Raw genomic sequence first — 226442 nt, forward strand, 5'->3', positions numbered from 1 at the left:
TTTGCAGCGAGGATCAGCATAAGCAACATCATATAATGAGCGCGGAAGCTGCCATTGGCGCAGCCCCAGCGAATTGCAGATCCGTCAGCTTAACCGCCTCATCGCACTTTTGAACCGACGTCTACTTCGGGCTGGCTCCGGCCATAGGCGCCTAACGCGGTGGACGGCAGGTGAGAGCCCAAACCTACGCGATACTGTGCTGACAACGAAAGTCTGTTCGTGGTCATGTAGGCTTATCCCTGAGACCGAACTTTTCGGAAGCCAAGCCGCACCATTCGGCGCGGCCCGGCGACTCGGGAAGGACGGCAACTTAGCTTACACTCCCCAGCTTAAGAGAGATAACACCGCCGATGATCAGAGTGACACCAAGCACACGGAACAAAGTGACGGCGTCTCCAAAGAACATGACCCCCACAATAAACGTACCTGCGGCACCGATCCCTCCCCAGACCGCATAGGCGGTGCCAATCGAGATTGTCTGCTGTGAGTACCAAAGCAGAAAGCCGGAAATGAAAATGCATACAACAGCAAGTGCTATACCAGACGCGAGTTGTCCCGGGTTTTGAGACAGCTTCAGCCCGACCGGCCAGCCAATTTCGAAAAGGCCTGCGGTTAATAGGGCGATCCATGCAATTGTCACACTGGACAGTCCGAGTGCGGTCATTTCTTATACTCCTTAAATACGCTGGATTGAGCAGCCGTTTTTCCATCCGTCTGGACGGAATGATAGGAGGGCGCCTTGGGACGTCAACAAACCATCGATGAAAATTCTGTTTTGGATCAGGCTGAGGCCCTAGTCCGAGAAAGCGGCGTGGGCGCGCTTACGCTCGCCAATGTCGCCAAACGCGCGGCTATCAGCAAAGGAGGGCTTCAGTATCGTTTTGAGACGAAAAGGGAACTGGTGCGCGCCATGTTAACTCGTGCTTTTGATCGTTTGGATGCCGCTGTGGAAGCTGAGGTCAAGACGCTTGGCAGGGGCAACGGCCATGAGATCGAAGGGTATGTACATGGTATGCTCAGTGAAAACGGTTCGTACCAGCGACCGGATGCAGCGCTATTCGCAGCCGCGTTTTCCGAGCCAGACCTTCTGGCCGAGTTTGCACCGCGTTATTCTGAGATGCTCAAGCGCGTTAAGGCTCGCTGCGACGCAAAGACAGACGCGGCTTTGGTTCTTCTTGCGACAGATGGGCTATGGTTGTTGGAGGTTATCGGTCTGAAGCCTCTTTCCGGGTCAGAGCGAGATCACATGATCGCACGATTACTGGAAATTGCCCAAGCTTCAGCACAGCGTTGATCGGCTGAGAACGCTTCCAAGCAGGCATTCGCACAGTCGTAACAAATGACAGCTAAGTCCCGCAAAGCGCTATCCCGTAAGTAGCGCAATATCACAAGCTCGGCGGTGAATGGCGGAGAGACAGGGATTCGAACCCTGGGTGGGCTTGCACCCACAACGGTTTTCGAGACCGCCCCGTTCGACCACTCCGGCACCTCTCCGCGGTTTGGGACGTCGTCCGTGGGCGGCTAGGTAGCGGCAAGCGCGGGGCCGCGCAAGGGGCCAATCTACGATTGCCAAAGGGCTCGATATCTTAGAGGCACCGATACCGAGGTTCCGTGCCACAAAAACCAAGCAAAGATTGGCGTGTCTGAGCGAAGCGGTGTTGACAAAACGCCGCGTATCGCGGATACGGCGCGCTCTGGCGGGCCTATGCTGCGCTGGAGAGATATGTATGACGTCCCAAACCGGGGCGCGCAGCCCGAGGTGGGATCTTCCCGAAACACCGGCCAGGCCGGGACCACAGGGCGCGGGAGAAAAAGGATAACAGCCATGTTCGCTGTCATGAAGACAGGCGGCAAGCAGTACAAAGTGCAGGCGGGTGATCGCCTCCGCGTGGAAAAGCTTGCGGCCGAGGCCGGTGAAACGGTCCAATTTAACGATATTCTGATGCTGGGCGGCGAATGCGCCACCGTTGGTGCCCCGCTTGTGTCGGGTGCCGCCGTGCAGGCGCTGGTCGTGGATCAGGTGAAGGGCGAAAAGCTCATTCACTTCGTCAAGCGCCGCCGGAAGCATTCGTCGAAGCGCAAAAAGGGCCACCGTCAGCAGTTGACGCTGATCGAGATCACGGAAGTGCTGGAAAAGGGCGCCGAAAAGTCCGGCGTGAAAGCCGCGATGGGCGCAGGCTCTGCCGTTGCGACCGATGCCGCCCCGGCGAAGGCCGCCGCCAAGCCGAAAAAGGCGAAGGCCGAAAAACCCGCTGCCGAAGCCGCACCTGCGCCCGCCGCTGAGGCCGGTGCCGATGACCTCAAGCAGTTGTCGGGTGTCGGCCCGGCGCTTGAGAAGAAACTGCACGCCGCTGGCGTGACCTCTTTCGCGCAGATCGCCGCCTGGGGCGCCGATGAGATCGCGGAATTTGATGAGAAATTGTCGTTCAAAGGCCGTATCGAGCGTGAAGGCTGGGTCGATCAGGCCAAAAAGATCGTCGAAGGCTAAGGAGACAGACACATGGCACATAAAAAAGCAGGTGGTAGCTCCCGTAACGGTCGCGATTCCGCGGGCCGTCGCCTGGGCATCAAGAAATTCGGTGGCGAAGCCGTCATTCCGGGCAACATCATCGCGCGCCAGCGCGGCAACAAATGGTGGCCGGGTGAAGGCGTGGGCGAAGGCAAGGATCACACGATCTTTGCAACAGCCGAAGGCCATGTGAGCTTCCGCAAGGGGTTCAAAGGACGTACGTTTATTTCGGTCCTCCCGGCGCAAGAGGCCGCAGAGTAACACCGCAGATCCACTGCATTTGAGACAGGGGCCGGCGGTTTCGCCGGCCCTTTTGATTTCAAAGGCACCCTTGTGCCACACGATCGCCAAACCCACCTGTTCACAGGGGGGCTTTGGTCCGCATCGGTTCGGAGGAGGAGCCGACATATGAAACAGGAAACTATCGTTGCTCAAGCCGTGATCGACGCCCCGCGGATGATCCTGCGGCCACTGCGCCCATCCGATGCCGGTTTGATGACCCTTTATGGCTCGGACAAGCGCGTGGCGGATATGACGACGTCGATCCCGCACCCCTTGCCACCCGGTGCGTCCGAGGCCTTTGTCGCCAATGCGATGAAGCCCGACCGGACGGAATTTGTCTGGGCGATGGATGCTACCGAATATGGCGGCGCCGAATTGATGGGTGTGATTTCGCTTGAGCAAATGGATCGCGAACAATCCGAGATCCACTATTGGGTCGCCCCCGCCATGTGGAATACGGGCTTTGCGTCGGAGGCCGTGACCGCGTTGGTGCGCGCCAATCCGCTGGGAAACAAGACGATCTTCGGGTCTGTCTTCCAGGACAATCCGGGGTCGGCGCGCGTGCTGACCAATGCGGGGTTCGAATATCTGGGCGATGCCGAGGCGTTTTCCGTCGCACGCAATGCCAAGGTGCAAACCTGGACCTATATCCGAAAGCTTGACGCTTAATCCCATGGACCACCCGACAACGACCCTCAGGACGGAGCGTCTGACGCTCCGGCCTTTGCACGACCGCGATGCTGAGTGGATCGCGACGGAGATTGCGCGGCCCGATGTTCACCGCATGCTGACCTCGCCGCCCTATCCCTATCGGCTGTCCGATGCAGAGACTTGGTTGAAGATGGCGTCTGCACATCCCGGCCATTATGCGATCGTTGTCCACGATCCGTCTGGGCCCAAGCCGTCGGGGGTCATCTCGTTGCACCTGCATGAAACCGATGGCGAAATCGGCGGCGAATTGGGCTATTGGCTTGCGCAAAGCCAATGGGGCAACGGTTACATGACCGAGGCCGCCCGCGCGGTGTTGGACCAGCATTTCGCTGAGAAGGATGCCGATGTGCCCTCGGGCTATATCGAAGACAACCCGGCGTCGTGCAATGTGCTGACCAAACTTGGGTTCCGCGAAAACGGTGTGAAACGCCGGGTATGCCACTTTCGCCAATCCGAGGTGACGATCCGGAAGATGCGCCTGACCGCGTCGGATTGGGCAGTGGCCCGGTCCGCGCAGGGTTGAGCGCGCCCGCAAGTTCGGTTAGCTGCTGACGTCTCAGCATCGGATGGCAGGCTCATGAAATTCCTCGATCTGGCGAAAGTCTATATCCGGTCCGGCGCGGGCGGCGGTGGCTCGGTCTCGTTCCGGCGCGAAAAGTATATCGAATATGGTGGCCCCGATGGCGGCGATGGCGGGCGCGGCGGCGATGTGTGGATTGAGGTCGTGGATGGGCTCAACACGCTAATCGATTTCCGCTACCAGCAGCATTTCTTCGCGAAAAACGGCCAGCCGGGCATGGGCAAACAGCGCACCGGCAAGGATGGCGACGATGTCCTGCTACGGGTGCCCGCGGGCACCGAGGTGTTGGAGGAAGATCAGGAAACACTGATCGCTGATCTTGAAGAGGTGGGGCAGCGGATCTGCATCGCTCGCGGCGGCAATGGCGGCTTCGGCAATCTGCACTTCAAAAGCGCCACCAACCAAGCGCCCCGCCGCGCCAATCCCGGCCTGCCGGGGGTGGAACGCACGATCTGGCTGCGCCTGAAGCTCATCGCCGATATCGGCCTGCTGGGCCTGCCCAATGCGGGCAAGTCGACCTTCCTGGCGGCCACCTCGAATGCGCGGCCCAAGATCGCGGATTATCCCTTTACCACGTTGCATCCCAATCTGGGCGTCGTGGGCGTCGATGGTGCGGAATTTGTGGTGGCCGACATTCCCGGTTTGATCGAGGGCGCCAGCGAGGGCAGGGGGCTGGGCGACACCTTCCTGGGCCATGTGGAACGCTGTGCGGCTTTGTTGCATCTGGTCGACGGCACGGCGGATGACGTGGTGGCCGATTACCAGACCATCATAAATGAGCTGGAGGCCTATGGCGGGGCATTGGCCGAGAAACCGCGGATCACGGTGCTGAACAAGGTCGACGCCTTGCTGCCCGAAGAGGTCGCCGAAAAGCGTGCCGCGCTTGAGGCCGCCGCTGGCCCGGTCATGGAGATGTCGGGCGTCGCACGCACGGGCCTGGTCGATGTGTTGCGCGTGCTGCGATCCCGTGTCGATGCGGACCGTAAGGCCGAGCGGGAGGCAAAAGAGGATCCCGGCGCATGGCAGCCCTAAGCGTGGATGGCGCGCGGCGGATTGTTGTTAAGATCGGCTCAGCTCTGCTGGTGGATCGACAGACAGGCGCCTTACGGGCCGATTGGCTGCGCGGCTTGGCCGAAGATATCGCGGCCCTGAAGGCAAGGGGCTGCGATGTGATCCTGGTCTCCTCCGGCGCCATCGCCTTGGGGCGCGGGGTGCTGGATCTGGGCCATGGCGCGCTGTCGCTGGACGAGGCACAGGCCGCTGCCGCCGTCGGTCAGATCCGCCTGGCGCGTGCCTATGAAGAGGCACTGGCGCCCCACGGCCTGACCTCGGCGCAGATCCTCCTGACGCTTGATGACAGCGCCGATAGGAGGCGCTATCTGAACACCCGCGCCACCTTTGTCGCGCTATTGGCGCGCGGGGCGGTGCCGATTGTTAACGAAAACGACACAATCGCCACCGACGAAATCCGCTATGGCGACAATGACCGTCTGGCGGCGAATGTGGCAGTGATGGCCGATGCGGATCTGTGTGTTTTGTTGTCCGATGTGGATGGGCTTTATACGGCGATGCCCGGAACACCGGGGGCAGCGCATTTGCCCGAGGTGAGTGCGATCACGCCCGAGATCGAGGCGATGGCGGGCGATGCGGGATCCGGCCTGTCGAAGGGCGGGATGAAGACCAAGGTCTTGGCGGCGCGGACGGCAACGGCGGCGGGCTGTACGATGGTGATCACCGAAGGCTCGCGCGACCGGCCCTTGACCGCGCTGGATCAGGGCGCGCGGGCCACATGGTTCCGCGCCACACTCACCCCGCAACAGGCGCGCAAGGCCTGGATCGGGGCGATGAAACCCAAGGGCACGCTGCGCCTGGATGCCGGGGCCGCCGCCGCATTGGGGCGCGGCAAATCGCTATTGCCCGCCGGGGTTGCGTCGGTCGAAGGTGCTTTTGGCCGCGGTGAGCCGCTCTTGATCCAGGGCCCCGACGGCGACGCGCTCGGCATCGGGCTCAGCCGGTATACGGGCGACGAGGCGCGCGCCATCGCGGGCCACCAATCGGCGGAGATCGAAGCCATCTTGGGCTATCCCGGCCGCGCCGCGCTTATCCATCGCGATGACATGGCGCTCTGACCCCACCTATCCGGGGGGATTGAGGCGGAAGGGTGTATACAAGACGCTGCCCCAATAGGTTCAAAACCATTGGGATATGCCATGTTCAATCGACTCACCATGGCGGCACTTTGTGTCGGCCTGTTCGCCTCTGCCGCTCACGCATCGACGATCACCACCTACACGTTCACCGCCGAAGTCGACCCGACATCGTTGACCGGCGATCCTATTGGCAATGGGCTGAACTATAGGGTCGACACGATTGTGGATGATCTGGTCAACTTGGGCACGCTCAGTGGAACGGTTACGTTTTCCACCGAGATCACCAATTTCCAGACGCCGTCCGCGGAATCAGTGTTCTACCGGCGCGCGCAATTTGACTTTAACGAATTCGATATCGACGAGATTGAACGAACACCGGCCTTTACCGGGCTGGCCAATGACCGTGGCACTGTCGGGTTCGACGCCATTCTGGGGGTTCTCTTTCCGAGCAATGCCCAGGGGCGCATCGATGCGATGACATTCGCTCTGCGGGATGATGATGGCACCGTGATCTCGGATGCACGTCAGTTTCCCGCCCTGATCAGCCTGGACGAATACGAGATCGCTTTTCTCGAATTTAGCACGACGGAGATCCAAGGTCAGACATCCTCGGGCAATGAGGGCGCGCGGTTTAATATCACCTCGTTTACGCCTGTGCCGGCGCCGGTGCCACTCCCCGCCGGTCTGCCTTTGTTGCTTGTTGGCTGCGGGGCGTTTGCGGCCCTGCGCCGCCGTCGCTGATCGGCACCAGGGTTGCCGTAGGCGCGGCAACCCAGTAGCACGGATCACGCTGACAACAGGTGATATGTGCCATGAAAGACCTGATCGACAATATTCCCGCCCTGATGGCCGATATCGGGGCGCGGGCAAAAGCGGCCTCGGCTGAACTGGCCTTTGCCCCGGCCGAGGCGAAGGCACAGGCATTGAATGCGGCCGCCGATGCGGTCTGGGCGCGCCGGGACGAGATCATCGCCGCAAATGCACGGGATATGGCGTTTGGCACAGAGAAAGGCCTGTCTGACGCGATGCTCGACCGGTTGATGCTGGACGAGACGCGGATCGGCGGCATCGTCGACGGTCTGCGTGCCGTCGCGGGCCAGGATGATCCGGTCGGCGAGGTGATGACCGAATGGGATATGGAGAGCGGTCTGCATATCCAGCGTGTCCGCACACCTTTGGGCGTCATCGGTGTGATCTACGAGAGCCGTCCGAATGTGACCGCGGATGCGGGCGCTTTGTGCTTGAAATCGGGCAATGCGGTGATCCTGCGCGGCGGCTCGGAAAGCTTTCATTCCTCGGGCCTGTTGGTCGAATGCCTGAAAGACGGGCTGCGCATTGCGGGTCTGCCGGAGGACTCAGTGCAACGCGTACCAACGCGCGATCGTGCCGCCGTGTCTGAGATGCTGACGATGACCGACACGATCGACGTGATCGTGCCGCGCGGTGGCAAAGGGCTTGTCGGGCTGGTGCAGCGCGAGGCGCGGGTGCCGGTCTTTGCGCATCTGGAGGGGATTTGCCACATCTACCTCGATGCCGCGGCGGATCCGGAAAAGGCGCTGAGGGTTGTGTTGAACGCCAAGACGCGGCGCACGGGGATTTGCGGCGCGGCGGAATGTCTGCTGATCCACCGCGATGTGCTGGATACGATTGGTCAGGGCGTGGTGCGGGCGCTGATTGATGCCGGTGTGGAAGTGCGTGGCGATGCCGATCTGCAGTCGATCCCCGGCGTTGTCGCCGCGGAAGGCGGAGATTGGGGCTGCGAGTTCCTCGATATGATCATTGCCGCGAAGGTGGTGGACGATATCGATGGCGCCATTGCCCATATCCAGACCTATGGATCTTCCCATACCGAAGCGATCCTGACCGAAGACTATGCCGCCGCTGCGCGGTTCTTCCAGCGTCTGGATTCGGCGATCTTGATGCGCAACGCCTCGACCCAGTTTGCCGATGGCGGTGAGTTCGGGATGGGCGCCGAGATCGGGATCGCAACCGGTAAGATGCATGCACGCGGGCCCGTGGGGGCCGCGCAATTGACCTCGTTTAAGTATCTTGTGACCGGCGACGGAACGATACGCAACTGACGATGCGGGTAGCGAAGGGCGAGCGAGGGGCCAGCCCCTCGCGCTCCCCGGGGTATTTTGAGCCAATGGAAGACAGGGACGCGGGATGAGCGACGGGCAGCGCAATCGGCTGGAAACTTTGGTGCGACGGGCGGAGTTGCGGGCGGGGGTGAGCCGACCGGTGGTGACGCCGATCCAGCCATCGGTGGTCTATGCCTCGCCCTCGATCCAGACCCTGCATGCGCAATATGAGGGCGGCGCGCAGGGCTATACCTATGCGCGTGAGGGCCATCCGAATGCGGAGCTGTTAGCGCGCAAGATCGATGGGTTGGAAGCGGCAGAGGGCGGTTTGGTCCTGGGGTCGGGGATGGCGGCGGTCTCGGCGACGATCCTGGGGCTGTTATCGGCCGGGGATCATATCCTGGGCGGCAACCAGCTTTATGGTCGGTCATTGCGGTTGATGCATCAGGATCTGGCGCGGTTTGGAATTGCGACCTCGGTGGCCGATCCCACGGATGTTGTGGCAATGCGCGCGGCGTTGCGGCCCGAGACGAAGATGATCCTGGTGGAGGCGGTGTCGAACCCGACGCTGCGGGTGGCGGATATGGCGGGGATTGTGGCGCTGGCGGAAGAGGCGGGCGTGATTCTGGCCGTCGACAACACGTTCACAACGCCTGTCGCGTATCGTCCCTTGGCCGAGGGCGCGGATATCGTGATCCATTCCGTCACCAAGCTGTTGGCGGGGCATTCCGACGTGACGCTTGGCTATGTGGCGGCGCGCGAGGCGGCGCAGATGCGGGCGATCTACGATTTCGCCGTGACCATAGGGATGACGCCCGCGCCGCAGGAATGCTGGCTGGCGGAGCGTGGGCTGTATACGTTTCCACTGCGCTTTGCCCAGGCGCAGGCCAATGCCGCGGCGCTGGCCGATTGGCTGGCGGATCAGCCGAAGGTCGCGCGCGTGCTCTATCCCGGTCGCGCCGATCACCCCGATCACGCCCGTGCGGCGGCGCTGTTCGGCGGCAATTTCGGCAATATGGTGAGTTTCGAGTTGCACGATACCAATGAGGCCGCCGCGGATCGCTTGGTACAGGGCGCGCCGGATCTGCCCTTCGCGCCGACATTGGGGGATGTTGGGACCACATTGAGCCATCCGGCCTCATCCAGCCACCGGGGGCTGACGCCCGAGGGGCGCGCCGCGCTGGGGATTTCGGATGGATTTTTCCGGGTCTCGGTCGGGATCGAGGATCTGAACCTGCTGAAGGCCGATTTCGGCGCCGGCCTAGACAATGTGTAGATCGGGCGGGCCGGTCAGCGTGACGACATCCAGGTTCAGGTTCGGCGCGAGCACGGTCATCTCGGCGCGGATCAGATCGATATCGGGCTGTTGCGAGGTCACCGCCAGAAAGCGACCCGCGTAGCCCGCGTGCCCAAGCTGCCCCACCAGATCCATCACATCGACGGAGGCCGCCATCAGGGGCGCCAGGATCAGGTCCGGTCGACTGACGCCAAACATATGTCGCCGCGCCAACAGGCGGTGGGGCACGCGCACGACTTGTGACCCCGGCGCCAAGACATGCGGGGGCAGGGCGTTTGTGGCCCGGGCGCTGAGACCCACAACCACCACACGACGGCGGCGGGGCATCTGCCCCGCGCCAATCGATTGGCTCATAGGTCCAACGACCCGTGGCTGCAGCTTTCGCCGATCATCGGCCATGGGGCGATCCAGATTGTCTTGCGGCTTTGGGCGAGGCCATTGCCGTCTTGGTCGGTCGTTCGATGCGAGACAGGCCCCGCTACGCCAACTTATCAGATCCGAAAATCCTTGCACATAGAAACCTTGCCACTGCAACGATCTGTCATCGTAGCGTTGCACATCTGGGTAGAATCGCGCCATGGCCATGCGCGGTGCGAAGGAAATCCTGATGTCTGACGACCTTATCCAATCCGTGATCGAAGCCGTTCCCGATCCGATGTTGCATCTGGGCCCAAGCGGGGAGATCGCCCGTGCCAACACGGCCGCAACCCAGATGTTCGGCACCTGGATCGTGGGGCGCAGCCATGATGCGGTGATCCGTCAGCCGGGATTGCTGAGCCGGATCGAGGCGATGCAGGCGGGTGAGGGGGCCAGCGAGGGGCGGTTCGAACGCTCGGACCAATCGGGGGTGACGCAGTTCAAGGTCCGCCTGACCTCTCTGGTCGATACCGGATTGTTGCTGCATTTCACCGACATCACCCATTTGCGCGAGGCCGAAGAGATGCGCCGGGATTTCGTGGCCAATGTCAGCCATGAATTGCGCACGCCATTAACCGCGGTCCTGGGTTTCATCGAAACCCTGCGGGGCCCGGCGCGCAACGACCCGGAGGCGCAGGCGCGTTTTTTGGGCATTATGGAGGATGAGGCGCGGCGGATGAACCGTTTGGTCTCGGATCTGCTGTCGCTCAGCCGGGTGGAAAGCGAAGAGCGGGTGCGCCCGAACGAGGACGTGGATCTGCATGCGGTGCTGCAGGGCGTGATTGCCGCCCTGCGCCCCGGCGCGGAGGATGCGGGCAACAGCCTGGTGCTGGAATGCGGCGACTGCCTGGGCGACGGGACCTCGCGCATCTGGGGGGACCGGGATCAGGTCATGCAGGTGTTTTTGAACCTCTGTGAGAATGCGATGAAATATGGCGGGCCGGACAAACCCGTTCGGATTTTCATGGCGCGCGAGATGGGCACGGGGCTGTTGAAAGGGCCGGTGCTGCGCGTCGATGTCACCGATGAGGGGGAGGGCATCGATTCCCTGCATCTGCCGCGCCTGACCGAGCGATTCTACCGAATCGATACCCACAGATCCCGCGAAATGGGCGGCACCGGGCTGGGTCTGGCCATCGTAAAGCATATCGTGAACCGCCATCGCGGACGGCTGCGGATTACATCGGAAATTGGCCGCGGAACAACATTTTCCGTGCAACTTCCTGCGATTTAGCGGCGCCTTCTTGTGGCGCTGATCCGCGCCTTCCCAAACGTCACCGCGCGCTGTCATCAAACTGTTACGTCCCTGTCACAAAAGCATCGCGCGGAGGGCTTAGCCGTCGCATCGGACGCGTGCACAGAGGCGCGTTTTGTCAAAAGTATCCTTAGGGAGAGAGATATATGTCTTTCGCAAAGCTGAGCGTTTCGGTTCTTGCCGTTGCCGCCGTCTCCGCCACCGCTGCCGTGGCCCAAAGCCGTGACAATGTGCAGATCGCTGGGTCCTCGACCGTTCTGCCTTATGCCACGATTGTTGCCGAAGCGTTCGGCGAAAACTTCGAATTCCCGACCCCCGTTGTTGAATCGGGTGGCTCGTCGACCGGTCTGCGCCGTTTCTGCGAAGGCGTGGGCGAAAACACCATCGACATCGCCAACGCGTCGCGCTCGATCCGCGACAGCGAAGTCGAGACCTGCGCCGCAAACGGCGTGACCGACATCATCGAGGTGCGCTTCGGCTATGACGGCATCGTGTTCGCCTCCGACATCAACGGCAACTCGTTCGAGTTCACGCCGTCCGATTGGTATCTGGCCCTGGCCGCCGAGCTGCCTGTCGATGGCGAAATGGTCTCTAACCCGAACACCAACTGGAACGAAGTGAACGGCGATCTGCCCGATCAGGAAATTTCCGCCTTCATCCCGGGCACCCGTCACGGCACCCGCGAAGTCTTTGACGAGCGTGTGATCCTGCAGGGCTGCGAAGATACCGGCTCGATGGCTGCGATGATGGAAATGGGCATGGATGAAGATGCCGCCGAAGAGGCGTGCATGGAAATCCGCGCCGATGGCGTCAGCGTCGATATCGACGGCGATTACACCGAAACCCTGGCCCGCATCGATGCGGATGCCAACGGCATCGGCGTGTTCGGCCTGGCCTTCTACGAGAACAACACCGACCGCCTGCAGGTTGCCACCATGAACGGCATCGTGCCGACGGTGGACGCCATCGCAACCGGCGAATACCCGGTCTCGCGTCCGCTGTTCTTCTATATCAAAGCAGCCCATATCGGCGTGATCCCCGGTCTGCAGGAATACGCATCGTTCTTCGTGTCTGACGACATTGCCGGTCCGTTCGGCCCACTGGCCGCCTATGGCCTGGTCTCCGATCCGGAACTGGCCGAGGTGCAGGACACCGTCGCCAACGGCACCACCATGGCCGAGTAAGCCATACCGGCTTGCCCCATAGTCTTGGACGCCCCCTTCACCTGCGGGTGAGGGGGGCGGACCGCCCTTAAACAGACGCATCATCCCGCGCAGCCGTCAACAGGTGCCCCAATGACCTGGATCTTGCTTGCCATCTTTATCCTCGGCGCCATCGGCTTTGTGCTGGGCCGCCGCAAGGCGTTGTCCAGTGCCGATGGGGATGCCCGTATCCTTCATTCGCTGCCGATCTATTACGGGACGAATGTCACGCTTCTGACGATGATCCCGGCGCTTTTGGTGCTGGGCCTTTGGTTGATCATCCAGCCGATGGTCATCGACAACGCGATTTCAAACGTGATCCCGGACCGGATCGTGGCCGAAAGCGGCTCACGCGATCTGGTAATGACCGAAGTGCGCCGCCTGGCCGATGGCCTCGACACTGCCGTTGCGCGAGGAGCCTTCACCGAAGACGAGGCCGGATCGCTGCGCACCGAGTTCACAGATATTCGTGCGCGCCTGGCCGAAGTTGGCGTGGCGCTCGGCTCTGACGTGGAACCCGAAATCCTGGTCGCCGCACAACGCTTTCGCGAGATGAACCGGACGGGATCCAGCGTGATGATCGGGGTCGTTCTGACCTTGGCCGCCCTGGGTCTCGCCTATGCCTATGTGCGCACGCACCGTGATCTGCGGGCCCGCAACGCGGTGGAATATGTGATCCTGGCGGTGCTGATGCTCGCCTCGACCATCGCCATCCTGACCACCGTCGGCATCGTTTTGTCGATGCTGTGGGACACGCGGAATTTCTTCCTGCTGTATCCCTGGCAAGACTTCTTCTTCGGCCTGGAATGGCGCCCGTCATTCGAAGGCGGGTCCGAACTGGGCCTTCTGCCGCTGCTTTGGGGCACGATCTATATCTCGATCATTGCCTTGCTGGTGGCGGTGCCGATCGGCCTGTTCGCAGCGATCTACATGGCGGAATATGCGGGCAAGAAAATGCGCGGCTTCGCCAAACCGCTGATCGAGATCCTGGCCGGTATCCCGACCATCGTTTACGGCCTTTTCGCGCTGATCACCGTTGGCCCGCTGCTGCGCGACTACTTTGCGCAGCCGCTTGGTGTGGGGAATTCATCCTCCAGCGTGATGACGGCGGGTATCGTGATGGGGATCATGCTGATCCCCTTCGTGTCCTCGCTGTCCGATGATATCATCAATGCCGTGCCGCAGAGCCTGCGCGACGGATCCTACGGGCTGGGCGCGACGCAATCGGAAACGGTCAAGCAAGTGGTCCTGCCCGCCGCCTTGCCGGGCATTGTCGGCGCCGTCCTGCTGGCCGCCTCGCGCGCCATCGGCGAGACGATGATCGTGGTGCTGGGGGCAGGGGCCGCCGCACGATTAAGCCTCAATCCGTTTGAGGCGATGACGACCGTGACGGTGAAGATCGTGGGTCAATTGACCGGCGACACCGACTTTTCCAGCCCCGAGGCCCTGGTCGCCTTTGCCCTGGGTCTGACCTTGTTCGTCATCACCCTGGGGCTGAACATCTTTGCCCTCTACATCGTGCGAAAATATCGGGAGCAGTACGAATGAGCGACCTGCCTTTCGAAAAACCGCCCATCCGCAGCCTGTTTGCCCAAGATGCGCGCACCAAGAAACGCAACCGCGCCGAGGCCCGGTTCCGCGTCTACGGCCTGGCGGCGGTCTGCATCGGGATATTGGCCCTGGTCATGCTGCTGCTGTCGATTCTGAGCAATGGCCTCAGCTCGTTCCGGCAGACCCATGTGTCTTTCCCGATTGAGCTGACTGCCGAGCGGGTCGATCCCGAGGGCAACCGCAATCCCGGCGAAATGGCCCGCGTGACCACATTCGGCTATCTGCCGCTGCTGGCCGAAGCCTTCGAAGCGCATCTGGACGCCGAAGGGATCGAGACCGAGATGGACATCCGCGAATTGGCGGCGATGTTGTCGGAGGAGGCGCCCGCGCAGGTGCGCGCCATGGTGCTGGCCAACCCCAATCTGGTGGGCACCACGCTGGAGGCGAACATCCTTGTCGGTGGCCGGATCGACGGGTTCTTCAAGGGCCGCGTGACGATGGAAAGCGCGGAACGCGACCGCAACGTGACGCCCGCACAGTTGGAATTGGCGCAGATCCTGGCCGAGCGCGGGGATCTGGGCACCAGCTTCAATTGGAGTTTCATCACCGCGCCCGATGCCTCCGGTCAGCGGCCCGAGGCAGCGGGGTTGGGCGTGGCGATCATCGGTTCGTTCTACATGATGATCGTGGTTCTGGCCCTGGCGCTGCCCATCGGCGTTGCCGCCTCGATCTATCTTGAGGAATTCGCACCCAAAAACCGGCTGACCGATTTGATCGAGGTGAATATTTCGAACCTGGCCGCGGTGCCATCGATTGTCTTCGGGATTTTGGGCCTGGCCGTCTTCATCAACTTCATGGAGTTCAACCAATCCTCACCCCTGGTGGGTGGGCTGGTCCTGACCCTGATGACGCTGCCCACGATCATCATCGCCACGCGCGCCAGTTTGCGGGCCGTGCCGCCGTCGATCCGGTCCGCGGCACTTGGGCTGGGCGCGTCGAAGATGCAATCGATCTTCCACCACGTGCTGCCGCTGGCCGCGCCCGGCATTCTGACCGGCACGATCATCGGCCTGGCGCAAGCCTTGGGGGAAACCGCACCGCTGCTGCTGATCGGCATGGTGGCCTTCGTCCGCGAATATCCCGATTTCGTCTCGGTCCATTCGAACGCCTTCCCGTTGATGGGGGATGGCGCCACCGCGCTGCCGGTGCAGGTCTATAGCTGGACACAGCGCTCGGACCCTGCCTTTGTGGAACGCGCATCGGGGGCGATCATCGTGCTTCTGGTGTTCCTGATTTTCATGAACGCGCTCGCCGTGATGCTGCGGCGTCGCTTCGAACGCCGCTGGTAAAGAGGTCTTGGTCCAATGGAGGATGCACATATGAATGACATGAGCCAAATTGACCAAGGCGTGTCGGTCGGCGATATCAAGATGCGCGCCCGTGACGTCGATGTCTTCTACAATGCCGGCGCGGGCCGGAGATCGGCGGAAGATCTGCGCCAGGATGCCTCGGCGGTTCGCGCGATCAAGTCGGTGAATGTCGATATCAACGACAAGACGGTGACCGCCTTTATCGGCCCGTCGGGGTGCGGCAAGTCCACGTTCCTGCGGGCGTTGAACCGGATGAACGACACTATTGATGGCTGCCGTGTCACGGGTGAGGTGACGCTGGAAGGCGAAGACATCTACGATTCCAAGGTCGATCCGGTGCAGCTGCGCGCCAAAGTCGGCATGGTGTTCCAGAAACCCAACCCGTTCCCGAAATCGATCTTCGACAATGTTGCCTATGGCCCGCGGATCCATGGCCTGGCGCAGTCGAAATCCGATCTGTCCGACATCGTGGAAAAGTCGCTGCGCCGCGCTGCGATCTGGGATGAGGTGAAGGATCGCCTGGATGCGCCCGGCACCGGCCTGTCGGGCGGACAGCAGCAGCGCCTGTGCATCGCACGCGCCGTGGCCACCAGCCCCGAGGTTCTGTTGATGGACGAGCCATGCTCGGCCCTCGATCCCATCGCCACCGCCCAGGTCGAGGAACTGATCGACGATCTGCGCAGCCGCTATTCGGTGGTGATCGTGACCCATTCGATGCAGCAAGCCGCACGCGTCAGTCAGAAGACGGCCTTCTTCCACCTGGGCGATTTGGTGGAATTCGACGATACCGATAAAATCTTCACCAATCCCTCCGATGAGCGCACCGAAAGCTACATCACCGGACGGATCGGTTAACCGACGAATAGGGCGTATCATGCCGAACTCAGAACACATCGTCTCCAGCTTTGACCGTGACCTGGAAGGCATCCAGGCCCGCATCATGCGTATGGGCGGCTTGGTTGAAGATGCCATCGCGAAATCGGCCGAGGCGCTGGAGACACGCGATATCGAACTGGCCAAAGCCGTCCGGGCAGCGGACAAGCCCATCGACGCATTGGAAGAACAGATCAACGAAGAGGCCGCGCGCATCATCGCGATGCGTCAACCCATCGCCTCGGACCTGCGCACCGTTCTGACCGTGTTCCGTGTGTCGGCCAATCTGGAGCGCATCGGGGATTACGCCAAGAATATCGCCAAGCGCAGCCAGTCGGTCATCGAATTGCCAAACGTGCCCGGAACCGCGGCGTCGCTGCGGCGGATGGCGCGTCAGGTCGAATTGATGCTGAAGGACGTGCTCGACGCCTATATCCAGCACGATGCCGATCTGGCCGAGGATGTGCGGCAGCGTGACCTGGAGGTCGACCAGATGTATTCCGCGCTGTTCCGCGAATACCTGACGCATATGATGGAAGATCCGCGCCATATCACCACCTGCATGCATCTGCATTTCATGGCCAAGAACATCGAACGTATGGGCGACCATGTGACATCGGTGGCCGAGCAGGTGATCTATCTGGTCACGGGCGAATTGCCGGATGATGACCGGCCCAAGGAAGATAAAACGCCCTATGTGCAGGGCGCGTAAAGGTAGGCGATGATGGCAGGCGAACCGGTCGTTTTGGTGGTGGAGGATGAACCCGCGCAGCGCGAGGTTCTGGCCTATAACATTCGCGCCGAAGGCTTCGATGTGATGACCGCGGCAGCGGGGGACGAGGCGCTGGTTGCGGTTCGCGAAACGCCGCCCGATGTCATCGTGCTCGACTGGATGCTGCCCCATGTCTCTGGCATCGAAGTGTGCCGTCAGCTCAAGATGAGCACCGAGACCGCCAAGATCCCGATCATTATGCTCTCGGCGCGGTCCGAGGAGACCGACAAGGTGCGCGGTTTGGAAACCGGCGCCGATGATTACGTGACCAAGCCCTATTCCGTGGCCGAATTGCTGGCGCGTCTGCGCACGCAATTGCGTCGCGTGCGGCCCGCCACGGTGGGTGAGCGGCTGGAATATGAAGACATCATGCTCGACCTGGCCGAACACCGCGTCTATCGCGGCGGTGTGAACCTGTCGCTCGGGCCCACCGAATTCCGCCTGTTGACCGCCTTTATGGAGCGTCCGGGCCGGGTCTGGAGCCGCGAGCAATTGCTGGACCGTGTCTGGGGCCGCGACATCTATGTCGATAGCCGCACGGTCGATGTCCATGTCGGTCGTTTGCGCAAGGCGTTGAACGCGGCTGATGCAGGCGACCCGATCCGCACCGTGCGCGGCGCCGGCTACGCGCTGGGTTAGCGCGGGCTACAGGGGCAGGGCGGTCGGCAGATAGACCTGCATCGCCGTGTTGCGGAAGACCTGCAAGTGATCATTGGCTGGCACAGATTTTGCGTTTAGATCCAATAGCTTATCATAAGGCGTTGACAGCTTTTCGACGGGATAATTACTGCCCCACATGACGCGGTCCGGGCCGAAAGCCCGTAGGATCGTGTCGATGTAGGGCTGAATGGCCCCGACACCCTTTTGGGCCCAATCGGGGTCATACATGCCCCAGCCGCTGAGCTTGATATAGGTGTTCGAACGACCCGCCATCGCACCCACAGCCTCCGCCCAACGCGCATATCCTTCGGCACTTTGGTTATAAGGACAAAGCGCATGATCGATGATCACCTGCAGATCGGGCACGATGTCGAAGGCGCGCAAGGCGGCCTCCGCCTGTTCTGGATACATCTGCAGGTCGAAGCTCAGACCGTTTTCAGCGACATGAACAAGTCCCGTTAACCATTTGGTATCGCTGAGAAAGTCGCGTGACGCAAAGGTCAGGTCAGGTCGATGGTCCAGTCGCGCGACGATCTGGCGAAGGCCGACGACATCGTCGCTATCCATATGGCGGACAAGCTGCGTCGGAAGATCCGGCGCGCTCAGATCAGCGAAGACCACCATTTTCCCAATGGCATTCGGCGTCTGATCCAGCTGTGCTTGCACAAAACGGGTCTCGGCAACGGGATCGGGCAGGGATGGATCGGTTTGGACATGGATCGAGGCCTCAAGTGGCCGCGGCGCCTCGGCCAGAAACTCCGGCAGCAGATAGTCACGCTGAATCGGTGTCGGGTCCCCAAACGGCTTTGGCGCACCGAGATCGCGCAGCCAGCCATAGCCGATGTCGTCGCCACGACTCTCCGGCGCCCAGATGTGATGGTGGGCATCGATAACGCCATAGGGGTGCAGATCAGACAGCGCCATATTTGGGATCCATTAAGCCAGTAATCATGATTATGTTAATTATATAGATACCCAGATTAGGTAACCCTTTTGCTGAGTGACTTTGAAACCAATGCATAACGCAGTCTAGCCAAGACCCCCATAGGCAATGCCCGTCAGATCCGTCATGTCCTTCTTCCAGGTCACCAGATCATCCGGGTTGAACTTCGACAGATGATCGTGGCCGCAAGCGCGCGCCATGACTTGCATCAGCTCAACCGACGCGTCGAAGAAGTTGGCGAGCTGCTCAGCAGACCGATCCACCAGCAGCCGACTGACCAGGTGTGGTTTCTGCGTGGCGATGCCGACGGGACAATTGTTCGTGTGACATGCGCGCATGGCCAGGCAACCGATCGCCTGCATGGCGGAGTTCGACACCGCAATCGCATCGGCCCCCAAGGCCAGCGCTTTGATGAAATCCGCCGGTTTGCGCAGACCGCCGGTGATCACCAAGGTGATGTCCTGCCGCTCCAGCCGGTCCAGATGCGCCCGCGCGCGCGCCAAAGCCGGGATCGTCGGCACCGAGATGTTGTCGCGGAAAATCACCGGCGCGGCCCCCGTGCCGCCGCCACGTCCGTCAAGGATGATGTAGTCCACGCCTACCGCCAGCGCCGCGTCGATATCCTTTTCGATATGCTGCGCGCTCAGCTTGTAGCCGATGGGAATGCCACCCGTCCGGCTGCGAACGTCATCGGCGAAGTCCTTGATTTGGCTCACATCCGTCCAATCTGGAAACCGTGGCGGCGAGACGGCCGGTGTGCCCGGCTCCAGATCCCGGACCTCGGCGATCTTCCCGTTCACCTTTTCACCCGGCAGGTGGCCGCCCGTGCCCGTTTTGGCGCCCTGCCCGCCCTTGAAATGAAACGCCTGAACCTGATCCAGCTTGTCCCAGCTGAACCCGAACCGGCCTGAGGCAAGCTCATAGAAATAACGGCTATTGGCCTGTTGTTCCTCGGGCAGCATGCCGCCTTCGCCTGAACAGATCCCAGTGCCCGCCATCTCGGCCCCCGTCGCCAGCGCCACCTTGGCGGTTTCAGACAGCGCGCCAAACGACATGTCGGACACAAAAAGCGGGATCTTCAAGACAAGCGGCTTTTGCGCATTCGGGCCGATCACCACTTCGGTGCCCACGGCCTCATCATCCAGCAAAGGCGGTTTGTGAAGCTGCGCGGTGATCAATTGGATATCGTCCCAATCCGGCAATTCATTGCGCGGCACACCCATGGAGGTCACCACACCATGATGCCCGGTTTTCTTCAGCCCATCGCGTGCATATTGCTGGATCAGGCCGGTATGTGGCTCTTCCTCAGTGCCATGGCTGGTATCGGCGTATAAGCCAAGATATGCATCGCGATCAAAGGGTTGCGGGTTGTTCTTCGCCCAATCATTGATCTCGTCCTCATCGACATAGACCTGGTCATTTTCGACCCAAGCGCTGAATTTCGGCAGCTTTTCCTCGTTGGCATAGGCCGACACACCGGTATCGAGCCGGTAATCCCAATCATGGACACCGCAGATCAGATCGTCGCCGCGCACAAACCCGTCAGACATCAGCGCACCGCGATGTAGGCAGCGCCCGTAAAAGACCGAAATATCGTCGTCGAAGCGCACCACGACCAAGTCGACCTCCCCCACCAGAGCATATTCCGGGCTACGATCCGCTAGGTCGCTGAATGTGTAGAGAGCCGTCTTGTTCATGATCGCTTCCTATTCTGAGTGGCGTCGGGTGATGATCGGTTTTGCACTGTGTTCGATAGTTTCGGTCTCGGCGCTGGTGCCGCTTTCGCTCAGCTTGCGCCCATACCAGCGCGCGGCGGGCGCAGCGGTGATGCCGTGGAGAACGGCACTGATCCACACCGCGTTGATGGCGATATGCAGGATTGGCTCACCGATTTCGGCGGGGATTTCGTCGATCACAAGCAGCGCGAACAATGCCGTGGCCAAACCTCGTGGGCCGAACCAGCCGAAGAAAACGCGCGTCAACGGCGCCGCGTCAGTACCGATCAGGGACAGCCAGATCGCCAGCGGCCGCACCAGGAACAGGCTGATCAGGATCAGCGCCAACATGGGCCAGGTCAAATGCGCAATCGCCTCAGGCACCAAGGCTGCGCCCAGCAACAGGAACGACGCCCAGGCCAGCAATTGTCCTTCGCTTTCCGTGAATTCATAGACGAACTTACACGCGCCTTTGACGATTCCGCCAAAGGTCAAACCGGCTACGAAGGCCGAGATAAAGCCATTTCCGCCAATCTCGGTGGCAGCCAGATAGGCGGATCCGGCCAGCGCCAGCGCCCCCACCCCTTCATAGATGTCCGAGGTGGTGTGCCGCGCCTTGGCACGCAGCAGGATCCAACCACCCAACGCGCCCACGGCAATGCCGACCAGCGGGCCCAAGACGATCTGCTTCAGGCCAAAGACCAGCCAGGCGCCGCCATTCACATCCATCTCCGCGGCGGTCAGGCTGGCGAATAACAGGATGATCGGCAGTGCCAGCCCGTCATTCAACCCGCTCTCCACGGTCAGCGCGCGCCGGGGGCGGATCGGCACATTGGGATTGGTCACAACCGCCTGCCCCAGTGCCGCATCGGTCGGCGCCAAGATCGCCGCCATCAACAGCACCGCGACAAACGGCCAGGTCGGCAGTAACACAGCCCCCGCCAAGGCCCCCAGCGCAATCGCAAGGGGCAATCCGATCAACAGCATCCGGGATGGCCAGATATGCCGCCTGCGCAACGCGGCCAGATCGGTCTGCGCCGCATCGAGAAACAGCAGGATGACCAGCGTGATCTCGGCCACCGGATGTAGCAAGGCGTGGCTGCTGTCGTCCGACACCAATCCGGTACTCGATAACACATATCCCAGGGCCAGGAACACCATCGGCGCTGTCAAAGAGGTGGAGGCCAATCGCTGTGCGACCATGGCAAAGCCCGCCGTTGCCATGCAGATGATCAGAAAGCCCGTTGCCACGTCGCAAGATCCAGTCGTTCAAACCGAACCAAATCGCGCCATCGAAAGCCCAGAGCGCCGCGGGAATGCTGAGGTTCAGCCGCCCTGAAATGGATAGCAAGGCGTCGGTGACTTGTCATATCAAATTGACACCCATGCGCTCAGGCGGTATGAAGATTGGCCTTTAACCATTTGATAAATTGTCAAAATGATTACCTCAGCGCGCCTGGTGGCTTGATTTCTCATCCAAGGAAATCCGTGCATCTAGCTGTGATCATCACGCAGATACGCCATTAGATCCGCATCATACGCCCTGTGCAGCCATGCCATGTAGCTGGCGATGGAAAAGTCCTTGGCGTCGCGCTTGGGGGCCAGATCCGCTAGATTTACATGCACCGCCGCATCGACGCGCTGCGCGACGTCACATAGATCATAGAGCCGGTTGGTCGCGGCGATCCCACCCGGCAGATCGGCCCGAACCAGGATCAACGCATGGGCAAAGACCATCTGCGCGCCCGACCCGTCGCGGATGCGCCGCCAGCGTTGCGCGGTGCCAACCATCTTGCGCCCGCCGACCGACAGGTTGTGGGCGCCATCGCAAAAGGAATGCGGGATGGCCAGGAATTCCGGCTCCGCCCCCCAGCCCCGCAGATGCTGCGCCACCGGGGCGCAGAGGCGACGGTAATGGTCCTTGATATCGGGCGTCACACCGTTGGGCACGCGGTAGGCCAAGCTGACATTCACCGTCCCCGTGCCTTGCGGCGTCACGTCGCCGCCGGTGCAGCGGGTGAAGACGGGCCAACCGCCCTGCCCCATCTGCTCGGCCGCAGCGTCGAAGGCCGGATTGCGCGTGAAGGCCTGAGGCACAACGAGGCAGCGCTCGGTCTGCCAAATCGCAATCTCATGGGAACGCGCGCCCGATCCGACGCGGTCCAGCATATCGGCCTCCAGCGCAAAGGCCTCGGCCCCGGATAACGTCCCGACGACGGCGTTCATCGCGCTATTTGATCGCAGCCGTCACGATGATTTCCACCATCAGCACGTCGCGGGCCAGTTTTGCCTCGCCGCAGGCACGGGCGGGCGCGTGGCCTTCTGGCACCCAGGCATTCCAGACCTCATTCATCTCGGCGAAATACGACATGTCCGACAGCCAGATGATCGCCTGCAACATATGTTCGCGGTCCGAGCCCGCGCGCTCCAGCAGCTCATCGACCCGACGCAGACACTCGGCGGTCTGTTCCTGGATCGTCTCGCCCTCGCCCACCTGCCCGCAGAGATAGGCGACGCCGTTATGTTTGACGATCTTGGAGCTGCGCGCGCTGACATCGATCCGGTCGATCATCCCACCAACCCCTTCGCGCTGAGCACATGGGTGATTTCATCCAGGATCGCGGGATCATCGATGGCTGCGGGCATCTTGTAGCTGTCCGCATCCGCGATCTTCTGCATTGTGCCCCGCAACACCTTGCCCGAGCGCGTCTTCGGCAGGCGTTTGACCGCCACGGCGGTCTTAAAGGCGGCGACCGCCCCGATATCATGGCGCACCATCTGCACCAATTCCTTTACGATCTCAGCCTCGGGCCGGTCGACGCCCGATTTGGTGACGAAGAAGCCAAGCGGCAACTGGCCTTTCAACGCATCGGCCTTCCCGATCACCGCGCATTCGGCGACGTCCTGGTGATGCGCCAACACCTCTTCCATGGCGCCAGTGCTGAGGCGGTGGCCCGCGACATTGATGATGTCGTCTGTGCGGGCCATGATGTGCAGATAGCCGTCCTCATCCAAGATCCCCGCGTCTGAGGTGGCGTAGAACCCTGGAAAATCATTCAGGTAGGACGACCGGAACCGATCTTCTGCATTCCACAGCGTCGGCAGGCAGGACGGCGGCAGCGGCAATTTCACCACGATATTGCCAAGCGTCCCCGGTGCCACCTCATGCCCCGCATCGTCCAGAACCTGCACGTCATAGCCCGGCATCGGCACGCCGGGTGACCCATGTTTGACCGGCAACGCCTCGATCCCCAGGGGGATGCCGGAAATCGCCCAACCGGTTTCCGTCTGCCACCAATGGTCGATGACGGGGACACTCAAGTGATCCTCGGCCCATTTCAGCGTTGCCGGGTCCGACCGTTCGCCCGCCAGGAACAGCGCGCGCAGGCTCGACATGTCGTAATCGCCAATCAACGCGGCCTCTGGGTCTTGACCGCGGATGGCGCGGAACGCGGTGGGGGCGGTGAACAGAACGCTGACATCATGGTCCGAGATCACGCGCCAAAACGCGCCCGCATCGGGTGTGCCGATGGGTTTGCCTTCGTAAACGATGGTTGTGCAGCCCGCCAGCAGCGGCGCGTAGCAGATATAAGAATGCCCCACGACCCAGCCGACATCCGAGGCCGCCCAGAAGACCTCGCCAGGTTTCACGCCGTAGAGGTTCTCCATCGTCCAATTCAGCGCGACCATGTGGCCGCCGGTATCACGAACCACGCCCTTGGGCTGGCCGGTCGTCCCGGAGGTGTACAGGATATAGGCCGGATCGGTCGCGTTCATCTCGGCGCAATCGGCGCGGCGCCCGTCAGCGCGCGCCTGGGCCATCGCGGCGGCGTAATCCACATCGCGCCCGTCAACCAGAGTCGCAGGCGCCGTCTCGCGCTGCACGATCACGCAGGTTTCAAGCGTATTCTCAGCAATATCAACCGCTTCGTTGAGGAGGCTCATGTAATCCACGACGCGCCCCGGCTCGATCCCGCAACTGGCGGCAATCACCGCCTTGGCGCCCGCATCGTCGATCCGTGTGGCGAGTTCCGGGGCCGCAAAGCCGCCGAATACCACCGAATGGACCGCCCCGATGCGCGCGCAGGCCAGCATCGCCACCAGCGCTTCGGGAACCATCGGCATATAGATGATCACGCGATCCCCCTGCCCCAGGCCCTGCTCCTGCAGCACCGCGCCGAAGGTCGCGACCTCGTCCAACAACTCGGCATAGGTGAATTTGCGCAGGCTCTCCGTGACCGGGCTGTCGTAAATCAGTGCCAGGCGATCCCCGTGCCCTGCCGCCACATGGCGGTCCAGCGCATTGTAACAGGTGTTGCAGGTGCCATCGGTAAACCACCGGCCATAAACGCCAGCCTCGGCATCAAATGTGGTTTTCGGGGGGGTCATCCAATCGATCGCTTCCGCGGCTTTGGCCCAAAATTGCTGCGGATCTGCCGCCCAAGCGGCATAGGTGTCGCGATACGTCACTCAGATATCCTCCCGTAGATGTCCCGCGCGCATGTAGCGGCCCCTCGCCGCGACGGTCAATCTGCGTTACCGCTAGCTGCGACGTTTTCGAAAGAGGATAGCCCATGCCCCTGACCACGACCGCCGCCCAAATGGTGGCCGATGCCCGCGCGCGGATTGAAGAGGTTGAGACCAAGGATCTGATCGCACAATTGGGCGATCCGGATCTGGTGATCGTCGATATCCGGGACATCCGCGAACGCCAGCGCAGCGGCGCGATCCCTGGCTCGGTCCATGCGCCGCGCGGGATGATCGAGTTCTGGGTCGATCCCGACAGCCCCTATCACAAGCCTGTGTTCGATCAGCCCGGCAAACGCTACGTGTTTCACTGTGCCTCGGGCTGGCGATCTGCCCTGACCGTGGCGACCTTGCAGGATATGGGCTTTGCGGCGGCGCATTTGCGCGAGGGTTACTCGACCTGGGCAGATCAGGGTGGCCCCGTCGCACCGCATGAGCCCAAAGGTTAAGAGCCTCTCGACGCCGGGAGAGGCTTGATTATATGGTGGCGCCAAAGGGACAGAGCAAAAACATGAAGATTTTGGTGCTGAATGGCCCGAACCTCAATCTGTTGGGGGAACGGGAGCCGTCCATATACGGGGCGATGACGCTGGCCGATATCGAGGCCACCTGCCGCGATCTGGGTGCTGAATTGGGGCTGGAGGTGCGCTTTGCACAATCCAACCATGAGGGCAGTCTGGTCGATCTGCTGCACGAGGCGCGTCAGGTCTGTGACGGTGTGGTTTTGAATGCAGGCGCCTATACCCATAGCTCCATCGCGTTGCGCGACGCCATTTCGGCCACCGGTCTTCCGACGATTGAGCTACATATGTCCAATACCCACGCCCGTGAGGGGTTTCGCCATGTCTCGATGATCGGCGCCGTCTGTGTCGGGATCATCCAGGGTTTTGGCCCCGCAGGCTATCCACTGGCGCTGCGCGCGCTGCACATACACCTGATTTCGACGAAGGACATTCCATCATGAAACGCCTGCGCGCCTATCTGACGATGACCACGGTCGAGGATCTGTGGTCGCACCATACCAAGGTCATGGCCAGCTATGGCTTTGACCGGATGTTCTATGGCTTCAACGCATTCCGAGGTGCGGGGCTTTATGACAATCCGGAAGATGCGCTGCTGCTGACCAATATGCCCACCGATTATGTCGAGGCCTATGTCGATGGCGGCATGTTCCGCGACGGCGTCATGATGCGGTGGGCGATTGAGCATACCGGCGCAGCGTCCTGGCGCGACGTCTATACCGAAATGGCCAGCGAAGACCCCTCCCCCGGCGAATTGGCGATGCGCGCCTTGAATGAAAAGCACGGGATCACAGCCGGTTATACAATCAGTTTTCCCATGGCGATCAAGAATGCCAATGCCGGGATCGGTTTGGCGGTCAAGAAAGGCATGGGCCAGGATGAGGCCGATGCGATCTGGGCCGAACATGGTGCGGATATCGAAACCATCTGCCACATAGCCCATCTCTGCATCCTGCAATTGCCCGCCACCGGCCAGCGCAAGTTGCTGACACCACGCCAATCCGAGGTTCTGGAATTGGTTGCCGACGGCAAAACCATGGCCGATATCGCCCTGCTGCTGGAGCGGAACGTGGCCACCGTCGAAAAGCATCTGCGCGGCGCACGGGACGCGTTGGGGGTCGAGACCACGGCCCAGGCGGTGCGCAAAGCATCGATTCTGAATCAGATTTTCCGCCTCGACGAACGCGAGGATCGGACCGCGAGATTGCCCCATATGGCGGGCTCGGTTCTCGACCGAAGCTGATTTCCCGTTTTTTTCACGGCAAACCTGTCCTTTTAGACAGGTCTTTTGGGATAGGTAAGGAATACCCCAGCTTTTCTGTTCGGTTCAAATATCGCATTCTGGGGTCGTTCCGTGAGTGATGGCAATTATGGCCAGGAACACCGGGTTCCGGAGCGGTATAGTCCCGCCTCCGGGCCCACCCAAAAGGCCACAAGCCTGGCGGGGCCTGAAGCGGGTGATCTCTATTTGTTGGATCGCATCAGCGCTTTGGGGAAACGGTTGGCGCCCCTTTGTCCCTTGTCCCTTGCGCCGGACCGTTCAAGATAGCGGCGTCACCGTGTCCCCGGTGGCGCCGTTTTTTGTTGCGCTCTCGGAATGCCAAGGCTGGATTGCGGGACAAAGTGAGCCTTCGCGGCGCTTGTTCGAACGACGGCTTTAGTACACGCAGGATCGACGTCAGCTCTGCCGAGACATTGTGCAAGTTGCTTGCAAAGACGAAGGTGCGACCATGTCGACCGAATTAGAGTTCTCCATCGCTGCGCTAAACGGTCCGGCGAAACGGCACATCCGGGTGTTTCAGATCCACCAGTTCCTTGACCGTTTTGCCATGGGGCTGACCGTCGCTGTTGTCGCTCTGGCGCTAACCGATCGAGGCATGGACCTCTTCCAAATCTCGCTTCTGTTTGGGGTCTACTCACTGACGACAATGGCGATGGAACTCCCGTTCGGCGGATTGGCCGACAACATCGGACGCAAGCCGGTCTTTCTGGCCGCGGTCGTCGCCAGCTTGATCTCGCTGGCACTCTTTCTCTCGACAAGCAATTTCTACGTTCTCGCGCTGTCATTTGCCTTCATCGGTTTTGGACGCGCGCTACGGTCGGGCACGCTCGACGCCTGGTTCGTTGAGACCTTCAAGGCTGCGGCACCGAATGTGGATGTCCAGCCCGCTTTGGCGAAAGCGCAATGGGCCAATGCGATGGGCTTGGCGGTTGGGGCTGTTTTCGGAGGCCTTCTGCCCGATCTTTTAGGCTCGGTGGCAGAGAGGCTGGGCTTCAGTGTCTATGATGTGTCTTATGTGGCGAGCTTGGCCGTGATGCTGGGCGTGTTCGTCTACACCATGTTTGTCATCGTTGAAGAACCGCGCCCGCTGAACCGCCAAGCTTTGAAACAGGGCTTCGCCACAGTCCCGCTGGTGATCAAAGACGCAGGTCTACTCGCCCTCAGACATCCAGCATTGTCGGTGCTTTTGGCGGCTCTGGCCTTCTTCCTGATGGCGACTAACCCGGTCGAGGTGATCTGGCCCACCCATGCAAAACCGATGTTGGAGGACGGCTATGCAAACTCCGTCATCGGTGTCCTGACCGCGGCCTACTTCTTCTCAATCGCATTCGGTGCGTGGCTGTCACCGCGCATCAATCGGATTTTCAGGCGGCGGCATGCGGTGACCCTTGGGGCGGCCTTTGCCTGCCTGGCGGGCGTTCAGATCGCCTTGGCTTTACAGGGCGGCATCGTCGGCTTTGTGACCGTTTTCATTGTGTATTCTGTCGTCCTCGGCGTTTCTGAGACGCCAGCGAGTTCTATCCTGCATAGATCAGTAGAAGACCGCCAGCGCTCCACAATGCTCTCTCTGAAGTCGCTGATACAGCAACTCGGAGGAGCTTTGGGCCTGATCCTGGCGGGTGCCATCGCTGAGCTCTACTCCACACCCACCGCTTGGATGGTCGGCGCCATGTTTCTTGTCGTTGCCGTGATCCTGATCGGCATCCTCGCCAAACGGCTTGGTGCAGAGAATGAATAGCGGCCATTCGTGCGACATGCAGCATTCCGCACTAAGAGTTCGGTGCTGCCGTTAGGGGCAAAGATTTTTTGGGAGTCCGCCAAAAGGCTTACGGGCGCAGCGGTTTCGCGAAGAGGGGTGGGACTGTGCGTTCCCTGGTGTTCCTATCGTAGCACGATGTCATCTATAATCTCGCCCATATCATAGCGGTTCGCCACGCGACTACCGATCCAACCAGCCGCTATCCGGCTCGACATCCAAGGCGCCACACCGCCGCATAGGCCGCCATGTCTTCAGAGCGCTTCTCAGGGACAATGACGCGTTCGGCATTCGGGGTCGGGCATGGCCCATCGATAAGAAGGGCGGCCCCCTGGCTGGTCCCCGTCTGCCCGAGCGTCGCGTAGACCGGCGCCTCGGTCGCAGCGGCCAACATCTCCATATATGCCATATTCCGGCTGAACGGCCCCTCCACCATGATATCCCCGCGATGACCCGTCAGATCGAGGCACTCTGACGTGACCAGCGCGCAATAAAACGAGGCTGCGACGTGCCGGGCGTCAGCCCAAGCCGGCGGGCGCTCCGCACGCCACCCCCCTGCCCGCCCCGCGAACGGGCCCGTTTCCCGCACCAGGGCGGGCAGCAGCAGGGTCTGTTCCTCCAACACGCTGGCCATCGCCTCGGGCCCTGGCGCCGCATCGGCGCTTGCCGTGGCCAATTCAAATTCGCGCCCGCCCATGAAACGCGCGGACGGAACAGGCTGCCCCATCGCATTGACGTTCAGAAGCGTGTCTCGGTTCGCATCCAGATCGACCTCGGCACCGCCCATACTCATGACGACGATCCAGGTTCCGGTGGACACCACCGAAAATGGGGCGGGCCTGGACAGAAGATGCGGCAGCAGCGAGGCGTTGGAATCGTGGATCCCGCAGATGACGGGCGTGTCGGTCGGCAAGCCTGTCTGCCGCGCCACGTCGGGCAGGATATTCCCTAGCACCTCCGAAGGCGCGCGGGTTGGGGCAAGCTTGCCTTCAATCCTCAGCTTGCCCGGCAAATCCGACACGCGCCCGTCCCGCGGCAGCCAAAGATCCGTATGGCACCCGAGCGAGGTGGGGTCTGTCGCGGCAATTCCGCTGAGACGATAGGACCAATATTGGGGATAGGTCAGGATGGTCTTGGTCCGGGCCCGCAAATCGGGATCCTGATCGAACATCCAATCCAGCTGCGCGCCCACATTCAAACCACCCGCCAGCCGTGGCGAGCCTGTCTGCGCAAAAGGTGGCCGCAGGCGATTGTAGCAGGCGGCGCAGGCATCCGGCCCGGGATGCTCGTAATCCAGCATCGGCGCCGCCAGACCGCCATCCGCGTCAAGCAGCACGATCGAAGCGCCATGGGCTGTGATCGAAATGGCATCGACGCGATAATCGGTGTGAGAGTTGCGCAGCGCCGCCAGCAGGAAACGCCAATGCCCGTCCAGGTCAAAATGCGGCCAAGGCGGACCGGGCCGGACAGTGTTGGGGCGGGTCACCACCGCAATTTCGGACAGCGTCTCGCGCTCAACCAAGGCCAGCTTGACGTTGGTCTTGCCGATGTCGATGACCGCGACGTGGGTCATGGCATATGAAAGACCGATGTAAGCGGAACGGCGATTGGCGCATTGTCGGGATGGGTCACCATGAGATCGGCCATATGTGCCCACCAGCGCTTCATCACCGGATGCTCCGGCAGCGCGTCCATTCCATGATCTGCGGGCCGGGTCAGGATGCCGAACAGGATGTCGGTCTCTTCATCCAGGTAGATTGAATAATCCGACACGCCTGCCTCTTTCAAAAGCGTCACCAGCTCGGGCCAGATCGCGTCATGGCGCCTGCGATATTCATCGCGACAGGCCGGGTTCAGGCGCATCTTGAACGCATATCGTTCCATCATCCCCTCCACATCGCCCAGAGGCGCGGCAAGGCGATCACGCCGATCAAGAGGCCGCCGATGAAGATCGACATGACGATCCCCGGCACATTCAGAAGGCCGAGCCCGAAGGTCACAAGCCCGATGACGAATGCGGCAATCACCACACCGGGGATCGAGCCGGACCCGCCAAGGATATTCACCCCGCCCAGCACCACCATGGTGACGATCTCCAATTCCCAACCCAGCGCAATCGTGGGTCGTGTCGATCCCAGCCGCGCGGTCAGACAGACCGCCGCCACCCCTGCCATAAGCCCTGTCAGAAGGAAGAGGATGAATTTCACGCGGTCAACGCGGATGCCGGAAAACAGCGCCCCGGTCGGGTTGTTGCCGATCGCATAGATCGCGCGCCCGAAATTGGTGCGGTGCAACACCACGTAGTAGATCAGCGCCAATACCGCGAAGAGGACGAATTCAAACGAGATCACCCACCAGACATAGCCCTGACCAAAAAAGCTGAACTCAGGCGGATAGCCACGAAACCCCTGATCACCCAAAACGATGTATGAAATGCCGCGAAACAGGCTCATCGTGCCGATTGTCACCACAATGGATGGCAGACCAAGGCCCGTCACCAAGGCGCCGTTGAAGGCTCCGCACAGCAATCCCGTGCCCAGCCCGATGGCGACAAGCCCCCAGGTGCCGACGTCGAATTGCAAGGCATAGCCCATCGCGGTGGAGGCCAGCGCGATAATCGACGCGACCGACAGGTCGATCTCACCCGCGATGATCAACAGCGCCATCGCAAAAGCGATCATCGCCTTCTCGGTGAAATTGAAGGTCGCGTCGCTCAGGTTCCAGGCATCCAAGAAATAGGGCGATAGAAAGCTGTTGGTGATGAAGATCGCGATGGCAACGGCCAGCAATAAGCTTTCCCACGATTTCAGCGCCTTCAGGCCCGGGCTTTGCAAGCGATCTGGGATGCGGCGGGACGTGTCGCTCATGCCTGCGCCTCCCGCTCGGCGCGTTTCAGGATCAGGCGGCCTTTCCGGCGCCCGGCCCGCGCATTGAAGGCCACGGCGATCACGATGGCAGCGCCCGAAATCGCCAATTGCCAGAAGGGAGAGATTCCGACGACCGGCAACGCGTTCTTGATGATGCCCAGAAACAGCGCGCCCAGCACGGCGCCCATGATCGTGCCAGCCCCGCCCGCAATCGCAATGCCGCCGATCACGCAAGCCGCCACGACCTCCAACTCGAAGCCGCGCGCGATATCGACATAGGCCACAGCATAGCGCGCCACCCACAGATACCCGCAAAGCCCCGACAAGGTGCCCGACAGAACAAACGCCCAGAACTGGGTCTTGCCAACATCCAAGCCGGTATAGACAGCCGCATTGGGATTGCCGCCCACCGCATAGAACGCCCGGCCAAGAGGTGTGCGAGCCACGACGATCAACAGCACGACGGTCGCGGCTATGGCGATCCAGGCCAAGACAGGCAGCCCGAATATCTCGGCCCGTGGAAACCCGGTGAAAGCGGCGCTCATCTCATGGGCGTTCACCCATTCGCCATCGGACATCACAAAGATCAGACCCCGATAAATCGTCAGCGTGCCAAGTGTCACAACGATAGGCGGAATGCCCAAGGTCCATACCAGCACACCGTTGAATGCGCCCAGCAAGGCCCCAAGCGCCAGCGCCACCAGCAAAATCACCGGGATCGGCAGGCCCGGATAGGCCACGTTCAGCATCGCGCAGACCATACCGGTCAGCGCGAGGTTCGAGGCCACGGACAGATCGATACATCTGGTCAGGATCACGACCGCCTGGCCCAGGGCCAAGATGATCAGCGGCGCGGTGTCGGTAAATACATCGACCAGATTGGCGGGTCTGACGAAGGCGGGAAACCGGCTTGCGATCAGGGCAAGCAAGGACAGGATCACACCCACAAGCAGCGCTTCGCGGGATGTCAAAGCGCGCCTCATTGCACAACGCCTGCGGCCCGTTCCGGGGCCTGTGATCGGATCCCGGCGGCGTGGCGCACGAGTGTTTCGGGCGTCAGATCCGCGCCCGTAAGTTCCGTGGCGATCAATCCCTCGCGCATCACGATCACGCGGTCGGACATGCCAAGGATCTCGGGGATCTCCGAGCTGACCATGATCACGGCAAGCCCCTCGGCCGCCAATTCCGCCATGAAGGCATGGACCGCGGCCTTCGATCCGATATCGATCCCCTTCGTCGGCTCATCCAGGATGATCACTTTGGGTTTGGTCGCCAGCCATTTGGCAATGACAACCTTCTGCTGATTTCCGCCCGACAGATTTCCGACATCCTGATCCAGCGCCGCCGCGCGCAGATCGAGCCGGTCGGCATAGCCGCGCGCCAGGGCAAATTCCTCGGCCAGCCTCAAAAACCCAGCGCGCGAGGTCCGCCCCAGCGAGGGCAGCGTGACGTTTTGAAAGATCGGCAGGCCCAGGATGGCGCCCTGCTTGCCACGATCCTCGGGCACGTAGACGATCCCGCGCGCAATCGCATCGGCGGGCGAGCGGATCACCGTTTCGACGCCGTCGATCCGGATCGTGCCGCCCGAGGGCCGGGTAATCCCGAATATCGCCTGCATCAATTCGGAGCGCCCTGCCCCGACCAACCCGTAAACACCAAGGATTTCACCGGCGTTCAGGGTCAGGTCAATGTCCTCAAATTCCGTGGGATGCGCCAAATTGTCGATGCGCAAGACCTCGGCCCCGGTGGCGTGGGGGCGGTCTGGGAAGATCTGATCGACGGCCCGGCCCACCATAAGCTGCACAAGATCAGCTTCGGTGACATCGGCCATCGACCCGGCGCCGACATGTTCACCGTCACGGAACACGACATAGCGGTCGGCGATGCGGAAGATCTCATCGAATTTATGGGAGATGAACAGGATCGACCGTCCTTCCGATTTCAACCGCTCCACCAGATCGTAGAGCTCCTCGATCTCTTTCTGCGACAAAGCGGCGGTGGGCTCGTCCATGATGACGACCCGCGCATCGACCGACAGCGCCCGCGCGATGGCCACGAGGTGCTTGTTGGCAATGCCAAGATCCTTCAGCGGCGTGGCCGGATCCAACGGGGCGTCGATGCGGTCCAGGATCTCAGCCGCCTTGGCATGCATCCGGGCGGTGTCGATCAGCCCGAACCGCCCCCGGGGCGCATGGCCGATAAAGATGTTCTCGGCCACGGAAAGCTCATCGAACAGAACGGTCTCCTGGTGGATCGCGGTAATCCCTGTTTCGGTCGCATCCTGGGCGGTGTTGAACCGCACCGGCTGCCCGTCCACACTCATCTGACCCGCATCGGGCCGGTAGATGCCGGTCAAGACCTTCACGATGGTGGATTTACCGGCGCCGTTTTCACCGATCAGCGCCGTCACCTGCCCCGGATAGAGCTCCAGCGACACCGCATTCAGCGCTTTGACCCCCGGAAAGGTCTTTGTGATCCCCGAAAGCGTCAGGGCCGGATCACCGGAGTGACCTGCGGTCGAGGTGGGGGCAAGCTGCTGCATTGCGGGCCTGTATCTGCATCAGGTAACCCGGCGCACGACACACCGCGCGCCGGGCCGGGAGACCGCAGAGATCAGAAGATCTCGCGGAATTGTTCGATGTTGGACGCATCGTAAGTGAAGGGGTTGGCCATGGCGCCGGAATTGGTGTCATCCAGTTCCAATTCGCCCATCCGACCCATGCCGATGGTCGCGCCGGGCTCTGCTGTCGCGGCCTCGGTCGCCAGATTATAGGACAGCATCGTCGCCGCGTAACCCAGATCGATCGGGTTCCAGATCGCAAAGCTTTGGCTCGCGCCGGACTCAATCGCCCCCGCCATCTCAGACGGCAGACCAAGCCCGGTGACATTCACCTGACCGACCCGATCCTGATCGACGACAGCCTGGGCAGCGGCCACGATACCAACCGAGGTTGGCGCAATGATCGCGTCCAGATCGGGATAGGTCTGCATGAGGCCCACCGCTTCGCGATAGGACCGGTCAGCCAGATCGTCGCCGTAGACCGTCGCAACCACTTCGATGCCGGGATAATCGCCCATCACCGCATTCATCTCGGCGATCCAGGTGTTCTGATTGGTCGAAGTTGCCGTGGCCGACAGAACCGCAACCTGCCCGCCCTCGGGCAAGTGATCGGCGGCCAACTGAATGATCGTGCGCCCGATCAAAGCATCTGATGAGGGCGCCAGATGCAGCATCCGGCCCTCCTCGGCCACGCCCGAATCCCAGGAAATCACCGCAATCCCGCGTTGCATGGCCCGCTGCAGCACCGGCACCATGGCGTCAGGATCATTGGCCGAGACCGCAATCGCATCGACGCCCTGGGCGATCAGCGAATTGATGACCTCGATCTGGCCCTCCGCGGTGGTCGACGTTGGACCGGTATAGATGATTTCCACATTGCCCAATTCATCCGCGGCTTCCTGCGCGCCCTCGGCAGCGGCCTCGAAGAAACCGATGCCGAGCGCTTTGACGACCAGCGCGATGCGGACAGGTTCGTGACCGTCGGCATAGGCCGCCCCACCGGTCATCATCAATGCGGCCAAGGCGGTGCCGCCGAAAATCCGTCTTGTCATACTCATATCAGTTCCTCCCATGAATGAGTGTTGTTTGGTCGGCCTCACCCCGACCCGGTGGCCACCGCTGCATTCGGCGTTGCCACGATCAATTCGATATCCGCCGCCTCAAGCATCGCCGCCGCCCGGTCCGAAATCCCGTCATCGGTGACGACGATGTCGATCCGGTCGAGCGGACATAGAACAAGGCTTGAGCGGTTTTCGAATTTCGAGCTGTCGACCAGGACAACCAATTCATCCGCCTGCCCGATCAGCTTGGTTTCAGCCTGGATCAGCAGCGGGTCCGCCTCCATCAGACCCAGCGGACCAAGCCCCTGCGCGCCCATGAACATCCGGCGCGCCGCAAAGTTGCGGGTCACGTCATTGTCGAAGGGCGACAGGATGATGTTTTGTTCACGATAGATGGCGCCGCCCGACAGCATGATCGTGTTCTTGGAATGCTTGAGCAAATGCTCGGCAATCGGAAAGCTGTTGGTGAAGATCTGCATCCGCCGCATCGCCAATGGATGCACCATCTGAAACGTTGTTGTGCCGCCGTTGATGATGATCGCGTCGCCATCGTCACACAGATCAACCGCGGCCCGCGCGATGGCCTGCTTCTCGGCGCTGCGCATGGTCTCGTTCACCGCAAAGGTCCGCCCGGCCAGGCCCACGAATTGCGGCGGTGTGATCGCCTCGGCGCCGCCCCGGACCCGACGCAAGCGTTTTTCGGTATGCAGCGTGTTGATATCGCGCCGCACGGTCGCCTCAGACGCACCGGTCAGGGCACAGATGTCGGCCACGGTCACCACCGGGCGCTCTTGCACCGCGCTCAGGATCACGTTGTGGCGTTCTTTTTCGTGCATCGAATCCTCCCCGGTCGGGTCAATCGTGGAGTGTGTTTTCCTCACCTGTCAATCAGTAAATGTCATTATCAATCATTCTGCGGCGCAGCATGATTGAAGTTGATCGTTAGTGATTGACTTTCGGTGTGACGCTTCGCAACCTACCGGCATGGAACATGCAGGGCGGCGCGCGCCCGACAGGGAGGTCGCATGCTTGAAACCGCTGAAAACGCTCGTCTTCTGAATAAGTGGGATGCGACCAAAACCGCCGATATGTCAGAGCCAGAAAAGCTGCTCTATCGCTCGAATCTTTTGGGATCCGACAAGCGCATCACCAATTATGGCGGCGGCAACACCTCGGCCAAAGTGATGGAACAGGACCCCCTGACCGGCGATGCGGTCGAGGTCTTGTGGGTCAAGGGATCGGGCGGCGATGTCGGCTCGATCAAGATGGACGGTTTCGCGACCCTCTATATGGATAAGTTGCGCGCGTTGAAGGATCTCTATCGCGGCGTCGCCTTTGAGGATGACATGGTCGGCCTTCTGCCCCATTGCACCTTCAATCTGAACACGCGCGCGGCCTCGATCGATACCCCCCTGCACGCCTATGTGCCGCGAAAGCATGTCGACCACATGCACCCCGATGCCATCATCGCCATTGCGGCGGCGAAAGAGTCCAAGGCGCTGACTGCCGAGATCTTCGGGGATGAGATCGGATGGCTGCCATGGAAGCGGCCCGGCTATGAATTGGGGCTGTGGCTGGAGAAATTTTGCACCGAAAACCCCGCCGCCAAAGGTGTGATCTTGGAAAGCCACGGCCTGTTCACTTGGGATGACGATGCAGAAGCCTGCTACCGGCTGACGCTTGATGTGATCCAGCGCGCCATGGATTGGTTTGCCGAGAAAACCGCTGCACAGCCTGCTTTCGGCGGTGCTCAATATACCAGCCTGCCACGCGACGAGCGCCGGGCCGTTGCGGCGCGTCTGATGCCCGCAATCCGGGGGATGGTGTCGGGCAAACAGCATATGGTGGGTCATTTCGAGGACACCGAGACGGTTCTCGACTTCGTCAACGCCCGCAACATGAGACCGCTCGCCGCGCTTGGCACGTCGTGCCCGGATCATTTCCTGCGCACCAAGATCCGACCGTTGGTGGTAGAGTTCGACCCGGCCACCCCCGATACCGACGCCGTTCTGGCCGCATTGCCGGATCAGGTGGCCGCCTACCGTGACGAGTACACCGCCTATTACGAGCGCTGCAAACGCCCCGACAGCCCCCCGATCCGCGACCCGAATGCGGTCGTCTATCTGGTGCCGGGCGTCGGGATGATCACCTTTGCCAAGGACAAGGCGACGGCGCGGATCTCGGGCGAGTTCTACATCAACGCGATCAACGTCATGCGCGGTGCCAGCGCGGTGTCCGAATATCAGGGCCTGCCGGAACAAGAAGCCTTCGATATCGAATATTGGCTGCTGGAAGAAGCCAAGCTGCAACGCATGCCAAAACCCAAATCCCTGGCCGGTCGCGTCGCGCTGGTGACGGGTGGCGCGGGCGGGATCGGCGCGGCAACGGCGCATCGATACCTTGACGAAGGCGCATGCGTGGTGCTCGCAGATATTGACGAGGCCGCGCTTGGCGAGGCCGCCGATACGCTCGTCGATCAATTCTCCGCCGATGTCGTGCGCAGCGTCTCCATGGATGTCACAGACGAGGCCGCCGTTGCGCGTGCGATGCAGGCCGCAGCGGTGCAATATGGCGGCGTCGATATCCTCGTGTCGAACGCAGGCATCGCGTCCTCCGCCCCAATCGAAGAGACCTCGCTCGCGCTGTGGCAGAAGAACATGGATATCCTGAGCACGGGGTACTTCCTGGTCGCCCGAGAGGCGTTCAAACTGTTCCGCGCCCAGGGCCTCGGCGGATCGGTGGTGTTCATCGGGTCGAAGAATGCCCTGGCCGCCAGCCCGAATGCCGCCGCCTATTGCACTGCGAAGGCCAGCGAATTGCATCTCGCCCGCTGCCTCGCCCTGGAAGGGGCCGATGCCGGCATCCGCGTAAATGTCGTCAATCCAGATGCCGTCTTGCGGGGGTCGAAGATCTGGCAGGGCGAATGGCTGGACCAGCGCGCGGCGACATATGGCACGGACAAGGCGGGGCTGGAGGAGATGTATCGCAACCGTTCCATGCTGAAACGCGCCGTATTGCCCGAGGATATTGCCGAGGCCGCTTACTTTTTCGCGGCCGATACCTCTGCGAAATCGACCGGCAACATCATCAATGTCGACGCGGGTAACGCCCAATCCTTCACGCGGTAGGAGCGGAAGATGACCTATGAAAGTGCAAAAGCCGCCTTTGCCGATTGGGGCGTTGATACCGAAGCCGCGATGGCGCGCCTTGGGCAGATCGCGATTTCGATGCATTGCTGGCAGGGTGACGATGTTGTGGGGTTCGAGCAACGTGCTGGCCTCTCGGGCGGCGGCATTCAGGCCACGGGCAACCATCCTGGCCGGGCGCGGACGCCCGGCGAATTGCGCGCGGATCTGGATTTTGCCTATGGGCAAATCCCCGGCACACATCGCCTGAACCTGCATGCGATGTATCTCGACACCGATGCCAATCCGGATCGCGATGAGATCGAATATGGCCACTTTGCGCCATGGGTCGATTGGGCCAAGGCGCAGGGCATCGGGTTGGATTTCAACCCGACGTTTTTTGCCCATGAAAATGCCGATGACAATCTGACCCTCAGCCATCCCGATGAAGGCATTCGCGACTTCTGGATCGAACATGGCCGCCGCAGCCGAGAGATTGCCACGGGGTTTGGTGCGGCGTTGGGCAGCCCGTGCGTCAACAACATCTGGGTGCCCGACGGCTACAAGGATGTCCCCGTGGACCGCATCGCCGCGCGGGCTCGGCTTGAGACGTCACTGGACAGGATGCTGACCGACCGCCACGACAAAGCGCAGATGCTTGATGCGGTCGAAAGCAAGCTGTTCGGGATCGGGGTCGAGGCCTGCACCGTTGGCAGCCACGAATTCTATCTTGGCTATGCGATCCGCAAACAAACGTTGCTCTGCCTCGATATGGGGCATTTCCACCCGACGGAGAATGTGGCCGACAAGCTGAGCGCGGTGGCCTTGTCCCTGGATCAGATCCTGCTGCATGTCTCACGCCCGATGCGGTGGGACAGCGATCATGTGATCCTGTTGAACGACGATATCCTCGCCATGGCGCAGGAGCTTGTCTTTTGCGATCTGCTGGACCGGACGCGGATCGGGCTGGATTTCTTCGATGCCACAATCAGCCGAACGGCCGCTTGGGTCATCGGAACACGGAATATGCAAAAGGCGCTGCTGCGCGCGCTGTTGCTGCCGCAAGAGCGTCTGAAGGTTGCGGAAGCGCAGCTTGATTACACGACACGCCTGGTTCTGACGGAAGAGGTGAAAGACCTGCCGTTTTCGGCGGTGTGGGCCGAATTCTGCGACCGGCACAGCACGCCGGACGGATTGGCGTTGATCCAAGCATTGGACGCATATGATCAAAGCGTATCCCAGCGTGGTTAGCGGGATGTCATATTCCGGGATATCGTACATTCATCGATTTCATGCCCGCTGACGCTCAGCCATTGAATTGCGCCATATGATCGCCCTACCCTTGGCCCATGGCTGATCCCCTCCTCAAGGCGGCGCGCGACGCGGCACGCTCGGATATGTTCAAAGCACGTATGGCCGAGCTGATTGCGTTTCGCACGGACGCCACAGCGACAGATGCGCAAATCGACCCTTATCTGGATCATATCGGTGGCTGGTTGAGCGCGTTGGGATTTGATCTGCATCGCTTGAAGGCGGACGGATATCCGTTTCTGGTCGCACGGCGGATCGAAGACCCCGCTTTGCCGACGCTGTTGAGCTATTCCCATGGCGATGTTGTGCCCGGGATGGCCGGGCGTTGGGTGGACAGCCGTGATCCCTGGGCCCTGACCGAGGCCGATGGCCTTTGGTACGGACGCGGCATTGCCGACAATAAGGGGCAGTTCCTGGTCAATCTGACCGCCCTCGATACTGTTCTGGGACATCAAGGCGCGCTTGGGGCCAATGTGATCTGGCTGATCGAAATGGGGGAAGAGATTGGCTCACCGGGATTGGCACAGCTCTGCGCCACGCATCGCGATCTGCTGCGCGCCGATCTTCTGCTGGCCTCCGATGGCCCGCGGGTGGAGGCCGATACGCCGACGCTGTTCCTCGGCGCGCGCGGTGGCGTAACCTTCCGACTGGATTTGCACCTGCGCGAGGGCGGGCGCCATTCCGGGAATTTCGGCGGCGCACTGCGCAATCCCGCCCTGGTGCTGGCCCACGCGCTGACCACGATCACCGACCGCAACGGGGCGTTGCAGATCCCCGATTGGACACCAGGCACGGTTCCAGGCGCCACCCGAGCCGCCCTTGACGGTTTGACGCCCGCCGGGGGTGCCATTGATCCCGATTGGGGCGTGCCCGATCTGACACCGGCCGAACGGATCCACGCCTGGTCCTCGGCCGAGATCTTGGCGCTGCATGCTGGCGATCCGCCTCGGCCGGTCAATGCGATCCCGCCAGGGGCGTCGGCATGGGTGCAATTGCGCTATGCGCCGGGGACGCCGGATACGGATCTCTCCGGCGCGTTGCGGCGGCATCTGGACCTGCATGGGTTCCAAGACATCACAATTGCCGAAGACGGGCCCACCTTCCGCGCCAGCCAGACGCCCGTTGATCATCCCGCGGTGCAAGTTGCCGTCGCCTCGGCCACGCGCCGAATGGGGCGCCCCCCCGTGGTGCTGCCGTCGCTGGGGGGCTCTTTGCCCAATGATATCTTCCGCGAGGGGCTGGGCCTGCCGACGATTTGGGTACCGCATTCCTACCCCAATTGCGCACAGCACGCGCCCGATGAGCATCTGCCCGCCGCCCTGTTCCCCGACGCCACGGCGCTGATGGCCGGGATGATGGTGGATATTGCGGCAGCGGGCAAATCGGCGCTGACCTAACGGTCTGATCGCCAGGCGGTCAGGGCCGGATTGTCGTTGGCCGGTGCCGCCGCCACTGGCGTTGCATCGTCACCGCGGTTGCGCCGAAACACACCGCCCAACCGACCGCCCAGGCCACGGGCCGCCCGCAAAACACCGCCGCCGGCCCCACCAGGGCTGCGGGCATAATGCAGCTCCCGCGCGCCGAAATAAAAGCTGACGATGGCGCCCAGCAGCCACCAGAGCGGTTCCGGCACCTCCTGCAACCCGATCATACGCGCCGAAAACGCCACCGGATCGACCATCGCGTAGACAAACAGGCCCAATGTGCCCAAGGCGAGCATCGGGCGCGGTAGCCGGTTGATCCCGTTGATCGCCCGGTCGAACCAGGTGTCGCCCGCATGTTCAAACTCTGCGGCGGCGGTGTGAAGGGTCGCTTGATGGATCTCCGACGCCAATTCCATCGCGCGCGTGGCGTTGGGGACAAAGACTTCCGACAGGCCTTCCGCCGCGTCGCCCACACCCTGGACACCGCCGCGAAGGGCGCGATTGATCAATCCCATTGCGCGGTCCTTTCGCGGTGCTGAGCGGCTGTCAGATGAAAGCGGGGCGAGATGAATTCCTCGGCCCGAACAATCCACCCGCCCTTACCCCCATCCCGGCGGCGGGCATATTTGCGGCTGGCCGGCCGGCGATCCGCGATGCGGTAGTAATAGTTGCGCCGCGCGATCCCGTAAGCATCCACCAGATGATCCGGCGCCTCGGCCAGGGCCGCATGGGCCGCGCGGGCGGTCTGGGGCCCGATCACGCCATCCACGGCAATATCCAGGCCCATATCGCGCAACAGGCGCTGCAGGATACGCACCGCGTTCGAGCCCGCATTCACCTGCATGTCGAACACACTGGCCTGCAACGGCTCGGGCAGCAGATGAATGCGCGGCCCGGAATAGTAATGCTCAAGGAAAATGTCGGTGGCAATCTCACGTGTCACAAGACGCACATCCGCGACATCGACATCACCGTCCGCATCCAGATCCAGCCCCAACGATCGCATCGTGTGGATCGTCACGCCGTGCTTCGTCGCCCCACCCGGATCGTCGGGATCATTCACGAACCCACCTTCGCGCGCCACGATATCTTCTGCGATTGAACGAACCGACAGCATGGGCCCGCCCTCCATGCTCTAGGTTTCAAGGAAACCCGAAATCACCATGGCAAGGTTAATCAAAGCTTAAAAACGGATGGGGCAGCGCGCGGTGCCCCCCTTCCATTGGCCCAAAATACCCGAAAAAAAGCGCCTGCCAAAATTGACGCCATTCGCCATTCCGGGTGCAACGTCCCGCGCCGACAGCGCCGAAGGCGACGGCGCGCCGGGTCCAAAAGCACGACCGAAAGCTCTGCTTTCGTGTCTGCTGCGGGAGCGCTAGCTTTCGTTTGGGTCGCGGTAGACGCCTTGTTCTTCCAGCGCCTCGATGACTTCGGCAGGCATATAGGTTTCGTCGTGGCGGGCGAGGATTTCGGTGGCCTGGAAGACGCCGTCGATCAGACGCCCGGTCCCGACCATGCCTTCGCCCTCGCCAAACAGATCCGGGAGCACGCCCGTATATGTCACGGGGATCGAGGCCGCGCCGTCGGTCACGTTGAAGGTGATCGTTTCCCCCTGCCCGCGCACCAGGGTGCCGTCTTCCACCAACCCGCCGATACGGAACACTTCCGTCGGTGGCGGCGGGCTTTCGGCGATCTCGGCGGGGGGCCGAAAGAAGTTGATCCCGTCGCGCAGGGCAAACCCGATCAAGGCCGATGAGGCCGCCAAGGCGACCATCGCCACCACCACGATTTGGATCCGCCGCTGCTTCTTCAACCCGCGCATCGCGTGTCCTCCGTTACGGGAAGACGCCCATGGCCATCAACCCGCTCTCTTCCGGCAGGCCCAGCATGAGGTTGGCGTTTTGGATCGCCTGCCCGGAAGAGCCTTTGCACAAATTGTCCAATGCCGCGACCACCTGGGTCCGGCCCGGGCGGCGATCACCCACCACACCGATGTGACAATAATTGGTGCCTCTGACGTCATGTGTCGAGGGGGCTTGACCCATCGGCAGCACCTCGATGAACGCTTCGTGATCATACGCCGCAGCTAAGACCTGGTGAATCCTATCAGCGTCTCCCTTGACATAGACAGTCGCCAGGATCCCGCGGTTGAATGGTGCCAGATGCGGGGTGAACTGCACCTTGACCGGACGTCCGGCCACGGCGGAGAATTCCTGATCGAACTCGCCCAGATGCCGATGGGTGCCGCCAAGCGCGTAGGCATTGGTGCCTTCGCTCAACTCGGCATGCAGCATGTGTTCCTTAAGGCTCCGCCCCGCCCCTGACACACCGCAGATCAGATCGAGGATGATATCGTCCAGATCCACCACACCCTCGGCGATCAGCGGGCGCAGCGCATATTGGCCCGTCGCCGCATTGCATCCTGTCCCGGCCACCAGCCGCGCCGCGGAGATATCCCCACGATAAAACTCGGTCAGACCATAGACCGCCTCCGCCTGAAGCTCCGGCGCGTCATGGGGTTTGCCGTACCATTTCTGATATTCTGCGGGATCGCGCAGCCGAAAATCGGCGGACAAGTCCACAATCTTAAGATTCTCGGGCAAGCTCTTGATAACGCTTTGCGATGTCGCATGGGGCAGTGCACAAAATGCCAAATCAACCCCAGAGAAATCCACATCCTCGATGCGCTGCAAATCCGGTAGCCCCGCCCCACGCAGGAACGGATAGACTGCCGCCATGGGCTGACCGGCCTTCCGATCCCCCGTCAATGCGACGATTTCCATCTGTGGATGGCTGTGGATAAGTCGGCAGAGCTCTGCGCCCGTATACCCAGAGGCCCCGAGGATCGCGATTTTCTTGGTCATGGCTACGGCTTTCCAAAACGTGGTCCGCGCCGTCTACGGCAAATCGCGAGGCCTTTCAAATCAAGCTTATTGATCGGGGTATAACAGATCGAAAACGACTTCGACCGGTGCGCGTGACGCATTCTCTGCCCGCGACATATCGGTGAATTCCAGGGCCAGCTGATAGCGCCCCGGCGGGACTTCCGGCCCAAGCCCACCGGTCACCCAGTTTTGATAATATTCCGGGTGATCGGGGGGCATGCTCATGGTGCCGGTATAGGTATGAACCTCCAGCCAGTCGCTCAGCGGGGTGCCATCCTCGGCCCGGACCTGGGCGCGCAAGGCGATGGCGAAGGCGGCATCGGCTTCCGCCACGGGATCGCGCGCGACATTGTCGAGCGAGACGTAGAAATACACCTCCTCAGCAAAGCCGTAACTGTTATCGGCCCGCGGGATATGCTCGTTTTCGGGGCCGCGTTCCTCTTTCTCCGCCAGAAACGCCGCAGCGATGGCGATGGAGGGCATCGCCGCCTGCCAGGCCGCCGGGTCGGACCGATCGGCCTCAGATGTGGCAGGGACGGCGGGCGGAACCTCTAGGATCGGCACCTGGGCCGACACCGGAGTGGTGAGCAGAGCCGCAAGAACGGCCAGTCGTATATAGTAGAACATCGATCACCGGCACTGAGAACTTTGGCAGAGCCTGCCGCCCCGCAATCCGCCACACAATGGCGCCGTTCAATCGACCGCGTCGAAAGAGATTTTCCGCCGAAGAAACAGCGTCGCCTTGGCTTCCACCGATTTCGGATCGCCCGTGGTCAGAAACGCCGCCTGCCCCGTGCCGATCTTGTCGGAATGGCGCTCTAGGTAATCGGCCAGACTGTCGGCCACCAGCGAGGGCTGGGAGTAAACGGCGACGTCATCGCCGAGGGCGGCGCGAAACTCCTTTTCCACCAGCGGGTAATGCGTGCAGCCCAGAATCGCGGCCTGCGGATTGGGCATCCGACGCTTCAGCGCATCGACATGGGACCGCACCAACGCCTCGGCCAGGATCATATCGCCCTCTTCGATCGCATCGACCACGCCGCCGCAGGGCTGCGCCTCCACATCGACACCGATGGCGCGGAACGCCAGTTCGCGCTGAAACGCTCGGCTTGAGACGGTCGCGGGCGTCGCAAACAGTGCCACATCGCGCACCTCAACCTCGCGCGGCGGCGAATTGTCCCCCCATTGGCGTTCGGTCAGCGCCTCGATCAGCGGCACGAACACGCCCAAGACGCGCTTGCCCTCGGGCACCCAGCCCTCTTGCATCCGCCGCAACGCCGCCGCCGAGGCCGTGTTGCAGGCCAGGATCACCAGATCGCAGCCGCGGTCGAACAGCGTCTGCACGCCCGCGGTGGTCAGATTGTAGATGTCATCGGGCTCACGCGTGCCGTAGGGCGTATGCGCATTGTCGCCCAGATAGATCAGCGGCAGATCCGGCAACCGCTTGGTCACCGCGTCCAACACCGTCAATCCGCCCAAGCCGCTGTCAAAAATGCCCACCGCCATCAATAGCGCTCCTTCAGCTTCATCTTGGCCGATTTCTCATCCGCGCCGCGATGCTTGTCTTCAAACTCGAAACCCCGCGCGCGAGGATCGATGGGCCGGGGGCTTAGCGCATAGGTGGTTTCCCTGAGGAACTCCATTAGCTTTTTGGCATCCGAGGCGTATGGGTCCAAATCCGCCCGGGTAATGGGATCGCCGATGACCACCTCAACCGGAGAATCCGTGCGCGCTTTGAACTCCTTGATCAGAAGGCCCATCCGCAGCGTGTAATGCAGATGGCTCATCAGTTGGAACAGGCGGCTATTGTGCCCATCAAAGAAGATCGGCACCACCGTGGCCTCGGATTTTGCGATCATCCGCGCCGTAAAACTGCGCCAGACCGGATCCATCGGGCGTCCGAATGGTTTTGCCGCCGTGGAAACGGTGCCGCCCGGAAACACACCAATCGCACCACCATCGGCCAGGTAGCGCAGAGCGGTTTTGCGGGTCGCCAGGTTTTGCGCCAGGGCCTGTTTGGTTTCTTCAAAACTGATCGGCAGAATGACCCGGTTCAGATCTTCGGCCTTGCGAAACACCTGATGGGCGAGAATGCGGAAATCGCCACGGGCCTGCGACAGGATATGGCCCATCATCAATCCGTCGAGGATACCGTAGGGGTGATTGGCGATCAGCACGACCGGACCATGATTGGGGATATTGGCTAGGCTGCCGCCGACAACCCTAAGCTCCAGCCGGTAGCGTTCGACCATTACCTGCCAAAAATCGCGCCCCTGTCGGACCTCGTCACCATATCCATCCGCGCGTTTGATCAGGCCCAGCCGCCCGGTTGTGTTTTCCATCACCCGGATCAGCGCCCGCCCGCCCTTGGTCGATGCGGAATTGGCATAGGAGATCTCGCGTGCGACGGCACGGCTTTCGCGGTCGGAAGAACGGCGGAGTCTGGGCATCGGATCAAGGCGGCTTGAGCGGGTTTATGGGTTATCGATACGGCAAGCCCGTCAACCAGTCCAGAGATGCGCGCGATGTATCACAACTATGACACAGATGGGTTTCATGCTACGGTTGACGCTAGGTAAACCGGTGGGGCATGGCGGCAGGCCACATCGGAAAGACGCATGCTAAACGGGTATTTGAAGGTCACCAGAATGGTTGAGCTCGCCTCGACACTTGAGCGCATACGAACCGCCGAAACAACAATGGACCTCTGGCATATCATGCTGGACTACCTGCATGGCGAAGGGGTCAAAATGGCCAGCTACCATCTGGTGACACCCGATGCCGAACAGGTTGCCGTCGCCACGGATGGGTATCCCGAGGAGTGGACCTGCAAATATATCGAGGAAAAGCTGGTTCTGGTCGACCCGATCCCGGAACTGGCCTCGAAACTCGCGCGGCCCTTTTACTGGCATGAAATTCGCGACCTGGTGCCAACCTCCAGCCCGGCGGCCAATCGGTATTTGCGCGCCAGAGAGGATGCCAAATTTGGGGATGGCTTGGCCTTCTATGTCTTTGGCCCGGCCTTGCGAAATGCCTATGTGGGCCTGGGATTTGGCGTGGACCGGATCGAGCTTCCGCCCGCCAAAGTCTTCGAGCTGCAATGCGTGGCTCAGGCGGGTCATTTGCGGGTCTGTGACCTGACCCCCCTGCCCGATGAGGCGCCCGTTTTGACGAAACGCGAGGCTGAGATCCTGGGCTGGGCCGCCCGCGGCAAAAGTAATGCGGTGATTTCCGGTATCCTTCAGATCTCGGCCCATACGGTCGATACCCATATGCGTAACATCTATAGCAAGCTGGACGTGACCGACCGGACCAGCGCGGTGTTACGCGGCGTCGGTCAGGGTATCATTCAATATCCCAAGACAACTACCGGAATCACGGGATAGACGACCCACCGTTCCGCTTCTAAATCGACCCTTTCATTGCAATCCTATGCAAGGGCGGACGGGATGACACGGGTCGTTGACGTTGATGGGAAATCTTTGAGTGATCACAGGCCTCGGGAAGAGGCCGCGAACCGTGACGGTTTGCCAATTGATGCTTCTTGCGCGCGCCTCTTGGCGATCGGCTGCAGCGGATCTGAATTCGCGCGGATCGACGCGATGTGTCGCGCCCGGTTTTGCGGCTGCATGTCCGTCGACACGGCCCGAGACGCCATGATCGCGGTGGCGCATTCCACGCCGGAATTGGTCGTGATCGATATCGACAAATGCGATATCTACGCGCCGCTTCTGGTCAACCAATTGCGCGGCGATACCCGTGTGCCGTCATCGGCTGTGATCGTCGCATTTGGCCGGGTGCTGACCGATGGGCTCAAGGCGCAGTTGATCGAGGCGGGCGCGACGGACGTGTTGAGCTGGTACCGGGCCGAGGATTTTCCAAGCTAACGCCGGGTCCAGCCCCACAGACATAACAGCTCCATCGCGACATGGGCGCCCGCCACTGCCGTAATGCCACTGACGTCAAAGGGCGGAGAAACTTCGACGACATCACCTCCGACAAGATTGATCCCGGCCAAATCCCGCAGCAGGATCGCCGCCTGTCCGCTGGTCAGACCACCCCAAACCGGCGTCCCGGTGCCTGGCGCAAACGCCGGATCTAAACCATCAATATCAAAGCTCAGATAGACCGGTGCGTCTCCGGCGCGTGCCCTGACGGCCTTGGCCACCGCGGCTGCACCGGTTTCATGCACCTCACGGGCATCATGGATCGCAATACCAAGATTGTCGTCCACCACGGTACGGATCCCGATATGGGAAGATCGCGCGACATCGATCAGACCCTCCTTCACCGCCGTGTAGCAAAACGTGCCGTGATCGATCCGAGACGGATCATCATCGGGCCAGGTATCGGTATGGGCATCCACCTGGATCAACGCCAATGGCCCATATTTCGCGGCATGGGCGCGCAGGATCGGCAGGGTGATGGAATGATCACCGCCGAGGCTGATCGCAGCCGCCCCAGCCGCGAGGATACCCGCAATATGCGCTTCGATCCGGGCGGGGACATCGGAGATCTGCGCATAGTCAAACGCCATATCGCCATAATCGGCGATGGCAAGCGCCTCCAACGGTGAATAGCCGTCCCAGCCATAGGGCGGATCGAAGGGTTGCAGGGCGGAGGCCTCGCGGATCGCCCGCGGACCTAGCCGCGCGCCGGGCCGGTTCGTCACCGCTTGATCGAAGGCGATACCCGTGACGACCACATCCACGCCGGTCAGATCCTTGGTGTAGCGCCGCCGCAAAAACGACGGCACGCCCGAAAACGCATTCTCGAAGGACAAACCCTTCAGTTCGTCGCGCGTCACGGCGACATCGACCTCGTGTTTCGCGTCTTCCAGTGCCATGGCGCCCCCCGCATTCCGCAAATGATCTGCCTGGGCTTACGCCAGCCGGGGAAAAACGCAAGACATGGGGGGAAATTGATCCATCTTGTGCACCGGAGCCGCCTGGGCAAGAGTCCGGCGCGCGAGCAGGCATGGGAAATCGTAGAGATGAACGAAGAGCTGAAGGCCCAGTTTCTTGAGGGGATGAGCAAATCAGCCGCCTCGGTCAGTGTGGTGACGACAGACGGACCTGCCGGGCGCGCCGGTGTAACGGTCTCGGCCATGACCTCGATTTCCGCCGATGGTGATCGCCCCACCATGCTGACCTGCTTGAATGCCTCCTCTTCGGCGCTGCCGCTGGTCTTGGACAATGCGTGTTTCTGCATCAACGTGCTGAATATCGATCAAACCGAGATTTCAGACGTGTTTTCATCGCGGATCCCCGCGCCGGGCGGCGATAAATTCAACGCAGTCACGCCGCAAAGGCTGGTGACGGGCGCCCCTTATCTGAGCGAGGCGCTGGTGGCGTTTGATTGCCGCCTGATCTCAGCCGAGCGGCTGGGCACGCATCATATCTGCATCGGCGCGGTCGAGGCCGTGCGCACGGCGCCCGAGGGCGAGCCGCTGCTTTATGGGATGCGGCGCTACCTGCGTGCCGAGGAGCATTAAGACATCGCGCCGCGCCTGACCTTCCGGTTCGCGCATCCCGGCCTGCGCGCCGTGTTCAAGCGCGCAAAGCGGTTTCGATTTGTTGGCGATCCCACGCGTCAAGTTGATCGGTCTGGGCCAGTGCATCCTCCACGCCCTTCGTGAGGGCCTGAGCCGCTTCACCAAACACCTCGGCGGATGTATCTTGCAATGCGGCCAGCACGTCCAACAACCGCACGAGCACCTCAACCTGCCCGATGCCATCCCGCAGGATCGGCCGAAAGGCGAGGTTCAGCATTTCAGACGGCTCAACGGAGCCGACCCGGACCCGGTCGCAATGGATCTCAGGCGTCTTGCGTTCGTGCCATTTGGATAGGACAGCCAATTGCCGTTCCAGCACATCAACCGCCGTGCCGGGGTCATTCACGCCGGGGGACAGCGCGCGCGAGGCAATTTCCGACAGTACCACCATTCCAAAACGCGGATCTTGGTCAAAACTGCGTTGCCGGTCGACCGTCACTGCATTCTGGAGCGCGGTAACACCCTTCTCGTCGGGTTCCGCGCCAATGCCATAGGCAAAACACGACCCGGGATGCACGAAATCGCCGGGCAATACGGGTAGCCATAATTGCGCGTCATTCGTCTCAGCCCAGTCTTGCAAGCTTTGCATGTCGATATGCTGGATATGTCCGGTGGCCTCGATACGTACCGACCACGCCCCGGACGGCACCTCTCCGTTGAAGGGCTGACCGCCCAGATACGGAACGTCCAATCGGGTGAGCAGCGCGTTGCGCGCCGCCACCTCCACGCGGTCCAACGTATTGTTGAGCCGTCCGAAATCCTGCAGATAGTCGATCCATCGCAACATGGCCAAGACAACGAAACTGGCCACCATGACAGTCGATAGAAACAGCACCGCGCGCTCGCCCTCGGCGTAATACCCGGCATTTATGCCGATAATCGCCACCAGCGCATAGACGAAAGCACCCAGGAACGTGGCCAGCGTCGTCTGGGTGATTTTATCGCTTTGCAACAGCGCCACAGCGCGGGGCGTGGCGGTCTGCGCGGCAGCGGTATAGGCGTTGACCGCAATCGACAGCGAGAATGTCGTGACCGCCAGCATCGATGTGGCCAGGATCGTGAGCACCTGGTCGACCGCATCACCGCCCAGGGCCTCGCTCCAGGCGTCAGGCACCAGGGGCGACAGAAGCGGAGCCGCGATTGCGGCCACGATGGCGAGGATGGCGAAGGCCGCCACGCGCAACCACAGCTTGCGAAGTGCGCCGCGCAGCAGCCAAACCCATTTTCCGATCATGCGCCCTGCAAACCCTTCGCCGCCCCGTATGTCAGGTGACAAACACCGGATGGCTGTGTTGGTTCCCGTATCTCAGGAAAAACGGTCAGGCGGGCTGAGCATGCTCTGCCAATCGCGCAAGGATGCTCGCGCCAATCGGTGCAATCTCATCATTGAAGTCAAAGGCCGGATGGTGAAGCCCCGCACCCTCTCCCGCCCCAAGGAACATGTAGGCCCCGGGGCGGGCCTGCAGCATATAGGCGAAGTCCTCGGCCCCCATCTGGCGTCCGGCCTCGGTATCGACGCGCTCGGCGCCCACGACATCGCGCGCCACATCGGCGGCAAAGGCGGTTTGGCCAGGCTCGTTCACCGTTGCCGGATAACCGGTGATGTAGTCAAGCCGCGCCGTGACCCCGAAACTGGCCGCCTGCCCCGCCACGATCTCGCCCATGCGGCGGCGGACCATATCCTGCACCTCCGGATCAAAGGTGCGGATGGTGCCGTTCAAAAAGGCCGTGGAGGGGATCACGTTGTCGACCGTGCCCGCATGGATCTGCGTGACCGACACGACCAGATCGTTCGACGAGGCATGGTTGCGCGACACGATGGTCTGAAAGGCCTGCGCGATGGAGAGCGCGGGGGGGATAGGGTCAATCGTGTCCTGGGGATAGGCGCCATGGCCGCCCTGCCCTTCGATATGAACCTCGAACGTATCCACAGCGGCCATGATCGGACCAGGCGCGGTAAAAACATGCCCCAAAGGCAGACCGGGCACATTGTGCAGCGCAAAGACCCGGTCGATGCCAAACCGCTCCATCATACCTTCCTCGACCATCACACCGGCGCCGCCCGCGCTTTCTTCGGCGGGTTGAAAGATCAGCGCGACGCGACCCTTGAAATTCCGCGTCTCCGCAAGATAGCGCGCTGCCCCCAGCAACATCGTGGTATGCCCATCATGGCCACAAGCATGCATCTTGCCTTCGTTGGTCGAGGCATGCGCGGCCCCGGTTTGTTCGACAATCGGCAACGCATCCATATCGGCGCGCAAACCGATGGTCGGACCGTCGCCATCGCCCTCGATCATCGCCACGATCCCGGTGGTCGCGATCCCGTCATGGATGTCGGTGATGCCGAATTCGCGCAGCCGCGCGGTGATGAAGGCCGCGGTGTTGTGACAATCGAACCCAAGTTCGGGATGGGCATGCAGATGCCGCCGCCACGCCGTCATATCGTCGGCATAGGCAGCGATGGAGTTGATGACGGGCATGGAAACCTCCTTGGGGGACCTCCCCATCCCGCCATAAAGCCCTGCATTGTGCAATCCACTTGCGCGGGCGGTGCGGGCTCGGCATGTCTTGGCCATGGATGATCTGCCAAACGACCCGATGCACCGCCTGCGCGCCATCATGGCCCGCCTGCGCGACCCCGAGACCGGTTGCCCCTGGGATGTGGAACAGACCTTTGCCACCATCGCCCCCTACACGATCGAAGAGGCCTATGAGGTCGCCGACGCGATCGAGCGCCAGGATTGGGATGAGTTGAAGGGCGAGTTGGGCGATCTTTTGTTTCAGTCCGTTTTTCACGCGCAAATGGCCCAGGATGCGGATCTCTTCGATTTCGACGATGTCGCCCGCGCCATTGGCGACAAGATGATCGCGCGCCACCCCCATGTCTTCGGCGATGAATCCAACGCCAAGACCGCCGATCAGCAGGTGGCGGATTGGGAAAGCGTGAAGGCCGCAGAGCGCGCGGCCAAGGCCCGCGGCGGTGTTCTGGACGATGTTGCCCTGGGCCTGCCCGCCCTGATGCGGGCCGAAAAGCTGCAAAAACGCGCTGCGCGGGTGGGATTTGACTGGCCCGACATCGCCTTCGTGCTGGAAAAGCTGAGCGAAGAGGCCCGCGAAGTGGCCGAGGCCCGCGATAGCGGAGATGCAGAGAAGCTCAGTGAAGAGGTCGGCGACTTGCTTTTCGTCGTCGCCAATCTGGCGCGCCATCTGAAGGTCGACCCCGAGGTTGCGCTGCGCCAGGCCAATGCCAAATTCGTCCGGCGGTTTCGCTACATTGAACAGCAACTTGGCAAGATGGGCTCCTCACCCGAACAAAGCGATCTGGCGGAAATGGACACGCTTTGGGATGCGGCAAAGGCCAAAGGTCTATGACCCGTTCCCAGCGCCAGATGTAAGGAAAACCACCATATCCCCATATTTCACTGGGCGTATCGCGGGTAATCACGGTAATGTCATCGCATTATCAACCATCCGATTTCGGAGTTTTTCATGTCGCGCGCTTTCATTGCAATCGCCGTCCTTCTCAGCCCCTCCGCTGCCTTTGCAGGCCCCATCGATGCGCCGCCGCCACCTCCGCCGGTTGTGGTCGCAGTCGATGAACCGTTTGAGGGGCCCTATGTCGGGCTCGAATTCGGCCATGTCTTTGGCGATGGCGAATTGACCCAATCCGTTCCGGGCGCGACGACCACCACGCTGGATCTGGATTACGATAACGGGACGGCCTGGGGCATCTTCGGCGGCTACAATGTGCAAAACGGCGCGATGGTCTATGGCGGCGAGGCGCGGTATCTGCACTTGAACGAAATCGGCGCGGGCGATGATTATGAGATCCCCTATGTCGCCGATCTGCGCGCCCGCATCGGCTATGCAGCGGGTGACGTGATGTTCTATGGCGCGGCGGGTGTGTCTTTCTCGGAATATGAAAGCGGCGTTACCTCGATTGACCTGACCGGCTACAATCTGGGTCTGGGCGCAGAATATAACGTGTCCGAGAACCTGTTCCTGCGGGCCGACTTCACGGCGCGCGAGCTCAGCGGCGACAGTGGTGGCCAGGACCTGGACCAGACGATCAATACGGTGACCATCGGCGCGGGCCTCCGCTTCTAAGTCGCGCAGTCATCCTAAAACAAAAGGGCCCCGCATCGTCGCATCGGGGCCCTTTTCATATGCGGCGCAGTATACAGGACGATTTCGCTGGAATTGGGCCGCGGCTTTCCCACAAGTAGTGGCATGGCCGACACACCTCAACCCAACCCACTGGCGGGCACTGTGCCCCGCGCCGCAATCCTGCGCGCGGCGATGTGGATGATGGGCGCCGTCGTGTCGTTCAGCGCCATGGCCGTGGCCGGGCGCGAGGTCAGTGTCGAACTGGATACGTTCGAATTGATGACCTACCGCTCGATGGTGGGCATGGTGATCCTGATCAGTGTCGCGAAACTGGCCGGTACCCTGGGCCAGGTGCGACGCGAGAGGCTGCCGGAGCATCTGGCGCGCAATATCTGCCATTTCACCGGCCAAAACCTGTGGTTCTGGGCCGTCAGTGTGATCCCTCTGGCACAGGTCTTTGCGCTGGAGTTCACCTCGCCGCTGTGGGTGATGATCCTGGCCGCCCTGTTTTTGGGTGAGAAACTGACGCGTGTGAAACTGATCGCCGGCCTGATCGGGTTCGTCGGGATCCTGATCGTCGTCCGCCCCGGCACGGCACCGATCACGCCGGGCATGATGGCCGCTGGCGCCTCGGCGATTTGTTTTGCGGCCACGGCGATCTTAACCAAACGCCTGACGCGTGATCAATCGACCACGCAAATCCTGTTCTGGCTGACGGTGATGCAATTGGTGATGGGGCTGATCTGCTGCCTGATCGATGGCGACATGGCGCTGCCAAGTGCAGCCTCGTGGCCTTGGGTGGTCCTGATCGGGATTTGCGGGCTGACCGCGCATTTCTGCCTGACCACGGCATTGTCGCTGGCGCCCGCCTCCGTCGTGATGCCGATCGACTTCATTCGCCTGCCGACGATCGCGCTGGTGGGCATGGCCTTCTATGCCGAACCGCTGGAAATCGCGGTTTTGATCGGCGCCGTTCTGATCGTGGGCGCCAACTATATAAACGTGATTAATGCGGGCCGTCGCACCGGGACTTAGGGCCGGTGTGACCATAAGTGTAACATTCCGGTCACATATGACATGCGAGGTTCGGCAGGCGAATACCATTACGCTGCGGAAGAATTGACCGGATCGGTCCTTTTCGCGCCTTGTATGTGTAGAAGAACAACGTGACAGCACTCGGGGAGGTAGTCATGACCCGCATCACAGGCACCGCAATCGCGGCACTACTTACGACAACATCACTTGCAACCGCGGGCGGCGTTGAGCGCCAGGCTCAAAGCCCCGCGATCCTGTTTGAAGACGGCAATTATGTCGAGTTCAGCTATACATTCACCAATCCTGACGTGTCTGGCACGCAATTGGTAACCGCAACCGCCACCTCGCTTGCCGGGTCAGACTCGGGCGATGTCGCGCCATCCTTCAGCTATACGAGCCTATCCTATGTGCATGCGCTGTCCGACGACGTTTCGGTCGCACTGATCGTGGACAGCCCGATCGGCGCAGACGTGGATTATGCGCCCAATGGCGGATCTGGGTATCTCTATGGGTCTGGCGCGGGCAGCCAGGCCGAGATCCGGTCGCGCGCAATCACCGCGGCGGTTCGGTATTCCCTGAACGACAACATCTCGATCTATGGTGGCCTGCGGGCTGTTGAAGCCGAAGGGTCAGTTGCCCTGTTCAATGGGTCGGGTGGTCTTGGCACGACGAGCAGATATCAGATGGATGCCGAGAGCGACTATGAACTTGGCTATATGCTGGGTGCCGCCTATGAGCGCACCGACATCGCGCTACGCGTAGCACTGACCTACTACAGCGCGACAGAGCACACATTCGACGCGGTCGAAACCGACAATACGGGTACCTTCAACACCGAATTTGAGACAACCATCCCGCAGCAAGTGCTGTTGGAGGCGCAGAGTGGCGTCGCCGAGGGCACATTGGTGTTTGGCTCGATCCGGTGGACCGAATGGACCGAATTCGACATCACGCCGACAATCTACGCCGATAACATCTCTGGCGGTTCGGCGCTGGTCGATTATGACGATGACGTCTGGACCTACACGTTGGGTGGGGCGCGTCGCATCACCGACGAACTCGCCCTTCTGGGGTCGATCACCTACGAGGCGTCGCAGGGTGGTTTTGCGGGCAATCTCGGCCCCACCGATGGCCGCACATCGATTGGTCTGGGTGCTCGGTATGAAACCGGTCCGTGGCGCCTGACGGGCGGCGTGAACTACACATTTGTGGGTGACGCAACCACTGAAGCGCCAAACCCCTTCCCCGATGGCACATCCTTCGGCGATTTCGAAGACAACGATGCCGTAAGCTTTGGCCTGCGCGTTGGCTATTCGTTCTAGACGATAGCTCAATCGCTGCGCCATTTTCCCCGCGTCCTCACCGGCGCGGGGTTTTCTGTTGCGGACCCGCAAGTTCCGGGTCGATTGTCGGACATGCACGGCCTAGACCGGGCACATGACGCAAACATCTGTCAGCACCCGCGCTTGGATTGAGATGGGCCTTCTTGGCGCGATTTGGGGCGCTTCGTTTCTGGCCATCAAGATCGGCCTGGATGAATTGCCGTTTCTGACCCTTGTGGCCCACCGGGTCGTCTGGGCCTGCCTGATCCTCTGGGCCTATGTTCTGATCAAACGCCTGCCGGTCCCGGGCTCGTGGCGCATTTGGGGCGCCTTCGCGGCGATGGGGCTGCTCAACAATGTCATCCCATTTGCACTGATGGCCTGGGGACAGCAATTCATCGAGACCGGGCTGACCTCGATCTTCAATGCGGGTACGGCGATCTTCGGGGTTCTCGTCGCGGCCGCGATCTTCCCCGACGAACGTCTGACGCCACGCAAGGCGCTGGGTGTGGCGGTTGCGTTCCTAGGTGTCGCCGTGGCCATCGGGCTCGACAGTTTTCGGCAATTCGATATCCGGTCGCTGGCGCAGCTGGCGGTGATCGGCGGGACAATCTCCTATGCGCTGGCGGCGTCGTGGGCGCGCAAGACCATGGCCGGGCTCAGCCCGCAGGTCTCGGCGGCGGGGATGCTGACCGGCGCGTCGGTGGTGATCCTGCCGGTCGCCATCTGGGCCGACGGTGCGCCACAAATCCCGACGCTGCCCGGCACCTATGCCGCCATCATCTATTTCGCCGTCATCGGCACCGCCTTGGCCTATCTGCTCTATTACCGCGTGATTGCCATGGCTGGGTCGGGCAATGCGATGATCGTAACGCTGCTGATCCCGCCTGTAGCGATTGTCCTCGGCGCTCTGATCCTCGATGAGCGCCTGGCGCCGTCGGCCTTTATTGGCTTCGGCATCCTTGCCCTCGGCCTGCTGATCCTGGACGGGCGCCTGATCGGCAAAGGGGTGTGGCGCAAGCGCTGTGCGTGACGCGCGAATGCCACCGCGCCAAGCCCATCGACATGTCGCTAGACCGCTTAGCTTGCCAATGCCGGTATCGGCGTGGCAAGGACCGCGCCATGAAACGCCTTTATGACAGCCCGGCAGCCTTCCGCGACGCCCCCGAAAAACGCATTGCCGTGTTCGGGATGTCAGGCCTGGGCAAAACCCGCCTTGCCAGCCTGTTGCGCGCGGGCGGCGATTGGTTTCACTACTCGGTCGATTACCGCATCGGCACCGCTTATATGGGCGAGTACATCACCGACAATCTCAAACGGCAGGCCATGCAGGTGCCGTTCCTGGCCGAGCTGCTTCGGTCGGATTCCATCTATGTCGGCTCGAACATCACCTTCAACAATCTCGCGCCGCTGTCGACCTTTCTGGGCAAGCCCGGCGATCCCGCCAAAGGCGGCCTGCCCTTCGCCGAATATCAGCGCCGCCAAGCCCTGCACCGCCGCGCCGAGGTCAACGCGCTGCTGGATACCGAGCCGTTTATCGATCGCGCGCGCGATGTCTACGGCTATCCGAACTTCATCTGCGATACTGGCGGGTCGATCTGCGAAGTGGTCGCGCCTGACGACCCAAGTGACGAGGTGTTGAGCGCCTTGTCCAGCCAAACGCTGATGATCTGGATCGAGAGCCCCGACGGCCATGGGGCCGAGTTGATCCGCCGCTACCGCGCCGATCCCAAGCCGATCTACTACCGACCCGAGATGCTGGACACGATCTGGAACGCTTATTTGGCCGAAACCGGGCTAGCCGAAGGCCAGGTCGACCCCGATGACTTTGCCGTCCATGCCTTCACGCAGGTGATCCACCACCGTGCGCCGCTTTACGCCGCCATGGCGCGGAATTGGGGTGTCGCCGTCAGCGCAGCAGACGTCGAAACGGTGCGTGACGCCGCCGATGCCGAAGAGATGATCGCGCGCGCCCTTGGCACCGCCGCCGCGCCCGCCTAAATCGACGCTCCCGACCCTCGCAAACGGCCCGATCCCATGCCCATCACCTTGCCCGACACCCTGCCCGCCTACGACGTTCTTGCGCGCGAAGGTGTCATGGTCATGCCCGAGCGGGGCGCGGCACAGCAGGATATCCGCCCGCTGCGCATCGGGTTGCTGAACCTGATGCCGAAAAAGATCCAGACCGAGACGCAATTCGCGCGCCTGATCGGCGCGACGCCGTTGCAGATCGATTTCCACCTGATCCGCATGTCGGATCACGAAACGCGCAACACCTCTGCCGAACATATGGAGGCGTTTTATCGCCCGTTCTCGGAAGTTGCGGCCAGCGGTGAAAAATTCGACGGCTTGCTGATCACCGGCGCCCCTATCGAGCATCTGGATTTCGAGGATGTCACCTATTGGGACGAACTCAAACAGGTCATGGATTGGACCCAGACCCATGTGCATTCCACCTTCGGCATCTGCTGGGGCGGCATGGCGATGGCCTATCACCTGAACGGTGTGCCGAAACACATCCTGGACGCGAAGGCGTTTGGATGTTTCCGCCACCAGAACAAGGCGCCCGCCTCCCCCTATCTGCGCGGCTTCTCGGATGATGTGCTGATGCCCGTCAGCCGCTGGACCGAGATGCGCGAGGATGAGATGCGGGCCGCGGGCCTCAAGGTGCTGATCGGATCGGATGAGGTCGGCCCCGCCCTGGTCGAGGATGCCGCGCATCGCGCGCTCTATGTCTTCAACCATTTCGAATATGACAGCGACACGCTGAAGCAGGAATATGACCGCGATGTGGATGCGGGCACACCGATCAATGTCCCGGTGAATTACTATCCCGAAGACGACCCGACGCGCGCGCCGCTGAATAGGTGGCGGTCCCACGCGCATCTGCTCTATGGCAATTGGATTTCCGAGATCTATCTGACCACACCGTTCGATATCGAACTGATCGGGGAAGCCAGCACGGATTTGCGGCGATGAAAGCTTTGTTCTGGATCCTGGGCCTTCTGGCGATTGCGGCAATCGCAACTTTATGGCGCGCCTCGGTGCGGGAAGCCGCGGCAGAGGCGGCCCATCCGCCTGCGGGTCAGTTCATCGAGGTGAACGGAACCCGCGTCCACTATGTCGATGAAGGCGACGGTCCGCCCGTCGTGTTGATCCACGGCGCGTCCGGCAATGTGAATGACTGGACCTTCGACATGGTCGGGCGGCTTTCCGGCAGTTACCGCGTGCTGGCTTTTGATCGGCCCGGCCTGGGCTATACCGACATGATCGGGCGCAATGCCTCAGCCGCGGATCAGGCGCGCCTGCTGGCCGATGCCGCCATCGCCCTGGGCGCCCAGAGGCCCATTGTCGTCGGCCATTCCTATGGCGGCGCGGTCGCACTCGCTTGGGCGCTGGAACGACGGGACAACATCGCGGGCCTCGTCAATCTGGCGGGCGCCTCCAACCCGTGGGAGGGCGGCCAAGGCACCTATTACGCGCTGTTGGGCAATTCCGTCAGCGGCCCCGCCGTCGCGGCCCTTCTGTCGGCCTGGGTGCCGGACGCGACGCTGATCTCCAGCATCGAGAGCGTGTTCACGCCGCAACCGGCGCCTGAGGGCTTTGCAGAGCATTATGGCCCCGGCCTGATCCTGCGGCGCTTCTCGCTGCTGGAAAATGCGCGCCAACGTACCGGCCTATTGCCCCAGATCGAAGCGATGGTGCCACGGTATGGTGAGATCGATATGCCAGTCGAAATCCTGCACGGCGATGCCGATCTGACGGTGCCCCTTCAAGTGCATTCGGAACCGCTCAGCACGCAGATCCCAGGCGCCAATCTGGTGGTCATGGAGGGCGTCGGTCATATGCCGCACCATGCCGACCCCCAAGCCGTGGTCGACGCCATCGACCGGGTCGCCATCCGCGCAGGTCTGCGCCAGTAGGCATTTGCATGGCGGGCCCTGCATCCCTAATGTAATAGGGCATAACATAATCACGAGGCAGGCAAGATCATGGGAAAACCCTTTGACGGTGCGATCAGCGCGTTTTTCAAGACCGGTGCGCCGGATTGGGTACGTGAGCAGATCGAGGAGGCCAGCAAGGGCAAGGTGCTTGATCCCTCCTATCCCTATGACGCCCGGCTCGACCGCGACGATTACGAAGATCAGCTCGAAGCGCTCCAGGTCGAGCTGGTCAAAATGCTGGCTTGGGTGCGCGAGACCGGCGCGCGCATTGCGGTGGTGTTCGAAGGCCGGGATGCGGCGGGCAAAGGCGGATCCATCAAGCGCATTCGCCAAAATCTGAACCCGCGCCACGCCTCGGTTGTCGCCCTCTCGAAGCCGAGCGAGGTCGAACAGGGGCAATGGTATTTTCAGCGCTATATCAAGCATTTGCCCAATGCCGGTGAGATCAAGCTTTTCGACCGCTCCTGGTACAATCGCGGCGTGGTCGAACAGGTTTTTGGGTTCTGCACAGACACTGAGCGCGAGGCGTTCTTTGCGCAACTGCCATCGGTTGAGCAGATGATTGTGGGCGACGGCATTCACCTCACGAAGATCTGGTTGAATGTCGGACGCGCAGAACAGCTTCGCCGGTTTTTGGACCGTGAGGACGATCGGTTGAAACAATGGAAGCTCAGCTGGATCGATGTTGAGGGTCTGCAGCGTTGGGATGCCTATTCCGAAGCCATCGCCGACACGCTGACCCGCAGCCACAGCGATGCCGCGCCCTGGGTGGTCATCCGCTCAGACGACAAACGCCGGGCACGCCTGGCCGTGATCCGCGCGGTTTTGTGCGACTTGGATTATCCAGGGAAAGACGAGGATGTGGTGCGCGCGCCGGATCAATCGATCACCGGCGGGCCCGAAATGTGGTCCGATCCCGGCGCGGTGAAGGGCTGATCGATGCCCAAAAGCGGCTACCACCACGGCAACCTCAAACAGGCGCTCGTCGATGCGGCCCTGCGTCTGATCGAGCAGAAGGGACCGACGGGCTTCACCCTGTCGGAGGCCGCGAAGAATGCCGGCGTGACACCGGCGGCCGTTTATCGCCATTTTGACGGCCGCGAGACGTTGATCGCGGAATGTGCCCGCCAGGGCCATGAGATGTTCGCCGATCTGATGGAACACGCATTTGCGGATGGCAAACCCTCCGCCCTGGCGGCGTTTGAGGCGACGGGACGCGCCTATCTGGCCTTTGCCCGCAAATTTCCGGGCCATTACATGGCGATGTTCGAAAGCGGCACCTCCAGCAACGCGACGCCCGAATTGGCCGCGGCCGCCAACAAGTCGCGTGAAGTGCTGGAGCGCGCGGCGGAAGCCCTGTCCGAACACATTCCACCCGAAAAGCGTCCGCCGCCCACGATGTTCTCCGCCCATATCTGGGCGCTCAGCCACGGCGTGGTGGAGTTGTTCGCCCGCGGACGCCCCGGCGCCAATGCCCCCTTCCCGCCCGAGGATCTGCTGGAGGCCGGGATCGGCATCTATCTGCGCGGTCTTGGGCTGATCACACCGGATGCCTGAGGGTTTGCGCGAGCTTCGCGGGTGTTCGAAGTTGCGGCCAACTCCCTGAAAAGGCTTGGTTTACGGCTGTAAACTTTGCGGCGGCTTACGGCGCTGGACAGGGCCCTGCAGGATGACGGACCGTCCCCTCACCTATGCAGCCAAAATGGCCACCGCCCACGCCGATGGTCGCGCGATGCCCACTCGGCCCCTAATGCGCCTCTCAATCGCTCTACGTTGTGGTCCAGAGGGTGGCCTACGTATGAAGCTTTTCAAGGAACTCGGTGACGCTGTTCGTGCCTTGATGCAGCCCTAGCGTTTACGACACGCACCCATCCGCAAGCCCGAAAGGCCACCTTTGCCGCCGCTCTGGGGAACGCTCCACCTCCCGCTCCTCGATGACCTAAACATCCCTGCGCATCACCCAAGCTCAGCGCTGGGGCGCGCCGACAGCGCCGAAGGCGAAGGCGCGCCTGGCCCAAATCCCGGAGGCCGCAGGCCGAGGGAGATGCGGGAGCGCCCGCCGCCCTATTCCGCCGCTTGCCGCGTTTCGGGCTCACCGGTTTCCAATACGCTGAGCAATTCCAAACGCCGCTTTGCCGCCTTGGCGGCATTCGCCTCTTTGACCGGACCGAAGCCGCGAATGCTCAGGGGCAATTCCGCCAGTGCGATCAGCGCCTCGCGCTGCACCTCATCAGCATGGGGCAGCCATGCCGCCATATCCGCCTTGTATTGCATGATCAGCGCACGCTCCATCCGTCGCTCCGCGGTGTAGCCAAACGGATCCCAGCGCGTGCCCCGCAAGTGTTTCAGCGCGGCCAAGCGACGGAAGACATGGCCCATCCAAGGCCCAAACTCGCGCTTCTTGGGGCGTCCATTGGCCTCCTTTCCGGGCAAAAGCGGCGGCGCCAGATGGTAGGTCATCCGAAAGCCCGGCCCGAATTGCGCCAAGGCCTTGGCCTTGGTCTCCAAATGTAGCCGCGCGACCTCGTATTCGTCCTTGTAGGCCAGGAGCTTATGATACCCTTTGGCGACGGCCTCTCGCAGATCTGTATCCTCGATCCCATCGACCAGCGCCCGATATCGCGCCGCCAGATCCGCATTTTGATAGGCTTCGAGGTGTTTGGCGCGATAGGCGATCTTGTCTTCCAATGTGCGCGGCATATCCACGACATTGGGCTGCACCAGCGCCTCGGCCTCTTCGGGGTTCAGAACCGCCCATCGGCCCATCTCAAAGGCCTGCCGGTTCGCCTCAACCGCCGCGCCATTCATCCCAATGGCCTCGACAATCGCCTCACGGCTCAGCGGCACCAGGCCCATCTGCCAGGCGGCACCGAACACCATCATATTGGAGAAGATCGAGTCTCCCAGCAGCACACGCGCCAACTCGGTCGCGTCAAACAGCACCAGCCTGTCGCGCAATCGCGCTTCTAGGGCGATCTGCAAGTCTTTGCCAGGAATGGTAAATTCGGTGTTCAGCGTGAAATCCCCGGTGGTGATCTCGTGGCTATTGACCGCGGCCCCGGTGCGCCCCGTCGTCATCAGACCCAGCGTTTTAGCCCCGCCCGTCACGACCAGATCGCCGCCGATCACCGTATCGGCCTGCCCCGCGCCAACGCGGATCGCGGCGATATCAGCAGGGTCATTGGCCAGGCGCAGATGGATCGAGACCGCGCCGCCCTTCTGTGCCAGGCCCGCCATCTCGATCATGCCCGCGCCCTTGCGGTCGAGCTGGGCCGCCTGGGCCATAACGGCCCCGATCGTCACCACGCCGGTGCCGCCCACACCTGTGACAAGCACGTTATGCGTGCCGTCGATAACCGGCAGGTCGGGGTCGGGTAACCCGTCCAGATCCACCGAAGCCGTGGCCTCTTTGCGGATCACGGCACCTTCAAGCGTCACAAAGGACGGGCAAAAGCCCTTCACGCAGGAGAAATCCTTGTTACAGGTCGATTGGTCGATGGCGCGTTTGCGGCCGAGCTCGGTTTCCACCGGCACAATGGACACGCAATTGGATTGCACACCGCAATCGCCGCAGCCCTCGCAGACATCCGTGTTGATGAAGATGCGCTTGTCGATATCGGGGAACGTGCCGCGCTTGCGGCGGCGGCGTTTCTCAGCGGCGCAGGTCTGCACATAGATGATCGCGGAAACGCCTTTGATCTTCGCAAACCGCTCTTGCACCGACATCAGATTGTCGCGGGTGTGGCGTTCGACGCGGCGCGGGAAGGCGGTGAAATCGACCTGTTCCTTCGGGTCGTAAACCAGCGCAATGTGCTCGACACCCATCGCCTGAACCTCGTGGGCGATGCGCGCGGGGTCCAATTCCCCCTCATTGGGCTGGCCACCCGTCATCGCAACCGCATCGTTGAACAGGATCTTGTAGGTGATGTTGGTGTCCGCCGCCAAGGCGGCCCGGATGGCGAGGATGCCCGAATGGTTATAGGTGCCCTCGCCCAGGTTCTGGAACATGTGGTCGCGAGTGGAAAACAGCGACTCGCCAATCCAATTGACGCCTTCGCCCCCCATATGGGTATAGGCCTCGGTCTCGCGATCCATCCACTTGGCCATGAAATGGCAGCCAATGCCTGCGCCCGCGCGCGATCCGTCGGGGACCTTGGTGGAGGAGTTATGTGGGCAGCCCGAACAGAACCAGGGCGTGCGCGTGGCCAGATCCGGCGCGTTGCTGGCGCGCATGGCCTCTTCCACCCGAGCAATCCCGGCCTCGATCCGATCCGTCCGTCGGCCTTCTTCTATCAAAATGCGGCCCAACTTAATCGCGATATCCCCGGGATCGAGCGCGAAATGCTGCGGGAACAGGGTTTTCCCGGTGCCATCCTTGTAGCCATAGACGCGGCGCCCACGGCGATCATCGAAGATCGCCTCTTTGACCTGCACCTCGATCAGCTTGCGCTTTTCCTCGACCACCACGATCAGATCAAGGCCCTCGGCCCAATCGTGGAAGCCGGCCATGTCTAGCGGCCAGGTCTGACCGACCTTATAGGTCGTCACGCCCAGGCGCTCGGCCTCGGTTTCATCGATGCCCAGGGCTGACAGGGCTGAGACAAGGTCGAGCCAGTTTTTCCCTGCCGCCACCAGGCCGATCTTGGCGCCGGGTTTGCCGAGCACGCGTTTGTCCAGGCGATTGGCGTGGGAAAACGCCTCCGCCGCCCACCGCTTATGTTCGAGAAGACGCTCCTCTTGCGGGATCCAATGGTCGCCCAGGCGAATATTCAACCCGCCCTCGGGCAGATCGAAATCGGGCAATCTGAACACCATCCGGTTCGGGCGCCCGTCCACGACGGCCGTCGCCTCGACCGTGTCTTTCAGACATTTCAGACCGACCCAAAGCCCCGAATACCGGCTGAGCGCATAGCCATAGGCGCCATAATCCAGGATCTCCTGCACACCGGCCGGGCTGAGCACCGGCATATGCGCATCGATCATCGCCCAATCGCTCTGGTGGCAGACGGTGGAGCTTTCGCCGGTATGGTCATCGCCCATGGCCATGATGACGCCGCCGTGGCGTGAGGTTCCTGCCATGTTCACATGGCGCATCACATCGCCGGTGCGGTCCACGCCTGGGCCCTTGCCGTACCACAGGCCAAAGACGCCATCGAACCGCCCTTCCCCGCGCAACTCCGCCTGCTGCGCGCCCCAATGGGCGGTCGCGGCCAGATCTTCGTTGAGGCCCGGTTTGAATTGAATATCTTCGGCGGCCAACCGCTTTTCGGCGCGCGCCATCTGCAAATCCACCGCACCAAGGGGCGATCCACGATAGCCGGAGACAAGCCCCGCCGTGTTCAGCCCGGCCGCCCTGTCGCGGGCCTTTTGCATCAGCATCAACCGGACCAGGGCCTGGGTGCCGTTCAGCAAAACCGTGGATTTCGAAAGGTCGAACTTATCGTCGAGCGAAACCGGCTGCACTCCCATGGGGATCCTCCTGTGCTGGCTAGTTTGTCCGCCCATCATAGGTCAATAAGTCTGACCTGTCTACGGAAAATACGCTCACATCCTCGTGCATAGGAATTGGGCATCGCCATCAAACCCGTATCTGAAATCTAAATTTATCTTTGCAAGCGCAATGGCGCGCGCATAGGTTGCGCGCTTGTATGCCGCGGGAAGGTGCCAGTATGGATTGGGACAAATTACGTATTTTTCATGCGGTTGCGGCGGCTGGCTCGCTGACCCATGCCGGTGATACGCTGCATCTGAGCCAGTCCGCCGTCAGCCGTCAGATCCGTGCGCTGGAAGACGGCCTGAACACCACATTGTTCCACCGTCATGCCCGAGGGCTGATCCTGACCGAACAGGGTGAGCTGCTGTTTGACGCCACCCGCGCCATGACCAAACGCCTCGATGCGGCCTCCGCCCGGATCCGCGACAGCGAGGAAGAGGTGTTTGGCGAGTTGCGGGTGACCACCACCATCGGCTTCGGATCGCTTTGGCTCGCCCCCCGCCTGCCTGCTTTGTATGCCAAATATCCCGACCTGAAGATCGACCTGATGCTGGAAGAACGGTTGCTCGACCTGCCCATGCGCGAGGCCGATGTGGCGATCCGCATGAAGGAGCCCAGCCAAGCCGACCTGATCCGCCGGCGTCTGATGACGATCAATATGTGCCTCTATGCCTCGCCCGAATATCTGGAGAAAAACGGCACACCCGACACGCTTGATGATCTGGGCGCCCACCGCTTGATTTCGCAAAACGCGTCTGCGGCGCAGGTGTCAGCGGGCGCGCTTTTGGTGCGAGAGTTGTTAAGCTACGACATAGGATCAACGCTTTCAGTCAACAATTACTTTGGCGTGTTGCAAGCGGTGATCCACAATCTCGGCATCGGCGTCCTGCCCGATTATCTGACGCAGGAATTCCCCGAGATGGTGCGTGTTCTGCCAGAGGTTGAATCCGCTGAAGTCCCTGTTTTCCTGGCCTATCCCGAAGAATTACGGCAGTCACGGCGGATCGAAGTCTTCCGCGATTTTGTCACCGAGGAGGTGATCGCCTATCGCCGCAGACAACGTGAGGTTGAAGCGGCGCCGGATGTTTAAAACGCATTAAAAACCTCTCTTAGTCTGTGTGCTATGCGCCACAGACATACCGGGTTTGCATAGTCAATACCCCTTTTGCCTTGATTGGGGGCTCTGTGCCTCTTACTTCATCGTGTATCGGATGCGGCACTTGTTGCGGTTCGATACCTCCCTGTTGGACTTCGGCCGAGATTCGTCTCGGCCTTTTTTTTGGCATATCAAGGGGGCAACGATGGTTTCCGATATGGAAACAAACCCTGAATTTGACGATTGGCCCGCGCTGGAAGCCCTGTTGCGGGCGGCTTATGCGCCGATGGAAGGCCGGATCGACCCGCCCTCTTTCCTGACAACGATGACCCAGGCCGATATCGCCCAGAAAGCGGCTGACGAGGATCTATTTCTTGCCCGAGAGGGCGCCGATCCGGTTGCCTGCGGGTTCGGCAGACCGGAGGGCCGGTTTTACGAGATCGGCAAGGTCGCTGTCGCCGACAGCCACCGGCGCCAGGGCCTCGCCCGCGCTATGATCGAGGCAGCCGCCGCGCGCGCCACAGCGCTTGGCCTGGATGGTTTGCAGCTATACACGCGCATTGAACTGACCGAAAATCATGCAACCTACCGGGCGCTTGGTTTCACGGTCACCCGCGAATTCCGCCATCCCGGCTATGACCGCCCCACGGCCCTGATCTTTCGCCGCGCGCTCTAAGCCTTTCCCCCGCCGCCTGAGCCCCTTATGACAGGCGCAAAACTGGGGACATCCGCATGACAGATCCGACCATCACACCCGACCTCATCGCCGCCCATGGCTTTACACCGGAGGAATATGATGAGGTTGTTCGGATCCTGAACCGTGCGCCGAATTATACCGAGCTTGGCATCTTTTCGGCGATGTGGAACGAGCATTGTTCCTACAAATCTTCCAAGAAATGGCTGCGGACCCTGCCCACCGAAGGGCCCCAGGTGATCTGCGGCCCCGGAGAGAATGCGGGCGTGGTCGATATCGGTGATGGCCAGGCCGTGGTCTTCAAGATGGAGAGCCACAATCACCCCAGCTATATCGAGCCCTATCAAGGTGCCGCGACGGGCGTTGGGGGCATCCTGCGAGACGTCTTCACCATGGGTGCGCGCCCCATAGCGGCGATGAATGCGCTTAGCTTCGGTGAACCGGCCCATCCCAAAACCCGCCAGCTTGTCCATGGCGTTGTTGAGGGCATTGGCGGCTACGGCAATTGTTTTGGCGTTCCGACCGTGGGCGGTGAGATCCGCTTTCACCCCGCCTATAACGGAAATTGTCTGGTCAACGCCTTTGCCGCGGGGCTGGCCGATAGCGACAAGATTTTCTACAGCGCGGCTTCGGGCGTCGGTATGCCGGTCGTGTATCTGGGCGCGAAGACCGGGCGCGATGGCGTTGGCGGCGCGACCATGGCCTCGGCTGAATTTGACGACACAATCGAAGACAAGCGCCCCACCGTGCAGGTCGGCGACCCCTTCACCGAAAAGCGCCTGATGGAGGCCACGCTGGAGCTGATGGCCACTGGCGCGGTGATCTCGATCCAGGATATGGGCGCCGCTGGCCTGACCTGTTCGGCGGTGGAAATGGGCGACAAAGGCGGGTTGGGCGTGCGGCTGGATCTGGAAAACGTGCCCCAGCGCGAAGACCACATGACCGCCTATGAGATGATGCTGTCGGAATCCCAGGAACGCATGTTGATGGTCCTGAAACCCGAACTCGAAGCTGCTGCCCGCGCCGTGTTCGAGAAATGGGATCTGGATTTCGCCATTGTGGGCGAGACGATTGCCGAAGACCGTTTCCTGATCATGCACAATGGCGAGGTCAAAGCGGATTTGCCCTTGTCAAAACTCGCCTCGACCGCCCCGGAATACGATCGCCCCTGGGTTCCGACCGAGCCCTTGCCCGAGATGGATGCGGTGCCCGAAATCGACCCGATTGACGGGTTGCGCGCGCTGCTGGCCTCGCCCAATTACTGCAGCCGCGCCTGGGCCTATCAGCAATATGACAGCCAGGTTATGGCCGATACGGTTCTTGCGCCCGGCCTCGGCGCGGGCGTTGTGCGTGTGCACGGCACCGACAAGGCGCTGGCCTTCACCTCGGACGTGACGCCGCGCTACGTGAAGGCCAACCCGGTCGAAGGCGGTAAACAGGCCGTCGCCGAAGCCTATCGCAACCTGGTCGCGGTGGGGGCCAAGCCGCTTGCCACAACCGACAACATGAATTTCGGCAACCCCGAAAAGCCTGAGATCATGGGGCAGTTTGTCGGCGCAATCCAGGGCATCGGTGCCGCCTGTCTGGCGCTGGATATGCCTATCGTGTCGGGCAATGTGTCGCTTTATAACGAAACCGACGGCCAGGGCATCCTGCCCACGCCCACCATTGGCGCGGTCGGGCTGCTCGACAGCTTGGATGATCTGATTTCCGGCGTGGCGCGCGACGGCCACGTGCTGCTGTTGGTGGGTGAGACCGGGGGCCACCTGGGCCAATCCGCGCTGCTGGCCGAGGTCTTCAACCGCGAAGACGGCGATGCGCCCGCGGTCGATCTGGAGACCGAGAAGCGCAATGGCGACTTCATTCTCGCCCAACGCGAATGGATCGGCGCCTGTACGGACCTGAGCGATGGCGGCTTGGCCCTGGCCGCGTTCGAAATCGCGCAAGCGGCGGGATGCGGCGTGATCCTGGATGTGGCCGACACCGCGACCTTGTTTGGCGAAGACCAGGGCCGCTATCTGATCTCGACCAGTTTCGACAAGGCCGAGGCGCTGATGATCGCGGCGGGCCGGGCGGGCGTCTACGTGACAAGTGTAGGCAAGGTCGGCGGCGACACGATCTGGTTTGGGAAGTCTGGCGCGCCCCTGTCGGACCTGTCGGAGAATTGGGCCGATAGTTTCGCCGAGGCATTCGCCTAAGGCGCCGTCCCGATCTCTGCGACCACCGCTTGCGGCCCTGGGCGCAGAGAACTACATTCCTGAGTAAAGCAGTCGAGGACGCCCGCCATGCCCATGCAAGCCCCCGAAATCGAAGCGCTTCTGCGTGAGACATTTCCCGACGCCAAAATCGAAGTCAGTGGTGATGACGGCGTGCATATGGCTGCGATGGTGGTCGATGAAAGCTTTCGCGGCAAAAACCGCGTTCAACAGCAACGCGCCGTCTATGCCGCGCTGAAGGGAAAAATGGACGGCCCGTCCGGTGAATTGCACGCCCTCGCATTGACGACAAAGGCACCGGAATAGTGACCGGTATCACGCTTTTCGTTTGGGGCTCTATCGCCCTGATCGCCGTAGGGGGTCTCGCCGGAATTGTTCTGAGCGAAAGACGCAAGCGCGCCTACGGATCGGCAAAACCGGGCGCCCCATCTGGAGAGGGCTCTGTGCTGCTGCATTCCGCCAGCGTAAATCCCTCGGATGGGAATGGCTTCGGCGAAAGCTCTCGCAGTTGGACCGTACCGCGCGATCCACAGCACTATACCAAGGCAATAATGCCCAGAAACCGAAAGTGAAATCACATGAAAGCCTTCCTCAACGGCGCCTTCATCGCGCTTGTCGGACCCTTCGCCCTTCTCTTCCGCCCCGTGCGGCAACAGCTCAACCCGATCCCGGTGCGGATCGACGATCAAAGGACACGCCGCCATGAGCGCTGAAGATCAGATCAAGGAAACCATCACCGCCAATGACGTTGTGCTGTTCATGAAAGGCACTAAGACGATGCCGCAATGCGGGTTCTCGTCCCGCGTGGCGGGGGTCTTGAACTATATGGGCGTCGATTTCGCCGATGTGAACGTGCTGGCCGATGATGGCATCCGGCAGGGGATCAAGGATTTCTCCGACTGGCCGACCATCCCACAGCTCTATGTGAAGGGCGAATTTGTCGGTGGCTGCGATATCATCACCGAGATGACCTTGTCGGGTGAGCTGGACACGATGTTCGAACAGAACGGCGTGGGCTTCGACAAAGAGGCCGCCGATAAGATCCGCGAAGCCAACGGCTAAGATCGACTTTCCGTGGCTGCCGCGCCTAGGCGCGTTCGGCGGCCACGATCTGTTCCAACATATCGACGGATTGCAGCCCCACAACGCTGGTGCGCCCGATGATCAAAGCGGGCGTGCCGGGCAGGCCGAAGATCTGCGCAAGGCCGCGATCCTCGGCCAAGCGCGCGGCGACCTCTGGTCCGGCCAAATCCGCCTCAAACCGCGCCGCATCCAGCCCCAGGCCCGCTGCCATCTGCACAAGCGCGTCATCCCCAAGGCCAGGCGGCGCCCTGTGCAGGCGGCTGCGCATCGCCTCGCCCTGCCCTTGCTGCGCCGCGCTCAGGATCCCGCGCGCGGCCTGAACCGAGATGTCGCCGAAGAGCGGATACTCGCGTGTGGTCAACCGGATACCGTCAAGCGCGGCCAGGCGCGGCTCTAACACGCGACAAATCGGGCAGCGGATATCAGTGAAATAGGTCACTGGCACCGGGCCCGTCCCGTCCCAGCCGTCCCATAAGGCCGCCGTTGGATCGTCTCGCAAGCGTTGCAAGATCGCCGGATCGACCCGATCAGGCGCATCGAGCCCCACCAGCACCGCATCCGCCGCGCTGCCGCCCCCGGCGGAGATATCGCCACCATTAGCCAAACGCCGAAACGGCGCCAGCCCTTCGATCGGCTCATAGCTGAGTTCCGGCATCAGGACCCAGTTCCAGGGGCGGGCCATGATGGCCCAGGCGCCGCCCAGAAACAGCGCCCCTTTCAACAAGCCTCGACGCGTCGCCATGGCGTTAGCTTTTCTTGGTGGCGCCCTTGCGGACGTGTTTGTTCAACCGCGAGGGCGTGGATTTCTTGCGGTTCTTGTAAGGGTTGTCATCGGATTGTGACCGCATCCACAGCCGGATCGGCGTGCCGGGCATGTCGAAATCCTCACGCAGGCCGTTCACCAGATACCGCGAATAGGCCTCTGGCAGCTTGTCGGGATGCGAACACATGACGACGAAACCGGGCGGTCGCGTTTTGGCCTGTGTCATATAACGCAGCTTGATGCGACGCCCGCCGGGGGCGGGCGGTGGATGCGCCTCGGTCATCGCGGTCAGCCATTGGTTCAACCGAGCGGTGGAGACACGGCGGTTCCACACGTCATGGGCCTTGAGGATCGCCGCATGCAGCCGATCCATTCCCCGCCCGGTCTTGGCCGACACCGTCACCAGAGGCGCGCCGCGCAATTGCGGCAGCAAACGCTCAAAGCCCTGTTTCAACTGCTTCAGCTTGTCCTGTTTGTCGTCTTCCAGATCCCATTTGTTGACCGCCACAACCACCGCGCGCCCCTCACGCTCGGCCAGATCGGCGATGCGCAGATCCTGCGCCTCAAATGGGATCGCGGTGTCGAGCAGCACAACCACGACTTCGGCAAACTTCACGGCTCGCAGCCCGTCGGCGACGCTGAGTTTTTCGAGCTTTTCCTGCACTTTGGCCCGTTTGCGCATGCCCGCCGTGTCAAAGATCCGGCAGGGTGTACCTTCCCACTCAAAGCCCACGGCGATGGCATCGCGAGTGATACCGGCCTCTGGCCCGGTTAGCAGGCGATCCTCTCCGATGATCTGGTTGATCAGGGTGGATTTGCCCGCATTCGGGCGCCCAACGACGGCAATTTGCAAGGGTTTCGAGGGTGTTATGACGCGTTCTTCATCCTCGACATCGACGTCGGTATCGGCTTCTTCAACCGGCTTCGCATCGACCAGGGGCTGAAGCGCCACCAACAGATCCGCCATGCCCTCGCCGTGTTCCGCCGACAGGCCAATCGGCTCACCCAAGCCCAGGCCGAACGCTTCCAGCATCCCGGATTGCCCGGCAGTGCCCTCAGCCTTGTTAGCGCCCAACAGCACCGGCTTGCCCGACCGGCGCAGGATATCGGCGAAGACCTCGTCATTCGCGGTCACGCCCGCCCGCGCATCGATCAGGAACAAGGCGGCATCGGCCATCTCGACCGCCCGTTCGCTGAGCCTGCGCATCCGGCCCTGCAAACTGTCATCGGTCGCATCCTCCAGCCCCGCCGTATCAACGACCGTGAAGCGCAGATCGCCCAGCCGCGCGGCGCCTTCGCGCAGATCGCGCGTGACACCGGGCTGGTCATCGACCAGGGCCAGCTTTTTGCCGACAAGGCGGTTGAACAGCGTCGATTTCCCCACATTGGGGCGGCCGACAATGGCAAGCGTGAAGGACATGGGGCACCTATACCAGAAGCGCGGGCTCTACGCCCCTTTGCCTCCTATTTCAAGCGTCTGAGCGCGGTTTCAAGGGCGTTGGAAAATGCTGAGCGGTCCTTTTGCGAAAACGGCTTCTGCCCACCGATCCCTTGGCCGTCCAACCCGGCGCGCAGATCGGCCATAATTGCGCGGGTCGCAACCTGGCTGCCAATGGAATTGGCGGTGAAAGCGCGGCCTTTCGGATCCATGACGGCAGCGCCTTTCGTCAGACAACGCTCGGCCAGCAGAATATCGGCGGTGATGACCAGGCTGTGGGCGCCCGTCGCCTCGGCAATCAGATCATCGGCGGCATCGAAGCCCTCGCCCGCCATCTGCATGGTGATCAGCGGATGATCCGGGTGCCGCAGATAGCTGCCCGCGACCAAGCGCACCGGAATGCCGTGGCGCCAGGCGGCCTTGTAGATTTCCTCTTTCACCGGGCAGGCATCGGCATCCACCAAGATCACGGGATCGGTCAAAAGAAGCCCTCCGGAAACGCGACAGACATCTCGCCACCCCGCGCCTCGTGCAAGATCAATGTGGCGCCTGACAAGGTCACCGAGGCCAGTTCCGACCATCCCGATGGCCGCGGCAGCGAGACCATCGCATGGCGGATCACATGGGTATTGCTGAGTTCCAGCGTGGTCGGCACGTCCATCGCTGTCAGCACATTGTCCCGGGTCGCGGCGGCCAGGCCCTGGCACCCCAAGGCGCGGCCATCTTCGATGCCCAAAACGCCCGTGTGGCGCCCATTCCACGGCACGAAGTCCCGCGCTCCGTTCGAGACCCACAGCATCGTCACAGGCATCATCACCGGGTCTTTCAGCACCAGGATCACCTCGTCTTCGGCATTGCGCATCACGCATGTCCAAGCCAGGGCCGCGCCCCGCGCCTCGACCAGCGTGCAGAAATCTTCCACAAGGTGCCCGGCGGGATAAGTGCGCAGATCCCATTGGCTGCCATCGTCGCAATCCAGATGAAGATCACTGCGCAACTGATTGAGCGCCCACAGATTATGCCCCTCATGTTGCGGCGTCGGATCGGTTATCACGGCGCGTTTGGGGCTGAAGGACAGGCGCCCCCCTTCGGCCATATGCACCATCGGATGATGCGCAAAGGTGACCGCGCCCGCGCCTTTGTCGACCACGTGGCGCTGCAACAGGCTCGGCCCGCTGATCTGAACCTCTTTCGCGACGGCAGCCCCCAGGGGGCCCGCCGCATTCACGAACCGCGCCGTGTGACCGCTATGACCCATCTGGGTCCAGGGCGTGTTGGCGGTGGGCCCGTGGGGCGGATATCCGTGCAGATCGTCGCGCCCGAACGGCATGCAAAAGAAATCCCCGGCGAGCCGTTTGTTCACCAAAGGCAGATCGGGATTGTCCTGGATCTCGGGCTCGTCCCGCCACGGCGCGGCGTGTAGCGGCGTGCGGCCGCCCACCTGCCAAACCGGGATATTGCCAAGCGCCGTATCAATGACCGCATGGGCATCGCCATGGGTCAGATCGACTAGCACGGGCGCGCCGCAACCAGATCGGCCAGGGCGCCGTGCAGGATGCTGGCATCCGAGCCGCAGCCCAGGAAGGTCACGCCCAATTCGACCATGCGCGCCTCGGCCTCGGCTCCGGCAACGATGATCCCCGCCGACTTGCCGCCCGCCCGGATGGTTTCGATCCCCGACTCGACCACCGCCCACAGATCGGGATGCGAGAGGTCATCGCGATAGCCCAGATCGGCGCCCAGATCGGCGGGGCCGATAAACACCCCATCGATCCCGTCCACAGCGGTGATCTCTGCCAGTGCATCCATCGCGGCACCGCTTTCGGCCTGGACCAGAATGCAGATCTCGTCATTGGCGCGGGCGGCATAGCCGTCGATCCCGCCATATTCCCCGGCCCGCGCCACCATGGCGCCCATACCGCGGATGCCGTCGGGCGGATAGCGGCAGGCGCGCACGATCGCCTTGGCCTCGGCCGCAGAGTTCACCATCGGCACCAGCACGGTCTGCACGCCCAGATCCAGCACCTGCTTGATCACCCAATCCTCACCCATCGGCACGCGTATGACCGATGGCGTCCCGGTCCCCGCCAGGGCAATCAGCTGATCGCGCAGGCCCGCCGGATCCCACGGCCCATGTTCCGCATCAATCAGGCACCAGTCGAACCCGGCGCGGCCCGCGATCTCGGCCGTGACGGTGCCCGGCAGGTTCAACCACAATCCGCGCTGCAAACGCCCCGCCGCCAGCGCGGCCTTCAACTCATTCTTCAAGGCCTTCTCCCCTATACCAACGCCGGATCAGGGCGCGGTCCTCATCGACCAGAAACGCCTGACTCGGCGGTGGCATCGCATGGCTGACGCCCGCTTGCATGTAAATCTGCAGGGCGTGGCGCGCGACCTCCGCCTCGGTTTCCAGCACCACGCCGCCCGGTGCCGCCGCAATCCCCGGATAGCTGACCTCGGCCGCATGGCAATAGGCGCAGTTCCCTTGCACGAGCCAAAAGACATCTTCGAAATCGGAATGGGCGATCAAGGCCTGCTGGCCCGCGCTAAGCGCCGCCTCCTCCTGCGGCGCCTCATCGCGCAGCGGCAGGACCGATAGCCAGACAATCGCCGCGAAAATCGCCGTCGTGGCGCCCCATGTCCACCATTTATAGCCGCCGCGCGCATGCATCGTGTTGAAGAAATGCCGGATCGTGACGCCCATCAGGAAGATCAGGCTGGCAATGATCCAGTTAAATTCTGATGCAAATGCCAACGGATAATGGTTGGACAGCATGAGGAAAATGACCGGCAAGGTTAAGTAATTGTTATGTGTGGAGCGGAGCTTGGCGATCTTGCCATATTTCGCGTCCGGCGTCCGCCCGGCCTTCAGATCGGCCACCACGATCTTCTGGTTCGGGATGATGATCATCGCCACATTGGCCGTCATGATCGTGGCCGTGAAGGCGCCCAGATGCAACAAGGCGGCGCGGCCCGTGAACACTTGCGTGTAGCCCCAGGAAAAGGCGACGATGATCGCAAACAGCACCAGCATCATCACTTGCGGGCGGTCGCCCAAGGGCGATTTGCACAGCCGATCATAGAGGACCCAGCCCAGAACCAGCGACGCGGCGGAAATCGCGATGGCCGCCCAGATCGACAGATCCGCCACGTTGGGATCGATCAGATACAGCTCCGCCCCGACCCAATAGAGCACCGCCAACAGCGCCACACCCGACAGCCAGGTCGCATAGCTTTCCCATTTGAACCAGGTCAGGTGCTCTGGCATCGCCTCGGGCGCGACCAGATATTTCTGAATGTGATAGAAGCCGCCGCCATGGACCTGCCATTCCTCGCCATCGGCGGGTCCGGGGACATTGCGGTTGAGGCCCAGATCCAACGCGATGAAGTAGAAACTCGACCCGATCCAGGCAATCGCCGTGATCACGTGCAGCCAGCGGACGGCAAATTCCGCCCAATGTATCAAGATGGTGGCGTCCATGGTCCCCCTCGGTGAAGCGCCCCCCATTTCCACCGAAACCGCGCCGCTTCGCAAGCCATGCTTGCCCTTTTCCGGCAAAACCGCGTATCTCGGCCCGTTGCCCCAAATCTGGACCGATCCATGACCTCGATTGAGCGTTTGAACCCCGATATCCCTCTTTTCGCACGCACCGGCATCAACCTGGCCTCTGCGGGTCTGGGCGCGAAGGCGATTTTTGCGACGAATGATTTCTTTGCGCCGTTGGAACGGATGCTGCACGATTCCGATCCGATCTTTATCGAGGGCAAGTTCGACGAAAACGGCAAATGGATGGATGGTTGGGAAAGCCAGCGGCGGCGCGATGGCGGCCACGACCACGCCATTGTCAGGCTGGCCGCGCCGGGCCGGATCATCGGGTTTGACGTCGATACCAGCCATTTCACCGGCAATTACGCCCCCGCTGTGATGATCGAGGCGTGCAGTTTCAAAGGCAATGTGCCGCCGGAAGATCAGCGCTGGGTGCCTGTGCTGCCGCATAAACCGCTTGGCCCGTCCGCACATCATTATTTCAGCTGCTCGGTCTACGAATCCTGGACGCATCTGCGCGTACACATCTACCCCGATGGCGGCGTTGCGCGGCTGCGTGTTTATGGCGTGCCGGAACTGTCGGCGGCGAATACCGATGGTGATATCGATCTGGCGGCGGCCTTGAATGGCGGTCGGATCCTGGGCTTTTCCGATGCCCATTACGGCGATTACACGCGGCTTCTGGCGCCGGGGCGCGGGGTCAATATGGGGGACGGTTGGGAAACACGGCGGCGGCGCGAGCCCGGCTATGATTGGATGGTGATCGCCCTTGGCGCGCGCGGTGAGATCCAGCGCGCCGTTGTCGATACGAAGTTCTTCAAGGGCAATTATCCCGACAGCGTGTCTATGCAGGCCGCCGATCTGCGCGATTTCGGCGATGGGTTAACCGATGCCCTGATCACCGATTCCATGTTCTGGCAGCGCATCCTGGATCGCCAGAAACTTGGGCCCGATGCAGAGCATCATTTCACTGATCAATTGGCCAAGCTGGGCCCGGTCACCCATGTGCGGCTGAACATCCACCCCGATGGCGGCGTCTCGCGCCTGCGTCTGTTTGGAACGACGGCGCCTTAAGACGGCGAACGGTTCAACTTCCGATTGCGTTGCGATCTTACCCCTTGGCTTTGGCCGGGGGTCGTGGCTAACCTGCGCGCCGATGGGCCGCGTTAAAGACGGCCCCCGCAATCTGGGAGGATTAGGATGAAGCATCTGACAACCACCGCCATCGGCGCGGTCCTATCGCTGAGCTTTGTGGCCGAGGCGGCCGCGACCGAATGGAACGTCTCGCTCTGGGGTCAGCGCCGTGCCTTTACGGAACATGTGGAATATCTGGCCGAGGCCTTGGCCGAACGCACGAATGGCGAATTCACGCTGAATATCAGCTACGGCGGCCTGTCGAACAATCGCGAGAACCTCGATGGCATCTCCATCGGCGCGTTCGAGATGGCGCAATTCTGCGCGGGTTATCACCGCGACAAGAACCGCGCGATCACCGTGCTGGAACTGCCCTTCCTGGGCGTCAGCAACCTGGAGGAAGAGGTCGCCGTCAGCCACGCGGTCTACGATCACCCCGCCGTCGCCGATGAGATGGCGCAGTGGAACGCACGGATGCTGATGACCTCGCCCATGCCGCAATACAACCTGGTCGGCACGGGCGATCCGCGCGACACGATCGAAGAGTTTAACGGCATGCGCGTGCGCGCCACGGGTGGTCTGGGCGAGATCTTCGCCTCCGTCGGCGGTGTGCCGACCTCCGTGACCGCGACCGAGGCCTATCAGGCGCTGGAAGGCGGCACCGTCGATACCGTGGCCTTCGCCCAACACGCGCATCTGAGCTTCCGCACCATCGACATCGCCGATTGGTGGACCGAAAACCTGAACCCCGGCACGGTGAACTGCCCCGTCGTGGTCAATATCGATGCGTATGACGCGCTGAGCGACGAAGAGCGCGCGGCGCTGGACGGCGCGGTCGAGGATTCGATTGCCCATTATCTCGCCAACTACGCCGAGTTGATCGAGCGCTGGGACAGCGTGCTTGAGGAACGCGGTGTGGAGCGTGTGAGCGTGCCCGAGGAAACCATCGCCGGGATGCAGGAAAACGCCCAAGCGATCCACGATGCCTGGATCGCGGATATGAGCGCCCAGGGCCTGCCTGCGCAGGAGCTTTACGATCTGGTGCAAACCACGCTCGCCGAAGCGCGCGGCGAATAAAGACGGATAGGGGCTCCGCCGCGCGGGGCCCCGTTTTTCATGGCGCTCAGTTCCAACGTTCTTGTCGATGATAGCGGTCCGTCGCGGTTTGACCGCGCGCTGTTGCGTGTCGAAAAGCTGCTGAACCTGCTGGGTGGGGTGACGATCATCGCGCTGGTGATCTTGGCCGTCGTCCACGTGGTGGGCCGCAAACTTTTGAACGCGCCGGTCTATGGTTATGTGGACTGGATCGAGCAATTCATGGTCGTCTTCGCGTTCTTTGGCCTTGCCTATTGTCAACGCGAGGGCGGGCATATCCGTATGGATATCATCGTGATGCGTCTGAGAGGCCGGGCATTATGGTTGGCCGAGTGGCTCTCGACGCTGTTCATGCTGATCCTGATGATCGGCCTGATCTACGGTGCCTGGCAGCATTTCGACCGGTCTTTCGACTTCTCCCGCCCGCTTTGGAGCCGCGACAGCTCCATCGATATCGCGCTGCCGATCTGGCCCGCGAAACTGATCGTGCCGGTGGCCTTTGTCCTGATGGCTGCGCGGCTTTCGATCCAATTGGTGATCTATTCGCGCGCCTTAATCAGCGGCGAGGAACGCCCCGCCGGTGTGCCGCTGCCCGAAGATCCGATGGCCGTGGCGGCCCGTGAGGCCGAAACCGTGTCGGGCCGGGCCGGGGATGGCTGATGTCGATTGAGTTTTTTTGCCAAGATGAAGGGGCAAGCGCCCGCGCTGCAGATTGTACGCGCGCATTTCTAGGCAAATGGTGTGGGCCTGAGCCCCTGGGGACGTCATGGACAATCTGATCGACATGCGCGCCCTGATGGATGGGGTGGACATTTTCAACGTATCGCTCTGGCTCTGCGGGCTGCTTCTGGTGCTGGTGCTGATCGGGGTGCGCGTGGCCTTTGCCGCGGCTTTTGTTGGCATACTGGGCCTGTGCCTTTACTTCATGGCGCGCCAGGGATTTGACCGCGGGCTGTCGACGGCCCTACTGACCGCGGGGCAGGTTCCACATTCAAAATCAAGCGGTTACGCGCTGTCCCTGATCCCGACCTTCATCCTGATTGGCTATCTGGCCTATTACGCGGGCCTGACCAATGCGCTGTTTGAGGCTGCCAAGCGCTGGGTCGGATGGCTGCCGGGGGGGCTGGCCGTGTCGACCGTGTTCGCGACGGCGGGTTTCGCCGCGGTTTCGGGCGCCTCGGTGGCGACATCAGCTGTCTTTGCCCGGATCGCGATCCCGGAAATGCTGAAGATCGGCTATGACAAGGCCTTCGCGGCGGGCGTGGTCGCCGCGGGTGGTACCTTGGCCTCGCTGATCCCGCCCTCTGCCATCCTGGTGATCTACGCGATCATCGTCGAGGAATCCGTCGGAAAGCTGTTGCTTGCGGGGTTTTTGCCCGGCTTTGTTTCGGCCTTGATCTATGCGGGCCTCGTTTCGGGCCTGGCAATCCGCAACCCAAATCTGGGCCCGCCGGTTGGCGGCTATAGCTGGATGGAGCGCATAAAGTCCTTGCCCGGCACAATCCCGATTGTCTTCGTGATCTTCATCATCATCTTCTCGATCTACTACCGGGGCGAAGATGGCGCCTGGGCCACGCCGACCGAGGCCGGGGCCCTGGGCGCCTCTGTCGTGCTGATGATCGCCATCGCACGCGGCATGAAATGGGACCAGCTCTACACCGCGCTGATGGAGGCGGCGAAGCTGACCGCGATGATCTTCGCAATGATCTGGGGCGTGCTGATCTTTGTGCGCTTCCTGGGCTATGCGGATCTGCCCGATGCCTTTGCGGCCTTCATCTCGGGGCTCGATTACTCGCCCTACCTGATCTTGCTGGCGATCCTACTGGTCTATGTGGTGTTGGGGATGTTCATGGACGCGATCGGGATGCTGATCCTGACGCTACCCGTCACCTTCCCCGCCATCATCGCGCTCAATGGCGGGCCTGATGTGACGCGCGAGGCGAGCGCCTTCGGCATGACGGCGGAGGAATGCGCGATCTGGTTCGGGATCATCGTGGTGAAGATGGCCGAGCTTTGTCTGATCACGCCGCCCATCGGGCTGAACTGTTTTGTGGTGGCGGGTGTCGCCAAGGATACCGGTCTGCCGATTACGGTTCAGGACGTGTTCAAAGGCGCGACGCCGTTCTTCGCGGCCGATGTGGCCACCGTGGCCGTTCTGATTGCCTTTCCAGGCATCGTCTTGTGGCTGCCCAGCCTGATCTGACGTTGTGTCAACGGCCCCTTCCCCTTTGCAAATCGGGCGGCTACTCTCCGCCTCACCAAGGGCGTTCAAACGTCTACCCACAGGGAGATTACATATGAAAAAGATCTTGCTCGCATCCGCTGCAACCGTCGCATTGACCGGCGGGGCCTTTGCCGATGGTCACCAGGGCGATGTCACGCTTGGCGTGATCCTGGGCTTCACGGGCCCGATTGAATCGATCACCCCCGCCATGGGCGACGGGGCCGAATTGGCGATGGCCGAAGTCACCGAGTCCGGCAATCTGTTTGACGGCGCTGCGGTAACCTCGGTCCGCGCGGATTCCACTTGCGTCGACTCGTCTGCAGCCCAGGCCGCGGCGGAACGTCTGATCACCTCTGACGGGGTGCATGGTATTGTCGGCGCGGATTGCTCGGGCGTGACCGGATCGATCCTGGCCAATGTGGCTGTGCCAAACGGCATGGTCATGATCTCGCCTTCGGCCACCTCACCGGGCTTGTCGACCGCTGAAGACAACGATCTGTTCTTCCGCACCGCCCCCTCCGATGCGCGTCAGGGCGTTGTGATGGCTGAAATCATCATGGAGCGTGGGTTTGATACCGTCGCGCTGACCTACACCAACAACGATTACGGCCAAGGCTTGGCCGATGCGTTCTCGGCCGCGTTCGAGGAAATTGGTGGCACGGTGACCCTGTCGGCAGCCCATGAAGATGGCCGCGCCGATTATTCGGCTGAAGTAGGCGCGCTGGCCTCGGCGGGCGGCGATGCGCTTGTTGTGGCGGGCTATGTGGACCAGGGCGGATCGGGTGTGATCCAGGCCGCGCTCGACACCGGGGCGTTCGACACGTTCGTCTTCCCCGACGGCATGGTCAGCCAGGCGCTGGTCGACAATTTCGGCTCGGACATCGATGGCTCGTTTGGCCAGAACCCCGGCACCGATAGCGAAGGCGCGTCGATCTACCAGGGCATGGCCGAGGAAGCCGGCTTTGATGGCACATCGCCCTTCTCGGCGGAAAGCTATGACGCGGCGGCTTTGATCCTGCTGGCCATGCAGGCCGCAGGCTCGCGCAACCCCGCCGATTATGCGGCTGAGATCATGAATGTCGCCAACGCCCCCGGCGAACAGATCCTGCCTGGCGATCTGGGCCGTGCGCTGGAACTGATCGCAGCCGGTGAAGATGTCGATTATGTCGGCGCTTCGGCGGTTGAGCTGATCGGTGGCGGCGAAAGCGCTGGCAATTACCGCGAGATCGAGATCGATGGCGGTGAACTCACGGTCGCCGGGTTCCGCTAAACCGCGACCCAAATCCCAAAGGCAGCCCGGCATGACGTCCGGGCTGCTGCATTTATAGAAAGCGCTTTGACCGATGATCGAAGTCCATGACCTGCACAAACGCTTTGGCGGCTTCCACGCTGTCGATGGTGCGAGCCTACGGATCGAAACCGGCTCCATCACCGGTTTGATTGGACCAAACGGCGCTGGAAAAACCACGCTTTTCAATGTGATCGCGGGCGTTCTTCAACCAACATCTGGTACGGTGATGATGGATGGCGAAGACATTACGGGCCTGCAGCCGCACCAATTGTTTGGCAAGGGTCTGCTTCGCACGTTTCAAATCGCCCATGAATTCAGTTCCATGTCGTGCCGCGAGAATCTGATGATGGTGCCCGCCGAGCAGACTGGCGAAAGCCTCTGGAATACCTGGTTTGGGCGCAAGCGTATCGCCGAGGAAGAACGCGCCCTGCGCGCCAAAGCCGATGAGGTGCTTGAATTTCTGACAGTAGAGCATCTGGCCGATCATCCGGCAGGCGCGATTTCCGGCGGCCAGAAAAAGCTGCTGGAGCTGGGCCGCACGATGATGGTGGATGCCAAGATCGTGTTTCTCGACGAGGTCGGCGCCGGTGTGAACCGCACCCTGCTCAATACAATCGGCGATGCGATCCTGCGTCTGAATGAAGAACGCGGCTACACGTTCTGCGTCATCGAACATGATATGGATTTCATCGGACGCCTCTGCGACCCGGTCATCTGCATGGCCGAGGGTAAGGTGCTCGCCGAAGGTACGCTCGACGAGATCAAGGCCAATGAGGCGGTGATCGAGGCCTATTTGGGCACCGGCCTGAAGAACAAGGACAAGCTGGAAGGAGAGCCTGCGTGAGCCTGCCTCGCCTCGCCCTTGCCACTTGCCTTTTTGCGGCGACGGCGGCGCAGGCTGAGATCAAAGGCGTACCCGCCGATATGCCGTGTCAAACCATTGATGACGCGTTCCAGATCTGCGGCGCGGAAACGATCTTTGCCGAGAGCCTATTCGAAGGATTGGACGCCATCGATGCGGTTTTTAACACAAGCGACGGATTGCAGGCCATCGCAATCGTCGAGCAGGCCGAGGACGGCTCGGACCTGTCGATCTCCACGCTGCAACAGGATGCGCTAGGTGTTTTGGCCGAGGCTGCTGGTGTGGATGTGACCGAGATCGCGGTGATCGAACGCAGTGCGCATCTGCTGGAAGGCGCCTCGCATCCCACCCTGGTCTATCGCAGCGTGGTTGACGACGTCTCTTACGTGTATTCGAACACCATTGTCGTCACGGATGACACGATTGCCCAGTTCATCACGGCAGAGCCCGGCGCGGCGGTTCTGTCTGCCACCCATCGGACCACACATACCCGGTTTCTGGCGCAGATAGAGCATTTGAACTGATGCTCAACGCCGCCTCGTTGCCGGATCGCACTGATTTTGGATAAGCCACTATGACCGCCACCGCCCCATCTTCCGCATCCCGGTCTGACACCGAGAAACCGTTCCTCATCGGCGAGGCGATGACCGGCGGCTACGGCAATGGCGCAGATATCCTGCACAGCTGCACCATCGCAGTGAATCCCGGTGAGATCGCTGTGATCGTGGGGCCCAACGGCGCAGGAAAATCCACCGCGATGAAAGCCGTCTTCGGGATGCTGAACCTGCGCGAAGGCCATGTTTTGCTGGATGGACAGGATATCAGCCATCTGACGCCGCAAGCCCGGGTCGCGGCGGGTATGGGATTTGTCCCGCAGACCTCGAACATCTTCACGTCAATGACGGTCGAAGAAAACCTTGAGATGGGCGCCTTCATCCGCCGCGACGATTTCCGCGCCACGATGGAGCAGGTTTACGACCTGTTCCCGATCCTGCGTGAAAAGCGGAACCAGGCCGCGGGCGAATTGTCAGGCGGGCAGCGTCAGCAGGTTGCCGTGGGCCGCGCGCTGATGACCCAGCCCAAGGTTCTGATGCTCGATGAGCCCACTGCAGGCGTCAGCCCCATCGTGATGGATGAGCTGTTTGACCGGATCATCGAGGTCAGCCGCACCGGCATTCCGATCCTGATGGTCGAACAGAATGCCCGTCAGGCCCTTGAGATCGCCGATAAAGGCTATGTGCTGGTGCAAGGCCGCAACGCCTATACCGGCACCGGGGCGGAGCTGCTGGCCGACCCGGAGGTGCGCAAATCGTTTTTGGGAGGGTGAATATGCGACGTCGCCTTTGGGCGCCATGCCTTGCAATGGTCGCAGCCGCCCCGCTGATCGATGCGGCCGCGGCCCAGAGCGCCCAAACCTGCCGCTTCGAGACCCTGTGCGAGCCCGGTCAGGCTTGTGTTCCAACGCAGGCTTTCGACGTCTTCATCGGGGGAAGCGCCGATGCGCCCATGATCGGCTATTCCGAAGCGTTGAGCCAGCCAGCGACGCCGCAGATCGCGGATGGAATCACTGAATTAGTCTATCACTACGCCAACCAGACGGAGACCTTGCGCCTTTTGGCCTCCGGCGAGGCGGAATTGCTGTTGCCTGGTCCCGACCCGCAGACCCCTCGTATGTTTCGAGGCACCTGTGCCGCGCGCGGTCAGTAAGATGCGCGCCGCTCGTCGTCGTGTCTTGGGGCTGACGGGCACCCTTTCTCTGATCATGGCCGCGCTCGCTCCGCAGGCGGGGGCCATCGAAATCGGCACCCCGGCAGAGCCCCAGGCGGAACGCGCCATCTGCGACCTGCCGCTCGCCTGTCGCATCGGTGCAGGATGCGCGCGTATGCCGACATTCGGGACATTGATCTTGGTCATTGATCAGGACGGCACCTGGATGGGTCGCAGCGATACGCAATTGGAACGGATTGATCGCGTCCCGAGCCTGGAGGATGCCGCGTCGATCCCCGAGCAGACCCATCCCCGGCGGGAATTCCTGGTCGATCTTCCGCGCCTTGATCTGACTGATCGCTACGGGCTCTACACCCAGATCCGCGACCAGGAGACCGGCGAAGTGAGGCTGCAAACGCAATACTTCGTCATGCATTGCCGTGAGGCCGCGCCGTGAGAGCCCTCGTTCTCCTGGTCTGTGCCATCGCGCCCGCTGCTTCCGCGGCCGGTTTGGATTGCACCTTCACCCAAATCTGCAGCGCGCAGACCGGCTGCCAAACCTCCGACGGTGTTCCGTTCCACTTCAACCTGTCCGACGATACAGTGACCTTCGACGGACCACAGGGGCCTGTGACGGGCCGGACGCTTCCGCATCTCGCGCCGCCGGACATCGCCATTCTGTTCGATAGCGTGCCGGGCGAAACGCTGCTGGTTACACTGACGGGATCAGGCGAGGCCGTGATGACACAGCATATTGCGGCGGCCACAGGAGGTATTGCCGCTGTGTCCTATTACGGCACCTGCGCGCCGGAATCTTAGCGCATGGCTTTACGCAACCTGAAGACATTGCTGGCCTTTATTGCCGGGCTCGCCCCCCCGGCCCAGGCTGAACCCTGGCGCTGCCATTTCACCGCCGCCTGCCCGGCTGGCCTGGCCTGCACCGGCGCCGATCACCGCGCCCAGATCATCGCCGCCGATCACGAGGGCCAGCTTTTCCTGACACTCGACGGCGCCGATCACTTGGCGCGACGCTTGGACGAGACCCATCGCTACAGCGCCCATACCCGCGCGGCCGCCCTTCTGTTGACCATCGCGCCGGACGGAACCGCGCGGCTCAGCCGCCATGACGGTGCGATTAGCGTCCTTTTCGGCAGTTGCGAGGCCGATGGAAGCTGATAAACAAGGCGAAATGCCCACATCAGAGGGGCGAGTGACAACAGGGACCGGCCTCTGCCTATGGATTTCTTGAACGCCCTCGTGGCTTTGACGAATTTCGTCATTATCCCCGCAACCGCCTATGGCGCGCAACTGGCGCTCGGCGCGCTTGGTGTGACGCTGATTTACGGGATCCTGCGCTTTTCCAACTTCGCCCATGGCGACACGATGGCGTTTGGCACGATGGTGACGATCTTCGGCACCTGGGGGTTGCAATCGGCGGGCGTCAGCTTTGGCCCCTTGCCCACCGCGCTGTTGGCGCTTCCACTGGGGATCGCTGTCACGGCGCTGCTGATGATCGGCACGGACCGGACCGTTTACCGGTTCTACCGCGAGGCCAAGGCCAAGCCGGTGATCTTCGTGATCGCCTCCTTGGGTGTGATGTTCATCATGAATGGCATCGTGCGCTTTTTTATCGGCGTCGATGATCAGCGGTTTGCCGATGGCGAGCGCTTTATCATCCGCGCCCGCGATTTCCGCGACATGACCGGCCTGGATGAAGGGCTCGCTTTCCGCACCACGCAGGGTATCACCATCGTTGTCGCCTTGATTGCTGTTGTGGCGCTGTTTTGGTTCCTGAACCGCACGCGCACCGGGAAAAGCATGCGCGCCTTTTCCGATAACGAGGATCTGGCGTTGCTATCGGGCATTAACCCCGAACGCGTGGTTCTGATCACCTGGATCATCGTCGCGGCCTTGGCGACGACCGCGGGCGTGCTGTACGGGCTCGACAAAAGCTTCAAGCCTTTCACCTATTTCCAGCTGCTGCTACCGATCTTCGCCTCGGCGATTGTCGGGGGGCTGGGCAATCCGCTCGGCGCGATCCTGGGTGGGTTCCTGATCGCGTTTTCCGAGGTCGGCGTCACCTACGCCTTCCGCAAGGTTGTGGGGTACCTGGGGCCAGAGGATTGGCAGCCCGAAGGCCTGCTGCAACTGCTCAGCACAGACTACAAATTTGCAGTCTCGTTCGGGATCTTGCTGATCGTGCTGCTGTTCAAACCCACCGGGATCATGAAGGGGAAATCGGTATGAGCGGGGCCACCAGCACCAATCCTGCCCCGGCGATGAACACCAAGAATATCCTGCTATTCGCGCTGGTGGCGACGCTGTTCCTGGGCACCGGTTTCGTGCAAAGCTGGAACACCGCGCTGACCATTTTCAACATGGGTCTGATCAGCTGCATCATGGCGCTTGGCGTGAACATGCAATGGGGCTATGCGGGCCTGTTCAACGTGGGTGTGATGGGCTTTGTGGCGCTTGGCGGCCTGGCGGCGGTATTGGTGTCGAGCGACCCGGTGCCCGAGGCCTGGGGCGCTGGCGGACCGCGCATTTTGCTGGGTCTGGTTGTGGGCGCTGCAACAATCCTGGCGGCGATCCTGGCCTATGCGCGCCTGCCCAAAGGGCGTTTGCGCGGCCTTGCGGTGCTCGCCATCCTTGTGGGTGGCTACGCGATCTACCGGACGGTGATTGACCCTGGCGTTGCGGCCGTCGAGGCGGTGAACCCGGCCTCCACCGGCTATCTCGGCGGGTTGGGCCTGCCCGTTTTGATCGCCTGGCCCGTCGGCGGATTGCTGGCCGCTGGGGCTGCGTGGATCATCGGCAAAACCGCCCTCGGCTTGCGGTCCGACTACTTGGCCATCGCAACGCTTGGCATTGCCGAGATCATCATCGCCATCCTCAAGAACGAGGATTGGCTGGCACGCGGCGTGAAGAATGTCACCGGCATCCCCCGCCCTGTGCCCTACGAGGTCAATCTGCAAGCCAATGAGGGCTTCGTGGCCTTTGCCGCAAATATCGGCGCGGATCCGGTCACCGCCTCCACCGTCACCGTCAAACTGCTCTATGCGCTGCTGTTTGCGATCGTTTTGGGCCTGTTGATTTGGCTCAGCGAGAAAGCGTGGAATTCGCCGTGGGGCCGTATGATGCGTGCGATCCGCGACAACGAGGTCTCGGCCGCCGCGATGGGCAAAGACGTGAAAGCGCGGCATTTGCAGATCTTCATCCTCGGTTCCGCCATTTGCGGCATTGCGGGCGCGATGATGACAACGCTCGACAGCCAGCTTGTGCCCGGCACCTATCAACCGCTTCGCTTCACCTTCCTGATCTGGGTGATGGTGATTGTCGGCGGGTCCGGTAACAATTGGGGCGCGGTCCTGGGCGGGTTCCTGATATGGTGGCTCTGGGTCCAGGTGGAGCCGATGGGTCTGTTGCTGATGCAGGGCATCACCTTCTTCCTTGAGGATGGCTCCGCGCTTTCGGAGCATCTGCTGGACAGCGCGGCGCATATGCGGCTGCTGACGATGGGGATGATCCTGCTGCTGGTGCTGCGGTTCAGTCCGCGCGGCTTGATCCCGGAGCGCTAGATCGGTCCAGGTATCTCGCGGATTATCCGGTCCGCAGGAATTCCGGTCTGGGGAAGGTGCGGGGTCCGGCGGTCTAGTGTGCGAGCGCCCGACCGACGGATATCAGCGCATAGGCTATGAGGCTGAGCGGACCCGGAATTCGCACGTTTTCCGGGGGCGCCGGGTCAGCGTCCCTCGAAAGCGGGCGCGCGTTTTTCAAGGAAGGATAGGACACCCTCTTTGAAGTCGCGCGTATGGCCGCATTCGCCCTGCAATTGTCCTTCCAAGATCAATTGATCCTCAAGTGAATTGCCGGAGCTGGCCCGCATCACTTGCTTGATGCGCTTGAATGCCTCCGTCGGACCTTTGGCCAGATGGCGCGCACGGCCCATCCAGACCTCTGCAAACGTGTCATCGGCGGCCATTTCCCAGATCATACCCCAATCGGCGGCCTGAGCCGCACTGATCTTGTCGGCAAACAAGGCCGCCCCCATGGCCCGTTGCAGGCCGATCGTGCGGGGCAAGGCCCAGGTGCCACCAGCATCCGGGATCAGACCGATCCGGCTGAACGCCTGAATAAAGCTGGCGGATTCTGTCGCAATCACCACATCACAGACCAGCGCCAGGTTGGCCCCAGCGCCTGCTGCCGTACCATTCACCGCCGCGATTACCGGCACCGGGCAGTCCACAATCGCCATCAGCATCGGCAGGTATTCGTCGCGCAAGGTGCGTTCGAGATTGATGTTCGAGACGTTGGCGCGGTCGCCCAAATCCTGCCCCGAGCAGAACGCCCGACCCGTTCCGGTCAGCACGACAACACGCGCCTGCTGTCCGGCCTCGGTCACCGCATGGGTGATCTCGGCGCGCATCTGCGTATTCAGCGCGTTCATCACATCGGGGCGGTTGAGGGTCAGGATCGCGATGCCGTCTTGGTCGTCGCGGGTGATGGTCTGGTATTGCATGGCACGGAGCTCCCTTCACGTGGGGCGACCATAGGCAAACCGTTCGGTTCAGAAAAGCACAAACGCCGCGTCAGTCTTTGGCGCCGGTTCCCAGGATCTCATCCAGACGCGCCTGTTCCTGCGCATCCAGCCCGGCCTCTGTCGGGGCAGGCGCGCGGGACCGGCCACGGATGTAAGCTGCGGACAGGCCAAGGCCCACTGCAAGCAAAACCAACGGCAAAACCCAGAGCACCCGGTTGGCCCCGTTGAAATTCGGCTGCAGCAGCACAAACTCCCCATATCGCGCGACGACATAATCGACCACTTCCCTGTCACTGTCGCCCGCAATCAGACGCTCGCGCACCAACAGGCGCAGATCACGGGAGATCTCAGCCGAAGATTCGTCGATGCTTTCGTTTTGACAGACCGGGCAACGCAGCCCGGCGGAAATATCGCGGGCGCGGTCTTCCAGCACCGGGTCATCGAGCACCTCATCGGGTTGCACGGCCCAGACGGGGCTCGCCAACAGGATCAGGATGAGCAACAGGCGCTTCATTCTGCGGGCACCCCGGCGCTGGGGCGTGGCGGCGCGGATGGCGGCGTTTTCGAGGCACCGGCGGCCACGCGATATCGGCGGTCGCTGAGGCTAAGGAATCCGCCAAAGGCCATGATGATCGTGCCACCCCAGATCCAATTGGCAAAGGGTTTGATCCAGACGCGCAGCGCCCAGCCACCGCCGACCTGAGGATCGCCAATCGTCACATAGACGTCTCGCGTGAAGCCGTTATTGATCCCGGCTTCGGTCGTCGGCATGCCCGCAACCGGATAGATCCGCCGCTCGGAGGTCAGGACATCCAATTCCCGACCCGTTTCGCCATCACGGACAATCACGAAGGCCATGGTGCTCAGGTAGTTCGGCCCGCGCACATTCTCCTGAACTTCGCGCAGCTCGATCTCATAGGCACCCACCGCATAGGGCTCTCCCTCACGCGCAACGCGAATGTCTTCGACCTGATAGCCGGTCAGGCAGACCACGCCGAACATGGTGATGCCGACACCCGCATGGGCAACGGTCTTGCCCCAATCCGCGCGCGGCAGACGGGTCAAACGGCCAAGCCGGTTGCTGATCGTGCCGCGCCCGGTCCGGCTCCATAGATCTGTCACCGCGCCCGCAACCAGCCAAACCGACAGGCCCACACCCAGCGGGCCAATGGCCGTGCGACCGGTAAACATCGCCCAAGTCAGCAGGCCCAGTGCCAAAGCCAGAACCGCCGCCGGGACCAAAGCGCGCAATGCGCGCCCGACCTTGGCGCGTTTCCACGGCAACATCGCGGCAATGGGCAATACGGCGGATAGGGCAAATACAAAGGGTGTGAAAGCGGCGTCAAAGAAGGGCGGACCAACCGATAGGTTGCGATCGAAGAACATGTCCGCGATCAGCGGCCAGATGGTTCCGATAAAGACCACAAAAGTCGAAACGGCCAGGATCAGATTGTTATAGACCAGCCCGCTTTCACGGCTGACCAGCGCAAAGACACCTTTCGCCTCCATCGTGCCGGCGCGTAGAGCGAACAGCAGAAGCGCGCCGCCCATGAACAGACAGAGGATCATCAGGATGAACATGCCGCGCTCAGGATCATTGGCGAAGGCATGGACCGAGGTCAAAACGCCAGAGCGGACGATGAAGGTGCCGATCAGTGAGAAGCCGAATGCCAGGATTGCCAGCAGGATCGTCCAGCTTTTCAACGCCTCGCGCTTTTCCACGACGATGGCCGAATGCAGCAGCGCCGCCGAGATCAGCCAGGGCATGAAGCTGGCATTTTCCACCGGATCCCAGAACCAGAAACCGCCCCAACCCAACTCGTAATAGGCCCACCAGGACCCGATGCCGATGCCGATCGTCAGGAACACCCAGGCCGCCAGCGTCCAGGGGCGCACCCATCGCGCCCAGGCCGCATCCACACGCCCTTCGATCAGGGCGGCGACGGCGAAAGAGAACGCCATGCTCAGCCCGACATAGCCCAAATACAAAAATGGCGGGTGAAAGGCGAGACCGGGATCTTGCAGCAACGGGTTCAGGTCCTGCCCGTCAAAGGGCGGACTGGCCAGGCGCAGGAACGGGTTGGAGGTGAACAGAATAAAGGCGAAAAACGCAACCGCGACCGAGCTTTGCACCGCCAAGACCCGCGCGCGCAGCGTCGGCGGCAGGCCTTTACCAAACCACGCCGCGCAGGCGCCGAACAGCGTCAGGATCAAGACCCAAAGCAGGAGCGAGCCTTCGTGATTGCCCCAAACACCAGTGATTTTGTAGAGCATCGGCTTGGCGGTGTGGCTGTTGGCCACAACCAGGTTCAACGAGAAGTCCGATGTCACAAACGCATAGGTCAGCGCCGCGAAGCTGACCGCGGTTAACCAGAATTGCGCGGTTGCGGCCGGATCGGCCACCGCCATCCAGGCGCCATTTCCACGCGCGGCCCCCACCATGGGAACGATCATCTGGAATATCGCCACAGCGAAGGCGAGGATGAGGGCGAAATGTCCGAGTTCTACGATCATCGGCTTAGTCTAGGCACATGGCGGGGCGCTGACCATAGGATGCGACACCCTGTGCCAGGCAAATGACGAAAACGTCAGCCCGTCGCGGCCAATCCTATGGCCGGTTTGGGCAAAACCTCTCAGCCGGCAGGTTGCATTTCGGCGCGCAGGGCGGCCGCCATCTGATCGAGCTCAATGCGGGTCGGCGCAGGGACCGCAGATTCGGTGACTTGATACGCCGCGCCACCGTCCACCACGACGTAACGGGCTGAGATAATGTCAAATGTATCATGCTGCGGCACGACATTCAGATGGGCATGGGGCACGCCAAATCCGTGCACCACATAGCCGATGCGCTTGGCCGGGGTCAGATCCAGAAGCCGCCGCCCATAGCGCTGCGCCACGCTCAGCAGATGACCGGCCAGATCGTCGGGCAGATCCGTAAAATGGTCGATATGCACCTTGGGGATCACTAAAAAGGCACCGGAACGGATCGGGCGCAGCGTCATAAACGCCAGACAATGCTCATCCTCATGGACCACACTTGCGGGCGATTGACCCGCCAGGATGCTGCAGAAGATGCATGGATCCGCCATGGTTAACGCCCCCGGAACAAGCCACCCAGCACGCCGCGCACAACAGCGCGACCGGTGCGGGTGCCCAATTGACGCGCGAAGCTTTTCGCGAATGTCGTGCCGATACTGTCGGAGCGGGAGGATCGGCGGCGGGTCGCGGCGGGTTTCGAAGAGGATCGACTGACCCCGCCGCCGGAATAGCGGCGCCCGGCCCGATATTCACGTTCCGCCGGGGGGGCTTCTTCCTCTGCCGCTTCGGCGGCCTCGGCCTCTTGCGCTGCTGCCGCGGCGCGGGCTTGCAGAATTTCGAACGCACTTTCGCGGTCTTGAGCGGTCTCATATTTGCCCGCCAGGGGCGAGGCACCCATCACAGCGGCCCGTGTCGCGACATCGATTGGACCAAGCTGGGACGATGGCGGGCGGATCAAGGTCCGCTGCGCCATGCCTGGAATGCCTTTGCGCTCCAGAAACGAGGTGACAGCTTCGCCAACGCCCACCTCACGGATGGCATCCTCGATGTCAAAATCGGGGTTTTCGCGATAGTTTTCCGCCGCCTGCCGCAGGGCGCGCTGATCCTTCGCCGTAAACGCGCGCAACGCATGCTGAACCCGATTGCCCAACTGGCCCAGGATATCTTCGGGCACGTCCGCAGGGTTCTGCGTGATGAAGTAAACGCCCACCCCCTTGGATCGGATCAGACGTGCCACCTGCTCGACCTTGTCGACCAGCGCCTTGGGTGCATCCTCGAACAGCAGATGCGCCTCATCGAAGAAAAAGACCAGTTTGGGCTTATCGGGATCACCCACTTCGGGCAGTGTTTCGAACAATTCCGACAGCAGCCAGAGCAGGAAAGTCGCATAAAGGCGCGGCGATTGCATGAGTTGATCGGCGGCAAGAATGTTGATCCGTCCCGCGCCGCTCTCATCCGTCAGGAACAGGTCATCCAACGCCAAAGCGGGCTCGCCGAAGAATTGCGACGCCCCCTGCCCCTCCAGCACCAATAACCGGCGTTGGATGGCCCCAATGGACGCGGTCGAGACGTTGCCATAGCGCAGCGATAGGTCTTTGCGGTTCTGACCCAGCCAAACCAGCAACGCCTGCAAATCCTTCAGATCCAGCAGCGCCCATCCCTCTTCATCGGCCACACGGAAGGCAATGTTCAGCACCCCTTCCTGCGCCTCGGACAGTTCCAGCAGACGCGCGAGCAGCAAGGGCCCCATCTCGGCCAGGGTCGTGCGCACCGGGTGGCCTTTTTCCCCGAACAGATCCCAAAAGGTCACTGGAAACGCGCGATAGGCGTAATCGCCGAAGCCAATCGTCGCCGCGCGGTCCATAAAGGCTTGGTGCAGCTTGAAGCCATCCGATCCCGACTGTGCCAGCCCCGACAGGTCGCCCTTCACATCCGACAACACCACGGGCACGCCCATCGCGGAAAAGCTTTCGGCCAGGATCTGCAGCGTCACCGTCTTACCGGTGCCCGTGGCCCCTGCGATCAATCCGTGCCGATTGGCATAGTCGGGCCGCAGCATCTGCGCCGCGCCGTAGTCACTTCCGCCGCCACCCACAAAAATGCCGCTGTTTTCAGCCTCAGACATCGTGTTTCTCCTGCCCCAATCGGTTTTTTCGCCAATACCAATACATTTTTAACCTTTCTACGCCAATGTGATGAGGCATTGGGCAGGTTGCCCGATGTTGACTTCCTCCCTGTCAACTGGCCGCGCCCGTCGGGTGCGGCTTTTTTTTGCTATTTGGTCAAGAAACATTGGGTGTTCATCACAACTTGTTTTTGATGCAAAAGCCCTGTTGACGGCTGCTGACCCATCGCATAGCGTCCCCGCCATAAGTCGGCCAGTCCGACAGGGAGAGAAGAAACGCAAAGGGTCCGTCCGCGGACCCTTTCGCATTTTATGGCTCCCGCACGCCCATGCGTGGCGCTGCAGATTTTGCCCCTGACATCTCCACTCACTCCGTGTTAGCCACGCCACAATGGCCGACCGCGCCGCAGTGTGCCCTCGCAATACGGCCTCCGACAGACAGAGATTGAAGGACGAGCTTTATGAGAGTTTTCATGCCACTCGCCGCGGCCCTGGTGTTGCTTCTGCCGCACATGGTCAGCGCCCAGGACGAATCCACCGCACTACCCGGCCGCGCCGACGTCGAACCCGGCGAACCCTATGTCGATGAAACCTTTCGCGATTGGCAGATCCGCTGCATCCGGTCACAGGAAGACGATATCCCCGAGCGCTGCGAGATGTTCCAACTTCTCGAAGAGGAAAACGGCAACCCTGTTGCCGAGTTTCGTATTTCGGTCGCGATCGAACCCAGTGAAGACGTCGTCGCCAACGCGACCATCGTGACGCCGCTGGACACGCTTTTGTCGCCCGGCCTGCAATTGCAGATCGATGATGGCCAGCCCGCAGTTGTACCCTATGCCTTCTGCCAGCAGATCGGCTGTTTCGTGCAGTTGAGCCTGTCCGCCGATGACATCAACGCCTTCCAGAACGGTGGCGATGCCCCGGTGACGCTGGTCGCCCTGGTGCGTGGCCCCAATGGCCAGATGGGCGGCGCGCCAGTGCCCACGAATGCCAGCCTGCGCGGTTTCACCGCCGCCTATGAAAATCTGGAAGGTCGGATCGGTGGCATTCGCGAGTTCATCGCCGAACAGGAGGCCGCCGCGGCCGCCGAGGGTGACGCTGAAGGCGAAACCGAAGGTGCGGCGACCGAGTAAACGGACCTGCGAAAGATCAGCAGGCCCGCCCATCCCGGCGGGCCTTTTTTTGCGCAAGGCTTAGGGCGCGCGGCGCAGGGCCAGCACCGCATTCAAGCCGCCAAAGGCGAAGGCGTTGGACAACACCGCGCTGACATCGGCCTCGCGCGCTTCATTCGGCACCACGTCCAACGCGCATTCTGGGTCGGGTTCATCATAACCAATCGTCGGCGCAATGACCCCGTCCCTCAGCGCCATGATGCAGGCCAGCAATTCCACCGCGCCGGTTCCCCCGATCAGATGACCATGCATCGACTTGGTGGACGAGATCATCAGATCATCGGCGTGGTGGCCAAAGGCGTGGGCGACGGCAGCGCATTCCACCTTGTCATTGGCCGCTGTCCCAGTTCCGTGTGCGTTGATGTAACAGACGTCTTCGGGGTTCAGCCGTGCATCGTTCAGCGCCCCGGTAATCGCGCGTGCCGCCCCCTGTTGCGAGGGCATGACGATATCGGCCGCATCCGAGGTCATCGTGAACCCGACCACCTCGGCCAGGATATCCGCGCCGCGGGCTTTGGCTTGCTTATATTCCTCGAAGACGAATACGGCCGCGCCCTCGCCCTGGACCATCCCGTTGCGATTGGCCGAAAACGGGCGGCAGGCATCCTTGGACATCACACGCAGGCCCTCCCAGGCCTTCACGCCGCCAAAGGACAGCATCGCCTCGGATCCGCCGGTCACCATCACATCCGCCCCGCCATAGCGGATCAGGTTAAACGCCTGGCCCATCGCGTGATTGGACGAGGCGCAGGCTGTCGCCACCGAGAAACTGGGACCTTTCAGATTCCATTCCATGCTGACATGGCTGGTGGCGGCATTGTTCATCAATTTCGGCACGACAAAGGGGTGAACGCGGTTCTTCCCTTCCTCGTAGACCGAGCGGTAATTCTCATCCCAGGTGTTCACGCCACCGCCCGCGGTGCCCAGAACCACGCCGGCCCGGGTGGCCAATTCGCCCGAGAAGTTCAGACCCGATTGGTCCAGCGCCTCGCGTGCGGCGATCAAGGTGAACTGCGTGAACCGATCGTAGAGCGCAATCTGCTGGCGATTGAACAACGCCTCGGGGTCGTATTCCTTGACCTGTCCGCCGATCTTCACGCTCAGCCGTTCGACATCGCGCAATTCCAGTGGGCCGATGCCGCAACGTCCTTCGCGAAACGCCGCAAGCGTATTGGCGACATCGGTGCCAAGCGCGTTGATCGTGCCCTGTCCGGTAATAACAACGCGGCGCATCGGCGTCAGGCGCCTTGCTGGTCGGCAACCAAGCCTTCGACCGCGCGGATAATGGCGGCGACCGATGAAATATCGAATTCGCTGGCCTCGGGCTCATTGGCGTTGAAAGGCACTTGGATATCGAAGGCCTCTTCGATGGCAAAAATCGACTCGACCAGGCCCAGACTGTCGATTCCCAACTCCTCAAGCGAGGCATCCGTGGTCACGTCACTCGGTTCCAACACCGCCTGTTCCGCGATGATTGTAATGATCTTGTCGTGAACACTGTCGCCCATGTCGTGATCCCTTCCCATCTTGAGGGATCATCTAAGGTGTCTTGTCGGGCTTGGAAACGGCTTTCTGTAGCTCCGCGACGGCACGGGCAAGCCGCGGCAGGCGACGCAGCGCTTTGTACATCTCAACATGCAGATCCATTTTGACCGCTGGATGGCCCATGATCATGCGGCCCGACGGCACATTGGTGAACAATTTCGACGATCCCGCCGCCACAACATCCGAGCCAATGGTGATATTGTCGCTGACCCCACATTTGCCGCCGAGCACCACGCGGTCGCCCATCTGGACCGAGCCCGCAAAGCCCGTTTGCCCGCAGATCAGACAATCGCGCCCGATACGGCAATTGTGCCCGATATGAACGAGGTTATCGATCTTCGTGCCATTCCCGATTTCGGTATTGGCGATGGTGCCGCGGTCGATGGCGGCGTTGCTGCCGACCTCCACATCGTCGCCGATGATCAGCGAGCCGAGTGAATGAATGCGAGTCCAGCTTTGGTCGGTGCTCGCATTCTGCGCCGTCCCAAGGCTTTCGCGCGCCGCCTCGACCTGCGATTTTTCCGGGGTCACAAAGCTGAACCCATCGCCGCCCAGCACGGCGCCGGGTTGCGCGATAAACCGATCACCGATGCGGACGTGATGGCAGATCCGCACGCCCTCATGGATCAATGCATCCGCTCCGATCACCGTGCCCACGCCGATGCTACTATGGCTCGCGATGCGCGCATTGGCGCCAATCCGAGCGCCGGGGCCGATGGTGACGAACGGGCCGATCTGCGCATGCGGGCCAATCACAGCGCTTGGATCGATCACCGCGCTGCCATGGATGCCCTCAGGCAAGGCGGGGCCCGGATCCATCGCGGCCGTGACACCGGCCATGGCATAGCGCGGGCGTGGCGCGATGATCGCGGCCTGTAATCCCAGCGCCTGCCAATCCATATCCGCCCCGATCACCGCCGCGCGCGCCCGCCCCATCGCCAATCCATCGGCGAATTCAGAGCGCATCGCCAGCGCCAGATCATCGGGGCCCGCAGCGGCGGGCTCGGCCACGCCACTGACCAAAAGATCAGCGGCGCCCAGAGCCTCTGCCCCAAGCGCCGCTGCAATGTCTTTTATCGTATAGGCAGCCATGCCATCCCCGCGATTTGAGGGTTGACTTAGCTGTTCACCCCGCGAATTTCCACCCCCAGGTTCTGGATCGCACGCTGCAGCTGCGCGTTCCGACCATAAAGGTCATTGCGGAAATTCAAGCGCCCATCGGTGTCGACCCAGGATGTCCAATACACGATATGGACCGGAATTGGATCAACCAGGTTCACCTGGGTTTCGCGACCGCTATCCAGGACACGGTGGAAGAAATCGACCGGGTCCTCTTCCTGGGCGGCCAGCAGGTGGTAGGCGAAGTCGAACGGATCATCGAGACGCACGCAACCGGCGGAATAGGCGCGGACTTCATGCGTCATCAGGTGTTGATCGGGGCTGTCATGCAGGTAGATGTTCCACTGGTTGGGGAACATGAACTTCACCAGACCCAATGCGTTGCGCGGCCCGGGGGGCTGACGCAAATCAAACGGGAAGTTGCCCGCCGATACGCGGCTCCAATCCACATTGGCGCGGCTGACCGGGCGGCCGTTGGCCATAAGCTGCAGGTGGTTCGCGCCACCGGCCAGGATCGACGGAATGTAACCGCGCGCGATGGAGCGCGGCACATACCACGACGGGTTGATCACCATATGCTCCATCGTATCGGAGAACTCCGGCGTGCGGCGATCGCTTTCGCGCGACCCGATGACGGAGCGGGTGATGAACGTCACCTCACCATTGTCGATGACACGTGTGTGGAAATCGGGCAGGTTCACGAAGACATGGCGCGCGCCACGGTCAAAGTTCAGCCAGCGCTGACGTTCCATCGACAAGATCACCTCGGACAGGTGGTCGGACGCGCTGCGGTTGATCGCTGTCATTGTGGCGCCACCGGCAACACCGTCGGGCTGAATACCATTGGCGATCTGGAATTGGGTCACGGCCTGCTGCAAACGCGCATCGAAGGTCGCCGTGGAGGACCGATCGAGGAAACCCATCGCCATCAGGCGGTTGCGCAATTGGACCACCGCAGGGCCCGTATCCCCCGGACGCAGCGCGCCCACCTGAACCGTCGGGCCATAGCCACCCTGGTCGATCAGGTTTTCAAGATGCAGCTTCGCGCGCATCAGGCGCGTGTATTCCGGGTGCTGCGGCGGCAACGTCCCGATATAATCGTAGGGGTTCGCGTCAACGAATTCGGTGAACAATTCCAGCGGATCGCGGCGTGGCAAGGTGTGGACGATGTCACCCACAATATCGCCCGGCTCAAGGAAGCCGGAATGGATGTCTTGCGCATATTGCAGGAATAGGAGCGAGGCCTGCACATCGACCTGACCCATCATGTAAGGGTTGGTTGCGCCTTCAAACGCAGCACGAAGCGCGTCTGCGTCATACCGTTGCGTCGGCAACCCGTGATCGGATGCGCGGGATAGTGCTGTAAACAACGCATTACGGCGATCAGCCGCCTCGGCGGTGGTCCAGATCGGCTGAAAATCGCGCTCGCGGTAGAATGCGGCCAGTTGTTCCTCGGTTGAAGATGCCTCAGCGATCGCTTGGCGCAGCGACGAAAATGCCTGAGCTTCGGCCTGAACAGGTACAAACATCGTTGCAATCACAGGTGTCGTGGCAAGGGCCAGTGACAAAAGTGAGAGCTTTGCGAATTTCATCATATCAAGACATCCCATTGAAAAAGCGCGGCGTGCACAACAGCGATCATCCTTGCGTGAACAAGTGGTTAAGTCCATTCACATTTTATCAAGTTTTTCGATTTAGTTTGGTTCCCGCAACGGTGGTTTCCCTGACTGTTGCGGCCAGGACGGCCTTTCGTGATTTGTGTGAATCATCCGCCCTGGATAGCGAAATTTCGCCAAACCGGCAGAATTTCGCCGAAATCGGGGATTGTGACGGGAGATTTGCGGAATGACTCTTTCAGAAAAGTTTCGTTTGTGTCATTCAAATCACACGACGCCTGGGGAGGCACACGATTTAGTGATGACCGCATGGACAAGTGGTCGCGGTGCTTATGGAACGGGCAGGACAAAGGGGCAGACGACCCATGACGAACACGACTTTTTCGCGTCGCGCGCTTTTGCGTGCGTTCGCGGTCACCACGGTTGCGGCCGCACCCGTGATGGCAAATGCGACGGGATTTTTGCGGGGGGCCGGTGATGTTCGGCGCCTTCGGATGTATAACGGTCGCGCAGGTGAAAGCCTGAACATGATCTACTGGGTTGAGGGTGAGTATATCGCGCCCGCGCTTGAGGAAGTGAACTATTTCATGCGCGATTGGCGGACCGATGGCGTCACCAATATCAACCTGCGCACTGTGGACATCATGTCCGCGGCGCACAACCTGATGGAAACGACCGAGCCGTATACGCTCCTGTCGGGCTATCGCTCTCCAGAGACCAACGCGATGCTGCGCAGTCGGTCGTCGGGCGTGGCACGCAACTCGCGCCATATGGTTGGCGAGGCCGCTGACTTGCAGATGCAATCGCGCAGCGTCAGCCAAATGTTCAACGCCGCCCGTGCCTGCAATGCTGGCGGTGTCGGTCGGTATTCGCGATCCAACTTCGTGCACATGGATTGTGGCCCGGTGCGCAGCTGGGGCGGCTGACGCCTTACTGGCCCGTCGTTTTCCACGCCCCGCCCATTGGCCGGGGCGTTTTCTATGCGGCCAAAAGTTGGACATCCTGCCATCGACCGCCCATATCTTGGCAAAGGACCAAGACGTGGAGGCCATAAGATGCGCACCTACACCAAAGACCCAGACGTCATCGCGACGCTGACGCCCGAGCAATACCGCGTCACTCAGCAAAACGGCACCGAGCGCCCGGGCACCGGCGAATTGCTCGATAACAAAGAGCCGGGGATCTATGTCGACATCGTATCGGGCGAGCCGCTCTTTGCGTCGTCTGACAAATACGAGTCCGGCTGTGGTTGGCCATCCTTCACCAAACCCATCGACAACGTGACCGAACATCGTGACAGCTCCCACGGTATGATCCGCACCGAAGTGCGCTCAACCCATGGCGACAGCCATCTGGGTCACGTCTTTCCCGATGGACCGCGCGACCGGGGCGGCTTGCGCTACTGCATCAATTCCGCCTCGCTGCGCTTTGTGCATCGCGATGACATGGAGGCCGAGGGCTACGCGTCATATATCGACCAAGTGGAGGACCTGACATGAGCGATCAACTTGACCGCGCCGTCCTGGCGGGCGGCTGTTTCTGGGGCATGCAGGATCTGATCCGCAAAATGCCCGGCGTCGCCAAAACGCGCGTGGGATATACCGGCGGCGATGTCCCCAACGCCACCTATCGCAACCACGGCACCCATGCCGAAGGGATCGAGATTATCTACGATCCTGCTCAGATCAGCTACCGTCAATTGCTGGAGTTCTTCTTCCAGATCCACGATCCGACCACGCTGAACCGGCAAGGCAATGACCGCGGCCTCAGCTACCGGTCAGCCATCTACTATGTCGACGATGCACAAAAAGCGATCGCGGAAGATACGATTGCCGATGTGAACGCGTCGGGCCTATGGCCCGGAACGGTCGTCACGGAACTTGAGCCCGTCGGTGATTTTTGGGAGGCCGAGCCGGAGCATCAGGACTACCTCGAACGCATCCCCAACGGATATACATGCCACTTTGTGCGCCCCGATTGGGTACTTCCGAAACGAACCGACACAGCCGCGGAGTAACGCAATGGCCATACGATTGATCGCGACTGCCATCTTGATGAGTGCAGCCTATTTCGCAGGCCGCGCCGCCGCCAAACAAGAGGCCGAGGCCAAGGACGCCCCGGTCTCGGAAGCCGCGGCTGATACTTAGGGCGAACGGTCGGCGTCGAGTTCTATGGCGCGTTCCGCGCCAGCGCGCTTACCGTCGCCCAAAGGGCATCGGGCACATTGACCGGGTCCAGATGAGGGCGTTCCGCGCCTGGAATACGACCTGTACCGCCATCTTCGGCAATGGCATCGGAGACACGCGCCAGACGCTCGGCCATCACATCCGAGCCCGAATGCGCGCTGGGGTCAATCAAGATATAGCTCTGCCCCAATCCGTGCGGCGCTCCGTCAGGAAGCTTTAAACCCTTTACGTCCAGAGAGTTAACGGACGACGTTAAACCTGCCGCCATTATCTCGACCAACAATCCAAACGCCCACCCTTTGGGTCCAGCGGCGCTGAGTAACGCCCCGTTTAGCGCAGCATCGGGATCGGTCGTGGGCTGCCCTTCGGCATCGACGGCCCAGCCCAGTGGGATCGGCTCGCCCGCGGCCTTGGCCATGGTGATTTTGCCAAGCGCCACGGCAGAGGTCGAAAAATCGGCATGCATCAAGGGTTTGTCAGGCCCGGGAATGGTCATCGCGATGGGGTTGGTGCCCAAAACCGGAGCTTTGCCGCCGGGGGCCGCAACAATCGCGGAGGCATTGGTGAAGCCCAACCCGATCAACCCATGGTCGGCGATTTGTTCGGTAAAGAACCCCAGCGAGGTGCAGGTATGCGCATGTGCCACGCTCAGCATCGCAACACCGCAATCCCGCGCCGCCGACACAGCGGCGTCCAGCCCACGGGCAAAGGCGGGCTGGGCGAAGCCGAACCGTGCATCCACTTTGACCACGCCTGGTTTGTCTTGCGAGACGACGGGGTCTACATGGCCATCGACGCGGCCCGAGACCAGTTGTGTGCAATAGCTTTCCAGATAGTAGAGCCCACAGATAATATTGCCGGTTTCTTCCGCCCGAGCAACGGCGCGCGCAACTTCAGCGGCTTGGAACGCGCCAGCCCCGTGGGCCAAAAGCGCTGCTTCCGATGTGCTGCGGATCTCTGCAACGGATATATCCATGGCGCCCCCCTTCTATCGCCCAACAGCACCGCAATTGCACCGAAAAGGGAAGTCGGAATTTGTCCTCGTGAGCGAAGGGCTCGGATGCGGGCTCGCGCAACGCAGTCTGATACCGCTTTTGTAGCGCATCGATCCGCGCCCGTACGCACCGCTTAACGGATCGCCATTGGCCCGGACAAGATCGTTCTGGGTCACCAGATCGTCTGATCATCCCCAAGATCGCGCCGCAGACAGATGAGACCACGCGCCTGTGCCAGCGGATGCGCCAAGATCCGAATGGAATGCATATAGCTTGAGGATGGGTCTGACGTGTCGACTAACGGGTTGGATGGCATGGAGGATGAGCTGGTTCTAGGGCACTTAGCGCGACACGCAATCGCTGCGTTCCCTGCATAGGGCAATGGATCATAGCGCAATGTCAGATGAAGAAATCCTTGTTATGAAGACGCGCAAGAATGCCCCTGGAAGATCGTCAGAACGTCTCCACTTTCTGATTAACCTCGCCCATCACGTGCTATCTTCGGCGTCTGAGGATACCGGTGCGCGGCGATCAAAAACCAACTCTTTGACATCCACCAATTGATATTTGTATCGCAGTTACACGCCCCTTAGGCTGCCGCATCCGAGGGCGAGGCCGGGGTCAGGCTTTTCCAAGCATCATATTGCGACAAGAACACTTGCCCGTTCAAATCACGGATCAGGTGCGAGCTGTTCAGCCGGTCCATCACCGGCCCCTTCACTTCGGATAGATGCAAACCGACATCCATATCCCTGAGCCGCCGATTGATCGCCTCCAGGCTTTCCAGCGCCGAGAAATCAACTTCGTTCACTGCGGAAAACATCAAAACCACATGGCGGATGGCACAGCCTTCGGTGACGCGCTTTTGGATCAGATCCTCCAAGAAGCGCGCGTTTACGAAATAGAGGCTTTCATCGACACGCAGGGTGACCAGACCCGGATCGGTGATGACCGCATGGCGGTGGATATTGCGAAAATGCTGGGTGCCCGGCACCAACCCCACCTCCGCCACATGGGGGTGCGAGGTCTTGTAAAGGTGTAGCAGAACCGAAATCGCCACGCCTGCCCCCACCCCGATCTCAACGCCCAGGCCAAGGGTCAGAACAATGGTTGTGGCGACAGCTACGAAATCCGCGCGCGCATAGGTCCAGGTTTTTTGCAGGATCGACAGATCCACCAGACTCAGCACCGCAACGATGATCGTCGCGGCAAGTGTGGCATTGGGCAGGTAGTAGACCAGCGGGGTCAACGCGACAGCCGCAATGGCCAGACCGATGGCCGTATAGGCCCCCGCGGCGGGTGTCTGCGCACCAGCATCGAAGTTCACGACGGATCGCGAAAACCCTCCCGTCACTGGAAACCCGCCCGAAAAGGCCGCGCCCATATTGGCGGCGCCCAGCCCGATCAATTCCTGATCCGGATCGATACGTTGGCGTTTCTTCGCAGCCAAGGTTTGTGCCACCGAGACGCTTTCGACAAATCCGATGATCGAGATCAGGATCGCCGGCACGATCAGCAGACGTATCAGATCCGCATCGAGGCTGGGTGTCGTGAAAGGCGGCAGGCTTTGCGGCACGGCGCCGACGATGCTCACGCCGCGACCGGCAAGATCAAAGGCCCACACCGCCAGGGTCGTTGCGACCACTGCCGCAACGGGCCCAGCCTTGGTCAGGATATCGGCGAAAACATCCGGCAAGCTGAGCCGTTTCAGTGTGGGTTTCAGGTAGGTGCGGGTCCAGAACAGAAAGGCGGTGGCTGAGACGCCGATGAGGATGGTCAGTCCGTGGATCTCGGGCAGATGCGCGAAGAGCGAGCCCAACATCTGCGGCAGCGTATGGCCGTGGGCCTCGACGCCGAGGATATGCTTCAGCTGGCTCGTGGCGATCAGAAGACCAGAGGCCGCGATAAAGCCCGCAATGACGGGATGACTGAGGAAGTTGGCCAAGAAACCCAGCCGTAGCACCCCCATCGCCAGCAGCAGCGCGCCCGACAGGAAGGCCAGCGTAAGCGCGGCGACCGCATAGCCGGTGCTGCCTTGGTCGGCCACCTGCCCCAGTGCCGAGGCTGTCAGCAGCGACACAACCGCCACCGGACCAACCGCCAAGGCGCGGCTGGTGCCAAAGATCGCATAGAGGATGATCGGCGCGATGGAGGCATATATCCCGGCCTCAGGCGGCAGACCGGCCAGCATCGCATAGGCCAGCGATTGCGGGATCAGCATGATCGTGACGATAAGCGCGGCGATCAGATCATTGGACAGCGCGGTGCGGTTATAGCGGCGGCCCCAATCCAGCACGGGGATGTGGCGCCGCAGGTGGTCAATCATGGCATCGTCCAGCACGCAGGCGGCAGACAGCGCCCAATGCGCCGCCTGCGAGTTTGAGGATCATCGCGCCGGACTACTCGGCAGCGACCTTCAGTTTTTCGGGCTTGGCCAGCCATTCCTTGCCGCGCAGCATCGCCTTCCAATAGATCGGTGGCAGCAGGGTTTCCTTCAGGAACCAGGCGGCGCGGCTGGGCTTCGTGCCATCCAGCAGAAAGGTCGGAAAGCTGGGTTTCAACGCGCCGCCATACCCAAACTCGGCCAGCACGATCTTGCCCCGCTCCACCGTCAATGGGCAGGAGCCGTAGCCATCATATTGCGACACGGCCGAACGACCGCGGATATCGGCAACGATGTTGTCGGCCACCGTCGGCGCCTGTTTGCGCGCCGCGGCGGCGGTTTTGGCATTGGGCGCATTCATCACATCGCCGAGCGACCAGATATTGTCGTGGCTTTTGTGGCGCAGCGTCGCTTGATCAACATCGACCCAGCCCGCCGCATCGGCCAGCGGCGAGACACGGATGAAATCCGGCGCGGTTTGCGGCGGGCAGACATGCATCATGTCGAATTCAACCGTCACCTCGGCTGGCTCAGTGTCGGGTTTGGCGACCTTGAACGTGGCGGTTTTCGCGGGCCCATCGACGGCAATCAGGTTGTGAAAGAAATTCAGCGAGGCGCCGTATTTCTCGACATATTGCTCCAGGGCGGGCACGTAATCCTTCACGCCGAACAACACGCCGCCGGCGTTCATGAACTGGATGTCGATATGTTTCAGCGCGCCGTTTCGGTGCCAAGCATCGCCCGAGAGATACATCGCCTTTTGCGGCGCCCCGGCGCATTTGATCGGCATGGGCGGCTGGGTGAACAGCGCACGCCCCTCTTTTAGGCCGCGCACCAGCTCCCACGTATAGGGCGCCAGATCGTAACGGTAATTCGATGTCACGCCGTTGCGGCCCAACGTGTCTTCCAGACCCTCGACCGCGCCCCAATCGAGTTTGAGGCCGGGACACACGACCAGACGGTCGTATTTCACCACGCGACACCCATCGAGGATGACAGCGTTGTTCTCGGGTTCGAACGCAGCCACGGCGGATTTGAGCCAGTGAACGCCCTTCGGGATCAAGCTGCCCATGGTCTTGGCGGTGGTCTGGGCCTCGAAAATGCCACCGCCCACCATGGTCCAGCCGGGCTGATAATAGTGAATATCGGCCGGATCGATCACCGCGATATTCAGGCCGGGCTTGCGCGATTTCAGGCTAGCCGCAACCGCGATGCCCCCGGCCCCGGCGCCGACAATCACGACATCGAACTGCGCGTCACCGGTATCGGTCGGCGTCTTGCCGCCATTCGCGATCCGCCGCGCGACACCGTTCATATCATAGCCAGCGGCCTTGGTTGCGGCGAGGATGTCGGGCATCGGACGCGTCTTCGCCTCATGCAGCGACCAAAGCGTGGCCGAGCGGGTGCCCGTGCGGCAATAGGCGACCAGCGGGCGTTGCAGATCGTCCAATGCTGCGCCGAAAGCCGCGACATCGTCATCCCCGACGATACCGCTTTTCACGGGCAGGTAGCGCACATCGATCCCCGCGACCTTCGCGGCGGCCTCGATCTCTTCGAAAGAGGGCTGATCGACACCCTCTCCGTCGGGCCTGTTGCAGATGATCGCGCGGTAGCCTTCAGCCGCGATGGCCGGAATGTCCTCGGCTGTGATCTGCGGGCTGACCGCGATTTTGGCGGATATCTTTCTGAGTTCCATAGGCCTCTCCTCCCGACCCGATTACAGCGCGTTGACCGGCACCTTCAGCACCGGATTGCCGTCGTCATCTTTGGGCACCTCGCCCGCGCGCATATTCACCTGCAATGACGGGATGATCAGCTTGGGCATGGCCAGTTGCGCATCCCGCTCGGTGCGGAATTTCACGAACTCCTCCTTCGTCTTGCCGCCGCCGACATGGATATTGTGGGCCTTTTCCTCACCCACACTTGTCTCCCAGGCGATATCGCGCCCGTTGGGGCCGTAATCGTGGCACATGAACAGGCGCATCGCGTCGGGCAGAGCCAGCACCTTTTGGATCGAGTCATACAGAACACCGGCATCGCCGCCCGGGAAATCAGCGCGGGCCGAACCGCCATCGGGCATGAACAGCGTATCGCCCACAAAGGCCGCGTCGCCCATCACATGGACCATACAGGCGGGCGTATGACCGGGCGTATACATGGCAAAGGCCTGCATATTGCCGATCATGTAAGTATCGCCATCCTCGAACAGCGCATCGAATTGGCTACCATCACGCTGGAACTCGGTGCCCTCGTTGAACACCTTTCCAAACGTGTCTTGCACGATCATGATCTTCGAGCCGATGCCGATTTTGCCGCCCAGCTTGCTTTGGATATACGGCGCTGCCGACAGGTGATCGGCGTGGACATGGGTTTCGATGATCCACTCAAGGCGCAAGCCCTGGGCCTCGATCTGGCGGATCAGTGCATCGGCAGGATCATAGGTGATGCGCCCGGCAGCATAGTCGATATCCATCACGCTATCGACAATCGCACAGGCGTCGGATGTGGGATCTTTGACGATATAACTGATCGTGTTGGTGGCCTCGTCAAAGAAGGCCTGCACCGCTGGCTTAACGTCCATTTGGACCGGATAGGTGGTCATGTCGTTTCCTCCTCCAGAAACTGTTTAACCCGTCGCCTGTGGCCGCTGCGCGGCGACGGATTGTATGAGTTTTGCGAGTACGATCCCGGCGATCAGGGCGGCGACGAAGGCAAAGACCTCCCACCGACCGGTGCCAAGGGCAGGCAATGCGCCGCCCGGGCAGAACCCGGCAATGCCCCAGCCCAGCCCGAAAATCGCCGCGCCGCCGATCAGCTTGGCATCGATCAGGCGCGATGTGGGCAAGGCAAAGCTATCGGCCAGCACAGGCGCCTCGCGTCCGAAGGCAAGCTTATAGCCGATAAAAGTTGTGATCAGCGCACCGCCCATCACGAAGATCAGCGACGGATCCCAATGGCCGAACAGATCGAAGAAGTTCAGCACCTTGGCCGGGTTTGCCATGCCCGAGATCGAAATGCCCAGGCCAAAGATCAAACCGATCACATAGGTTGCAAGTAGCCGCATCCCCTACCCTCCGATCACGTGGCGAATGACGAAGACGGTGGCAAAGGTTACCGGCATGAAGATCAGCGTCGCCACGATGGAACGCGGGCTGAGCCGCGCCATGCCGCAGACCCCGTGACCGGACGTGCAGCCCGCGCCGAAGGTCACGCCCACGCCTACGATCAAACCGCCGGCGACCAGCGCACCGGTCGAGACGGGCACTTGGACCGCAGGCATCTCACCAAAGAGCAACCAGACGATGGCCGGTCCGGTGACCATGCCCGCCAGCAGACTCGCGCGCCAGGCGAAGTCCTGGCGCGAGGCCGGGTACAACAGGCCCGCCAGGATACCGGTCGCGCCCATGACGCGGCCAAAGATCAGCATCAGCAGCGTCGCAGCAAGGCCAATCAGAACACCGCCAGACAGCGACAGCCACGGGGTAAAGACCGTCTCGAACATCAGCACTCCTGACAGGTTTTAAGGCCGATGATCCGATAAAGCGGGCATGTGCCGACAAAGGCCGTGACGGTGAACACCGCGGCAATGATCAACGCCACCCAGAACAGAATACCGGACCCGGCAAAGGTGGTTACGAAAGCCGCAAAGAGCAGTCCGGCAGCAACGACAAGGCGCAGGGCGCGGTCGAGTTTTCCCATATTCGTGGTCATGGCTTCCTCCATCAAGAATCGATGGACAGACCATGGCACGGCACAAAGCACAACTTTGGTGACTAGGTCACCAATGGCGATTTCGGGGGATCAGGATTGCGCGCCAGAGGACCGCACCAGACGGTCCAAAGCGGCGCGCCCGGTCAATCGCACCTCACCGCGGGATTGCTCGACCCAGCCGCGGCGTTGAAACTCGGACAATGTGCGCGAGATCACCTCGCGCGCCGTCCCCAGCTCGGTCGCCAGCACGGCATGGGTGGCATGTACCGCGCCGTCGTCATCGGACAGTTCCAAAAGGCGAGAGGCCAGCCGCACATCCATCCGCTTGAACACGATGTCATCGATCAGTGTGAACAGATCGGTGATCCGCCGCGAATAGGCAGTAAACACAAATTCGCGGAAGACCGGCGATTTCGCCACAAGATCGTCAAAGGTCGTGCGCGGGATTGCCACGGCTGAAACATCCGTCTCGGCAATCCCGTCGGCGGAGTAATCTTCGAAGGCCAGCATACACGCCGTTGTCAAAACGCAGCTTTCGCCCGCATGGACGCGGTAGAGAAACACCTCGCGCCCGGTCTCGGATTTCTGCTGCACCCGGACCGTCCCGTCGAGCAGCAGCAGCAGGTTGTCCGCAGACTGGCCCGGCGCGAAAACCTGGGTGCCAGCGGGTACCGATACGATCTGGCTGCCCGCCTCAAGATCGGCGCGGATGTCTTCCGGCAAGCGGCTTAACCCGTTGAACTTATCGATCCACGAGGCGTCCATTGCGATATGTCCCGGTCTTGTGCCTTGGTTCGCGGCCCATCACGCCGCAGCGTTGGAGTGTATTGAGTGATCGTATCCGGTCTCGAACAGATTTGGAACGTGAAGCACTGAACCAGCCTGCAAAGAGGATCGCGAAAATCGCCGATCCAATATTCGCGTTCGAAGGTGAGCGTTTGCACGCTGTCCGAATAGGCGCGACCATTGGTTGCTTTCGCTCGCCCCCAACGGATGCCTGCTCAGCCTGTGACGCTCGTGCCCACCCAATAGAATTGGGTTGATCTTGCTTTGAAGGATCGACGCACCCAATCCGAGCCAGAGCGCTTCGTGTCGGAACAAGCCGTTAGTCAGCAGCTTGAAAAGCCTGAAGACCAGTATCGCAAGGGCCAAGACACGCACCCAACTCGGCCCATTGCGGATCGGACGAGATCGCCCGCGCCAGATCAGCGGGTGCGCATGTGTCATCCGCCAGACGATGCGGTTCGCCACATTGATGTAGATCACACTCACCTCCGCCAGACTGAGCATAGTCGCATTGATCGTCGCGCTAGGCCCGTATGGATCGACTGGGCCACGAACCCCGGGGTCAGCGACGCGACGAAGAAACACCCGCCAGACGCAAAGGGATTTTCGAAGCATATCCGGCTTGGACCAAAGCGGCTGACTGGATGTCATCCGCGCTTAGTTAATAAATCCACCTCTGCCGCCCCCCGGGCGCAATTTTGTCAGTTTGCGTTCGTCTAAGCGGTGGAGCGAGCCCATGAAAGGCTCCTATGCCGTCGCATCACGCAGTGTTGGGGGATCAGAGGCACGAAGCGCTCTACTCACGGCGTTGCGCGAAGCTGTATGAATTTCACATAGAAAACAGGAAATGGCGCACCCATGAGGATTCGAACCTCAGACCTCTGCCTTCGGAGGATCTACTACGACCTTTCCGAAACATGCGATAGAGCACGTCTTTATACGATAAGGCGTTGAAACACATTGTTTTTCTAAAGCGCTCCGCCGAAGTCTCTATCCAAACGCAGGTCGCGATTTCCGCCCTACTGCTTACGCAGTGCTTACGCGGGACCGACCGGAAAGGTGCGACTTCTCATGCCAAAACTCACCAAGCGCGTCGTGGACGCGGCCGAGGTCCGAGAAAAAGACTACGTCATCTGGGATGACGAACTGCCCGGCTTCGGACTGCGCGTCTTCATGTCAGGAAAGCGCAGCTACGTTCTCCAATACCGGGCTGCCGGTCGATCGCGCCGCTACAGCATCGGTCTTCACGGCATCTGGACGCCGGACACGGCACGGAAGGAAGCAAGAGTTCAACTCGGCAAGATCGCACAAGGCGAGAACCCAGCCGAAGCCAGGCAGGCGGACCGCAACGCGATGACAGTCAGTGAGCTTGCCGACCGCTATATCGAAGCAATGGACGCTGGCCTCATCATGGGCAAAGGCGGTCGACCTAAGCGACCATCCACGATCTACGTGAACAAAGGCCAGCTGCGTGGCCACATTATACCGCTGATAGGACAGCGCCGCGTTCAGGACCTCACTAAGGCCGATGTGACGAAAATGATGAACGACGTTGTCGCCGGGAAGACGAAGGCGGTGAAGAAAACGAAGAAGCGCGGTAAATCTATTTTGCGCGGCGGCCGAGGCACGGCAAGCAAATGTGTAGGCCTCACCGGCTCGATGCTCACTTATGCCATCAGTATGGGGATCATCGAACACAATGTCGCTCACGGGATTAGGAAGCCCAAGGATCAAGTGAGAGATCGCAGGCTGAGCGAGGATGAATTTCGCGAGCTTGGACGTATGCTGAAGATAGCGGAGGAAGACGCCGACCTGGCATGGACTGTCGGCATCACCCGCCTCTTGGCCTTAACCGGCTGTCGCCGTGGCGAAGTCATCTCGCTGGAATGGAGCGAAGTGGATTTCGAGAACAGCTGTCTGCGCTTGGAGGACTCAAAAGAAGGAGCTTCGATCCGACCGATTGGGTTGCCAGCCATCGAGTTGCTGGAGGCGCTTCGCGAGACGGCGACGAGCGAATTCGTCTTTCCGGGCAAGCGCGGCGCTGACACCTATGGCGGTCTGCCCAGGCAATGGCGAAAAGTGTTCGGTGACTCCGAGCTTTCAGACCTCACCGCACACGTTCTGAGACACAGCTTCGCCAGCATCGCGAACGATCTAGGATTCACCGAGAGCACGATCGCCACGCTTCTCGGTCATGCGACCCACTCAATCACGAGCAAATATATCCACTCACTCGATAGCGTACTCGTCATGGCGGCCGATACCGTGGCCGGATACATAAGCGCACTGCTTGAAGGCGCGGAACTGACGCAGAACACTTATGCTCTGGATCGGCAAAAAAGACAGAGCGCTATAAACGATATGCTGCGGCAAGCAGACCCAGGTTAGTAGTCACTGCCGATCACAGATTTTGTCGATTGTGACTGAATAGACTGACAGCGTCGTTAAAGGAAAGCCGACAGATAGGGCACACGCTTGCTTTCGGAGCCTCTATTTCGGCTATCTCGTGCGCCTACGGATAAGCTCAAATCTTGGCTTCTGGGTCAGGGGTCAGTATCGGCCAAGGGCGTCCCGACGCAAGATCCGGATGGCGTGGTTCCGATTCTGGAGCACCGTATTCGTCCCGGAGCTTATCTATGACGTTGAGACAGCGCGCGGCGGGATCATCCTTACCGCCGCTGCTTGTAATCGCCAGCAGCTTCCGACGAAGTTCGGCCGCTGAGACGGGTACGACATTGTAAGCGCCCTCCCAGTCCTCTGCCGGGACGTGCTCCGTTACAGCGCTTTGTATCGACTGCCGCGTCATGAACGAGCGTCCAGATTTCATCTCGAAATCTATCAGCATCAATACACCGTCTATGTCAGGATCTTCGGCGACTGCGCTAGCTAGCAAGGCAAGCTGCTTCGTTGTCGGTCCATCCTCTAATAGGCCGTAGACATAGGTGCGGACCTCGAAGAACTCCGAAATCAATCCACCCAATTCGCGTTGCCAATGCCATCCATCGTATGACTTGCCGTCGAGCGCGCCGCTAACGGTCAAGTCAATAAGGCGGCGGGCGGCGGATATGGTGCCGAAGCTCAGCGCGGTCGCGCGCCACGCATGGTTCTGGTAGAGACGCGGGTCATCTTCGGCGAGCGTGAAAGCCACGTCTTCTGCGTCGTCCGAGGGTGAACTGCCGAGTCCGCGGACCATCTCTTCGAGCATTTGTGGATGGCGCTGCTCGTCCGGCATGCCGCGCGCGATGGCGGGCAGATCAGTGACAGGCGTGGCGAACGGCAAAAGGCGCAACCAATCGCGTAGTTGATACGCGTCGCTCTGTGTCAGAATCCAGGTCTCCTTCTTGGCCGCCTCAAAGGTCTCAGCGATGCCGTCGGCCACGAGCTTGATGTCAATGTCCTCGCCAGCGAGGACCAGCGACAGCAATAAGGCTGCGCGCGCCTGCCTCGGCGCGAGAGAAATGAGCTTCCGGATCGTCGCGTCACGCTGGCCGTGGGGCAACCGTGATCCCACAATGCCAAGCGCGACCGCCAGCCTCAATTGCGCATCCGACGAACCATCGACAATTAGGGTGTCGATTGCACCGAAGATCGCCTCCGCCTCGCTCGATGTCGCGGCGGGATCGGCGGCGCGGGCTTCCCGGCGCGTTTCCACGCGCGAGAAGTCTAAGCTGATCAGGAACTTCTTGTCGTTTTTGGGTTCATTTGCCTCAGACCACTGGGCGGCCAGCACACGCGCCGCAAGCTCGCCAAAATGCTCATCCGTCAGGTATTCATGCATCAACGCTGCGGTCTCCGGCGCTTTGATTGCCAAGAACGCCCGTTGGTACTCGTGCATATGAGGAGTTTGAGCTTCGTGCACAGCGTCGCGATCCTTCCAGCCGCTCGCGGTAGCTTTTTCGCGGAATGCCCCGTAGCGATGTAAATTGTCGTCAAGCATTCTCTTCAAGAGTGGAAGATGCGCGACGGACGGTGCGCGGCTCATCATGGTTGCAATGGTAGCTACGCGCCAGCGCTTTTCATCCTCATCGGCGAGCATGCGCTCAGCCCATTCGCACGCCAGCGCACCGATTACAGCCAAGGCTTCTTCACTAAAGGGTCTCGCCCGTTCTTCGTCGCCGTTGGTCTCGCGGGAAAAAAGCCCGGCCAGCTGGACGATTTCCTCATTATCGGCATCTGCCGCCCTCGCCTGAACAGCGGCCACCAAACTCGCACCCGGCGTGTGGCCGATACGGTCTCGCAGACTGTGATAGCGATCACCCGCAGCCTGATCGTATTTGCCGCTCGCGTCGCGCACGACTTTCCCAGCGGCTAGATAAGCGTCAATCAGCCGGCCAACAGCGTTTGGTCCGAGCACTGAAGCAGCGGCCTCAGCGCGATCGTCGTGGCGGCTTGTTTCTTCCAGGGCGATCCCGAGCAGTGCGTCGTCCTCAAGGGCAAACCCGGCGGCCGCAAGAATATTGTCGGCACCGTAGAAAAGATCGCGGCGTTCGTGCAAGCGACGCAGCAAGCCGTCAGCGAGCGCCTCCGGATAGCGTCTTCGCACTTCGTACAGTAGTTGTAGTTCGCCATCGCGCTTACGGTCGATTTCCATCTCACCAACGATCCCAACAACCTGGGTCTCGCAGTCATCTCCGCCCGGCGAATAAACAAGCCTACGCAGTCGTTCTGTGTGTGATGTTCCAGCGGCCCTGCGCCGTTCACGCGCTCGCTGGAGTGCCTGCCGAACAGCATCAACTGCAATGTCGTCGAGATGACCCTTTTGGGCGAGGATATCATAGGTCGCGTCGCCTGCGTCCTTTAGTAAGTCAGCGACATGACGGTCCGCCCGTCGAAATGAGAGTGCATCGACAACCGTCGCCTTCACTTCCGGCTCGCTGTCACTCTTCGCGATTGCGGTCGCAAGATCGAGGCCGTCAATTCCGCTGTTCGATGCGATTTCATGCAATACATGCTTGCGGATTTCCGATGGCAAAGATGCAATTCGCGTCGGCGCGTCGCCCCCAAGCACAGAAGGGCGAAATTGCTTCGCCGCTCGGAGCGCGCGCAGATGCACCTGATCGTCCACATGCGTGACAAGTGGCCAAACAAGATCGCTGAATTCCGGCCTGCCGGATGCGATCATGAAACGCACCGCACGGTCTGCCTTTCCTGGCGCGTGCCACTGCTCGACGAGGCTCCTCATTTCAGAGCTGATCGGTGCCCATACCTCGTCGGTGGCGCGGAAGATCATCTCGCCAGCTAGCATGGGATCGACTTCAAAAGCTGCGCGTATGGCGGCACTGGATGCGGCCTTATGGACGACGTCGCCGCGTGCGCATCGTTCTACTGCGAACAGGACCGCTTCTTCCCACGGGCGCTGATCGAGCACGTCGGCCTTCAGTTTCTCGCGTGCTGCTGGATCGCCGACGGCCTGTAGCATCAGTCGTTCGACGTAATGCGAAGCATACCATTCTTGAAACTGCTGGTGCTGAAACGAGTAACCCGGTGTATCGCCGGAGCGCGTCAGAACATGGTTGCTAACAAGCGTGTCGAGCAACAGGTCGGGCTGTGCGGAGATGGTGATTTGTCCGTCGTTAACCAGGACCCGAGCTGTGTCAGCGACCGATGTGCGCGCATTGCTGTCCGTGATTGCCGTGTTGGCCGCTGTTGTGGCGAATACGGCGAGGCCATCCAAATATTCCTGTTGGAAGCCGACTGCTACGGCTTGAAGCGCCGCCGCGCAGCGGGCTTCCTGCTCATGCGCAGCAATAAAGCGCCGCAGCACTTCTTCCTTTGTTGTCGGAAAAGGCGCGCCCTCTGGCAGCGAAAGAAGTGCCGTGAGGTAGAGTGGGATGGTTACAAGATCCCGGACACCCGCTGTCCGCCACGCTTGATCGACGAGCTGTGCGCCAACCTCGCCCCGCAAGCCGCGCGCGATCTCCATTTGCTGCTCGTCATCAAGCGGCAGTAAGTCAACGCGCGTCCCGCCGAACGGAATGTCGAGCGCCTGCTTGCGCGTGGAAATGACAAGACCGAGTTCCGGCAATTCAGCCTTGAGAGCTTTGATTTGCACGCGTGCGCGTTCGCGTGCGGCGGCATCCAGTTCATTCCAGCCGTCAAGAAGCAGAACGACACCGGGGTTCGCCGCGACGGCGCGAAAATCCTGCTCGGAAATTCCGTTGAACGCGGGGCGTTTCAGCAAGGATGCGAGCAACGCGCCGCCTTCGGTGGCCCAATCTCCCAACGGCGCGATAAGCGGCGTTCCATTGCCGATTTCCAATAAACCATCGGCGACCTGAAAGAGAGTTGTCGTCTTTCCCATTCCGGGTGCCGCAATAAGGATTAGGTCATCCAATGTGGTCACCGCATTCGCAAGCGCACGCGTACTAAGCGCCTCGTCCACATGCTTCACCTTTAATGTCAGCGTAAGCGCCACGTTTGTGCCAGGCCATTTGGCTGTTCGACGGAACACGGCGAGGTCCGCCGCAGCAGCTGCTCGAAGTCGGCCTAGCAATTCGTCTGGCGCCGGCATTTGCATTTCAGGCCCGTACGGCACGTTGTGCATCACGCTGCGCCACGAATCCTCGTTCGTCTGCCTTTTCCAGTCGCGCAATTCCGCAACGGTGAATTTCGAGTCCGGAGCATCGACAGCGCGCCCGTGTACGTCGCAGAGCCAGATACCGTTTTCGGCGGCCCGACGCTCTTCAGGGGTCATGTTCGGGTCATACCGGGGGCCGCCCGGCGCGGCGGCGCAAATATGTGAGGCTTGACCGATATTGATTTCACCGGCGCCGTCAGAGGTGGCCGCGTGGGTCAAACGGCGGCATGCCGGATTAGAGCAATGACCGCGGGCTTGTCGCTCAATGGCCCGCTTGGTCGCAGGCGTGAAATCATCTCTGTTCTTGTTCTTAGCCATCGCCAGCTTGCTCGGATGAGGTCGCTTGGGCATGTCCGGACGATTGCCCTTCGACCGAAATGCTGTCGATTTCAGCGGACATTAAAAGCAGGGACAAATACCCCGCTGTCTCAGCGCTATTGCTTGAAGCTCCGCCAATCGCAGCTTGCGCTTCTGCGGCAAAATCAATGTCCCCAGTTCGCAGACGGTCGATCAATTCGAACACGTCCGAGTTCAAGGCTGTGTCAGAGGCAGGGAGCCGTCTGGTCAATTCTTCGGCCTTTCCTGCGAAGGCGGTCTCGAGGCTTCTACGGGCAAGGACTTCACCTTCGGGACGACCCTCAGCCCCAAGGTGATTTTGATCCATTGCCCCGAGTTCGCTGGCAAGGCTCAGCAGCTCCCCGAACGTCCTGGCCATAGCAGATGGAGCTTGTGGCAATCCGAGTTGCTCGACCCAAAGGGCAGCGCTTTCCATGTCAGGAAAGAGGGTCTGGTGGCCCGCCTTTGCGAGCGCCGGGAACGCGACATCCTCAATGGTAGGTAGTATTGTAAGGTGGATCGATGAGTCCACCAAGGACCGCACGAGTTCGGCTTGTTCGGCGAGTGCGACCACCGCATCAGCAATGTCGGGTGCGGGCAACAGCGCGAGAACGTCTGCCGGTGGCCACGGTAGAATACCCTTGGCGTTAACGCGAAGATGGAACTGTGCAACGATCCCGGCGTCCTCTGCCAAGCGCTCAATTTCTGTCTTTCGCTGAGCTAGTCGTGTTTCCCCGGCAGCTTTGGCAGTGAGGGAAACGAGCCGAACAGAGTTGCCTATTCGCGCGCCTTTGCCGCGCGCCGCCCAAGTAGCCACCGGCGGCTCCTGTCTCTCATGTGCTTCGCCGGCGAGCAGCCGAATTGTCTCTAAGAGGGTCTTGAGCCGTTGGAGTGTTGCCGGAGGCGCATCGCCGATGAGCTGCCAAGGCTCTTCGGCGACGGCCGTATCGATATCGGAGATAAGTTCGTTCAGCCACGCAATGTAGGCGCCTGCCCGATCTGGCAATAGTGCGAACCTCTTGACGAGATTCACGCTGACGCTGTGCAGGATGTTCTGGAATTTGGTGACCGCGGTGTTCGCCTCTCGGCTCCCATCGCCTGATGCGTCAAAAGACGAAAGTGCCGGTGGCGTCAGCGCTTCAGTATCCGCACTGAGTGAATTCAGCTTGTCGGCGAGGTTGCCGAGTGCATCCTTTCCTCGAAAATGCGCGTCGAAGACCTTCTCCATAGTCGGCACAAGGGCATCGAGAATTGCCACGCCTCTGGCAAGATAGTCGCTGTAGCTCGGAGCGGCGACGCGGCGGGAAACCAGGTCACCCCACCGCCGGTTCCACTGAGGAACTGACGGTGGGGGAAGATTTTCTCGGGGAATCCGCTTTGTTGCGAGCGGCAACTGGGCAAGGCCAGCCAATTCGCCACTTGCGGTAATAGCGTTAGACACCGCAATGTCAGCCGACGGGCACAGCGCCAGTATCCGCTCACACAGGCTTACAACCGCGTCGTGCGGATTGTTCTGCACAGAGCCGGCAACGTACCAAAGATCGCAACGGACGATCACTCCATCATCGGCATCTTCGATTGTTAAGGGCCCGGCCCAAGCTGTCTCTGCCTGAACGCGTGCGAACAGCGCCTCTTGTCCGGCCTCGGCGACCCAATCACTAGCGATCTCACGATCCAGGGCAGACAAGGTGCCCATTAGAGACACCAAGAGATCGAGATTGGCATTCAAGAGGTCTTCTGGAGCCTGCATGAGACTGGTCCGCACCGCGGCTGGCAATGGCATTCCGACCAACGCTGCGAGAATCTCATCTAAGCTCGCCAAATCCGCTGTCTCGATCAGAACTGACAAAACGGAGGGTGACATACGCTCCATCAACAGTCGGCGAGGGTCATCTTCCGGCGAACCTTTGATCTGCGAAAGTCGATCCGCTGCAGCCTGGACCTCCGTGATGATGCTGAGACCACTCAGATCAATATCCGCAATCCCGAACATTGCCGCGCTGCCGACTTGCGTTCGTGGCAACGCACGCGCTTCAGGCGTGTTTAGCCATTCGTCGACACCCGCAGAAACGCGGCCCGAACCCAGCCCCCGGAGGGCTGAAGCCAACGCCCGCGCATCCGGTTCGCCCTCCAAGCGGGCAGTTAAGCCATCGAGCACTGCCGGAACAGGTAAACGCCGCTCTGATAGCGCGTCCGAGACCAAGGGCGCGAGATCGGTGGCGGGCACACTTACAACCGTCCGCTCGAAGCTCGTTTCGAGGGTCGGCAATGTTGTCTGGTGTGTGAGCTGCAGCAATTCTTCAGATCGAAGCCTGTGTAGGCCAGTGATCGCGCCTGGTGCAGGCGAGCGGATCAGATGCTCTTGGATGAGGCGCTGTAGGGCGCGTGACAGATCAGCCTCACTGACTGAGAGCGCGCGCGCCAATCGAGATGCATCAACTTCAGCATTCGCTGCGCCTGCCCAGGCACCAGATCGCAAAATATCAAGTTCGAGGGAACGCTTCGGATCTGAAATCCTGGCCGCAACCTGGTCAGCGAGAAGTTCGTGCATTCGCTGTCCGCGCGTCAGGATATGAACATATTCTAAAAGAAGGCCATCGCTCATCTTCCACGGCTCGCGCCAACCCGCCCAGTTCGTCATTTCAGCTTCGCGCAGTTCTCGCCAGAGTCGTTCTGCGAGTTCATCGTCGGGATCGGCGCGTATTTCGGCTGCACGGGCGCGCTCGGCAATCAGCGTGATATCTTCTTCCCGGACCGAACCGAGCAGGACGACGCCAGGTACAGACATCGCTTCTTTGAGCAAGGCGCCCCAGCTTTCCGGCCCGTTCCGGCCAACATCATCCATGACAAAACCCAGGGGACTGTCTTCTGACGCGCGAAACGTCCGGATCAACTGGCGCAGAGATGGAATATCCTCAGCGCTCAGACGACGGATACGAAACCACCGCACCGTATGGCGCAACGTGTTGGCGGCTTCCCACATTAAAGCGGATTTTCCGGCCCCTGACGGTCCGACGATCAACGCGGCCCGGCGTTGTTCAATACCTTGCACCAAAGCCGACCTGTTTCGGGGGCGTTCGGCCACCAAACCTGCCGCGATGTGACCGGGTTCGACGTCGACCCCGAGATAGAAGTTCGGATCGTTGAGAGGCGTAAGGAAATCTACCGGTTCGCAGACGCCATCCCTGAGGGCGCGATCGATCGCGTCGATGTCGATAGCAGCCAAGACGTCGCGGATTGACGTGTCGGTGTCGGAGATCGAAAAGCCACGATAGTTCTCCGGCGCCAACCGGCCATTGGCGTCTGCCAAGGCACCCACGCGGACCAGCAGATCGGCAAAGCACATCTGCGCTGCGATCGGGGCGCAGTCCAACCGATCTACGATCAGGCTGATCGCCAATTCCTGCGGTGAGGTCGTGACGATGATCGAAGTTCTTGGGAGAAGATCAGAGGGTCCACTGAACTTTGCAAGCTTGGTGCGGATCGGACCTTCGATCAAACGAGCTGCAGGGTGGCCGTCGAGGGGAACCAGGCCCGCCACTTCGCGCTCAAGAACGAGCTCCAGTCGCTGCGGCTGCGGTGCGGAGCCAAGCGACCGCTTCCACAGGTCCTCAATGTGTCCAACCGTTTCGCCTTCCGTATGGTCCCCGAGGTGTTCCCGTCGGCTCTTGACCTGGACAAAGCTTGTTTCTTCCCCACGCAGCTCAATGTCGTCACCACCTTCCGGGATCACGATGGCGGGCGCTCGCTGACCAGCCCATATTTCTATCGCCAACCAAGCGGACACGGCATCCTGGTAACGAAAACCCCGGCCTGCATTGGATCCAGCTCTGGATGCAGCCTTGGTCGGTTTGGACGATGACTTAGGATCACGGCGTGGCTTCGGGCCTTTTGTCTTCTTAGCCATGTTTCTGGCCGTCGCTTTCTTCAGCTCCTTCCGCCGCAACATTCAGAGTCGTCTCAAGTGCAATGATATCGGCGATAATCCCTTCAAAGTCCGGAGCGTCTCCGAAGATCATGCCCGACATGGCGCGATAATCACGGCTTAGGTCGTCGAGCATCTTGCCTTCGGGGCGAAGCGAGAATGTGGGGGGCGTTGCCGTCGCAAGATCGAAGGCTGGGCGATTGAAGAACATCCGGGCATGGGCCACGCAGTCGGCACCCAGTTCGCGATATTTCAACGCCCTTCGACCGGTATCCGAAGCCAACAGTTGGTGTAGATCGTAGTAGTGGCGCGAGACCCGTTGGCCGTTTCCTTTGAGTTCTCCGCGATTGTCGAACCAACGCCGCAGCCCATGCAGGATCACGACCTTGTCCCAAAAGGTCCGTTCCGGATCGACCGTTGTGACGTTACCGACGCCCAAGTCGATATCTGGGATGTCGCTTTCTAGATACGGTCGGATGACGCGATCCGAATTGGGATCGAGAGCGGACTTCGCGCCGGACTCGATCTTTACGGCTTTGCCGACATAAGCATCCTCCGGCGTTGCGGTCGGATAACGCACATAGAGCGCCTGACTGTCTTCGGGGTCAGGCTCAATGCGGAGCTTTTCCGTGCTGACCTGATTGCGTTTGGCCGTTTCGCCTATGATCTCGGACAGGTCCGCCAGGCATGAGCCATTGATGTAAGTCTCGCACGCCGCCTTGATCGCATCGAGAGCTTTGCCGCGTTTCTTACCGCTGAGAGCTTCCAGTTCCGCGATAGAAGCTGCTTCTCCCAGATCGTCACGGAAGACAGTGACATCGATATCTTCCGAGAAGCGCTTGATCAGGCCAAACCCTTTGGAGAGCGATGTTCCGCCTTTGAACAGCAAGCGTGGCCGGTCTGCCAATCCGTTAAAGAGTGCATCAAGGGTCCAGCAAACCCAGAAGTCCTTTTCGACGTTCTGGGGTGTCGTACCGAGCCGTTGGGCAGTCGTCGTATATAGACCCAGACGTGTCTCATCGTCTGCTGCGATGACCTGATCGAATGCAGAGTTCATCATGTGTCGGCCTGTTCTTTCAACATCGGCCGCAAGAAGGTCTGCATCCAGCTTGGCAAGGTCGACAATCCCGCCTGCAGATCTTCCCGGATCGCCTGTCCATTCTCTGGGTGCTGAAGAATTGCGGCCAGCCGCCGCTTAAGAACTGCATCCTCATCTACGTGACCCATCGTGTCCCGTAGCCAATGCAATGCCTGGACGACGCGCATGGCCGGCCGACCGGCCCAGTACAGCTTGCTCGCAGCGGTCGGCTTGAACGTGATTCCAAGTTGGCCGAGCGAGACCGACTTGAGCCGCGTGTCCGCGTGCACGACGATTTTTGCAGGAACCGCATTCGTAAGTCCGAGATCGTTGGCGGCAGTCATGCCGTCAACGAGTACGCGGATCTGGTCCCGACGAGCGATGGCCTCAATAACCTGTCTTGGGTCGGGAGGATTGCTTTTCTGCGTCAGAATGTTGAATGACGGTTTGTCGTACAGCCCCCGATCCACCCGTCGCAGACTTCCAGCGCGTGTCAGCCGCTGCAGTGTCTTGTCCACTGCGTCGCGCGCGCCAAGATCAAGGAAATCTCGCGGCGTCCAAACCCCTCTTGTCGCACCCTTGTCGATGCGCTTCAGGATCGCGGTTTTCAAGTCTGATACGATGGCTGTCATGTCCGAAATATGTAGTACTATTTCGGACGGATTGCAAGAATCGTGTCCGAAATCTGTATACGCGCTTCGGACAGGGCCTGAAGTGATACGAAACCTCAAACTCCAACGCCCAGGCTGAGAGGTTTAGTATCATCGAAGGAGGTAGACAGGCGTCCCCTGCGGGCCAGGCTGTCGGCGAAGCGGAAGCCCCATCGGGTCTTCCCCCTGACGGGCGTCCATCCCTGACGCAGGGTGCTGCGCATCGGTACAGAGTCAGGCCGCCATGTCATGCAGCGGCCAGAGTGAGAGGCCTGCGGCTGTCGCCGTGACGGGTTTGGAGGTCGAGAGAGAGGCTCTCGGACCGCCCGTCATGGAGATCAGCCATGACAGCGATTGAGATCATGAACGGCCGCCCCGAGAGCGGAGGCTACAAGGTGGATGTATCCCGCGGCGGACACGACGGGCGGGTATCGTCCGAATGGTTTTCCCGGCCCGACGACGAGAAGTATCTCTCCCTCTCGGACCTCTTCGCTTCGGTGAAGGGCCGCGCCGAACGGAGCACAACACGAACAATGGAGAGCGCGGCGATCCGCGTCGAGGCCCATCGCGATGATCCGGAAAAGCTGGCGCTCGTCCTGCCCGACACCGAAACGCCAGTTGCGCCCACACATTGGAGCTTCGGGCAGCTCGCGTCCCTTGTCGGCGCTCCGGCGGCCTATCTGCGCCAGCTCCCTGCGCCGCTCGCCGGGATCAATTTGCAATACGGCCTCACCAACCACCGCGCCGAGCAGGTGAAGACGATGGAGGTCGCGAATGGGTGCACGGAACTGCGCGCCGTCACCGGCCCGGACTATGGCCGCATCTACGATCATGAACTCGTCTCCGCCGTGCAGCGCATCGCCGGCGACGGCGTCGGTGACACGCGCTGGAAGGTGCCGGGCGTGCTCGACTGGTCGACCGGCGTCTACAACCCGATGGTCGACGTGACCAAGGACACGACCACGCTCTACGCCTCCGACCGCGACGTCTTCCTGTTCCTGGTCGACGACAGGAACCCGATCGAGGCAGGCACGTTGCCCGACGGGTCGCCCGATTTCTTCTTCCGTGGATTCTACTGCTGGAACTCGGAAGTCGGCGCCAAGACACTCGGCATCGCGAGCTTCTATCTGCGCGCCGTCTGCCAGAACCGCAATCTCTGGGGCGTCGAGGACTTCCAGGAGATCACGATCCGGCATTCCAAATATGCTGCGGGCCGGTTCGCGCACGAGGCGGCACCGGCACTGGTCAACTTTGCCGACTCCTCACCACAGCCCTTCATCCAGGGCATTCGGGCCGCACGTGAACGGATCGTCGCGCGCAGCGATGAGGATCGCACCGACTTCCTGCGCAAACGCGGATTTTCGAAAGCCGAGACCGGCAAGATTGTCGAGACCGTCCTAGCCGAGGAAGGCCGTCCACCCGAGAGCGTCTTCGACTTCGTCCAGGGCATCACCGCCGTCGCCCGCTCGAAGCCGCAACAGGATGCGAGGCTCACCATGGAGACTCGCGCAAAGAAGCTTCTGGAGGCCGCACGCTAGCACTCGTGGAAAGCTGGCGGCTCAGGCCGCTGGCATCTCACCGACTGGCGTTTCCGTCTTCGCTTCGATCCTCGCTAGCTTCGCATTTAAGGCTTGTTCCATTGCCTCAAGCGTGGATCGGCGTTCTTCCAACTTCACCAATTGCTCACGTAGAATGCTCGCCTGGGCATAAGTGTCCATATCTGCCGAACGATATCGCTCAGCCAGATGCTTGATCTCGTTCAAGGAAAACCCCAGCGATTTCGCCATAGTAATCATCTGCGCGGCCTCGACCTGGTCTTCGTCGAAATCGCGATAGCTGTTCGTGGCCGACCCATTGCCTGCCGGTTCGATCAATCCCAGACGCACATAGAAATTGACGGTATCGCGCGTCAGCCCCGTCGCTTCGCAAAATGCCTTCATCCGCATCGTCGTGGCCTCCGGACGGTTAAATCAAGTATCATCAAAAATACTATTGACCATGGACCATACTCCACAGTCAATAATGTTATCTCCATCACATCCAGACACGGAGACCCCTATGGCAAAACTTCATCCATCCTCGGCATCGCCCGTCGTCCTCGTCACCGGTACGTCCTCCGGTATCGGCGAGGCGACCGTCCATCGCTTCGCCCGGAAGGGCTGGCGCGTCGTCGCCACGACCCGGCGCAATGAAGAACCCTTCGCCGACCTGCCCAATGTTCGTTCGGTCTATCTGGAGCAGGCCGATCCCGCATCCATCAAACGCGCCGTGGCCGAGGCCACGGAGGCGTTCGGACGGATCGACGTCCTGGTGAACAATGCGGGCTACTGCCTGATGGGCCCGATGGAAGCCGTCAGCATGGAGCAGATCCGCGCCCAGTATGAAGTCAATGTCTTCGGACTGATTGCCGTGACGCAGGCGGCGTTGCCGCATCTCAAGCGTGCCGCTACGGACCGACCAGGCAAGGCCGGCATTATCAACATCGCCTCGATCTCGGCCGACAATGGCTATCCCTTCAACGCGGTCTACTCGTCTTCGAAAGGCGCCGTTATGTCTTTGACCGAGGGCTTGAATGTGGAGCTCGAGGTCGTCGGCCTCTATGCCAAGGCGGTGCTGCCCGGCTTTATCGCGACCGACATCTTTAGCAAGCTCGACGCGCCGGAGACGATGCCTGACTCCTACCATCCGCTCTGGGAGCAGTTCAGCGACCTGCAGTCCGAGGTGAAAGGGTTCACGCCCGAACAGGTCGCCAAGACGATCTTCAAAGCGGCCACGGACGGAAAAGCAGACAAGGTTCGTTACTATCCGACGCCTGACGCATCGAGCGTGCCGCGCGCCAAGAGATTGATGGGCCAGGACGGCTATTGGCGCACGTTCAGGCGCGCTCTTCTGGAAGGACCGACCTGGTTGCAACGAAAGCTCGCGCCCTCCGGCAACCGCGACGTGACGATCGTCCTGCCCCGCATTGGGCGGCCTTAGCGCTGATGGTCTGCAGCTGAGGTAGCGGGTTCCGAAGTCGCTTTGCCCGGTCCCCTTTGGTCAAGCCGATCGATGAAGGAGAGTGAGAGGTGGGCCGTGGTTTTCGTGACGGGTCTGGAGGTCAGAGAGAGTCTCGTGACCGCCCGTCGCGGAGAAATCCCATGACGAAGTCCAAGAAAATCACCCTCAGCGCCTCGCGCGACATCCCCTTCAACAAGCTGGTTCTGAGTCAGGCGAACGTCCGGCACGTCAAGGCCGGCGTTTCGATCGAGGAGCTCGCCGAGGATATCGGGCGGCGGACGCTGCTCGCGAGCCTGACCGTTCGCCCCGTCCTCGACGATGAAGGCGCGGAGACCGGCATGTTCGAGATCCCGGCCGGCGGGCGCCGATATCGCGCGCTCGAACGGCTCGTGAAGCAGCGCCGGCTCAACAAGACCGCACCGGTGCCCTGCATTGTGCGCACCGACGGCTTGGCGGAAGAGGACAGCCTTGCAGAGAACATCCAGCGCGCGCCCCTGCATCCGCTCGACCAGTTTCGCGCCTTCCAGACGATGCGCGAGAAGGGCAAGTCCGAGGAGGAGATTGCCGCGGCCTTCTTCGTCTCGGTCAATGTCGTTAAACAGCGTCTCAAGCTGGCCGCCGTCTCGGCGACACTGCTCGACGCCTATGCCGAAGAGGAGATGACCCTCGACCAGCTCATGGCCTTCACGGTCAATCCCGACCACGAGCGCCAGGAACAGGTCTGGGACGCGATCAAGCAGCACTACAACAAGCAACCATACGAAATCCGTCGCATGCTGACCGAAGGCGCCGTGCGTGCGTCCGACCGGCGGGCGCAGTTCGTGGGTCTCGACAACTACGTCGAAGCGGGCGGCGAAGTGCTGCGCGATCTCTTCCAGACTGACGATGGTGGCTGGTTGCAAGACGCGACCCTGCTCGAGACCATGGTCACCGAGAAGCTGAACGAAGAAGTGGAGGCGATCCGCGCCGAAGGCTGGCACTGGATCGAGGTCGGCACCGACTTTCCTTACGGCCACACCTATGACCTGCGGCGCATTCGCGGTGAAGCCCAGCCGATGAGCGAGGAAGAAGAGAAGACCTACGAGGCACTCAAGACCGAGTACGACAAGCTAGAAGACGACTATGCCGAAGAGGATGAGCTTCCTGAGGAGATTGATGAGCGGCTCGGCGAGATCGAGACGGCGATGGAGGCGCTCCAGAACCGTCCCATCCGCTTCGAGGCGGACGACTACGCTATCGCGGGCGCATTCGTCAGCATCGACGGCTCTGGCGGATTGCGGGTCGAACGCGGCTACGTCCGGCCTGAGGACGAACCGGCAGTCGAAGCCGAGGACGATCCGGAGGGCACGACCGTCGACCCCGATACGGACGATGCAACCACTGACGCACCCGATCCGGTGACGGATCAAGATGAGGACGAGGATGACGACGGCACCAAGCCGCTGTCGGACCGCCTCGTCTGTGAGCTGACGGTCCATCGCACGATGGCGCTGCGCGACGCGCTCGCCAACGATCCGCAGCTGGCGATGCTCGCCTTTCTGCACGCGATGGTCCTGCAGCTCTTCTACCATTACGGCCAGGACAGCTGTGTCGAGATCAGCCCGCGCTCAACGCAGTTCGGATCGCAAGCACCGAACCTTGGCGAAGCTGCCTATGTCCAGTCGATCGATCTTGGCATCGAGACCTGGGCGGGCAATCTTCCGAAAGCGCCAGAAGACCTGTGGAATGCGCTGACCGAATGGGACAGCGACAGCCGCGACGCGCTCTTCGCCCATTGCGTGGCCATGACCGTCAACGCCGTCCAAGAGCCGCATCACCGCAAGCCGCGCCAGATCGCGCATGCCGACATCCTGGCATCGACGCTGGGCCTCGACATGGTGAAGGCGGGCTGGACGCCGACGGCGGACAGCTATCTCGGCCGCGTGACCAAGGCGCAGATCCTCGCCGCGGTGCGCGAGGCCAAGGGTGACAAGGACGCCGACCGCATCGCCGGGCTCAAGAAGCCCGACATGGTCGAAGCCGCAGAAGAACTGCTGGCGGGCACGGGCTGGCTCCCGCAACCGCTGCGCACGGTTCCACTCGCGGCAGACCCGTACGAGCCGGAGTTCGAGATCGTCGATGATGGCGGTGTCGCGCCGGACGAAGCCTCCGTCGAGGACGAAGAAGCCGCTCTCCAGGCCGCGGAATAAGTCCGCCCACCCATCACCCCCTCAATGGCCCGGCCCTCGCGCCGGGCCTTCTTCGTTTCAAGGAGATGTCCGATGACGGATACGACCGACACGGCGGCCCAAGTCGCACCCACCCCGACCTTCGACTTCGCAAAATGGGAGGCAGAGCAACAGGCGCGCAACGCGCTGCTCGACACCATCCGTCCCAAGAACAAGGCGGCGATCTTCGCCGTTCTCGCCGAGGCCAGCATCGCCAATGTGACCGTCGAGTTCGACGGCTATGGCGACAGCGGCGGCATCGAGAGCGTCCATGCCGAAGCCGATGGCAGTGAGATCGCTCTGCCAGACGGCTCAATCACGTTTCTCACGCTCCGCTGGCGCGAGACCGAACCCACCGAGAAGACCATACCGCTCTGTGAAGCCATCGAAAACATGGTCTACGAGCTGCTCGGTCAGACCCATGCCGGTTGGGAAAACAATGCCGGGGCCTATGGAAATTTCGTCTTCGACGTGGCCGCTGAGACCATCACCCTCGAATTCAACATGCGCTTCGAAGACTCCGAGTTCTTCGAGCACATATTTTGAGGGAGGCGGAGATGGGACATTGCTACCACCATGCGCTCTCGTCGGCGCGCAAGTTCGGCGGCACGGCAGACGACTATATCGCCCTGCATAACTGGTTCGACGAGTCCAAGTGCATCACCGCCGACTTCCGGCATCGGGCGCTGCGTCACCATGCGGAGGGCATCTTCATGCTCGAACGCATTTTCGGGACCGTCATCACGGTTTCGACCGGGCGCGAGGTCCCCGTGCGCCAAATCGGCGAGCAGCATGTGATCGAGGATCTCGGCTTCATCCCCAGCTTCGCCGATTGGGTGCGTTGCATCCGGCCCGAACCCTGGATGCAGCGGGCGCAAGCCATCCACCAGATCCTCGATCCGTTCGCGGCCGAGGCCGAACCTCGCAGGGGCGTAGCGCGAAGACAGGTCGACGGCGGCTGACGGTCCATCGCCGCACATCGCCTCATCAGCGAAGATGGGCCTGTCGCCACCGCCTTCGCCCACCATCGAGCAGTTGGCGACCACCAACCGAGGGAGACGCTCCCCCACTCCCTCACCCTGGGACCTGTCGGACGCGGCAGGCCCTTTTTTCTGCGCATCATTCAGGAGAAAGACATGGACAGTCCCGCAACGGACCTATCGCAAAAGCTCAGCCGCGAAGCCGAGGCTGTATGCCGCCAGTACCTCTCGAATGGACGCAAGCACGGCAACTACTGGGTCGTCGGCGATGTCGACAATTCGCCCGGTCGCAGTCTCTATGTCCGGCTCACCGGGCCGACCCGCGGGAAGGGTGCGGCAGGCAAATGGACCGACGCCGCCACGGGCGAGCATGGCGATCTGCTTGATCTCATCGCGGCCAATCTCAATCTCTCGACGCTGCGCGACACACTCGACGAGGCGCGTCGCTTTCTCAGTCTTCCGAAACTGGAACCTCCTGAAAAGCAGCCGCAGACGCCGGCAATGCGTGGATCGCCCGAAGCGGCCCGACGCCTTTGGGCGATGGGTCGACCCATCCCGGGCACGCTGGCGGAACGCTATCTTTCCGGACGCGGATTGACGGACCTTCGATCCGTGAGAGCGCTTCGGTTTCATCCGAACTGCTACTATTGGCGAGAGGATGCGGACGACGATGATGTACCCGACGCCTGGCCCTCCTTGCTCGCGAAAGTCACCGACACTGCCGGAACGCTGACCGGCGTCCATCGGACCTGGCTTGATCCCGAGACGGCCGAAAAGGCTCCACTCGATCCCAACCGCAAGGCGATGGGCAACCTGCTCGGCCACGCCGTCAGGATCGGATCGCCGACCGACATTCTCGCTGTGGGTGAAGGCCTGGAGACGATGCTCTCGCTGAGACTGGCACTTGCTGGTCTGCCGATTGCTGCAGCGCTGTCTGGCAATCATCTCGCCGCCTTCGATCCGCCAGCCGGTCTTCAAAGACTCTATGTTGCCATCGACAATGACGAGGCCGGACGGACGGCGTTCGCTGCGCTGACAGACCGTTTCGAGGGCAGTGATCTCCAACTTCTGCCGCTCCGTCCGATGCTGGACGACTTCAACGGCGATCTCCGGAATCACGGCATCGACGAGATGCGCAGCCATTTGCGTCCCCAGCTCTTGCCGGTAGATGGTCCAACCTTGCTCGCGGTGGAGACCGACTGAAACGGAGAACCGGTCTTGTCAGCTGGACAAGCGGAATGAACCTCACGCCGTAGAGCCGCGCCCGACGGCCTTCTCGAGAGGGGCGAGCCGGAGCGGAACCCGCCCGGTCCGGCAATGGCTGCGGCGACACCGTTTTCCGCCGCCGAGGGCGAGCCTCGGCTTTGCATCGCGATCCAAAACGGCGCCGCCTCCGCCATCCTCCGCTGACGCTCCGGTCCCTCTGGCGAGGGATGCAGGCCCGGTCGCGTCCCGCTTTCCGTCGCCCATGAAGGCCGCGCGAGGCGCGGTCAGCGACAAGGAGGCCATCGCCCATGACCCAGCACGAACCCGACACCCGATCCGCCACAGCGCTCGTTCTTGACGAATTGCAGCTCTTCGGACATCGACCCTTCGCCGACGAACCCGATCCGCGGCCGCTGCCGGACGCCCACAGCGTCGAAGGTGCGATCGCCGACATCTTCGACGCGCTTGTCGTCGCTCTCGGCGACACCCGGCTCGAACCCGATCTCGAAGACCTGCTCTGGTCGACCACCAATGTCTTCCACCGCATGGCAACCCGGATCGACCGCGAGCTCGACGATAACGAACAGGCACAGCGACGCGCGCAGCGCAGCCAGGACGGCTCCGAAGTCCGTTCGGTCGAACTGGAACGCCTCATCGCCGAAGGGCTGACGCTCACCGAACAGCGCAACGCCTATGACAGCATGCGCGACCTCGCCGCCGAGCGTTTCGAGGCGCATCTCGGCCAGACCTGGCATCCACGCTCGGGCAGCCACGTCAATCGCAAGCATATGACCGCCGCGATGATCGACAGCCGCGACTATCTCGACGCGAAGCGGAAGACCGAACTCGAACCGCTGCTTCCGACAGGCACCAAGATCGCCTTCACCGGCGGGCAGGACGTGGCCGACACCGGTGCCATCTGGGCGGCCCTCGACAAGGTACGCGCCAAGCACGACGACATGGTGCTCCTGCATGGCGGTTCGCCCAAGGGCGCGGAACGCATCGCGGCCTGCTGGGCCGACAATCGCAAATGCCAACAGATCGTCTTCAAGCCGGACTGGACCCGCCACGGGAAGGCCGCGCCGTTCAAGCGCAACGACCTACTGCTTGAGACGCTACCGATCGGTCTGATTGTCTTCCCAGGCTCCGGCATCACCGACAATCTCGCCGACAAGGCCAAGGTGCTCGGCATCCCGCTCTACGATTTCCGCGCAGCGAAAGGCGGGTCGTCATGACCAGTGATGCGCATATCGCATCGCGATGCGCTCAGCGGGAATATTCCGGGAACACCGCCGATGTGCTATATTTCGTTAGCGCCGTGGCGGTGGTGGAGGCGCATCCCATGAGAGGAGACCGCCCATGTTTTTGTCCGCATTTCTGAGCGTCATCGGCCTCGGCTGCCTCGTCTGGGTGCTCTTCGCACTGGCCGTCTACGCGCTACCCGCATTCGTCGGGGTAAGCGTTGGCATGTATGTCTATGACACCGAAGCAGGCCTGATCGCGGCATTGGTGGCTGGCATGTTTACCGCCGTTTTCACTTATCTCATCGGGCAGATCATCTTCGCCAAGGTCCAGTCCGTGCCGGTCCGCCTCGCCATCGGCGCGCTCTTCGCCGCCCCTGCCGGCGTCGCCGGTTTCTCCGCGATCAAGGGCCTGTCGCAGATCGGCGGCGCTTCCGAAGGCTGGACGCTCGCCTTTGCGATCATCGGCGGAATCGTCACCGCCGGAACCGCCTGGGTACGGATCGGAAGCCTCGCCGGTCCGATAGGTGATGACGATGTGGAGAGCATAGACGCGATGAAGGCGAGCCCATTCGCAAATGACCGGTAAGCGGACTTTTCTGCCGTTCACTACTGCGAGCTGAAGGTCGGCTTTTGCAGGTGATCGACGAAACCCGCTTTAACCAAAACTTCGAACGCTTTCCAAGTTATGTCCGGAATGTCGACTGCCGTTTGATACCCAAGCTGGGCGTAAGAATTCATTCGTTCCAAATCGCCAACCATTTCGCAAATCAAAGCTCGTTCATTGTGATGTGCCAAAGGCTGATCGATAAACTTCGTATGTGGTGCTGTCACAATGGCCTTCACATCGCTCCATTGCTTCTCAGCCGTGGCTTTGCATCTACGCTGGGTCTGAGGTTTGGTTACAAAAATAGCGCTTTTCGCATTTGGAACTATGGCAGCGCTCAATTGTACGTTCTCACCGATGTTAGTTGCATTCGGCTCCAATAGGATCGCTTCTTTGGGCACCTCATGCTCTACCGCCTTTTCCTTGAAAGCAACAGCCTCGCCTTGAGGGAACAAATCTCTTGTCCAATTGCCCGAGGAACCAGTGAAGATGATAAGGTCTGAAAAGCCCTCAACGAAAAGTTTGGCGCAATGTTCAGCGACCCTGATGTCGTAAGAGCCCAATCCGATGATGACATCCGATTTGGAAAGCTCATCATATACGCAGTGGAAGTCCCATAGGACACGCGCAGCATCTTCAACTTTCATCATTGCGGTTCTCCAATTTCCACCACGTGCCTATCCGGATCGAAGAACCGGAAGACGCGCTGTCCCCACGGCTCCCTACGAATGGGATGAATGAGTTCCACATGTTTGGAGATTTCTGCAAAAGTCCGGTCCAAATGATCATCTTCAAAGTACAGAACTAGGTTTGCACGTCCATAAGCTGAGGCGGTGTCATCATCGGTTCCAAAAACCGTTTGGAAGAGAACTGCGCCGCTGTGAATGGCGAAGCCATCTTTAAACGTCACAAAGTCTCCGTGATCCTCCAAGATTGAGATACCGAGAACCCTGGCATAGAAGTTTTTGGAGATTTCGATGTCTCGAACGAATGGGATTGGGTTTACAAACTTCAACGTCTTATGTGGCTATCTAATTGGTCTGGGTGGGTTGATTATCGACATTGCTGACATTAGCTGCATCGACAAATTTGTCCAACTTGGGCTCGCTGCTGCCATTCGCTTGCCCCACAAGCGCGGGTCGTAAGCCTCGCCGGTTCCATCGGTGAAGATTAAGTGCAGCACGCAGACGCCATTCACGTGAGCCCGTTCGCAAATGATCACTGAAACCTAACCGCCTACGACGATGCGGCATCACGGTATTGATGTTGCCAACTTGAAGCTCGAATACGAGCTTTCGGCATGGCGCGTCTGATCTCGTTCGAGCGCCCCGACCGAGCACAACACATATCGAACACCGCTAGGCCTCAGAGGGAGGGAACATTCTCGCATCGCCGGGAGAGCTTGGCGATGAACATGCTCTGCGCCGTTCTGCACGCCAGAGCCTGCCTTTCTCCGATCGACATTGCCGATGGATTGCCCGGTCCGAGGGTGGCGGTCATTTCTCATCCCATGCCCTCGTCACCCGCGTCCGTCACGGCCTCTCATTGAGCTGATCTGACCGGGATCGGCTGACTCCTCGACCGCCTCAGCCGCAACGCCGGGTTCGGACTTTCTTCCCCAGGGCTTCGCCCATTCCTCGCGGGACGACCCTGACGGGTCCAAGAAAATCCGCCCCCGGCGTCCTCCGCTCACGCTGCGGGCCAAGGGCTGCGTCGGCGGATCGTCCCGGTCCTGACGATCGCCATCGAGACCGCGACGGGCGCGGGATCGAAAGCCAAAGGAGAAATGATATGGCCACCATCGGAACCTTTAAGAAAACCGGCAACGAATACGTCGGAGAGATCGTCACCCTCAACGTGCAGGCGCAGAACGTCCGCATCGTCCCTGAGGACAGCGCCTCCGGCGAGAACGCTCCCTCCCACCGGGTCTTCGTCGGCCGCGCCGAGATCGGCGCCGCCTGGTCGAAGCGCTCGAACGAGGACCGCGACTATCTGAGCCTCAAGCTGGACGATCCGAGCTTCACCCAGCCGATCTACGCTAACCTCTTCGATGACACGGTCGTCGAAGGCGGCGAGGAGACCTTCAGCCTCATCTGGTCCCGGGCACGCCGCAAGAACGGTGAGTAAGGCGACAATCGCCCCGTCTGGGAAACCGGGCGGGGCTTACGTCTGTTCAGCGCCCTCCGAGGCGTTTTCCTTCAACAAGAGATCCGGCGGTACATCGAGCGCCAGCGCGGCGTGCCAGAGCGTGATGATCGTGACGTTCTGCTGCCCGCGCTCCATCGAGCTCACATGCGCGCGATCCACGCCCATCTTCACGGCCAGCGCCGCCTGGCTCATGTCAGCTAAAGTTCTGTAGTGCTTGAGATTGTTCCCAAAAACCTGCCGGATATCCATCCGACGACAAAAGACCTATCGCGTATTTTAGTGCGACGTATTATAATGCACGCCCCATGCCACGTCGTTCAGAGATCAGATACGGAAATGCAGCCTTTCAGCCATGCGGCAGTTGCGCGAAGCGATGTAAGTGAGGCATTAACCATATGGGCATCAACAATGCCCATGGGGGATAAGATGAGCAGTGAGATTAGTCGAAAACTTACCGATACCCCGCCAAACAGCGACCACCTGACCGACTATGACCGCGCCCAACTCAAGCTTTACGCACGCCTCCTCGACGCGGAAGTCGATGGGGCGGCGCTTTCGGAAGTCGCGCACCACCTGTTCGGGATCGACGCCGAAGACGAACCGGAGCGCGCCAAACGCGTGCATGACAATCACCTCGTGCGCGCTCACTGGGTCGCTGAGCAAGGTTACCGCGACCTCCTGACCAACGCCTGAAGCCGCAATAAGCGAGCTTGCGCGTGATGCCTTTCGCGCATCGCCCTATGCCGTCCGTCTCCCTACGCTTTCGCGTTTAACGCGAGCATATTGCTGAGTCCAAAGCGTCTGACGCTCGGCGCGTAACAGTTGGAGAGCGGATATGCCAACGAACTGGCGAAACGAAACCGATTACGCCTACATCGAAAAACTCGATGCCTCCGGCCTGGCCTGGGAGTGCCTCAGACGCAATCCCGACTACCGGGCCGCGTTTCCGAACATGACCGAGAACGAGGCGGCCGCTTGGGGGTTACGATTTCCCCGTCGATCCTGAGCTCAAGGCGACGGACGCGAAACTCTACTGGCGACCTTCTATTGCACCAGCCGTGACCTCTTTGATGACGGCCAGGAATCTCTACGAAGCAGAGCCAGCGGCTTTCGATCATGTCATCGTGGAAGCAAGGCGCGGCACCCGCGGCCGCTACTGGACCCGCATTCGTTCCGGATTGATCGTCGTTTCCGACGATGAGTTGACCGCAGAGAGGCCGCGCGCTTTCATCGTCCCATGGTCGCCCGACTGGTCGATCAGGATCGCCACCGCGGAGCGCCTTAGGCGCATCTGGGGTGGTCAGACACCGCGCGCTTTGTTCACCCTACAACGGCGCAGACGTATCGGTCATGCGCTGCGCACTGACGATGCGCGGCAATCCGGCGCGAAACTGCGAGACATCGCGATCACCTATTTCGGCGCTCGGAGGGTCGCCGCCGAACCTTGGAAGACGAGCGCGTTGAAGGCGCAGATCGCGCGTCTTGCAAACTACGGCAGACATCTGACGGAAGCGGGTTTCAAACAGCTTCTGCGTGGAAAAACGAAATAATGCCAAATGATTGCGGCATGCTATCGGGCTGATATTCTATAATCATGTCGATCGAGTCTAAACCTTCAGTCAGCCCTCCGCGCATTCTCGGTCGCACGCGCCGTCTGCCTACGAAATCGCGAACAGTCTTCGATCAGATTTTTCACAGCGGTGGCGGATACGTTCTCGATTTCTCGGACCGGACGATGGCCGAATGGTTCGAGGAGACGTTCGATCTGAATATCTTCCAAGAGCGTTTCCAGATCGAAGGGCACAGCAAGGGAAAGACGCTGCGCGGTTTCGTCGAAGTGGCGGAACCGCGCTTTGTGGCCCAAGTCATGCGCGCGCTTTGGGACTACCGATGCAGCCTGGCCGACTACCGCGAGGACGATGCAGAAGAAGAAGCGCGCCTCGCAGACTGGCTTAAACGCTTCGCAGACGAGCTCGAGGCCGCATCGACCATGAAGCTCGAAGATGCGCTGACCGACTTCTCGCGCGACACGACCCTGCCGAAGCTACGCGCCGCCATCGCAAACGATCTGGTTGCCGAGAAGCCCGACGTCGCGCTTGATCGCGTGCATACCTACTGCGTCAAACGCTTCCGTCATTTGCTCTCCGAACGCGGCCAGCCCGTCGACGCCAAGACACCGCTTCATGCGATTTTCGGCGCCTATGGGAAACTTCTTCGCGATGCAGGCGAGGTCACGCAGTTCGCGTTACCGACCCTACGTGTGCAGCATAAGCTGTTCGAAAGTCTCAACGACGCACGCAACAAGCGATCCTTCGCGCATGACAATGACCTGCTTTCGGTATCCGAAGCGCAGTTTCTGATCGACTGCGTACTCTCTTCACTGGCCTTCATCGAACGGATCGAGAGCAGCCGTTCGCAATCCGAAGACGACATTCCCTTCTAAAAATTACTGTCTGAGCATGCGCATATCCCGATTTTCAGGGGTGACGATTCCGCGCGAAAATCTTCGTCATCCCTCCCGGGCGCTCTTCTCCGCTTCTCTGGCCACGAGCCGTCCCTTGCATCCCGCGACGGACCCGCGATGACCAGAGGAGACCCCGATGCCCGATCCCAATGCCGGCCTGCCGCCGCGCTATCTCAGAACCCCCGAAGCTGCCCGTTTTCTCGGCCTGTCCGGTCGCACGTTGGAGAAACACCGCACCTACGGGACCGGGCCAAAGTATTCCAAAATCGGCGGCCGTGTCGTCTACGCGGTCGAAGATCTACAGGCCTGGGTCAGCCGCGGCGAGAAACGCTCGACCTCCGACAACACCGGCGACACCGTGCTTCCGGCCAAACGTCATGCGGCGATCTCGCCGGCCTATAGCGGCGAGAAGCGCTCATGAGCGCGCGCACGACCATCGAATTGACGTGGATCGAGGGCCGCATCGAACGCTGGTTGCGCTTCGGTCGGATCGTTCAGGAGACGATCAAAAGCCGGTCGGTCAACGTGGTCGGCGTCGGTCCTGGCGGCATCTTCGCTTTCGTCCGCTGGGCCGCGAACGACTATGGCACGGTCGAAAGTCGAATAGACATCTTGCAAGCCGCCCGCCCCGGCGAGCGCTATTCGACGGTGCCTTTTGTGACACCCGGCGGGGTGTCTCTGTTGCGGCTGTCTGGCTGGCCAAAGGTCGAGGCGGTGCTGGTCGCAATCGATCAGATCGAGGCCGAAAAGATCGCGCCGGAAGACGTCTGTCCGGATCACTGGCGCCACGTCCACAATCGCCTCAGCTGCAATGTAGAGCCGCGCCGCTACACGCCTTTTCGGCATGAGGCCTAGCTCAAAAGACGGGAGCTGGCGGCATGAAACGGGCGCGCCCATCACTCCTCATCGGCAGCGCCGGTATCGCGTTGATCGCGCTTTCCGCGATCATCCGCGCCAACCCGATCCTCGTCTGGAACGCCTCGGCCAGCGTGCCCATCGGCTTCTACGCCGTGCAGCCGCTCGACACGCCGATCGTCGGCGATCCGGTCGTTCTCGAACCGCCATCGCCGCTCGGCGATTGGCTCCTGGAGCATGGCTATCTCGGCGCCGATGTCCCGCTGATCAAGCATGTCGCCGCGCTTCCTGGACAGCGCGTCTGCCGTGTCGGCGTCACGATCAGCGTCGATGGCGTTGCAGTCGCGACCGCAAAGACACACGACCGTTTCGACCGCCCACTGCCCGTTTGGCAGGGCTGTCATCGGCTCACCGACGATCAGATCTTCTTCCTCAATCCACACACCGAGGCGAGCCTCGACGGACGGTATTTCGGGCCACTGCCGCGCGCCACGATCATAGGCCGCGCGGTGCCGATCTGGACGCGTGAGGGTTGACGCGATGGCCTTCCTTTTCCCTTCCGGCCGTCGTCTTGTCGCCGCTTCCGCGATCCTGATCGCACTTTCCGGCTGCGCAAATCCGCCCGCCGCCGACGCCCAGGATATGTTCCCGCACTCCGCCGAGACCGCCACGCCAACGTCCGATGTCGACGCTCATATTGCCGAAGCGGCGCAACGCTTCCGCATCCCCGAGCGCTGGATACGCGCCGTGATGCAGGCCGAAAGTGCGGGCAATGCGCGCGCCGTCAGCAGCGCCGGTGCTATGGGTCTGATGCAGATCATGCCCGGCACTTGGGCGGAGCTTCGCGCTGCGCATGGCTTTGGCTCGGACCCGTTCAACCGCCGCGAGAACATCCTCGCAGGCACGGCCTATCTGCGCCAGATGTATGACCAGTTCGGCGCGCCGGGGTTTCTCGCGGCCTACAATGCTGGCCCCGGACGGTATGCCGAGCACCTTCGCACCGGGCGGATATTGCCGCGTGAAACCCGTCGCTACGTTGCAGCCCTTTCGCAAGAACTGGGCTTCTCGGATGCAGCGCCGTTGCAGCCAGTCCGCACGGTTTCTGCCGACCGATGGCAAGCGGCCCCACTCTTTGCGCCTGTTTCCGCGTCGCTAGAAGCGCTGCGGAGTGCAGCCCCAGACCGCACATCGGCTACTGCTCAGAACGCCGACGAACCGAACCCGTCGCGTTCACAGAGCACCCAACCGAACCGGCTTTTTGTCTCCAGAACCGGGGAGCCAGAGCGATGAGCGCAGCGATCTGGCTCCGCCCCGTTCCGTCGTGCTGCTTCGTATGGAATGCGGCAGGCGGAGGATTGCAGCCCAAATCAACGACGGGAGGGCAAGATAAAAGGCCGGACACGCGGGGGCGCTACGGCGTTGTTGTTGTTGGGTTTTTTGCGTTCCGCACACTTGACCACAGTGCTGCGCCCACAGCTATCGCTCTGATTCTACTCAGCTTTCACCGTGCCATGCCTGATTTTGGGGAGGCACGAGCATGAGCCAGCGCGATAACGACATTCGCATCAAGCCGGGGCGTATCCGCGACAAAGGCCCGTCAGCCAAACGCGCCAAGAGCTTCGTCGGACAGGTCATGCGTGCCGCGAAGAAAGCGGGGCATACCGGCAATCATTTCAGGACGAGCGGCGGTCGTGCCGGACGGTCGACGTTCGGACGTGGACGCTTCGTGCGAGCCACAAGAGGCCTCGCGCGAACGCAGCGCCGGGTCGTCGTAAATGCGCGGATCGTCCGGCATCGCGGTCAGAAGTTCCGGTCCGCACCGCTCGCCAAGCATCTCGATTATCTGAAGCGCGAGGGCGTCACCAAGGACGGCCGAGATGCGGCAATGTTCGAAAAGGAGCACGACCAGGCCGACGATCGCGCCTTCGCCGCGAGCACCGAAGACGACCGTCATCATTTCCGCTTCATCATCTCGCCGAAGGACGCCGGTCAGATGGAAGACTTGCGCGCCTTCACCCGCGACCTGATGGCCCAGGCCGAACGCGATCTCGGCACGGAGCTAGACTGGGTCGCGGTCGATCATTGGAACACCGACAATCCGCATGTCCATGTGCTCGTGCGCGGCAAAGCCGGCGACGGCAAAGACCTCGTCATCTCGCGCGATTACATCAGCCGCGGATTGCGAGGCCGCGCAGAGGAACTCGTAGACCTCGAACTCGGACCGCGCAGCGAGAAGGAGATCGCCGCTGGTCTCGACGCAGAGGTGAAGGCCGAGCGCTGGACCGGTCTGGATCACGCGCTGCGGTCTCACGCCGATGACACCCTCGGGGTCGCTGACTTGCGGCCCGGCGCACCCGATCTCGACGACCAAGACCTCAAGCGCCGAATGATCGGGCGTGCGCAGACTCTGGAACGCTTCAGCCTTGCCGAAAAGCTGGCGCCGTCGGTCTGGCAGCTCAAACCTGGCATGGAAGAGACGCTGCGCGAGATGGCCGTGCGCGGCGACATCATCAAGACGATGCATCGGGCCCTGAGCGAACAGACACGCGGTCAGGCGCGCGCGCAGTCTGACTTCGCCATCGAGGGTCAGCCGGACAATCCCATCCTCGGAAAGCTCGTCGATCGCGGCTTGCACAACGAACTCTCGGGGGAGGCCTATGCAATCATCGATGGCGTCGATGGCCGGCTCCATCACTTTCGCTTCCGCGATCTCGATCTCACCGGCGACACACCTCTCGGCGGGATCGTCGAGACGCGGAGCTGGGCCGGGAAGGATGGAGGGGCGAAGCGCCTGTCGCTGGTCGGGCGGTCGGATATGGCGATCGACAAACAGATCGGCTCGGACGGCGCAACCTGGGTCGACCGTCTGGCGCTCGCCAAGACCCGCGCACCGCTGGCGCCAAGCGGGTTCGGAGCCGAGGTCCGCGACGCTCTGGAGAAGCGGGCCGAGCATATGGTCGGCCAGGGCCTCGCGAGACGGCAAGGTCAGCGAGTCACCTTCAACCGCGATCTACTCAAGACGTTGCGCCAACGCGATCTCGATAGAGCGGCGAGCAAGATCGCACACGAGACCGGCCTGCCATTCCGCAAGTCTGGTGAGGGCGAGACCGTGGCTGGCACGTATCGCCAACGCCTCGATCTCGCCTCGGGTCGTTTCGCCATGATCGACGACGGAATGGGCTTCGAACTCGTCCCCTGGAAGCCCCAACTCGAAAAGCATCTCGGCCAGACCGTCACCGGCACTGTTTCGGCGGGTGGTGGAATCGACTGGTCGCTCGGCCGCAAGCGCGGCCTCTCGATCTAACCCGGAGAACATTATGACCTCGAAGAAACACGCATCATCGGCCACCGCGATTCTCTGGGGCCAGATCCTCATCGTCTCGACGGTCGCGTTGCTCTTCGTCTGGGCGGCGACGCAATGGGTGGCGTTCCGGCTCGGCTTTCAATCAGAGCTCGGCCAGCCGATGACGACGATCCTCGGTCTGCCGATCTATGCGCCATGGAATGTCTTCGTCTGGTGGTACTGGTATGATGCTTATGCGCCGCGCGTCTTCATGGAAGGCGCGATCATCGCCGGCGCGGGCGGTATCGCTTCTGTCTGTGTCGCGATCTTTCTTTCCGTCCTGCGCGCCCGCGAAGCGAGCAACGTGACCACTTACGGCTCCGCCCGCTGGGGTACCGAGAAAGATATGCGCGAGGCCGGATTATTCGTCGACGACGGCGTGGTGCTCGGACGCTACCAGTCTCGCTATCTCCGCCACGACGGACCCGAGCATGTGCTCTGCTTCGCACCGACGCGCTCGGGCAAGGGTGTCGGTCTGGTTGTGCCGTCACTGCTCACTTGGCCGGGCTCCGCCATCGTCCACGACATCAAGGGTGAGAACTGGCAGCTCACGGCGAACTACCGCTCCCGGTTCAGCCGGGTGCTGCTCTTCGACCCAACCGATCCGACCTCGGCGGCCTACAACCCGCTGCTCGAAGTCCGACGCGGTGACAGTGAGGTGCGCGACGTCCAGAACGTCGCCGACATCCTGGTCGATCCCGAAGGCCTGCTCGAACGACGGAACCATTGGGAGAAGACCAGCCATTCGCTTCTCGCAGGTGCCATCCTGCATGTGCTCTATGCGGAAGCGGACAAGACGCTGGCAGGCGTCGCAGCCTTCCTGTCCGATCCGAAGCGTCCGATCGAGTCGACGCTCGCGGCTATGATGCGCACCCCGCATCTTGGCGACCACCCGCATCCCGTCGTCGCGCAGGCCGCGCGGGAACTTCTGAACAAATCGGAGAACGAACGCTCCGGTGTGCTCTCGACGGCCATGAGCTTTCTCGGGCTCTATCGCGATCCCGTTGTCGCCAACGTCACGCGGCGCTGCGACTGGCGGATCGACGATCTAGTGACCGGCGACATGCCGGTGACCCTCTATCTCGTCGTGCCGCCTTCGGACATCTCGCGGACCAAGCCGCTCATCCGTTTGGTACTCAATCAGATCGGCAGACGGCTGACAGAAGACCTGCACGCCAGACGCACCCACCGCATGCTGCTCATGCTCGACGAGTTCCCGGCGCTCGGTCGGCTCGACTTCTTCGAGAGCCAGCTGGCCTTCATGGCGGGCTATGGGATCAAGGCATTCCTGATCGCCCAGTCTCTGAACCAGATCGAGAAGGCTTACGGGCAGAACAACGCGATCCTCGACAACTGCCATGTCCGCGTCGCCTTCGCGACCAATGACGAGCGAACCGCCAAGCGGGTCTCCGATGCGCTCGGCACGGCGACCGAAATGCGGGCCATGAAGAACTATGCCGGGCATCGGCTGTCGCCTTGGCTCGGGCATTTGATGGTGTCTCGTCAGGAAACAGCGCGACCACTCCTGACACCCGGCGAGATGATGCAGCTCCCGCCAACAGACGAGATCGTTCTGGTCTCCGGTTCGCCACCGGTGCGTGCGGAGAAGGCGCGCTACTACACCGATCTGCAGTTCAAGGCCCGGATTGCGCCGCCACCGGATCGCAACGCGCAAGCTAAGGGAGTCAGCACTTCGGCAGACGATTGGAGCAAACGCGAACCGATTGTCGCGCCGCCAACGAAGAAACGAAAAGCGAAAACCGACGAGGCCGATGGCGGCATCCGTCGGCAGCCCGACCTGCCGGAACACGAGGACATCGCCCCAGAACCGATCCCGGCCCGCAGCGAGTTCGCCGATCTCGATGGCGAGCCGGAAGATGATGCGCAGCGCGCCAAGGCGATGCGCGACCGGTTCGGTACGGTCGCACGGCAGGCTTCGCTCGATCCCGATGACGGGATCGAGCTCTAAGAGATGGCCGTGAAGAAAGATCGTTTGAATGTTTATTTCGATCCGGCTTTGTCGGGCGAGTTGGAGGCACTGGCAGCGCGTCGGAAGGTCTCGAAATCGCAAATCGTGGAAGCGGCGCTCGCCGCATTCCTATCGCCCGATGGAGCCGATCAGCGGGAGGCGGCAATCGTTCGTCGCCTGGATCGTCTCACCCGGGCCGTCGAGCGTTTGGAGCGGGATATGTCGATCGGGAATGAAGCCAGCGCACTGTTCGTGAAGTTCTGGCTGACCACCACACCGCCCTTGCCGGATGAGATGCGGGAGGCCGCACAGGCATCGGGCAAGGAACGCTATGACGGGTTTGTAGAAGCGCTCGGGCGGCGACTCGCAAAGGGGAAAACGCTTACCAAGGAAGTCTCGGAGGACATCCCAGAGCAAACATCCTTTGTCTGACGTCATCGCAGCTTCACGCGAACTGCGCTTGTCCCTGCCTCTCTACGCCACCGCACTACTACGCTCTCAAACTTGTTGCGAATGATCCTTTAGCGGTCTTCTTAATCGACCCCGTAACCAGATGCGGGGCCGCGAATGACCGTCCACACTTTCAAGTCAGCAGCGATCGAGCGCGGTTCCCGCATGCTCCGCACAGCGCTTGGCGCGGATATCGCGGCCTGGCTCGACGAGGACGCCGTCGTTGAGGTGATGCTCAATCCGTGCGGTCGCCTTTGGGTCGACCGCCTCGGCGCGGGACTCTGCGATACGGGTGCTGTGCTCTCGGCAGAAGATGGCGAGCGGATCGTCCGCCTCGTCGCCCATCATGTCGGCGCGGAAGTCCATACGGATGCGCCGCGCGTTTCGGCCGAGTTGCCCGGGACGGGTGAGCGGTTCGAGGGACTTCTTCCACCCGTCGTCGCGGCCCCGACCTTCGCCATCCGCAAGCCTGCCGTCGCCGTCTTCACACTCAACGATTATGTCCGCGCCGGGATCATGGATGGTTCCGCCGCCAAGGCGCTCCGCGAGGCGGTCGCATCGCGCGCCAACATCCTCGTCGCCGGCGGCACGTCCACGGGCAAGACAACGCTCACCAACGCGCTGCTGGCCGAAGTCGCCAAGACTTCCGACCGGGTGGTCTTGATCGAAGATACCCATGAGCTGCAATGCACGACGCCCAATCTGGTCGCGCTGCGCACCAAGGACGGCGTCGCGACGCTCTCCGATCTCGTTCGCTCATCACTCCGTTTGCGCCCGGATCGTATCCCGATCGGTGAGGTGCGCGGGTCCGAAGCCCTCGATCTTCTCAAAGCCTGGTGCACCGGCCATCCCGGCGGCATCGGCACGATCCATGCGGGCTCTGCCATCGGCGCGCTGCGCCGCCTCGAACAGCTGATCCAGGAAGCCGTCGTCACCGTCCCGCGCGCGCTCATCGCGGAGACCATCGACGTGCTCGCCGTCCTGCAAGGACGCGGCAGCGACCGTCGTCTCACGGACCTCGCGCGCGTCACGGGCCTCACCGACACCGGCGACTATGCGCTCCACTCGCTTCTCAACACCCCGAAAGGAACCGCCACATGACCAGCCGAATCAATCTCCTTTATCCCCGATGGCCCGTCTATCTCGGCGCCGCTGCGCTCGGCTTCCTGCTGGCCGCCGGACAGGCCGAGGCCGCCGGCTCAGGCATGCCCTGGGAAGCGCCGCTTCAGGCGATCCTCGAATCCATCGAAGGCCCGGTCGCCAAGATCGTCGCGGTCATGATCATCATCATCACCGGCCTGACGCTCGCTTTTGGCGATACCTCGGGTGGCGCCCGTCGGCTCGTGCAGATCGTCTTCGGCCTGTCGATCGCATTCGCTGCCTCGAGCTTCTTCCTGTCCTTCTTCTCCTTCGGCGGCGGTGCCCTCATATGAGCGATCCCACCGACATTCCCGGCTTCACCGCGCCCGTGCATCGCGCACTGACCGAGCCGATCCTTTTGGGCGGCGCGCCGCGGACCATCGCGATCGCCAACGGCACCATAGCGGCCGCAGTGGGCCTCGGGCTTCGGCTCTGGCTGGTCGGGCTCGCTCTCTGGGCCATCGGTCACATGCTGGCGGTCTACGCCGCCAAGCGGGACGCCCAGATCGCCGACGTCGCGCGCCGCCACCTCCGTTACCCAACCTGGATGGGGGTGTGAGGGAATGATGCGCCTCGCCGAATATCGCTCGAAGGCCGCGCTGCTTGCCGATTTCCTGCCCTGGGCCGCGCTGATCGGCGAAGGCGTGATCCTGAACAAGGATGGGAGCTTCCAGCGCACGGCGCGGTTCCGCGGGCCCGATCTCGAGTCCGCCACGCCCGCCGAACTGGTCGCCACAGCTGCGCGGCTCAACAGCGCGCTCCGCCGCCTCAGCTCGGGATGGGCGGTGTTCGTCGAAGCGCAACGGATCCCGGCGCGCAATTATCCGCTGTCGGAGTTTCCTGATCCGATTTCCGCATTGGTCGATGCCGAGCGGCGCGCGCAATTCGAAGAGGCATCCAGTCACTATGAGAGTCGCTACTTCCTGACGCTGACCTGGGTGCCTCCGGCGGACGATACGAGCCGGGCGAGTGGCTGGCTCTTCGAGGACGCGCCGAGCAAGGGCGCCAATCCGAAAGAACATTTCGCGGCGTTCCGGTCACGCTCGGACCGCCTGCTCGATCTCTTCGAGGGATTCATGCCCGAGGCAGTCTGGCTGGATGATGAAGAGACGCTGTCTTATCTGCATTCGACGATCTCGACGCGGGCGCAGGCGGTTCGTGTGCCCGAGACACCGATGCATCTCGACGCCTATCTGGCGGACGAGCCGCTGGTTGCCGGGCTCGCGCCGAAACTCGGCGGAGCCCATCTGCGTACGCTGTCCGTTGTCGGCTTCCCGACATCGACCTGGCCCGGGCTTCTCGACGAGCTCAACGCGCAGGCGTTCGAGTATCGCTGGGCCACGCGCGCCATCTGCCTCGACAAGACCGACGCCACGAAACTCTTCACCCGCATTCGCCGCCAATGGTTCGCCAAGCGCAAATCGGTCGCCGCGATCCTCAAGGAAGTGATGACTAACGAGGCCTCGACGCTTCTGGATTCGGATGCGGACAACAAGGCGCGCGATGCCGATGAAGCCTTACAGGAACTCGGAAGCGACATCGTCGGCGCGGCCTATGTCACCGCGACGATCATCGTCTGGGACGCGGACGAACGCGCAGCTGACGCCAAGATCAAGCTCGCCGAGAAGGTCGTGCAAGGCCGTGACTTCACCTGCATCCCGGAAACGCTGAACGCCATAGAAGCCTGGCTCGGTTCGCTGCCCGGCCACCTCTACGCCAATGTCCGGCAACCGCCGATTTCGACGCTCAATCTCGCGCATATGATCCCGATCTCGGCGGTCTGGGCCGGGCCGCAGCAGAACGATCATCTGGGCGGACCGCCGCTTTTCTACGCCGAAACGCAAGGCGCGACGCCGTTCCGCTTCTCGACCCATGTGGGCGATGTCGGCCACACCCTCATGGTCGGCCCGACCGGCGCGGGCAAGTCTGTCCTGCTCGCGCTTATGGCTTTGCAGTTTCGCCGCTACGAGAACGCGCAGATCTTCGCCTTCGATTTCGGCGGCTCGATCCGCTGCGCGACGATGGCTTGCGGTGGAGACTGGGAAGATCTCGGTCTCGCTCTGTCCGAAGAAGAGGATGCGGTCCAGCTACAACCGCTCGCTCGGATCGACGATGCCGCGGAACGCAGCTGGGCGCAAGATTGGCTCGCCGGGCTGCTTGCAAGAGAAGGCGTCACAATTTACCCCGTGGCGCGTGACCATCTTTGGTCGGCGCTGACCTCGCTCGCCTCCGCGCCGGTTGAGGAACGCACGCTGACGGGCCTCTCTGTGCTCCTGCAATCGAACGATCTCAAGCGCGCACTCGCGCCGTTCTGCCTTGGCGGTCCCTTTGGACGCCTGCTCGACGCGGAGAGCGAAGCGCTTGGCGCCACTGACTTCCAAGCCTTCGAGACCGAGGGGCTGATAGGCTCCGCCGCTGCTCCCGCCGTCCTCGCCTATCTCTTCCACCGCATAGAAGCCCGCCTCGACGGGCGGCCGAGCCTCATCATCGTCGACGAAGGCTGGCTCGCGCTCGATGACGCGACCTTCGGCTCGCAGCTGCGCGAATGGCTAAAGACGCTCCGCAAGAAGAACGCCAGCGTTATCTTCGCCACCCAATCGTTGGCCGATATCGACGGCTCCGATATCGCGCCCGCCATCATCGAGAGCTGCCCGACACGCATCTTCCTGCCCAACGAGCGTGCCTTCGAGCCGCAGATCGCCGTCACCTACCGCAGTTTCGGCCTGAACGACCGGCAGATCGAGATCATCGCGAGGGCCACGCCCAAGCGCGACTACTACTGCCAGTCGCGCCGCGGCAATCGGCTTTTCGCGCTCGGTCTCGGCGAGGTCGCACTCGCCTTCACAGCGGCTTCCTCGAAATCCGATCACGCCGCCATCGACGCGATCCTCGAAGAGCATGGGCGAGACGGCTTCGCCGCCGCCTGGCTCGCCCGTCGCGATCTCGGCTGGGCCACCGAATTGCTCGGTCCTTCCGACGACGTGATCGAGGCCACGCCATCCCCCACCCCAGACCCAAACGACGACAAGGAGAAAACTGATGTTCAGAACCACGACACGTAAACTGGCAGGACGCGCCGCCGCGGCCCTGTTGCTGTCGAGCGCGGTCGCGATGACCCCGGCGATCGCACCGCCCGCCCACGCGTTTTTCGGCGGAGGGTTCGGCGGGATCGTCTACGATCCGACCAACCATGCCGAGAACCTGCTGACCGCCGCGCGGACGCTCGAACAGATCAACAACCAGATCGCCCAGCTCCAGAACGAGGCCCAGATGCTGGTCAATCAAGCCCGCAATCTCGCGAGCCTGCCTTACTCTTCGCTCTCGCGGCTACAATCTTCGGTCCAGCAAACCCAGCAGCTCTTGGGTGAAGCACAGCGCATCGCCCATGACGTGGCCACCATCGACGAGGCCTTCACGCAAGATTACGGCGCAGCGGCGGCTCGCGGCGATTTCGACGACATGATTGCTGGCGCACAGGATCGCTGGCGGACCTCGGTCGCCGGGTTCGAGGATGCGCTGAAGGTCCAGGCCGGTGTCGTCGGGAACATCGAGACCGCCCGAACCGAGATGCAGGCACTTGTCGGCCGCAGCCAGGCCGCCACCGGCGCCTTGCAGGCCACGCAGGCCGGCAATCAACTTCTCGCTCTCCAAAGCCAGCAGATCTCCGACCTGACGGCTGCGATCGCCGCGCAGAACCGGGCGCAATCGCTCGAAGCCGCGCGGGTTGCGACGGCCGAAGCGCAAGCGCGCGAGAACCTCGACCGCTTCCTCGACTACGGGTCCGGCTACGAGCCGACCACCGTCCGGATGTTCCGGTAGCCCGCGATGAAGCTCACCGCCGAGACCACGCTGAAAGGGATCGCCATTGCCTTGGGCGCCATTGCCGCGCTCATGGCGGCGATGGAACTCCAGCGCGCCCTTGAAGAAGAACGCGCGGGCGAGCCTGCGGCTGTGGTTTCGGACGATCCGCTGCGCGAGACCCTCCAGCGCTGCCGCTCGCTCACCCCGGAAGCGCTCGAAGCCGACACCGAGTGCCAAGCCGCCTGGGAAGAGAACCGCCGCCGGTTCTTCGGCATGTCCACAAACGATCCGGAGAGGGAGTAGGCCATGGACGGTGTCGGCGTCATCGATCGGTTCCTGGAGGTCTTCACGACCTATATCGACAGCGGGTTCGGTCTGCTCGGCGGCGACGTCGCCTTCCTCGCTACGACACTGATCGTCATCGACGTCACGCTCGCCGCGCTCTTCTGGGCATGGGGCGCGGATGACGACATCATCGGGCGGCTCGTCAAGAAGACGCTCTTCGTCGGCGTCTTCGCCTACATCATCAGCAACTGGAACACGCTCGCGCGCATCGTCTTCGAGAGCTTTGCGGGGCTGGGCCTTGTCGCCACAGGCGGCGCGATCGGCGCGGGCGAACTTTTGCAACCCGGGCGTATCGCTGCTGTCGGGCTCGAAGCTGGGCAGCCGATCCTGGAATCCATCTCCGACCTGATGGGTTTCGTCTCCTTCTTCGAGAATTTCATACAGATTTCGATCTTGCTCTTCGCCTGGATCGTCGTCCTGCTGTCGTTCTTCATCCTCGCGATCCAGCTCTTCGTGACCCTGATCGAGTTCAAGCTGGCGACGCTCGCGGGCTTCATCCTCGTGCCCTTCGGGCTCTTCAACAAGACCGCCTTCATGGCCGAACGCGTGCTCGGTCTTGTGATCTCCTCCGGCGTCAAAGTGCTGGTGCTCGCCGTCATCGTCGGCATCGGCTCGACGATCTTCGGCGAGTTCACCTCCGGGTTCACCGGAGAGCCGACCATCGAGGACGCGATGGCCGTCGTCCTCGCAGCGCTGTCGCTGCTCGCGCTCGGCATCTTCGGCCCCGGCATCGCCAACGGTATCGTGTCGGGCGGGCCGCAGCTCGGTGCAGGCGCGGCGGTCGGAGCCGGCCTCGCAGCGGGCGGCGTGGTCGCAGGCGGCCTCGCGGGTGCGAAGATGGCCGGAGCCGCCGGTGGTGCCGCCCTGCGCGGTGGGTCTGCCGTCGCGGGTGGCGCCGCGAGCGGCATGGCCGCAGTCGGTCAGGCTGGGATGTCGGCCGCCGTCAGCCCGCTCAAGCGCGCGGTCGGCGACAGCTATCGCTCGGGCTCGCGTGCCGCCTTCGAAGCCACCGGCGGCAAGTTCAGCAATTCCCCGTCGTCCATGCCGACGCCCGCCAATGACGGTCCGCCCGCCTGGGCGCGCCGCATGAAACGCCAGCAAAGCCTTCACCACGGCACCGCCGTCGCCGCGCACGCCATCCGCTCCGGCGATGGCGGCGGCGCGGGCACGGCCATCAGCCTTTCGGAGAGATCATGAGATTCAAGCGACCGAGCGTGCGATACGCCAAGACCCCAGAACCGGTGACGCCCTACCAAAAGGCCGCCCAAGTCTGGGACGAACGGATGGGCTCGGCCCGCGTCCAGGCCCGCAACTGGCGGCTCGTGGCCATCGGGTGTCTTGCCACTACCGCCACCTTTGGGCTCGCACTCGTTTGGCAGTCCACCCAGGGCACCATCGTCCCTTACGTGGTCGAAGTTGACCGGCTCGGCGCGGCCCAGGCCGTCGCACCCGCCACCGCCAACTACCGCCCGACCGATCCGCAGATCGCCTTCCACCTCGCGCGCTTCATCGAGAACGTCCGCCAGGTTCCCGCCGATCCGATCGTGCTCCGGGAAAACTGGCTCAGAGCCTACGATTTCACCACCGATCGCGGGTCCATCGCGCTCAACGATTTCGCGCGCGAGAACGACCCCTTCGCCCGCGTCGGCGAGGTCCAGGTCACCGCTGAAATCTCCAGCGTCATCCGCGCCTCCGATTCTAGCTTCCGCGTCGCCTGGACCGAACGCCGCTACGTGAACGGCCAACTCTCTGTCACCGAACGCTGGACCGGCATTCTGAGCGTCGTCGTCCAACCACCCCGCGACGCCGACCGCCTCCGCAAAAACCCCCTCGGCGTCTTCGTCCACGCCATCAACTGGTCAAGGGAGAACGCCCAATGACAAACTTCGTTTGTTCGACACGCCTAATCGCCACCGTCGGATGCGCAGCGATCCTGAGTGGCTGCGCGACCTTCAAACCGCCCGAGATCAGCTATGACGATCCGATCGCCGCAACGCTAGTCGCCGAACCTGCGCGGCCCGTTCGGATCGTCGAAACACCGGAACCCTTACCGCTGCCTGGTCAACTCATGCGGGTCGATGCCGATGATCGTCCAGCAGAAGCGTCCGAGCCGACCGAGCGTGTGACCAACGCCAACGCCGCCGCCCGGATCGAACCGGTCCGCGACGGCTTCATCAATGCCGTCCAGCTCTATCCCTACAGCTCCGGCGCGCTCTATCAGGTCTACACCTCGCCCGGCCAGGTCACGGACATCGCGCTACAGGCGGGTGAGAGTCTCGTGGGATCAGGGCCGATCGCGGCAGGCGATACCGCGCGCTGGATCATCGGCGACACCGAGAGCGGGTCAGGCGATAACCGTCGCATCCATGTGCTGGTGAAACCGACCCGCCCCGATCTCGTCACCAATCTCGTCATCAACACCGACCGACGGACCTACCACCTTGAACTCCGCGCCACACCGCAGGCCTATATGGCCTCGGTGTCCTGGCACTATCCGGAGGATGAACTGATCGCGCTCCGCCGTCAGAACGATCGCGCCGAGGCTGGCCTTCCCATCGGACGCAATGTCGAGCTCGACGACCTGAATTTCCGCTACCGGATCACCGGCGACCGCGCGCCCTGGCGGCCGCGGCGCGCCTTCGATGACGGGCGGCAGGTCTTCATCGAGTTCCCGCGTGGAATCGGCCAGGGCGAGATGCCGCCGCTCTTCGTGATCGGACCGGAAGGGGACGGCCAGCTCGTGAATTACCGCATCCGCCGCAACTACATGATCGTCGATCGGCTCTTCGCCGCCGCTGAGCTGCGTCTCGGAGACCGCCAGCGCGTCGTCCGTATCGTCCGCACCGATGGGGTCCGGCGTTCTGCGCTGCGTGAGGAGCGCGTGGTTTCCGCGTGGCGTCCCGATGAGGACCGCTGAGCCATGACCGGGACCGAAAACCAGCAATCGGACGACCGCTCCGAAGAGCCGCCACACACCGAGCAGGACATCGCCAAGGAACTCCGCCTGCGGCCCGATCCGCCACGGGTCATGCGGCTCTCTCGAAAAGCCATCACAGTTCTCGCCGTCGCGGGCGGGCTCGGCATCGGAGCGATCCTGATCGTCGCCTTGCAAGGTCCCGATCCAGACGATGGGCCGTCAGAACTCTTCTCAACCGAGCGCGTTCAAGAGGCCGAGGGTCTCTTAGGTCTGCCACGCGACTATGCATCGATCCCACAGCTGGGACCTCCGCTTCCAGGCGAACTCGGGCGCCCGGTTCTGTCGGCGCAGCGCCGTGGCGCACCGGTGCCTGTCATGCCTACGACCGGTCCGGCGGTCGATCCGGAAGAGCAGTTGCGTTTGCAGGAAGCTGAAGCGGCTCGGCTTGCAACGCTCTTCGCCGATGCACGGACGAGCGGCACGCGGGCTACACAGCCGCGACAGGCGCCGGCTGTTGCGCCGGGCTCAGGGCTGCAAGGGCTGTTCCCGGCCTCTGCTAGGCAGGCACGGCAACCAGACACGACGGAGCGACAGGAAGCGTTTCTGGATCGCGAGGTCGACCGAAGGACCACTGCGGCGGACCGGCTCCAATCCCCGCCGAGCCCCCATGTCCTGCAAGCGGGATCGGTCATCGAAGCGGCGCTCCTGACCGGGCTACGCTCCGACCTGCCGGGACAGATCACCGCGCAGGTCACCGCGAATGTCTATGACAGTCCGACCGGGCAATTCCTGCTGATCCCACAGGGTGCGCGCCTCCTTGGCGAATATGACAGCCGCGTGGAAACCGGTCAGCGGCGCGTCCTCTTGGCGTGGACCCGGTTGATCTTACCCGACGGACGCTCCATCGTGCTCGAACGCCAGCCCGGCACCGATCAGGCGGGCTACGCCGGTCTCGAAGACGGTGTGGACAACCATTGGGGGCAGCTGTTCCGCGCGGCCGGCCTCGCCTCGATCCTCAATATCGGCCTCGAAACCGGCGAGGATGGCGGCGATGAGATAGCCGAGGCAATCCGCGACGGCGCCCAAGACACGATCGGGCGCGCGGGTGAGGCCATTGTCCAGCGCCAGCTTCAGATCCCGCCGACACTGACGATCCGGCCCGGTTTCCCGGTGCGCGTGATGGTAACGCGCGATCTGATACTCGAACCGCAAGGAGGTGCCCGATGAGCAGATTAAAGCTCGGTGATATTCGTGACGACAAACCGGTGAAGCTCACCGTGGAGCTGCCCGCTAGAGTGCATCGCGATCTGACGGCCTATGCCGAGATCTTGGAGGCTGAGAATGGGCAGAAGTTGGAGCCTGCCAAGCTCGTTGCACCAATGCTGGAGCGGTTCATGAAAACCGATCGGGGTTTTGCTAAAGCACGAAAAGGGTTGGTTAGGTCGTCTGGATCAAAGCCGCCTGAAGGATTATCAGCTTGACCCATTGGCTACCTCTTGGGCGACAGTGCGGGCGACGCTGATGAACCGCCTGAGCGCGGGGTTATCGTTTTCCGGTACCCACGAAAGTGAAAACGGGACTCGTTCATCCGGCGCACCCACAGGCACAAACGTGACATTCGGATAGCTCACACCCCGCCAATGGTCCGCCACGAGACTAACACCTTGACCGAGCCCGACCAGAGTCATGATCCCCTCTCGCCCAAGCCTGTGACGTTCGACCTTTATGCTAAGGCCCAAGTCGCTGATGCGTCGCAGTATGTAGTCATGGATCTCGGGGCCGGGTTCTTGCGATCCAAGGACAAATGTTTCGCAATTCACTTCTGACCAAGACAGGCGCTCACGATCAGCCAATTCACTATCACTTGCGACGGCGAGATAGATTTCCTCACGATCTAGAATAAAGCCGTCGTAGATAGCTTCTATTGGTTCGCCCGCTGCGATCACAAAATCTAACTGACGATGGTTGAGTTTTGTGTAGAGCTCGCTGCGGTCCGCTTCAAAATAGCAGATCCCCACACCAACGTGTTCAGACCGAAATCTCTGAACGACAGTACGGGTTATCCCACGCGACAAGGACGCGATTATACCAGCGTTGAGGCAACCCTTCTGGACGCTGCCATCTGATCTTGCCGCGCCGACAGCAGTGTTGAGTTCATCCAGAACGATGCGCATTCTGCCAGCAAAACACGTTCCGGCGTTTGTTAAGCGGGCGCCGGTGCTGTGGCGTTCGAAAAGCGAAACTCCGAGTTCATCCTCGAGACGCCGAATTCGCCTGCTTAGGGAGGACTGTCCGACATCAATTGTCAATGCAGCCTTCCTAAAGCTTCCTGCAGCGGCAACAGTCAAAAACGATTGGATATCCGTCAATGAAACAGAGTACTTCAGATATGGAACCAAATCATTCATGGTTCAGATCGCGGTTTCCGGCAATTGTCGATCTTCGCAGGTTTTACGAAACTCAATCTTGTCGCTTTAGAATGCGACCAGTCCACCCAAGACCTTTTCCCCGCCCCGAAATCATTCGGGGCGGGAGTAGGTAGATGCGCGCCAGACGGCAATCTACCCATGTGCGCGGGGAGGAAGCGCACGTTTGTTCTCATGCGGCGATCGCACGTTCTGGATCAATGCTCGGCAAGTCGAGGCTCTCGCCAACGGCGGCATTCGTGATCTGTCCGCGGTGAACATTGAGGCCTGCTCTTAGATGAGGGTCTGCAAGGGCTTCAAGACCTTGATCCGCCAGAGCCAAACCATGTGAAAGCGTGGCGTTGCCAAGTGCGTAGGAAGACGTTCGTGGAACCGCACCAGGCATGTTGGCCACGCAGTAATGAACGATGCCGTCGACCTCGTACGTTGGATCGGCATGGGTAGTAGCTCTCGAAGTCTCAAAGCAACCGCCTTGGTCAATCGCGACGTCGACCAGAACCGCGCCTGACCGCATTCGAGAGAGCATGTCTCTTGTCACAAGTTTCGGGGCAGCCTTCCCCGGGATTAACACCGCGCCGACTACGGCGTCACTCTCCAGGACAGCGTTCTCAGTCGAGTGGTTGGTTGCATACAGCGTGCGAATGCGCCCATCGAACATTTCGTCGAGCTGTTTGAGGCGCGCAAGCGAACGATCCAGGATTGTGACCTCCGCGCCCATGCCAAGTGCGATCCGCGCGGCATTGGTGCCAACGACGCCTCCGCCGATGATGGAGACTTGAGCTGGCGCGACCCCAGGCACGCCCCCCATGAGCAACCCGCGGCCACCGTTGTGCCGCTCCAGTGACCAAGCCGTCGCTTGAGCAGAAAGGCGACCCGCGACTTCCGACATTGGAGCGAGCAGTGGTAGCCCCCCGACAGCATCTGTAACCGTCTCGTAAGCAATCGCGGTGCATCCTGACGCGATCAGACCATCGGTCTGTGGCCGATCGGGCGCGAGGTGCAGGTAGGTATACAGGATCTGGCCTTCCCGAAGCATAGCCCATTCTGCGGGTTGAGGCTCTTTGACCTTTACGATCATGTCGGAAACCTCAAAGACTTCGGCGGCAGTGTCAGAAATTTCAGCACCCGCGGAACGATAATGTTCGTCTGTGGCGCCGATGCCCAGCCCAGCCTGTGTCTCGACAATGACCTTGTGGCCGCGAGAAACATAGGCCGCGACGGCTTCTGGCGTCAGCCCGACCCGATGCTCTTGCACCTTTATTTCCTTGGGAACACCAACTTGCATGACACAGTCCTTTTCGATCGTTTCTGCAAGACCTATGACACGGCTTCATCCGCACTTTGTTCTGACGTCCGTACTCTATCGGCAGAAGGTTCCGAAATTATGGGGCCGGTGAAGGTTTCTGCGGGCCTATAGAACTTTGGCCAGGAACTTTTGGAGATGTTCGCTTTGCGGCTTCAACATGACCTCAGAGGGCGGGCCGATTTCTTCCATCACACCTTGATGAAAAAACGCGACGCGGTCGGATACATCGCGTGCAAAACCCATTTCGTGAGTCACAACAATCATCGTCATCCCGTCCGTTGCCAGCATCCTCATTGTGTCGAGCACTTCGCCAACGAGCTCCGGATCGAGCGCTGATGTTGCCTCATCGAACAGCATGTAGGCCGGCTCCATCGCCAGAGCGCGCGCAATCGCAAGGCGTTGTTGTTGGCCACCTGACAGCATCGATGGATAAGCCTGCGTTTTGTCCCCAAGGCCAACGCGTTCGAGTTGGGAAATTGCTATCTCGCGGGCGTCTTTCTTTGAGAGCTTGCGGACCACACGTGGTGCCAGAGTGACGTTTTCCAATACAGTCAGGTGCGGAAAGGAGTTCCATTGCTGAAACACCATTCCAATGCGACGGCGCAGCGCGTTCATATCTGTACCGCGGCCATGCACATCGGTTCCGTCCACGACGATCCTGCCAGTTTGGATCGGCTCAAGGCCGTTGACGCAGTAGAGAAGAGTCGATTTCCCAGACCCGGATGCGCCAATGACAGAAAGCACTTCTCCTTCGCGCACTGTTAAATCTATGCCCTTCAGCACTTCCAGTGCGCCGAACGCTTTGTGAACATTCTCTAGTTGGATCATTTCTTCCATCTCCGTTCCAGGCGATCTCCCCACCGGGAAATTGGATAAGAGATCAAGAAGTAAAACAGGCCGACCAGCAGCATGATTTTGAAGGACTCTTGCGTCTTGGTATTCAGGATTTGAGAGGCGCGCAGCAACTCTATGTACCCAATGGCCGAGACAAGGGCGCTGTCTTTCACAATCGATAGCGAAACCCCAATCCAAGACGGAAACACTGTTCGCAGGCCTATTGGCCAAACGACGTGTCGCATTGTTTGAAGGTAACTCATGCCCAGGGATCGGGAGGCACGCTGCATATCGCGCCCTACGTTCTCGATACCAGCACGCGCCACCATCGCGACTAGAGCGGCGCAGTAGACCGACAGCACAATCGTGCCAGACCAGAACGCCTGCATCGGATAGCCAGCGATCGCAACGAAGCTGTCGAAAAGGATCAGCTGGATGAGCAGGGGCACACTTCTGAAGACATCAAGTACGCCAGATGTGGAAAGGCGGACCAACCAGCCCCCTGCTGCCAGTGTCCATCCAAGCAAGACGCCTAGGAGGCTACCAACTATGATCGCTATGACCGAGATCTGAACCGTCCGAAGTGCTGCTTCCCCAAGAAAGAAGACATCCCCCCAATCGAGGGCGGTGAAGACGCTGCCGTTCATAGTGGCTGCCCCCTGAAAAGACGCCATCCGATGATGCGAGCACCCAGCATGACCAGCTTAGCGATCAGGTAGTAGATCACGGCTGCAGCGAAGAAGAATTCGAAGGTGCGGAACGTACGCGAATTGAAATACTGAGTTTCGCCGCTCAGCTCCCGCAACCCTGCGAGCATCCCCAGAGAACTCATAAGAATGACCCAGACAAACTGATTGGTCATCGGGTACCAAACGGCACGGATAACCTGTGGAACGACGATGCGCGCGTTGGCTTGAATAAAGCTCATTCCCAGTGAGCGCGCGGCCTTGAGTTGCGTCTCAGGCACTGCGGCGAAGCCGCCTCGAAACGTCTCCGCCATGTAGCCGGCGGTGTTAAACGCTAGGGCTGAAACAACAGCGACGTATGAAGACAGAAAGAGACCAAACTCGCCCAAGCCCCAGTAGAAGACGAAGATCTGAAATAGGACCGGCGTGTTGCGGGCGACTTCGACCCAAACGGATGCTGGCCAGCGTGCAAGTCGGCGGTCACTCCGACGTGCAAAGCACAGCAGAAGGCCCAGTCCCAAGCCGATGACCATCGACACAACGGACACTTCGAGCGTGACCAAGGCGGCGCGAGCGAGTTCGGGCAGCGCGTTGAAAACGGGCAGCCAAAGAAAATTGTAGTTCATGTGATGTCCCTGACGGCCGACCCAACGCACATCGCGCGTCGGGCCGGCGACTGCTCAGCGGTAGACGCCTGGGATTGTCAGGTCCGGCATATCGCCGCCAATGTGTTCTTCGTAGAACTCTTGCAAGCGGCCTGATCGGTAAGCGCGGTTGATGTAGAGATCGAGGTAGTTGAGCCAGCCAAACTCTTGGCGGACGGTCATGAACCCAACGATATCCGCACCAAATGGAGCAATCGGACCCGGACGGAGGTCGCCAAACTGACCTGACGCCACGATGTTGGCGATGGCTGTGTCAGATCCAATGGTTGCATCGACACGCCCCTGTGAAACGGCCATGAAAGACTCGTTTTCGCTTTGGAACGTCGTCAGCTGACCATCGTTGTCCGGCCAATTGGCCTCTCTGTACTCCGAGAAGTTGGACTCGTAGGTCGTTCCGATCGCTGCGCCGACATGGGCATCGCGGAGGTCCTCCCACTCCGTGATATCACTGTCCGCCGGGACCAATGCCTGGAACTGAAAGACCATGTAAGGAATGGTGAACCCAACTGTCTGGGCGCGTTCAAGCGTGTCGGAAGATGATGCGACCGCCACATCGGCGCGACCGGAGATGAGGGCGGGGATGCGTTCGGCCCATGTCACACCAAGGATCTGATAGTCGATCCCCATTTCAGCGGCGAGGTCGGCACAGATGTCGACATCCATGCCCAGGGGTTCATTGTCAGGGCCCCGATATCCCATTGGGGGAAAGTCAAGAACGACAGCGCAACGCAACTCCCCCCGTGAAAGCACGTCGTCAAGTAGATCGGCCTGTGCAGGCTGAGCGATCGCGCATGTCGCAAAGAGTGCGGCGTAAAGGCTTAGAGACGATTGCCTCATACAGTTTTCCTCCCAAGTGGTTCTTAAATCTCTGGGATCTGATGGCCCCAGTAGTCCAAGAACCCTGAGCGAATTGACGCGGTACTATCTGCTGAAGATTGGGGATGCTCACTAGAGGTCTCCCGAATGCGCTGACCGTATCGGCAAAACCTGCTGAGGAGGGGCAGCCGAAAATGCGGAAAACCCTGCCTCTTTGGCGGAACATGCTGCCCGCCCGCATGCACTCAGGATCATCGTCGGGCGAGAGGTGCGATACCAAGATCATGTCCAACTTAGATATCTTCCCGCCCGAAACTGTTGTGACCGACCCTGATATTTTGTCGGGGCGGCTGACCGACTTCCGCTCAAAATACACTGGCAAAGCCGCTGCGCTGTTGCTGCCCCGCCATACCGATGATGTGCGCGCAATTGTGACAGCAGCCAGAGCCAACAAGGTGCCCTTGGTCCCTCAAGGCGGTAACACGAGCTACTGCGGCGGTGCTACGCCGGACACCTCGGCGCGGGCTGTCTTAGTAGGCTTTGATCGCATGACGGCCATTCGAGAGATTGATGCTTCAAATCGCTCCATGACCGTCGAAGCGGGCGTAATCCTACAGGAGGCGCAAGACGCCGCAGATAGTGCAGGATTGATGCTACCTCTGTCCCTTGGAGCCCGTGGTTCTTGTCGCATCGGCGGTAACATTGGAACCAATGCAGGCGGTTTGAACGTGCTCCGCTATGGTATGACGCGATCATTGGTTCTGGGCCTGGAAGTCGTACTTGCAAACGGCAAGCTGCTGAACACGCTGTCGCCCATTCGAAAAGACAACGCGGGCCTCCGTACACAAGACCTTTTCGTAGGCACGGAAGGCACTTTGGGCATCGTAACGGCGGCGACCTTGGCACTTGCCCCACGTCCGGTACGACAGGCGACCGCGCTTTTGGCCGTGCGGGCGTTGGAAGATCTTCCTGGAATACTGGATCGATTGAGGACCGTTACGGGCGACTCTGTCTCGGCGTTTGAGTACGTTGCCGCAGAATCCTTCGACCTCGTGACCCGTCTTTGGGGCCGGTCATCGCACCCACTCGAAGCGGACTTTCGTCATGCCGCCTTGGTGGAAGTTGCGACTTCTGCGGACATGTTTGACGTGGAGGCTGCGTTGGAGAGCGGCTTCATTGAACTGATGGAGGAGGGCATCGTTATTGACGGTGCGCTTGCATCGTCCGGCGCGCAACGCGATGCACTTTGGGCCGCACGGGAAACAATTCCCGAGGCGGAGGTGCATCAGGGCGGATCCATCAAGCACGACGTTTCCGTTAGAACATCGCAAGTGCCTGACTTAGTTGCGCAGGCTCTTCGGGTCGTCACTTCATCTGGTCTTGACGCAAGGCCGTCGATCTACGGTCACGTTGGAGACGGCAACGTCCACCTCAATCTGTTGGCTGGAGAGAACACGACGCTCGCGCAGATCGAAGAGAGCATCTCACCTAAGATTTACGACATCGTGTCCGACCTGGGGGGGAGCTTCAGTGCAGAATATGGGATTGGCCAGGCAAAACATCATCTGGATGAACGCTACGGGGATCCTGTTCGTCGAGAGGTGGCACGCGCCGTAAAACACGCAATGGACCCCGATAGCATCTTCAATCCGGGGAAAGGGACGGCCCTCCTTTAGCTGGTGGGCGCTTGAGGGTCGCCAGAACGCCTCCCGCTGTCACCAGAGTTGCTGCCAAGCCGATCGTCCAGTTTGCCGACCCAATGCCTAAACTGACCATGAGGAGCGTTGAGAGGATCGGCGTTGCGTAAGCCGCAACCGCAGGGAACGAAGCATCGCCATGACGAATACCGTAGTCCCATAGAAAAAACGCGCCGCCGGCTGGTCCAAGAGCGAAGACAGCGACAATCCAAACATCGCCCCAGTTGATCAGCAGGCTATTTGCATCCGTGACGAAGGCGGCGGCAAAGCAGATTACTGCGGCCCCTAGGCAGATCCACGCTGTGGATGCAGTGCCGCCGAACGCCGATCTCCGACGAAGGTTTGAGTAAAGCGCCCACAATACGGCACCGAACAGCGCGAGGCTGTACCCCAACCATGGCTGCTCAAACGACTGCTGCGTCTCTGAGGACGATGTTGTGAGAAGCACGGCGGCCCCAAACCCAAGCATCGTTCCAATGAGGGCACCTTTTGAGGCGAAAAACCCGAAGAAAAGGTGTCCTAGGAGCACAAAAAACATGGGCCAGAGATAGTTTAGGATCGAAACCGGAACGGCCGGTCCGTGTTTGAAGGCCTCCAAGAAAGCGACATGATATCCGGCCATAAGAGCACATGTGAGACCGAATTCAAAAACGGAAAACTCAAACCTGTCGCCCCGAACAAGAGCAATCCCTCCACTCACGAGGCCAGCGGCAAGGAACGACCAGGCGAGGAGAGAAACTGGATCAAGGGCGGCTGACACAAATCCAAGCGCGCCAAGGGAGGACCACATAAGTATGGCAATGATGCCCAGACCGGTGTTTCGAGTAGCCATGTCCATACCGTTCAAAAGACCGCCGCGCCGAGCGGCACTTCTACCTCTGGCGACAGAATGATAACGTCGCCGTCCGTGTTTCGCGCTCCGAGGATCAGAACCTCCGATTGAAAACCAGCAATGTTTCGAGGTGCGAGGTTAACGACGCAAACAACTTGGCGACCGACTAGATCATCCATCGCGTAGTTTGTGATCTGCGCGCTGGATTGGCGCGTTCCCAGATCGCCCAGGTCAATGAACACCTTGTATGAAGGCTGGCGCGCGCGGGGAAACTCTTGAACATCCGTGATACGCCCCACGGCAATTTGAACGCTTGCGTAGGTTTCAAATTCGATTGTGTCAGCCATTTCTAGTCCTTTGTTTGTGGTATGAGGCCGAAGCGCGTTTCTAGCTCTCGAATGCGCCCTTCGAGCTGGCTCCGGAAATATGGAAGGTCTTGACGCCAGACGTTCTGGAAGGCCATTCCGCGAATGAGCAGCATCGTACGGGCCATCGAGTCCTTCTTCGCCTCTTCAGGGAAGCTCAGTTTTCCAAGGCATTTGACCCACAAGTCTTCCAGCTGCGTATTGAACCGACCAGCTGTCGGCTCAATCACGGCCATGACTTCTGCATCGATCCGACCGAGCGCCAGATAATCTAACGTCACGGTGAAGAGTGGTCCTTCATACTTCGACCAGATGTATCGAAGAAGATCGCCCATTGCCGCTCCATCATCAGAAATCCTACGAGAGAACTTGGACAGATCCTCAATCTCGCGCTCAAGAAGATGCGCGAAAGCCGCATTGAGGAGGTCAGTCCTTGTGGGGAAATGATGCAGCATGGCGCCGCGTGAGACACCGGCCCGTTCTGCAACATCGTGTGTCGACGAGTTCTGCAGCCCGGCGTCGGAAAAGCAGGCGACCGCGGCTTCGAGGATCTTGTTTTGCGTTTCTGCAGACCGCTCTGCTTGAGTACGTTTCTCCGGGCGCGTTCTTGTTGAAGTGTTTGCCGTCATTGTGATCGACCCGAAAGAGTTTCTGGTAGCCAGAGAGCTATATCTGGGAAGACAACCAACAAAAATGCCGCAAAGACCATCAGCAGGAAGAACGGCGTCGCATAAACCGCGACCTTTCCTATTGACCGCCCGCTAATTGACTGGATCACAAAGAGGTTGAAGCCAACCGGAGGCGTCATCAACCCAAGCTCAATCATCACGACGAGAAAAACGCCGAACCAGATCGGATCAAATCCGGCCTGCATGACCACGGGCAACGTGATCGGGAGGCTCATCACGATGATTGAGATCCCGTCAAGAAAGAACCCGAGGACAATGTAGAACAGTGCCAGACAGGCGATAAGGACATAGGGAGACATGTCCAGGCGCTCGATCGCAAGCGCGATGTCACGGGGAATATGCATGAACCCGATCGCAGAGGAGAGGAAGGCCGCGCAGGCGAGGATTGCGCAGACCATGCAGGACGTGCGCAAGGCTCCCCCAATCGACTTGACCAAAAGATCGCGGCTCAACTGTCGTGTGAGCGCTCCAAAGCTGAGCGCTGCAAGTACGCCGACGGCAGCAGCTTCCGATGGCGTGGCCCATCCTGTGTAGATCGAGCCCAGGACAACGACGATCAGTCCCAGAACCGGTGCCAGGTTCTTGATGATTTCCAGGGGCCGATCAGTTTCCGGGTCTGGCGTGACTTTGGGAGACAGGCTTGGAGAGATCGAGCACCGCAAAGCGATGTAGAGACCATAAAGACCAGCGATCATCAGGCCCGGAAGGACTCCGGCTAGAAACAATGCAGAGATCGAGACTTCTGCGAGCACACCATAGATAATGAGAACAATCGATGGCGGGATCAGAAGACCGAGACTGCCAGCACCAGCGAGGGACCCAAGTGCGAGGCTTTCTGAATAACCGCGACCGAACAACTCATTGGTTGTGATCTTTCCAACAGTTGCGGTCGTTGCCGCACTTGACCCGGACACGGCGGCGAAGAGAGCCGAGCCGAAGACATTTGTATGCAGGAGCCCTCCTGGAATTCGACGTACCAGGGGGGCCAAGCCGCGGAACAGGCGGTCAGAGATATCCGTGCGGAACATGATCTCGCCCATCCAAATGAACATCGGAACGGCGGCCAATTCCCACGAACTCGCGCTGCGAACGAGGATCCTGCTCGCGATTGCTCCAATCCTGTCAGGGGAGAAATCCATTATGCCGTAGAGCGCCAAGGCGGCGGACGTGGCAATCGCCAGAAAAACCCACATCCCGGTCGTGAGCAGGGCGAGAAGCAGGAAGAGGACGGCGAGAGCCGCTGTAACGGGATCCATTTTAGTGACCTCCTGCGTCTGTCGCTTCGTCTAGCAGCTCACCCCGCGCCGCGAGGACTGTGCGCAGAAGTAGTTGCAAGGCGAGAAGAGCCGCACCGATGCAGACAATCGTTCCCGGAATCCAGAGAGGAACCTGGGCGACACTTTCACTGACAGTGCCCCGTTCCCAGTCTTTGGCGAGATTCCGAAAGAAGTACCGCAGTGCGGCGATGACAAGGAGGGCGGCGATTAGAGACGTTGCTGCATCGAGCCAACGCTGCACATTCATTGGCAGAACTGAAACCAACAGGTTCACTTTGATCATTGCGCCATCTCTCAACGTGGCGGCGAGCGAAAGGAAAGTGATGGACAGTATGGCGAAGCCTATGAACTCGTCCAATACATGAGTCGATGTTGCAAAGACGCTTCGAAGAACGATTTCGAGGAGGATGTGACAGACTGCGTAGACCAGGATCGCGCCTGCGAAAACGAACGCAATGGTAGAGAGCCCGTCGATCGCACGGCGGATTAAGGACATGGTTTTTCCTTGGAAGTTGGTCATGTCGATACCCGGCTCTCCAAGAGGAGAACCGGGCATCACTTGAGGGTTTATTGCGCCATGCGCGCCTGGAAGGCGTCGATCAGGGCCTGACCTTCGTCGCCAGTCTCCGCAAGCCACTCCTCAAGAGCGACCTGGCCTGCGGCCTGCAACGCTTCCCGGAAAGCAGGATCTGTCGAAGACACGACCTCAACCCCGTTGGTTTCAAGATCGGCATAGGTTGCGGCCAAACGATCTGGAATGGCGGCCCAGTTGGCAGCCCTGGTTTCTTCGGCGGCTGCAAGAATGGCCTGCTGCTGATCCTCGGTCAGATCGTCAAATACGGACCGGCTCATATGCACGAAGTTCAGCGGGATCGCGTAGTTGTAGATCTCGGTGAATGTATCAAAGTGCTCCCAGAAGCTGGAACTCACCCCGCCTTCAGCTGACGTCAGAACGGCGTCGATCGCACCGGTGGAAATCGACGGTACCACATCGGCCCAAGACAGACGAACGGCGGCGGCATCAAGAGCGTTCAAAGCGATTGTTCCGTTCCGATCATAGGTCCGGATCTTCACGCCAGAGAGCGCATCTGTGCTGGCGAGCGGATCACGGGCCCAGAGTCCGGACGGTGGCCATGGCGATGCGTACAGAAGGATCTGATCGTTCTCTTCGAAGATCTCTGCGAATACAGGCTCGGAGACTTCGTAGAGGATCTGCGCCTCTTCAACGGTCGTGACCAAGAAGGGCAAGGAGGGAAGCAAGAAAAGCGGATCGATACCGCCCAAAGCCCCACCAAACGTGTCCGCAATCTCAAGCGCACCTTCCCCGACAGCGTCGAAGTGATCCGCAGACTTGTAGCCAAGTGCGCCGCCAAAGTGGACGACGATCTCGACCTCGCCATTGGTCGCTTCGCTTACAGCTTCGGCAAACCGTGCGTCACCGACGCCGTGGATGGAGGTTGCCGCATATTCGTTGGACAGGTTCAGTGTGACCTCTTGGGCCTGTGCAAGACCGGCGCAAAGTGCTGCGGCGCTCGCGAAGGCAAGCATAGAGAAGTGTTTCATTGGTAGTCTCCCTGATGTTTTTGTGGTGAGTGCGTTTACGCGAGTGTCATCGCGTCCAGCGTGTCCGAAAACTCCGTGAGCTTCCGGTAACCGTCCTCGGTAATGAGAACGGTATCTGAGTGGCGATAGCCGCCTTCGCCGCGCCAGTAGATGCCCGGTTCGACACTGATCACCATGTTTTCGGCCAGAATGTCGTCGCTGCCTTCGGCAACCCAAGGGCCTTCATGGCCGCCCATACCGATCCCGTGGCCGGTGCGGTGAAGCAGGTTGTCGCCAAAGCCCTCTCTGCGAAGGAAGGTCATGACAGCATGATCGACATCATGGGCCGATACGCCCGGACGAAGCCGCTCATAGGCGATCGCGCAGGCCGCCCGCATGGTCTCGAAAACCTCCGCCTCTTCAGCAGCAGGTTTCTCGACGAAGAACGTGCGTTCGGTTTCAGCGGAGTAGCCGTTCACCCGCAAGAACGACAGACCAACAATTGGCCCGGGCCCATACATGTCTGAGGGTTCCGGAAAGCGGTGTGGTTGCGCGCTGAAAGGGGATGCCCAAGCACCAAGCCAGATAGAGCTGGTGTACTGATCTAGGCGGCCCTCGCCATCTTCAATGGCTTTCCGCAAAGCTGGTATGCAGTCATATCCGCTTTGAACTGAAGTGCCGGTCTTTGCCGCATCCATGACCATCCGCAAACCCAGGTCGGAGTAGTGCGCCGCCTTCTCAATCTGCAGAATTTCGGTCCTGGACTTCACAAGTCGAAGGCGCTCAATCAACGGAACGACCTCTGGCCCCCAATCCCCAAGTGCCGACAGGAGCTGTGCTTCCATTGTAGGCTCAACGCCAACGCGTTCGGTCTGTTTCAGGACAGACGCCAACGCATCGAGGTATGTTTCCCCGGCAGGAGCGGGGTAGTCCGTGTACTCCACGATTCGATGCTGGACCGGGATTGTCCCCATATTCTCAGCTTCGATCCGGGGCGTGACAACCTCGATTTCACCCTCTGGCCGAACCAACAGAAAGAACACGCGCTCGAAAGGCTCATAGCGCAGACCCGTGAGATAGTAGATGCTGTCAGTTGCCGTTACGAGAAATGCATCAAGCCTCGCCGTAGCGATCTGCTTCTGTAGCGCTTCAACCCGGTGCGTGTATTCTTCTATCATGTCGCCCTCTTAAAACAGTCCAGCCGGTTTGTTTTATGCTGAAGAGGTCTGGCGATTATTTCCGCTGAACATGGCTGTCTCAGCAGCAGGACTGCCTGATTTTCCATTTCACATCGGCGGATTCTGCGGCGCGGCCGAAAGCGTTTCTGCTGAGGAGGCGCTTCAGCTTGTTAGAATGCGCTGCCTATCAACCTGAGAACCGCACGAAGTTTGGTGAGACATGCTTCATCATGATCAGAGACTTGGAGGACCGCATGCAAACACCAAATTCGACCGACCTGCTGATCGAGCGTTGCCTGGTTAATGGAGACTGGCTCGGAGCGTCTTCGGGCAACGTGATCGACGTGCTTGATCCGGCAACGGGTGAAGTGATTGGAACCGTCCCTGATTTTGGTGCTGAAGATACTGAACTCACTGTCGAAGCGGCAGCGTCGGCGTTCCCTGCATGGCGCGACCTGACAGCTGCTCAGAGGGCAAAAGTCCTTCGACGTTGGTTCGATCTGCTGATTGAGCACAAATCAGCTCTCGCGGCGATCATGACCCGTGAACAGGGGAAACCCCTTTCCGAAGCCGAAGGTGAAATCGTCTACGCAGCGTCGTTCGTGGAGTGGTTCGCTGAAGAGGCAAAACGCACTTACGGGGAGACCATTCCGGCGCCCGTTCCTGGTCGTCGTATCATCGTTGAAAAAGAACCTGTCGGTGTTGTCGCCGCGATAACGCCCTGGAATTTCCCAGCCGCGATGATCACGCGAAAGGCTGCGCCTGCACTGGCTGCGGGTTGCACAGTTGTTGTGAAGCCATCTGAGCTGACCCCCTTTACCGCGCTCGCGATCGCCAAGCTGGGTATGGATGCCGGATTGCCGCCCGGGACGCTCAATGTCGTGACGGGCCAACCCAAAGCGATTGGCAGCGTTTTGACAGGCAGTAGCAAAGTCCGAAAGCTGTCGTTCACAGGCTCAACGGCGGTTGGCAAGACACTGATGGCTGAGTGCGCGCCCACTTTGAAGAAGGTGAGCCTCGAATTGGGGGGCAACGCGCCCTTCATCGTGTTCGATGACGCTGATTTGGACTCGGCGCTCGAAGGCGTGATGGCAAGCAAGTTCCGAAATGGGGGACAAACATGTGTTTGTGCCAATCGCATCTACGTGCAAGCCACGGTTCTTGACGAATTCGCAAGTCGGTTGGCCGAGAAGGTGTCAGGGCTTCAGGTTGGCCCTGGTATGGACGCGACGTCTGAGATCGGCCCGATGATCAACACGAGTGCTCTCGAAAAGATCGAAGCCCATGTCGCCGATGCTGCAAGCCTTGGTGCAGTGATCGCCACAGGTGACGGCAAGCGCCATGCGGACGGGCAGTTCATTGATCCGGTTGTGTTGACGGGTGCTACAGAAAAGATGCGCCTTGCCAGCGAAGAGACCTTTGGCCCGGTGGCAGCCCTCTTCCCGTTTGAAACAGAAGCGGAGGTAATCGAGCGGGCAAATGGAACACCCTATGGATTGGCTGCGTATCTCTACACCCGAGACTTGGGCCGATCCATGCGCGTCGGTCGCGCGCTAGAAGCGGGTATGGTGGGTTTGAACGTGGGCGCGTTCGCGACAGAAGTAGCGCCCTTCGGCGGGGTCAAAGAGTCTGGGCTAGGTCGCGAAGGCGCGCGTCAGGGCATCGATGAGTTCCTGGAAGAGAAGACCTATCACGTGGAGGGGCTGTAACGTGGAGCAACGGCCGCCCGTTGGACCTCCGCCAAATGGCGGGCCGCCGCCGAAGTGGGTAATTGTGCTATTTTGCGTGGTTACACTAGCGGCCAGCATTGCTGCAGTTGTTTGGCTACAGCATCTGCAAAACCCAAGTTAGTCGCGATCTGCGATCATCTCTAGTGGCAATGGTCGACCTGGAATGACTGACTTAATTACGACATACGAGAAATATTTTTCCAGGCCGATGTTACGGTCAAGGATTTCTTCCATGATTTCTTGGTAGTGTGCGATTGAGCGCGCGACGAATTTGACCAGATAGTCGTATCCGCCACTAATTAGGTGACACTCAATAACAGAGTCCCAGCGACGAATTTCGCGCTCGAACTTAATGAAGTCATTTCTTCGGTGATCTGAGAGCGTCATCTCTGTGAAGACCATGACGCTCTCACCAATTTTTGCCAATTCCAGAACCGCCCGGAAACTGGATATATAACCCTCTTTCTCCAATTGCTTTGTGCGTTGGAGACAAGGACTTGCAGACAATCCCACACGCGATGCGAGCTCGACATTGGTCAGCCGACCGTTCTTTTGAAGCTCGGCAAGTATTTTTACATCTATCCGGTCAAGTCTCACCATGTGGGTATGCCGCTATTTCACTCGCCGCGCAAGCTTGCCTGATGCGCCTTCGCAAGATCCGCCATGGAATTGAAACGGAACTTGTATGATGGCATCTCACCAGGATTCATCGTTGCACCGAAGCCTTCTTGTTCGTGACGGCGATAGATCCAGCAAGATGTAAGGCCATGTTTGTTCGCAGGGCCATGGTCGTGGAACATAGACTCCGCAGTGTGCAAAATCTTGTCCTTTGCAACACCCAAGCGATCAAGCTTCTCCAACATGTAATCGAAGTTACGGTCTTCAGGCTTGTAGGAACCGACATCTTCAGCCGTATATACCGCATCGAACTCAACACCCAGCTTCTTGAGGGAGTGCGAGAAGCTCTCGTTGTCGACGTTCGACAGGACCACAAGCTTGTAGTGCTGCTTCAGGTACTGCAGCGCGCCGGCACTGTCTGCAAAGGCTGGCCAATCACGGACTGATTTCCCATAGGCGATGCAGTCCGCCAGGGTTATTTCGAGACCCCATTCTTCCGCCAGTCGCTTGTAGACGATTGGAAGCAGATCACGATAGCGCATTCCCGGAGTCCACCGCTGTTGCGTGCTCTCATGGAATGCATGCGCCTCCAGGATCTGATCGCGGGTAAGGCCGCGACCGTCGGCCTCTAGAGCATCGGTCAGTGGTTTCAGGCCAGCTACCATTCCGGACTCCCAATCGATAAGTGTTCCGTAGACGTCGAAGGTGAGGGCCTCGAAATCGATCAGTTCAGGTTTTGTCATGAGAGTTCCTTTTCAACGGTATTGAGAGTGCGTGCGATGCGGTCGATCAAGATATCCACTTCATCTTCCGAAATACAGATAGGCGGAGCAAACGCCATTATTCCGTCTGCGAAAGCGCGGAATATGAGATCATTTTTGTATCCAACGGCCCCAAGAATATTGCCGATCCCACTTCGCGCGGCAAATTTTTCTTTGGTCGACTTGTCAGCCACTACTTCAATCGCGGCTAAAAGGCCTTTCGAACGAACGTGACCAACAAGCGAATGTCCTTCGAATTCACGTAGGCGCTTTCCGAAGTACTCGCCAACTTTGGTGCCGTTTTGAACAAGTGAACCCTGGTAAAGATCCAGCGCAGCGAGGCCAACTGCAGCACTGACCGGATGACCAGAGTAGGTTAGGCCGTGTCCGAGCGGCGTGCCATCAGGCACGGCATCCGCAAGCACTTGATAGACCTCATCGGACATCATCGCAGCGCCCATAGGTGCGTAACCGGAGGTTAGGCCCTTCGCCACAGTCATGAAGTCTGGCTCGATGCCCTCATGTTCGCACGCAAAGAGCGGACCTGTACGGCCGAAACCCGTGATGACTTCGTCAACAACGAACAGAATCCCGAGATCGCGGCATGCCGCCTGCATGGTTGTTGCGAACCCATCGGGCGGAACCACAACACCGCCCGATCCCATGACCAATTCGCAGAAGAAAGCAGCGACGTTTTCTTTGCCGAGAGCTTCTACCTTGGCTTGCAGGGCCGCTACAGATGCATCAATGATCGCTTGGCCATCAGGTCCGGAGGGGTGTCGATAAGGGTCCGGACAGGGGATATGGTGCTGCTGTGGAGTAGGAACGTCGAACTTGTCGTGAAAAACCGGTAGCCCGGTCAATCCAGACCCGTTTGAGCTAGACCCATGGAACCCACGTTCCAAGGCAATAATGTGCTTTCGGTTCGGTTGCCCCAGGGCGTTTGAGTGATAGCGGATCAGACGGATGACAGTGTCGATTGCGTCAGACCCACCAAGTGTAAAGAACACATGATCCAATGATGCTGGCGCAAGATCGATCAATCGCGATGCCAGCTTGATCGGAGGCTCTGAGCCATAGTGGAAGTATTGAGTCGCATATGGCAGCCGAGACATCTGCTCCGATGCAGCGTCTACCAAACTTTGCTGCCCATAACCTGCATTGACACACCAAAGACCAGCAAATCCGTCGAGTAGTGTGTTTCCTTCGATGTCGGTCACGAAACAGCCATCTGCGGAGCGTATCACTGTGGCCCCTCGGCGTTCATGATGCCGGAGAGAAACCATCGGGTGGACGACGTGATCCTTGTCTTGCTGTAACAGTGAGTTTGTCAGCATGATTAGCCTCCTTCAGTCCCTGACATTATGACCGAGACAACAAGGAAGGATCGTTTGCTTGACCGCGAGTGTTTGGTTGATCGTTTGTTGTTTTTGACTGGCGCAGCAGAATCTGCTGTAGCGCCTCCGGGAACCCCTTCACGTTTAGGGCTGACCGAAACTAGAATCTCTGTTGAAAGCGAGACAGCTCGCGAATTGCGCGACCACGCCGCCGCAAACAATGTCCTATTCGAATACGTAGAACTGGCACGTTTCAGCACGGGTCAATGATTGTTTCAGAAAGCTCGGGTAAAACGCTGGCCTATCCCAAATGGCTGCGTAAGCACCACGTAAGCAGCAAGCTCGGAAAAATGCTGATCACTGAGACATTGATATTACTGTATAAAATGGCGCACCCGAGAGGATTCGAACCTCTGGCCTCCGCCTTCGGAGGGCGGCGCTCTATCCAGCTGAGCTACGGGTGCATACCGTTCGCGAAATGCTTACGCCATGCTTACGCGAGATTTTCGGCTTGTTGAAGAGCGAACCCGACATCCGCTCAAGCCATTGTTTAGTCACTTCTTTCTTCCAGCACCTTTCGCGATCGCCAGACTTGACATCCGCCTTCGGAGGGCAGCGCTCTATCCAGCTGAGCTATGGGTGCGTCATCGCGGGGTATAGCGGCCTGCCCCAGCTCTCGCAATCGCAAATCACGCGCGACGCCCCCGCGCCGACTGGGCCGCAGGCCCGCGGCGCGCCCGGCCCAACCATGAGGCGAGGCCGTAGGCATCGACCGAATAGGCGGGAGCGCCGCGGGGCCAGGTCAGATCGGCAGATCTGACCTTTCGCTTTGCCTCACGCCGCCAGCTCGATCACGCCGGACAAAGCGCGTTCCACCACCTCGGGCCCTGCCCCATCGCGATGCGCCTCTTCCGACAACACACGCTTCCAATGGCGCGCACCGGGCCGGCCCGCGAATAATCCCAGCATATGCCGCGTGATCTGGTTCAAACGGCCTCCGGTCGACAGATGGGCCTCGATATAGGGCAGCATCGCGCGCGCCACATCTTCGGCGCCACGCTGGATCGCAACCGCCCCGAAGATCCGCTCATCGGCGCTCAGCAGAATGTCGGCTGGCATGTAATATGCCGCGCGCCCGATCATGACCCCGTCCAGCCCCGCCTCAAGCTGTGCCAGCGCCGCCTCCAATGTGGTGATACCGCCATTGATCGACAGATGAAGCTCGGGAAACCGCGCTTTCACGCGGTGGACCAAGGGGTAGTTCAAGGGCGGCACATCGCGGTTTTGCTTCGGGCTCAAGCCCTGCAACCAAGCCTTGCGCGCATGGACGGTTACACGACGGATACCCGCCTCCGCCATCGCCTCCAGAAACCGGGGCAAAGCTTCTTCCGGCTCCTGGTCATCCACGCCAATCCGGCACTTTACGGTGACTTCAACCGGGCTGGTATCCTGCATCGCCTTCACGCAATCGGCGACAAGGTCAGGATCTCGCATCAACACAGCCCCGAAACATCCCGATTGGACCCGATCCGAGGGGCATCCGACGTTCAGATTGATCTCATCATAACCATAGGGCGCAACCCGACGCACGGCCTCGGCCAAATCTGCCGGGTCCGATCCACCCAATTGCAGTGCGACCGGATGCTCCGCCGCATCATAAGCCAGCAGCCACGCCGCATTGCCATGGATCACCGCGCTTGCTGTCACCATCTCCGTGTAAAGCAGCGTCTCGCGGGTCATCATACGATGAAAGTATCGGCAATGCCGATCTGTCCAATCCATCATCGGAGCAACAGACAGTCTAGAATGCTGGTTCATGTTCATTTTAATATCTTCAAACTATCGGAGGCGGTTTCCACTACGTTGAAGCGCGCCCTAGCATGTCCGAACCTGCCCAGTACATCGCCTCTTCTCACATATGAGCTGCTCATGAAGACGGCCACCTTCACCAAGCTCTCCTCCACGGTGGCTCGGTGGCTCACTCCAAACAAACCGTCACAAGACCTTCGGCGATCTCATCAATCGCCATATAGCGGATATGTGCAGGCTAGGGAAACTGTCCTGAAGCGGAGAAAGGCCGTATGGACCTGCGCAGCCAGACCGGGTGCGGCTAGCCCACGCCCGTCGTCGTCAATACCGCGTTCGACGATTGGGCGCTAGCAGCGACGCAGGCAAAGGATCTCGGGCACACCAGCCGCCCGATCCTTCTTTACCACGCGCGATCAGTTGATCGTTGTGGGCAGGCCATGTCGTCTTGCGCGATTATCTCAGCAAATCGAGGTCTTCCATATCTATGCCCAACGGTTCGCTGAGATCTTCCATCGCATCGTAGAGCAGTTCGAGGGAATATTGCGGGTTGTGAGCGTAATTCCCGGGATCGGAGGTCACGAGCCGCCAATTGTAGGCTGTGCGCAGGCTTCGCGGGGTCCATGCATTGTAGGGGATCGGATCGCCGTCGACCATATCAACCGCCCCATCACCATTGGCATCGGCGAAAAAATAAGGCCATCGATTGGCGTCATAGATGCCCGGCGCGCCGACGACATCGTCCATATAGGTCCGAAGCATGTCCATAAGCCGCTCGGCATTGGCTTCGATATCAGAACGGATCCCGACCGATGTGTTGCCACTTCCGTCATAGCTCTGACGAGCGATGCGGATGTCCTGAAGGCTATTGGCCTCATGACAAGTCAGGCACGGCTCGAAGGCGACCTCCAGCGTGTGCGGCTCATGGCATGAATTGCAGCTTTCGACCGGCCGAGCGTGGAAGAAGCGACCGGAATATTCGTGCCCCTCATAGTGATATCCGGCGCCACCATAGCCGCCCAGCCACGTGGCAGCGGCGGTTGCGTAATGCGGGTTGATGAACCGCAATTCCTCATTCGGTTCGTCCACGGCAAGGCCGTCGGTCGCTTCAACCACATCGACGCCTGCTGTCCGGCCCTGATGGCAAGTCAGGCAGGAGGCTTCGACACCGGTGACCGGATGGACGAGCCCGCTGGGAAAGGTGATTTCAGTGATTTCGGATAGGCCCGAGTGGTGGCACGTGCCGCAATCGACGACACCGCCCACATTGATGGGGCCGTCCACGACGCCCGCCGATGTCCCGTCTAGGCCGTGAAAGTCCCGAAACCCCTCCCCCGAATGGCAGGTGGCGCAGGCGGGACGGATTTCACCATCATCGTCCCAGTGACTGAACGCGTCGGCGGCCGCGTTTGCATGGGCCGAGCGGAACCAGTCAGAGATCGCCTGATTGTTCTCGATGTCGATGTCCGCGGGTGTAAACGGCCCGGACTGAGGCAGCGCGAAGGGAATAACGCCTTCCTCCGCCTCGGTTTCGGGCGCCACTTGGGCGAAAGCGCTGACGCTGAGAAACAGGAGCCCGGACGCAGCGCATAGGATGAGCGAGCGCGCCGTCAGATGACCTTGAATACCCATATTCGCTCTCCTCTCCCGATCGCCACAATGTTCTGCACTTTACGGAGCGGCGGGCACCGAAACCTTGATCTCGATCATATTTGCCGGGCTCAGACGTTGATAGCGTCTGGTCCGACCCGCCAGGTGCGATGGCGGAGGAAGATACCGGAGGCTGAATGACGTTTTTCCGTTCCGGAGCGGGGTTAATCCCAGAATTCCCGTCTCCACATGAAAACACGGACATCTTGGACGTGGCCACGGAGGAGGCCGGCGTTCAGCCACCATTTGGCCAGGCGCTCCACGTGACACCGCTGGTGGCCGAGGGAGAGCTTGTGGCCAGGGGCGCGGCTGTTGCCTGCCTCCGGAATGCGCCCGACATCTGCCTGGTCGCGCCGATCCCCGGGCGCGTTGCCCGGATTTCGCTCTTACCTGGGCGAAAGCTCTCGGAGATCATTCTGTTTCGCGAGGAAAACGGTGGTATCGCGCGCCACGCCATCGCCGCCTCGACAACCGGCGCCGAGTTGCGGCGACTGATGCAGACCGCTGGCTTCTGGCCGCGGCTGAGGCGACGTCCCTTTGGCGGCATGCCAAAGGGGGACGAGGTGCCGGCGGCGATCTTTGTCATGGGGGTGGATACGCGCCCCTACGCGCCCGATCCGCAACAGGCCTTGGAAGGGCGCGAGGCCTCTTTTGAACGCGGCCTCGCCGCGCTCTACAGCGTGACGGATGGGCCGGTCTTTGTCTGCTGGCCCGACGGGTCCAAGGTGCCGGGCGTCCAAACCAAGGAAGGCGATCTCCGCTGGATCACTTGCGGGCCGCGCCACCCGCAGGGCAGCGCCGGCATCCGGATCCACCAGGCCTTCCCAGCCGGTCTCGATGCCACGGTCTGGGACATCCATGCAGAGGATGTCGCCGATCTGGGCGAATTGCTGGATACCGGCGCGCTGCCGGTCACGCGGCTTCTGCGGATTGCCGGTGCGGGTTTGCGCGAGGGCCTGAGCGTCCGCACGCATCCCGGCGCCGATCTGCGCCAACTGACCCGACGGATCGCCGCGCCGGGGCCTCATGTGCTGATGTCGGGCTCGCATCTGGATGGTCGCCCCGCCCGGTGGCTGGGGCACCGGCACAGGCAGGTCACCGTCCTACCGCGAGATGAGGCGCGCCCGCGTCCACATTGGCTGATCGCCGCACTGACCGAGACCGCGGCGACGCGCCCGGTGATCCCGACCGCCGCTCTGAACCAGTCGCTCGGCGCAGTACTGCATGCAACGCCATTCATCCGCGCGCTTGGGGCGGGTGACGATGAATTGGCAATGGATTTGGGTCTCCTGTCCCTGCTTGAGGAAGATGTCGCGCTTGCCGATTACGCGCTCGGCGCAGATGGCGGGATCATGCAGCAGGTGCGCGCCATGCTGGACCGCATCCGCGTGGAGTATGCACCATGACTCGAGGCCTCTGGACCCGTGAGACCGTCGCGACCTTGACACTGGCCTCGCTGCTGCCGCTGGCCGTCTTCTGGATCTGGCTTGGTGGCGGGCAGGCTCTCTCCAGATGGGCGTTCACCCTTCTGGTGATCGCGATCTGGCATCTGGTCTTCATGCTGGTGCGGGCGCAGCCGCCGTCGCTGTCGGCCCTTGTGACCGCGCTGGCCATTGCAATGCTCTCGCCAGAGGAACTCGGGCTGTTCCAACTCACGCTTGGCATCACGTTCGGCGTGGTCATGGGCGAGCTGGTCTTTGGCGGTTGGGGCCGCAACGTGGTCAGCCCGGCCACCGTGACGCTCGCGTTTTTCGGGTTCGGGTTCCCGGCAGCCCCTTGGCCGGTCTTCGACGCGCCGCTTGCCTGGGCGGCGATCCCGGCTGGCCTTCTTGGGATGATGATCGGGGTCATGCCCGCGGCCCTTCTGATCGTGGCGGCATCGCTTGGCGCCTTGGCTGCGGGCCTTGGGTTGGTCTCCAACCCTGTGCTCTACGCGGCGGGGATCGCGCTTGTTCTTCTGGTGGCCGATCCGGTGACGAGTTCGTCCACCCTGCTTGGCCGCTGTTTGCAAGGCGCGCTCTACGCGGCGCTTTTGCTGCTCTTTGCTTCGGCATGGTCGGGCGCGGCCCCGCCGCAGATCGCGGTGGCAGCGGCACTGCTGTCGTCGCTCGCCGCGCCGCTTTTTGATGACATCGCTCTTTCCCTTTGGGTGCATCGCCGCAGGAGGCGCCATGGCCGTACGTGATTACAATCCCTGGCGCCGCTTTCTGGCGCTGCCGAACAACAGCCGGACGAAAACCATCGTCATGGCCTTTCTTGTTTCGGCCTTCTCAGCGGCGCTGGTCAGTGGGGCCACCGTTGTCCTGAGGCCAATCCAATCGGCTAACCGCGCCGCTGAAGAGCAGGCGCGGATCGAAGCGCTGGTGCAAGGCATTCCCGGCATGAGTGAGCTTCTAGTGCAAGCGGGCGGAACGCTGTCGACGGTGGTTGTGGATCTTGGTTCTGGGCGGGCTGCTGACGGGGTGACGCCCGACACGCTCAATGCCGCCCTGGCCGATGCGGGGAACTGGACGGCGCTGGATCCAGGCGCCGACCTGGCCGGGCTTGGCCAGCGCCCCGACTACGCGCAGGTGTTTCTGTTGCGGAACGAGGCGGAGCGCGTCTCGCTTGTCCTGCTGCCCCTCAGCGGGCAGGGCTATGGCGGGCGGATCGATGCGATCCTCGCGCTGCAGGCCGATACCAACACCATCGCGGGTATCGCCATCACCGCGCATTCCGAAACGCCTGGGCTCGGTGGGCGGATCGACGAGGCCTCATGGCAGGCCAGTTTCCCAGGCACCCAACTGCGCGATGCGGGTGGCGAGATGCGCTTTCGCGCAGCACGCGGCAACGCGTCGGGCATGCATGAGGTCGACGGGATCACCGGCGCAACCATCACGACACGCGGTGTCACGCAGATGGTCCGGTTCTGGATGGGGCCGGACGGATATGGCCCGTTGCTTGATGCGATCCGGCGGGGTGAGTTCTAGGCGATGAGCACCCGACCCAAATATTGGCGCGCCCTGACCGAGCCGCTTATCCGGCAGAACCCCGTGACGCTGCAGATCCTCGGCATTTGCTCGGCCCTGGCGGTGACCACGACGCTGGCCACGGCGCTGACCATGTCGATCTCTCTGACCGTTGTGCTGACGCTCGCCGCCGGTTTCATCAGCGTGATCCGCAGACACATCCCCGACACGATCCGTCTGATCGTGCAGATCGTGATCGTTGCATCGCTGGTCATCGTCATAGATCAGATTCTGCAGGCCTATTTCGCTGAGATCAGCCGCGCGCTGTCGGTCTATGTCGGCTTGATCACGACGAACTGTCTCGTTCTGGGCCGGACGGAGGCCTATGCCCGCCACAACGCGCCGATGCCCGCCATGATCGACGCCTTCGGCAACGGGCTGGGATATTCACTGGTGCTGCTTGTGATCGGGGCGCTGCGAGAGCTGTTTGGCAAGGGCGAGCTTTTTGGTGTGCAGGTGCTGCCCTTGGCTGATACAGGCGGGTGGTTCACGCCGCTTAGCTTGATGCTGCTGGCTCCATCGGCCTTCTTCCTTCTGGGCCTGCTCGTCTGGGCCGTGCGCAGCTGGTGGCCCGAACAGGCCGAAGCGCGGGAGCATATCCCGCCCGGACAGGTGGAGGCAGCGGAATGAGTGGTCTCTGGGGCCTCTTCCTCGATGCGGCATTTGTCGACAACATGCCGCTGATCCTGTTCCTCGGCTTGTGCACGTTTCTCGCCTTGTCGAAACGGGCGGACGCGGCGCTTGGGCTCGGCATGGCGATGACCGGCGTTCTGACGGTTACGGTGCCGCTCAATCACCTGATCTACGAGGCGGTGCTGGCCCCCGGCGCCTGGGCATGGGCCGGGATGCCGGAGCTTGACCTGTCTTACCTGTCGCTGATCGCGTTCATCGGTGTCATTGCAGCGGCGGTGCAGGTGGTCGAGATGATCCTCGACCGGTTCTTTCCGAAGATCCATGCGAGTTTCGGTGTCTTCCTTCCACTGCTGACGGTTCAATGCGCGATCCTGGCCGGGAGCCTGTTCATGGTCGAGCGCAGCTACACGCTCGCCGAATCTGCCGTGTTCGGCCTGGGCAGCGGGTTTGGCTTTGCGTTGGCCGTCGTGATGCTTGGCGCGCTCCGCTCGCGGCTGGCCTATGCCGACTTGCCCGCAGGGCTCCGCGGTCTGGGGATCGCCTTTGTTCTGGCCGGGCTGATGTCGCTCGGCTTCGCGTCCTTCGCTCAGATGGCGGCGACGCTATGAATGAGGTGCTACTGGGCAGCGCGACGATTTTCGCTTTGGTGGTGGGACTGGCCGTCGGTCTGGTTCTGCTGCGCCGATGGCTGGTGCCTGACACGGCCTTCGATGTCTCCGTCAACGCGGCGCGGCATCTCTCGGCCGAGCGTGGGGATGCGCTTTTGTCGGTGCTGCATGATGGGGGCGTGTATATCCCGGCGGCCTGCGGTGGGTCCGGCACCTGCGGCCTCTGCCGGGTGACGGTGACCGGTGAAGGGGCTGGCGAGCCGCAGGTCACCGAGCGTGGTCTGCTTTCCCCCAGCGAACGCCGCGCCCATGTGCGATTGGCCTGCCAGACGCGGGTGCGCGGGGATTGCGCGGTTACGGTGCCCGACGACATCCTCAACGCGGGCGGTGGATTTCCCTGCAAGGTCGCGTCGGTGCGCATGCTGGCGCCACTGATCCGTGAGATCATCGTGGATCTGCCGCCGGACCGCTCATCGGAGTTCCGGGCCGGTGATTTCATGCAGATCACCGCACCGCCCTACGCGCTCGATTTCAGCGCAATCGATGTGCCACCGAATTTCACAGAGACGTGGGAGATCGCCGGATGGCGGTCTCTTCGGGCGCAATCGGAGATCGATGTCACACGCGCCTATTCCATCGCGAGCCGCCCCGATGATGTCGGACGGGCGGTGTTCAATATCCGTCTCGCCGTCCCGCCGCCGGGTCGGGAGGATGAGGTGCCGCCCGGCATCGTCTCGTCCTGGCTGTTTTCTCTCAAGCCGGGGGATGACATCTTGCTCTCAGGGCCTTTCGGCGATTTCCATATTCAGGAGACTGATCGGGAGATGATCTTTGTCGGCGGCGGGGTCGGCATGGCGCCCCTGCGCGCGATGATCCATCAGGAACTCGCAAGGGGCAGCGCGCGCCGCATCCGGTATCTCTACGGCGCGAGATCGCTCGAAGACCTCTTTTACTCAGAAGAATTTACAGAGCAGGCAGCGGCGCATCGCACCTTCAGTTGGACGCCCGCGCTCTCCGACCCTGCCCCGGGCGACCGCTGGACCGGCGCCACCGGCTTTATCCACGAAACCCTTCGGGCTGAGCTTGCCGATCATCCCGCTCCGGAGGAGTGCGAATACTACCTTTGCGGCCCGCCAGTGATGATCTCTGCTGTGCTCGCCACGCTGGATCGTCTCGGCGTGCAACCCGCAGCGATCTTCTACGATGATTTCGGAGCCTGACCCATGCAAAAGTCTACATTCCAACCGTCGCGTCGGAGCGCCCTTGGGCTACTAGGCGCGACGCTGATCCTGCCCCGCGCCGCCTTTGGCGCAGAGATTGCGACTTTGTCCGGCCATGCCTTCGGCACCACGTGGCGGCTTGTCACCGCATCGGATGTCGATATCGCGCGGCTCAGGCCGATGATCGAACACCTGTTCGGCGAGGTTGATCGCGTGTTCTCCCCCTGGCGTGCAGACAGCATCATTGCCCGTTTCAATGCCAGTTCAACCGAGGCGCCGATCAGCAACGCCGAGCTTGCCAATGTGACGGAGGCTGCGCTGACCATCGCCCGCCAAAGCGACGGCGCCTTCGATCCAACCGTTGGTCCCCTTGTCGCGCGATGGGGGTTTGGCCCGATCCACGAGGGCGGCGCGCCTGACTGGCGCGGGCTTTCTGCGGATGCCGAGATGATCCGAAAAACGCGGGATGATCTCACGCTCGACCTCTGCGGGATCGCCAAGGGGTGGGCCCTCGACCGGGCCGCAGATCGCATCGAAGAGGCAGGCGTCAGCAGTTTCCTCCTGGAGGTGGGCGGGGAGTTCATCGCCCGAGGGCAACACCCGAATGCACGTGACTGGCGCGTGGCCATCGATACGCCGGATGCCTCTGTCGGAGCCTCGCCTACGATCCGCTTGCCATCGGGCGCGGCGGTCGCGACATCGGGCCTCTGGACGCAGAGCTATCGGCTGGACGACCGACTCTACAGCCACATCATCCACACCGGCACCGCCGCTCCGGTTTCCGGCGCGCTCCGCTCGGTGACGGTGGTCGCTGAGAACGCGATGTCGGCGGATGGGTGGGCGACGGCCCTTTGCGCAGCGGGGGCGGAGGCTGGCCCCGATCTCGCCACCTCCATGAACCTTGCCGCGTTCTTCCTGATCGAAGACGGCGGCGTGCTCCGGTCCGTTGAAACGGGCCCAATCCACGAGGTCCTTTTATAAGGGAGATTACGGCATGACAGAAATCCTCTTCGCCATAGCGGTTTTTGCCCTCGCCGCAGGAGGGCTCGGCCTCGGATTGGCATTCGGACGCGGCCCTGTCCGGACGAGTTGCGGGGCGGCAGATCGCCTGGTTCACGCACGCTGCGCGGATTGCCCGCTGCGCCGGGGCAAGGTGGAAAGCGAGGCGACATGATCGCCCATTCCGTAAGCGAGATCGTCCGGAGGGACGTACCCATCCTGTCACCGGACACCCCAATCCGACGTGCTGCCGCGATGCTGGTCGACGCGGCTGCGGCTGCGGCACCTGTCATCGGTGACAATGGCGACTTGGTTGGCATCCTGTCGCAAAAGGACTGTTTTCGCACCGTCCTTCACGCCAGCTACCATCGCGAATGGAGGGGTAATGTCGCCGAACATATGAGCGATCGTGTTGTCACCATCGAGATCGACGAGGATATCGTCCATGCAGCCGAGATGTTTCTGCAGCATCCTCACCGCGTGTTTCCCGTTCTACGGGCCGGGCGCGTCGAAGGGCTCCTCTACCGCTCAAGGGTTCTCGCATTTCTGATGCAAAGCGGATGAACCGTCAGGTCACCGTTTCGGTTCGTCTTCTACAAGGGCGTCGAAGCAAACAGACAGAGCCCGAGCCATGTGAGCCATTGGTCGAGCACATTGGCGCGCGAGATCGCCCGCCTAACGCTGTCTGAGCGGGTCATTTCGCAGTTGAGTCTCGGATAATCATCGCCGTGCCTAGGCTTGGAATGGATCATACAGGTCAGGCGGATTTCGTTTCAACCCAAGCTTGGGATGAGCTTACGAACGTTCGGACTCATACGTTCTTTGCCGCTCCACTCGGGCGCATCGGTTCAACGGCGCATAAAAGACGGGTCGGGAGTTCCTGTTAGACAGGCCATCGCCCAAGGAAAGCTGTCGGTGATGTAATAGGCGTATTGGCCATCGACCGTCATGCCATTGCATTCGTCCAGATCGCCCGCGCCCGTGTAGACATAGTCGGCACGGTAGAGGCCGTCATAGGTACCGCCGGGATTGCCATTGCCTGTCGGTCGGTCGCCATCCCGCAGCTCATACCCCGAAACTGCCTGACGGACCGTGCCCGACGCATCACGGAAATAGCTGCCATAGATGGGAAACCCGTCGGCGGCAAAGCCGATAACAGGCGACCCGTCCGGGCCAGGCGCCGAGTCGAACAGCGCCATCGGATTTCCGTGATAGTGATACATGCCATCGGGCTGTGTGTGCCCATTGTGGGTATCTTCGGCAAACGGCGCATTCTCGGCCATCGGATCCAGCAGCCAGGGATGATCTGCGGGGCATCCGGCCTGCACATTGCCATTCGCATCGACACGAGGACCATCTGGATCATAGCAACCAGCCGACAAGATATGGAGCACAACCCCGTTGAGCAGAATTCCGTCAAAGCGCCCATGGGAAAGGGCTGTTGCCGTCTCGGCCTGACGCGGAGACCGAGGAATGGAGAAATCGTGGTCGATCTCGGCTGCGGGCGTTGCGAAGTTTCGCTCCGCATCACCGAAATCGTGGTTTGGAATGCCGTTGGATTGGAGCTGGCAGGCGGCGTCCCCCGCGGTGACCAACACATGGCCGGTGAAATTGCGCCGCTGCTGCAGGTCCATCACACTCGAGGCGTAGCAATCCACGTAGGCCGCACAATCAGGATCTGTCTCCGTCAGCATCAGGTTGGTGATCTCGAGCGGCAAATCGGACTGATCCTGTGCGTCTGCTGGATTGCCAAAGGTCGAGATGACCATGGCCGCGCCGGCCGAGAGCATGACGATATAGGCGATGATCTTCAGGGGTGAGATGCGCTCTGCCATTTGTAATCCTAGCCGACATGTTCTGGTTTTAGCTCCGTGTCGTATGCACGTGCCCGGTCGGCGTTTCCGTCGGTGCCTAAGCGGATTTTGCTGACCAGCAGCCGGACCCTGTCACCCGATAGGTTACATGTCGGTAGCCATGCGTCACTCAACTGCAAAGCAGTAGAACAACCCGTCGCCTCCTGTCCCACGCAACGCCTCCAATCCGCATCCCCGCGAGGCATGCGCTGAATTCCAAGAAGTTGGATGATCCCCTCCGCCCGTGCGATCGTGGCGTCCCACCATGGCCGATCCCTCGCCCCTTGATGTCCAGTCGGCGCAGGCATCGCCCATCAAGGTACCATCGGGCGCGGAACCCGTCAGAATATCGTGACGGTTCGGCTCATCCCCGCGCCCTTTGACCACCTCGCCTGTTTCCGTGAGTGCGGTTTCCTTGGTGATGGTGTTGGCATCGCCATGCAGCGTCTCGATGCTGTCGGCGACGATCACTCCGTTGGCGTTCGACCAAGGGCCGCTGCCGATCCGATCACGCGCATCTTCGGCACTGCTCGACAAATATGCGGCCCAGACCCGCCCGGTGATGCCCGCCGCCTCGGCTAAGCTGGTGCAATGAGCATCGGCACCCTCCAGCCCGCCCAGATCTGCGCCGTTTCCCGGGTTCTCGCTGGTGATGAAGAAGCCCATCTCCGCGTCCTGTGCCATGGCGGCGGTTGTAGAAAACGTGACGATAGCGGTGAGCAGTAGAAGCCGAGACGGCATGACATGTGTCCTTTCTGATCGAAATAGCATGCGCCCAGTCAGAGGTTGGCTTTACCCCTGGCGGGCGCGACCTGTGAGCATGCGGATCAGCGTGACGTCACGGTCGATTGCGTGGCGTTTCAACGCCGCACCGACATGGACGAGCACGGCGATGCACAGACTGATGCCTAGCGCTGAATGGATCCCCCCACCAAGCGCGGCGAGCCAGTCGACCTCGCTCTGCGCGGGGATGGTGAACCAACCGAAGACCTCCACCGGTCTGCCGCGAAAGACCGACGAGATGATGCCCGATAACGGCATCAGCAGAACCCCCGCCAACAAAAGCCAGTGGATCCAGCGCGACAGCCGAGCTTGCCATATGGGCAGGGTGGCGGCCTCGATTGGGAACCCCTCCACGAGGCGCCATCCCACGCGCCACAGACCCACGATCAACACCAGCACGCCAAGTGATCTGTGGATACCGATCAGCGGGCCGCGCTCCTCCCGAGGCAAATCGCTATAGCCGAGGTAGAGGCCGAAACACAGCATCCCGATCATGACAATTGCGATCAACCAGTGGTTCACGCGCGAGATCGGTCCGTAGGTCAAGGGGCGTGACATGGGGTCATCCTTTCGCAAGTCAGCTAAGGCCGCGGTCGGCGGGCAGAGGCATCACAGATGTCATCAGGGTCTTCCAGGACGCAGCCCGCCTGGGCGCTGAGGCAGCCCAGGATCGCATTCGATCCGGCGGCACCTGCATGGTAGTGATAGGGCGTGCCGTCGCTCACATGCCCATTACATTGATCAAGGTCGTCCGGCACGGTGCCATCAGCCATTTCATGGGCAAAAATCGGGTGACCATCCATCGCAATGCCGATCTGGGCGCCCTGCCCGTCCATCATTCCATCGGTGGCAGTCTCAGCGCCGTCCAGGCAATCGGTCACGGCGTGGTAGTGGTAGCCGACATGCAGGTTCACATGCCCGCCGCAATCATCAAACGGCGCAATGGTATAGGCGGCCAGGATTGCATCAACGGGTGCAGGACCGTCCAGGCGGATACCATTCCATGCCACACCCGAGCCCGACATGTTGGTGGGACTCGGACGATCGGCCGGCCACGGTTGCAAGGGGATGACATAGGTTACGCTGGCATCTTCCGGCATGTATTCGGGCAAGCATTGGACGCAGTTGTTCTGGTAATCTGGATCCACATCCGGACGCGCTGCGGCCTCGCAGGCCTCCAGCGTTCCGGTATATCGCACCTCGCCGGTTTCCGGATCGAACAATTGCCAATTCGTATCGCCGTAGAGCGTTGCAAGGTTTTCGATGAAAGCGCCGTCCACGTCATGGACCTCACCTTCATGGAACCAGATGCCACCCGCCTCGGCGGTGTTGTCTATATGGGTCGGACACCAGGGCCCGGGCGTGTAGGTCTGGGGATCTGCCACAACCGTGATACGGGCGCATCGGGCTTCGGCCCCTTGCGACAGGGTGCAATCCACGATGTCCGGCGCCGCGACCAGATCGGCATTGGCAAAGAACCGCGCAATGTCATCCAGTCGCTCCGCTTGGGACTGCGCCGCGGCTGGCGCGGCAAGGACAAGCATGGCCGCAATTGCGCGTATCTTTACATTCATGCGATTGCTGGTCTTCACCTCACGTCCCTTCATTCATTGGCGGCTTCAGCCTTTCTCATCGTTGCCTATCGCAAAACATTAATATACTAACTGTTAGCATGCAAACGCCGAAACCAAAGCTTCATATGTTGCTGCATTCTGCGGACCTCGTGGAAGAGCGGCTGCGCATTCAACTCAACCCGCTTGGGATCACACCGCGTCAGGCGCGCATACTCGAGGCGCTGGATCGGATCGGCGCGTGTTCGCAGGTCACATTGGCACGGGAATTCAACATCTCTGCAGCCAGCATGAGCACGATGACGACGCGGCTCATTTCGGCTGGCTTCATCCTGCGCGCAGCCGATCCCGATCAGGCCCGAAGCAATCTTCTGTCTTTGTCGGATACGGGTCGCGCCCTTCTTTCGGATGTCCATCGGGCGTGGCGCGAGGTCGACAAGATCATCGAAACAGCCATTGGTCCGGAAAGCGCTGCGGAACTCGCCGGGCTGGCGCGCCAATTGCGCAATGCCCTTGGCGGTCGCGCACCGGGCCATGGTGCGCGCGGATCCAAATTGACGGCAACACCTGGTATAGAAGAGCGCGAGAGGCGTGATTGACCGCTGTACTCGGCACATCGACGCGGACAGGTTGAACCCTTGCGCGGACCGTCATCGACGGTCCCGCTGACTTGAGTGACGCCGCTTCGCACGAAATCGTGTCCTGCCGGGCGGCTGGGAATTTTGGCGAAAGCGCCTAGGGTATTCTAGGTGAACAGATGGAACAGGCCCATGCTGACACGGGCCAAGCAGACAGGAGATGACCAAATGTCGAGCCTACTGTTTCAACGACGCGATCTTCTTGCCGCCGGTAGCTCTGCCCTTGCCCTTGGCATGACCGGCTTGGCACAGCCCGCCCGGGCACAAGGCCTCGCTCCCACCCCCACCATGCGCGGTGGCGCCAACAATTACCTTCCCGACGCCCCTATCGTCGAGCGGATCGGCGGCGGCGGTTTCTGGATGACGGGGACGGTGCGACGCGCTGGCGATGGCGCCCCCCTGTCCGGTCAGAGGATCCAGATCTGGGCCCATACAACCGAAGGGCACGAGCGTGACGCCCACAGCCACGGCGCCACACTGACCGATACGAATGGCGTCTTTCGGTTGGAAATGCCCCAGATCGTGCCAGCCTTTGGGCAGCCGCACGGGCATCTGGCCTATGATAGCGGCGAATTCGAGACCGTGTTTCTGCGACCGATCATGCCGAACGCCTCCGATACCAGTCTAGAGGCGCACTTCGTGTTGCAACCGGCCTGACGCCGCAATGGCCCGAGTGCTGATCTGGTTGGGTCTTGCCGCGGCAATCGCGACGCCAATCGGCCTGGCGGCGTTGAGCCCGCTTCTGGCGTGGCGGGATCCGATCTACGTCGTGGCCGGGTTCGCGGGCATCTTGGGGCTGACGCTTATGCTGATCCAGCCCCTGCTGGCAGCCGGGCTGCTGCCCGGACTGGACCGATACCGCAGCCGCCATGTGCACCGCTGGACCGGCATCGGATTGGTGCTTGCGATCATCGTCCATGTGGTCGGATTATGGATCACAAGCCCGCCTGATGTGATCGACGCCCTGACCTTCACCTCGCCAACACCGTTTGCGGCCTGGGGCGTTGTGGCGATGTGGGCCGCCTTCGGTGCCGCGACACTGGCCTTGATGCGGCGCCGCCTGCGACTTCGAACATGGCGGATCGCCCATACGACAACCGTTACAATCGTTGTTGCGGGGACAATCGTCCACGCGGTGCTGATCCAAGGGACAATGGAGCCGATCACGAAAGCAGCCTTATGCGGCTTGGTGGGGCTGACAACGCTTGCCGTGATTGCAAGGCTGAGACCTTGGAGACGCGGTCGCGCGGGACTGAACTGATCCGACACAAGCGCACCGACGATATCCTTTTGCATATGAAAGTGCGGGCCTCGACGACGGTCCGTTTGATCGTCACCGACGCAGCACGCGCCTTCGGGAAGACTAAGCTTCGCCGCCATTCGCCAGATATGCGCAATCAAAGAACCAGCCCGGATTCTGCGCCGCAACTTTCTGCGACGGAACCTCACCGCCGCCGCGTGGAACTTGGGACATCGCCCAGGAGACCCGGATGCTCACTAAAGAGAAACGATTGCCTGCATTGGCGCTTTTTGTGTTCGGCTCATTAAGCATTGTCATAGTGTTGACCTCGTCGGGATTCACGACATCGGGAGAAACGCTGTGGTCTCTTTTGGTAAATCAGATGGCATCCGATGCCTCAGGCACCTCTAACGCTATTTTTGCAGCAGATACGTTGAAGTGAAGCGGTATATGGCTTGCGAGAACTGCCCTATCGCCCCGCGAACGCGGCCCGGGTGGGTCAATGCCACAAAAAGCCCCCTGAGACGCGGTCAATACAAGCACGCAAAGGACCAGTATCATGATGATTGACGCAACAGGCGGCAAAGGCGCCTTTGTCGCTATTGGACTGGCTTTGATGGCGCACTCGGTGGCCGCGGATGCTCCGGTTGTGCAAACGCCGTCACCAGTGATTTATCTGGCCGACAATCTTGATGAGGCCGACCAGCTCGGGTGGTGCATCGACACTCTCGGGCGCGGCTTTGGCGAGACTCTGCAAGCGCATTCCTGCAAGCCGCAGGGCGGTGACGTGCAATTCGCGCTGGAGGCCGCGCCGGGGTTAATCCGCTCCGTCGCATTTCCGGATCATTGTATGGAGGTTTTGTCGGATGCCGACGCGACCTTCGGGCTGATGCCCTGCGCACCCGATGATCCGCAGCAACACTTCACCTACAACGCAACGACCCAAGCCATCTCGCCTGCCAATGATGCCGAACTCTGCGTGAGCGTTGGCGCGGATAGTCGTTCTGCCGGACCATTCATGTCACGGGATTTGTTGCTGACCCGCTGCATCGATACCGATCCAATCTACCGAAGCTGGGTCATCGCCGATGAGTGAGCCGATCCCTGCGCGACCCGATCTTGGGACAGTCGCCCCCGGAAACGGATGGCGTCTCTGCCAGTTGGTGATCGCCATGCATATGCGCCCCGACACGGCGCATCCACAACGCAAGACCCGAGAGGAGATGAGATGGGCCTGAGAAAGATGCTGCCAGCCTTAGCTGTGATGCTGGTCCCCCTACCCGTTTTCGCTGAGCCAAACATCCTGCTGATCATCGCCGACGATATGGGGATCGATGCATCATTCTGTTACGCGCTTGGCGATCAGCAAGCGCCCATGCCCAATATCGAGGCTTTGTGCGAGACCGGCCTTGTCTTCGAAAATGCTTATGCTGCGCCCACCTGCTCGCCCACCCGCGCCACGATCATGAGCGGCCTCTACGGCTTCCGCACCGGTGTCGGAGCGCCGGTTGATCCCAATGGCAGCGATCAGCTCTCGGTCGATACGCCGACGATTTTCGACGCGCTTGCGCCTTCGGGATACGCCTCCAACGTGATCGGCAAATGGCACATATCGGGCCGTAATCTCGGGTATGACGCACCCGAACAGATGGGAGTTTCCGACTATTTCGGCCTCTATGCTGGCGGCATTCAGGACTACTTCGACTGGACAGCCATCGAAGACGGGGAAGAAGTCCAGATCGAGGGTTATTCGACAACCGTTCTGACCGACCGCGCCATCGACTGGATCGCGGCGCAGGATCAGCCCTGGTTCCTCTGGCTTGCCTACAATGCGCCGCACGCGCCGTTTCATCTGCCACCCGCCGACCTGCACAGCTTCGATGACCTGCCGGATGGCGACGCCGCAATTGCCGCAAACCCGTTGCCCTATTATCAAGCGATGCTGGAAGCGCTCGACACCGAGATCGGCCGCCTGCTGGGGTCTCTGAGCGAGGAGGCCCGCGCCGATACAATTGTCATATTCATCGGAGATAACGGTACGCCCAATCAGGTCACGCGCGATCTCTTTGCCGATCACGGCGCCAAAGGGACGATCTATGACAGCGGCACCCGGGTGCCCTTGATCGTTTCCGGGCCAAATATTGAAGCGGGTCGCACGGATGTGTTCGTAAACATCACCGATCTCCATGCGACCATTGCCGAGTTGGCAGGCGCAGAGGTGTCGACACCGGACTCTATCAGTTTTGCGCCTGTTCTGGCCGGTGAGCCAGGCACGCGCGACGTCGTCTATGTTGAGCATTTCACCAATCGCGAAACCCGCGGGGGTGGCATATATGGTTGGACGCTCAGGCAAGGCGATTTCAAATTGGTGGTCGCAGAGGGGCAAGACCCGGAACTCTACAACCTCGCGGAGGATCCATTCGAATTGCATGATTTGCTCGCAGATCGCGCCACTAACGAGCACATGGCGATAGCCGAAGAACTCCAAGCGCGTCAGGTGGATTTGATTGCAAGGCAAAACTAGCGCGAGCTTGGTGCCTGCAGGGGCTTCAAACAGGAGACGGTGCGCTCAAACTAGATATCGATGCACCCATGCCGTTGATGCCCCTGCACCAATGACATTGTTCGGCGCCGAACCGCCAGCCAAACGCAGCTCTCCCAGGACAAGACAGGCTATAGTCCGGGATTTGTCTGGAAGCGTCAATCAAAGCGCCTAGTCGGTAGAAAAGGCGACGTGACCATTGTCTCGACCGGCGTATCGGGTCGATAAGCGTTTTAGCCGCTTAGCTGCGCATTCGACCAAAACTCGGATCATAGGGCGACGGTGCAATGACCTCAGCAGCGACCAGATCGCCACATGAATCCAGCTCCATCACGGCACCGATATTGGCATAGGCCGGTTCCACGAAAGCATAGGCGAGGTTCATACCGACCCTATGGCCATAGCCGCCCGATGTGATTGTGCCGATCACTCTACGTGCATCCATCAGCGATGCGCCCGGATGGGCAGGTGCGCGATCGGAGTTTATCCGCAGCGTGACCCATTGCTTGCGCGGCCCATCCGACTGTCGGGCGAGCAAGGCCGCCTTACCGATGAAGTCCCCCTTATCAAGCGTCACAAAGCGCGAAAGGCCTGTCTCGAACGGGTCGAATTCGGTGATCAGGTCCGCTTTCCAGTGCAGGAACCCCTTTTCCATCCGCATCGCATCCACGGCCCGCGCCCCGAAGAGTTTCAATCCATAGTTCTCGCCCGCTCTGCGTAAGGCCAAGTAAGCCGCGTAAAGCGACGCATTGGGCACGTGGATTTCATAGGCCAGTTCGCCTGAAAAGCTAACGCCCATGATCGTTGCCGGCGCAAAGCCCACGCAGCATTCGCGCATCGACAGCCATGGGAATGCCTCACGCGACCAGTCGCCCCGGGTCGCCTCCGACAGGACGTCGCGTGCGTTCGGCCCGGCCAATACCAGAATGGTCTGATCATTGGTCAGACTGCGCAGCTGCACGTCCTCATTCGGGTCCAGATGGGCCGTCAACCAATCCATATCGTGGTATTCGGATGCCGCTGCCGACCCGTACCAAACGCGACCCGGCCCGCGATCCGAAGCGGGCAGATTTGCGATCGTCGCCTCGCCTTTGACGGTGCCTTGTGCGTTCAGGAGATAACCAAGTCCCACCCGGCCATCGCGTTTGATGACGTTTCCACAGATCATCCGGTCAAGGAAAGCATGACGGTCCGCGCCGGTGATCTCGATCCGGTTAAAGCCGTTGACCTCGGTCAATCCGACGTTTTCTGCGACGTTTCGCACCTCGGACGCGATAACTTCGAAGGTTTCGTCGAAATCGAAACTGAGCGATGGGTGAAAATCCGGCGATGGTTTGATGTAATCCACCCGTTCCCATCCGTTCACGGTTGTGAACTCGGCCCCTTCTGCAGCCAAGATCGGGGTCAGCGGGGTTGTCTTGGCGGGGCGCCCCGCGGCGCGATGTTCATGCGGGAAGTGGAAGCGGAATTCGTTCTGATAGTCCTCGATGGCCTTGAGCGCGGTCAGCTCGACATTCGCGTGGCCGGTAAAGCGACGCGGGTCAATGACCCAGGTGTCATACTGCGCCTCCCCGTGCACTATCTGTTGCGCCAATAGCCAGCCATGCCCACCGCCTTCGCCAAGGCCTGCCCTCAACCCGATGATGCAATACGCATTCCGCTTGCCGGGGATCGGACCGACCAGAGGGGCGCCGTCTATCGTATAGGTGATGGGGCCATTGACGACACGCTTGATACCCGCATCGGCCAGCACCGGCATTCGCGCAAAGGCCCCCTCCAGCACGTCCATCACGCGGTCCAGATCGTCTGGACACAGGTCATTGGAGAAGGCGGGGCTGATGCCGTCCATCCCCCAGGTTTTGCAATCCTGTTCGTAGAAGCCGACCAGCAGGCCACTCTTTTCCTGCCGGGAATAATAGTCCGAGATCGGGCAGCGCAGCAGCGGCATCCGGTGTCCGGCCTCGACAATGGCGGGGATGTCTTCGGTGATGAAGTACTGATGCTCCATCGAGGCCACGGGATGGTGCACCCCCATCATCGCGCCCACCTCGTTGACACGATAGCCGCAGGCATTCACGACCACGTCGCAATCGATGTCGCCATGTTCCGTATGCACGGTCCAACTATCGTCCTTGTGCTGCGTCAACGCCGTAACCGGTGTGTTGCGATAGACCTCGGCCCCAGCCTTGCGGGCGTGGAAGGCCAGTGTCTGGCAGAGCTGCGCCGGATCGATGTCGCCATCCTCTCCGTCCCAAAGGCCGCCGATCAGGTTTTCGGTGGAGATAAGGCGGTGGCGGCGGGCGCATTCCTCGGCGTCGATGACCTCGAACTCCACGCCCATGCCGCGCGCCATGGAGGCGAAATGGCGATAGCCCTGCATCTGCGCCTCGGTATTGGCGAGGCGGATGCCGCCGTCACCGTGATGATAGCCGACCGGGTAATCCGGATCATCTCGCAGCCTCTTGTAGAGCGCTATGGAATGGGATTTCAGACCCACCATTGTCTGCGTCATGCCAAAATTCGTGACCTGTGCGGCCGAATGCCAGGTGGTGCCCGATGTCAGCTCATCCCGTTCGACCAGAACGACATCCGTCCAGCCTTCCTGCGTCAGATGATAGAGCGTCGAGCAGCCTGCAATTCCACCGCCGATCACGACTGCCCTGGTTCTGGATTTCATCGCCTAAACTCCCGCTCAACTGTCGGTCGGCAGTCTTGCAAATAGGCTCACCTTCGAAAAATATTTTATTATGAGCTTCTAAGTCTGATAATCGGATGTATTTGACGTGACCCTATCCTTACGCGCCATGCGCTACGTTCAGGCTGCGCTTCATAAGGGCAGCATCAAGACCGCGGCTGAGGCCATGCATGTGGCGCCGTCGGCCATAGCGAATGCATTGGATCAGGCCGAGGACGCCTTTGGCCTATCCCTCGTCACCCGCGCGCGGGCAAAAGGGATCTTCCCGACCCTCGCGGGCCGCGACATCCAGCGACAGATCGATGACTTGCTCGAACGATACGACACCCTGATGACCGATGCGTCCGATCTGCGCACTGGCCTCTCGGGCGCGTTGTCGATTGCCTACAATGCCCCCATCGCGCCCGCCTTTCTTCCGGCGATCTCCGCACAGCTTCTCGCCGCGCATCCCGACATCACACTCACCTTCACCGAAGGTAACAATACGAGCGTGCGGGCCGGATTGCTGGACGGGCACTATGATGCGATCCTGTTCGTAGAAGAGTTGCCAAATCCGCAGATTTCCACCCAACCGCTGGTTTTCGTGCCCACCTATTGCCTGTGCCCGGCAGATCATCACTTCGCAAGAGACGGTGCCGTTTCTGTCACCGATATTGCCAGTGAGCCGCTTATCATTCTCGATCGCCCCGCCGCGCGCGGCTACTACATGGAGCTGCTCGAACTGAGCGGCAAACCGTTTCGCATCGTCGCCACTGCCAATTCGACGGAAATGGTTCGATCTCTTGTCAGTGAAGGCCTCGGGGTGTCTTTGTTGAACATGCGCCCAAGCGATGTACCAGCTTATGCTGGCAAAGAGGTATGTTGCCGACGGCTGACGGGAACCACCAACGGGGTGACCCTATCTCTGGGCTTCGCTCCGGGTCCGAGACGGCTGCTGTTACAATTATTCATGGATACTTGCGTCGCATTCTTCGGCGGACCCGCGGGCACCGGTTTCATTGTTCCCGATACCGCATAAGAAACTCCTAAACCATTCAACGCCTCAGTAAATCCAATAGCCCGATCTCGGCACTGAATCGAGGCAATACCCAAATTCTCGGGTTGGCTCAATCGACGCGTGCATAGCATTTATTTGCTCGCGATCAGTCCTGCATCGCGGGCTGATTTGAGATATCGACGTCCGACGGGTACGCGGCAGCCATCGGTCAAGCGCAGAAAAACGCGGCCCTTAATCCGCTCACTACGAGACACCGCTTCTGTAGCGACCCAATGCGAGCGGTGTACCTGTGCTCCATGTGTCGGAGCGGCCTCGGTTACGGCATCGCGCAACTTCATCAGCAGCAATTCTGAGCCTCGGTTGGTCACCACTTCGACGTAATGGTCTTGAGCCGACATGCGCAGCAAGGCGCCGCGATTGGCGCCATGCAGGCGTGACATAATGGGGGGCGTTTTTGCATCGTCAGAGGCAACCGGGACAGCCGCGCTGAACCAGTCGCGCGACAGCATGGTGATTGCGCATACCCCGCACATCACCGCGGCCACATAGGCATAGAGCAAAACCAAATCAGCAGGCCCGTAGGTTGACCCGAATATGGCATTGATCAGGACAACCACCAACGTCGTCGGAATTGCTGAAAGAAGCGCGCCTGCACCCAACACGATGAACGTCTTGGAGCATATCCTTGCGATCAGACGTTCCGCGACACTGCCAAACGCTGCACCGGTCGCAAATGTCACTCCAACCAACAGCCACCAATAGATTATCCGGTTGGGTAAGCTCATGTCCTGATAGGTATCGAACGGACCGGCCAATCCGGCCATAGTGGCCACAACGGCCAGTATCAGCCAAAGCCGCCAATTGCGGGCAAGGTCGGTCAGTTCTTGATAGATCGGCAGCCAAGTCATGTCGTTCACGTAGCAGATAGGTCGTTCACGGATTTAGCTTAGGCCCAGCATATCTGCATGCATGCCGCCCTGCTACCGGTTGGCTGTCGATCCCCTGCCCTATCACGATTATCCCGGTGCCGCGACATGCCCCTCAGACAAGCCGCCTTCGCAAATGCCACATATATCGTAATCGCCGTCTTGGGCCTGACGAGCGTCAGCCTGCCCTCTTCCGCACAACAAACGCACGAGGAGGAGGTATCGATAGACGAACACTTGTTGACCCCGCCGATTTCTGCGGGTCCCTTCGCCTATTGGTGGTGGCCGGGAACCGACGTGGACCCACTTCTTCTCAGCGAAGATCTGCGAACACTATCCGAGGCCGGGTTTGCGGGGGGCTACCATTTCACGTCGCTTGCCGGGGTGGGTTGGATCAGGGAAGACGCAGAGGGCGCAGCGCGCGCCAACCGGTTTGCAACGCCCGAATACTACGCGCTTCTTGCGGATGCCGTGGCAGAGGCGGGCGCCCGGGGGTTGCAGATCGATCTATTGGCGGGGTCGGGTTGGCCGCTTGGCGGGACCCATGTGGCGCCAGAGGACAGCAGCCAAACCCTGGCCATGGGCGTCCTTCCGCTGGAAGGGGGCACGCCCTTTTCCGGCGAAGTGCCGCATTGGGATCGCAATCACTTCACCCGATCCGACTGGTTCTTCGGCGACATTGCCTATGCGTTCGAACCGGATCTCGACCTGGTGGGCGTCGGAGCGGCTCGTGTCATTCAGACCCGGCCACGTGATCCACTTCCCGCCCTGTCGGCGCTGACCGAAAACCCGCAGGACCTGTTCATCGGAGAACCACCTTGGACGGCGCCAATCCTGCTTGATCCAGAGAGCGTCATCGATCTGTCAGATCAGGTTACAAGCGGCGGCCGCCTGGATTGGGATGTGCCGCCGGGCGATTGGTATCTCTTTGCCTATTACGGTGGCCCAATCGGCGAGATCCCGGTTTTTGACAGCCGTGACGGCAGCCCACGCGCTGCGCTGGTGCTCGACCATCTCGCGCGTGAACCCATCCAGGCCCATATCGACCATGTCATTGGCCGGGCCATACCGTATATCGGCGATCAGTTCGGCAACACGATCCGCTCGATAAACTCGCCCAGTGTCGAGCTGAAATCCGACTGGCTCTGGACCGAGACGTTCCTTGATGAATTTGAGGCACGCCGGGGCTACGATTTGATGCCATTTCTGATGAGCACCTATGTTCCCGGACGCGACAACTTCGTCGCCAATCTCAGGTTCGGCGACGCGCCGCCCCTGTTCGACTTCGCCGCCGATGATGTGGGCGACCGAGTCCGATATGACTACATGCACACAGTGTCCGACCTGTTCATCGAGAACTACCTCGACGGCTTTGCCGAATGGGCGGATGAACACGGCCTGCAAACGCATTCCCAAACCTTTGGGCTTCCCGTCGACACCATTCGCTCTGCAGAATATGTCGATATGCCGGATACCGAAGCGCTTTATGCCGGTGGGACAATGGATTTTCTCAGGCTCACCGGCTCGGCGGCAGCCCTTCACGGGCGTCGGATCTCGAGCGGTGAATTCCTGACCTGGATGTCACGCGACTACATGACGTCACCGCTTAAAATCAAAGTTCATGCTGATCGGTTTTTCGTGTCGGGTATCACACAGCTTCACTACCACAGCATGTATTATCAAGCCCCGGAAGCGCCTTATCCGGGCTTCAACGCCTGGTCACATCCCGATATGCCGGTCTCTTTCGCCGGGTCGATGACCCGAGCCAACCCGATCTTCGACTATGTTCCGGAGCTGAACGGCTACATCTCTCGCAATCAGGTGATCGCGCAGAGTGGGCGAAACATGGCCAATATCGGCATATTACACAACATCTGGCGCTATCCCGGCGGTGCGTTGCGCCAGGAAGAGACGGTGAACGGATATCTCGGTTCGGGCGATGTACCGCCGCCGATCGGCTTTCCACCATCCTTCGCGGACTTGTCGACCGATGAACAACATATCTATCAGCGCGTCGAAACAGGTGATGCGCTCGCGGCCGCGGGATACGATTATGTGCTGGTCAACACCGACAGCCTGATGCACGGCGAGATGCGCGATGGCGTGCTTCACATGGGCGATATCCGGATGGAGGCGCTGGTCCTCAGCAATGAAACCCACATTCCGGCTGAGCTCGCCCGTCGGCTGACGGAGCTATCGGTGAACGGGTTCGAGGTCTTTTTCGTCGGCGCGACGCCCGACCGCCATTCGGGCTTTCAAGATCACCGCACAAATGACGCGGTGGTCAGAGCCATGGTCGAAACGCTTGCGACTGGTCCACAGCGGGTGGACAATGCTCAAACGCTGCCTGCGCAGTTGAGGGAAGTGGGGATCGAACCCGGCCTGAGTTTCGAGAGTGAGGAACCAGAGATCCAATATATAAGGCGTCAGATTAACGAGGATCGCTTCTATTTCATCCGCAGCGGCGACGAAGCCCACCGCTCTTTCTCGGTCGAGCTTCCCTGTGATGACACCTGCGCGCCGCGGTATGTCGATCTCTGGACCGGCGTTCAGACTCACGCCCCGATGTATCGTCGAAGTGCTGATACCGTAACCTTGCCTTTGGCATTTGACGCATTCGGTTCGGCGATGATCCGGCTCGGTCCGCCCGCATCCGGACGGCATGTTGCAGAAGGTGACCTTGCTGTCAGGCGTATCGGCACGCATCTTGTCGTCGAAGCGGCGGAATCCGGCACCTATGATTTCACCTATGGCAACGGGGACACCGCAGAGATCGAGGTTGTATCACTTCCGCCGACCATCGAGCTTGAAGACTGGACCCTGCGCACATTGAGCAGATCGCCTGATGGGGCGACTGCACCGATCGAGCTTAGGCTCGACGCCCTGGCCGATTGGCGTGACATTCCCCAACTTCGGCACGAGGCCGGCCGCGCGGTCTACACAAGCAGCTTCGACCTCGCCGCCACCCATCTACAAAATGAACTGCGCCTGATCCTTGATCTCGGCCACGTGCACGAAGTCGCCGAGGTTACGGTCAACGGTCGCAGAACCGGGCATATGCTCATTCCACCCTACCAGATCGATGTCACCGACTTCGTCGAGCCTGGACAAAACACCATCGAAATCGCTGTGACGCCGGTTCTCTATAATCGCCTCGTCGGCTATGGCGAAACAGGCGATGCGCGCTGGCGTCACTTCCGGAACAGAAACGGTCTTGCACCAACGGGACTGATAGGGCCCGTTCGGCTAATACCATATTGGCAAGAACGGCTTTGATCGGTTGGCTTGGCGGATATACGTGCCGCAGCGTCAAAGCAGGCGGGCGCGCCAAGATCATCTTGATAGGTTCTTAGGTCGTAAAGAACGATCAGCCAGGATCACAAAAATGGACAACGCCTATCTGAACCAGCTTATCGTCATCAGGATAACGTGTTTATCTGGCAAGTGGTCAATCATAGACGCCGCACCGACCCTAGGTAAACGGCCTGCGTCAATGCGAGCTAACGCGCCGCGCGATGGTCGCCATCGCCAACAAGATCGCGGGGATCATTCCTGAGATTTCAGCAATCCGATTGCTGCGTGATCGACCAATGTCCAGTTTTGGGCGACTGCGTGGCGTTATTTCAGTCGACGAACCACACCTTTGGACTGAGAGCTGGCGCAAGCCTCAATACTCCTAGACCACGAGTTTCGATCATTTGCTGTGCCTCAGTGTCAGGTGTCATAGGAAAGCGGACCGTCTCTAGGAATCCAAGCGCAGGCCGCGCAGGGCTTTTGCCAATCTGCGGCTGAGCCCGTGTTGCACCGGCGGCAAGGCGCTTTTGGACGAGATCAAAACCCCAATTCTCAACTCCTTCAGAATTGAGGAACTCACGGGAACATACCGCAACAGTTCAGTCTCGATCTCCTTGAGAAAGCCAATCTTGGAATAGAGTCCCACACAATTGCTACCATCGATCATGGATTTCGCCAGCGGCAGAGAATTGGTGAAAATCTGGGTCGGTAGGGTAATCCCCAGGTCTGCCATGGCTTCATTCAAGATGGACCGGTGCGAGAAAGCGTCGTAGGAGCGGATCATCTGATATTGCCTCAGGTCGACAAGTTCGATCACGTCGCGCTCGGCCAGCGGATGCCCAGGTACCATAATCGCCCCGATGGGCGTGGATTTTTCAGCCTGGCTGCGCACCTGCGGGTGGAGTTCGTTGCTGAACGACAGGCCGATATCCACGGCGCCGTCGGCCACCATTTGCATGATCTCATCGGGCTGAGCGGTTTGCACGGTGAAAGTGATCTGCGGGTAATCGGCATTGAATTGCTTAAGCGCGCCGGGCAGCACGGTCAGAGCTACGGAATCGAGCGTTGCGATATTCACGTGGCCGGTACGCATATCGCGGATATCGCTGACCGCACCAAGGATTCTTTGGTAATCCATCAGCGTATTTCGGCAATGCTCCAGCACAACGGCACCCGCACTGGTGAGCTCCACACCGTCCGCATGGCGATCAAAAAGGCGCACTCCCAGCCTATTTTCTGTGCTGATGATCTTTCGGTTGAGCGATGAGGACGACATGTTCAACACGGCCGCCGCCTTACGGATCGACCCCTGCCGCGCGGTTTCATCGAAGTAATTCAGAAACTTGTCATGCATGGGCCAGGCGTGCCTTTCCGTGCGGATTGTTGTAGCGCTGCAAAAAGCGCAGCGCACTAGGCTCATATTGACCCTATATGCAGCGCCAACCCGGCGTCTACCGTCTCTGCAATTCCCAAAAACCAAAAACTTCAGGGAGCCAGGAGAGATGACGAGAGACTTCAACCGACGGTCCTTTTTGCACAGCGGCGCGGCCATTGCCGGATTGGCCGCAACCGGCACGTTTCTGTCCGTTGCGCCATCACGCGCCGATGGACATGCCTTTACCATTCGGATGCAGCTTGGGTGGCTGGCGTCGAACGGCATCACCGGCGAGGTGATGGCCGACACGTTGGGCTATTTCGAAGAAGAAGGTCTGGCGCTTGAGATTGTCCCGGGCGGACCGAATGTGGATGGTGTGGCCTCGGTGGCCTCGGGGGCGAATAACTTCGGGTCCATTTCCTCGTCACCGTCGCTGATGCTGGCCCGCGCCGCAGGCCTGCCGATCAAATGCGTGGCGGCCGGCTATCAGCGCCATCCGTTCACGTATTTCTCGCTCGATAGCAACCCAGTGCGCACACCTCAGGATCTGATCGGCAAACGGGTGGCCACCCAGGGCACGGCGCGGATCCTTCTGCGGGCTTTGCTGGCCCATAACGGGATCTCGGAAGACGATGTCGAGGTGGCTGTGATGGGTGCGGATATGGCCGCATTGATGAACGGCCAGGTCGATGTGGTAACCGGCTGGTCCACCAATACGGGCGCGTTGGCCGTGTTGGGCGATCAACGGGTGGATCTGCCGCTTTGGGATGCGGGCATTCAGCTTTATGCCAACCCTTACTACACAACCGATGAGATGCTGGCCGAGCACGGCGACAAGATCACCGGCGCCATCCGCGCGATTGCACGCGGCTGGGGCGCGGCCTATGAGAATCCCGAGGCCGCGGTGGATGCATTGGTGGCGCGGTATCCAAACCTCGACCGCGACGCGGAGATGGCCGCCTCCCCCCTGGTTCTGGATTTTTCGTTCAACGACCGCACCGCAGAGGGCGGCTGGGGCACCATGACGCCCGACAATTGGCAGGCGCAGATTGATGTATACGCCGTGCTTGACCAATTCGATAGCGACGCACCGGCTTTGGACGATGTCATGACGCTTGATATCCTGGACGCCACGGCGGATGCGCGCCCGACCTTGGGCTAGTTCGATGGACGGGAGCCACATATCACCGACAGGAGGCAACGCCATCGCCGCCTGCCTGGCGGGTGCATCGGTGAAATTCGGTAGCTTCATCGCGCTGAGCGATATCTCGTTGCAGATCGGCGCGGGAGAATTCTGGACAATTCTTGGCCCGTCGGGCTGTGGTAAATCGACAATGCTGCGCCTGGTTTCCGACCTGGTGCCGCCTGCGAGCGGGTCGGTCGAGATCCTGGGCAAAACAACCGAAGCGGCGCGACTGGCGCGCGAATTCGCCTTCGTGTTCCAAGATGCCACGCTTCTGCCGTGGCGCAGTGCACTCAAGAACGTGGAATTGCCTTTGGAAATGGGGCGCAGCCGAGGGATCACGATCCCGCGCGGCGACCGTAGCCCGCGTGAATTGCTGGAACTCGTCGGCCTGAAGGGTCGCGAAGACGCCCTGCCGCACGAGCTATCGGGGGGAATGCGGCAGCGCGTGGCGATTGCGCGGGCTCTGGTGTGCCAACCGAAGCTGCTGCTGATGGATGAACCCTTCGGTGCGCTCGATGAAATGACGCGCGACAGGCTGAACATGCAGCTTTTGGAGATTTGGCGCGAGACCGGAATAACCTGTCTCTTCGTGACCCATTCGATCCCCGAAGCAGTGCTTTTGGGCCAGAAGGTGTTGATGCTCCGCGCCCATCCGGGCGGGGTGAAAGAGGTGGTCGAGATCGACCTGCCCGAGCCACGCCACGTGGAACTGCGCGAAACCCCGGACTTCAACCGCTATTCCGCCTATCTGCGGAAATCCCTGGAGGAATGCTGATGGCCGTGACGGAGAGCGTCGCCGATGTACCAGGGCCCAAACCGCGGGCACCGTCCCTGATTGGACGGCGGTTGGCCAGCGCCGCCTTACCCGTGGGCACAGCCATCGCATTGCTGCTGCTCTGGCAGATCGGCGTCCGGGTGTTTGAGGTCCCTACCTATATCGCGCCCGCGCCGACCGATGTGCTGGCCGTATTCGGCGAGCATTTCGACCTGCTCTTGCGCAACTTCTGGCCCACTTTCACCGTCAGCGTGGTGGGGTTTTTCGCCGGTAACCTTGCGGCGATCCTGATCGCAGTGACCTTCGTGCATTCGCGGCTGGCGGAACGGGCACTTTTCCCAATCGCGGTGTTCATCAACACGATCCCGATCTTGGCGATTGCGCCGATCCTGGTGCTGATCTTTGGGCCGGGGATGACATCGAAAGTGGTGATCGCCGGGCTGATCTGTTTCTTTCCGACACTCGTCAATATGGTGCGCGGCCTGCAATCGGTAAGCCCACAAACGCTGGAACTGGCGCGTATCCTGTCGGCCTCGAAATCCGAGATCTTCTGGAAGATGCGGCTACCCAGCGCGCTGCCGTTCCTGTTTTCGGCCCTGAAAATCGCGGCCACAACCTGTGTAATCGGCGCGATTGTCAGCGAATGGATCGGGGCGGATGTGGGCCTGGGCGCTTTGATTATCGACAGCACGTTCAACTTCCGCTCACCCATGCTGTACGCGACCGTCTTCATGTCGTCGGGCCTGTCGGTGCTTCTGTTTGCCCTGGTGACGATCACCGAAAAACTTGTGGTGCGCTGGTAGATCCGCGCGCGTTGGAGGAGATGAGATATGTCTGACCGTCAGACGACATTTGTGAAGGTCAAGGGCGCCGAACTGCCCGTTGTGGCTGACTGCGACATTGTGGTCGTAGGGGCCGGGCCCGCCGGGCAAGCCGCCGCTGTATCCGCCGCGCGCAACGGCGCCTCGGTAACGCTTCTGGAACGCTACCACCATCTCGGCGGCATGGCATCGGGCGGGATGGTTCTGGTGCTCGACGACATGGTCAACGAGGGCAACGAGGTGGTCACCACCGGGATCGTGGACGAATTTGTCGACCGACTGACCCAACAGGATGCAGCGGTGTTCCCGCCCCCCCAGGATTGCCTGACCAATTGGGAGATGTGGCAGAAATGGTCGCGCTGGGGCTGCATCGATTTCCACAAGACAGGCATGCCGCAGCCGATCATCCACGCCGTGGCCTTCGACCCCGATGCCTGGAAACGGGTCGCGCTGGACATGGTGGTGGAGGCCAAGGTCAACCTGCGCACCCATAGCTGGTTCGCGGACGTGTTGATGGAGCAAGGGCGCATTGCTGGTGTGATCGCGCAAACCAAACAGGGCCGTCAGGTCATCCGGGCGAAATATGTGGTGGATGCCACCGGCGATCTGGATGTGGGTGCCGCGGCGGGGGCAGAATACATCGACGGACAATTCATTGTCACCACTGTGTTCCGCCTGGCCAATGTGGATACCGAAAAGGCCATCGCATTCGAATTCGCCAATCCCGAGGAATACAAAAAACTCGACCGCGAGGCGCGGCGCCGCATCGGCGGAGCCTGGGGCATGTGGTGGCTAAAGACGCCGATTGATGGGGTGATCTGGTGCAATTGCCCGCATATGCCAGGTTATGACGGCATCTCGGTTGCGGACATGGTCGCTGCAGAAATCGAGGGCCGCGAGCGGATGATGAACCTTTACCGCTTCGTCAAAGAGACGATGCCGGGCTTTGAAAACTGTCAGATGCTGGGCGCCGCAGAACAGATGGGGATCCGCCAGACTCGATTGTTGCGGGGCGAATACGTGGTCAACAAAGACGATGTGAAATCGCGCCGCTATTTCCAGGACACGATCTGCCGGGGTCGTGACTATTACACACCCTACCGGGCCCTGCTGCCCAAAGGGATCGACAATCTGATTGTCGCCGGCCGGCATTATTCGGTCGAGAGCGATGCTCAGAAGCTCAGCCGCGAGATCCCCCCTTGCATGGCCCAGGGCGAGGCCGCCGGTGTTGCGGCCACGCTGGCGCTGTCAGGCGACGTTGCCCTGCGCGATGTGGATTACCGGGCCATCCAGAAACAAATGCGCGCCCAAGGCGCCGATCCCGGCGACGTGTCGTCGTCCAATGCCTTGATCGAAGATCCGGTCGCGGCGGAATAAACCACAGAGGCAAATCCGATGTCAGACAATGTCATGCCACTCAGTGGCGTCCGCGTGATCGACTTCACCCAAGTGATGCTAGGCCCTTGCTGTACCCAGATGCTGGGGGATTTCGGCGCCGATGTGATCAAGATCGAGCGGCCGGGCGCGGGGGATCTGAGCCGATCCTTTTATGGCGACCTCAGCGAAGCGGCGATGAACAACGCGGTCTTTGCATCCCTTAATCGCAACAAACGCTCGGTCGCGCTGGATACGAAATCCGGTAAAGGGCGCCAGGCGGTGCTGGATCTTGTGAGGACCGCGGACGTGGTGGTCGACAATTTCCGGGCCGGTGTGATGGACCGGCTGGGCTTTGGTTATGACGCCCTGTCGCGGATCAACCCGCAGATCATCTGCGCCAGCGGCACCGGGTTCGGGCCGACGGGGCCTTATGCCCATAAGGGTGGGCAGGATGTGTTGGCCCAAGCGATGACCGGCGTCATGGAAAAGACCCAGGATCCGTCGATCCCCAAAAGCATCTACCCCACGACCCTGTGCGACTACTCCGCGGGAATGCATCTGGTGCAAGGGATTCTTGCGGCGCTTTTGATGCGCGAGAAAACCGGCAAAGGGCAGAAGGTGGGGGTATCACTCTACGACAGCATGATCGCGATGCAGATGCAGGAAGCAGCGCAATGGTCGAAGCATCGGGAGGTGCTGAACTGGGCCGCGATGCCGCTGACCGGCGTGTTCAACACGACCGACGGCGCGATTGTGATCGTCGGTGCGTTCAAGCCCAATCCGCTGCAGGATATTTGCACGGCGCTGGAGATCGAGGATCTATCGGCGGCCTACCCCACATTGGCTGACCAACGGGCCAACAAACCGTTCCTGCAGCAGACTTTCAGAGCGGCGATTGCCGCGAACAGCTCGGCCTATTGGCTGGAGCGGCTGGAGGCGGTGGATCTGCTTTGCGCGCCGGTCCGGTCCCTCGGGGAAGCGTTGGATGATGAACAGACGGCCGTAAACGGAATGCTTTGCCCCATCGCGCATCCCGTGCTGGGCGATATCACTCTGGTGGGCAGTCCCGTACATCTCAGCGACGCGCCGCTCGCGGTGCGCCACCTCCCTCCGCGTTTGGGCGAACATACCGATGCGGTGTTGCAGAACGTGGCGCAGATGCTGAAGGCGGAGGCCGCGGAATGAGCATACGGTTTGAGGTGGCAGATCATGTGGCATGGGTGACAATCGACCGCCCCAACCGCATGAACGCCATCGATAGCGCCACGCATGTCCGCCTGGCCGAGATCTGGGACGTGGTAGAGGCCGACCCTGCGATCCGCTGCGCGGCGCTGACCGGCGCGGGGGAAAAGGCGTTCTGCGCAGGCGCCGACCTGAAGGACGATACCGGCCTTTCGGGTTCAGACTATTGGCAAGGGCTGAGCGATGCGGGCTACCGGGGCATTTCGCTGCGCAGGATGACCAAACCCGTGATCGCGCGGGTCAACGGCCTGGCCCTGGGCGGCGGTTTCGAAATGGTGATGGGCTGCGACATCGTGATCGCCGCGGATCATGCACGCTTTGCTTTGCCCGAAGCCAAGGTGGGCCGCGTGCCGCTGGACGGTGGTATGGTGATGCTGCCGCGCCTGGTACCGCGCAATGTGGCGATGGGGATGATGATGACCGGACGCATGGTGGATGCCGCCGAGATGGCTCGGCATGGCTTGGTCAACGCGGTGGTGCCGATGGCCGATCTGGATGCCGAGATTGATCGCTGGATCACCGATCTGATGGCCGCCGCACCACTGAGCCTTCAGGCGATCAAGACGGTGGTGCGCAGTACAGGCCACCTGGCGCCTCACGCAGCCTATGAGGCGGACGCCCCGGCGCTGGTTACGGCGTTGACGTCTCAAGATGCCGAAGAAGGCGTTCAGGCGTTCCGCGAAAAGCGCGCACCCGTCTGGACGGGGACGTGACAACATGGCGTTGGTGATTCTGAGTGCCTGTGTCGATGTGAAGGACGGCATTTGCACAACCTCCTGCCCCGTTGATTGCATCTACGAGGGCGAACGGATGTTCTACATCCATCCGACCGAGTGCATCGAATGCGGCATGTGCGAGTCGATCTGCCCGGTCGACGCGATCCGCTATGACGATGAGGTGCCCGCGGCAGAGGTGCCCTTTGCTGAGATGAACATCTCCGTGTTTCGCGACGCCGACGGGGACATCCAAGAGCCCGGCGGTTGGTACAAGGGTATGGCGCCAGTACATGACGCACCCGACCTGGCCATGCGCCGACCGGTGCGGAAAAAGGCGAAGGATGAAGCCGAATGCAAGGTGTGATCGCAGCGGTGCCCACGCCGGTGAATACGGGCGGCATGCCGATCCGCGCGCTGTTCGAAGAGCATTGCGACTGGGCGCTGACCCATGGCTGCGATGGGCTCAATATCCTGGGCTCAACCGGAGAGGCCAATTCCCTGGACAGCGGCGCGCGGCGCGAGGTGATGAAATGGGCGGCGGCGTCCTGCCCGCGCGAGCGCTTGATGGTCGGGACAGGCACCCCCGCCCTAGCCGAAACCATCGCCCTGACCGAAGCAGCGGATGATCTGGGCTATAGCGTGGCACTGGTGCTGCCCCCCTATTACTACGCACCCATCAGTGATGCAGGGCTGGTCGCATGGTACATGGCCTTGAACGCGGGTTTGGGTGCGCGGTCGATCCAGATCTTCTTTTATAATTTCCCACAAATGACAGGCCTGACGATCCCGGTTTCGGTGATTGCAGATCTGGCCAAGGCAGCGCCGGGGCGTTTCACAGGCATAAAGGACAGTTCGGGCGATCTTGATTATTGCCGCAGGATCGTCAGATTGGGGATGGGGTTGCATGTTTTCCCAAGCTCAGAAACCGTGCTGCCGCATGCCAAGGCCGACGGTTTCGCCGGGTGCATCTCAGCCAGCGTGAACATCACCGCACCGCTCTGCGCGAAGGTTTGGGCCGGGCCTACCGCAGCCTCTGTGCCTGAAGAGATCGCGCGCCAACGGGCGGCGCTGGCTGGAGCCAATCTGATCCCCGGGGTCAAGCACATGGTGGCACACCGCACTGGCGATGAGGCTTGGCGCCGGACCTTGCCACCGTTTCTGCCTCTGCCCGCGGCGACTGCGGATGCATTGGAGCAGGCCATGTCGGCCCACTAAAATCGTAGGAAGAGCATGACACATCATATGTCCCTGATTGATGGGAAATGGGTCGATTTCGGCAATTACCAACCCGACATCAACCCGGCCAATACAGATGATATCGTTGGAGAATTCTCCTACGGAGGTGCCGATGCGGTGGCCGAAGCCGTCGCCGCGGCCAAGCGCGCACAGCCCGGATGGGCGGCGGCCACCCCACAGACCCGCCACGACGTGTTGGCCCATGTCGGCAGCAAGCTGGGTGCCCATGCCGAAGAATATGGCCGGATCCTGGCCCGCGAAGAAGGCAAAACCCTGCCTGAGGCGATGGGAGAGGTCGGCCGCGCCAGCCAGGTATTCAAATTTTTTGCCGGAGAAGCGCTGCGCTTGGGTGGGCAATTCCATCCCTCTGTCAGGCCCGATATCGATATCGAAATCACCCGAGAACCTGTTGGCGTTGTCGGCCTGATCACACCGTGGAACTTCCCCATTGCGATCCCGGCTTGGAAAACGGCACCTGCGCTTGCCTTTGGCAATTCCGTGGTGCTGAAGCCCGCCGAACTGACTCCGGCCTGCGCCCACATCATCGCCGAGGCCCTGCAGGATGCCAAATGCCCTCCGGGTGTGTTCAACCTGCTCTTCGGGCGCGGCTCGGTGGTGGGCGAAGCCCTGGTCACCCATCCCGATGTGGCAGCTTTGTCATTCACCGGTTCGGTAGCGGTCGGCAATCGCCTGGCCGAAACCTGCGGGCGCTTGCGCAAGAAAATTCAGCTGGAGATGGGCGGGAAGAACCCGATGGTGGTTCTGGACGATGCCGACCTGGATGTGGCGGTAAGCGCCTGTCTGAACGGCTCGTTTTTCTCCACCGGGCAACGGTGCACGGCCTCCTCACGCCTGATCGTGCAATCGGGTATCTACGATGCGTTTGTCGAACGATTGACAGACGCGATGATGGATCTGACGGTGGGCGACCCATTGGATACCGCAACGCATATCGGGCCAGTGGTCGATGAGCGGCAGCTGCGATCCAATCTGGATTATGTGCAGATCGCCAAATCCGAAGCCGCCGAGGTGATCGGCGGAGAGCGGTTGGAGCGGTCCAAGCCGGGATTCTACCAGGCCCCTGCCCTGTTTCTGGGCACGACAAATGACATGCGGATCAATCGCGAAGAAATCTTCGGTCCGACAGCCTCGGTCATTGAGGTGAGCGATTTTGACGAGGCTGTTGCGATCGCGAACGACACGAGTTTGGATTGTCATCGGGTATCTGCACAACCAGCCTGAAAGCCGCGCGCAATTATCGGCGCCAGGCTGAGGCAGGTATGGTGATGGTCAATCTGCCAACCGCAGGGGTCGATTATCACGTGGCCTTTGGCGGTCGCAAAGGCTCGAGCTTTGGCCCCCGCGAACAGGGGAGCTTTGCCGCCGAGTTCTATACGACAGTTAAGACATCCTATATCTTTTCCGGCTAACGCATGGCTGAGGACCACATCTGGACCAAGCGCTTTGTAGATCTCTGCGCACATATTGCGTCCTGGTCGGAAGATCATGATCGCCACGTCGGCTGCGTTATCGTCGGGCCGGATGGTCACGAGCTGCGCGCGACTGGCTACAATGGTTTGCCACGTGGTGTCTCCGACCACGATCAAAGGCGATTTGAACGGGCAAGTGGCGAGAAATTCTTCTGGGGCGAACACGCCGAACGCAATGCGATCTACAATGCTGCTCGTGTTGGTGTGCCACTTCAAGGCTGCATACTCTACGTGAACCGGTTTCCCTGCGCGGATTGCGCACGCGCGATCATCCAATGCGGCATTGTGCGTGTCGTGTGCCCTCTCATCCCGGAAAACGACGGCGCCTTGGACTACAGCTTTCAGGTTGCACGCCAGATGATGGAGGAAGCGGGTGTGAGACTAGAGCTTTCGGCGCTCGAATGAACCAACAGACCGCAACAGGGCGTATTGGAGCGATTTGATGAAGCTATCTTGGGCAAAACGGATAGCTGCCTGCCGCCGGTTTCATGGGAGGCATCCCAGGCGCAGACATTCATTTTGAACTTAGGTATCTGACCGCCCGATCATGCCTGGATCGGATCTATGCCACATCCAGCAAAATGTTGGTTTGCGAGTTCAAGATACCCGGTATCTCACGGATTTCACGCAGCAATTGGTCAAACTCTGACAAGCTGGTGGCTTCGATTTGCGCAATCAGATCCCATGCACCGTTGGTGCTATGAACGCTAACTACGCCAGACAGCGCCCGAAGCGCTGACACCAGTGAACGCGTCATATGTCCCTGAACTTCGATCAGCGTTACGGCTCTCACAATCTCCACGCCAGCCCCGGGATCGACTTCGATGGTAAACCGCTGGATCACGCCCGACGTCACCAGTTTGCTCAGGCCCGCCTGAACCGTCGCGCGCGAGACGTCCAGCTGTTGTGCCAAAGCGGTCACCGAGGCCCGCGCATTTCGGGTCAGCGCAAGGAGAAGTCTCCGTTCAGTGGATGATAGATGGTGCAATTGATCACTTTGATTAAGGATATATGCATTATGTAAGACTATTATTATCATAATGATCAATTTGCCAACTATCTAATAACCGACATGCCTTGAATACTGCCTGAAACGTTACCGATCAGGAGTATTCAAATGCGCCATTGTGTTTTGATCGGTGCGCCGATTGATCAAGGCGCCAGCCGCGCGGGGTGTCTGATGGGGCCGGATGCCATTCGGACAGCAGGATTGCAGCCCGCGCTCGAAGAGCTTGGGGTCGAGGTCACTGATCTTGGGAATCTGACGCCAAGGCCAATCTCTGTTGGCAGTCCGTCAAACCCCTGTGTTCATGATCTGGAGGACGTGGTCGGTTGGGCGCTGTCTTTGAAGGATGTTGCGTATGAGGTCGCCTTGTCAGGTCGGATGCCAATCTTTCTCGGCGGTGATCATAGCCTTTCAATCGGATCCGTGGCGGGCATGGCCCGGTTTGCAGCCGAACGTCAGACCCAACAGTTTATCCTTTGGTTGGATGCTCACCCGGACATGCACACGCTTGAAACGACCAAGAGTGGCAACCTGCATGGCACTCCGGTCGCCTACTTTACCGGCCGGACAGGCTTCGATGGGTATTACCCCAGACTGGAACATGCCATTGATCCGGCCAATGTCTGCATGATGGGCATCCGCTCGGTCGATCCTGCCGAGAAGGTCCTTATCGCGCAAACTGCAATGGAAGTTCATGACATGCGCGCCATCGACGAAAACGGCGTCGCCAAACCGCTCAGATCATTTTTGAACCGTGTAAAAGCTGAACGCGGACAGTTGCATGTCAGCCTCGACGTGGATTTCCTTGAGCCCGGCATTGCGCCTGCGGTTGGGACGACCGTTCCAGGCGGGGCAACCTTTCGCGAAGCCCACTTGATCCTTGAAATGCTGTGTGACAGCGGCCTTGTAACGTCATTGGATCTGGTCGAATTGAACCCTTTTCTGGATGAGCGCGGCCGCACCGCCAACCTCTTGGTCGATCTTTGTGCCAGTCTTATGGGGCGCACCGTCCTTGATCGCCCCACCCAGAGTCTCTGATCCCGAAACGAGTCTATTGCAATGATCACCACCGACACTTCCAAACCATCTGCACTGGCCATGGTCCCCTTTGTCAGCGTCGAGAACATGATGAAGATCGTTCACGCTATTGGTGCCCCGCGTATGATGGCAGACATTGCGTCCTATATCGAAGAGGATTTTAAGCGCTGGGAATTGTTCGACAAAACACCCCGCGTGGCGACCCATTCCAAGGAAGGCGTTATTGAGCTGATGCCAACAAGTGACGGCGAAACCTACGGCTTCAAATACGTCAATGGACACCCCAGTAACATGGCACGCGGTTTTCAGACTGTGACCGCATTTGGCGTTCTGGCGCGGGTCGACAATGGCTATCCCGCGCTTCTGTCGGAAATGACCGTCCTGACGGCACTGCGCACTGCGGCAACCTCCGCCATTGTGGCCAAACAGCTTGCGCCCGAAAAATCGAGTGTCATGGCGATGATCGGCAATGGCGCGCAATGCGAATTCCAGGCGCTTGCCTTCAAGGAGATTGTTGGGATCGACACGGTCCACCTTTACGATGTCGACCCCGCCGCCACTGAAAAGGCCGCGCGCAACTTGGGCAGTAGCGGCTTGACTGTAGTGCCTTGCACATCTGCCGAAGCCGCCGTGGCGGGGGCGCAGATCATCACGACGTGCACCGCCGACAAGCAATTTGCCACGATCCTAACCGACAACATGGTTGGCGCCGGTGTTCATATTAACGCAATCGGCGGCGACTGCCCCGGCAAGACCGAGTTGCACCGCGACATCCTGATGCGCTCGGACATTTTCGTGGAATACCCGCCACAAACCCGGGTCGAGGGTGAGATTCAACAACTTGATGATGATCATCCAGTGACGCAGATCTGGCAGGTTTTCACCGGAGCGCATCCTGGGCGCACATCCGAAAAGCAGATCACCTTGTTCGATAGCGTCGGGTTTGCCACCGAAGATTTTTCGGCACTGCGATACATTCATGACCAACTTCCCAAAGTCGGTCACTTTATTGAGCTTGATCTTCTTGCGGATCCAAACGATCCGCGCGATCTCTTTGGCATGGTGCAACGCGCTTCTCCCAGTCAGCTAGAGACCGAGATCTGACCACAAGAAGACTTCCGATTTCATTGCCAGCAGCGCGAAGCCATCCATTGTGCAAGCCACCGCGCGGATGACGTTCAATGCGGGTCGGCGCCAGATCCAAATCGATACTAATGCAGTGTGGCATCGGGCCCTGCCGAAGGGTTGCGGCGTGCTTGAGGGCGCCCTACGGCATCTTATGAAGGCAGCATGTGTTGTTGAACGGTCCCTCGGGCAAACGAGTAGCCTTGCGAAAGTCAAAACGGCTCCCGGCGACATCTGCGAGCTGACCGGTGGGAATAAGTGCCGCTTCGCTTGGCAAATTGCGATCCGCAAATATCTGCAGCCGATGATCCGATATGCTCTGCACTCCCGAGAGGTTGGTGTATGGAGGATGGCAGAGGTTCAGGATCGTGTCCGCATCGCTTTGGGCGGTCAGGTTCAAACGCAACGCCTCACCGTCGACCTCATAGGTTGCGCGCAGGAAATGTTGCCCGGATGCATATTCCGAGCATATTCGCCCCAAACTCGGCGATACGCGCCGTCAAACGACCACTTGTGATCTCATGCAGCCGTCTATCCGACACCACTACTTCATCCGAAATCCCGTGGCGTGGTCGAAGTAATGAAGGTGCCTTGCGTCGACGGACAATGGCATCTTGTCGCCTGCCGAGAACGTCCTTCGGGTACGGTCAAGGACGATCAGGGCTGACCCGCCCGTATCTGTGGTCAATGTGGTTTCGGACCCCGTCGGCTCCGACACACGGACGATGCCATCACCGAGCCCAATCTCTCCCAGGCCAAGCGTCAGATCTTCCGGACGGATGCCCAACACAATGCTTTGATCAGTTGTCACGTCGGGGGCAGATTCGGCCAAATCGATCACCAAGCCAGCATTGCTTGTGAACGTGCCATCCGGTGCCAAGGCGCCTTCGATCAAATTCATGCCAGGCGAGCCGATGAAACCCGCCACGAAAAGCGTCTGCGGCCTTTCATATAGATCCATCGGCGCGCCAATCTGCTCGATATTCCCGCCATTCATGACCACGATACGGTCGGCCATTGTCATCGCCTCCACCTGATCATGGGTCACGTAGACAGTGGTGGTCTTAAGGCGCTGGTGTAACTCCTTGATTTCGGATCGCATCTGAACGCGGAGCTTGGCATCCAGGTTCGACAGAGGTTCATCAAATAGGAAGAGTTTCGGATTGCGTACAATCGCGCGCCCCATGGCGACGCGCTGACGCTGACCGCCAGAGAGTTGCGCGGGTTTACGATCCAGCAAAGGTTCCAACGCCAAGACCTTCGCTGCCTCATCCACCTTAGCTTTGATCTCAGCCGCACCGGCGCCAGACATCTGAAGCGAAAAGGCCATGTTCTTGCGGACGGTCTTATGGGGATACAGAGCGTAGGATTGGAACACCATCGCGATGTCACGTCGCCGCGGAGGGAGCTTGTTGATGATGATATCATCAAGGGCCACTTCACCAGATGTGATCTCTTCCAGCCCTGCGATCATCCGCAGAAGCGTGGATTTGCCACAGCCAGAAGGGCCAACAAGTATCACGAACTCACCATCCGCGATATCGAGCGACACGCCGTGGACAACCTCCAATGCGCCATAGGATTTACGGACGTCTTTGATGGTCAATGTTGACATGTCGTCTTCCTAAAGAGAGCGTTTTCGGGCGCCGGTCACCTCGGCCACGGCATCGAAGAAGGCGCGTTTGTTGGGGGTATTGATGCTCCAATTCACGGGAACCGATTGATAGCCGTCGCGATAATTGTTCTCCCCCTGGTCGTAGTAACCCCAAGGGGCATAAACCTCGACGCCCGCAAAAAGATTTGTCACGCAAACACTGTCTTCGTTGATGACGACGGGCATTGGCGCGGCCTGAAAAGCGCGCCTGGCACGGGTTCGGTTCACGACCTCCCGTGTGTTGGCCATGCTCATCTCGTTTGTATGAACCAATGCGAAGTCCGAGATCTCCAGCACCTCATCCGTAGGAATGCCTTTGTCGAGCGCTGAAAGGTCGCTCATGTCGCGACGACCGTCCTTCCACAACCCCATGTGATATGCGCCGCCCGCAAAGGAGGTCGCGACAGGAATGGATCGCTCAGCGGTCATGCGGGACTTGGCCAGAGCAATCAGCTCATGAACGCGGTTGGGGCCAAGGATCGCGTGAGAATAATGGGGAATGTCGCATTCATTGTTGATTTCGATCAGCAGGTTTTCAAATCCACTTTCGAGCAGCCAGTTTGTAGCATTCACCACGCCCCGCATGACGGCTTTTTCATCCGTCAGATATTTATCCTGCCCAAAATAATAGTAGCCCACGATAACCACGATCCCGGCCTCATCTGCGGCGCGCAAAAGACGGGCGAGCCGGTCGATATAGGCCGGTTTCAATCGCCCCTCGGGATCAATCGCGGTGTTGAGCCAAGGCTGCACCGTCTCGGTCTTGGTGATCGGCATCCCGCCTTGCAGATTGATCGTAACCGCGTCGCAGCCATGGGCCTTCCAATCCGGCAGTGCGGCGCAGAACTCACCCAGATTGCGCTCCGGGTCCCAGATGCCGGTGTCAGGATACGCCCATTGACCGACAGTATCGGGGTTTTCATCATCGAACAGCGCCTGAACGACGCGATTGTTGAACAGCAATCCTTCTATAAGATATCCTTTGTAACGACGCCCCACATGGGTGGGCACGCCGTCGATCAAGAACTTTTCACCCTCGATTGAAACACGGGTCATATCGACAAACTCACGATTTCACGGCCCCGGCGGTCAGACCACCGACAAGCCACCGTTGGACAAAGAAGAAGAGAACAAGAGCCGGGATTGTGGAGGCGACACAGGCCGCCATGAAGGCGTTCTGATATTGACCCGTATCGCTTTCGCCCGCGAACAACCCGATTCCGACCTGAATGGTGCGCATATCGCCGGATGACAGGATCTGCGACGCCCAAAGAAAGTCGTTCCACGCGTGAAGAAAGCTGAACACCATCACAGCCGCAATGCCAGGCAACGAGACCGGCAAGATCACCTTGATGAAAGCACCGAAATACGTGCATCCATCCATCAAGGCGGCTTCCTCCAATTCGGGTGGGCAGGCACCTTCGAAATAGCCGCGTAGCAACAACACCACATACGGGATCAGAAACCCAGAATAGACGAAGATCAGCCCCGAATAGCTGTTGAGCAATCCCAGATCCTGAACCAGGAAGTAAACTGGTGTGATGCGGGTGATATCTGGGATCAATTGCGTCAGCAGAAGTGCCAGGAGGATGAGCGTGGCGCCTGGGAATTTAAAGCGGGCCAAAGCGTAAGCCGCCATGCAGCCGATCAAACTGGCGATGATCGCCGCCATCGTTGAGACGTAGAGCGAGTTGGCGATGTATCGCCATACCGGCATCAGGCGTCCGGCAAGCTCGTAGCCTTGCAGCGATGGATCAGCCGGCAACCAGTTCGGGGGCACCAAATTGATCTCAGCGGTGGTTTGAAATGAGCTTTTGATCATCCAAAACACAGGTGTCAGAATGAAGAACAGCATCAATATCAGGACCACCACCAACAACAGTTTGGTCAGCAACGCCGTGAGCGGCGACTCCGTTGCCTGCACGCTCATCGCTTGAGACCTCTCGTTTGCGCCCAGAGATAGAAAATCGCGACGACTGAGGTCATCATCAGAATGATGCCGCTTGCGGCCGCAGAGCGGTCATAGCGGAGGAATTGGAAGCTTTCCTGATAGGTCCAGACAGCCAAAACATTGGTCAAATTGCGCGGGCCACCGCCCGTCATAATGTAGTTCATCTCGAAGTGACCGAACCCGCCCATGAACAACAAAGCGAGCAATATCAGCAAAACCGGTCTTAGGGACGGCAACGTGATATGCCAGAACTTCGACCAGATCCCCGCACCATCGATTTCGGCGGCTTCATATTGTGATTTGTCGATGCTCTGCAGCCCCGCAAGAAGGAAGATCACGACAAAGGGGATACCGTTCCAAACGCGCACTGCGATGATCGACATCATCGGCAGGCTGAACGGCCCAACCGTATCGGTTTCGGTCAGGAACCTGATGTTGCGATTGATCCATCCCCATTCCATCAACAGGGCATTGATCGGACTGGTATTTGCGTTCAGAAACCACATCCATATCGCCGCTGCGACAACCGGGGGCACAAACCAAGGGGCGAAAATCAACGTTCGCAAGACCGCTCGCCCACGGAACTTGGCGTTGATGACATGCGATAGAAACAGGCTGATCGTCACAACAATTGCGATTGCTACGACCGTAAAGATAACCGTTTGGTAGATGGTTTGGACAAAGCGCGGATCGCCAAGGATATCGCGGTAATTCTCAAAACCCACCCAATTGGTCGTGCCATCTCGTCGGGCTAGAAGATCGTATTCCTGGAATGAGATCGCCATGGTGCGAAATAGTGGCCAGATACCGAGAACCGTTGTCATCAGAAGCGCAGGCGCCACCATCACGTAGCAGAAAAAGTTCTTTTCGTTCATCGCTGGAGAATGCCTTTATCGGTCGATGCAGGTGCACGGCGCCCCCTACCCGGCGAGCTGCTGCAAGGGCTGCCGTATCTCAGTGGCCTGGCCGTTTTACGAAGCGCGGTCCAGCTCTTCCTGCATTCGGGATTGAGCGGTTGCGATTTCTGCATCCATGTCCTCCTGCAAGACGACGACGTTGTAGATCAGATCATAAATGACACCGCCAGGTTCGGAGGTGGCGATGGACGACCAAGCGGGCGACGGATGCTGTGAAGTATGTGCGTCTTCCAACGCAACTCCCACAACCTGCTTCCAAGGTCTGTCCGACCAGAATTCCGATGCCATCACTTCAGGCATAGTGCCGACAGCGCCCGAAGCCTGGCTGAGCACCAACATGTTTTCCGGACGCGCCAAATATTCAAGCAAAGCCACGCATTGCTCGACGTAGTCGCTGCCCCGGAGCACACCCAGATATCCTGAGCCCGAGAAGCTGTCTGCATCCTCGGATCCATGCGCGGACGGCGCAAAAGCCCATGTGCCTTCGAGTTGTGGGAAATCTGCGTCCAGACGGCTGCCCCAGTTTTGCTGTCCGGATGCGATCATGGCGATTTGGCCGTTCACGAATGACGAAAACATATCGTAATTCGGTTCAAACGCATCGATGTCGGTCACCTGATGCACATGGAGCATATCATGCATGAATTGCAGCGCGTCCCGCATCGCTGCGTTGTCGATGGTGGCGGTCAGACCGTCCTCGGTCATCATCTCGCCGCCCGCCTGCCAGTAGAGCGGCAGTAGAAAGTCGACGACGTTGCCCGAGCTACCAAATGCAAAGCCCCAGCGGGTCACGTTGCCATTCTCGTCGCGCTCGGTGAGGGCAATTGCGGCTTCGACCATCTCCTCCCAAGTGGTTGGTGCGGCGTCGATGCCTGCTTCCTCAAAATGGTCAGCACGATAGAGAATGGAGCGGATGTCGCCCCGCCACGGCACACCATAGAAATCGCCTTGCCACGTCACATCGGTCAGCGCGCCTGCATAAAAAGCGTCGAGATCAAACTGATCTCGATACTCATTGATCGGCATTGGACCGAAATTCTCGCCGCCGATCGCAGAGAACGAGTGCAGCCAGTACATGTCTGCGCAATCTGGCGCTGCGCCGCCCTGAGCGATGTTGAGATAGGTTTGGAACGCAGACCCCCAAGGCACGATCTCGTGGTTCACTTCGATGCCACTTTCCGCAGTGAAGCCCTCCAACAGGCTTGCAACGGTGTCATTCCAGGCGATCTGGTCGCCATAGGGCATTGTCCAGAATTCGACTTCCTGGGCCGAAACCGCACCGGCGGCAGCCAGCGCTAACGCCGATACGGCAAGCGATTTGGTCAAGATTTTCATTGTCTTCCTCCTCGTTTCGGCCATGCGTTTCTCCTTGAAACGCACACCAGACTAACCTTCGGGATCGTCGCCTCGACCCTCGCGCAAGAGCACAATGGTCTTGCGGATGTGATTGATCATCACCCGTTCCGCGCGATCAGGATCGCGAGCCTCCAGTGCATCGATAATGGACAGATGCTCGGCATGGGTCTCGCCGGGGGATCGCAAAATCCCCTGCGACAATGACATCCGCATGATGGAATGGACGGTTTCCAGAAGCTGGCTGAAGCCCCGTTCGGACACGAGATCGGCAAGGTAGGTATGAAATTCCACATCCGCCTCTCGGTAGTTCGCTGTGTCTTCGCTGTCGACTTCATCTGCCACCGACATCATGAGAGACCGCAAATAGATCGTGTGCTTGCGTTCAATCGTTGGCGCCAAAAGACGGCAAATCAGACCTTCCAAGACAGCCCGAACTTCGAATAGGTCGGCGATCTGATCAGGCCCAAACTCGGCGACGTAAGCCTCGCTCCGCGATGTCATATGCACGAAATTCTCGTGGCTCAGCTTTGCTATCGCGCTTCTCAGCGGGGTCCGGCTGACCCCTAGCTGGGTTGCCAGATCCTCTTGTACCAGTTTCTGGCCAGACACGAGTTGACCGGTCAGGATCATCTCTCGGATCTGAAGATAGACCCGATCCTCCAACGTGTAGGTTGCCTGTTTCGTCACCATCCGCGTCACCGCCCATTCCAAGGTTGCTGGTTGTGTGCACAGTGTATGCAAAACATGCGGACAAGTACCGGATGGTTTTCGGATGCGAGTGCCATGCCGTCACAATCCCAATGTGTCGCGTGCGAAGGTAACGGATTGCGCAAGCCAAGCATGCTCAGCGGCGCGCGCGGCTGACATGTTGTCCTGCCTTGGCAACCAATGCTCTAAGATGATGGACATGTCGCAGGTCGGCAGAGCGTCGAGCACGGCTCGGCAATCTGTTCGACCTTGCCCCAAGGGACAGCCATGGATCACGAATCCCACACCGAACGGGTCTGGGACGATAACGTAATCCTTGAGATGAAGGTTGATGGTGTCGTCAGCCAAAATCTCGACCGTCTCCGACGGCCATTCGCCCGCACAAATCGAATTGGCCACGTCGAGGCAGATCCCGACCGCGTCGTCGTCGATAGCGCGCAGCAAGTCGACCAATTGCAACGAGGGGTAGTTGAAATGGTTCTCAATCGCGATCCGCAGTCCGGCCGCGTTGGCAAGCGCGACCAGAGGTCGGAATTCGACGGCGAGCCTATCAACCGGCTTGGCCGCGTCCGGGCCATCCAGCGCAACGCGCAGGATTTTGGCGTCCAGTCCGACGGCAATATCGATGTAGCGAGCGAGTTCGGATGCAATAAATGATTGTTTGCCAAGCTCAATCTTGATGCCCAGGCCATGCGCCTTGGTCTTCAAGGCGCTCAGTTCCGCGCCCGACAAGCCCGCGAGGGGCATATTGTCGGCATATTGCACGACGCCAAGCCGATGAAACGCTGCGACATCCAGCAGGTCTTCCGGTTGCATCGGGATCTCAGGAACCACCCCCCTATGCCCAATAGACCACCGAAACGTATATGATCCCAGGCCCAGGGTCACAGAAGCGCCTTGACCAAGTCGCGGTAGCCGTTGGCCGGTACAGCCTCGGCAATGATTGCGTCCAGCTTATCGTCGCCGATCTTGTCCAGCAGTTTTTCGAGATTTTCCATGATCTCGAAAGTCGCTGCAATGGCGTTGACGTTGTCTTCTGTCCGCGTAAAGACATCATAGGCAACCCAGCCGTCATAACCGATGCGGCGCATGTAATGTAGTGTTTCAAGCGTGTGCCACAGGTTGACCGAAGCCGGCAGCATATCCCAGTCCGCGCCCCGATCGTTATCGTTGAAATGTACATAGAGCAGGCGCCCGGCATCATGGGCCATCGCCATCTCGGCGGCCGGGTTCTCGCCCGCCATCAGTGCATGTCCCATATCCATCGTCACGCCCAGATTGGTCGCGCCAACCCGATCGCAGAAGTGCAGAGTTTTACCCATCGAAGGTAGGATCACATGATTGCGGGTCTCAAACGCCTTATACTCAATGGATAATTTCACATCGCCCCGATGCGCAGCGGCTTCGCCAAAACAATCAATCGCCCAAGCCCACTGCTTCTGATAATCCGCCTGAAACGCGTAATCGAACCCATCTATCAGCGGACAAACAGAGATCATGTTCGCCTCCAACTCAGCCGACAGATCCATCGCTTTCTTCATGTATTGGATCGTCTCGGCCCGAATGCCGGGATCGGCATGGGTGAATGAGCCGTCACGAAACTTGCTTTCTCCCTTGATGTTCACGTTCACCGCGGACACTGCCAAGCCTGAGGCCTTCACGGTTTCAACGGCCTCCCCGCCTCTTCCAAGGTCATGGGGAAACACCGGCTCAATCCCATCGGTGCCGGGGATCGTTTTGGCAATCTCCAACCGCTCTGAGAAGCTGCGATCAGGCTGGAATTGATGAAACCTATCCCGGTAACCACCGAGCGTCCCCATCAAGATTGAGTTCTTGTAAGCCATCATGCGTCCCGTGCAGTGCTGTGGTTTCAGCAGCATATGCACACATTGCGCTCACTGTATACATTGGATTCTTTGCGTCAGTTTTGCATGCGACTAACCCAAGAAATTTCTTCCAGGCCGTTGTTTATTATAAACTTTATTGAAGTACTCATCTCACCCAAGCGGCGGTGCAGCCGATTGGATCCGAAGGTGCAAAAGAGATGTATTGATACCAAACCAAGCTTTTTGGAGAGATTCGAGACCGCCAGCATTGAGAGATTCGGGTGGTCCGCGACCGCTTCGGCCACGGCGTCGCCAGCCTGGTGTCATTCAGTCAGCGCGAGTTCTGAATAGCTGTGACTTGCCTCACCTATATGTCCCGCGGCCATTGAGTGATTAAAAGCACTCTCTACTCGGCGCGCAGATCGGACCAGCGCCCTACCATCTACATTTTTGATAGGTTTGGCTCAAACTCCGCTCTTTCTAAGGCACTGCATATGTCCTGCCAAACCAAAATGCGATGCGATTTTTGGCCCCTCTGCCGCGTGGTGCGGAAGGCGTTCGAGAGAAAGAGAAACTGAAGACCACAGAAACGGTCGGACGATCATTCGGATCCTAAAACGTCAAGTGCTGTTCGCGCTTACTCAGCACCCCTCGCCCACACCATCGCCGATTTGGTCGATGTCTGTATTGTAGCCTTTCTGGGTTAAATACATCAGCGAGTCTGCGATTTCTCGATCGGAAGCGACCGGCACAGCATCGCCAGCCTCAATTCGTTTTCTAAATTGGCTAACCACGTAAAAGAAGAAAACATGGGGATCATAGTAGACCATTGGGTACCTTTGCCCCTTCAGACTCAGATACCATGCTTGGGCGCAAAAAGCTGCTGCTTCACCTTTCCGCGTCCTCCATGTCATCCTTCGAATGTCCTTGGCCACGTGGACGGCTTCGTGAACGGCGACTGCCTTCCCGGATATAGTGTCCAGAAATGCCTCCGACCTGACGATGATCTCATTCGCAGGCAACGAATATGCCGCGGTAAATGAGTCCACTTCCTGCGCCTTGGCCAGTCTGACTTTGACCTGACCGCATTCAATCGCGTGTATGACGGCTTGAAAGTCGTGCGGCGAAATCGTGATTTTGTCAAAGGTATAGGAAATCTTGCGCAGATCGGGATCGCGTAGAATATCTACCACCCGCTTTGCCAGGCGTGTCGGCCCCGTCGGGGCCGCGGTGGTGGCGGCGCTCCAATTCGTCGTATTCGTAAACATGACACATCCCTAAATGGCGTTAAGAGGATCGGCACCACGCGAGCGTGGCTCGAATTTGGGAAGCTAAGTCTAGTTAACTTTAGTAGAGGTCAGTCTCTTCTCACGGGTCAAGCAGGTTGCAATCGCGACACGATCACCGGCAATCCGCCGCCATGGCTACATTCCGGGTTTCGTCCTCAGCCTGCTGACCGCCCGATACTGCTGCCAGAGTAACCATTGGCTCATCCGGCATAGACGGCATAGACGGCAGCAAATTCCCGCATTGCAATCATCCAAACGCCCTACTGTCTGGGTCTGTTTAAATCACGCCCCCGAAATCCATTGTAGTGGTGCAGCGTCGGTCATCCCGAAACCCAGTTTCGCGTCTATTTCGCCTATACGGCCCATGTCTCGCTTGAATTCCAAGAGGGGACCCAGTTGGACGACCCGGACGGATTGCTGGAGGGATCGGGCAAGCACCGTCGGCACGTAAAATTGCGAACGATCGATGATATCGCGGCTTGGGTTACGCACATTTCTTTCTATTTGATTGGGAGGCTTTCGCCGGATCGCATAACCCAACGCCGCGTCACCTCGAAACGCGTCCCGTTGTTCTCACGAAGGCGCATATGCAGTGCGCTCAGAGTTGCATGCCTATGTCGACCTCCCTGTTCTCATTAACGTCCCCAAAGGCGGTCGACCCGCGCGGTCGAGGCAGCGTGCTGAAAACCGGTACTTTACCCATTCCGCCAAGCGCGCTTCATTCGATATGATCGTCTCGGCAACCGACGATCCGCATGGCTGAGAATCCGGTAGGATGTGTAGGCCTGCTTTGCATTGATACACGGCGTAGATCCGGATCTGCGCGACGGCTCCACATCCTCTAAGGCCTCCAAACAAAAAAAGGCCGCCCCGAGGGCGGCCTTGATGCGATATCTTTGCAATTAACGCTTGGAGAACTGGAAGCTCCGGCGCGCCTTGCGCTTACCGTATTTCTTCCGTTCCACCACACGGCTGTCCCGGGTCAGGAAGCCAGCGGCTTTCAGCGCGCCGCGCAGCGAGGGTTCATAGAGTTGCAGCGCCTTAGAGATACCGTGCTTGACCGCACCGGCTTGGCCCGACAGGCCACCACCTTTGACGGTTGCCATCACGTCAAACTCGCCATCGACACCGGCCACGGTGAAGGGCTGACGCAGGATCATCTGCAGCACGGGACGGGCAAAGTACTTGTCCATCTCTTTGCCATTCACGGTCACCTTGCCGGAGCCGGGCTTGATCCAGACGCGGGCCACCGCGTCCTTCCGCTTGCCGGTCGCGTAAGAGCGGCCAAGCGCATCGCGCTGGGGCTCGCGGGGGGCCGCATCGATGACGGGTGCCGCAGCCTCGGTCCCTTCGACAGAGCCGCGCAATTCGTCGAGCGAAGAAAGTGTCTCGGTCATGATCTATGCGCTCCGGGTGTTTTTCTTGTTCATCGAGGCAACGTCGAGAACTTGGGGATCTTGCGCTTCATGGGGATGCTCGGCACCCGCATAAACGCGCAGATTGGTCATTTGCTGACGGCTCAGCTTGTTGCCGGGCAGCATGCGCTTGACGGCCTGCATGACGACACGCTCAGGATGCGCGCCTTCCAGGATCTGGCCGGTGGTGCGGGATTTGATCCCACCCGGATAGCCGGTATGCCAGTAATTCGGCTTGTCGCGCTTCTTGCCGGTCACCTGCACCTTGTCGGCGTTGATGACGATGACATTGTCGCCCATATCCATGGAAGGCGTGAACGAGGCTTTGTGCTTGCCCCGGAGACGCATGGCGACGATCGAGGCAAGGCGGCCCAGAACGATGCCTTCGGCGTCGATCAGGATCCACTTCTTGTCGATATCCGCCGGCGTGGCAGAGAAGGTTTTCATGTGACGTTTCCTTTCGGGGGGCACCATCAAGCGCCCGAAAAACGAAAGAGGGGTGCATGACCCCTCCGATGGGCGTGTTCTAAGCATCTGCGCGCTCAGGTCAAGGCCCTTACTCCGGCATAATTAGCGCTTTTTCAATGTCTTACATATGGGGTTTTATTTTACCCCACCGGAAAACCGCCCCGCTAAGACGTCGTCTTCATTATATGACCGAATTTTACCCCCAAACGACGCCCATGATCCGCTTCAACCGCAGCCTCTCCCTCATCGGAAGCCTTTTTTGGCTGTGGCGCGGATGAGTATAGCTGGAATGAACGCGCCACGGTGACCGTCCAGACGCCGAATAGTATCGTCACCGGCACCTCCGTCATCGAGTTTCGCGCAACCTGGTGTGAGGATGGCTGCGGGTTCCCACCTATGAAGTATATTTGGGAGTATACCGGCGAGGGCGTTGTGGTCGAGGTCACACCGGATCGCCACCTGTTTGTGCTGCCGCAGACCTTTCTCGCAGACGCCCACCGCTACGCCCCGGGGGTGCTGGGTCACCGCCGAGATCTTGGCGAGCGTCTACACAACGCGAGCCGTCTGAGAGACCCTGTCGCGCTTCCGGTCGAGGTCTATCCGGCTATGCTGACATTCCTGGATTGGGGCGACCGAGAGAGTTTGCGATCGGTGAACCCGACAGACTTGGCAACTGCTTTCGGTGAAGGAACTCAAGTCATCTCAGTTACAATTGAGGTAACGCCAGATCCAGTAAGCACACCTAGGATCGCCAATCTGTTGGGATGGACCTGCCTAGAGTCTTGGCCAATCAGAATACCAAGCGACAGCCCGCGCGGATGGGATAACATCAGTGGCTCCGACTTCGGGCGAGATATGAATTTGTGCTACTAAAGCGGAAGAATGTGGGTGGTCGTAAAAGGCTACTTCTTTTTCGAACCTATTGACGAATTACTTCAAGAGTGGCGTTTTTGATGCGCTCAAGCTATGGCCGTGACACTACAGATTTAACCATGTCGTTCATATCTTGGTCTGCTCTGACCTTCAGAGCATATTCTGAAACTGCGCTGAGCGCATACTTGAAGCCGTCAATGCACATGGCTTCACTCCACAACACGTCAACGTCAAATTGCCCCACGACCACCCACAACCTCACTTGCGTGGCTCACCCACCAAAGCCATACCCGCCCCATGACCGACACCACGCACCTCACCCAAAAAGACGGCAAAGCTTACGCGGGTACCCACCTGATTATCGACCTGCAAAACGCTCGCCACCTCAACGACCGCGCCCATATCGAACAGGCCCTCCGCGCCGTAACCGAAGCCACCGGCGCCACACTGTTGCATATCCATACCCACCACTTCTCACCCCAAGGGGTCACAGGGATCGCAGTCCTCGCGGAATCGCACATCGCCTGCCACACATGGCCCGAAATCGGATACGCCGCTTTCGACATTTTCATGTGCGGCGAAACCACCCCCCATGCCGCCATCCCGATCCTCAGATCCGCCTTCGACACCGACGACATAACGGTTCGTGAACTCCACCGCGGACAGACCCCCTAACCTCTTCCAATGGCCCAAAATACCCGGGGCTTGGGGCAGCGCCCCAATGCCGCGCGCAAGCGCAAACCAAACACACGCGCCGCAGGCGCACCATTTTCCAGCGCTCTCAGCGTTTCGGCGGGATCGAGTAGGTCATGGAGGCGCGGGCCACAGGCTCGGCACCGCCGTCGGAAAAGATCAGACACTCGCCCACCGCCAAAACGCGGCCCAGTTTCAGCAGCCTGCACTCGCAGATAAGGTCGGCGCCGGCCATGGGTTTGCGCATGAAATCGAACGACCCGCCCGTGGTCACCGCCAGCGCCTCGCGCCCCACCATCGCCATCACGGCGATGTAGACGGACACATCGGCCAAGGCGAACATGGCCGGACCGGACACCGTGCCACCGGGTCGCAAATGGCGCTCGGCCACCGGCATCCGCACCCGCACCGCGCACTCTTCTACATGCTCGATCACAAAATCTCCGCGCACCTGCGGAAACACCTCGTCCAGGAACGCGGCCAGCTCTTCGGCTCCCATCGCCACTGCCATTGCTCTTCCCCCCAATCGCTTCGCCCGCTACCGTTCCCCAAGCCAAAGACCAGCGCAAGGGAGAGCGCCCATGTCCGAGCCCCTTCTTCTTCGGAACGATGTCGGCCCAATCAGCCATCTGACGCTGAATTCGCCGCGCAATCTCAATGCGCTCAGCGATGCGATGATCGCCGCGCTACAAGCGGAATTCGATCAACTGGCCGAGGATCGGGCGCAAAAGGTCATCATCCTGAAAGGCGCCGGGCGCGCTTTCTGCGCGGGGCACGACCTGAAGGAGATGCAAGCCGCGCGGCAATCGCCCGATAATGGTGCGACGGCTTGGGGCGATCTATTTGCGCGGTGCTCTAAGCTGATGCAAACGATCCCACGCCTGCCGCAGCCCGTGATCGCACAGGTCCATGGACTGGCCGCGGCGGCAGGCTGCCAGCTTGTGGCCTCCTGCGATCTAGCGGTCGCGGCTGACGACGCCAAATTTGGGGTAAATGGCGTGAATATCGGGCTGTTTTGCTCCACCCCCATGGTCGCGCTCAGCCGCGTCATGCCCCGTAAACAGATGTTCGAGATGCTCACGACCGGCGAATTTCTCTCCGCAGCGCGTGCGCGCGAGGTCGGGTTGATCAACCGCGTCGGCGCGCCAGACGCCCTGGCCGACGCCACCCAAGGCTTGGCCCAGAATATCGCCACGAAGCTCGGCTCTGCTGTCCGGATCGGCAAACGCGCCTTCTACCAACAGGCAGAGTTGACCCTGGCCGAAGCCTATGCGCTGACCGGCGCGGTCATGGTGGACAACATGTTGAACGCCCAAACGGATGAGGGCATCAACGCCTTTCTGGAAAAGCGTCCCCCCAACTGGCCCGACGCCTAGACGCCGAACAGCGCGCCGTATTTCGCATCCAGATAATCCAGCAGCGGCGCTTCGCTAATCTCATCCCCGGTCGCGAATTCAATCGTTTCGCGCGGCGTGCGCAATCCGCCATGGCGCTGCAAGTTCTCCCGCAACCACTTCAATGCAGGCGCCGGATCACCGGCCTCAAGCGACGCATCCAGATCCGGCACATCGCGCCGCAACGCTGCGTGCAGACACCCGGCATAGACATTGCCCAGGGAATAGGTTGGGAAATAGCCGAACAGGCCCACCGACCAATGCACATCCTGCAACAGACCATTGGAGGGTTTGTCGACCTTGAGCCCGAAATCCGCCTCGAACCGCGCGTTCCAAGCGGCCTCTAGATCGGCGACTTCCAATTGACCGCCAAACAATTGCCGCTCCAGATCAAAGCGCAGCATGATGTGCAGATTGTAATGCACTTCATCGGCTTCGGTGCGAATATAGCCGGTTTCCACGCGGTTGATCACCTGCGCGAACTCATCCGCTGACGCGCTCAGCGCCCCAAAATGCGTCGCCATCCGGCCATAGAGGTATCGCGTGAACGGCGCAGACCGCGCCAATTGGTTCTCATAGATCCGGCTTTGGCTTTCATGCACCCCCATCGACACGCCTTGACCCAGAGCAGTCAGCCGCAAATCGGACGCGATATTCTGTTCATAGGTGGCGTGGCCGACCTCGTGGATCGTGGAATAGAGGCAGCCGAGCGGCTCGGCCTCATCCACACGTGTGGTGATCCGTACATCTGCGCCAGAGCCAGAGCTGAACGGATGCACGGCCAAGTCGATACGACCGTTGTCGAAGGAATAGCCGAAGGTCTTCGCGATCTCATGGCTCAAGGCCAATTGCGCAGCCGTGTCGAATGTTCCGTCCAAAGGCGCAGGCATGTTCGCGCCTGCCAATCGGTCGCGCAGATCGACAAGCCGTGGTCGCATCCGGTCGAACAAATCGGCGATCTCCGCGCCGCTCGTGCCCGGCTCGTAATCCTGTAGCAGAGCATCATAAAGATCATCGCCATCGGCAATCGCGGCCGCTTCGTCGCGCCGTAAATCCACCACCTGTTTCAACGTGGGTAGAAAGGCCGTGACATCATCCTTCGCTCGTGCCTCCGCCCAGATGCCCTGCGCCATTGAGGTCACCCGCGCCAATTCGGCGGCCAGATCGGCTGGCACCTTCACGGCCCGTTCGTGACCGCGCTTGATCTCACGGATTTGCGCCGCCTGGACGTCATCGGCAGGTTCAACAGCACTCAGCCACTCGCCCACGCGCGGGTCGGTGCGGCGCGCATGCAAAACTGACTCCAGCGCCGCCATCTCTTCGCTGCGCTGCTCGGCGGCGCCTTTCGGCATCACCGTTTCCTGATCCCAACCCAAGCGCCCCATGACTTGTCCCAGGGCCTCGGTCTGACGTTGATGGGCCAATAGATCGTCAATTGCAGCCATCAGGCAGCTCCTCGCACGGATTGTGTCAGGGGGTAGCGCGCCAGGAAGCGGGCGCGCAGGATCAACGTGATTAGAACAACCGCGCCGAATTGGTGAAGGATTGCCAATGACCATGGCGACGAATGCATGACCGTCACAATCCCCAGAACGATCTGGCCAAACATCATCACTAGCACCCAATCGAAGGCCTGTTTCGTTGCGCCGCGTGCCGATTTGCGCGAGGCGATCCAGGCGCCTATGCCGAAGAGAAACAGGACATAACCGGTGATCCGGTGAAAGAACTGTACCGTGCCGTCATTTTCAAACAGGTTGCGATACCAAGGCTCCAACACCCACATATCGGGTGGCGTGAAGGCGCCTGCCATCAACGGCCAGTCGATATAGTTGCGTCCCGCATCGATCCCCGCGACCAACGCTCCGATCAGGATCTGCACAAGGCTTAGATGGAGAAGGCCCGTCGCCATGCCATGCAATTTTCGGTCGCCGTCGCGCCGCGCGGCCATCAACTCCGCCTCCGGTCGCCCAAGCGTAAAGACGTACCACGCCATCAAAGCCAGGATCACAAACGCCAATCCCAGATGGACGGCCAACCGATAAGAGGCGACGTCGAACATCCCCGGGGCCAGCCCGGAATGCACCATCCACCATCCGGCGAGCCCTTGCAGCCCACCAAGCGCGCCCAGCAGCAGCAACCGACCATTCCAGCCGGTTGGCACAGATTTTGTGGCCAAGAGGCCAACGAAGCCCACCGCCCAGACCAGCCCAAGCAAGCGCGCCCATTGCCGGTGCCCCCATTCCCACCAATAGATGAACTGGAACTCCGACATCGACATGCCGCGGTTTTGTTCCTGATATTCTGTGGTCGCGCGATAGGCCTCCAATTCGGCTTGCCAATCCGCATCGCTCAAAGGTGGGATAGCGCCCGAGATCGGCGCCCATTCGGTGATCGACAACCCCGAATCCGTCAGACGGGTCAAACCACCCACCGCGATTTGCACCACCACCATCACAAACAGAACGATAACGAAGGTCCGGGTCCGGCGCCGCGCGCGGCCGCGATCTCGGCTGACCCCACCGGGCGTGGCCGCCGGTTTTTGTGCCTCGCCGACCTCTTCGAAAATACTGCGCTGGCCCGCCATGCTCGCCCCTCATATCTCTCGGATCAGACCTATCGCGGCACCCGTCAGCCTTCAAGCGCCCGCGACATTTGGGCCCCAAAGCACAAAGGCGCATCTTTCATCTTGGCAAAAAACTCAAATCCAACAGATTGACCATAGACTGAGCCAACCCCACTGGCGGCTCAGACGTCAGATGCGACGCTCCCGAACGCAGTGAGGGCGCCCCCGGGCGACGCGCCGAAGGCGCGGCGCAAACCCTGTCAAAGCCCTACTCCACGCGTCCATCCTTGTCGCGGCGACGTTCGGCCCATCGCACCATCTGTCGCAATACACCATGCAAGGTCTGCACATCAGCCCGTGTCAGCGGCAGCCGCCCCCATAGATTGCGCAGGGTCAGTTTCATGGACGGCGCTTTGTCCGGTGGCCAGAAGAACCCTGCCTCCTCCAGCCGCTCTTCATAATGTGTCCCCAGCGCCTC

Annotated in this window: 227 protein-coding genes, 2 tRNA genes and 2 pseudogenes (1 of these 231 running past the window's edge); 129 read left to right on the top strand and 102 right to left on the bottom strand. The window is 60.6% G+C overall.

Annotated features, from left to right (window positions below; translation table 11 throughout):
- Positions 1–310 precede the first annotated feature (310 nt).
- Positions 311–664, bottom strand: a complete 354-nt coding sequence (locus tag V8J82_RS14205; protein ID WP_339976053.1) for a DMT family transporter — start codon at positions 662–664, stop codon at positions 311–313.
- A gap of 75 nt (positions 665–739) precedes the next feature.
- Between V8J82_RS14205 and V8J82_RS14210 the strand changes: the two genes are divergently transcribed.
- The gene (locus V8J82_RS14210; protein ID WP_339976054.1) at positions 740–1294 is read left to right on the top strand and encodes a TetR/AcrR family transcriptional regulator; all 555 of its coding nucleotides are present in this window, start codon (positions 740–742) and stop codon (positions 1292–1294) included.
- A gap of 110 nt (positions 1295–1404) precedes the next feature.
- Here V8J82_RS14210 and V8J82_RS14215 read toward each other — a convergent pair.
- Positions 1405–1494: transfer RNA gene (locus tag V8J82_RS14215), tRNA-Ser, on the bottom strand.
- A gap of 331 nt (positions 1495–1825) precedes the next feature.
- Between V8J82_RS14215 and V8J82_RS14220 the strand changes: the two genes are divergently transcribed.
- The 9 genes from V8J82_RS14220 (at position 1826) to V8J82_RS14260 (ending at position 9589) form a co-directional block, all read left to right on the top strand.
- On the top strand, positions 1826–2488 hold the full coding sequence (locus V8J82_RS14220; RefSeq protein ID WP_339976055.1) for a 50S ribosomal protein L21: 663 nt from the start codon (positions 1826–1828) through the stop codon (positions 2486–2488).
- 12 nt (positions 2489–2500) lie between these two features.
- On the top strand, positions 2501–2770 hold the full coding sequence (gene rpmA / locus V8J82_RS14225; RefSeq protein WP_339976056.1) for a 50S ribosomal protein L27: 270 nt from the start codon (positions 2501–2503) through the stop codon (positions 2768–2770).
- 147 nt (positions 2771–2917) lie between these two features.
- Positions 2918–3460, top strand: coding sequence for a GNAT family N-acetyltransferase (locus tag V8J82_RS14230; protein ID WP_339976057.1), 543 nt, complete (start codon positions 2918–2920; stop codon positions 3458–3460).
- Positions 3450–4025 carry a GNAT family N-acetyltransferase gene (locus tag V8J82_RS14235; RefSeq protein WP_339976058.1) on the top strand — a complete coding sequence of 192 codons (576 nt, stop codon included), beginning with the start codon at positions 3450–3452 and terminating at the stop codon, positions 4023–4025. Before V8J82_RS14230 ends, V8J82_RS14235 begins: the two co-directional genes overlap by 11 nt.
- Before the next feature lie 54 nt (positions 4026–4079).
- Positions 4080–5114, top strand: coding sequence for a GTPase ObgE (gene obgE, locus V8J82_RS14240; RefSeq protein ID WP_339976059.1), 1035 nt, complete (start codon positions 4080–4082; stop codon positions 5112–5114).
- Positions 5102–6211 (top strand): glutamate 5-kinase, encoded by a 1110-nt coding sequence (gene proB, locus V8J82_RS14245; protein ID WP_339976060.1) that lies wholly within the window; start codon positions 5102–5104, stop codon positions 6209–6211. Before obgE ends, proB begins: the two co-directional genes overlap by 13 nt.
- Before the next feature lie 81 nt (positions 6212–6292).
- Positions 6293–6973 carry a VPLPA-CTERM sorting domain-containing protein gene (locus V8J82_RS14250; protein ID WP_339976061.1) on the top strand — a complete coding sequence of 227 codons (681 nt, stop codon included), beginning with the start codon at positions 6293–6295 and terminating at the stop codon, positions 6971–6973.
- A 71-nt stretch (positions 6974–7044) separates the two neighbouring features.
- A complete protein-coding gene (locus V8J82_RS14255; RefSeq protein WP_339976062.1) occupies positions 7045–8313 on the top strand; it encodes a glutamate-5-semialdehyde dehydrogenase in 1269 nt (422 codons plus the stop codon).
- Between the two features lie 85 nt (positions 8314–8398).
- Positions 8399–9589 (top strand): trans-sulfuration enzyme family protein, encoded by a 1191-nt coding sequence (locus V8J82_RS14260; RefSeq protein WP_339976063.1) that lies wholly within the window; start codon positions 8399–8401, stop codon positions 9587–9589.
- On the opposite strand, the gene V8J82_RS14265 is transcribed toward V8J82_RS14260, so the two are convergent.
- Positions 9575–10009, bottom strand: coding sequence for a hypothetical protein (locus V8J82_RS14265; RefSeq protein WP_339976064.1), 435 nt, complete (start codon positions 10007–10009; stop codon positions 9575–9577). The genes V8J82_RS14260 and V8J82_RS14265 overlap by 15 nt on opposite strands.
- Positions 10010–10217: 208 nt before the next feature.
- Between V8J82_RS14265 and V8J82_RS14270 the strand changes: the two genes are divergently transcribed.
- The 7 genes from V8J82_RS14270 (at position 10218) to phoB (ending at position 17689) form a co-directional block, all read left to right on the top strand.
- Entirely contained in the window at positions 10218–11261 is a 1044-nt protein-coding gene (locus tag V8J82_RS14270; RefSeq protein WP_339976065.1) for an ATP-binding protein, read from the top strand.
- 167 nt (positions 11262–11428) lie between these two features.
- Positions 11429–12466, top strand: coding sequence for a substrate-binding domain-containing protein (locus V8J82_RS14275; protein ID WP_339976066.1), 1038 nt, complete (start codon positions 11429–11431; stop codon positions 12464–12466).
- A 111-nt stretch (positions 12467–12577) separates the two neighbouring features.
- Positions 12578–14032, top strand: coding sequence for a phosphate ABC transporter permease subunit PstC (gene pstC / locus V8J82_RS14280; protein WP_339976067.1), 1455 nt, complete (start codon positions 12578–12580; stop codon positions 14030–14032).
- On the top strand, positions 14029–15384 hold the full coding sequence (pstA, locus tag V8J82_RS14285) for a phosphate ABC transporter permease PstA (RefSeq protein WP_339976068.1): 1356 nt from the start codon (positions 14029–14031) through the stop codon (positions 15382–15384). The genes pstC and pstA overlap by 4 nt, the downstream gene beginning before the upstream one ends.
- A gap of 30 nt (positions 15385–15414) precedes the next feature.
- Positions 15415–16260 (top strand): phosphate ABC transporter ATP-binding protein PstB, encoded by an 846-nt coding sequence (gene pstB / locus V8J82_RS14290; protein ID WP_339976069.1) that lies wholly within the window; start codon positions 15415–15417, stop codon positions 16258–16260.
- Positions 16261–16279: 19 nt separating this feature from the next.
- Entirely contained in the window at positions 16280–16990 is a 711-nt protein-coding gene (gene phoU, locus V8J82_RS14295; protein ID WP_339976070.1) for a phosphate signaling complex protein PhoU, read from the top strand.
- A 9-nt stretch (positions 16991–16999) separates the two neighbouring features.
- Positions 17000–17689: a phosphate regulon transcriptional regulator PhoB gene (gene phoB / locus V8J82_RS14300; protein WP_339976071.1), complete on the top strand. Its 690-nt coding sequence runs from the start codon at positions 17000–17002 to the stop codon at positions 17687–17689.
- Between the two features lie 6 nt (positions 17690–17695).
- Here phoB and V8J82_RS14305 read toward each other — a convergent pair whose 3' ends face one another.
- From V8J82_RS14305 to V8J82_RS14330, 6 genes are all read right to left on the bottom strand, one after another.
- Complete coding sequence (locus V8J82_RS14305) at positions 17696–18634, bottom strand: amidohydrolase family protein (RefSeq protein ID WP_339976072.1); 939 nt, start codon at positions 18632–18634, stop codon at positions 17696–17698.
- A gap of 105 nt (positions 18635–18739) precedes the next feature.
- Positions 18740–20350 (bottom strand): glutamate synthase-related protein, encoded by a 1611-nt coding sequence (locus V8J82_RS14310; protein ID WP_339976073.1) that lies wholly within the window; start codon positions 20348–20350, stop codon positions 18740–18742.
- A gap of 9 nt (positions 20351–20359) precedes the next feature.
- A complete protein-coding gene (locus V8J82_RS14315; protein ID WP_339976074.1) occupies positions 20360–21619 on the bottom strand; it encodes a cation:proton antiporter in 1260 nt (419 codons plus the stop codon).
- A gap of 243 nt (positions 21620–21862) precedes the next feature.
- Positions 21863–22594, bottom strand: coding sequence for a lipoyl protein ligase domain-containing protein (locus V8J82_RS14320; protein ID WP_339976075.1), 732 nt, complete (start codon positions 22592–22594; stop codon positions 21863–21865).
- Between the two features lie 4 nt (positions 22595–22598).
- Positions 22599–22940: a RidA family protein gene (locus tag V8J82_RS14325; RefSeq protein ID WP_339976076.1), complete on the bottom strand. Its 342-nt coding sequence runs from the start codon at positions 22938–22940 to the stop codon at positions 22599–22601.
- Complete coding sequence (locus V8J82_RS14330; protein WP_339976077.1) at positions 22937–24838, bottom strand: AMP-binding protein; 1902 nt, start codon at positions 24836–24838, stop codon at positions 22937–22939. Before V8J82_RS14330 ends, V8J82_RS14325 begins: the two co-directional genes overlap by 4 nt.
- Before the next feature lie 104 nt (positions 24839–24942).
- On the opposite strand from V8J82_RS14330, the gene V8J82_RS14335 reads away from it, so the two are divergent.
- From V8J82_RS14335 to V8J82_RS14350, 4 genes are all read left to right on the top strand, one after another.
- Positions 24943–25344 (top strand): rhodanese-like domain-containing protein, encoded by a 402-nt coding sequence (locus tag V8J82_RS14335; protein WP_339976078.1) that lies wholly within the window; start codon positions 24943–24945, stop codon positions 25342–25344.
- Positions 25345–25406: 62 nt separating this feature from the next.
- On the top strand, positions 25407–25859 hold the full coding sequence (aroQ, locus tag V8J82_RS14340) for a type II 3-dehydroquinate dehydratase (RefSeq protein WP_339976079.1): 453 nt from the start codon (positions 25407–25409) through the stop codon (positions 25857–25859).
- Complete coding sequence (locus V8J82_RS14345; protein WP_339976080.1) at positions 25856–26659, top strand: helix-turn-helix transcriptional regulator; 804 nt, start codon at positions 25856–25858, stop codon at positions 26657–26659. Before aroQ ends, V8J82_RS14345 begins: the two co-directional genes overlap by 4 nt.
- A gap of 487 nt (positions 26660–27146) precedes the next feature.
- Positions 27147–28436 carry an MFS transporter gene (locus tag V8J82_RS14350; protein ID WP_339976081.1) on the top strand — a complete coding sequence of 430 codons (1290 nt, stop codon included), beginning with the start codon at positions 27147–27149 and terminating at the stop codon, positions 28434–28436.
- A 220-nt stretch (positions 28437–28656) separates the two neighbouring features.
- Here the strand turns inward: V8J82_RS14350 and V8J82_RS14355 are convergent, their stop codons facing one another.
- From V8J82_RS14355 to V8J82_RS14385, 7 genes are all read right to left on the bottom strand, one after another.
- The gene (locus V8J82_RS14355) at positions 28657–30027 is read right to left on the bottom strand and encodes an FGGY-family carbohydrate kinase (RefSeq protein ID WP_339976082.1); all 1371 of its coding nucleotides are present in this window, start codon (positions 30025–30027) and stop codon (positions 28657–28659) included.
- Complete coding sequence (gene rhaM, locus V8J82_RS14360) at positions 30024–30341, bottom strand: L-rhamnose mutarotase (protein WP_339976083.1); 318 nt, start codon at positions 30339–30341, stop codon at positions 30024–30026. Before rhaM ends, V8J82_RS14355 begins: the two co-directional genes overlap by 4 nt.
- The gene (locus V8J82_RS14365; protein ID WP_339976084.1) at positions 30338–31321 is read right to left on the bottom strand and encodes an ABC transporter permease; all 984 of its coding nucleotides are present in this window, start codon (positions 31319–31321) and stop codon (positions 30338–30340) included. The genes rhaM and V8J82_RS14365 overlap by 4 nt, the downstream gene beginning before the upstream one ends.
- Positions 31318–32304: an ABC transporter permease gene (locus tag V8J82_RS14370; protein WP_339976085.1), complete on the bottom strand. Its 987-nt coding sequence runs from the start codon at positions 32302–32304 to the stop codon at positions 31318–31320. The genes V8J82_RS14365 and V8J82_RS14370 overlap by 4 nt, the downstream gene beginning before the upstream one ends.
- Positions 32301–33863, bottom strand: a complete 1563-nt coding sequence (locus tag V8J82_RS14375) for a sugar ABC transporter ATP-binding protein (protein WP_339976086.1) — start codon at positions 33861–33863, stop codon at positions 32301–32303. The genes V8J82_RS14370 and V8J82_RS14375 overlap by 4 nt, the downstream gene beginning before the upstream one ends.
- A gap of 71 nt (positions 33864–33934) precedes the next feature.
- A complete protein-coding gene (gene rhaS, locus V8J82_RS14380) occupies positions 33935–34939 on the bottom strand; it encodes a rhamnose ABC transporter substrate-binding protein (RefSeq protein WP_339976087.1) in 1005 nt (334 codons plus the stop codon).
- 38 nt (positions 34940–34977) lie between these two features.
- On the bottom strand, positions 34978–35778 hold the full coding sequence (locus tag V8J82_RS14385; RefSeq protein ID WP_339976088.1) for a DeoR/GlpR family DNA-binding transcription regulator: 801 nt from the start codon (positions 35776–35778) through the stop codon (positions 34978–34980).
- A 189-nt stretch (positions 35779–35967) separates the two neighbouring features.
- Here V8J82_RS14385 and V8J82_RS14390 point away from each other — a divergent pair, with 189 nt between their 5' ends.
- From V8J82_RS14390 to V8J82_RS14400, 3 genes are all read left to right on the top strand, one after another.
- Positions 35968–38070, top strand: coding sequence for a bifunctional rhamnulose-1-phosphate aldolase/short-chain dehydrogenase (locus V8J82_RS14390; RefSeq protein ID WP_339976089.1), 2103 nt, complete (start codon positions 35968–35970; stop codon positions 38068–38070).
- A 9-nt stretch (positions 38071–38079) separates the two neighbouring features.
- Positions 38080–39318: an L-rhamnose isomerase gene (locus tag V8J82_RS14395; RefSeq protein ID WP_339976090.1), complete on the top strand. Its 1239-nt coding sequence runs from the start codon at positions 38080–38082 to the stop codon at positions 39316–39318.
- A gap of 98 nt (positions 39319–39416) precedes the next feature.
- The gene (locus tag V8J82_RS14400; protein ID WP_339976091.1) at positions 39417–40775 is read left to right on the top strand and encodes a M20/M25/M40 family metallo-hydrolase; all 1359 of its coding nucleotides are present in this window, start codon (positions 39417–39419) and stop codon (positions 40773–40775) included.
- On the opposite strand, the gene V8J82_RS14405 is transcribed toward V8J82_RS14400, so the two are convergent.
- The 7 genes from V8J82_RS14405 to V8J82_RS14435 form a co-directional block, all read right to left on the bottom strand.
- Positions 40772–41317: a holin family protein gene (locus V8J82_RS14405; protein ID WP_339976092.1), complete on the bottom strand. Its 546-nt coding sequence runs from the start codon at positions 41315–41317 to the stop codon at positions 40772–40774. The genes V8J82_RS14400 and V8J82_RS14405 overlap by 4 nt on opposite strands.
- Positions 41308–41919: a holin-associated N-acetylmuramidase gene (locus V8J82_RS14410; protein ID WP_339976093.1), complete on the bottom strand. Its 612-nt coding sequence runs from the start codon at positions 41917–41919 to the stop codon at positions 41308–41310. Before V8J82_RS14410 ends, V8J82_RS14405 begins: the two co-directional genes overlap by 10 nt.
- Positions 41920–42177: 258 nt before the next feature.
- Complete coding sequence (gene ccmE / locus V8J82_RS14415) at positions 42178–42624, bottom strand: cytochrome c maturation protein CcmE (RefSeq protein ID WP_339976094.1); 447 nt, start codon at positions 42622–42624, stop codon at positions 42178–42180.
- Between the two features lie 13 nt (positions 42625–42637).
- Complete coding sequence (gene argC / locus V8J82_RS14420; protein WP_339976095.1) at positions 42638–43666, bottom strand: N-acetyl-gamma-glutamyl-phosphate reductase; 1029 nt, start codon at positions 43664–43666, stop codon at positions 42638–42640.
- 66 nt (positions 43667–43732) lie between these two features.
- Positions 43733–44314 carry a hypothetical protein gene (locus V8J82_RS14425; RefSeq protein ID WP_339976096.1) on the bottom strand — a complete coding sequence of 194 codons (582 nt, stop codon included), beginning with the start codon at positions 44312–44314 and terminating at the stop codon, positions 43733–43735.
- Between the two features lie 66 nt (positions 44315–44380).
- Entirely contained in the window at positions 44381–45193 is an 813-nt protein-coding gene (locus V8J82_RS14430) for a glutamate racemase (RefSeq protein WP_339976097.1), read from the bottom strand.
- On the bottom strand, positions 45193–46137 hold the full coding sequence (locus V8J82_RS14435; RefSeq protein WP_339976098.1) for a lysophospholipid acyltransferase family protein: 945 nt from the start codon (positions 46135–46137) through the stop codon (positions 45193–45195). Before V8J82_RS14435 ends, V8J82_RS14430 begins: the two co-directional genes overlap by 1 nt.
- Before the next feature lie 198 nt (positions 46138–46335).
- Between V8J82_RS14435 and V8J82_RS14440 the strand changes: the two genes are divergently transcribed.
- Together V8J82_RS14440 and V8J82_RS14445 are read left to right on the top strand one after the other, a co-directional pair.
- A complete protein-coding gene (locus V8J82_RS14440) occupies positions 46336–47073 on the top strand; it encodes a helix-turn-helix transcriptional regulator (RefSeq protein ID WP_339976099.1) in 738 nt (245 codons plus the stop codon).
- Positions 47074–47316: 243 nt separating this feature from the next.
- On the top strand, positions 47317–47574 hold the full coding sequence (locus tag V8J82_RS14445) for a hypothetical protein (protein WP_339976100.1): 258 nt from the start codon (positions 47317–47319) through the stop codon (positions 47572–47574).
- On the opposite strand, the gene speB is transcribed toward V8J82_RS14445, so the two are convergent.
- Positions 47571–48533 (bottom strand): agmatinase, encoded by a 963-nt coding sequence (speB, locus tag V8J82_RS14450; protein ID WP_339976101.1) that lies wholly within the window; start codon positions 48531–48533, stop codon positions 47571–47573. The two genes, V8J82_RS14445 and speB, sit on opposite strands and share 4 nt — an antisense overlap.
- Before the next feature lie 87 nt (positions 48534–48620).
- Between speB and V8J82_RS14455 the strand changes: the two genes are divergently transcribed.
- The gene (locus tag V8J82_RS14455; RefSeq protein ID WP_339976102.1) at positions 48621–49181 is read left to right on the top strand and encodes a flavin reductase family protein; all 561 of its coding nucleotides are present in this window, start codon (positions 48621–48623) and stop codon (positions 49179–49181) included.
- 55 nt (positions 49182–49236) lie between these two features.
- Here V8J82_RS14455 and V8J82_RS14460 read toward each other — a convergent pair whose 3' ends face one another.
- Both V8J82_RS14460 and V8J82_RS14465 read right to left on the bottom strand, forming a co-directional pair.
- The gene (locus V8J82_RS14460; protein WP_339976103.1) at positions 49237–50475 is read right to left on the bottom strand and encodes a DUF2254 domain-containing protein; all 1239 of its coding nucleotides are present in this window, start codon (positions 50473–50475) and stop codon (positions 49237–49239) included.
- An 85-nt stretch (positions 50476–50560) separates the two neighbouring features.
- Positions 50561–51721: a M20 aminoacylase family protein gene (locus V8J82_RS14465; protein WP_339976104.1), complete on the bottom strand. Its 1161-nt coding sequence runs from the start codon at positions 51719–51721 to the stop codon at positions 50561–50563.
- Positions 51722–51815: 94 nt separating this feature from the next.
- Here V8J82_RS14465 and mazG point away from each other — a divergent pair, with 94 nt between their 5' ends.
- The 11 genes and pseudogenes from mazG (at position 51816) to V8J82_RS14515 (ending at position 61206) form a co-directional block, all read left to right on the top strand.
- On the top strand, positions 51816–52613 hold the full coding sequence (mazG, locus tag V8J82_RS14470) for a nucleoside triphosphate pyrophosphohydrolase (RefSeq protein ID WP_339976105.1): 798 nt from the start codon (positions 51816–51818) through the stop codon (positions 52611–52613).
- Positions 52614–52730: 117 nt separating this feature from the next.
- Entirely contained in the window at positions 52731–53348 is a 618-nt protein-coding gene (locus V8J82_RS14475) for an outer membrane protein (protein WP_339976106.1), read from the top strand.
- Between the two features lie 198 nt (positions 53349–53546).
- Positions 53547–53918, top strand: a pseudogene (locus V8J82_RS23700) (DMT family transporter); the annotation flags it as partial.
- A 45-nt stretch (positions 53919–53963) separates the two neighbouring features.
- Positions 53964–54383 carry a DMT family transporter gene (locus V8J82_RS23705; protein WP_439650079.1) on the top strand — a complete coding sequence of 140 codons (420 nt, stop codon included), beginning with the start codon at positions 53964–53966 and terminating at the stop codon, positions 54381–54383.
- 155 nt (positions 54384–54538) lie between these two features.
- Positions 54539–55705 carry an OmpP1/FadL family transporter gene (locus V8J82_RS14485; protein WP_339976108.1) on the top strand — a complete coding sequence of 389 codons (1167 nt, stop codon included), beginning with the start codon at positions 54539–54541 and terminating at the stop codon, positions 55703–55705.
- A gap of 115 nt (positions 55706–55820) precedes the next feature.
- Positions 55821–56738, top strand: a complete 918-nt coding sequence (locus tag V8J82_RS14490) for a DMT family transporter (RefSeq protein ID WP_339976109.1) — start codon at positions 55821–55823, stop codon at positions 56736–56738.
- A gap of 89 nt (positions 56739–56827) precedes the next feature.
- Positions 56828–57706, top strand: coding sequence for an ATPase (locus V8J82_RS14495; RefSeq protein ID WP_339976110.1), 879 nt, complete (start codon positions 56828–56830; stop codon positions 57704–57706).
- Between the two features lie 36 nt (positions 57707–57742).
- Entirely contained in the window at positions 57743–58684 is a 942-nt protein-coding gene (locus V8J82_RS14500; protein WP_339976111.1) for a homoserine O-succinyltransferase, read from the top strand.
- Positions 58681–59628, top strand: coding sequence for an alpha/beta fold hydrolase (locus tag V8J82_RS14505; RefSeq protein WP_339976112.1), 948 nt, complete (start codon positions 58681–58683; stop codon positions 59626–59628). Before V8J82_RS14500 ends, V8J82_RS14505 begins: the two co-directional genes overlap by 4 nt.
- 69 nt (positions 59629–59697) lie before the next feature.
- Entirely contained in the window at positions 59698–60585 is an 888-nt protein-coding gene (ppk2, locus tag V8J82_RS14510; RefSeq protein WP_339976113.1) for a polyphosphate kinase 2, read from the top strand.
- Between the two features lie 3 nt (positions 60586–60588).
- Complete coding sequence (locus tag V8J82_RS14515; RefSeq protein ID WP_339976114.1) at positions 60589–61206, top strand: TetR/AcrR family transcriptional regulator; 618 nt, start codon at positions 60589–60591, stop codon at positions 61204–61206.
- A gap of 507 nt (positions 61207–61713) precedes the next feature.
- On the opposite strand, the gene V8J82_RS14520 is transcribed toward V8J82_RS14515, so the two are convergent.
- On the bottom strand, positions 61714–65118 hold the full coding sequence (locus V8J82_RS14520) for an indolepyruvate ferredoxin oxidoreductase family protein (protein ID WP_339976115.1): 3405 nt from the start codon (positions 65116–65118) through the stop codon (positions 61714–61716).
- Positions 65119–65318: 200 nt separating this feature from the next.
- Between V8J82_RS14520 and V8J82_RS14525 the strand changes: the two genes are divergently transcribed.
- From V8J82_RS14525 to grxD, 6 genes are all read left to right on the top strand, one after another.
- Positions 65319–66233 carry a LysR family transcriptional regulator gene (locus tag V8J82_RS14525; RefSeq protein ID WP_339976116.1) on the top strand — a complete coding sequence of 305 codons (915 nt, stop codon included), beginning with the start codon at positions 65319–65321 and terminating at the stop codon, positions 66231–66233.
- A gap of 223 nt (positions 66234–66456) precedes the next feature.
- Positions 66457–66915 carry a GNAT family N-acetyltransferase gene (locus tag V8J82_RS14530; RefSeq protein WP_339976117.1) on the top strand — a complete coding sequence of 153 codons (459 nt, stop codon included), beginning with the start codon at positions 66457–66459 and terminating at the stop codon, positions 66913–66915.
- A gap of 56 nt (positions 66916–66971) precedes the next feature.
- Complete coding sequence (gene purL, locus V8J82_RS14535) at positions 66972–69131, top strand: phosphoribosylformylglycinamidine synthase subunit PurL (RefSeq protein WP_339976118.1); 2160 nt, start codon at positions 66972–66974, stop codon at positions 69129–69131.
- Between the two features lie 87 nt (positions 69132–69218).
- The gene (locus tag V8J82_RS14540) at positions 69219–69455 is read left to right on the top strand and encodes a BolA/IbaG family iron-sulfur metabolism protein (protein ID WP_339976119.1); all 237 of its coding nucleotides are present in this window, start codon (positions 69219–69221) and stop codon (positions 69453–69455) included.
- A gap of 272 nt (positions 69456–69727) precedes the next feature.
- On the top strand, positions 69728–69862 hold the full coding sequence (locus V8J82_RS14545; RefSeq protein ID WP_339976120.1) for a hypothetical protein: 135 nt from the start codon (positions 69728–69730) through the stop codon (positions 69860–69862).
- Positions 69852–70211: a Grx4 family monothiol glutaredoxin gene (gene grxD / locus V8J82_RS14550; protein ID WP_339976121.1), complete on the top strand. Its 360-nt coding sequence runs from the start codon at positions 69852–69854 to the stop codon at positions 70209–70211. Before V8J82_RS14545 ends, grxD begins: the two co-directional genes overlap by 11 nt.
- Positions 70212–70236: 25 nt before the next feature.
- On the opposite strand, the gene V8J82_RS14555 is transcribed toward grxD, so the two are convergent.
- Genes V8J82_RS14555 through V8J82_RS14580 form a run of 6 tightly spaced genes read right to left on the bottom strand, consistent with a single transcriptional unit; the run spans position 70237 to position 75914 of the window.
- Entirely contained in the window at positions 70237–70974 is a 738-nt protein-coding gene (locus V8J82_RS14555) for a DsbA family protein (RefSeq protein ID WP_339976122.1), read from the bottom strand.
- A gap of 4 nt (positions 70975–70978) precedes the next feature.
- Positions 70979–72415 carry a ribosome biogenesis GTPase Der gene (gene der / locus V8J82_RS14560; RefSeq protein WP_339976123.1) on the bottom strand — a complete coding sequence of 479 codons (1437 nt, stop codon included), beginning with the start codon at positions 72413–72415 and terminating at the stop codon, positions 70979–70981.
- A gap of 44 nt (positions 72416–72459) precedes the next feature.
- A complete protein-coding gene (locus V8J82_RS14565) occupies positions 72460–72915 on the bottom strand; it encodes a YaiI/YqxD family protein (protein WP_339976124.1) in 456 nt (151 codons plus the stop codon).
- On the bottom strand, positions 72912–73949 hold the full coding sequence (locus tag V8J82_RS14570; RefSeq protein ID WP_339976125.1) for a hypothetical protein: 1038 nt from the start codon (positions 73947–73949) through the stop codon (positions 72912–72914). Before V8J82_RS14570 ends, V8J82_RS14565 begins: the two co-directional genes overlap by 4 nt.
- Positions 73943–74701 carry an HpcH/HpaI aldolase family protein gene (locus tag V8J82_RS14575; protein WP_339976126.1) on the bottom strand — a complete coding sequence of 253 codons (759 nt, stop codon included), beginning with the start codon at positions 74699–74701 and terminating at the stop codon, positions 73943–73945. The genes V8J82_RS14570 and V8J82_RS14575 overlap by 7 nt, the downstream gene beginning before the upstream one ends.
- Positions 74691–75914 carry a urate hydroxylase PuuD gene (locus V8J82_RS14580; RefSeq protein ID WP_339976127.1) on the bottom strand — a complete coding sequence of 408 codons (1224 nt, stop codon included), beginning with the start codon at positions 75912–75914 and terminating at the stop codon, positions 74691–74693. Before V8J82_RS14580 ends, V8J82_RS14575 begins: the two co-directional genes overlap by 11 nt.
- Before the next feature lie 120 nt (positions 75915–76034).
- Here V8J82_RS14580 and alc point away from each other — a divergent pair, with 120 nt between their 5' ends.
- The 14 genes from alc to V8J82_RS14650 all read left to right on the top strand — a co-directional run bounded on the left by alc (position 76035) and on the right by V8J82_RS14650 (position 87871).
- On the top strand, positions 76035–77054 hold the full coding sequence (gene alc, locus V8J82_RS14585) for an allantoicase (protein ID WP_339976128.1): 1020 nt from the start codon (positions 76035–76037) through the stop codon (positions 77052–77054).
- Positions 77055–77180: 126 nt separating this feature from the next.
- On the top strand, positions 77181–78191 hold the full coding sequence (gene dctP / locus V8J82_RS14590) for a TRAP transporter substrate-binding protein DctP (RefSeq protein ID WP_339976129.1): 1011 nt from the start codon (positions 77181–77183) through the stop codon (positions 78189–78191).
- A 39-nt stretch (positions 78192–78230) separates the two neighbouring features.
- Positions 78231–78869, top strand: a complete 639-nt coding sequence (locus V8J82_RS14595; protein WP_339976130.1) for a TRAP transporter small permease — start codon at positions 78231–78233, stop codon at positions 78867–78869.
- Positions 78870–79014: 145 nt separating this feature from the next.
- Positions 79015–80412 carry a TRAP transporter large permease gene (locus V8J82_RS14600; protein WP_339976638.1) on the top strand — a complete coding sequence of 466 codons (1398 nt, stop codon included), beginning with the start codon at positions 79015–79017 and terminating at the stop codon, positions 80410–80412.
- Positions 80413–80506: 94 nt separating this feature from the next.
- Positions 80507–81703 carry an ABC transporter substrate-binding protein gene (locus V8J82_RS14605; RefSeq protein WP_339976131.1) on the top strand — a complete coding sequence of 399 codons (1197 nt, stop codon included), beginning with the start codon at positions 80507–80509 and terminating at the stop codon, positions 81701–81703.
- Positions 81704–81776: 73 nt separating this feature from the next.
- Positions 81777–82568, top strand: a complete 792-nt coding sequence (locus tag V8J82_RS14610; RefSeq protein ID WP_339976132.1) for an ABC transporter ATP-binding protein — start codon at positions 81777–81779, stop codon at positions 82566–82568.
- On the top strand, positions 82565–83110 hold the full coding sequence (locus V8J82_RS14615) for a hypothetical protein (RefSeq protein ID WP_339976133.1): 546 nt from the start codon (positions 82565–82567) through the stop codon (positions 83108–83110). Before V8J82_RS14610 ends, V8J82_RS14615 begins: the two co-directional genes overlap by 4 nt.
- A gap of 50 nt (positions 83111–83160) precedes the next feature.
- The gene (locus V8J82_RS14620; RefSeq protein ID WP_339976134.1) at positions 83161–83913 is read left to right on the top strand and encodes an ABC transporter ATP-binding protein; all 753 of its coding nucleotides are present in this window, start codon (positions 83161–83163) and stop codon (positions 83911–83913) included.
- Positions 83914–83915: 2 nt separating this feature from the next.
- Positions 83916–84293, top strand: a complete 378-nt coding sequence (locus tag V8J82_RS14625; protein WP_339976135.1) for a hypothetical protein — start codon at positions 83916–83918, stop codon at positions 84291–84293.
- Between the two features lies 1 nt (position 84294).
- On the top strand, positions 84295–84750 hold the full coding sequence (locus V8J82_RS14630; RefSeq protein ID WP_339976136.1) for a hypothetical protein: 456 nt from the start codon (positions 84295–84297) through the stop codon (positions 84748–84750).
- The gene (locus tag V8J82_RS14635; protein ID WP_339976137.1) at positions 84747–85112 is read left to right on the top strand and encodes a hypothetical protein; all 366 of its coding nucleotides are present in this window, start codon (positions 84747–84749) and stop codon (positions 85110–85112) included. Before V8J82_RS14630 ends, V8J82_RS14635 begins: the two co-directional genes overlap by 4 nt.
- Positions 85113–85115: 3 nt before the next feature.
- Positions 85116–85469 (top strand): hypothetical protein, encoded by a 354-nt coding sequence (locus V8J82_RS14640; RefSeq protein WP_339976138.1) that lies wholly within the window; start codon positions 85116–85118, stop codon positions 85467–85469.
- A gap of 60 nt (positions 85470–85529) precedes the next feature.
- Positions 85530–86540, top strand: coding sequence for a branched-chain amino acid ABC transporter permease (locus V8J82_RS14645; protein WP_339976139.1), 1011 nt, complete (start codon positions 85530–85532; stop codon positions 86538–86540).
- Positions 86537–87871: a branched-chain amino acid ABC transporter permease gene (locus tag V8J82_RS14650; protein ID WP_439650073.1), complete on the top strand. Its 1335-nt coding sequence runs from the start codon at positions 86537–86539 to the stop codon at positions 87869–87871. Before V8J82_RS14645 ends, V8J82_RS14650 begins: the two co-directional genes overlap by 4 nt.
- A 164-nt stretch (positions 87872–88035) precedes the next feature.
- Here the strand turns inward: V8J82_RS14650 and V8J82_RS14655 are convergent, their stop codons facing one another.
- The 5 genes from V8J82_RS14655 to V8J82_RS14675 all read right to left on the bottom strand — a co-directional run bounded on the left by V8J82_RS14655 (position 88036) and on the right by V8J82_RS14675 (position 93496).
- The gene (locus tag V8J82_RS14655; protein WP_339976140.1) at positions 88036–88812 is read right to left on the bottom strand and encodes an enoyl-CoA hydratase-related protein; all 777 of its coding nucleotides are present in this window, start codon (positions 88810–88812) and stop codon (positions 88036–88038) included.
- A 70-nt stretch (positions 88813–88882) separates the two neighbouring features.
- On the bottom strand, positions 88883–89347 hold the full coding sequence (locus V8J82_RS14660) for a cytochrome c-type biogenesis protein (RefSeq protein WP_339976141.1): 465 nt from the start codon (positions 89345–89347) through the stop codon (positions 88883–88885).
- On the bottom strand, positions 89344–91347 hold the full coding sequence (locus V8J82_RS14665; RefSeq protein ID WP_339976142.1) for a heme lyase CcmF/NrfE family subunit: 2004 nt from the start codon (positions 91345–91347) through the stop codon (positions 89344–89346). The genes V8J82_RS14660 and V8J82_RS14665 overlap by 4 nt, the downstream gene beginning before the upstream one ends.
- A 119-nt stretch (positions 91348–91466) precedes the next feature.
- Entirely contained in the window at positions 91467–91922 is a 456-nt protein-coding gene (locus V8J82_RS14670; protein ID WP_339976143.1) for an HIT family protein, read from the bottom strand.
- A 2-nt stretch (positions 91923–91924) separates the two neighbouring features.
- Positions 91925–93496, bottom strand: coding sequence for a helicase HerA-like domain-containing protein (locus V8J82_RS14675; protein WP_339976144.1), 1572 nt, complete (start codon positions 93494–93496; stop codon positions 91925–91927).
- Between the two features lie 461 nt (positions 93497–93957).
- Here V8J82_RS14675 and V8J82_RS14680 point away from each other — a divergent pair, with 461 nt between their 5' ends.
- A complete protein-coding gene (locus V8J82_RS14680; RefSeq protein ID WP_339976145.1) occupies positions 93958–94629 on the top strand; it encodes an invasion associated locus B family protein in 672 nt (223 codons plus the stop codon).
- 60 nt (positions 94630–94689) lie between these two features.
- Here V8J82_RS14680 and V8J82_RS14685 read toward each other — a convergent pair whose 3' ends face one another.
- Genes V8J82_RS14685 through V8J82_RS14700 form a run of 4 tightly spaced genes read right to left on the bottom strand, consistent with a single transcriptional unit; the run spans position 94690 to position 98927 of the window.
- Positions 94690–95901 (bottom strand): beta-ketoacyl-[acyl-carrier-protein] synthase family protein, encoded by a 1212-nt coding sequence (locus V8J82_RS14685; protein WP_339976146.1) that lies wholly within the window; start codon positions 95899–95901, stop codon positions 94690–94692.
- A gap of 5 nt (positions 95902–95906) precedes the next feature.
- A complete protein-coding gene (locus V8J82_RS14690; RefSeq protein ID WP_339976147.1) occupies positions 95907–96176 on the bottom strand; it encodes an acyl carrier protein in 270 nt (89 codons plus the stop codon).
- Between the two features lie 31 nt (positions 96177–96207).
- Entirely contained in the window at positions 96208–97305 is a 1098-nt protein-coding gene (lpxD, locus tag V8J82_RS14695) for a UDP-3-O-(3-hydroxymyristoyl)glucosamine N-acyltransferase (RefSeq protein WP_339976148.1), read from the bottom strand.
- Positions 97306–97331: 26 nt separating this feature from the next.
- A complete protein-coding gene (locus V8J82_RS14700) occupies positions 97332–98927 on the bottom strand; it encodes a L,D-transpeptidase family protein (RefSeq protein ID WP_339976149.1) in 1596 nt (531 codons plus the stop codon).
- A gap of 386 nt (positions 98928–99313) precedes the next feature.
- Between V8J82_RS14700 and mepK the strand changes: the two genes are divergently transcribed.
- The 4 genes from mepK to V8J82_RS14720 all read left to right on the top strand — a co-directional run bounded on the left by mepK (position 99314) and on the right by V8J82_RS14720 (position 101095).
- Complete coding sequence (gene mepK / locus V8J82_RS14705; RefSeq protein WP_339976150.1) at positions 99314–99874, top strand: peptidoglycan L,D-endopeptidase MepK; 561 nt, start codon at positions 99314–99316, stop codon at positions 99872–99874.
- A 129-nt stretch (positions 99875–100003) separates the two neighbouring features.
- On the top strand, positions 100004–100447 hold the full coding sequence (msrB, locus tag V8J82_RS14710; RefSeq protein ID WP_339976151.1) for a peptide-methionine (R)-S-oxide reductase MsrB: 444 nt from the start codon (positions 100004–100006) through the stop codon (positions 100445–100447).
- Positions 100444–100965 carry a peptide-methionine (S)-S-oxide reductase MsrA gene (msrA, locus tag V8J82_RS14715; RefSeq protein ID WP_339976152.1) on the top strand — a complete coding sequence of 174 codons (522 nt, stop codon included), beginning with the start codon at positions 100444–100446 and terminating at the stop codon, positions 100963–100965. The genes msrB and msrA overlap by 4 nt, the downstream gene beginning before the upstream one ends.
- Before the next feature lie 4 nt (positions 100966–100969).
- Positions 100970–101095 (top strand): hypothetical protein, encoded by a 126-nt coding sequence (locus V8J82_RS14720; protein WP_339976153.1) that lies wholly within the window; start codon positions 100970–100972, stop codon positions 101093–101095.
- Positions 101096–101117: 22 nt separating this feature from the next.
- Here the strand turns inward: V8J82_RS14720 and V8J82_RS14725 are convergent, their stop codons facing one another.
- From V8J82_RS14725 to V8J82_RS14760, 8 genes are all read right to left on the bottom strand, one after another.
- Entirely contained in the window at positions 101118–102110 is a 993-nt protein-coding gene (locus tag V8J82_RS14725) for an Ldh family oxidoreductase (RefSeq protein ID WP_339976154.1), read from the bottom strand.
- A gap of 608 nt (positions 102111–102718) precedes the next feature.
- The gene (locus tag V8J82_RS14730; protein ID WP_339976155.1) at positions 102719–104455 is read right to left on the bottom strand and encodes a SulP family inorganic anion transporter; all 1737 of its coding nucleotides are present in this window, start codon (positions 104453–104455) and stop codon (positions 102719–102721) included.
- Between the two features lie 73 nt (positions 104456–104528).
- Positions 104529–106208 carry a bifunctional protein tyrosine phosphatase family protein/NAD(P)/FAD-dependent oxidoreductase gene (locus V8J82_RS14735; protein WP_339976156.1) on the bottom strand — a complete coding sequence of 560 codons (1680 nt, stop codon included), beginning with the start codon at positions 106206–106208 and terminating at the stop codon, positions 104529–104531.
- Between the two features lie 21 nt (positions 106209–106229).
- On the bottom strand, positions 106230–107114 hold the full coding sequence (locus tag V8J82_RS14740) for an MBL fold metallo-hydrolase (RefSeq protein WP_339976157.1): 885 nt from the start codon (positions 107112–107114) through the stop codon (positions 106230–106232).
- Positions 107115–107138: 24 nt separating this feature from the next.
- Positions 107139–107576, bottom strand: coding sequence for a DUF6691 family protein (locus V8J82_RS14745; protein WP_339976158.1), 438 nt, complete (start codon positions 107574–107576; stop codon positions 107139–107141).
- 3 nt (positions 107577–107579) lie between these two features.
- Positions 107580–108014 (bottom strand): YeeE/YedE family protein, encoded by a 435-nt coding sequence (locus V8J82_RS14750; RefSeq protein ID WP_339976159.1) that lies wholly within the window; start codon positions 108012–108014, stop codon positions 107580–107582.
- Complete coding sequence (locus V8J82_RS14755; RefSeq protein WP_339976160.1) at positions 108014–108223, bottom strand: YgaP family membrane protein; 210 nt, start codon at positions 108221–108223, stop codon at positions 108014–108016. Before V8J82_RS14755 ends, V8J82_RS14750 begins: the two co-directional genes overlap by 1 nt.
- Before the next feature lie 90 nt (positions 108224–108313).
- Positions 108314–108988: a Crp/Fnr family transcriptional regulator gene (locus V8J82_RS14760; RefSeq protein ID WP_339976161.1), complete on the bottom strand. Its 675-nt coding sequence runs from the start codon at positions 108986–108988 to the stop codon at positions 108314–108316.
- A 1092-nt stretch (positions 108989–110080) separates the two neighbouring features.
- Here V8J82_RS14760 and V8J82_RS14765 point away from each other — a divergent pair.
- Positions 110081–111397 carry a tyrosine-type recombinase/integrase gene (locus tag V8J82_RS14765; RefSeq protein WP_339976162.1) on the top strand — a complete coding sequence of 439 codons (1317 nt, stop codon included), beginning with the start codon at positions 110081–110083 and terminating at the stop codon, positions 111395–111397.
- Positions 111398–111533: 136 nt separating this feature from the next.
- Here V8J82_RS14765 and V8J82_RS14770 read toward each other — a convergent pair whose 3' ends face one another.
- From V8J82_RS14770 to V8J82_RS14785, 4 genes are read right to left on the bottom strand one after another with little or no spacing between them, the layout of a single operon-like run.
- The gene (locus V8J82_RS14770; protein ID WP_339976163.1) at positions 111534–115937 is read right to left on the bottom strand and encodes an NACHT domain-containing protein; all 4404 of its coding nucleotides are present in this window, start codon (positions 115935–115937) and stop codon (positions 111534–111536) included.
- Positions 115897–119829 carry a hypothetical protein gene (locus V8J82_RS14775; protein ID WP_339976164.1) on the bottom strand — a complete coding sequence of 1311 codons (3933 nt, stop codon included), beginning with the start codon at positions 119827–119829 and terminating at the stop codon, positions 115897–115899. Before V8J82_RS14775 ends, V8J82_RS14770 begins: the two co-directional genes overlap by 41 nt.
- On the bottom strand, positions 119822–120904 hold the full coding sequence (locus V8J82_RS14780) for a nucleotidyl transferase AbiEii/AbiGii toxin family protein (protein WP_339976165.1): 1083 nt from the start codon (positions 120902–120904) through the stop codon (positions 119822–119824). Before V8J82_RS14780 ends, V8J82_RS14775 begins: the two co-directional genes overlap by 8 nt.
- Positions 120904–121557 carry a DUF6088 family protein gene (locus tag V8J82_RS14785; RefSeq protein WP_339976166.1) on the bottom strand — a complete coding sequence of 218 codons (654 nt, stop codon included), beginning with the start codon at positions 121555–121557 and terminating at the stop codon, positions 120904–120906. The genes V8J82_RS14780 and V8J82_RS14785 overlap by 1 nt, the downstream gene beginning before the upstream one ends.
- Before the next feature lie 362 nt (positions 121558–121919).
- Here V8J82_RS14785 and V8J82_RS14790 point away from each other — a divergent pair, with 362 nt between their 5' ends.
- Positions 121920–123113, top strand: coding sequence for a DUF932 domain-containing protein (locus V8J82_RS14790; protein ID WP_339976167.1), 1194 nt, complete (start codon positions 121920–121922; stop codon positions 123111–123113).
- Positions 123114–123134: 21 nt separating this feature from the next.
- Here the strand turns inward: V8J82_RS14790 and V8J82_RS14795 are convergent, their stop codons facing one another.
- The gene (locus V8J82_RS14795) at positions 123135–123515 is read right to left on the bottom strand and encodes a helix-turn-helix domain-containing protein (RefSeq protein WP_339976168.1); all 381 of its coding nucleotides are present in this window, start codon (positions 123513–123515) and stop codon (positions 123135–123137) included.
- Between the two features lie 118 nt (positions 123516–123633).
- Between V8J82_RS14795 and V8J82_RS14800 the strand changes: the two genes are divergently transcribed.
- From V8J82_RS14800 to V8J82_RS14830, 7 genes are all read left to right on the top strand, one after another.
- Positions 123634–124554: an SDR family oxidoreductase gene (locus V8J82_RS14800; protein ID WP_339976169.1), complete on the top strand. Its 921-nt coding sequence runs from the start codon at positions 123634–123636 to the stop codon at positions 124552–124554.
- 161 nt (positions 124555–124715) lie between these two features.
- Complete coding sequence (locus V8J82_RS14805) at positions 124716–126764, top strand: ParB/RepB/Spo0J family partition protein (protein ID WP_339976170.1); 2049 nt, start codon at positions 124716–124718, stop codon at positions 126762–126764.
- Positions 126765–126836: 72 nt separating this feature from the next.
- On the top strand, positions 126837–127328 hold the full coding sequence (locus V8J82_RS14810; protein WP_339976171.1) for a DUF6878 family protein: 492 nt from the start codon (positions 126837–126839) through the stop codon (positions 127326–127328).
- Between the two features lie 11 nt (positions 127329–127339).
- The gene (locus tag V8J82_RS14815) at positions 127340–127744 is read left to right on the top strand and encodes a DUF6915 family protein (RefSeq protein WP_339976172.1); all 405 of its coding nucleotides are present in this window, start codon (positions 127340–127342) and stop codon (positions 127742–127744) included.
- A gap of 174 nt (positions 127745–127918) precedes the next feature.
- The gene (locus V8J82_RS14820; protein WP_339976173.1) at positions 127919–128965 is read left to right on the top strand and encodes a DUF7146 domain-containing protein; all 1047 of its coding nucleotides are present in this window, start codon (positions 127919–127921) and stop codon (positions 128963–128965) included.
- 311 nt (positions 128966–129276) lie between these two features.
- Positions 129277–130203, top strand: a complete 927-nt coding sequence (locus tag V8J82_RS14825; RefSeq protein WP_339976174.1) for a DUF2493 domain-containing protein — start codon at positions 129277–129279, stop codon at positions 130201–130203.
- 124 nt (positions 130204–130327) lie between these two features.
- Positions 130328–130798, top strand: a complete 471-nt coding sequence (locus tag V8J82_RS14830) for a hypothetical protein (RefSeq protein ID WP_339976175.1) — start codon at positions 130328–130330, stop codon at positions 130796–130798.
- 20 nt (positions 130799–130818) lie between these two features.
- Here V8J82_RS14830 and V8J82_RS14835 read toward each other — a convergent pair whose 3' ends face one another.
- A complete protein-coding gene (locus V8J82_RS14835) occupies positions 130819–131463 on the bottom strand; it encodes a YdcF family protein (RefSeq protein ID WP_339976176.1) in 645 nt (214 codons plus the stop codon).
- Positions 131463–131831 (bottom strand): VOC family protein, encoded by a 369-nt coding sequence (locus V8J82_RS14840; RefSeq protein WP_339976177.1) that lies wholly within the window; start codon positions 131829–131831, stop codon positions 131463–131465. Before V8J82_RS14840 ends, V8J82_RS14835 begins: the two co-directional genes overlap by 1 nt.
- Positions 131832–132607: 776 nt before the next feature.
- On the opposite strand from V8J82_RS14840, the gene V8J82_RS14845 reads away from it, so the two are divergent.
- Positions 132608–132943: a DUF736 domain-containing protein gene (locus tag V8J82_RS14845; RefSeq protein WP_339976178.1), complete on the top strand. Its 336-nt coding sequence runs from the start codon at positions 132608–132610 to the stop codon at positions 132941–132943.
- Positions 132944–132979: 36 nt separating this feature from the next.
- Here the strand turns inward: V8J82_RS14845 and V8J82_RS14850 are convergent, their stop codons facing one another.
- Positions 132980–133213 carry a helix-turn-helix domain-containing protein gene (locus V8J82_RS14850; protein ID WP_339976179.1) on the bottom strand — a complete coding sequence of 78 codons (234 nt, stop codon included), beginning with the start codon at positions 133211–133213 and terminating at the stop codon, positions 132980–132982.
- A 177-nt stretch (positions 133214–133390) separates the two neighbouring features.
- On the opposite strand from V8J82_RS14850, the gene V8J82_RS14855 reads away from it, so the two are divergent.
- The 22 genes from V8J82_RS14855 (at position 133391) to V8J82_RS14960 (ending at position 151729) form a co-directional block, all read left to right on the top strand.
- Positions 133391–133657 (top strand): DNA -binding domain-containing protein, encoded by a 267-nt coding sequence (locus V8J82_RS14855; RefSeq protein WP_339976180.1) that lies wholly within the window; start codon positions 133391–133393, stop codon positions 133655–133657.
- A gap of 142 nt (positions 133658–133799) precedes the next feature.
- On the top strand, positions 133800–133970 hold the full coding sequence (locus V8J82_RS14860; protein ID WP_339976181.1) for a transcriptional regulator domain-containing protein: 171 nt from the start codon (positions 133800–133802) through the stop codon (positions 133968–133970).
- 64 nt (positions 133971–134034) lie between these two features.
- On the top strand, positions 134035–134514 hold the full coding sequence (locus tag V8J82_RS14865) for a DUF2285 domain-containing protein (RefSeq protein ID WP_339976182.1): 480 nt from the start codon (positions 134035–134037) through the stop codon (positions 134512–134514).
- Positions 134515–134558: 44 nt separating this feature from the next.
- Positions 134559–135407, top strand: a complete 849-nt coding sequence (locus tag V8J82_RS14870; RefSeq protein WP_339976183.1) for an abortive infection family protein — start codon at positions 134559–134561, stop codon at positions 135405–135407.
- A 157-nt stretch (positions 135408–135564) separates the two neighbouring features.
- Positions 135565–135849, top strand: a complete 285-nt coding sequence (locus tag V8J82_RS14875) for a helix-turn-helix transcriptional regulator (RefSeq protein ID WP_339976184.1) — start codon at positions 135565–135567, stop codon at positions 135847–135849.
- Positions 135846–136283: a DUF2840 domain-containing protein gene (locus V8J82_RS14880; RefSeq protein ID WP_339976185.1), complete on the top strand. Its 438-nt coding sequence runs from the start codon at positions 135846–135848 to the stop codon at positions 136281–136283. Before V8J82_RS14875 ends, V8J82_RS14880 begins: the two co-directional genes overlap by 4 nt.
- A 23-nt stretch (positions 136284–136306) precedes the next feature.
- Positions 136307–136819 (top strand): S26 family signal peptidase, encoded by a 513-nt coding sequence (locus tag V8J82_RS14885; protein ID WP_339976186.1) that lies wholly within the window; start codon positions 136307–136309, stop codon positions 136817–136819.
- Between the two features lie 4 nt (positions 136820–136823).
- Entirely contained in the window at positions 136824–137573 is a 750-nt protein-coding gene (locus V8J82_RS14890; protein ID WP_439650074.1) for a lytic transglycosylase domain-containing protein, read from the top strand.
- 247 nt (positions 137574–137820) lie between these two features.
- Positions 137821–139587: a relaxase/mobilization nuclease domain-containing protein gene (locus tag V8J82_RS14895; RefSeq protein WP_339976187.1), complete on the top strand. Its 1767-nt coding sequence runs from the start codon at positions 137821–137823 to the stop codon at positions 139585–139587.
- A gap of 13 nt (positions 139588–139600) precedes the next feature.
- Positions 139601–141595, top strand: coding sequence for a conjugal transfer protein TraG (locus tag V8J82_RS14900; RefSeq protein WP_339976188.1), 1995 nt, complete (start codon positions 139601–139603; stop codon positions 141593–141595).
- A 3-nt stretch (positions 141596–141598) separates the two neighbouring features.
- Positions 141599–142027, top strand: a complete 429-nt coding sequence (locus tag V8J82_RS14905; RefSeq protein WP_339976189.1) for a ribbon-helix-helix domain-containing protein — start codon at positions 141599–141601, stop codon at positions 142025–142027.
- 183 nt (positions 142028–142210) lie between these two features.
- The gene (gene trbB / locus V8J82_RS14910) at positions 142211–143146 is read left to right on the top strand and encodes a P-type conjugative transfer ATPase TrbB (protein WP_439650080.1); all 936 of its coding nucleotides are present in this window, start codon (positions 142211–142213) and stop codon (positions 143144–143146) included.
- Entirely contained in the window at positions 143143–143478 is a 336-nt protein-coding gene (locus V8J82_RS14915; RefSeq protein ID WP_339976191.1) for a TrbC/VirB2 family type IV secretion system protein, read from the top strand. The genes trbB and V8J82_RS14915 overlap by 4 nt, the downstream gene beginning before the upstream one ends.
- Positions 143475–143744 carry a VirB3 family type IV secretion system protein gene (locus V8J82_RS14920; RefSeq protein ID WP_081533694.1) on the top strand — a complete coding sequence of 90 codons (270 nt, stop codon included), beginning with the start codon at positions 143475–143477 and terminating at the stop codon, positions 143742–143744. The genes V8J82_RS14915 and V8J82_RS14920 overlap by 4 nt, the downstream gene beginning before the upstream one ends.
- 4 nt (positions 143745–143748) lie before the next feature.
- Complete coding sequence (gene trbE / locus V8J82_RS14925) at positions 143749–146247, top strand: conjugal transfer protein TrbE (RefSeq protein WP_339976192.1); 2499 nt, start codon at positions 143749–143751, stop codon at positions 146245–146247.
- Positions 146225–147004: a P-type conjugative transfer protein TrbJ gene (trbJ, locus tag V8J82_RS14930; RefSeq protein WP_339976193.1), complete on the top strand. Its 780-nt coding sequence runs from the start codon at positions 146225–146227 to the stop codon at positions 147002–147004. The genes trbE and trbJ overlap by 23 nt, the downstream gene beginning before the upstream one ends.
- Positions 147005–147010: 6 nt before the next feature.
- On the top strand, positions 147011–147289 hold the full coding sequence (trbK-alt, locus tag V8J82_RS14935) for a putative entry exclusion protein TrbK-alt (protein WP_339976194.1): 279 nt from the start codon (positions 147011–147013) through the stop codon (positions 147287–147289).
- 3 nt (positions 147290–147292) lie between these two features.
- On the top strand, positions 147293–148528 hold the full coding sequence (trbL, locus tag V8J82_RS14940) for a P-type conjugative transfer protein TrbL (protein WP_339976195.1): 1236 nt from the start codon (positions 147293–147295) through the stop codon (positions 148526–148528).
- Positions 148522–149211, top strand: a complete 690-nt coding sequence (gene trbF, locus V8J82_RS14945) for a conjugal transfer protein TrbF (RefSeq protein ID WP_339976644.1) — start codon at positions 148522–148524, stop codon at positions 149209–149211. Before trbL ends, trbF begins: the two co-directional genes overlap by 7 nt.
- Positions 149208–150248: a P-type conjugative transfer protein TrbG gene (trbG, locus tag V8J82_RS14950; RefSeq protein WP_339976196.1), complete on the top strand. Its 1041-nt coding sequence runs from the start codon at positions 149208–149210 to the stop codon at positions 150246–150248. The genes trbF and trbG overlap by 4 nt, the downstream gene beginning before the upstream one ends.
- Positions 150249–150251: 3 nt before the next feature.
- Positions 150252–151475, top strand: a complete 1224-nt coding sequence (locus V8J82_RS14955; protein WP_339976197.1) for a TraB/TrbI/VirB10 family type IV secretion system protein — start codon at positions 150252–150254, stop codon at positions 151473–151475.
- Positions 151472–151729 (top strand): DUF2274 domain-containing protein, encoded by a 258-nt coding sequence (locus V8J82_RS14960; RefSeq protein WP_339976198.1) that lies wholly within the window; start codon positions 151472–151474, stop codon positions 151727–151729. Before V8J82_RS14955 ends, V8J82_RS14960 begins: the two co-directional genes overlap by 4 nt.
- On the opposite strand, the gene V8J82_RS14965 is transcribed toward V8J82_RS14960, so the two are convergent.
- The 6 genes from V8J82_RS14965 to V8J82_RS14990 all read right to left on the bottom strand — a co-directional run bounded on the left by V8J82_RS14965 (position 151721) and on the right by V8J82_RS14990 (position 157002).
- A complete protein-coding gene (locus V8J82_RS14965) occupies positions 151721–152656 on the bottom strand; it encodes a LysR family transcriptional regulator (protein WP_339976199.1) in 936 nt (311 codons plus the stop codon). The two genes, V8J82_RS14960 and V8J82_RS14965, sit on opposite strands and share 9 nt — an antisense overlap.
- A 190-nt stretch (positions 152657–152846) precedes the next feature.
- Positions 152847–153959 (bottom strand): alanine dehydrogenase, encoded by a 1113-nt coding sequence (gene ald, locus V8J82_RS14970; protein WP_339976200.1) that lies wholly within the window; start codon positions 153957–153959, stop codon positions 152847–152849.
- 126 nt (positions 153960–154085) lie between these two features.
- A complete protein-coding gene (locus V8J82_RS14975; RefSeq protein WP_339976647.1) occupies positions 154086–154808 on the bottom strand; it encodes an amino acid ABC transporter ATP-binding protein in 723 nt (240 codons plus the stop codon).
- The gene (locus V8J82_RS14980) at positions 154805–155461 is read right to left on the bottom strand and encodes an amino acid ABC transporter permease (protein ID WP_339976201.1); all 657 of its coding nucleotides are present in this window, start codon (positions 155459–155461) and stop codon (positions 154805–154807) included. The genes V8J82_RS14975 and V8J82_RS14980 overlap by 4 nt, the downstream gene beginning before the upstream one ends.
- Entirely contained in the window at positions 155458–156126 is a 669-nt protein-coding gene (locus V8J82_RS14985) for an amino acid ABC transporter permease (protein ID WP_339976202.1), read from the bottom strand. Before V8J82_RS14985 ends, V8J82_RS14980 begins: the two co-directional genes overlap by 4 nt.
- 54 nt (positions 156127–156180) lie before the next feature.
- A complete protein-coding gene (locus tag V8J82_RS14990) occupies positions 156181–157002 on the bottom strand; it encodes a transporter substrate-binding domain-containing protein (protein ID WP_439650075.1) in 822 nt (273 codons plus the stop codon).
- A gap of 173 nt (positions 157003–157175) precedes the next feature.
- On the opposite strand from V8J82_RS14990, the gene V8J82_RS14995 reads away from it, so the two are divergent.
- Positions 157176–158657, top strand: coding sequence for an FAD-binding oxidoreductase (locus V8J82_RS14995; RefSeq protein WP_339976203.1), 1482 nt, complete (start codon positions 157176–157178; stop codon positions 158655–158657).
- Here V8J82_RS14995 and V8J82_RS15000 read toward each other — a convergent pair.
- The 7 genes from V8J82_RS15000 to V8J82_RS15030 are packed head-to-tail and all read right to left on the bottom strand — an operon-like array spanning position 158626 to position 164561.
- Entirely contained in the window at positions 158626–159516 is an 891-nt protein-coding gene (locus tag V8J82_RS15000) for a DMT family transporter (RefSeq protein WP_339976204.1), read from the bottom strand. The genes V8J82_RS14995 and V8J82_RS15000 overlap by 32 nt on opposite strands.
- Positions 159517–159521: 5 nt before the next feature.
- Positions 159522–159857, bottom strand: a complete 336-nt coding sequence (locus tag V8J82_RS15005; protein ID WP_339976205.1) for a tRNA-binding protein — start codon at positions 159855–159857, stop codon at positions 159522–159524.
- Positions 159858–159859: 2 nt separating this feature from the next.
- On the bottom strand, positions 159860–160504 hold the full coding sequence (locus tag V8J82_RS15010) for a TetR/AcrR family transcriptional regulator (protein ID WP_339976206.1): 645 nt from the start codon (positions 160502–160504) through the stop codon (positions 159860–159862).
- The gene (locus V8J82_RS15015; protein WP_339976207.1) at positions 160501–161820 is read right to left on the bottom strand and encodes a TRAP transporter large permease; all 1320 of its coding nucleotides are present in this window, start codon (positions 161818–161820) and stop codon (positions 160501–160503) included. The genes V8J82_RS15010 and V8J82_RS15015 overlap by 4 nt, the downstream gene beginning before the upstream one ends.
- A 1-nt stretch (position 161821) precedes the next feature.
- Complete coding sequence (locus V8J82_RS15020; protein WP_339976208.1) at positions 161822–162361, bottom strand: TRAP transporter small permease; 540 nt, start codon at positions 162359–162361, stop codon at positions 161822–161824.
- A 47-nt stretch (positions 162362–162408) separates the two neighbouring features.
- Positions 162409–163404, bottom strand: a complete 996-nt coding sequence (locus tag V8J82_RS15025; RefSeq protein WP_339976209.1) for a TRAP transporter substrate-binding protein — start codon at positions 163402–163404, stop codon at positions 162409–162411.
- Positions 163405–163439: 35 nt separating this feature from the next.
- Positions 163440–164561 (bottom strand): M24 family metallopeptidase, encoded by a 1122-nt coding sequence (locus tag V8J82_RS15030; RefSeq protein WP_339976210.1) that lies wholly within the window; start codon positions 164559–164561, stop codon positions 163440–163442.
- Between the two features lie 254 nt (positions 164562–164815).
- Between V8J82_RS15030 and V8J82_RS15035 the strand changes: the two genes are divergently transcribed.
- Entirely contained in the window at positions 164816–166270 is a 1455-nt protein-coding gene (locus V8J82_RS15035; protein ID WP_339976211.1) for an NAD-dependent succinate-semialdehyde dehydrogenase, read from the top strand.
- Between the two features lie 138 nt (positions 166271–166408).
- On the opposite strand, the gene V8J82_RS15040 is transcribed toward V8J82_RS15035, so the two are convergent.
- From V8J82_RS15040 to V8J82_RS15050, 3 genes are read right to left on the bottom strand one after another with little or no spacing between them, the layout of a single operon-like run.
- A complete protein-coding gene (locus V8J82_RS15040) occupies positions 166409–166891 on the bottom strand; it encodes an Lrp/AsnC family transcriptional regulator (RefSeq protein ID WP_339976212.1) in 483 nt (160 codons plus the stop codon).
- A gap of 17 nt (positions 166892–166908) precedes the next feature.
- The gene (locus tag V8J82_RS15045) at positions 166909–167652 is read right to left on the bottom strand and encodes a haloacid dehalogenase type II (RefSeq protein WP_339976213.1); all 744 of its coding nucleotides are present in this window, start codon (positions 167650–167652) and stop codon (positions 166909–166911) included.
- Positions 167649–169007, bottom strand: a complete 1359-nt coding sequence (locus V8J82_RS15050) for an aminotransferase class III-fold pyridoxal phosphate-dependent enzyme (protein ID WP_339976214.1) — start codon at positions 169005–169007, stop codon at positions 167649–167651. Before V8J82_RS15050 ends, V8J82_RS15045 begins: the two co-directional genes overlap by 4 nt.
- Before the next feature lie 27 nt (positions 169008–169034).
- Between V8J82_RS15050 and V8J82_RS15055 the strand changes: the two genes are divergently transcribed.
- The gene (locus V8J82_RS15055; RefSeq protein ID WP_339976215.1) at positions 169035–169277 is read left to right on the top strand and encodes a hypothetical protein; all 243 of its coding nucleotides are present in this window, start codon (positions 169035–169037) and stop codon (positions 169275–169277) included.
- Between the two features lie 117 nt (positions 169278–169394).
- Here the strand turns inward: V8J82_RS15055 and V8J82_RS15060 are convergent.
- From V8J82_RS15060 to V8J82_RS15070, 3 genes are all read right to left on the bottom strand, one after another.
- Positions 169395–169471, bottom strand: a tRNA-Arg gene (locus V8J82_RS15060).
- 370 nt (positions 169472–169841) lie between these two features.
- Positions 169842–170831 (bottom strand): tRNA dihydrouridine(20/20a) synthase DusA, encoded by a 990-nt coding sequence (gene dusA, locus V8J82_RS15065; protein WP_339976216.1) that lies wholly within the window; start codon positions 170829–170831, stop codon positions 169842–169844.
- 438 nt (positions 170832–171269) lie between these two features.
- A complete protein-coding gene (locus V8J82_RS15070) occupies positions 171270–172445 on the bottom strand; it encodes a cytochrome C (RefSeq protein WP_339976217.1) in 1176 nt (391 codons plus the stop codon).
- 155 nt (positions 172446–172600) lie between these two features.
- Here V8J82_RS15070 and V8J82_RS15075 point away from each other — a divergent pair, with 155 nt between their 5' ends.
- Genes V8J82_RS15075 through V8J82_RS15115 form a run of 9 tightly spaced genes read left to right on the top strand, consistent with a single transcriptional unit; the run spans position 172601 to position 179495 of the window.
- Positions 172601–173869, top strand: coding sequence for a Na(+)-translocating NADH-quinone reductase subunit A (locus V8J82_RS15075; RefSeq protein WP_339976218.1), 1269 nt, complete (start codon positions 172601–172603; stop codon positions 173867–173869).
- Positions 173866–174648 carry an RnfABCDGE type electron transport complex subunit D gene (locus V8J82_RS15080; protein WP_339976219.1) on the top strand — a complete coding sequence of 261 codons (783 nt, stop codon included), beginning with the start codon at positions 173866–173868 and terminating at the stop codon, positions 174646–174648. The genes V8J82_RS15075 and V8J82_RS15080 overlap by 4 nt, the downstream gene beginning before the upstream one ends.
- Positions 174635–175432 (top strand): FMN-binding protein, encoded by a 798-nt coding sequence (locus V8J82_RS15085; protein WP_339976220.1) that lies wholly within the window; start codon positions 174635–174637, stop codon positions 175430–175432. Before V8J82_RS15080 ends, V8J82_RS15085 begins: the two co-directional genes overlap by 14 nt.
- Positions 175433–175435: 3 nt before the next feature.
- Positions 175436–176101 carry an NADH:ubiquinone reductase (Na(+)-transporting) subunit D gene (locus tag V8J82_RS15090; protein WP_339976221.1) on the top strand — a complete coding sequence of 222 codons (666 nt, stop codon included), beginning with the start codon at positions 175436–175438 and terminating at the stop codon, positions 176099–176101.
- Positions 176098–176712, top strand: a complete 615-nt coding sequence (nqrE, locus tag V8J82_RS15095) for an NADH:ubiquinone reductase (Na(+)-transporting) subunit E (RefSeq protein ID WP_339976222.1) — start codon at positions 176098–176100, stop codon at positions 176710–176712. The genes V8J82_RS15090 and nqrE overlap by 4 nt, the downstream gene beginning before the upstream one ends.
- Positions 176709–177932 carry an NADH:ubiquinone reductase (Na(+)-transporting) subunit F gene (nqrF, locus tag V8J82_RS15100; protein ID WP_339976223.1) on the top strand — a complete coding sequence of 408 codons (1224 nt, stop codon included), beginning with the start codon at positions 176709–176711 and terminating at the stop codon, positions 177930–177932. The genes nqrE and nqrF overlap by 4 nt, the downstream gene beginning before the upstream one ends.
- 3 nt (positions 177933–177935) lie before the next feature.
- Complete coding sequence (locus V8J82_RS15105; RefSeq protein WP_339976224.1) at positions 177936–178913, top strand: FAD:protein FMN transferase; 978 nt, start codon at positions 177936–177938, stop codon at positions 178911–178913.
- A gap of 13 nt (positions 178914–178926) precedes the next feature.
- Positions 178927–179106, top strand: coding sequence for a hypothetical protein (locus V8J82_RS15110; RefSeq protein ID WP_339976225.1), 180 nt, complete (start codon positions 178927–178929; stop codon positions 179104–179106).
- On the top strand, positions 179103–179495 hold the full coding sequence (locus tag V8J82_RS15115) for a CBS domain-containing protein (protein ID WP_339976226.1): 393 nt from the start codon (positions 179103–179105) through the stop codon (positions 179493–179495). Before V8J82_RS15110 ends, V8J82_RS15115 begins: the two co-directional genes overlap by 4 nt.
- Before the next feature lie 284 nt (positions 179496–179779).
- On the opposite strand, the gene V8J82_RS15120 is transcribed toward V8J82_RS15115, so the two are convergent.
- From V8J82_RS15120 to V8J82_RS15135, 4 genes are all read right to left on the bottom strand, one after another.
- Positions 179780–180766 (bottom strand): YHYH protein, encoded by a 987-nt coding sequence (locus V8J82_RS15120; protein ID WP_339976227.1) that lies wholly within the window; start codon positions 180764–180766, stop codon positions 179780–179782.
- 144 nt (positions 180767–180910) lie between these two features.
- Positions 180911–181525: a hypothetical protein gene (locus V8J82_RS15125; RefSeq protein ID WP_339976228.1), complete on the bottom strand. Its 615-nt coding sequence runs from the start codon at positions 181523–181525 to the stop codon at positions 180911–180913.
- A gap of 51 nt (positions 181526–181576) precedes the next feature.
- A complete protein-coding gene (locus tag V8J82_RS15130; protein WP_339976229.1) occupies positions 181577–182125 on the bottom strand; it encodes a cytochrome b in 549 nt (182 codons plus the stop codon).
- Between the two features lie 23 nt (positions 182126–182148).
- The gene (locus V8J82_RS15135; protein ID WP_339976230.1) at positions 182149–183174 is read right to left on the bottom strand and encodes a YHYH protein; all 1026 of its coding nucleotides are present in this window, start codon (positions 183172–183174) and stop codon (positions 182149–182151) included.
- Between the two features lie 65 nt (positions 183175–183239).
- Here V8J82_RS15135 and V8J82_RS15140 point away from each other — a divergent pair, with 65 nt between their 5' ends.
- From V8J82_RS15140 to V8J82_RS15150, 3 genes are all read left to right on the top strand, one after another.
- The gene (locus V8J82_RS15140) at positions 183240–183737 is read left to right on the top strand and encodes a MarR family winged helix-turn-helix transcriptional regulator (RefSeq protein WP_339976231.1); all 498 of its coding nucleotides are present in this window, start codon (positions 183240–183242) and stop codon (positions 183735–183737) included.
- A 273-nt stretch (positions 183738–184010) separates the two neighbouring features.
- A complete protein-coding gene (locus V8J82_RS15145) occupies positions 184011–184433 on the top strand; it encodes a peptidase associated/transthyretin-like domain-containing protein (RefSeq protein ID WP_439650081.1) in 423 nt (140 codons plus the stop codon).
- Between the two features lie 7 nt (positions 184434–184440).
- Positions 184441–185037 carry a ferric reductase-like transmembrane domain-containing protein gene (locus tag V8J82_RS15150; RefSeq protein ID WP_339976233.1) on the top strand — a complete coding sequence of 199 codons (597 nt, stop codon included), beginning with the start codon at positions 184441–184443 and terminating at the stop codon, positions 185035–185037.
- Positions 185038–185139: 102 nt separating this feature from the next.
- Here the strand turns inward: V8J82_RS15150 and V8J82_RS15155 are convergent, their stop codons facing one another.
- Entirely contained in the window at positions 185140–185358 is a 219-nt protein-coding gene (locus V8J82_RS15155) for a hypothetical protein (protein ID WP_339976234.1), read from the bottom strand.
- Between the two features lie 220 nt (positions 185359–185578).
- Between V8J82_RS15155 and V8J82_RS15160 the strand changes: the two genes are divergently transcribed.
- Positions 185579–186112 (top strand): ricin-type beta-trefoil lectin domain protein, encoded by a 534-nt coding sequence (locus V8J82_RS15160; RefSeq protein ID WP_339976235.1) that lies wholly within the window; start codon positions 185579–185581, stop codon positions 186110–186112.
- A gap of 132 nt (positions 186113–186244) precedes the next feature.
- Positions 186245–187540 (top strand): sulfatase-like hydrolase/transferase, encoded by a 1296-nt coding sequence (locus tag V8J82_RS15165; RefSeq protein WP_339976236.1) that lies wholly within the window; start codon positions 186245–186247, stop codon positions 187538–187540.
- A 259-nt stretch (positions 187541–187799) separates the two neighbouring features.
- Here the strand turns inward: V8J82_RS15165 and V8J82_RS15170 are convergent, their stop codons facing one another.
- Positions 187800–190235 (bottom strand): GcvT family protein, encoded by a 2436-nt coding sequence (locus tag V8J82_RS15170; protein ID WP_339976237.1) that lies wholly within the window; start codon positions 190233–190235, stop codon positions 187800–187802.
- A 127-nt stretch (positions 190236–190362) separates the two neighbouring features.
- On the opposite strand from V8J82_RS15170, the gene V8J82_RS15175 reads away from it, so the two are divergent.
- A complete protein-coding gene (locus V8J82_RS15175; protein WP_339976238.1) occupies positions 190363–191271 on the top strand; it encodes a LysR family transcriptional regulator in 909 nt (302 codons plus the stop codon).
- A 110-nt stretch (positions 191272–191381) separates the two neighbouring features.
- Here V8J82_RS15175 and V8J82_RS15180 read toward each other — a convergent pair whose 3' ends face one another.
- Positions 191382–192158 carry a LytTR family DNA-binding domain-containing protein gene (locus V8J82_RS15180; protein ID WP_339976239.1) on the bottom strand — a complete coding sequence of 259 codons (777 nt, stop codon included), beginning with the start codon at positions 192156–192158 and terminating at the stop codon, positions 191382–191384.
- Between the two features lie 126 nt (positions 192159–192284).
- Here V8J82_RS15180 and V8J82_RS15185 point away from each other — a divergent pair, with 126 nt between their 5' ends.
- Positions 192285–195452 (top strand): glycosyl hydrolase, encoded by a 3168-nt coding sequence (locus V8J82_RS15185; RefSeq protein WP_339976240.1) that lies wholly within the window; start codon positions 192285–192287, stop codon positions 195450–195452.
- Positions 195453–195918: 466 nt separating this feature from the next.
- On the opposite strand, the gene V8J82_RS15190 is transcribed toward V8J82_RS15185, so the two are convergent.
- Complete coding sequence (locus V8J82_RS15190) at positions 195919–196890, bottom strand: LysR family transcriptional regulator (protein WP_339976241.1); 972 nt, start codon at positions 196888–196890, stop codon at positions 195919–195921.
- Between the two features lie 82 nt (positions 196891–196972).
- Between V8J82_RS15190 and V8J82_RS15195 the strand changes: the two genes are divergently transcribed.
- From V8J82_RS15195 to V8J82_RS15240, 10 genes and pseudogenes are all read left to right on the top strand, one after another.
- On the top strand, positions 196973–198007 hold the full coding sequence (locus V8J82_RS15195; RefSeq protein WP_339976242.1) for an ABC transporter substrate-binding protein: 1035 nt from the start codon (positions 196973–196975) through the stop codon (positions 198005–198007).
- 4 nt (positions 198008–198011) lie between these two features.
- Positions 198012–198806, top strand: coding sequence for an ABC transporter ATP-binding protein (locus V8J82_RS15200; protein WP_339976243.1), 795 nt, complete (start codon positions 198012–198014; stop codon positions 198804–198806).
- Positions 198806–199609, top strand: a complete 804-nt coding sequence (locus tag V8J82_RS15205) for an ABC transporter permease (RefSeq protein ID WP_339976244.1) — start codon at positions 198806–198808, stop codon at positions 199607–199609. The genes V8J82_RS15200 and V8J82_RS15205 overlap by 1 nt, the downstream gene beginning before the upstream one ends.
- A gap of 27 nt (positions 199610–199636) precedes the next feature.
- Entirely contained in the window at positions 199637–201004 is a 1368-nt protein-coding gene (locus tag V8J82_RS15210; RefSeq protein WP_339976245.1) for an FAD-dependent oxidoreductase, read from the top strand.
- Between the two features lie 18 nt (positions 201005–201022).
- Complete coding sequence (locus tag V8J82_RS15215) at positions 201023–202189, top strand: CaiB/BaiF CoA transferase family protein (protein ID WP_339976246.1); 1167 nt, start codon at positions 201023–201025, stop codon at positions 202187–202189.
- Positions 202186–202959 (top strand): enoyl-CoA hydratase-related protein, encoded by a 774-nt coding sequence (locus tag V8J82_RS15220; protein ID WP_339976247.1) that lies wholly within the window; start codon positions 202186–202188, stop codon positions 202957–202959. The genes V8J82_RS15215 and V8J82_RS15220 overlap by 4 nt, the downstream gene beginning before the upstream one ends.
- Before the next feature lie 4 nt (positions 202960–202963).
- The gene (locus V8J82_RS15225; RefSeq protein ID WP_339976248.1) at positions 202964–203326 is read left to right on the top strand and encodes a ferredoxin family protein; all 363 of its coding nucleotides are present in this window, start codon (positions 202964–202966) and stop codon (positions 203324–203326) included.
- The gene (locus V8J82_RS15230; RefSeq protein WP_339976249.1) at positions 203314–204177 is read left to right on the top strand and encodes a dihydrodipicolinate synthase family protein; all 864 of its coding nucleotides are present in this window, start codon (positions 203314–203316) and stop codon (positions 204175–204177) included. The genes V8J82_RS15225 and V8J82_RS15230 overlap by 13 nt, the downstream gene beginning before the upstream one ends.
- A 15-nt stretch (positions 204178–204192) precedes the next feature.
- A pseudogene (locus tag V8J82_RS15235) lies at positions 204193–205628 on the top strand (aldehyde dehydrogenase family protein).
- Between the two features lie 3 nt (positions 205629–205631).
- Complete coding sequence (locus tag V8J82_RS15240) at positions 205632–206093, top strand: deoxycytidylate deaminase (RefSeq protein ID WP_339976250.1); 462 nt, start codon at positions 205632–205634, stop codon at positions 206091–206093.
- A 157-nt stretch (positions 206094–206250) separates the two neighbouring features.
- Here the strand turns inward: V8J82_RS15240 and V8J82_RS15245 are convergent, their stop codons facing one another.
- A complete protein-coding gene (locus V8J82_RS15245; RefSeq protein ID WP_339976652.1) occupies positions 206251–206727 on the bottom strand; it encodes an Lrp/AsnC family transcriptional regulator in 477 nt (158 codons plus the stop codon).
- A gap of 78 nt (positions 206728–206805) precedes the next feature.
- Here V8J82_RS15245 and rocF point away from each other — a divergent pair, with 78 nt between their 5' ends.
- Together rocF and ocd are read left to right on the top strand one after the other, a co-directional pair.
- Complete coding sequence (gene rocF, locus V8J82_RS15250; protein WP_339976251.1) at positions 206806–207732, top strand: arginase; 927 nt, start codon at positions 206806–206808, stop codon at positions 207730–207732.
- A 21-nt stretch (positions 207733–207753) separates the two neighbouring features.
- Entirely contained in the window at positions 207754–208836 is a 1083-nt protein-coding gene (gene ocd / locus V8J82_RS15255; protein ID WP_339976252.1) for an ornithine cyclodeaminase, read from the top strand.
- 163 nt (positions 208837–208999) lie between these two features.
- On the opposite strand, the gene V8J82_RS15260 is transcribed toward ocd, so the two are convergent.
- From V8J82_RS15260 to rplM, 12 genes are all read right to left on the bottom strand, one after another.
- Positions 209000–209338, bottom strand: a complete 339-nt coding sequence (locus V8J82_RS15260) for an aldose epimerase family protein (protein WP_339976253.1) — start codon at positions 209336–209338, stop codon at positions 209000–209002.
- Positions 209339–209401: 63 nt separating this feature from the next.
- Positions 209402–210472 (bottom strand): ABC transporter ATP-binding protein, encoded by a 1071-nt coding sequence (locus V8J82_RS15265; protein WP_339976254.1) that lies wholly within the window; start codon positions 210470–210472, stop codon positions 209402–209404.
- Positions 210473–210481: 9 nt separating this feature from the next.
- Positions 210482–211567, bottom strand: coding sequence for a hypothetical protein (locus V8J82_RS15270; protein ID WP_339976255.1), 1086 nt, complete (start codon positions 211565–211567; stop codon positions 210482–210484).
- A 10-nt stretch (positions 211568–211577) separates the two neighbouring features.
- Complete coding sequence (locus V8J82_RS15275) at positions 211578–212441, bottom strand: carbohydrate ABC transporter permease (protein ID WP_339976256.1); 864 nt, start codon at positions 212439–212441, stop codon at positions 211578–211580.
- The gene (locus V8J82_RS15280; protein ID WP_339976257.1) at positions 212438–213337 is read right to left on the bottom strand and encodes a carbohydrate ABC transporter permease; all 900 of its coding nucleotides are present in this window, start codon (positions 213335–213337) and stop codon (positions 212438–212440) included. The genes V8J82_RS15275 and V8J82_RS15280 overlap by 4 nt, the downstream gene beginning before the upstream one ends.
- Before the next feature lie 96 nt (positions 213338–213433).
- Positions 213434–214714, bottom strand: a complete 1281-nt coding sequence (locus V8J82_RS15285) for an extracellular solute-binding protein (RefSeq protein ID WP_339976258.1) — start codon at positions 214712–214714, stop codon at positions 213434–213436.
- A gap of 51 nt (positions 214715–214765) precedes the next feature.
- The gene (locus V8J82_RS15290; protein ID WP_339976259.1) at positions 214766–215446 is read right to left on the bottom strand and encodes a GntR family transcriptional regulator; all 681 of its coding nucleotides are present in this window, start codon (positions 215444–215446) and stop codon (positions 214766–214768) included.
- Between the two features lie 78 nt (positions 215447–215524).
- Complete coding sequence (locus V8J82_RS15295; protein ID WP_339976260.1) at positions 215525–216259, bottom strand: sugar phosphate isomerase/epimerase family protein; 735 nt, start codon at positions 216257–216259, stop codon at positions 215525–215527.
- Positions 216260–216327: 68 nt separating this feature from the next.
- Positions 216328–217287, bottom strand: a complete 960-nt coding sequence (locus V8J82_RS15300) for a sugar phosphate isomerase/epimerase family protein (RefSeq protein WP_339976261.1) — start codon at positions 217285–217287, stop codon at positions 216328–216330.
- Positions 217288–217910: 623 nt separating this feature from the next.
- Complete coding sequence (locus tag V8J82_RS15305; protein ID WP_339976262.1) at positions 217911–218537, bottom strand: hypothetical protein; 627 nt, start codon at positions 218535–218537, stop codon at positions 217911–217913.
- Between the two features lie 923 nt (positions 218538–219460).
- The gene (gene rpsI / locus V8J82_RS15310; RefSeq protein ID WP_339976263.1) at positions 219461–219955 is read right to left on the bottom strand and encodes a 30S ribosomal protein S9; all 495 of its coding nucleotides are present in this window, start codon (positions 219953–219955) and stop codon (positions 219461–219463) included.
- A gap of 3 nt (positions 219956–219958) precedes the next feature.
- The gene (rplM, locus tag V8J82_RS15315; RefSeq protein ID WP_339976264.1) at positions 219959–220420 is read right to left on the bottom strand and encodes a 50S ribosomal protein L13; all 462 of its coding nucleotides are present in this window, start codon (positions 220418–220420) and stop codon (positions 219959–219961) included.
- Positions 220421–220744: 324 nt separating this feature from the next.
- On the opposite strand from rplM, the gene V8J82_RS15320 reads away from it, so the two are divergent.
- Both V8J82_RS15320 and speD read left to right on the top strand, forming a co-directional pair.
- Positions 220745–221314, top strand: a complete 570-nt coding sequence (locus V8J82_RS15320) for a hypothetical protein (protein WP_339976265.1) — start codon at positions 220745–220747, stop codon at positions 221312–221314.
- Positions 221315–221611: 297 nt separating this feature from the next.
- Positions 221612–221989, top strand: a complete 378-nt coding sequence (speD, locus tag V8J82_RS15325) for an adenosylmethionine decarboxylase (RefSeq protein ID WP_339976266.1) — start codon at positions 221612–221614, stop codon at positions 221987–221989.
- Between the two features lie 106 nt (positions 221990–222095).
- Here speD and V8J82_RS15330 read toward each other — a convergent pair whose 3' ends face one another.
- Complete coding sequence (locus V8J82_RS15330) at positions 222096–222518, bottom strand: PaaI family thioesterase (protein ID WP_339976267.1); 423 nt, start codon at positions 222516–222518, stop codon at positions 222096–222098.
- Between the two features lie 70 nt (positions 222519–222588).
- On the opposite strand from V8J82_RS15330, the gene V8J82_RS15335 reads away from it, so the two are divergent.
- Complete coding sequence (locus tag V8J82_RS15335; protein WP_339976268.1) at positions 222589–223383, top strand: enoyl-CoA hydratase; 795 nt, start codon at positions 222589–222591, stop codon at positions 223381–223383.
- Here V8J82_RS15335 and V8J82_RS15340 read toward each other — a convergent pair.
- The 3 genes from V8J82_RS15340 to V8J82_RS15350 form a co-directional block, all read right to left on the bottom strand.
- The gene (locus V8J82_RS15340; protein WP_339976269.1) at positions 223380–224846 is read right to left on the bottom strand and encodes a carboxypeptidase M32; all 1467 of its coding nucleotides are present in this window, start codon (positions 224844–224846) and stop codon (positions 223380–223382) included. The two genes, V8J82_RS15335 and V8J82_RS15340, sit on opposite strands and share 4 nt — an antisense overlap.
- On the bottom strand, positions 224846–225985 hold the full coding sequence (gene ctaA, locus V8J82_RS15345) for a heme A synthase (protein ID WP_339976270.1): 1140 nt from the start codon (positions 225983–225985) through the stop codon (positions 224846–224848). Before ctaA ends, V8J82_RS15340 begins: the two co-directional genes overlap by 1 nt.
- A 247-nt stretch (positions 225986–226232) precedes the next feature.
- Positions 226233–226442, bottom strand: the 3' portion of a protein-coding gene (locus V8J82_RS15350) for an RNA methyltransferase (RefSeq protein WP_339976271.1). It continues 564 nt past the right edge of the window; only the last 210 of its 774 coding nucleotides appear in the window; its start codon lies beyond the right edge, outside the window; it ends in the stop codon at positions 226233–226235.

This window comes from Gymnodinialimonas mytili, assembly GCF_037544085.1.
Lineage (GTDB): Bacteria > Pseudomonadota > Alphaproteobacteria > Rhodobacterales > Rhodobacteraceae > Gymnodinialimonas > Gymnodinialimonas mytili.

Bases quoted from the DNA above. Each gene is read 5' to 3' on its own strand.
- V8J82_RS14205 (WP_339976053.1), bottom strand. From the start codon at position 664: ATGACCGCACTCGGACTGTCCAGTGTGACAATTGCATGGATCGCCCTA.
- V8J82_RS14220 (WP_339976055.1), top strand. From the start codon at position 1,826: ATGTTCGCTGTCATGAAGACAGGCGGCAAGCAGTACAAAGTGCAGGCG.
- rpmA (WP_339976056.1), top strand. From the start codon at position 2,501: ATGGCACATAAAAAAGCAGGTGGTAGCTCCCGTAACGGTCGCGATTCC.
- V8J82_RS14230 (WP_339976057.1), top strand. From the start codon at position 2,918: ATGAAACAGGAAACTATCGTTGCTCAAGCCGTGATCGACGCCCCGCGG.
- obgE (WP_339976059.1), top strand. From the start codon at position 4,080: ATGAAATTCCTCGATCTGGCGAAAGTCTATATCCGGTCCGGCGCGGGC.
- proB (WP_339976060.1), top strand. From the start codon at position 5,102: ATGGCAGCCCTAAGCGTGGATGGCGCGCGGCGGATTGTTGTTAAGATC.
- V8J82_RS14250 (WP_339976061.1), top strand. From the start codon at position 6,293: ATGTTCAATCGACTCACCATGGCGGCACTTTGTGTCGGCCTGTTCGCC.
- V8J82_RS14255 (WP_339976062.1), top strand. From the start codon at position 7,045: ATGAAAGACCTGATCGACAATATTCCCGCCCTGATGGCCGATATCGGG.
- V8J82_RS14260 (WP_339976063.1), top strand. From the start codon at position 8,399: ATGAGCGACGGGCAGCGCAATCGGCTGGAAACTTTGGTGCGACGGGCG.
- V8J82_RS14265 (WP_339976064.1), bottom strand. From the start codon at position 10,009: ATGGCCGATGATCGGCGAAAGCTGCAGCCACGGGTCGTTGGACCTATG.
- V8J82_RS14270 (WP_339976065.1), top strand. From the start codon at position 10,218: ATGTCTGACGACCTTATCCAATCCGTGATCGAAGCCGTTCCCGATCCG.
- V8J82_RS14275 (WP_339976066.1), top strand. From the start codon at position 11,429: ATGTCTTTCGCAAAGCTGAGCGTTTCGGTTCTTGCCGTTGCCGCCGTC.
- pstC (WP_339976067.1), top strand. From the start codon at position 12,578: ATGACCTGGATCTTGCTTGCCATCTTTATCCTCGGCGCCATCGGCTTT.
- pstA (WP_339976068.1), top strand. From the start codon at position 14,029: ATGAGCGACCTGCCTTTCGAAAAACCGCCCATCCGCAGCCTGTTTGCC.
- pstB (WP_339976069.1), top strand. From the start codon at position 15,415: ATGAATGACATGAGCCAAATTGACCAAGGCGTGTCGGTCGGCGATATC.
- phoU (WP_339976070.1), top strand. From the start codon at position 16,280: ATGCCGAACTCAGAACACATCGTCTCCAGCTTTGACCGTGACCTGGAA.
- phoB (WP_339976071.1), top strand. From the start codon at position 17,000: ATGATGGCAGGCGAACCGGTCGTTTTGGTGGTGGAGGATGAACCCGCG.
- V8J82_RS14305 (WP_339976072.1), bottom strand. From the start codon at position 18,634: ATGGCGCTGTCTGATCTGCACCCCTATGGCGTTATCGATGCCCACCAT.
- V8J82_RS14310 (WP_339976073.1), bottom strand. From the start codon at position 20,350: ATGAACAAGACGGCTCTCTACACATTCAGCGACCTAGCGGATCGTAGC.
- V8J82_RS14320 (WP_339976075.1), bottom strand. From the start codon at position 22,594: ATGAACGCCGTCGTCGGGACGTTATCCGGGGCCGAGGCCTTTGCGCTG.
- V8J82_RS14325 (WP_339976076.1), bottom strand. From the start codon at position 22,940: ATGATCGACCGGATCGATGTCAGCGCGCGCAGCTCCAAGATCGTCAAA.
- V8J82_RS14335 (WP_339976078.1), top strand. From the start codon at position 24,943: ATGCCCCTGACCACGACCGCCGCCCAAATGGTGGCCGATGCCCGCGCG.
- aroQ (WP_339976079.1), top strand. From the start codon at position 25,407: ATGAAGATTTTGGTGCTGAATGGCCCGAACCTCAATCTGTTGGGGGAA.
- V8J82_RS14345 (WP_339976080.1), top strand. From the start codon at position 25,856: ATGAAACGCCTGCGCGCCTATCTGACGATGACCACGGTCGAGGATCTG.
- V8J82_RS14350 (WP_339976081.1), top strand. From the start codon at position 27,147: ATGTCGACCGAATTAGAGTTCTCCATCGCTGCGCTAAACGGTCCGGCG.
- V8J82_RS14355 (WP_339976082.1), bottom strand. From the start codon at position 30,027: ATGACCCACGTCGCGGTCATCGACATCGGCAAGACCAACGTCAAGCTG.
- rhaM (WP_339976083.1), bottom strand. From the start codon at position 30,341: ATGATGGAACGATATGCGTTCAAGATGCGCCTGAACCCGGCCTGTCGC.
- V8J82_RS14365 (WP_339976084.1), bottom strand. From the start codon at position 31,321: ATGAGCGACACGTCCCGCCGCATCCCAGATCGCTTGCAAAGCCCGGGC.
- V8J82_RS14370 (WP_339976085.1), bottom strand. From the start codon at position 32,304: ATGAGGCGCGCTTTGACATCCCGCGAAGCGCTGCTTGTGGGTGTGATC.
- V8J82_RS14375 (WP_339976086.1), bottom strand. From the start codon at position 33,863: ATGCAGCAGCTTGCCCCCACCTCGACCGCAGGTCACTCCGGTGATCCG.
- rhaS (WP_339976087.1), bottom strand. From the start codon at position 34,939: ATGAGTATGACAAGACGGATTTTCGGCGGCACCGCCTTGGCCGCATTG.
- V8J82_RS14385 (WP_339976088.1), bottom strand. From the start codon at position 35,778: ATGCACGAAAAAGAACGCCACAACGTGATCCTGAGCGCGGTGCAAGAG.
- V8J82_RS14390 (WP_339976089.1), top strand. From the start codon at position 35,968: ATGCTTGAAACCGCTGAAAACGCTCGTCTTCTGAATAAGTGGGATGCG.
- V8J82_RS14395 (WP_339976090.1), top strand. From the start codon at position 38,080: ATGACCTATGAAAGTGCAAAAGCCGCCTTTGCCGATTGGGGCGTTGAT.
- V8J82_RS14400 (WP_339976091.1), top strand. From the start codon at position 39,417: ATGGCTGATCCCCTCCTCAAGGCGGCGCGCGACGCGGCACGCTCGGAT.
- V8J82_RS14405 (WP_339976092.1), bottom strand. From the start codon at position 41,317: ATGGGATTGATCAATCGCGCCCTTCGCGGCGGTGTCCAGGGTGTGGGC.
- V8J82_RS14410 (WP_339976093.1), bottom strand. From the start codon at position 41,919: ATGCTGTCGGTTCGTTCAATCGCAGAAGATATCGTGGCGCGCGAAGGT.
- ccmE (WP_339976094.1), bottom strand. From the start codon at position 42,624: ATGCGCGGGTTGAAGAAGCAGCGGCGGATCCAAATCGTGGTGGTGGCG.
- argC (WP_339976095.1), bottom strand. From the start codon at position 43,666: ATGACCAAGAAAATCGCGATCCTCGGGGCCTCTGGGTATACGGGCGCA.
- V8J82_RS14425 (WP_339976096.1), bottom strand. From the start codon at position 44,314: ATGTTCTACTATATACGACTGGCCGTTCTTGCGGCTCTGCTCACCACT.
- V8J82_RS14430 (WP_339976097.1), bottom strand. From the start codon at position 45,193: ATGGCGGTGGGCATTTTTGACAGCGGCTTGGGCGGATTGACGGTGTTG.
- V8J82_RS14435 (WP_339976098.1), bottom strand. From the start codon at position 46,137: ATGCCCAGACTCCGCCGTTCTTCCGACCGCGAAAGCCGTGCCGTCGCA.
- V8J82_RS14440 (WP_339976099.1), top strand. From the start codon at position 46,336: ATGGTTGAGCTCGCCTCGACACTTGAGCGCATACGAACCGCCGAAACA.
- V8J82_RS14445 (WP_339976100.1), top strand. From the start codon at position 47,317: ATGTCCGTCGACACGGCCCGAGACGCCATGATCGCGGTGGCGCATTCC.
- speB (WP_339976101.1), bottom strand. From the start codon at position 48,533: ATGGCACTGGAAGACGCGAAACACGAGGTCGATGTCGCCGTGACGCGC.
- V8J82_RS14460 (WP_339976103.1), bottom strand. From the start codon at position 50,475: ATGATCGGAAAATGGGTTTGGCTGCTGCGCGGCGCACTTCGCAAGCTG.
- V8J82_RS14465 (WP_339976104.1), bottom strand. From the start codon at position 51,721: ATGCCCGTCATCAACTCCATCGCTGCCTATGCCGACGATATGACGGCG.
- mazG (WP_339976105.1), top strand. From the start codon at position 51,816: ATGGATGATCTGCCAAACGACCCGATGCACCGCCTGCGCGCCATCATG.
- V8J82_RS14475 (WP_339976106.1), top strand. From the start codon at position 52,731: ATGTCGCGCGCTTTCATTGCAATCGCCGTCCTTCTCAGCCCCTCCGCT.
- V8J82_RS23705 (WP_439650079.1), top strand. From the start codon at position 53,964: ATGGCCGCTGGCGCCTCGGCGATTTGTTTTGCGGCCACGGCGATCTTA.
- V8J82_RS14485 (WP_339976108.1), top strand. From the start codon at position 54,539: ATGACCCGCATCACAGGCACCGCAATCGCGGCACTACTTACGACAACA.
- V8J82_RS14490 (WP_339976109.1), top strand. From the start codon at position 55,821: ATGACGCAAACATCTGTCAGCACCCGCGCTTGGATTGAGATGGGCCTT.
- V8J82_RS14495 (WP_339976110.1), top strand. From the start codon at position 56,828: ATGAAACGCCTTTATGACAGCCCGGCAGCCTTCCGCGACGCCCCCGAA.
- V8J82_RS14500 (WP_339976111.1), top strand. From the start codon at position 57,743: ATGCCCATCACCTTGCCCGACACCCTGCCCGCCTACGACGTTCTTGCG.
- V8J82_RS14505 (WP_339976112.1), top strand. From the start codon at position 58,681: ATGAAAGCTTTGTTCTGGATCCTGGGCCTTCTGGCGATTGCGGCAATC.
- ppk2 (WP_339976113.1), top strand. From the start codon at position 59,698: ATGGGAAAACCCTTTGACGGTGCGATCAGCGCGTTTTTCAAGACCGGT.
- V8J82_RS14515 (WP_339976114.1), top strand. From the start codon at position 60,589: ATGCCCAAAAGCGGCTACCACCACGGCAACCTCAAACAGGCGCTCGTC.
- V8J82_RS14520 (WP_339976115.1), bottom strand. From the start codon at position 65,118: ATGGGAGTGCAGCCGGTTTCGCTCGACGATAAGTTCGACCTTTCGAAA.
- V8J82_RS14525 (WP_339976116.1), top strand. From the start codon at position 65,319: ATGGATTGGGACAAATTACGTATTTTTCATGCGGTTGCGGCGGCTGGC.
- V8J82_RS14530 (WP_339976117.1), top strand. From the start codon at position 66,457: ATGGAAACAAACCCTGAATTTGACGATTGGCCCGCGCTGGAAGCCCTG.
- purL (WP_339976118.1), top strand. From the start codon at position 66,972: ATGACAGATCCGACCATCACACCCGACCTCATCGCCGCCCATGGCTTT.
- V8J82_RS14540 (WP_339976119.1), top strand. From the start codon at position 69,219: ATGCCCATGCAAGCCCCCGAAATCGAAGCGCTTCTGCGTGAGACATTT.
- V8J82_RS14545 (WP_339976120.1), top strand. From the start codon at position 69,728: ATGAAAGCCTTCCTCAACGGCGCCTTCATCGCGCTTGTCGGACCCTTC.
- grxD (WP_339976121.1), top strand. From the start codon at position 69,852: ATGAGCGCTGAAGATCAGATCAAGGAAACCATCACCGCCAATGACGTT.
- V8J82_RS14555 (WP_339976122.1), bottom strand. From the start codon at position 70,974: ATGGCGACGCGTCGAGGCTTGTTGAAAGGGGCGCTGTTTCTGGGCGGC.
- der (WP_339976123.1), bottom strand. From the start codon at position 72,415: ATGTCCTTCACGCTTGCCATTGTCGGCCGCCCCAATGTGGGGAAATCG.
- V8J82_RS14580 (WP_339976127.1), bottom strand. From the start codon at position 75,914: ATGGACGCCACCATCTTGATACATTGGGCGGAATTTGCCGTCCGCTGG.
- alc (WP_339976128.1), top strand. From the start codon at position 76,035: ATGACCTCGATTGAGCGTTTGAACCCCGATATCCCTCTTTTCGCACGC.
- dctP (WP_339976129.1), top strand. From the start codon at position 77,181: ATGAAGCATCTGACAACCACCGCCATCGGCGCGGTCCTATCGCTGAGC.
- V8J82_RS14595 (WP_339976130.1), top strand. From the start codon at position 78,231: ATGGCGCTCAGTTCCAACGTTCTTGTCGATGATAGCGGTCCGTCGCGG.
- V8J82_RS14605 (WP_339976131.1), top strand. From the start codon at position 80,507: ATGAAAAAGATCTTGCTCGCATCCGCTGCAACCGTCGCATTGACCGGC.
- V8J82_RS14610 (WP_339976132.1), top strand. From the start codon at position 81,777: ATGATCGAAGTCCATGACCTGCACAAACGCTTTGGCGGCTTCCACGCT.
- V8J82_RS14620 (WP_339976134.1), top strand. From the start codon at position 83,161: ATGACCGCCACCGCCCCATCTTCCGCATCCCGGTCTGACACCGAGAAA.
- V8J82_RS14625 (WP_339976135.1), top strand. From the start codon at position 83,916: ATGCGACGTCGCCTTTGGGCGCCATGCCTTGCAATGGTCGCAGCCGCC.
- V8J82_RS14630 (WP_339976136.1), top strand. From the start codon at position 84,295: ATGCGCGCCGCTCGTCGTCGTGTCTTGGGGCTGACGGGCACCCTTTCT.
- V8J82_RS14640 (WP_339976138.1), top strand. From the start codon at position 85,116: ATGGCTTTACGCAACCTGAAGACATTGCTGGCCTTTATTGCCGGGCTC.
- V8J82_RS14645 (WP_339976139.1), top strand. From the start codon at position 85,530: ATGGATTTCTTGAACGCCCTCGTGGCTTTGACGAATTTCGTCATTATC.
- V8J82_RS14650 (WP_439650073.1), top strand. From the start codon at position 86,537: ATGAGCGGGGCCACCAGCACCAATCCTGCCCCGGCGATGAACACCAAG.
- V8J82_RS14655 (WP_339976140.1), bottom strand. From the start codon at position 88,812: ATGCAATACCAGACCATCACCCGCGACGACCAAGACGGCATCGCGATC.
- V8J82_RS14660 (WP_339976141.1), bottom strand. From the start codon at position 89,347: ATGAAGCGCCTGTTGCTCATCCTGATCCTGTTGGCGAGCCCCGTCTGG.
- V8J82_RS14665 (WP_339976142.1), bottom strand. From the start codon at position 91,347: ATGATCGTAGAACTCGGACATTTCGCCCTCATCCTCGCCTTCGCTGTG.
- V8J82_RS14670 (WP_339976143.1), bottom strand. From the start codon at position 91,922: ATGGCGGATCCATGCATCTTCTGCAGCATCCTGGCGGGTCAATCGCCC.
- V8J82_RS14675 (WP_339976144.1), bottom strand. From the start codon at position 93,496: ATGTCTGAGGCTGAAAACAGCGGCATTTTTGTGGGTGGCGGCGGAAGT.
- V8J82_RS14680 (WP_339976145.1), top strand. From the start codon at position 93,958: ATGAGAGTTTTCATGCCACTCGCCGCGGCCCTGGTGTTGCTTCTGCCG.
- V8J82_RS14685 (WP_339976146.1), bottom strand. From the start codon at position 95,901: ATGCGCCGCGTTGTTATTACCGGACAGGGCACGATCAACGCGCTTGGC.
- V8J82_RS14690 (WP_339976147.1), bottom strand. From the start codon at position 96,176: ATGGGCGACAGTGTTCACGACAAGATCATTACAATCATCGCGGAACAG.
- lpxD (WP_339976148.1), bottom strand. From the start codon at position 97,305: ATGGCTGCCTATACGATAAAAGACATTGCAGCGGCGCTTGGGGCAGAG.
- V8J82_RS14700 (WP_339976149.1), bottom strand. From the start codon at position 98,927: ATGATGAAATTCGCAAAGCTCTCACTTTTGTCACTGGCCCTTGCCACG.
- mepK (WP_339976150.1), top strand. From the start codon at position 99,314: ATGACGAACACGACTTTTTCGCGTCGCGCGCTTTTGCGTGCGTTCGCG.
- msrB (WP_339976151.1), top strand. From the start codon at position 100,004: ATGCGCACCTACACCAAAGACCCAGACGTCATCGCGACGCTGACGCCC.
- msrA (WP_339976152.1), top strand. From the start codon at position 100,444: ATGAGCGATCAACTTGACCGCGCCGTCCTGGCGGGCGGCTGTTTCTGG.
- V8J82_RS14720 (WP_339976153.1), top strand. From the start codon at position 100,970: ATGGCCATACGATTGATCGCGACTGCCATCTTGATGAGTGCAGCCTAT.
- V8J82_RS14725 (WP_339976154.1), bottom strand. From the start codon at position 102,110: ATGGATATATCCGTTGCAGAGATCCGCAGCACATCGGAAGCAGCGCTT.
- V8J82_RS14730 (WP_339976155.1), bottom strand. From the start codon at position 104,455: ATGATTGACCACCTGCGGCGCCACATCCCCGTGCTGGATTGGGGCCGC.
- V8J82_RS14735 (WP_339976156.1), bottom strand. From the start codon at position 106,208: ATGGAACTCAGAAAGATATCCGCCAAAATCGCGGTCAGCCCGCAGATC.
- V8J82_RS14740 (WP_339976157.1), bottom strand. From the start codon at position 107,114: ATGACCACCTATCCGGTCCAAATGGACGTTAAGCCAGCGGTGCAGGCC.
- V8J82_RS14745 (WP_339976158.1), bottom strand. From the start codon at position 107,576: ATGCGGCTACTTGCAACCTATGTGATCGGTTTGATCTTTGGCCTGGGC.
- V8J82_RS14750 (WP_339976159.1), bottom strand. From the start codon at position 108,014: ATGTTCGAGACGGTCTTTACCCCGTGGCTGTCGCTGTCTGGCGGTGTT.
- V8J82_RS14755 (WP_339976160.1), bottom strand. From the start codon at position 108,223: ATGACCACGAATATGGGAAAACTCGACCGCGCCCTGCGCCTTGTCGTT.
- V8J82_RS14760 (WP_339976161.1), bottom strand. From the start codon at position 108,988: ATGGACGCCTCGTGGATCGATAAGTTCAACGGGTTAAGCCGCTTGCCG.
- V8J82_RS14765 (WP_339976162.1), top strand. From the start codon at position 110,081: ATGCCAAAACTCACCAAGCGCGTCGTGGACGCGGCCGAGGTCCGAGAA.
- V8J82_RS14770 (WP_339976163.1), bottom strand. From the start codon at position 115,937: ATGCCCAAGCGACCTCATCCGAGCAAGCTGGCGATGGCTAAGAACAAG.
- V8J82_RS14775 (WP_339976164.1), bottom strand. From the start codon at position 119,829: ATGGCTAAGAAGACAAAAGGCCCGAAGCCACGCCGTGATCCTAAGTCA.
- V8J82_RS14780 (WP_339976165.1), bottom strand. From the start codon at position 120,904: ATGAACTCTGCATTCGATCAGGTCATCGCAGCAGACGATGAGACACGT.
- V8J82_RS14785 (WP_339976166.1), bottom strand. From the start codon at position 121,557: ATGACAGCCATCGTATCAGACTTGAAAACCGCGATCCTGAAGCGCATC.
- V8J82_RS14790 (WP_339976167.1), top strand. From the start codon at position 121,920: ATGACAGCGATTGAGATCATGAACGGCCGCCCCGAGAGCGGAGGCTAC.
- V8J82_RS14795 (WP_339976168.1), bottom strand. From the start codon at position 123,515: ATGAAGGCATTTTGCGAAGCGACGGGGCTGACGCGCGATACCGTCAAT.
- V8J82_RS14800 (WP_339976169.1), top strand. From the start codon at position 123,634: ATGGCAAAACTTCATCCATCCTCGGCATCGCCCGTCGTCCTCGTCACC.
- V8J82_RS14805 (WP_339976170.1), top strand. From the start codon at position 124,716: ATGACGAAGTCCAAGAAAATCACCCTCAGCGCCTCGCGCGACATCCCC.
- V8J82_RS14810 (WP_339976171.1), top strand. From the start codon at position 126,837: ATGACGGATACGACCGACACGGCGGCCCAAGTCGCACCCACCCCGACC.
- V8J82_RS14815 (WP_339976172.1), top strand. From the start codon at position 127,340: ATGGGACATTGCTACCACCATGCGCTCTCGTCGGCGCGCAAGTTCGGC.
- V8J82_RS14820 (WP_339976173.1), top strand. From the start codon at position 127,919: ATGGACAGTCCCGCAACGGACCTATCGCAAAAGCTCAGCCGCGAAGCC.
- V8J82_RS14825 (WP_339976174.1), top strand. From the start codon at position 129,277: ATGACCCAGCACGAACCCGACACCCGATCCGCCACAGCGCTCGTTCTT.
- V8J82_RS14830 (WP_339976175.1), top strand. From the start codon at position 130,328: ATGTTTTTGTCCGCATTTCTGAGCGTCATCGGCCTCGGCTGCCTCGTC.
- V8J82_RS14835 (WP_339976176.1), bottom strand. From the start codon at position 131,463: ATGAAAGTTGAAGATGCTGCGCGTGTCCTATGGGACTTCCACTGCGTA.
- V8J82_RS14845 (WP_339976178.1), top strand. From the start codon at position 132,608: ATGGCCACCATCGGAACCTTTAAGAAAACCGGCAACGAATACGTCGGA.
- V8J82_RS14850 (WP_339976179.1), bottom strand. From the start codon at position 133,213: ATGGATATCCGGCAGGTTTTTGGGAACAATCTCAAGCACTACAGAACT.
- V8J82_RS14855 (WP_339976180.1), top strand. From the start codon at position 133,391: ATGAGCAGTGAGATTAGTCGAAAACTTACCGATACCCCGCCAAACAGC.
- V8J82_RS14860 (WP_339976181.1), top strand. From the start codon at position 133,800: ATGCCAACGAACTGGCGAAACGAAACCGATTACGCCTACATCGAAAAA.
- V8J82_RS14865 (WP_339976182.1), top strand. From the start codon at position 134,035: ATGACGGCCAGGAATCTCTACGAAGCAGAGCCAGCGGCTTTCGATCAT.
- V8J82_RS14870 (WP_339976183.1), top strand. From the start codon at position 134,559: ATGTCGATCGAGTCTAAACCTTCAGTCAGCCCTCCGCGCATTCTCGGT.
- V8J82_RS14875 (WP_339976184.1), top strand. From the start codon at position 135,565: ATGCCCGATCCCAATGCCGGCCTGCCGCCGCGCTATCTCAGAACCCCC.
- V8J82_RS14880 (WP_339976185.1), top strand. From the start codon at position 135,846: ATGAGCGCGCGCACGACCATCGAATTGACGTGGATCGAGGGCCGCATC.
- V8J82_RS14885 (WP_339976186.1), top strand. From the start codon at position 136,307: ATGAAACGGGCGCGCCCATCACTCCTCATCGGCAGCGCCGGTATCGCG.
- V8J82_RS14890 (WP_439650074.1), top strand. From the start codon at position 136,824: ATGGCCTTCCTTTTCCCTTCCGGCCGTCGTCTTGTCGCCGCTTCCGCG.
- V8J82_RS14895 (WP_339976187.1), top strand. From the start codon at position 137,821: ATGAGCCAGCGCGATAACGACATTCGCATCAAGCCGGGGCGTATCCGC.
- V8J82_RS14900 (WP_339976188.1), top strand. From the start codon at position 139,601: ATGACCTCGAAGAAACACGCATCATCGGCCACCGCGATTCTCTGGGGC.
- V8J82_RS14905 (WP_339976189.1), top strand. From the start codon at position 141,599: ATGGCCGTGAAGAAAGATCGTTTGAATGTTTATTTCGATCCGGCTTTG.
- trbB (WP_439650080.1), top strand. From the start codon at position 142,211: ATGCTCCGCACAGCGCTTGGCGCGGATATCGCGGCCTGGCTCGACGAG.
- V8J82_RS14915 (WP_339976191.1), top strand. From the start codon at position 143,143: ATGACCAGCCGAATCAATCTCCTTTATCCCCGATGGCCCGTCTATCTC.
- V8J82_RS14920 (WP_081533694.1), top strand. From the start codon at position 143,475: ATGAGCGATCCCACCGACATTCCCGGCTTCACCGCGCCCGTGCATCGC.
- trbE (WP_339976192.1), top strand. From the start codon at position 143,749: ATGATGCGCCTCGCCGAATATCGCTCGAAGGCCGCGCTGCTTGCCGAT.
- trbJ (WP_339976193.1), top strand. From the start codon at position 146,225: ATGTTCAGAACCACGACACGTAAACTGGCAGGACGCGCCGCCGCGGCC.
- trbK-alt (WP_339976194.1), top strand. From the start codon at position 147,011: ATGAAGCTCACCGCCGAGACCACGCTGAAAGGGATCGCCATTGCCTTG.
- trbL (WP_339976195.1), top strand. From the start codon at position 147,293: ATGGACGGTGTCGGCGTCATCGATCGGTTCCTGGAGGTCTTCACGACC.
- trbG (WP_339976196.1), top strand. From the start codon at position 149,208: ATGACAAACTTCGTTTGTTCGACACGCCTAATCGCCACCGTCGGATGC.
- V8J82_RS14955 (WP_339976197.1), top strand. From the start codon at position 150,252: ATGACCGGGACCGAAAACCAGCAATCGGACGACCGCTCCGAAGAGCCG.
- V8J82_RS14960 (WP_339976198.1), top strand. From the start codon at position 151,472: ATGAGCAGATTAAAGCTCGGTGATATTCGTGACGACAAACCGGTGAAG.
- V8J82_RS14965 (WP_339976199.1), bottom strand. From the start codon at position 152,656: ATGAATGATTTGGTTCCATATCTGAAGTACTCTGTTTCATTGACGGAT.
- ald (WP_339976200.1), bottom strand. From the start codon at position 153,959: ATGCAAGTTGGTGTTCCCAAGGAAATAAAGGTGCAAGAGCATCGGGTC.
- V8J82_RS14975 (WP_339976647.1), bottom strand. From the start codon at position 154,808: ATGATCCAACTAGAGAATGTTCACAAAGCGTTCGGCGCACTGGAAGTG.
- V8J82_RS14980 (WP_339976201.1), bottom strand. From the start codon at position 155,461: ATGAACGGCAGCGTCTTCACCGCCCTCGATTGGGGGGATGTCTTCTTT.
- V8J82_RS14985 (WP_339976202.1), bottom strand. From the start codon at position 156,126: ATGAACTACAATTTTCTTTGGCTGCCCGTTTTCAACGCGCTGCCCGAA.
- V8J82_RS14990 (WP_439650075.1), bottom strand. From the start codon at position 157,002: ATGAGGCAATCGTCTCTAAGCCTTTACGCCGCACTCTTTGCGACATGC.
- V8J82_RS14995 (WP_339976203.1), top strand. From the start codon at position 157,176: ATGCGGAAAACCCTGCCTCTTTGGCGGAACATGCTGCCCGCCCGCATG.
- V8J82_RS15000 (WP_339976204.1), bottom strand. From the start codon at position 159,516: ATGGACATGGCTACTCGAAACACCGGTCTGGGCATCATTGCCATACTT.
- V8J82_RS15005 (WP_339976205.1), bottom strand. From the start codon at position 159,857: ATGGCTGACACAATCGAATTTGAAACCTACGCAAGCGTTCAAATTGCC.
- V8J82_RS15010 (WP_339976206.1), bottom strand. From the start codon at position 160,504: ATGACGGCAAACACTTCAACAAGAACGCGCCCGGAGAAACGTACTCAA.
- V8J82_RS15015 (WP_339976207.1), bottom strand. From the start codon at position 161,820: ATGGATCCCGTTACAGCGGCTCTCGCCGTCCTCTTCCTGCTTCTCGCC.
- V8J82_RS15020 (WP_339976208.1), bottom strand. From the start codon at position 162,361: ATGACCAACTTCCAAGGAAAAACCATGTCCTTAATCCGCCGTGCGATC.
- V8J82_RS15025 (WP_339976209.1), bottom strand. From the start codon at position 163,404: ATGAAACACTTCTCTATGCTTGCCTTCGCGAGCGCCGCAGCACTTTGC.
- V8J82_RS15030 (WP_339976210.1), bottom strand. From the start codon at position 164,561: ATGATAGAAGAATACACGCACCGGGTTGAAGCGCTACAGAAGCAGATC.
- V8J82_RS15035 (WP_339976211.1), top strand. From the start codon at position 164,816: ATGCAAACACCAAATTCGACCGACCTGCTGATCGAGCGTTGCCTGGTT.
- V8J82_RS15040 (WP_339976212.1), bottom strand. From the start codon at position 166,891: ATGGTGAGACTTGACCGGATAGATGTAAAAATACTTGCCGAGCTTCAA.
- V8J82_RS15045 (WP_339976213.1), bottom strand. From the start codon at position 167,652: ATGACAAAACCTGAACTGATCGATTTCGAGGCCCTCACCTTCGACGTC.
- V8J82_RS15050 (WP_339976214.1), bottom strand. From the start codon at position 169,007: ATGCTGACAAACTCACTGTTACAGCAAGACAAGGATCACGTCGTCCAC.
- V8J82_RS15055 (WP_339976215.1), top strand. From the start codon at position 169,035: ATGACCGAGACAACAAGGAAGGATCGTTTGCTTGACCGCGAGTGTTTG.
- dusA (WP_339976216.1), bottom strand. From the start codon at position 170,831: ATGAACATGAACCAGCATTCTAGACTGTCTGTTGCTCCGATGATGGAT.
- V8J82_RS15070 (WP_339976217.1), bottom strand. From the start codon at position 172,445: ATGGGTATTCAAGGTCATCTGACGGCGCGCTCGCTCATCCTATGCGCT.
- V8J82_RS15075 (WP_339976218.1), top strand. From the start codon at position 172,601: ATGACGTTTTTCCGTTCCGGAGCGGGGTTAATCCCAGAATTCCCGTCT.
- V8J82_RS15080 (WP_339976219.1), top strand. From the start codon at position 173,866: ATGACTCGAGGCCTCTGGACCCGTGAGACCGTCGCGACCTTGACACTG.
- V8J82_RS15085 (WP_339976220.1), top strand. From the start codon at position 174,635: ATGGCCGTACGTGATTACAATCCCTGGCGCCGCTTTCTGGCGCTGCCG.
- V8J82_RS15090 (WP_339976221.1), top strand. From the start codon at position 175,436: ATGAGCACCCGACCCAAATATTGGCGCGCCCTGACCGAGCCGCTTATC.
- nqrE (WP_339976222.1), top strand. From the start codon at position 176,098: ATGAGTGGTCTCTGGGGCCTCTTCCTCGATGCGGCATTTGTCGACAAC.
- nqrF (WP_339976223.1), top strand. From the start codon at position 176,709: ATGAATGAGGTGCTACTGGGCAGCGCGACGATTTTCGCTTTGGTGGTG.
- V8J82_RS15105 (WP_339976224.1), top strand. From the start codon at position 177,936: ATGCAAAAGTCTACATTCCAACCGTCGCGTCGGAGCGCCCTTGGGCTA.
- V8J82_RS15110 (WP_339976225.1), top strand. From the start codon at position 178,927: ATGACAGAAATCCTCTTCGCCATAGCGGTTTTTGCCCTCGCCGCAGGA.
- V8J82_RS15115 (WP_339976226.1), top strand. From the start codon at position 179,103: ATGATCGCCCATTCCGTAAGCGAGATCGTCCGGAGGGACGTACCCATC.
- V8J82_RS15120 (WP_339976227.1), bottom strand. From the start codon at position 180,766: ATGGCAGAGCGCATCTCACCCCTGAAGATCATCGCCTATATCGTCATG.
- V8J82_RS15125 (WP_339976228.1), bottom strand. From the start codon at position 181,525: ATGCCGTCTCGGCTTCTACTGCTCACCGCTATCGTCACGTTTTCTACA.
- V8J82_RS15130 (WP_339976229.1), bottom strand. From the start codon at position 182,125: ATGTCACGCCCCTTGACCTACGGACCGATCTCGCGCGTGAACCACTGG.
- V8J82_RS15135 (WP_339976230.1), bottom strand. From the start codon at position 183,174: ATGAAGGGACGTGAGGTGAAGACCAGCAATCGCATGAATGTAAAGATA.
- V8J82_RS15140 (WP_339976231.1), top strand. From the start codon at position 183,240: ATGCAAACGCCGAAACCAAAGCTTCATATGTTGCTGCATTCTGCGGAC.
- V8J82_RS15145 (WP_439650081.1), top strand. From the start codon at position 184,011: ATGACCGGCTTGGCACAGCCCGCCCGGGCACAAGGCCTCGCTCCCACC.
- V8J82_RS15150 (WP_339976233.1), top strand. From the start codon at position 184,441: ATGGCCCGAGTGCTGATCTGGTTGGGTCTTGCCGCGGCAATCGCGACG.
- V8J82_RS15160 (WP_339976235.1), top strand. From the start codon at position 185,579: ATGATTGACGCAACAGGCGGCAAAGGCGCCTTTGTCGCTATTGGACTG.
- V8J82_RS15165 (WP_339976236.1), top strand. From the start codon at position 186,245: ATGGGCCTGAGAAAGATGCTGCCAGCCTTAGCTGTGATGCTGGTCCCC.
- V8J82_RS15170 (WP_339976237.1), bottom strand. From the start codon at position 190,235: ATGAAATCCAGAACCAGGGCAGTCGTGATCGGCGGTGGAATTGCAGGC.
- V8J82_RS15175 (WP_339976238.1), top strand. From the start codon at position 190,363: ATGCGCTACGTTCAGGCTGCGCTTCATAAGGGCAGCATCAAGACCGCG.
- V8J82_RS15180 (WP_339976239.1), bottom strand. From the start codon at position 192,158: ATGACTTGGCTGCCGATCTATCAAGAACTGACCGACCTTGCCCGCAAT.
- V8J82_RS15185 (WP_339976240.1), top strand. From the start codon at position 192,285: ATGCCCCTCAGACAAGCCGCCTTCGCAAATGCCACATATATCGTAATC.
- V8J82_RS15190 (WP_339976241.1), bottom strand. From the start codon at position 196,890: ATGAGCCTAGTGCGCTGCGCTTTTTGCAGCGCTACAACAATCCGCACG.
- V8J82_RS15195 (WP_339976242.1), top strand. From the start codon at position 196,973: ATGACGAGAGACTTCAACCGACGGTCCTTTTTGCACAGCGGCGCGGCC.
- V8J82_RS15200 (WP_339976243.1), top strand. From the start codon at position 198,012: ATGGACGGGAGCCACATATCACCGACAGGAGGCAACGCCATCGCCGCC.
- V8J82_RS15205 (WP_339976244.1), top strand. From the start codon at position 198,806: ATGGCCGTGACGGAGAGCGTCGCCGATGTACCAGGGCCCAAACCGCGG.
- V8J82_RS15210 (WP_339976245.1), top strand. From the start codon at position 199,637: ATGTCTGACCGTCAGACGACATTTGTGAAGGTCAAGGGCGCCGAACTG.
- V8J82_RS15215 (WP_339976246.1), top strand. From the start codon at position 201,023: ATGTCAGACAATGTCATGCCACTCAGTGGCGTCCGCGTGATCGACTTC.
- V8J82_RS15220 (WP_339976247.1), top strand. From the start codon at position 202,186: ATGAGCATACGGTTTGAGGTGGCAGATCATGTGGCATGGGTGACAATC.
- V8J82_RS15225 (WP_339976248.1), top strand. From the start codon at position 202,964: ATGGCGTTGGTGATTCTGAGTGCCTGTGTCGATGTGAAGGACGGCATT.
- V8J82_RS15230 (WP_339976249.1), top strand. From the start codon at position 203,314: ATGCAAGGTGTGATCGCAGCGGTGCCCACGCCGGTGAATACGGGCGGC.
- V8J82_RS15240 (WP_339976250.1), top strand. From the start codon at position 205,632: ATGGCTGAGGACCACATCTGGACCAAGCGCTTTGTAGATCTCTGCGCA.
- V8J82_RS15245 (WP_339976652.1), bottom strand. From the start codon at position 206,727: ATGATAATAATAGTCTTACATAATGCATATATCCTTAATCAAAGTGAT.
- rocF (WP_339976251.1), top strand. From the start codon at position 206,806: ATGCGCCATTGTGTTTTGATCGGTGCGCCGATTGATCAAGGCGCCAGC.
- ocd (WP_339976252.1), top strand. From the start codon at position 207,754: ATGATCACCACCGACACTTCCAAACCATCTGCACTGGCCATGGTCCCC.
- V8J82_RS15265 (WP_339976254.1), bottom strand. From the start codon at position 210,472: ATGTCAACATTGACCATCAAAGACGTCCGTAAATCCTATGGCGCATTG.
- V8J82_RS15270 (WP_339976255.1), bottom strand. From the start codon at position 211,567: ATGACCCGTGTTTCAATCGAGGGTGAAAAGTTCTTGATCGACGGCGTG.
- V8J82_RS15275 (WP_339976256.1), bottom strand. From the start codon at position 212,441: ATGAGCGTGCAGGCAACGGAGTCGCCGCTCACGGCGTTGCTGACCAAA.
- V8J82_RS15280 (WP_339976257.1), bottom strand. From the start codon at position 213,337: ATGAACGAAAAGAACTTTTTCTGCTACGTGATGGTGGCGCCTGCGCTT.
- V8J82_RS15285 (WP_339976258.1), bottom strand. From the start codon at position 214,714: ATGAAAATCTTGACCAAATCGCTTGCCGTATCGGCGTTAGCGCTGGCT.
- V8J82_RS15295 (WP_339976260.1), bottom strand. From the start codon at position 216,259: ATGCAACCGGAAGACCTGCTGGATGTCGCAGCGTTTCATCGGCTTGGC.
- V8J82_RS15300 (WP_339976261.1), bottom strand. From the start codon at position 217,287: ATGGCTTACAAGAACTCAATCTTGATGGGGACGCTCGGTGGTTACCGG.
- V8J82_RS15305 (WP_339976262.1), bottom strand. From the start codon at position 218,537: ATGTTTACGAATACGACGAATTGGAGCGCCGCCACCACCGCGGCCCCG.
- rpsI (WP_339976263.1), bottom strand. From the start codon at position 219,955: ATGACCGAGACACTTTCTTCGCTCGACGAATTGCGCGGCTCTGTCGAA.
- rplM (WP_339976264.1), bottom strand. From the start codon at position 220,420: ATGAAAACCTTCTCTGCCACGCCGGCGGATATCGACAAGAAGTGGATC.
- speD (WP_339976266.1), top strand. From the start codon at position 221,612: ATGACCGACACCACGCACCTCACCCAAAAAGACGGCAAAGCTTACGCG.
- V8J82_RS15330 (WP_339976267.1), bottom strand. From the start codon at position 222,518: ATGGCAGTGGCGATGGGAGCCGAAGAGCTGGCCGCGTTCCTGGACGAG.
- V8J82_RS15335 (WP_339976268.1), top strand. From the start codon at position 222,589: ATGTCCGAGCCCCTTCTTCTTCGGAACGATGTCGGCCCAATCAGCCAT.
- V8J82_RS15340 (WP_339976269.1), bottom strand. From the start codon at position 224,846: ATGGCTGCAATTGACGATCTATTGGCCCATCAACGTCAGACCGAGGCC.
- ctaA (WP_339976270.1), bottom strand. From the start codon at position 225,985: ATGGCGGGCCAGCGCAGTATTTTCGAAGAGGTCGGCGAGGCACAAAAA.